This is a genomic window from Gardnerella sp. DNF01151, assembly GCF_049244235.1.
Lineage (GTDB): Bacteria > Actinomycetota > Actinomycetes > Actinomycetales > Bifidobacteriaceae > Bifidobacterium > Bifidobacterium swidsinskii.
In genome coordinates, this window is the sequence record NZ_CP058389.1 from 346,027 (window position 1) to 576,712 (window position 230,686).

Consider the following 230,686-nt stretch of genomic DNA (forward strand, 5'->3'; position numbering starts at 1 on the left):
TGAGCGTGCTGCCGGCATTGCCGAAGCTCGCAAGGCTCGCGAAGAAGCTCAGGCCGCCAAGGCATCTGAAGCAAAGGATGGTGAGTGATGTCAAATTTGAAGATCACTCTGGTGCATGGTTTAGTTCATACAACTGAGCGCCAGCGCGCGAATGTTCATACGCTCGGCCTTCATAAGATTGGTCACAGCGTAGTTCGCGAGGACACCCCCGTCAATCGTGGCTTGGTTATGGCCGTTCGCCACTTGGTGAGCGTCGAGGAGGTCGACTGATTATGGCTAACGAAGAACCAATGCTGCATATGCACACGTTGCGCCCAGCTCCAGGAGCTAAGAAGGATCGCATCCGTGTAGGTCGTGGTGAAGGCTCTAAGGGTAAGACCTCAGGTCGTGGTGATAAGGGCACAAAGAAGCGTTATCAGGTTCGTCCTGGCTTCGAAGGTGGTCAGCTCCCACTGTACATGCGCTTGCCTAAGTTGCGTGGCTTCAAGAGTCCTTTCAAGAAGGAATTCCAAGTCGTCAACGTTGCAGATCTTGCTGAACTTTTCCCAAAGGGTGGCGAGGTTACTGTAGCTGACCTTATTACTAAGGGCGCTGTACGTGATGGCTATCCTGTAAAAGTTCTTGGTGATGGTGAATTGACTGTTGCCTTGACTCTTAAGGGTATGAAGGCTTCTGCTTCTGCTAAGGCAAAGGTTGAGGCTGCCGGCGGCTCCATCAGCGAAGAGTAGTTAAAGGCTACTTAAAGCTTGATGCAGTTATAAATCTGTGATAGTCCCTCTAGCATTGTCTAGAGGGACTATTTTTATCACCAAAACTCACCAATAACCTATTTCAGTAGGTACCGTGGGTTAAACTATCGTCTCAGAGTTTGTTTTTTGCACTGTTGCGCCTAGGAGTGCGCGAAAAAAGGGAGGAAGACCCAGGTGAAAACGTTAATCCAGGCCTTCAGGACGAAGGAGTTGAGGAACAAGATCCTCTTCGTCTTCGCTATGATAATTATTTATCGTATTGGTTCATTTATTCCGATTCCGGGTGTGGACTATAAAGTTGTGCACGCTTGCACTGTTAAATTAGCTTCATCGAGCGAGAACTTTATTGGGTTAGTTAACTTGTTCTCAGGTGGCTCGCTGTTGCAGCTTTCTATTTTTGCTTTGGGTGTTATGCCTTACATCACTGCTTCCATTGTGATTCAGCTTTTGCGCGTGGTTATTCCTCGCTTCGAAGCTCTTCATAAGGAAGGTCAGTCTGGAGAAACAAAGCTTACGCAGTACACGCGTTACCTAACTATTGGATTGGCAATTTTGCAATCTACTACGATTTTGGTAACAGCACGTACGGGTGCTTTGTTTAATTATCAGTGCGGAAATAATATTATTCCAGACGGAAGCATGTGGAGCCTTATTGTCATGGTTTTGATCATGACTGGCGGCACTGGTCTTATTATGTGGATGGCAGAACTCATTACCGATAAGGGTATCGGTCAAGGCATGTCTGTCTTAATCTTTATGTCTATTTGCTCTGGCTTCTTGCCAAAGCTTTGGGAGATTGGTTGGGGAACCAACGGTTCTAATGGCGATTGGAATAAGTTCGCTATTGTTGGTGGCGTTTTGATTGTTATCCTCATATTTGTTGACTTTGTTGAGCTTGCTCAGCGTCGTATTCCTGTGCAGTATACGCGTCGCATGATTGGCCGAAAAATGTATGGCGGCTCTTCGACTTATTTGCCATTAAAGGTAAATATGAGTGGTGTTATTCCACCAATCTTTGCTTCGTCAATTCTTGCTGTTCCTACTCTTATTGCTCAGTTTGGAGATAAGAGCAAGGCTTGGGTGAATTGGATTGAAGCTAATTTGGCTAATTCCACTTCTGCTTGGTATATTGCGTTTTACACAGTAATGATTGTGTTCTTCTGCTTCTTCTACACAGAGATTACTTTTAATCCTGATGAGACTGCAGATAACATGAAAGAGTATGGTGGCTTCATACCAGGCATTCGCGCTGGTAGTGCTACAAGTCATTATCTTAGCTATGTTATGAATAGGTTGAATACTGTCGGTGCTATTTATTTGCTCTTTGTTGCATTGATTCCTACCGTTTTGATTATGGCTTTGCATTTGAATACAAAATTGCCATTTGGTGGTACAACAATTTTGATTATTGCTGGCGTTGGTTTGGATACGTTGCGTCAAGCAAAGGCTCAGACTGAACAATTCCAGTATGCTGGTTTCTTGTTCAAGCATGATGAGCAAAAGCAAGTATCTAAGTAACTACAGTTAGCGAGCTAAGGAGATGAATATGCGATTACTAATTATGGGTCCACAGGGCGTTGGAAAAGGCACTCAGGCCGCTTTGTTAAGTGAGCATTATGGCATTCCAGCGATTTCTACTGGTGATATTTTCCGCTATAACCTTAAGAATCATACTGAGCTTGGAAAACAGGTTCAGGGATATCTTGACAAGGGCGAGTTGGTTCCAGATGAGCTGACTAACAGCATTGTTAAGGATCGTCTTGCTCAGGACGATGCAAAGAGCGGCTGGATTCTCGACGGTTATCCTCGCAACGCTTCTCAGGTTCAAGCTTTGGATCGTATGTTGGAAGAGCTTGGCACTCCTCTCGATCACGTTGTGGCTCTCGAGGCTGAGCGCGATGTTTTGCTCGAACGCATGCAAAAGCGTGCAGTGGAGCAAGGTCGTTCTGACGATACTCCAGAAGTAATTGCTAAGCGTTTAGAAACGTATGAGAAGGAAACAGCTCCATTGCTTGATATCTATGATAGCCGCGGTCAGTTGGTTGAAGTAGATGGCGTTGGAGATATTAAGGAAATCAATAATCGCATTGTTGAATCACTTAATTAAGTAGTGCGTTTTTAAATTTAAAAAGTAAAATGCGTTCTGTTCGACACGCCGAGTGTTGAATGGGACGCATTTACTGTATTATAAAAGATTGGCGTGTCTTCGGATGCGCAAAGTAGTATGCCCAAGGAACGGAACGAGGCTCATGGCAAAAGACGGTGTGATTGAAGTCGAAGGCACGGTAGTAGAAGCACTACCAAATGCGATGTTTCGCGTTCAGCTTGAGAATGAGCACATTGTTTTAGCTACGATCTCTGGTAAGATGCGTAAAAATTATATTCGCATTCTTCCTCAGGATCGTGTAGTGCTAGAGATGAGCCCTTACGATCTGAATCGTGGGCGTATTACGTACCGTTATAAGTAAGGTACAAGCAAAGGAAAACCATGAAGGTCAGCCCTAGCGTGAAGAGGATCTGCGAAAACTGCCGCGTGATCCGCCGTCACGGCCGCGTCATGGTGATCTGCATTAACCCACGTCATAAGCAGCGTCAGGGCTGAGCAGATTTCCATCGCGGAATACAAAGAATAAGGCGCTAAGTCACAGCAGAAGCTGAACCCTGGGTGCGCAGGCCCAGGCCGCATTTAATTTCTATTAATGCGGAAGACTTGGTGCACGACCTGCGTAACAGTAAAGGAATTACAATGGCACGTCTTGCCGGAGTAGATATTCCCAATGAGAAGCGCATTGAGATTGCCCTCACCTACATTTTTGGTGTTGGTCGTACTCGCGCTAAGGAAACGCTTGCCGCGACCGGTGTTAATCCGGACACTCGCGTCAAGGATCTTACGGATGAACAGCTGATCACCTTGCGTGATTATCTTGAGGCCAATTACAAGATTGAAGGCGATTTGCGTCGTGAGATTGACGCTGACATCCGTCGTAAGATTCAGATCAACTGCTATCAAGGCCAGCGTCATCGCAAGGGTCTTCCTGTGCGTGGTCAGCGTACTAAGACTAATGCTCGTACTCGCAAGGGTCCGAAGCGTACTGTCGCCGGGAAGAAGAAGGCCACCCGATAGTAGTCGGTGGTCGGCTCTAGGCCACGGATATATTTCCATCGTCTAGACATACCAACTCATTCGTCATTAGGAAACGAGGGTCAATGGCAGCTGCAAAGCAAGCCTCGCGCAAGCCGCGTCGCCGGGACCGCAAGTCGGTGCCGGTTGGGCAGGCGCATATTAAATCAACATTCAATAACACGATTATCTCCATTACCGATCCATCCGGTGCAGTCCTTTCTTGGGCTTCCGGCGGTGATGTCGGCTTTAAGGGTTCCCGTAAGTCGACTCCTTACGCTGCAGGTATGGCTGCTGAGTCTGCTGCACGCAAGGCAATGGAGCATGGCCTCAAGAAGGTCGACGTGTTTGTTAAGGGTCCAGGTTCCGGTCGTGAAACCGCTATCCGTTCCCTCCAGTCCGCGGGTCTCGAAGTTGGTTCTATTACCGACGTTACCCCACAAGCGCATAACGGCGTACGCCCACCAAAGCGTCGCCGCGTCTGAGCACTCTTACGAATCCATCCATCCAACCCGCTTATGGGCGGCGAGTGCACCACCGACCAGAAGCTGAAAGGATACCAAAGTGCTTATCGCACAGCGTCCGACACTTACCGAGGAATCACTGAATCCCCAGCGTTCTCGCTTTACTATTGAACCGCTGGAACCAGGTTTTGGCTACACTCTCGGCAATTCGCTGCGTCGTACCTTGTTAAGCTCTATTCCAGGTGCTGCCGTTACTTCGGTTCGCATCTCTGGAGCTTTGCATGAGTTTACGACTCTGCCAGGTGTTGAAGAAGATGTCACTGAAATTCTGCTGAACATCAAGGGCATCGTGCTCACGAGTGAGTACGACGAGCCTGTAGTGATGTATTTGCGCAAGAATGGTAAAGGTGAGGCCACTGCTGGAGATATTACTCCTCCAGCCGGTGTTACTATTGCTAATCCTGACTTGCATATTGCTACACTCGCAGAAGATGGTGAACTTGAAATTGAGTTTACTGTTGAACGCGGTCGCGGCTACGTGCCAGCTCAGATGAACAAGCAGGAGAACAGCGAAATCGGCCGCATTCCTGTGGATTCGATCTACTCACCAGTTTTGAAGGTGAGCTATAAGGTCGAAGCTACCCGCGTGGAACAGCGCACGGACTTCGATAAGCTCATCCTGGATGTGGAAACCAAGCCAGCTATTACACCGCGTGATGCAGTTGCATCTGCAGGCTCGACTTTAGTTGAGCTTTTCGGTCTTTGCCGTGAGCTTAACGTTGATGCTGAAGGTGTTGAAGTTGGTCCAGCGCCAACTCATGATGAAGCTGATTCTCAGTTGGCTATACCGATTGAAGATATGAATTTTACTCAGCGTAGCTATAATTGCTTGAAACGTGAGGGTATTCATACAGTCGGCGAACTGGTAGTTCACACTGAGCAGGATTTGCTCGATATTCGTAATTTCGGCATGAAATCCATCGATGAAGTTAAAGAGAAGTTGCAGGCAATGGGTCTGTCTTTGAAGGCTTCACCGATTGGCTTCGACGCCAATAATCTCGAAGGTGGCACTTTCTTCTCGCCTGAAGACGAGTAAGTTCCGCCTGCAATCGTCGTAACGTTCGGATGTTCGGGTTGATGCCCACCTGAACGATGCGACAATAAGGAGTAATAATGCCTACACCGAAACAAGGCCCTCGTCTGGCTTCTAGCCCGGCTCATGAGCGCCTGATGCTGGCCAATATGGCGACCAGCCTCTTCCAGCACGGTCGTATCGTAACGACGTTGCCAAAGGCAAAGCGTCTTCGTCCGCTTGCTGAGCGTTTGATTTCGTTCGCTAAGCGTGGCGATTTGCATTCGCGTCGTCGTGTGTTGCGTGTAATTCGCAACAAGTCCGTGGTTCACGTGCTTTTCACTCAGATTGCTGAGCAGATGAAGCAGCGTGAAGGTGGTTACACACGTATCGTGAAGATTGCTCCACGTCGTGGTGATGCCGCTCCTCAGGCAATTATTGAGCTCGTAACTGAGCCAGTAAGCCCAAAGAAGGCTGTTGTGAAGGAAGCTGAAGCAGCTACCAAGGTTGCAGCTAAAGAAGAAGCTGCCGAGTAGTTTGCATTCCAGCTTTACGCATCAGTAAAGTGAATCTTAAAGCAAGCGTTTAATCGCTTCTTGAAGAATTGCTAAAACGAGTCGAGGATTTCCTCGGCTCGTTTTTTGTTTGTATTATTATTAAGTTATGCCGAATATTTTGGATCAAGTAAGAAGCGATTTTCGTACTTTTGCTCAAAGAAGTTTTAATTCTGTTGATGCTTTGATTTTGTGTGAGCTTTCATACATAAATATGCCAAAATCTATTCCGCTATATAACAGTGAGTCAAAAGTTATTTCGACTACGCCTATTTACGATCTGCTACGTTTTGAAGATTTTTCGTCGATGTTTTCTTCTGGAGTAGCTAAGGTTGATAAGTTTCGTCAAGAGTTACTTTTTGCAGTTGCAGCTAATCCGCGCTACAGAGGTATTAAAGTAGGCGAAATTCTTGAACGATTTGATAAATCGAATGCTCATGAATCTTGTGAACAGCAGTTTGCTGGAGTTACTTTTGATCTTAGCAATTGCGAGGGGATTGATAATCCTCATACTCTTGTTGTTGCGTATCGCGGCACTGACAGTACGCTTGTTGGGTGGAAAGAAGATTTCAACATGGCTTTCCGCTGCCCAGTGCCAGCGCAAGAATCTGCTGCTGAATATTTGACTTCTGTAGCGCAAAGATATAGCAAACGTTATCCTAATAAAAACTTCTTTAATAAAATTTTTGCGAACAAACTTTTTGCCCGCTTTTCAAAATCTTCCGTAGACTTGCAAAATAATAATCCAAATATTATTGTTGTCGGTCATTCAAAAGGTGGGAACATGGCTGCTTATGCGGCTATGCGCTTAGATGCTACAAGTCAAAAATTAGGTGATCTTGTATCAAAAATTTATTCTATGGACGGACCTGGTTTTGCGTCTGATGTAGTGGACACAAGCGTTTTTGCGAATGTTTCAAGTCGTATTGAAAAAGTAGTTCCGCAGTCTGCCTTTATTGGATTGATTATGGATACGGGAGTGCCGTATAAGGTTACATTTGCCGATTCGATTGGATTAATGCAACATCTTGGCATGTATTGGCAGGTTAAAAATGGTGATTTTGACTACTGTGATTGCGTAACTCCGCGCGCTCTGGCTGTTTCTAAGGCTACAAACGAGTGGATGATGAATCTGCCATTTGAGGAGCGAAAGCGCAGAATTGACAGCGTTTACAGCATTTTTAGCAGTTTAGGTTACTCAACTTTTGATGAAATATCTTCGCATTGGTCGGATGTTGTTCCTAAATTATTGAAGATTACAATGCACATTGATTCAAAAACTTATGAGCTTATTCGTAGTGTTATGAGTGCTTTTGCGCTTGCGGGCGGCAGCTCTTCGGATAAGAAAAGCTAGTGTAAAGTCTGTTTGGAAAGGTTTTGAATGCGACTTCGCTTAGATTTAGCTTACGATGGTGGCGGATTTTACGGTTGGGCTAAGCAGCCTACTTTGCGAACTGTGCAGGGTGAAATTGAGGGGGCTTTGCACACAGTATTGCGTGTGCCAGAAGGGGATGTTGCTGAGCCGCTGCGCCTTACTGTGGCTGGTCGTACGGATACGGGTGTGCATGCGTCGCATCAGGTTTGTCATCTTGATGTTTGTGAAGAAACTTTATTGCGATGCGTAGGTCATACCGGATTGGACGGTGTTTGCGCGCTCGAGTACAGGCTTAAGCATGTTTTGCCACAAGATATTTCGTTGCATAAGGTTAGCGTTGCGCCCATTGGTTTTGATGCACGCTTTTCTGCGTTAGAGCGCACGTATGTATATCGTATTTGCGACGCTTCTGATTATTGTGATTATGACCCTCGTATGCGCGGTTTTGTTTTGAAACTTGATGATGTTTTGGATGTTGATGCAATGAACCAGGCTGCGAGGCTTATGATTGGCCTTCACGATTTTGGATCTTTTGCGCGCCCTAATCCTGGAGGTACTACTATTCGCGATGTAAAAAGTGCCTGTTGGGAACGCGTGGGAACGCGTGCTAATGACGTGCGCGTTAAGCTTAAAACTGGATGCGTGCCGCCTGTTGAGCAGGGTTTGCTTGAATTTACTATTGTTGCTGATGCTTTTGCGCACAATATGGTGCGTTCTCTTGTGCAAGCTTGCGTGCAGATTGGGCGTGGTAAGCGTTCTTTTGATTGGTTTGAGGAAAAGATCAATGTTCCTCTTCGTGAAGGCTCGACGGGTCCAATTGATCCTCATGGATTGACATTGGAATATGTAGCTTATCCTCCTGATGAGGAGCTTGCTTCTCGCGCTGAAAAAATTCGCGCTCGCCGTGATTCGTCTGAGTTATAACGTTTCAACTCGCCATAAATTTATATTCGTGGCATGGTTTACAATTGAAAAGTTGCGTTTGTATGCGCTTTCAGTGCGACAAATCGTAAGTGGATGAATGTCCGAGCGGTCTAAGGAGCACGCCTCGAAAGCGTGTGAGGGTAAAATCCTCCGCGAGTTCGAATCTCGCTTCATCCGCGAATTAACCAAGCCTAAAGCATGTAAAATTGCTTTAGGCTTTTTAATTCGCCGAACTTCGTAAGCGATCGTAATCCGTGGGTTATAGGCCAAAAAGTGTGTAAAGCTAAGCTGATGAGTATTCTGTGGCATAAACTAGCCTCAGCACTGTTAAAAACTCAGTCAAGTATCTTAAGAAAGTAACGGTCATATGTTACTGGTGCAGTACGTAATCTGCGTTAACAACAGATAAGCGGGGTTATATGTTACTGGTGCAGTACGTAATCTGCGTTAGTAACAGCCTTTGACGATTTATTGTTAAATACTCAGCTAATACATGCTTCGAACGCCGCTTAATATAAGAAATAGCCCACATTCGATATACTGCGAGCCTTACTGCTATAAGGGTTATGAGCTTATTTTTACACACTTTTTGTCCAGGTGGCGAATGTGCAGAAAACAGATTCGATTACCGCAAAACCCTTGTATTGCAAGGTCTAAGACATGATTTCTTACACACTTTTTGGCCTATAACCCTAATCCGCGCGAACTTTCTCTCGCGTTTGGAGTGTTTGAGGTTGTGTGACGCTCCATTTGTGAGAGTGCTGCCTCTTGTTTGGAGCGTTTTGTTTTGGAAATTGCTCCAAACGTGCGCAACTTATCTCTCGTTTGTGGTTAAGTCCTATTTTGTGTGTAAAGGGGAATGCCCTATAGGCTAAAAGCCCCAAGGTTAAGTTTTACTTCAAAATAAGCTTCGTATCAGTAGGATACCCAAGTTCATAAGCTCTTAGCAGTCTAGATGTGATTAATTGCACAGTTGCATTTTTAAGAGTTTGTTGAGCGCGCATTACAGAATCGTTATCATCGCTTTTTGCAGTAACGTTATTCTCGGATGCATTATTATTTTTTGACGTAATAGTTATTATTTGATTAAAAGCAGCTAGCTCTTCTCTAGCGCAATCCATATAAGCTATAGCGGTAATCGACAGATCTTTTCCGCTTGCTGAATCATGTGTTTTTCCGCTTTCTAACGCCTCTTGAGGAATATCGTAAACTTTTTTGCGCAAGTCTGTTCCTTCTCCTGCAACTCGCATAAGAGTTTGAGCGTTTGTCGACGCCATATCGCTGTATTCCAATGCTATATTTTGCTCTTTTCTCGCTGCTAGTGTTTGTAAAATAAAAGCAAGTTTGTCTTCAGCTTCTGCAGCTTGAGCTAAGGGTTGATGTGTCCATTTGAAGTTTTTGTAATGATTTATTACTTCTATAAGATTCGCGTATGAATCGTGCTCCATTTGTTGCGCTGTTGTAGTTTTTGTATTTTCTGAGCTTTCGTTTCCGCTTTTATTGCTTACATTATTTGAATTTTCGTTACTATTTTTCTTCGAAAGCATTTCCCATTGAGCTTGCGTGCTGTATATAATGCTTTCGCTTAATCTTCCTGGGCATTGCTGAGCGACAGTTTTCCAATATTTTGCTGCGGTTTCAAAATCCTTAATGGATGTGTCGTTTTGGTTCTTTTTGATTTCGCGCTGCTTTTTTTGCGCAAGTCTGTATGCTTTAGCACATGCATTTTCTGGAGCTGCTGTGTGAACTGTATGCTCGACGTGAATGTTTTGTAATGTTCCACAGGCTGTTAGCAGTGGAGATATTAAAACGCATATAAGAAGCACGAGTGCTCTGGCAATACTGCGTTTTACTTGTTTGCGCATGTCATTTAACAAAACATAAAGTGTCTGCATAATCTACTAAAATAGCCACTGACTGTGACCAATATCGATTTATTAATTTGGTATTTGTTCTAAGTCTGCAACAATTAAAGCTAACTGTCGTTAGAAGAAAAAATAAGTGTGCTTTAATAGTTACAATTAATAATCATAAATTAATGCGTTATAACGAGAGGACGTGCGCGATGGAATTGGATTTGGCGGGAATGCATCAGCTTGCGGCACAGCAGGGGATTAATGCCGAGGAGCTGGACGAGGCGCTCGCCGAGGCCTTGCGTCTTGCGTATATGAAAACCGCTCATCCTGCAAAGCATGTGCGAGTTGAATTGGACGAACGTGCAGGTTCGTTCACTGTGTGGGCTAGGGATGAAATTCCTGGTAAACCTACTGAAGATAACCCGTATCCAGCTCCAACGCTGGGAGAGGAGTATGACGATACTCCTCATGATTTTGGTCGTTTAGCTGCTGCAACGGCTCGTCAAGTTATTAGTCAAATTTTCCGTAAAGCTGAAGATGATCGCGTGTTTGGTGCGTTTTCTGGTCAAAAAGGAAAGCTTATTAACGGCATTATTCAACAAGACGCAAAAGATAACACTAATATCCACGTTGCTGTTGGAGACGTTGAAGCTATTTTGCCGCGTCGCGAGCAGGTTCCAGGTGAACGTTACCGCCATGGTGAGCGTATTCGCGTATATGTCGTAAATGTTGCTCGTGGTTTGCGTGGTCCGGAAATTGTTGTTTCACGTTCACATCCTGAATTAGTCCGTCGTCTTTTTGAGCGAGAAGTGCCGGAACTTGTTTCTGGAGCAGTTTCTATTATGTCGATTGCACGTGAAGCCGGAGCTCGCACAAAGATTGCTGTTAGAGCTAATACTGAAGGTGTGAATCCAAAGGGTGCTTTAATTGGTCCTGGCGGTTCACGCGTGCGTGCTGTAATGGAAAACTTGGGTCAAGAGAAAATTGATATTGTCGATTGGTCGTCTGATCCAGCAAAGTTTGTTGCTGCTGCTCTTTCGCCTGCTACTGCTACACAAGTGCAAGTAGTGAGTGAAAAGAATCAAACTGCAGTTGCTTTTATTCATGATGCTCAGCTTTCTCTTGCTATTGGTAAAGAAGGTCAGAACGCTCGTTTGGCTGCAAAGTTGACTGGTTGGAAGATTGGTATTGAGTCTGCGGAAGAGCATGCTAAGAAGGTTGCTGCAGCTCAAGCACAAAATGCTCAGCCTGCTTCAGCTGATTTGAATAATAACGCATCTGCTGCTGAATAGATTGTTAATTGAGAAGTGCTAAATATTTTTAGATTGATATTTCCGCAATGTTTAGCACTTCTTGATTGTTTATTTTGCTAGTGGTGTGCAAATAAAGTAGTCTCTCGCGTGGCATTTAGCGACACTCGAGTCAATCCAACGTTTCGAGTATGCTAAAAGCTGGAATCTGGGCGAAAGGCAATCGCCATCGTCCGGCGGGAGACGAGGTATAAGATCATGGTCGCACGATGATATATCGCACGATAATAAATAATAAGCTCGCAATAATGTAAAGTGGTCGCGTGTACTAGCGCTGCCACAGACAGAGGAGAACACTGAGTGGTTAAAAAGCGCGTGTATGAACTGGCCAAAGAATTTGGTGTAGACAGTAAAACCGTGTTGGAGCGTTTGAAGAGCATGGGCGAATTTGTTAAGTCTGCTTCTTCAACAGTTGAGGCTCCAGTAGTTCGTCGTTTGCAAACAGCGTTAGCATCTGACGGAAATAAGTCCGAAAAGGCATCTAGTGCAAGTAAGCCTGCTGCGCCAAAAGCTAAGTCTCAAGCTAAGCCGCAGGCTAAACCTCAAGCTAAAGATTCGTCACACAGTGATTCTGTAGCTGGCTCTTCTGCTAACCAGCCTGTGCACAACACAGCTTCTCATTTTGTTCCAAAGCCGGGTGCAAATCATACTCGTTCAAACAATCCTTCGCGTTCTAATGCTGCTGCCGGCGAAAATAGAAAAAATGATCGTCGCAATGATAATCGTGATAATCGCGGCGAATCGCGACAGCAAGCTCAAGGTCAATCTCACTCAGATCGTTCACAGATGCCTCCTCGCCCTCGTCCGCACCAGAATGCACAAGGTGCAGGCGCATCTGCTCCACGTCCTGGTAATAATCCGTTTAGCCGTAAGCAAGGTATGCGTGCTCCTACACCTGGAGATATTCCACGTCCTCATCCGATGTCTCGTCCTGGTGCTGAAAATGGCCGCGGTGGTCGTCCAGGTCAAGCTGGCTCTGGACCTCAAGGTTCGCGTGGTGAACGTGCAGAACGCGGTGGCCGCTCGCGTGGTGGCCGCTCTGGTCAAGGTGGCGCACGCTCATCGCAGTGGTCGGGTCAGCGTCGTGGTCAAGGTGGCGCAGGTGCTGGCTCTGGTGCATCTTCTCGCCCATCTGCAGAATCTCGTTTTGCATCTCAAGGAGCTAGCTTCCAGGCTGCTGCAGCAGGCGCACCTAATGGTGGTCCATCGCGCGGCGGCGGTCGCGGTCGTGCAGGAGCTGCAGGCGCATTCGGTCGTCAAGGTGGTAAATCTTCTAAGGCTCGTAAGAATCGTTTAGCGAAACGTCGTGAATACGAAGAGCTTAAAGCACCAGTGATTGGCGGCGTGCGTATTCCTTCTGGTAACGGCGCTACGATTCGCTTGCGTCAAGGCGCAACTCTTTCTGATTTGGCGGAAAAGATTGATGTAAATCCAGCAGCTTTGGTAACTGTGCTCTTCCACTTGGGAGAAATGGCAACATCTACACAATCTTTGGATGAATCAACATTCCAAATTTTGGGTGAAGAAATCGGCTGGAATATCAGCATTGTTTCTGCTGAAGAAGAAGATAAAGAGCTTTTGCAGCAGTTTGACATCGATTTGGACGAAGAAGAGCTGCAAGAAGATGACGATTTGCAATCTCGTCCGCCTGTTGTTACTGTTATGGGTCACGTCGATCACGGTAAAACTCGCTTGCTTGATACCATCCGTAAGTCGAATGTTATCGATCGCGAAGCAGGTGGCATTACTCAGCGTATCGGTGCTTATCAAGTAACTGTAAATCTTGAAGGAAAACCTCGTAAGATTACGTTCCTCGATACTCCAGGTCACGAAGCGTTTACTGCTATGCGTGCTCGCGGTGCTGAGCTTACAGACGTTGCAATTCTTGTTGTTGCAGCAGACGACGGCGTAATGCCTCAGACTGTTGAAGCTATTAACCACGCTCAAGCTGCTCATGTGCCAATTGTTGTGGCTGTGAACAAGATTGATGTTGAAGGTGCTAATCCTGAAAAGGTTCGCGGTCAGCTTACAGAATACGGTTTAGTTGCTGAAGAATACGGCGGCGACACCATGTTTGTGGATATTTCTGCAAAGCAGGGCACTAACGTCAATAAGCTTCTTGAAGCTGTGTTGTTGACTGCTGACGCTGAGCTTGATCCTAAGGCAAATCCAAATATGGATGCTCGCGGTGCAACTATCGAAGCTCGACTCGATAAGGGTCGTGGTGCTGTTGCTACTGTTCTTGTGCAGCAAGGTACTCTTCACATTGGTGATTCTATTGTTGCTGGCACTTCTTATGGCCGTGTGCGCGCTATGCTTGACGAGAACGGCAAGCATTTGCAGGATGCGGCTCCTTCCACTCCTGTTCAGGTGCTTGGTTTAACTTCTGTTCCAACCGCAGGCGACCTGTTCTTGGTTACTTCGGACGACCGTTCTGCTCGTCAAATTGCTGAAAAGCGTGCAGCTACAGAGCGTGCAGCTCAGCTTGCTAAGCGCCGCAAGGTTGTGTCTCTTGAAAGCCTTAAGGAACAGTTCGCTAAGTCTGAAGTTGACATGCTGAACATCGTTATTAAGGGCGATTCTTCTGGTTCTGTTGAAGCTTTGGAAGATTCCTTGATGAAGATTGAGGTCTCTGAGGAAGTTGGCATCCAGGTTATTCACCGCGGTGTTGGTGCAATTACTCAGAATGATGTGAACTTGGCAACTGTCGATAAGGCTGTGATTATTGGCTTCAACGTGCGTCCAAACCGTCAAGTTGCTGATTTGGCAGACCGTGAAGGCGTGGAAGTTAAGTACTACTCAGTTATTTACAAGGCAATCGAAGATATCGAAGCTGCTTTGAAGGGTATGCTTAAGCCAGAATTCGAAGAAGTTGTTACTTCGCATTCCGAAATTCGCGAAATCTTCCGTTCTTCCAAGTTCGGCAATATTGCTGGTGTTATGGTTCAAGATGGCGAAGTCAAGCGCGGTACGAAGTGCCGTATTTTGCGCGACGGCGTTGCTACAGTCAACGACCTGGAGATTTCCAGCTTGCGTAGGTTTAAGGATGACGTGCAATCCGTTAGCGAAGGTTACGAAGCTGGTATTAATCTCGGCAGCTTCAATGACATTGAGCTTGGCGATATAATCGAAACCTTTGAAATGAAGCAGATTGAGCGCAAGTAATTATGGCAGGAACGAATCCTAGAGCTGCACGTATTGCAGCATTAATTCAGCGCGTAATCGCTTCTAATATGGAATCGCATTTGCATGATAAGCGTTTGGCGAGTGTGACTATTACGGAAGTGCGCGTTACGAACGATTTGCAAATTGCAAAGGTTTACTGGACGCAACTTGGTCACGAAGGTAAAGAGCAGGGTGAGCGTCAGCGTGCAGCACAAGCTTTGCAGCAGGCTCACGGTCGACTGCGCTCTTTGGTCGGTGCAAAAGCTGGATTGCGTTTGACTCCCCAATTGCAATTTATTTATGACGAAGTGCCATCTGAAGCGCACGAAATTGAGGATATTCTTGTTGCAGCTCGTCATCGTGATGAAGAATTAGCTAAGTTGCGTGAAAATGCTAAGTATGCTGGCGATGTCGATCCGTATAAGAAGCCGCGCGAAGTTGAAGAATCTGACGATGACTTTGACGATGATAATTTCGACGACGATGATTTCGAAGAGGGCGATGATTTCGAAGAGGGCGATGACTTTGAAAGCGACGACTTTGAAGGCACGTCTGAATCGTCTGACAACAATTAAATCTCAAAGCAAACTCAATGTGAATCGTATAGTAGCTAGATTTAACTTATGTGCATACCAGATTCAGGGTTACTGCTTGTAGATAAGCCTCAGGGCGTTACAAGTCACGATATTGTTGCATGCGCTCGTCATTTGTTGCATACAAAGCGAGTTGGGCACGCAGGAACGCTTGATCCTATGGCAACAGGATTGCTAATCATAGGTTTTGGCAATGCAACGCGACTTTTAAATTATATGTTGGGGCACAATAAAACCTATGAAGCAGTAATCCGCTTAGGAGAAGCAACTACTACTGATGACGCAGAAGGTGAGATTCTTCCGGATAATGCATTAAATATAGGTCCGGGGGTTCATGTCGATAATGACGACACGTCTTTTGAAAAGTCACTGTCTTTTGAGCGAATTAAGCAAGTTGTTAGCGAAAATTTAGTAGGCAAAATTATGCAAGCTCCTACTGCTTTTTCTGCTATTAAAATTAATGGTCAACGAGCTTATGATTTAGCGCGCGAAGGAAAATCAGTAGAGATTGCTCCTCGAGAGATATTTGTTAGTGATTTTTCAGTAAGTAATCCTCGAATTACTAGGGGAGTGAGTGGGAAACTCGTATGCGATATATCCGCAAAAGTTTCTTGCAGTAGTGGAACATATATTCGCGCTTTAGCTCGCGATTTAGGTCGCTTACTGGGAGTTGGTGGGCATCTTACTCAGCTTCGTCGCACGAGCGTTGGTGATTTTTCAGTTACTGATTCGCGTGTTCTTAAACTCCGCGCTCAAATGCGAGAATTTACTGATCGCAATGGAGTATTGCAGCATCGCTCAAAAGCAGTTCCTGGTGACGATTTTGACGCAAATAATATGCTTCCTAAAATTTGCTTAAATATGATGGATGCAGCTTCGCATTCGCTTCCAACTTTAAGCATTGATGAAAATCAAGCTAAAGACTTGCGTTTTGGACGCTGGATTGAGCTTAAATCTGCCATAAATTACGAAAATTATCCTGCAATAGCGTACGTTCCAAACGCAAATACTGCGGAATGTGACGTTGTTGCAGTAGTTGAATTGACAAAAAATATAAAAAGTAATCAAATCAAACCAATTGTGGTATTTCCGGCAAGCGAGAAGACTGGTAAACTAGATAAGTATTTAAAATAACGAATTGCGTAATTTGCGTAGTTTGCTTGAGTAATGCTTGAACGCGGATAGTAAGGATATCATGAAGGTCATCGACATTCGACCAGATGCCAACGGCATGATTAATTGGCCAACGTTAAGTGCGGAGCGTAAAGCGGTTGTTACCATTGGCGTATTCGACGGTATGCACAAAGGGCATCGCGAGGTTATTCGTCGTACTGTGGATCTTGCGCATCGTCATGGAGCGTTTTCAGTAGTGATCATGTTTGACCCGCGTCCAAGCGTAGTGCATGCTAATCCTGATTTATACGATGATTTTGGCGACGTTAATTCTAAACTTCCGGACGATCCGGATGCTCTTACAAGCGTGCGTCAACGTTTGCGTGTGATGTCACAGTTGGATGTTGATCATGTTGTGATTGTGCGCTACAGCCTTGCTTTTGCTGCAAAATCGTACCGTTTCTTCTTAGGTCAGCTCGTTGGAAAGCTTGGTATGCGAGCATTAGTTCTTGGCTCTGATGCTGCACTTGGTGCTCGTTGTGCTGGTGATATTAAAGCAATTCGCGAGTTGTCTCAGGCAACTGGAGTTTTTGAGCTTATTGAAGTAGAGGATTTGGGTCCAGACGACGTTCGCGTGCCTGATCCTATTGTTCGTGAGGTTCCACAGGAGCCTGGAGACCCTAAAGATCCTTCTGAGGGCATGAATAAAGCTGAATATCGTGCTTGGAGTAAGAGCATGCCAAATAAGAAAGTGCGTGCTTGGAGTTCTACAAATGTGCGCTGGATGTTGGCTACTGGTCGAGTCAAAGAAGCGCGTGAAATTTTGGATCAGCCGCATCGCGTTGAAGGAACAGTAGTTCATGGAGACGAGCGTGGGCGCGAGATTGGATTCCCAACAGTAAATCTTGGCGAAAAAATTGAAGGCTATGTGCCAGTTGATGGCGTGTATGCAGGCTGGGTTGTTGATTTAGATGCTGACAATAAGAACGATGTCAGACCATCGAAAAATGCTGTTCCAGATGTGAGTGTTTTGCGTCGTGATGAGCTTCATTTAGGCGTTCATTCTCCGTGGCGTTGGCCTGCTGCGATTTCTATTGGAACTAAGCCAACATTTAATAAAGATGGCGAAGAAGATGCAGAGCGCACTGTTGAAGCTTACGGATTGTTCGACGATTGGAAAGACTTGTACGGGCATCGCGTTTGCATTGAGTTTGCTAGTTTCTTGCGTCCGCAACAGGCTTTTGACTCAGTTGACGCGCTAAAAGATATGCTCAAAGCTAATGTTGAGCAAGTGCGCGAGATTACAGATGCTGAAGCTGAAGTCTGATTTTGATATTTGCGCTTAGTGGTTTTTAGTTGCGATTATTTTTGCTAGCTGCGTTTAGCTTATAGTCCAAATGCTTTTAAAATTGTGTCTGCGAAAGCATAAAATATACTTATGATAAACGCAGCAATCAATCTTGAGCAAAGTGAAACATATAATCGCGCGTTTGGAGCTATTGTTGGTCTTGCTATAGGCGATGCGCTTGGAATGCCAACTCAAAGCATGAGTGCTCAAAGCATACGCCGTTTTTATGGCGGTCCAATTACAAAATTAATGGACGCTGTAAGTCAGCAGCCAATCGCGCCAAATATGAAAGCAGGTTCTGTAACAGACGATACGGAGCAAGCTTTTTTACTTGCTGAACGCATAATCGCAGATAATGGCAATATTGACAACAACAAGTATGCGCAAAATCTTCTAGATTGGGAAGGTGCAATGCGCGAAAAAGGTTCCTTGGATTTGCTAGGACCGTCAACTAAGTCAGCTTTAAAAGCACTTGTAAATGGAGTAATTCCTGAAGAAACAGGCAAATTTGGCACAACTAATGGTGGTGCAATGCGCGCGACACCAATTGGCATTGCTTTCAAACCAGGTGAATCGCTTGCTAAGGCAGCCAGAAAATCATGCTTAATTACTCACAATACGACTCAAGGAATTGAATCTACAACACTCGTTGCTGCGGCAGTAAGTTTAGGTATTGAAGGTTGTGAAAATCCGCTTAAAGAAGCAATAAAATTCGTAAAATTGCTTCCAAAATATGGTAATTGGAGCGCAAAAGCAAGCGTTATAAGTAGGGTCGAATTTTTCACTAAAAAAGCTGAGGAGTTGAGTTGCTTATCTGTAAGTGACGATGATTTTGCTGAAATGTTGCAAAATGATTGTGGTACAAGTGTTGAAGCTAATGAATCCGTAGCTGCAGCTTTCGCAATTGCAACTCGCTTTGCAAATGAACCAACCAAAGCTGCGTGTTTTGCAGCATCGATTGGCGGAGATACCGATACGATTGCTGCAATGTGTTCTGCGATGTTGGGCTCACAGTATGGGTTGCAAGTGTTCGATGAAAAAATACGAGAACGCGTTTTAGAGAATTTGCGAGTCGATCACTGCTACGACGTAGAAAAGATAGTGTATGCTTTGTGCTTAATGAGAAAAAATTAGAAGATTGAGAAAAGTAGAGAATATGCTGCATAGTAGCTTTCAGAGGCGATTGCAATGTACGAATCAAACATAAGCTTGAATGAAAAAGCAAGTTTGGTCGTGCCGCAAGTAATCTCACTTGGTCAAATTATTGTAGATGTAACTATGAAAGTTAGCTCTGTTCCTAAACCAGGTGAAGACATATTTGCAAACTCGTATAGTATGAGCGCTGGTGCAAGTTACAACATGCTATTTGCTGCAAGTCAAATGGGAGCTAAAGCGCAATGGGCTGGCGTTTTGGGTGAAGGATATTTTGCAAATATTATTTCTAAAGCTTTAAACGAAGCACGTATTTCGCATATTGGCACAAAAAATTCCATGCTTGATTCAGGATTTTGCATAGCTCTTACGGATAAAAGCGCAGAACGAACTTTTATATCTACTAAAGGTGCGGAAACTAGTGGTGACGAGCATGCTTTTGACTTTGTAAATCCTAATCCGGAAGATGTTGTGTACATTAGTGGATACACGTTTGTGAGTCCTATAAAACGTGCGCTTTTGCGGTTTATGCTAAGAACAAGCGGTTTGTGCGGTTTAAGTAGTAGTGCTTTAGAGAGTTCTTTTGATAAACACAAGCGCCGGTTTACAGCGATTTTTGATGCGTCGCCAATGATTGCAAATATTTTAGATGAAGATTTAAAAGCCTTGATTGACTACGCGCCAATTTGGTTGTGTAATGCTAGAGAAGCTGAGATTTTAGCAAAAAGGCTTAACGCTTGGGGAAATGACGAAATCGAAGATGATTGCAGCGAAGATGCTGACGAAAGCAAAGATGCTGATAGCAAAAACTTTAATGACGAAACAAATAATCAACTTACAAAACGAAAGATTGAGCGTTTACAGCGTGCGCTAAGAGCTCCCCTCATCGTTCATGCAGGATCTCACGGAGCTTGGGTGTGTGATTTAGGTAAAGAAGCCGAGCATATTAAAGGATTTCAAGTAAAAGCAGTAGATACGAATGGAGCTGGCGATGCGCATACTGGCGTACTTGCGGCTTGCATAGGCTACAAAATGACGCTTAAGCAGGCTGTTTTATGCGCGAATGCTGCAGCTGCTATTGCTGTCACAAAATATGGGCCTGCAACGTGTCCTACAAAAAAGGTGATAGAAGATTTTATTAAAACAAATGTTTATTAATACCAACATTTATTGGATTTTCTTAAATTATTCACAAATCTATAAAACAAAATCAATATAAAAAGAAGCTAGGTGAAAAATGAGTAAAGCTCAAGTAGGAGAATCTAAAACTCAACAAGCCACAGACTCGTCGAGTCAACATTCCTTAAGCATTGAGGAACAAGGCATAGACACAATCAGTGAAAGCGAGCGCAAAGGAACGCCATCAAGCCTATTCTGGCCGTGGTTTGCAGCGAATATTTCCGTATTTGCAATGTCGTACGGAGCGTGGGCGCTTGGTTTTGCAATATCCTTCTGGCAGGCAACGTTAATGACAATAATCGGCGTAATTGTGTCATTCCTGCTGGTTGGAGTGATTTCAATAGCCGGCAAACGTGGAAACGCTCCAACAATGGTATTGACTCGCGCAACGTTCGGCGTACGTGGAGCAAACATTCCAGCAGCACTAAGTTGGATTGCAACGCTCGGATGGGAGATTTCTCTAGCAATAACTGCCGTTCTTGCAATGGCAACAGCCGCAGAAAAGATCGGCTGGGGTAGTGGTACGAGTGTTAAAATCGTGAGCACAATCATCGTAGTTGGATTAATTGTAATTGTTGGAATTTACGGCTACGACTTAATTATGAAGTGTCAGCAAGTTATAACAATTGTAACGGGAATAATCACTCTTGGATTCTTCGTACTAGGTTGGGGACACATAAACTTTGCTGCGATTGGTCAAATTCCAAACGGATCTCTTCCTGCAATGCTCGGTTGCTGCTTCTTCGTTATGACTGGCTTCGGCGTAGGCTGGGTTAATGTTGCGGCTGATTACTCTAGATACTTGCCTAGAAAATCTTCAAATAGCGGAATCGTTTTTTGGACTACTTTTGGAGCGTCAATTGCAAACGTGTTCCTAATTTTCTACGGTCTTCTACTCGCAGCTTCTAATATGGAATTAGCTCAAAACGTTGGAAACGACCCGATTGGAGCAATTGCTGCAATCTTGCCAGCGTGGTATTTGATTCCGTACACGATTGTAGCGGTTCTAGGACTTATGTCTGGAGCAATTATGGACAATTATTCAAACGGTCTTGCGTTGCTATCTTTTGGAATACGTATTCCTAGAACTGTTGCAGCAATTATTACTGCAGTTCTAACTACTCTTGGTGTTGTTTATGTCACGTTCTTCTCCGACACATTTATTGGACCATTCCAAGGCTTCTTAACGACTTTGGGAGTGCCGATGGCTGTTTGGGCTGGAATGTTTACTACGGATGTGCTTGTTCGCAAAAAAGATTATTGCACTGAGGACTTGTATAAGCCGGAAGGTCGCTACGGTGCTTGGAATGTTAAAGCTTTTGCGATTCTTTGCGTTGGAACGATTGTTGGATGGGGTTTGGTCGTAAACTTTGCAGCGAAATGGCTTACATGGCAAGGTTATTTGCTTTGGCTTGTTGGCGGAAAATCAAGTAGCTGGGCTGGTGCAAACCTGGGCGTAATAGTTGCGCTACTAATCGGCTTGATCGGCTCTTTAATTTTCCAGCGTAAAGATATTGCTGAGCAAGAAGCGGATTTGCCAACAAGCGAAGTAGGTTTGCAGACAAGCGAAATTGCAGAATAAAAATAAAAATAAAAAGGATATTCGTATGAAAGGATATTCAAATGATTAAAGAAGACGAATGATTAGTGGTAATCGACAGACAGCGCGTTTTTTGCGAAAGTGAGTGGTCGACTTGGGCGTGTGCAGATCACACTTACGATTCAACAACAGAAGCTTTTACAAAACTTGCAAAAGCTTATGGTAATCGAGTAATTTACACGCGCTATGTAGCACCGCTTAAGCCAGAAAACGCTTGGGTTGACTATTTTAAAGATTGGCCACAATTCCTCGTAAAACCTGACGACCCAATGTATGACTTCACTCCAGAAACAGCAGAACTTGCGGAAGGTCACACTGTAGTTACTTGCGAAACTTTCGGAAAGTGGGGTACGAAACTTAAGGCTGCATTAGGCGAATGTCGCAAAATAACAATTTGCGGAGTTGCAACAGATTGTTGCGTATTAACAACTGCTTTAGCTGCAGCGGATAATGGCGTTGCTGTGCGTATTGCAGAAGATGCTTGTGCAGGAAGCACGCCGGAAAATCATAAGCTAGCTCTTAAAACTATGGAGCTTTTTACACCGCTTATAACAGTGTGCAGCACAAGCGAAATCCTTTAAAGTAGTAGCACTTGGGCATTTGCTTAGCTTATAGCCCAAGTGCTTTCAACGCTTCTCGCACTGTGCTAACTTCAATAATTTCTAATCCTGGAATATTAACGTTTTTCCGCATATGGCAAACTATTGCGCGCTTATATCCTATTCGCGCAGCCTCGCGCAATCGCGGCTCTATTCTTGGCACTGGGCGAACTTGACCAGTTAAGCTCATTTCGCCAATTGCGCAAGTTTTAGGAGTTACTGCTTTCCCGGCAGCAGCGCTAGCTAAAGCTGCTACGATTGCTAAGTCGCAAGACGGCTCTTTTGCCAACGCTCCTGCAATAGTAGATACGTACAAATCTTTTGCAAGCAAATTAACGCGTCCGTGACGATACAAAACTGCTGTAAGCATTGCAAGACGGTTAGAATCAACACCAGAAACTGCACGGCGAGGAGTGGGCAGGGCTGATTGCGTTACAAGTGCTTGTATTTCAATCGGCAGGCTTCTGTGTCCTTCAAGTGTAAAAGTGACGCAAGTTCCGTCGTTTGTGCCATCTTGCGCATTTTTACCTTGATTATCGTTTTCTGTAGAAGACAAAAACAGTCCGGAAGGATCTGGCACTTCCTCAATTCCTTCACCGCTCATATCGAAGCAGCCAACTTCGTCTGTAGGTCCAAAGCGATTCTTTACGGCTCTTAGCATGCGTAGCGCTGTTTGTGTATCGCCTTCAAATTGACATACTGTGTCAACTAAATGCTCAAGCGTCCGCGGTCCTGCTATTGAACCATCTTTTGTAACGTGCCCAACTAAAAGTATCGGAATATTGTTAGCTTTAGCAACGTCGATAAGTGCGCTCGCAACTTCTCTAACTTGTGTAGAACCGCCTGTAATACCATCTACTTCTTGTGCGGAAATCGTTTGCGCAGAATCGACAATGGCAAGCGTAGGGTGATGCGTTTCAATAAGATCCAGCACAGTGTCAAGATCGCCTGTTGTTGCAAGTAATAAATAATCGTTTACAGCGTTAATTCTAGACGCGCGCAATTTAACTTGCGCTGCTGATTCCTCGCCGGAAATATACAATACAGGGGGAGTGTTGCTGTCTTTTGATTGCTTAGATACGTAAGCTGCTGTTTTTAGAAGTAGTGTTGATTTTCCGATACCTGGCTCTCCTGCTATAAGAGTTACGGAGCCTGGCACAAGTCCTCCGCCTAATACGCGATCGAATTCGCTAAAACCAGTGTGGATGCGCATTGCGTCGTCTGCTTGAATTTCGCTAATTGGTTGCGCGGATGTTGCTGAATCGAGAGTTGAATGTGCGATATTGCGATTAGAAGTAGTTATGCTATCTGGTGAATAGGTGCGCGATGCTGTTGTTGCGCGCGGTGTACGTGTTGTACGAGATAATCCGCTAACTCGCGCTTCTCTAAACTCGTTCACTGTGCCCCATTCGCCACATTCAGGGCAGCGACCGTACCATTTTGAGCCGCTCCAACCGCATTCAGAGCATAAATAGTGAAGAGTAGATTTACTAGCCATATCTCGACGCTATACGCTTTATTAGACAATCATATTTTGTATTTGTTTTTGATTGTAAAGCGCTTTTGCGTACTAAAAGCGTCATCGCGATGTGACATAATGCAAGTATGTCGAAATCGAATGCTTCAAGTATGAATGCTTCAAAGATGGGTGCGTTGAATATGAATTCCTCAAGTGTCAATAATTCATCACACAGCAAGTTATTAGTTGTGTTGACTTCAGCTGCAGTAATTGTGGTTTTGGCTCTAATTTCAGCATTTATGTGGCCAGGTTGGGCATTAAATCACGAAAACGTTGCGAGCAAAAATCATATGGTAATGCCTAAAACGCCTTCTATACCATCGAAACCTTTGCCAGCATCTTCTACGGCATTGCTTAAGGCTATGCCAGATAGCGTACTTGATTTCGCTCGTGTTGACGCTATACCTAGTGCAACTTGGACTGAATCGTCGCCTTTGGAGGAATATTCTGTTAAGTACTCAACTGGTCAGCCAGATGGGGAAGTGTCTGTAACTGTTGCTCAATGGTCGAATCGCGATTCTGCAAACAAACAGTATGAGGCGTTAGTTGATGGACTTAAGGGTTCTGATATCGCAAGTGGAAAAATTCAAGTTTCTGGCAAGACTTCCGGTAGCTATGTGTTGCGAAATGATGAAAATGATAAATCACAGGCTAGTGCATTGTGGCAGAACGATACCGCTGTTTTTGAAGTGAACGGCGCAAAGCAAGCAGTAGAGCGTTTTTATCACAGATTCCCAATGTAAATTGTTGTAAAAAAATGATGTTCTTTGTAATATCACTCCACAAAGTCGTTAAAACGGTGTAACATTAGGCAAGTTGCACACTTTACATAGGAATGGAGGCTTCAGATGGGTTCTGTCATCAAGAAGCGCCGCAAGCGGATGAGCAAGAAGAAGCACCGCAAACTGCTGCGTAAGACTCGTCACCAGCGCAAGTAATTTTCTTGCTATGCGTTGATGCGTGTCTGAACGTTTAGGCACGTGAGACTTTTTTGAAGCGTCGGTTTTCCGGCGCTTTTTATTTATTTATATATTTCGCGGATTGTCTTGCAAATATTCGTGTGGTAGAGATTTGAGATTTTTCGCACTGAGCGCGGCGAACGTCAGAGCCGCAGGCTGCTGATTCGCCAATCGAAGAAGAAAAATCGAAAAATCTCTGCGATAAGGCACGGTTATTAACGAATTAGCATGCAGAGTTTGGGGGATTTCTTTACGAGCACTAAAAGAGGACTGGGCGCATTGACTTGCCGGAGCGCTTAAAGCGTAGCGCGCGGAGGCACTTCAATGCGGAAACTCGCTTAAGTTGGAAGTCCAGTGGACTTCCAACGCGAGTTTCGCAAGCGAGCGTAATAAAACGCGAGCGTATCGTTAAAAAACGTTTAAGAATAAAGCGCCCGAAGGAACGCTCGCGCGGTCTAGGTGCGCTCGCTACTGAGCTTGCGTTGAAAGCACACCGTGCTTTCAACTTGAGCAAGCTCACGCTCCGAGTTGCTTTCGCGCGCACAATGCTGCGCTCAAGCAGGTCGTAGCGCATGCGAGGAGAGAAATCCCCCAAAACTCGCGCCACACCAAACAAAAACTCGCGCAACAGTAATAAAAAAGTAGAGCCCGCGTTTGCGGACTCTACTTTCGTTTTATTTAGTTGCGATTAGTTTCGCTACTTATTTGGGTTGGTAAGCGTGCGAGGGCCGTTAGGATCGCCGACGATCACGGTGTCAACCATGTTCAAGAACAAGCCGTGTTCCACAACGCCAACAGTTTCAATCAAATCCTTCGCCAACTCCTGTGGATGCTCAATGCGCTCCATATGCAAATCAACCACGAAGTTGTTCTCGTCGGTGCGAACTTCTTTGCCGTCTGCATCAAGACGCAAAACTGGCTTATATCCGCGCTTTTCGAACTTACGAATCACTTGCGCGGAGCCGAATGGAATCACCTCAACAGGAAGTGGGAACTTGCCAATCGTGTCGACTACCTTGCTTGCGTCAACAATCCACACAATGCTATCGGAATTAATAGCCACAATCTTTTCCCAAAGAAGAGCTGCGCCGCCGCCTTTAATTCCGTTGAAATTCTTGTCAACTTCGTCGGAGCCGTCGATTGTAACGTCAATGTGATCCACTTCGTTAATGTCGAGAATCTTAATGCCGTAGCCTTCTGCTTGCTCTTGTGTGCGACGAGAAGTGGTGACTCCTGTGAAGCTCAAGCCTTCTTCCTTAACTCTGCGACCAAGCTCGTCAACCAAGAAGCGCACTGTAGAGCCGGTGCCAAGACCAACCATCATTCCATTCTTTACAATCTTTGCGGCTTCAATGCCGGCTGCTTTTTTAAGCGCGTCTTGTTGTGCTTTATCCATTATTCCTGCTTTCTTATGTTTTGTTATTCCCGAGTTCGTCGATGAACTTCCATCGCATTTGCGGGAGAGGCGCTTATGCTTTTATGCGTGCCTCGTTTTCGTACATTTCCATATTAGTCTGCGTGCAGATTTTTTGAACGGAGCTGGGCGCTCGCACCCTCCAAACGCGGGCGTGACGACCTGCTTTCGCGCTCAAAGTGTAACGCGCGAAAGCAACTCGGAGCGTGAGCTTGCTCAAGTTGAAAGCACGGTGTGCTTTCAACGCAAGCTCAGTAGCGAGCGCGCCTAGACCGCGCGAGCGATCTACTACGTTTGGAGCTCAACGCCGAGCAAATTCCAAAGTAACCTATGAAAGGTAGAAGGCGGTTGGAGATAAATGCAAGGTGCCGTCTGGTTCTACGTAGCCGTTTACGTTGATTGTGCCGGAAATAAAGCGCGCCTCGCCGTTAAAACTTGGGCTTGTGTTTGGTGGTGGAGTAAATTGCAGCACGCCAGAAACACTTAATCCTTGAACTGGTTTAGATGCAGTTTGCGTAACATTTTGCTTTGTTTTTGGAACTTCTTGAACAATAGTTATAGCGTCTTGCTGGTGTGCATCTTGCTGGTGTGCATCTTGTTCATTTTCTATTGATAGTGCATCTTTTTCGCTATTTTCTAACGTTTCACGCTTTGTTTCACGCGCTTGTTCGCGCGCTGATTCATTTGCAGATTCAGTTAGATCACTAGTGTTTTTACTATTTTGTGCAGAAAAATCAGGATTAATATCTTCGCCAACTGTGCGTTCAAGATGGTATTTTGCATGAGAAATTTTGCCGTCTAAAAGCATTTTCGCATCACTTGGCACATTCGTACCTTTTGCATATTCAGAAGCAAGAAGCGACTTCCAGCCTTCTAAAGGCAAGTATCCGTCCTTCAAACCATTTCGGCAATCTTCCGCATATCCGCGCGCTAATGTATCAACTTTTTCGTTTCCTTCGTTTCCTGCGTGACCCTTAACCCACACGAATTTTACGGCGCCTTCGCGCTTAGTAATTTCCGCGTCGATTGCTCGAATCAGCTCGGCATTTTTAACAGGTTCATTTTTAGAGTTTTTCCAACCGTTCTTTTTCCATCCGTGAATCCACGTAGTTGCGCAGTTAATAGCGTATTGTGAATCACTTTCGATTGTGAGCGGCTCTCTTCCAGGATGTGCTCGTAAAGCTTCTAAAACCGCGCATAATTCGCCAATTTGATTTGTGCCATTAGTTGCGCCTCCAGCATCTGCATTGCCTGTGTGATGATGTTCGTTAGAGCTACCAGACTCGTCAATGTGATCTGCCCACGCCCAACCCATTGAACCATTCGGGTTTCCGAGCGCGGAACCGTCTGTTGAAACAACAATCATGACAAAACCTTTCAAAAATGCGCCGGCTGCAGATTGCAACCAGCGCAATTAGTAGATTTCTTTATTTACGCAAGATTATTACGTTACGCTAAAGCCTTGTCGACTACAGCAGTAGCTTCCTCAAGCACCTTGTCAAGTGCTTCTGGAGAAACGAAGGATTCTGCGTAAACCTTGTAAATATTCTCGGTACCAGATGGGCGAGCAGCGAACCAGTTGTTCTTAGTCGTCACCTTCAAGCCACCAATCTTTGCGCCGTTTCCAGGAGCTTCCGTAAGCTTTGCGGTAATATCCTCACCAGCAAGCTTAGTTGCTTCAACGTCGTTGCCGCTCAAAGCTGCAAACTTCTGCTTTTGCTCAAGTGTTGTTGGGGTATCGACGCGCTTATACCAGCTTTCGCCAAAGCGAGCAACCTGATCCTGGTGAAGCTGAGCTGGGTTCTTGCCAGTCTTTGCAGTAATTTCCGCAGCGAGCAAATCAGGAATCAAGCCATCCTTATCGGTGGTCCACACGCGACCATCTTTGCGCAAGAAGCTCATGCCGGAGCTTTCCTCGCCGCCGAAAGCAACTTCGCCGCTAAAGAGTGGGTCAACGAACCACTTGAATCCAACTGGAACTTCCACAAGCTTTGCGTTAATAGAAGCAGCTACGCGGTCAATCAAGGAAGAAGACACAAGCGTCTTGCCGATAGCAGTATTCTTTGGCCAATCCGGGCGAGCACCGCCGAACAAGTACTCCACGCACACCGCGATGTAATGGTTCGGGTTCATAACGCCCCAGTTCGGGCACACAATACCGTGACGGTCAGCATCTGGATCGGTGCCGCCAACCAAATCGTACTTATCCCAAGCGCCAGCGTTAAGCTGATCAACTAAGCCCTTCATTGCGTAAGGGGAGCTTGGATCCATACGAATCTTGCCATCGTGGTCAATAGTCATGAATCGCCAAGTTGGATCAACTTCTGGACGCACAACGCCGATGTTCAAGCCATACTTTTCGTTCATAAGTGGCCAGTAGTTTACACTTGCGCCGCCGAGTGGGTCAATTCCCAAACGTACGCCGCTAGAGCGAATCACATCAAAATCGATTACATTAGCCAAATCGCTAACGTAGTGTTCGCGGTAATCGAATCCTTCAACCAAATCAGACTTGATTGCTTCCTCGAAAGGTACGCGCTTTACAGACTTGTAGTTGTCGAGCAATTCATTTGCTCGAGCTGCAATTGCGTTAGTTACATCTGCAGGGGCAGGACCGCCTGTTACAGGATCGTACTTAAAACCACCGTCGGTTGGTGGGTTGTGTGAAGGAGTGACGACAATGCCGTCAGCCAAGCCGTCGCCGCTAAAACGCTGAGTGCCGTCGGCTGCGCGATTATGCGTCAAAATAGCTTGAGAAACAACAGGAGTTGGCACGAAATCGCCGCGAGAATCCACGCGAACGTGAACTCCGTTAGCAACCAAAACCTCAATAGCGGTTTTTTGAGCAGGCTCAGAAAGAGCGTGCGTATCGCGACCAATATAAAGAGGGCCAGTTACGCCAGCTTTCTTGCGATATTCAGCAATAGCTTGCGTAATAGCCACAATATGAGCTTCGTTAAACGAAGTTTTCAAAGCAGAACCACGGTGACCGGACGTGCCGAAAATCACGCGCTGTTCTGGAATGTTGGAATTTGGAACTTCATCATAGTAAGCGCCAACCAAAGCGTCGACGTCGACTAGATCTTCTGGGGTGGCGGGCATTCCCGCATTTTTTGCTACCATAATTTTTTATTTTGCCACGGTGCTTGTATTTTATTTATTTTTTGGCACTCTTACGCACAATGCTTGCTTGTCAACAGTGAAGCGCAAATGTTTCGTATAGCCCAAAATGTCGCCGTCTACTTGCACTGGAGCAGATTTTTCTAATTGCACTTCTGCGCTAAAACCTTGCGTTTGGTCAATTCTTGAGCCTGCAGAAAGCGAATCCTGCTGGAGCGCGCGCCCTGTTAGCGTTTGGTGTATTACTCCTCGGAACAAATTAGCCCAACCAATTAAACCGCCCGAAGTGTCAATAATCTCAAAATCAAGCACACCATCGTCATATGCTGCTTCTGGCATAAGCGAAAACATAGGAATCTGACCGCAATTTCCAGCCATAAGTGTGCGGAAAGTCAATCCTTTTAGCACGCTTTCGTCGCCATTCGAACGCTGTAAGGTAACGGTTGCGCGATATTTTGGCATAAACAAATGCTTTACGCCAGAGACAAAATAAGCAAGCCAACTAATATTCTTTTTTAAGTTTGGATCAGTGTCGTCAATCATTAACGCGTCAAAACCAATGCCTGCAATAATTAAGAATGCGTGTCCATGATCTTCTTCTGGATTGTCGAGAATCGTTACGCGCCCAACGTCAACCTGCCTAGAGCCGTGAGAAGTTGCAACACGCAACGCAGCATCCACGTCGTTTACTGGAATTCCCATATTTCTAGCAAAAAGATTGCCAGTTCCAATAGGAATAATTCCCATCGCGTGACCTTTACCGCTTACTGCGCTCGCAACAGTACGAACCGTGCCATCTCCGCCTACTGCTACTACTACGTTAGCTCCGTTTGAAAGTGCTTCTAAAGCGCATTCGCGTCCATCTTTATCTAACTGTGTATCAATAATTTCGTAGGTTAAATTGCGTTCTTTGCAATAATTTTTAATACTTTCGCGATACGATTTCGCTTGTGGTTTTGAAGGATTAAGTATGAATGCGTAATGCACTGAGTCGCCATGTCGTTGAGCAAGTTTTTCTGCCAAATGATGACGTTTTAAAGCGCGCGAAACAATCATGATGACGAATGGAGCGAGTACAAGCGCGAATACAATCATCATAAGAGCAATAGTCGCTTGAATAGGCATAGTTGGCATACCTCCTATTCTTGCACATTATTTTTTCTACAATACTAAATTTTGCGGCATATTGCGAATATTTACGTTTTTTACACATTTGTATAGTATGTATTGTTTTTATAAATATCGTTTATTGCTTGTATTAGATGTTTATTAGTTACTCATCAGGTGTCGGCTAGTTGCTAGTTAATTGTGCATTTTGCTGCTTTTGCTTGTTCTTTGCTCGTTTTTCACGTGTATTATTCGCATTAATTCTGTACTAAATATTTAGTTAGTTATATAGCTAGTTATGTAACCAGTTATGCTCTCCTGCTTCGCTAATACTAATTTCGTGCGTCGCTAGTGGTAAACTATGCAAGCGTGTCTGTCGCATATAATTATTAAGCAGAGGTTTTGAATATGGCTGAATTACAGCAAAATTTTGAGGGAGATGAATCCCTCAATATTACACCTAGTAATATGCCTGATGATGCTAGTGACGATACTGTTGCTTTTATGCAGGTTCCTCAAAGTCATGTAGAAGATCAAATAGCTGATAATTCTGTTAATTATGAGGGAACTCTTGCTGATAATTTAGGCGAAGTCGCCGATGAAGAAGATACTTCTGGAGACATTGTTGACGATATCGTTGAAGATATTGCGGGTAATAAGAAGAATGTGTTTGGTAATAATGCTGCATCTTATGGCATGTATGCAAATGCAACTCCTGCCGATTCAACTGCAACCGATTCATTTAGAGTAGTAGAGCCGAAAGCAAAGAAACATCGTACGAATCGTTCCGCACTGGCGTTGATGTATTCGCTTCTTATCTTTGTTATTTTGTTAGCAGCAGCATTTTTTGCACTTCATTTGTATTTCAACAATCGAGTTGCTCCAGGTGTTGATTTTGGTGATGCTTCTATTACGCGCAATCTCACTGGCTATCAGGAAGATTCTGTAATCAAGACTGTTCAGAATGCTGTGGATCATAGCGAATTAGAAATTAGTGACGATCAAGGAAATAGTATTGATGCAGATTTGAGTCAGCTTGGTGTCAAGATTGATAAGAACGCAACTGTAAAAGCTATTATGAATGCTAAGCGAGATAATTTATTTACTCGTATTATGCCTTGGGTTCATCAAACTGTGAGCTTGAAAGCTGTACGTGATGATTCTGCTTTGGATTCGTACTTATTGCATAAGTTTATTCGTGAGAAGGATCGTGCTGTACCTTATAGTGCAGTTTTCGACAAGGATTCTGAATCTTACAAGGTAGAGGATGGCATACCTGGTCGCACTATAGAAACTATGTCTGTTCGTGAAGCAGTAAAAAAGTTAATTGCTTACCCTGGTAAAACAGTAAAAGTTTCTGTTACATCTCGACGCACTGACGCTCCTATTAAGCTTGATGCAGCGCAGAAACTTGTAAATGATTTAAATAAACTTCTTGAGAAAAAAATCACGTTTAATAACGGTGACGGTAAAGATTTTACGGTTCCAAAAGAAGCGATTGCGTCTTGGATCAATATAAAAGCAGATACGACTCGCCGTAAGCTTTCTTACACAATTGATGCAGATAAAGCAGATTATTATTTGTCTCAAGTTCTTCCAAAAGAACTTAATCAGCAAAAAATTAATCAAGAAGATGCAATTGATAAAGAAGGTAGGTTTATTTTCACAACGCTTAAAGGTTCTAATGGTGTTGAAATTAACTATTCCAATAGTGTTGCGAAAAAGGCTGTAGAATCTTTGCGCAATGGCAATGATTTCAAGATGGCTGTTCCTGCGAAAATCACTAAGTTTACCGTTGAAAAGAAGCTTGTTGAAATGCGCATTGTTGTTGACAAAACAACCCAAACGGCTTCTGTTTATAAGAATGATGAACTTGTAAAAACATTCCCTGTTTGCACAGGTAAGCGCGGTGCTGATGATTCAGCTTCCGGCACATTCTTTATTTACTTGCGTTATGCTTCACAGGATATGCGCGGTAGGAACGGCGATGGCTCTCCTTACTTCTCTCCTGGAGTGCGTTGGGTTAGCTATTACCATGGTGGAGAAGGCTTCCACACTGCTTCTTGGAATTATAAGGGTATTGCAACTGGCGATGCTGCAAATCACGGCTCTCATGGTTGTATAAACATGTATGAGCAGGATGCTCGCTGGATTTTTGAAAATTGCCCACGTGGCACTATTGTGCAAATTGTTGGCACGACTCCAGATGGTCCGGTACGCGAATGAGCGAATCTGTGGGTAACTCACTTAACAAAGATGAACGCGCCGAAGAACTTTTGCTTTCTGCGCGTTCTAATCTTGAGTATGTGCAAAGCCCACAATCTACTCCGAAGTTAGCTGCGTCTAGACGAATTAGCAGCGCGCCAATTCCTGTGCATGTTACTGCAACATTGTTTGATACTCCGTCTAAAGCTGAGTGTATTGACAATAAGCCATTGCTTGTGCGTTTTGGTCGCAGGCTCGTTACGTCTATTGTCGGCATGTGGATGCGTCTTGCTGGTCGTGTTGCTCGTCGTCTTGGCTGGTTTCCAAGTGTTGAGCCGTATATTGGATACGGAACGCATAGATATGCTCGCTTGATTTGCAGAACTGTGTATGCTCCAAAGCTTGGTCATCATTCTGCTCTAAAACGCGGAATTTACGCGATGCTTGTTGTTCCTGCTGTGCGTGTGCGCGTGGCTTTGTCTATTGACGGTATTCCTGTAGAAACAGCTCAAATTGGCGATTCTGAAATATACGATAAGCCTGAAGGTTCGCGCGATGGTAGTGCAGAGTATTGTATTTCTGACCGTGCAGGGTATTTAGATTTAATTACTGAGCGCGCTTTAGAGCCTGGTCGTCACGTTGTTTCGTATTCTGTTAGTGACCGTGAGCCTGTAAAAGCGAGCTTGTTTGCTATTGACGCAAATGTTCCTGTTGGTGTTATTTCGGACGTTGACGACACTATTATGGTAACTCAAGCGCCTTCGCCAATTCGTGCTGCTTATAACTTGCTTATTATGAATCCTGCTCATCGTTCGCCAGTTACTGGAATGTCTGAGTTTTTCCAGTCTTTAGAGCGTTTACGTGACGATATTCCATTTTTCTATCTTTCTACTTCTCCGTGGAATGTTGAGGCTTCAATTCGTCACTTTATTGATCGCGAAAAGTTTCCTGAGGGTCCTCTTCTTCTTCGTGATTTGGATCCACGTCCTAAAACTTTTATTCCAAACGGACCGCAACATAAATTAGAATTTGCAACTCAGCTTATGGATGATTTTCCTGGCATGCGTTTTGTGCTTATTGGCGATGATGGTCAAAAGGATCCTTTAACGTATGCGAATATTATTCGTAAGCATCCAGGTCGTGTGCTTGCAGTAGGTATTAGGCAATTGCGTAAGCATGCTACTGTTGAGGATTTTCGTCGTAAATTATCTCGTGATTTTGCGGTTGCTTTAAGTGCGTCTAAGCGTGCATATGTTTTTTCGGATGCTCTTGATACTACGTGTGAAGATGCACAAGAAATTCCTACTATGGCGATCGAAAAATTACATAATGCTAACGAGTTTTCTGGTGATATTGATGATTTTGATGATGCTCAAATGCGCATAATTGAAGCAGAAGGTGCTGTTGGTACTTTGCAAGGCGTGCCATTTTTTGCAGCTCCTCAAGGCAAAGATTTAGCTAAAGTAATGCTTCCGTTTATAGAGGAAGCAATCGCGAAATAGTATAAAAATAATTGTAAAATAATTTTGTAATATTAAAGAATTGCAGAAAATATTTCGTTACTAATATATAAAAGCTGAAGAAAATACTTAATGAAAATTAAAAGAGGTGTAGCTATGAGTAATCAAGATTTCGCAAAGCCAAAAGCAGCAGAACGCATACCGTCGGCACGTGAATTCCATGGCGACACTTATATAGACGAATATGCTTGGATGAAAGATCGCAATAATCCTAAGCTTATGGAATACGTCAATAGTCAAAACGCTTATACTGAACAGCGTGTAAAGCACTTAGAAAACTTGCGTTCTACATTGTTTGACGAGTTGCGTTCAAGAGTTCAAGAAACAGACATGTCTGTTCCTGTGCGCATGAATAATTATTGGTATTACGTGCGTACTGAAAAAGGCAAACAATACGCTGTGCAATGCCGTATGAAAGTCAAAAATAGTGACGATTGGAATCCGCCAATTATCGACAATTCTGCAAAACCTGGCACAACTGATGGTGAAGAGATTTTATTTGATGCAAACTTTGAGTCTGAGCACTCTGGTGGCAAGTTCTTTAGAGTCGGTGGAATGGATTTGAGCACCGATGGTTTGAGAATGCTGTACGGTGTCGACACTCAAGGCGATGAACGCTTTAACTATTTTATTCGTGACTTTTCTACAAAAACATGTTCTTGGTTGCAGTTAGAAGAATCGTGGGAAAATCTTGCTTCTGCTTCACTTTCTCCAGATGGAAAATGGGTGTTTTATGTAAAGCTTGATGATGCTTGGCGTCCTTATCAAGTTTGGAGGCATAAGGTTGGCACTAGCGTTTCTAATGATGTAAAAGTTTTTGAAGAAACTGACGAGCGATTTTTTGTTGACGTGTATGAAAGTTTTGACGAACGATACATGATGATCAGTAGTAGTTCAAAGACTACGTCGCGCGTGCTTATGCTTCCTTTGAGCAATCCTGAAGGCGAATTCAGCATGGTTATTGAGCCGGTTGAGGGGGTGGAATACGATATTTCTTTCGCTTGCTTTGAGAATGCTGGCGAAAATGGTGAAGATATTCCAATTGCGATTGTGTGCCATAACGCTAAAAATCCTAATTTTGAAATTGACATTATTGATATGAGAGGAAATTCCGGCAAGTTTGATGAGCATATAACGTATAAGCTTTCGGATGGAGTATGTGTTGCGTCGGGTTCTCCTTATGGTTGCGAGCAGGGAGATGCTTGGCAACAAGGTGCTGGAAGTGAGCCTATTACAAAGCCTTATAATTCGCCTCAAAATCCTGAAATATTGCAAAATGCAGTTGGATTGAGCATAAGCGGATTGTCAATGTACAAAAATTATGTGGCACTAGCTTATCGTTCTCAAGGTTTGCCGCATTTGGCTGTAATGAGCAAGAAGCGCGCTGTTGAAGATTTTTTGCAAGCAAAACCGTGGCGTTTTTGCGAAGTGCGACCGCTTTCTTCCCAGCTTGCGAATCAATTTACGGATCAACTTTCTTCTCAACTTGCGGATCAAGCGCAAGCCGAACCACGTGCTGCGCTCGCAAATATTTCACAAGAAGAAATCAACAATAATCGCCTATTGAGTATTTCTATGACTGGAAATCCTTCGTACGAAGCTCCGCGTATGCGTTACGCTTTTGGTAGTTATGCGACTTTAGGTCAACTTCGCGAGTTGGATCCTTTAACAGGCGAAGATGTGTTGCTCAAGCAAGGTAAAATTTTAGGTGAATTTAATGAGCGCAATTATGCTGAAAAGCGCGTTTGGATTACTGCTCGAGATGGTGAGCGTGTGCCAGTGTCTCTTGTGTGGCGTCCGGATAAAATTTCTCAAACTGACTCAATGTTTATTACTGGTTATGGAGCGTATGAAGTTAGTTCAGACCCTACTTTTTCTGTCGGTCGCTTGAGTTTGCTGGATCGCGGCGTGTTATATGCGCAAGTGCATGTGCGAGGTGGCGGCGAAATGGGTCGTGCGTGGTATGAACAGGGTAGGCGCGTTAATAAAAAGCATACTTTTGAAGATTTTGTTGATGCCACGCGTGCTTTGCAAAATGCTGGTTTTGCTTCCGCTTGCCATACTGTTGCAAACGGTGGTTCAGCAGGAGGCTTGCTTATGGGTGCTATAGCAAATATGGCTCCGGAATGTTATGCAGGAATTGAAGCAGACGTGCCTTTTGTAGATGCCCTTACGTCTATGCTCGACTCTTCTTTGCCGCTTACTGTAACAGAGTGGGATGAGTGGGGCAATCCGCTCGATGATCCTGAAGCTTATGCTTATATGAAATCGTATACTCCTTACGAAAATGTGCCTTGCGTAAAAACGGAAGATGGTCGCAAAAAGTTAGCTGATTTTCCGAAAATCTTAATCACGTCCTCTATTCACGACACGCGCGTGCTTGTTACGGAACCTTTAAAATGGCTCGCTAAATTGCAAGCTTCTGGAGTTGACGCAATTGCTCGTATTGAAACTGACGGTGGTCACGGTGGCACTTCTGGCAGGTACAGGCAATGGCAGGAGTTAGCTTATGAAAACGCATGGTGCCTGCATGTTATGGGTATAAACAGTTAGTTGGAAGCGGCAGAAACTTTACTGCGTTGTAAAGTAAATGTCGTTTCCACGCCTTTCGTGATATCATGGGTCAAGTGATGTGCGTTTTTCGCTTGCGTTTTTCGTTTGCGTTTGTGCTCATTTACATACAGGTAGTTCAATGGAGATATCTACTTATTGCTTAATGAAGGGGTAGAGCAGCAATGGCAACACTCAACGTTGACAGCGATGAATTTTCACTGCAACATACCGCATTGTTTAAGCAAGTTCCAGCTGATCAAGTAAAAGAATTGATGCAGTATTTACAAGAATCAACATTTAAAAAAGGTTCTGCAATTTTTAATGAAGGCGATACTGACCATCGAATGTACTTGCTTGAGCGTGGAAGAGTAAAATTAGTTCGTCATTCAAACGACAATCGTGTGCAATTGTTAAGTATTCACACTCCTGGCGAAATTCTAGGCGAAATTCCCGTTTTTGACCCTAGCGGCGGTCCTCGTACAGCTTCAGCAATATCTATTACCAACAATACTAGAGTTTTATGGCTAGAAAATGACGTGTTATTCCATTGGTTAAACAATCACCCTAGTGTTGCAGTAGATATGCTTCAAGTGCTTGCAGCGCGCATGCGAGCAAATAATGAGCGAATTTCCGATTTAGTTTTTATGGATGTTCCTGCTCGTTTAGCAAAGACTTTGCTGAATTTAGCTTCAAGATTTGGTGAGCCTATGAGCGATGGCTTGCTTGTTCCGCATGATTTAACGCAAGAAGAGCTTGCGCAACTTGTTGGCTCGTCACGCGAAACAGTTAACAAAGCGCTTATGGATTTTGCAAACAGGGGTTGGATTATGCGCCAAGGCAGGTCAATTATTATCTACAAGCCTGGCATGCTTATTCGTCGAGCTGAACGTTAAAATGCGAATGTTTATGATGTCAGTTTTCAAGTAGAGGCAAACCTTTAAAATAGTACGCATGCCGAAAAAGAATTCACTGACTGTTCGCCGTGTGTTAGCACTGTTCCTTACCTACATCACTTTGTGTGTTGCAGGAGGTATTGCAGCAAGTATTATGTTTGTTCCTGGCGTAATGAGCGTGAATAGTGTAGTGAAAACAGTAGTGCCTTCACTTCGCGTTGACGGCATCGATTTTGATGTTACCGCGTTGCCGCAAAAATCGCGACTTTACGCTTCTGATGGCAAAACTATTATTGCAACTTTTTATGCTCAAAATCGCACTGTAGTGCCGCTTCGACGCATATCGCAATATATGCAGCGAGCAATGGTTGCTCGTGAAGACCGTCGATTCTTTGAGCATTCCGGCGTAGATATGCAAGGTGTTATTCGCGCATTCGTGCAAACATTCGTTAAAAAGGGAGATATGCAAGGTGGCTCTTCCTTAACTCAGCAATATGTAAAAAATGTGCTTATGATTAAAGCTCGCGAAAATAACGATTCTTTAGCTGAGTATCACGCTTCTGAAGGCACTATTGCTCGTAAATTACGCGAAATGCTTATTGCAATTCAAATGGAGAAAAAATACTCTAAACTTGAGATTTTGCAGGGATATTTAAATATTGCGCAGTTCGGTAGCAATAATATTTACGGCGTAGAAACTGCAGCTCATCGCTACTTCAATACGAGCGCTGCAAAACTTAATCTTGTGCAATCGGCAACTATTGCTGCAATTACAAAGAATCCTTCGCATTATGATCCTTCTATTGAAGCAAATCAGCCTGAAGCGCAAAAGCAGCGCAATATTGTACTTGATTTAATGCTTCGTCAAGGTTTTATTACTAAGAGCGAGCATGATTCCGCTGTTGCTATTCCTCTTAAAAGCACTCTTAACATACAGAGGGAAGTTTCTAAAATTGGATGTCAAGCTGCAGGCGACGCAGCATTCTTCTGCGATTATGTGACGAAGAAAATTTTGCACTCTCGCGAGTTTGGTAAAACTGCTGCCATGCGCGAAAAGTTGCTTACTGAGGGTGGTCTTGATATTTACACAACTATGGATTTGCGTGCTAGTAAGGCTGCTATGAAAGCTGCTAGGGATACGATTCCTGTGAACGATAAGAGCGGTTTTGAGGTTTCAATTGCGGCAATTAAGCCTGGAACTGGTGAAGTTTTGGCGTTTGGTAGCAATCGTATTTATGATGCTACGGATGCTGCAAAATCAGATCCTACGCATACGGCTTTGAACTACGCTGTCGATGAACGAGATGGTGGCGGTCTCGGTTGGCAAATTGGTTCTACTTGGAAGCCAATTAATATGGTTGCGTGGATGCTTGCTGGAAAGTCAATTAATCAGCCTCTTCGCACTTCTATGCTTTATAATAATGCTGATTTTAATTGCAGCAAATTCCGCGGAGTTGGTAGTTGGTCAGTTCAAAACTCTGGTGGTGGCACAACTAATCCGGAAACTCCTTTGCAAGGTCTTGTGCGCTCGCATAACACCACTCAGGCTTCTATGGCTCAGCAAATTAAGCTGTGTTCAATCGCGGATGCTGCTCGCATACTTGGCTACCACAATTCGCCTCTTGGTCAGGAAAGCGTGTATTCTGCTAACTCGCTTAATCCGCCTATGACGATTGGTTCTGTGCAAGCTTCGCCTTTAACTGTGGCGAATGTGTATGCAACTATTGGTGCTGATGGCGTGGCATGTGATCCTATTGCTATTAAGCGAGTTGTTGACAAAAACGGTAAGCGTTTGAAAGTTCCTAGTGCGCATTGCCATCAAGCAATTCCAAAGGGAATCGCTCAAACTGCTGCTTATGCGCTGAATCAGGGTGTTGTGCAACCTGGTGGCGAGGCTTCAACTACACAACTTGATGGCGGTCGCAAGACTTTCGCAAAAACTGGTACTAACGAGCAGTACTACATGACTACAGCTGGTTTTGTGCCGTATCAAGTTGCTTCGTTTGTGGCAGTTGGTAACGCTGAATCACAGAAAAGCTTTAATGGCATGACTATTAACGGTCGCACAATGGCAGCTTGGTACGGTATGTATATTGCAACCCCAGCGTGGAAACAGTTTATGAACGACTATTTGAAAGCTGCTAACATTCCTGTTGACAACGATTATGGCAAGCCTGATCCAAAGTATACTGCCGGTGGAACTCTGCCCGGCACGCCTAAAAATACTGTTAAAACTGATCAGCAGAAGCGAGATGAAGACGCCAGAAAGCAGGCAGCACAAGAACAGCAGGAAGAAGCTAAGACGCAAAAGAACACGCAAGATCAGTACGGCACTGCTCGCCGCGACGACTATGGTGATTCAGAAACTGATAATTACTAAATGGTATTTGTTAACTCGTAATTGCTAGTTAACTTACTAAATACTAAGTTGTTTTGTGCTGTTCCTTATACAAATAAACCCTTACTTATGCTACTTGATTGTGAGCAAAGTAAGGGTCATTTTTAGCGCAAATACGCACTGTGCTAGTTCAAATCCGCACCAACTGCGTCTGCAACATGCTCAAAGCCGTCGCGTTTCAAAAGATCCGCAAGTCCGCGTTTCAGCGTCGTAATTTGTTGCGGTCCTCTGTACATAAGTGACGTAATAAACATAACCAAGTCAGCGCCTGAGCGAATCTTCTCATATGCTTGCTTTGGCGTAAATACTCCGCCAATGCCTGCAATAGCAAAACGTTCACCAAAAGCTTTGCGCGTGCGTCGAATAAGATCGTTGCTTGCGCTGTAGGTAGGACCTCCAGAAAGTGCTCCTTGCCAATCTTCCGGAACATCAAGTCCTGCGCGATTCTTTTGCAAGTTTGCAATACTTACTCCGTCAACTTTATGTTCGGCAAGTACGTCAAGCAGAGATTTGAACTGTTCCCAACCGCCGTGTAAATTAAGCGGCATCTTAACTAACGTTGGCTGAGGTCGCTTAATAGTGTCAAGATCAGTGAATAATTTGTCAAGTGCTTCCGGCTGACTAAATGGTTCACCCACACGCGTGTTCGGGCATGAAATATTTACTTCAATTATTGAGCTTTTTCCGGCTGCACGTTCCATAGAAATATGGTAGTCTTCAATTCCTTCTTCCAAGTCGCCAACTAAGTCGTCGTTTGTGCGCGCAATAGAAATAGACATATTCATAGATGTTGCGTGCGTCCAAGCTTTCTCGGCTCGTGCAACAACGGCTTCGCTGCCATCGTTTGCTAGTCCTGCGTGTACAAGAATAGAGTCATATTCTGGAAGGCGATGATACCAAGGTTTTTGATTTCCTTCGCATGGTCGGCTTGTGGTAGAGCCAACTGTTTCAAATCCAAAGCCGGCGTTGTCTAGCACGGTTGCCATTTGGCAATTTTTATCTAGTCCTGCACTTAAGCCAAACGGGTTTGCAAAATTCACACCCATAACGTTAGTTTCTAGCACCGGGTCTGTGTAGTTAAGCATTTCGCGAAGAAGCCACATTAACCCAGGAGTGCGCTCGCTAAATTTGCAAAAATTAATCATGCGATCATGCGCTTCGTCTGGAGGAATGTTAAAAACGAAATGCGGTTTAATAATGTGTTTGTATGAGAATGTAAAAAGGTCTGTCGTTGTTTTATTGACGACATTGTGCAATGAGTGTTCAGAAACGTAATACATATTTATATAGTAGGGCATTATTGTTATATACGCCATTCCTTAGTGTATTTTGTGCGTTTTCTTCCTTAGTACGCGTTCGTTTTTGTGCGATTTTTCACAAAACCTGCTTTACTTGACAACAAAATGTGCGTTCTTTTCGTTTTAATGCCCTGAAACGCTCAATTACGTTTGTTTTTTGCGTTTACGTGTGCGATAATGTTCGTATGATTTCTTCACAGCGTCAACATTTGATTTTAAGTCGTCTCCGTACGCGCGGTGCTGTTCGCATTACTGCGCTTTCTAAAGAACTGAACGTTTCTGCTATGACGGTTCGCAGGGATATCGCAGAGCTTTCGGATCGTGGGCTTTTAAAGCGCGTTCACGGCGGTGCTGTAACGACTAATACTCTGCTTTCGGAGCCGCTGTTTTCTGTAAAGTCGCAAATGGACATTGGTTTGAAGGATGCGATTGCGCGTTTGGCTGTGGACTATGTTTCTCCTGGGGATGTGATTGCTATTGGCGGCGGTACCACTGCTTATGTGTTTGCGCAGCATTTGCTCGAGTCTCGCAGGGCTTCTGGCATTACGATTTTGACTAATTCGATTCCTGTTGCGGAGCTTGTGCAAGCTTTAGAGTCGAAGGATGTCGAGGTTATTGTTACCGGCGGCGTGATTACGCGTTCCAATTCGCTTGTTGGGCCTATTGCAGATAAAGTTGTTGCTTCTCTTCGTGTGAATACCGTTTTTCTTGGCACGCATTCTGTGTCTCTTCCTCGCGGATTCCTTATGCCAAATTCTTTGGAAGCTGCTACTGATATGGCGTTAATGGATATTGCGGATCGCACGATTATTTTGACGGATCATACTAAATGGAGTTGTACGTCGCTTTCGCTATTTGCTCGTTTTGATCAGGTTGATACTGTTATTACCGACGATGGTTTGGATGCTGATTCTCAGCTTCGCACGCGTGAGCTTGTAAAGGATTTGGTTTTGGCACCTGTTATTGACGAGCGAGATGTTCTTGATGCATCTAATGGTGACGATTTAGCGAATTCTGAAGATTCTGACGATTTGCTTGATTAGTATTTTGCAAGTATTTTTGCAAAGTTTGATTTTGCGCGCTGATGATTTTAATGCCCGAGTGAGTTATTTACTCGGGCATTTTGTTCTTGCTGTTTGGTTTGGTTTCAAGTGTGCCGATGTTTAAACAAATTTTGCTATGTTTAAATAAAGCGTGCCGATGGTTAAATATTGCGTTTTTTGTTGTTTTATAAGGCTGTTAGAGAAATCACAAAACTCAAACCTTAAAGAAAGCTGAAAAAATGTTAAAAAAATCCAGTATATGGCGTGTCGTGTAATTTTTATCAAAAAATACAGAAAAATGCCGTAAATATTTCTGCTTTTTAATGAATATAACGAATATTTATCAAGATTTTTTGTATTTTTGATGCTGAGAAACCTGAATTTTAGTGTTGAGTTTTCTGAGAGCTTGCGGTAAGTTTTAACTCAGTTACCGGTTGAATCCCTAGTTCACTGGTACGAGCGGGAAACCGCAAATGGCAAATTTTTCTTCGCATACCCTAGTGCGAAGGAGAAGAAGAAAGGAAAATATTATGTTGAATAAGAAGGCTATCGCCGCATTCGCTGCTGGCGCCACCCTCCTCTCTGGTTTCGCTTTTGCTGTCCCAGCAATGGCTGAGGCTCCTGCTGCTCCTGCAGCTCCTGCAGCTCCTGCAGCTCCTGCTGCTCCTGCAGCTCCTGCTGCTCCTGCAGCTCCTGCAGCTCCTGCTGAACCTACTTATAATAAGTCATTCTATAAGACTGAAGACGCTGGAGAGCTTGATGCTCGTTTGGCTAAGGAGAAGGCTGATAAGGAAGCTAAGGCTAAGGCTGAAGACGAGAATGATAAGTATGAGCATTCTCCATTTGGCAATAAGGACATGGATTACGCGAAGTGTGTGAAGCTTTACGGTAAGGATTCTCTCGAGTGCAAGGCTGTCGCTGACTACCTCAAGCGTCATGGTCAGAAGGTTGATGACAAGGCTAACGACAAGAAGTCTGATAAGAAGTCTGAAGCTAAGAAGGCTGCTCCATTGGCTAAGACCGGTGCTGCTGTAGCTTTGGCTGCTGTTGCTGCTTCTGTGCTTGCTGGCATGGGTGCTGCTCTTCGCAAGATCCGTCACTAAGCTGAAATCTGATTCAGTGATGAATCATTTGGGCTTTAGCTTATTGGTTGATCGTTGAGTCGGTTTTTCTGTGAATTACTTAGTCTAGTGTGCTGAAAGGTGCGCTAGACTAAGTTTTTTTATGACAATTTTGTGCTCTGCACGCTCGTGTTCACGTCTTCGTCCTCTTTTTACGCAACTGTAAAGTTTCTGTCGTTATTTGCTGGTTTCGCGGCTTTTTCTTTACGCTGCTGTAAAGTTTCTGCCGCCTGACACCATCGTTTAAGCGCGTAACTCTCGTCGTCATGAGCGTGCTGTAAAATAGCAAAGTTGTGTGCGGTTTTGGTGCTTATCATCAAACATATCGCGCATATTTTGCAAACACACTCCTGCTGTGGAAGGTCCACAGCCGATAGTCCGAAGGAGGTGGGTGATGTCTGCACATAAGTATGAACTGATGTTCATTGCAAATCCTGAGCTGGATGAGCACGGTCTTAAGAAGTTGACCGAGCAGTATCTTGAGCTTGTCACCAACGAGGGCGGTTCCGTTGACGGCACCGATTACTGGGGTCGCCGCAAGTTTGCCTACGAAATTGAAGGCAAAACCGAAGGTAACTACGTTGTGGTGAACTACACTGCCGAGCCATCTGTAAGTGACGAACTTGACCGTGTTTTGAACCTTAATGAATCTGTAATCCGCACGAAGATTCTTCGCAAGGACGCTAAGTAAAAACTAGCAAAACTAAGTAAGCTCTAGTGAATTAAATAAAAACTAGTTAAGCTAAATAAATACGTAAACAACCGCGCATAAGTTGCGCACAAAATTGCCAGTAATCACTGATATGTGATTACGAGTAAAGCGAGAAAGAAAAGGCACGATATGGCAGGTGAAACGATTATTACCGTCGTGGGAAATCTCACTTCGGATCCTGAATTAAGGGCACTTTCCAACGGTGCTTCTGTTGCGAGCTTTACCATTGCATCCACACCTAGAACGTTTAATCGTAATACGAATCAGTTCGAGGATGGGCCTGCGTTATTTATGCGTTGCTCAGCGTGGAGAGACTTGGCAGAACATTGTGCAAACAGCCTTTCTAAAGGCACGCGCGTGATTGCTCAGGGCAGGTTGTCGCAGCGTTCGTATCAAGCGCAAGACGGCTCGAATCGCACAGTTGTTGAACTTACGGTTGACGAAATTGGTCCATCTTTGCGTTATGCAACTGCGCAAGTTAACCGCCAAAGCTCTTCAACAGGTTTTGCTGGTGGCTCGCGCGTATCAAATGCTGCTGGCGTAGGTTATGCTGGCGGAGCAAATTATGCTGCTAGCCAGGCTGCTTCTCAGCATGCTGCAAGTTCTTCAGCGGCTGATCCGTGGAGTGCTGCTGCGCCAACAAACGATAGTTTTTCAACTTTCGGTGCTAATTCTGATTTTGGCGGCGATTCTGAAGAACCTGAGTTCTAGCGTTTTAGTTGAGCTATAGATAGCGTATTTATTTGTTTATTTATGCACTTATTTACGCGCTTACTTAATCCTTATAAATACATCATCAGTTACATGTTATGCAAAAAGCATAACGGATTTGAGAGAGGACATCTTATGTCACGCAAAAGGCCGCAACCACCGGTCAAGCCTTTCAAGAAGAAGCCAAATCCTTTGAAGGCTGCCAAGATTACTGAAATTGATTATAAAGACGTTGCTTTGCTGCGCAAGTTCGTTTCTGACCGCGGCAAGATTCGTTCCCGTCGTATCACCGGCGTAACCGTGCAGGAACAGCGCAAGATCGCGAAGGCAGTGAAGAATGCTCGCGAAATGGCTTTGCTTCCTTACGCCACTACCGGTCGCTGATTGAGAGGATAGGAATATGGCTGAAACCAAGGTTATTCTTACCAAGACTGTTGCCAACCTCGGTCACTCTGGTGACGTTGTTGAAGTTAAGGCTGGCTATGCTCGCAACTACCTGATTCCTCAGGGTCTTGCTTTTGCATGGAACAAGGGTGCTGCTTCCCAGATTGAAGCAATGCGTCGCGCTCGTCTTGCCAAGGCTGTTGCCACTCGTGAAGAGGCAGTTGCAGCTAAGGCTCAGATTGAAGGCACCGTTGTGGAGCTTTCTGCTAAGGTTTCCGAATCCGGCAAGCTTTTCGGTGGCATTTCTGCTGAGAAGATTGCTGCCGCTTTGGCTTCCAAGGCTCAAGTTGAGGCTCGCGCAATTAAGGTTGCTACTATTAAGACCACTGGTGAGTTCCCAGCAACAGTAACGTTGCATCCGGAAATCACCGCTTCCTTCACTGTTAAGGTTGTGGCTGAGTAAGTAGCTTTGTGAATTTTACAAAACATGTTGCAGCGAGCAGATTCTTGCTTTTAGTGGTTTTCTGCTTGTAATACATGTGGATTGAACTTAAGCATTAGCTCTGCGTTTGCGTTGTATTGAGTTTTCTCATTGCGATGCTGCGCAGAGTTTTTTTATGCTGCAATATTTTGAAAATGTGAATGTGTTGTAAGTGTCACGTGCGTAACGTAGTTTTTTAAGTTTTACTCGACTAAATTAGAACAGTTGGAAAATTACGAAATTATCAAGGAGATGCAAACTGTGCTGGAAAGCAAATATGAACTGGCCGACGAGTTTAGTATGAACGCAAAAGCGCAAGATGCCAGCATATCTGCTATTCGCAATGACGAAGAGTATGCTTGTAAAAATTCCGCAATTACACCTTCCGCAATTACGAATCTCGAAAACGCAATAAAATACAGCAATCACAAAGGATACGGCGAAACTTGCGCGAAGGTTATTCTTTTTGGCGAACATTCCGTGGTTTATGGTCATTCTGCAATAGCTTTGCCGCTTAAAAACTTGCGTATGCGCGCTGTAGTAACTAATTGCAATGAATCTTTAGTACCTGTATCGTGTAAATCTTTATCTTCTGCTTCGTGTGAATCTTTAGCATCTGCATCACGCGAATCTTTAGCATCTACGACGAATCTCGATTCACATATAACTCTTTCGTGCCTTGACTTTACTGGCAAACTTTCCGAAATTCCTACGCGCTTTAATAGCATACGAACAGCAATTCGCGCGTCGCTGGAGTTTGCAGGGTGGAGCGGTGAGAATTTGCACATTTTTACCGAGTCTGATTTTCCAGCAGAACGAGGTCTTGGCTCGTCTGCGGCTGCTGCTGGTGCTATAATTCGTGCGATTCTTGACTATTATGGCGTTTCAGCTAGCGATGATGAGATTTTTAAGTTGACGCAGACTGCTGAGTGCGTGGCTCACGGACGTTCTTCAGGCTTGGATGCCACTGCAACCGCTGCTTCCTGGCCTGTGCGTTTTAGTCGTGGCTGTTTTGATCGCATGGAAATTAACATGCGTGCGTGGCTTGTTTTGGCGGATTCTGGATGCAAAGGAATGACTCGCGAAACAGTTGAAGCTTTGCGTTCTCGTTTAGAATCGAATCCTGTTGAAGTTGGAGCGCAGCTCAATAAATTGGGGGAGATTGCGGCTGTTGCAGAAGATGATTTGGCGTTTGGTCGTATTGAAAATATGGGTAAGCAAATGACTTTCGCACACCGTATTTTGGCGGATTTGGGCGTAAGTACTGCGAAACTTGACACTTTGGTAGATGCTGCTTGCAAACATGGCGCGTTGGGTGCAAAACTTACTGGCGGAGGTGGTGGAGGATGTGTCATTGCGCTGGCTGATAGTGAGGATGCTGCTAAGCGAGTGAGTGAAGCTTTTAAAAATGCAGGAGCTTGCGATACTTGGATTGTGAATATAGGTGATTCTGCAATAAATTGAATCTTATTTTTACTTGAAATGTAGCATAAACTTTACAGTTATTTAAAGAAAAGAAGCTTGTGCGCACTGTTTTGCTAAAACATTGACTAGCACATTAACAAACGAGAATTACGTATCTGCCGCAAAAGGAACAGTATGCAAAATGTTGAAATTCAGCCAAAAATAACGTTTGACGCTAGTCTTTCACCCAACTCAGCTTTTGCTAAAGCAAACGCGAATATTGCGCTGATTAAGTATTGGGGTAAGCGCGATGAAAAGCTGATTTTGCCTTATACTTCCTCGCTTTCGCTCACCCTTTCGGATTTGTTTACAACTACAAGCGTAAGTTTTGCGAATAATCTTGAACAAGATACTTTTACTTTAGATAATGAAAAGATTTCGCCGTCTGCAAAACCTTTTCGTCGCGTAGTCGCTATGCTCGATTTGGTGCGTGAAATTGCAGGAATTTCAACGAAAGCAAGCGTTATTTCGCATAATATTGTGCCAACTGCTGCCGGTCTTGCATCGAGCGCGTCTGGTTTTGCAGCTCTTGCGTCTGCTGCCTCGTACGCTGCTGGATTAAACCTAACTCCACGAGAACTTTCTAGACTTGCAAGATGTGGTTCTGGTTCAGCTTGTCGTTCGATTTTTGGAGGACTTTCAATTTGGCATGCAGGTTGCGACGACGAAACATCTTACGCAGAGCCTATTGAAAACGCACAAGTTGCGCTTAAAAATTTAAACCTTGCTATGATTGTTGTTACTTTGGACGATAGCAAAAAGCCGATTTCTAGCCGAGAAGCGATGCGCAGAACGGTTGAAACTTCGCCAACGTATATGCAATGGGTTGAGCAGTCGAAAGACGATCTTGAAATTGCTAAAAACGCAATTAAGCGAGCAGATATTGAGCAATTGGGTGAGGTTGTTGAACGCAATGCTTTTGGAATGCACGAAACTATGCATAATGCTGTTCCGTCGGTGAATTATTTAACTAGCAGCACGCATATTGTGCTTGAAGCGGTTAAAAATATGCGAAAAGATGGTTGGCTGGTGTGGTCTACGATGGATGCTGGTCCAAATGTGAAGGTGCTTACTTCTGGAGATGATGCTTATCGTGCGATGTGTCAGTTGCGCTCGCGAGTTGAGGATGGTTTACGTAATTCTAGCGTTTTTTGTAATACAGAATATTGCGAGCCGAAATTTGCGATTGCGCTGCCAGGTGACGCTGTGACGGTGAGTACGAGTTTAAAATAGGCGGATAATATGACTCAAGTGCGCTCTAGTGCCCCAGGAAAGCTTTATATTGCTGGCGAGTATGCTGTTGTTGACGGCTGTGCTGCAATTGTTGCTGCTGTTAATCGTTATGTAACAGTTAGCATAAGTGATGAAACCTTAAACGAAGAGTTACGCGAAAATTTGCAGAAAAATGCGCCTAGCAACAGAAATTATTGTGGTGTAATTACCTCAGATGGTGAAAAATATGAACCGCTTCTTTGGGCGCGTACATCCGACGGAAGTATTGAAATACAAAACGACGGAAAATATGCTTATGTGCTCGCTGCAATGTGCGTAGTCGACGCTTATGCTAGTGAGAAATGTGCGCCAAATATTAACCGCAAAAGTTACAATGTGCATATTTCTAGCGAACTTGATGATGCAAAAACTGGTAGAAAATACGGTCTTGGATCTTCTGCTGCAGTAACTGTTGCGGTTATTCGCGCGTTGTGCAAATGGTATGATTTGAATCTTTCGACTCCAGAAATTTGCAAGCTAGCATTGATTGCGTCGTCGAGTGTTAAAAAATCCGGAAGTGGTGGAGATGTTGCTGCCAGTTCTTATGGCGGTTGGATTATGTATCGCGCGTATAACCGCGAGTGGCTTGAAGCTGAGCTTGCGTTAGTAAAATCCGGATGCTCTGATTTCGATGAGTTGTTGCACAAAAAGTGGCCACGACTGGAAGTTAAGCGTTTAAATGTAGATAAGTCGCTAAAACTTTTAGTCGGGTGGACTGGTTCTCCTGCGTCTAGCGCAAAGCTAGTAAGTAGCGTAGAAAGTAGCGTTAAAACTAGTGCTGAAGGTAGTACGGAAAGTAGCGTCAAAACTAGTGCTTTTGACAATAAAAATCAACTTTTTACTTACGAAGATTTTTGCAAACAAAGTGAGATTTGCGTGCAAAAACTTGCGCGCGCAATTGAAAAGTTTGAAATAAGCGAAATTTCTAGCGGTTTTGCTCAAAATCGTGCGTTGTTACAAAAATTAAGTGCTCTTACTGGAACTGTTATCGAAACACATGAACTTACAAAATTTATTGAAATTGCGACTTGTGCCGGTATTCCTGCAAAAACTAGCGGCGCAGGCGGGGGAGATTGTGCAATTGCGCTGTCGACAATTTATGACAATAATGTAATTGAAACTATGAAATCTACTTGGGAAGCCAATGGAATAAAGCCATTGAATATTGATGTTACGGAAATTTTTGGAACTGGTAAGCCTTCTGAAAATATTGTATTAGACGCGTTTGTTAAGAGTCGCGAACCTAATGCACAATCTGCTCAATCTTGCACAATACAAAACCGCAAAGACGCGCATATTGCGCTTGCGGACAAGCAGTATAAAACTCGTGCAGATTCAGATTTTGACAAAGTGCGTTTTGTGCCGAATGCTTTGCCGCAAGTTGCGCTTGAAGAAATTGACGCTAGCGTGAACGTGCTAGGAAGCGAAGTATGCGATTCTGTGCATTGGTGCTCGCCGATATATATTAACGCAATGACCGGCGGAAGTGATGCTGCTAAAAAAGTGAATGCAAGTCTTGCTAGAGTTGCTGCAAAAAATTCTGTTGCTATGGCGAGTGGATCTTTGAGTGCTGCTCTTCGAGACGAAACTTTACTCAGCACTTTCAGTGTCATAAGAAGCGAAAATCCACATGGATTTGTGATGGCAAATGTTAGCGCTGGAACTAGTGCGTCTGATGCATTGCGTGCTGTAAACATGATTCATGCGAATGCGTTACAAGTGCATTTAAATGCTGCACAAGAGTTGGTTATGCAAGAAGGCGATCGCGATTTTCGAAATTGGTTGTGCAATATTGAGTCTATTGTCAGTGCGTGTGAAGCTTTAAAGGTGCCTGTGATTGTGAAGGAAACTGGATGCGGAATTTCTGCTAAAGATGTTCAGCGTCTTAAAGATGTTGGAGTGCGCACTGTAGATGTTTCTGGTCGTGGCGGAACTAATTTTGTAACGATAGAAAATGCTCGCAGGAACTTAGGCGACTGTGATTATTTGGCTGATTGGGGTCTTACTACTGTTGAGTCGCTGGTTGACATACGCAAGTGTGATTCGTTAAAAAATATGGAAGTTTTCGCAAGTGGAGGAGTTCGCACGCCTTTGGATGTTGTGCGCGCGTTGGCTTTGGGTGCTTCTGCAGTTGGTGTCGCTGGCGAGTTTTTGCATACGCTTATGCATGAAGGTGAGGATGCGCTTTCTTTGCAAATTGATAACTGGAAGAAGCAAATTAGGGTGATTATGGCTCTTCTTGGATGCAAGACAGTCAAGGATTTACAAGAAAAGACTGAGTTCGTGCGCGCGGATTGTCTTGGTAAGTGATATACTTGTGTAGTTGTGCGTTCAAGCGTGCTTATTTGTTTATGCAATGTGCGTAAGTAATTTGCGTAAGTAGTTCGTGTGTTTGAATGACGCAAGACTTGCAAGTCAAAGAAAATAGGAGTCCAATTATGGCAGCTCGTTGCGCAGTATGTGGCAAGGGACCTCAGACTGGTTTCACTGTTTCACATTCGCATATCCGCAATAAGCGCACCTTCCGCCCGAACCTTCAGCCGGTTCGCACCACCATTGATGGCGAGAACGTTCGCCTTCGTGTGTGCGTGAAATGCATTAAGGCTGGCAAGGTTCAGCGCGTTGAGGCGTGATTCGCGCATTGTATTGCGTTTAAATTGTAAGGCCCTGAGTGTTGCTCGGGGCTTTTTTGTATTTGCGTATTTTCGTTGCGCTCGCGTTTCCTCGCGTTTGGAGGGTTTGGTCTGGTGTATCGCTCCAAATGTGCGCAACTTTCCTCGTGTTTGGAGGGTTTAACGCGCCATATCGCTCCAAACGTGCGCAACTTTCTTCGCGTTTGGAGCGCGCTTAAGCAAATGCTTTGCGGATGATTTATAATCGAAATATGCTAAATACGCCCACGAACTCAGCCAAAATGCATACTTCGCTTTCTACAATAATCAGCAATAAGCGACGCGTTTCTGCATTAAAATCTTTGGGCATAGTCACAGTCGAAGACGCATTGACTTACTACCCGTTTAGAGTCACAAGTCCATTGAGAATTGCGAACTTAAAAGATATAAAAATTGGCGAAGAAGTGGCTTTCTATGCGCAAGTTCAGTCAATTAACGTTGTGCCTATGAACGCTCGTCGCGGTTTTAGAATCGAAATTAACGTTTTGCAAGATATGCAAGCGGTAGCTCAACTTATTTATTTTTCTAAAAATCGTCAATACGCTCAGTGGCTTTCCGCAAAGATGCATGTTGGTGAAATGGTTGTTGTTGGCGGTACGTCTAGCGCTTTTAATGGTAAATTGCAATTTACGCATCCTCAAATTCTTACTGTATCTGCTGTAGAAGAAAGTGATAGCTTGCATCAATCTCGCGATACTGTAAGAAGTGTGGAAGATGGTTTGGCGCGTATGAGCGCGCCTATGCCCGTGTATCATGCAAATTCTAGGATTTCCAGCGAGCATATTCACGAAACTATACTTTCTATACTTTCTGCACTTTCTAAAGATTCTGAAGATTCCGCAGCTTCTAAAAATTCCGCAGCTTGCACTAGTGAATTCCTGCAAATCCCAGATATTACGCCTGAATCAGTGCTAAAAAAACGTAACCTCATGACTAGAGCGTCAGCAATATACTCAATTCATAATCCGCAATCAGTTGACGAATTTTATAAAGCTGTTGACTCGTTGCGCTATGAAGAAGCTTTTATTTCCCAAGTAGCTGTATTGCGATCTCGTGAAGATTCTAAAGATAATCAAGCAAAATCTTGTAATAATTCTCTTATAAGAAATGAATTTGTGGAAAGTTTGCCGTTTGAGCTTACTGCAGGTCAAAAAGATGTAATTGATGAGATTGTACGTGACATGCGTGAGCACCATCCGATGCGTCGCTTGCTTCAAGGTGAAGTTGGTTCCGGAAAAACAGTTGTTGCGCTCGCTGCAATGCTCGAGGCAGTTGGATCAGGCTATCAGGCTGTGCTTGTGGCTCCTACTCAAGTTCTGGCGTCTCAACATGCCGAAAATTTGCGCCAAATGATTGCGCGCGCGAATCTAAAGGTGCCTGTAATCGTCGTAACTGGAGGCATGAGACTTGCGGATCGCAGACGTGCGCTAGCGAGTGTGGCAAGTGGAGAGCCTTCGCTTATTGTTGCAACTCATGCAGCGTTCTCGTCGACTTTTAAGCCGACTAATTTAGCTTTGGTAATTATTGACGAGCAACATCGTTTTGGTGTTGAGCAGCGCGATGTTTTGTTGCGCAAAATGAGCGTAGATTCGCATAATAGTGCTGAAAAGTCTTTTACACCGCATCTTTTAGTAATGACTGCAACGCCTATTCCGCGCTCTGCTGCTATGACGTGGTTCGGTGATTTGGATGCTTCGTATTTAACTGAACTGCCTGGAGGTAGAAAACCTATTCGCACTTTTGTTGTGCAAGAATCGGATGCGAATACTATGGCGAGAATGTTTGCGCATATTCGTGCTCGCATTGATGCAGGTGAGCGTGCGTATGTTGTTTGCGCGCATATTGATGATGATTTTAATGAGGATTCTGGTAGGGATTCTGGTAGTGCTTCTGTTAGTAATTTTGGTAGGGATTTTGATAGCGATGAATCTGAAGGTTTTGAAGATGTTTCGCAATCTGTGCAATCTAATCAATCTGAAGAAAATAACGCAGATTCTTTGCGCAAACTTCATACAGTTAACGGCATTTTGAAGCGGCTTTCAGCTTTGCCGCAATTTAAAGGCGTTACTTTTGCTAAGCTTACTGGTCGCGACGATGATGCTACGAAACGCGAAACGATGGAACGTTTTGCGCGCGGAGATGTGCAAGTTCTTGTAGCTACAACGGTTATTGAGGTCGGTGTTGATGTGCCTCAAGCGAGTTGCATTGTGATTTTTGACGCGGATCGTTTTGGTCTTGCGCAATTGCATCAGTTGCGTGGACGTGTTGGGCGTGGTGGCACGAATTCTTGGGCATTTTTGGTTGCGCAAACTGAGGATGGAAGTCTTGCTCAAGAACGTTTGCAAGTTGTTGAAAATTCGCTAGATGGTGCCGTAATTGCTAAGAAAGATTTGGAATTGCGCAATGTTGGCGATGTTCTTGGCGATAAGCAGTCGGGTGGTCGCTCGAGTTTGAAGATTTTGCGAGTTGTTAAGGATGCAAAGATTATCGCTATGGCTCGTGAAGATGCGTTGGAGACTTTGCAAAAAGACACTCATCTTGTTTCGTTGCCGTATCTTGCAGGTGCAGTGCTTGATTTTACGAGAGGTGGAAGTGCGCAAATCGTAAGCAATTAAAATTCTAAAGTTCTGAATTTGCGCGCAAAATATCTTATAAAGATTACAATATTGTATGAATAAATTATCCTATAAAAAAAGTATAAAGAAAAAATTATTGCATATTTATGCACTTAATTTAGTAAAAAATACGGTAAGAAACTATTTTTAATTGATAATTAATATCAACTTTTGTTGGATATAATATAAAAAAACAACAAAATTACATAAATTTACGTGCATATTATGAGAATTGTGAATATCCTAGATAGTAGGCATCATTTGTAATCACAATAGAGATGAGGCGACAATGACCGAACGCGAACAACAAATCTTGACTTGGATTCAACAAAACCCGATGATTAGCCAACAGGAACTTGCAAATCTCGCAGGAATTACTCGTTCAGGTGTGGCTGCTCATATTTCCAATTTAATTCGCAAAGGATATTTACGAGGTAAGGGATATATTGTTACTCCTCCAAGTTATGTGACTGTTGTTGGCGGAATTAGCATGGATGTTCTTGGCATTGCTTGCGGAGATTTGATGGATTACACGTCTAATGCTTCCCGTGTGCGCTATATGCTAGGCGGTGTTGGAAGGAATATTGCAGTCGCGTTGGAACGTCTTAATATTCGCACAAGCATGGTTTCTGTCTACGGTGGCGATCACAACGGAGAGCTTTTCCGCATTGATGCTGCTGCAAACGGCTTAGATATTGGTTATGCGAAGCAACTTCCTGAGTCAATGACTGCTTCGTACATGTATGTTGGTGACGCTTCTGGTCAGCGTTTGCTTGCTTTAGACGATATGAGTATTTACGACCACATGACTCCTGATTTTTTGCGTGAGCGCATGTTCATTATTGAAAATGCTGATATTTTGGTGTTGGATACTAATATTCCGCAAAAGTCAATTGAGTGGCTATGTGACCGTTATCGCCGTCCTATTATTGTTCGTGCAATTACGGATGCAAAAGCTCCTCGAGTGCTTTCTAGATTGTCTCGTATTGACACCCTTATTTTAGATACTGCTGAATCGCAGGCTTTAACTGGCGTTAATGCTGTTGACGAGCGTTCTGCAATTCGCTGTGCGAATGTGCTTCTCAAGCGTGGAGTAAAACGTGTATTTGTAAATGCCGGTCGCGCAGGAGTTGCTTATGGTGTTGCAGATGAGGGAGTGTCGTTCTATCCTGTCCCAGTTAAGCGCGTCCAGAGAATGATGCTAACTCGCGGAAATAGCAATGTTGGTGTTGAAGCAGTCGGCAACGACAACGGTTCTAGCGATGCTGCTACTGCGGCGCTTATTTACGCGCGATATAACGAATTTGATTCTTCAAAAACTGGCAGATTTGCGGTTGCTGCTGCAGCTTTGAATACTGAATCTATGCAGCCTGTACATGAGTTGTTTAATCCAGAACTTATTTCTCAACGCATGACGAATATTCATGAGCGCATTTAATTAGTGCTTTTTGCGCTGATTTTATTTCTTTTATTTAATTTACGAATTAATCTTGTAAATTTTTCTTGCATACAATAGTAGGTCTGCTATACTTGTTATTAGTCATTTGTTTAGTTATATAAACAAATGTTAGGTAATTAGTGTTGTATGATGCAATGGAGCGTATGTGCAGCGAAATGCGTAGTGGCGTACGAGCATGGATCATAGAGCAATTTACGCATAAATTAACAGCAGTTAGTAGCAAACGTAATAGCAAAAATAACTGAAAACTATTTACGTAAGTTATTAACAAGAAGTTAGTTATCTACGAAGGAGTAATGATGACTTCAATCATCCTAGATTGCGATCCTGGCCATGATGACGCCATGGCTATTCTGTTGGCACTTGGTAACCCAAATATTGAGTTGCTCGGCGTAACTACAGTTGGCGGCAACCAAAGCCTTGAAAAAGTCACGTATAATGCGCGTGCAACTCTCGAAATGGCTCGTGCAACTCACATTCCAGTTCACGCAGGCTGCGACCGACCAATGGTCCGCCCTCTGGAAGTTGCGGCTTCCGTGCACGGCGAAAGCGGCTTAGACGGCGTAACGCTTCCAGAACCAACGCGACCATTGGACGAAGGCCACGCTGTAAATTGGATTATTGATACGATTATGAGCAACGAACCTGGCACGATTACGCTTGTACCAACTGGTCCGCTCACCAATATTGCTATGGCAGTGCGCCTTGAGCCACGAATCGTAAGACGTGTGAAGGAAGTTGTGCTCATGGGCGGCGGATATCACGTTGGTAATTGGAGCGCGGTTGCTGAGTTTAATATTAAGGTTGATCCAGAATCTGCGCATGTTGTGTTTAATGAGGATTGGCCTATTACTATGGTCGGTCTTGATTTGACACATCAGGCACTTTGCACTCCTGAAGTGCAAGCAAAGATTAATGCTATTGGCACGCCTCTTTCTGCGTTTGCTAGCGGTTTGATGGACTTCTTCCGTAAAGCGTATAAGGATAATCAAGACTTTATTGATCCGCCAGTTCATGATCCTTGCACGATTGCTTATTTGATTGACCACAGTGTGGTGGCTACTCGTCGCTGCCCTGTAGACGTTGAAATTAAGGGCGAATTAACAGTTGGTATGACCGTTGCAGATTTGCGCGGACCAGAACCATCCGCAGAAGAATGCCATACGCAAGTTGCAACCAAACTTGATTTCGATAAATTCTGGGATTTGATTATTGACGCGCTGAAGCGTATCGGCTGATTTGTACTAGAATTATTCACGATATTTTGCGCAACAATACTGCAAATTTACCGAAAGAAAATAAAGCGGCAAAGTTGCGCGAAAATAAAATTTATACGAAATTTGATATGAGGCTATTATGACTGAAGTTTCATCTCCAACGCCTTCCATGCTAGACAAGGGTGGGCGATCAATTGTTGCGTTAATGACGGCGCTACTCGTTGCTATTTTTGCTTTCCAGCTCAACGCTTCAATGCTTTCTCCAGCATTAGCAACAATGACAAAAGAGCTTCACGCAACCGATACGCAAATCGGCTTAACTCAAACAGTGTTCTTTACTGCTGCTGCTTTATTCTCACTGTTTTTGCCGCGCTTATCTGATTTAGTCGGTCGTAAGAAGGTGCTTATTGGCATTTTGATTTCAACGATTGCGGGCTGCGTAGTGTCTGCGCTTGCTCCAGATGTGAATATTTTGATGCTTGGACGTATTTTGCAGGGTGCTTCTGGTCCTGTAGTGCCGATGTGCTTGATTATGCTTCGCGTGCGCGTAACTGAAGAAAAGCGTTACGCAAAGCTAATGGCAATTTTGACATCTGTAAACGGTGGTATTGCTGGCGTTGATGCGTTGCTTGGCGGTTGGCTTGCTGGAAAGTTTGGTTTCCGTTCGGTGTTCTGGACTATGGCAGGTATTGCTGTAGCGGCAGTGATTATGGTGATTGTTGCTGCTGAAGAATCTTATGCGGAGGAAACTTCAAAGATGGATTGGTTGGGCGTTGTGACGCTTGGTATTGCGTTCCTTGCAGCATATCTTGCTATTAATGAAATTGATAAGCTTGCAAATGCTAACTTGACTATGGTTGCAGGCCTTGTGGTAGTGGCTGTAATCTTCTTCGCGATTTTCTGGAGAATTGAAGGAAAGATTGCTGCTCCTTTGGTTTCGACGCATTACATGAAGCAGCGTCGCACGTGGGGCTTGCTTTCTTGCACGCTGCTTACCATGACTGGCGTTTTTGCTTTGATGAATGGTGTAGTGCCGCAGCTTGCTCAGGATGCTAAGTTTGGTGCTGGCTTGGGTGCTGACGTGGTGAGCTTTGCAACGTTGACGCCTTACGCAATTATTGGCTTCTTGTTTGGGCCTGTGGCTGGTATGCTGGCTGCCAAGTTTGGTTACCGTTTGGTACTTCGTGCTGGCATTATTGTCAGTGTGATTGGCGTTGTGTTTGGTATGTATGTTGCTAATAATCCATCGGTGTGGTCTTTGGTTGCGCTTTCGCTGGCTTTGGGCGTAAGCTACGCAGGTGTTGCAAACATTATGCTTAACGGACTTGGTATTGTGCTTTCTCCAAAGGATAATCCAGGATACTTGCCAGGCATGAACGCTGGTGCTTTTAACTTGGGTGCTGGCTTAAGCTTTGCAATTCTTTACGCTGTGATGACGAATGTTGCAGGAACTAATGGTGCAACAGGCGGATACATGGCTTCGATGGTTGCGGGCATTGTGTTACTTGCGCTTGCGTTTGCTTGCTCCTTCTTAATCCCGAATCCTGAAGAAGTAAATAAGTAAGATTGACGCGTGAGTTTGCGTAATCTTAAGTGAATAAAATTAAGCGGTAAAGCTAGGATTTCCTATGCTTTGCCGCTTTTTGCTTTCTGCGCGCGACACTTCCTTTACACAGCTGTAAAGCGAGTATCGAAACCGAAAACAAATGCCAGTAAATTCTCCAACAAATGTGTTTAAAACTCATAGACAATACTAAATAATCACAAAATCGCATTGAGTAACAATGACTGTCGGGAGGGGGAGGATAAGCTAGAAGAATGCACATTATTGCTGGACGTTTTAAATCTTTGCCGCTTACTTCAGCGCAGTCGTGTACAAGACCTACTACAGATCGCACGAAAGAAGCGATATTTTCTAGGCTCGATTCGTGGGATGTTATGCACAATGCTCGCGTTCTTGATTTATTCGCCGGCACAGGTGCGTTAGGAGTTGAGGCGCTATCTCGTGGCGCGCGTGAGCTTGTTTCTGTTGAAGCAAATTCGCAAGCGGCTGCGCTGATACTTCGTACGTCGAAAGCGTTGCAGAGTTCAAAGGCTTGGGATTCTGCGCTTTCTATGAGGGTTCTTCGAAAGCGCGCGGAGCAGTTCGTTGCGGATTATAGTGGGGAAGCGTTTGACTTGGTTTTTATTGATCCGCCTTATGCTTACGAAACTGCGGATTGCGAAAGTTTATTGGCTTCGATGATTGCGAGCGGAGTTGCGAGCGTTTCTGCGGATACGTTGATTGTGTTGGAGCGTAGCGCGCGAAGTGTTTTGCCGACTATGCCTGAGGGCTGGGAGCTGTTTGATACGCGTAATTACGGAGAAACTTCTGTGTTGTTTATTCAGTCTAAGCGCGATTGATCTGATTCGGCTTCGTTACAATCTGTTTTTGTACTCAGGATGTGGCGCGAGTTTCGGGGGATTTCTTTCCTCGCATGCGCGACGACCTGCTTTCACACAGCATTGCGCGCGCGAAAGCAACTCGGAGCGTGAGCTTGCTCAAGTTGAAAGCACGGTGTGCTTTCAACGCAAGCTCAGTAGCGAGCGCACCTAGACCGCGCGAGCGTTCCTTCGGGCGCTTTATTCTTAAACGTTTTTTAACGATACGCTCGCGTTTTATTACGCTCGCTTGCGAAACTCGCGTTGGAAGTCCACTGGACTTCCAACTTAAGCGAGTTTCCGCATTGAAGTGCCTCCGCGCGCTACGCTTTAAGCGCTCCGGCAAGTCAATGCGCCCAGTCCTCTTTTAGTGCTCGTAGAGAAATCCCCCAAACTCTGCGTGTTTAATCGTTAATAACCGTGCCTTATCGCAGAGATTTTTCGATTTTTCTTCTTCGCTTGGCGAATCAGCAGCCTGCGGCTCTGACGTTCGCCGCGCTCAGTGCGAAAAATCTCAAATCTCTACCACACGAATATTAGTACATTGAAGTTAGCGTACTAAACAGGTGGTGGTGTTATGGTGGAGAGATTTTGTGTTGTGCGTGCGGCAGAAATAATGTTAGTGTTCTCTAATCAACAAGTAATTAACGCTAGCATAGCAATACTGTTGTCGGAGTATTTCCGGCTTTTGCTGCTAGCGCGAGTTTTTGCGCGGATGTTCGCCGGAAACTTCCCATCCGAGCGACATAAGCGTTTTTCGATCCGATTTATCTAGCTTGTGGCAGTCCAATTTTTTAATCAAGTCAGGTCGAATTTCGCTTGTACGAGATATAGCTTCATCTCGACGAAAACGATCAACTTTGGCGTGATTTCCGGAAGTGAGTATTTCCGGAACGCTTATACCGCGCCAAGTAGTTGGACGCGTGTATTGATGGTGTTCCAAAAGTGCGTCCGAGCCTGTGTACGACTCTTCAACAATCGACTCAGGATTTCCCATAAACCCCGGGATTAAGCGTGTAATTGCCTCAAGCATAACGCTTACTGCAACTTCTCCGCCATTTAGCACGTAATCGCCAATTGAATACTCGCGTACGTCAATTCCTTGCGCTCGGTAATATTCTGGAATCCTAGCGTCGTAGCCTTCGTATCTGCCGCATCCAAATACTAAATGATTTGCGTTGCTTAATTCTGTTGCGTCTTTTTGCGTAAATAGTGGGGCAGAAGGGTTCGGGAATATAAGAATTGGTTTAGTTGAGTCTATTTTATTAGTCGCGATTTTTGCTTCTTCGCAACTATCGCACGTATCGCACGTATTTTTTACTTCAGATTTTGGCAAGCTAAGCAGCTCGTCTAAGCATTCCGCCCAAACCTCAGGTTTCATAACCATGCCAGCACCACCGCCAACCGGCGTGTCATCAACAGATTGATGCACATCGTGAGTCCATTTGCGTAAATTGTATGCGCGAATTTGCAATAAACCATTATTTTGCGCTTTGCCTAACAAACTTAGGTCTAGCATGCGAAAATATTCTGGGAATACGGAAATAATATCGATGTCCATCATAAGGCACTCTACTACGAAAACTGATAAAACTATGAAAACTACGAAAGCCCCGGAATTAAACCGCCAGGAGGATTAATAGTCAAATACCCGTTTGCAACGTCAACTTCCGGCACAATAGCTTCAACAAATGGCACGAGCGCTGTTTTATGTTCTTCGTCAACCGGATGATCTAAACGGATTTTCAGTAACGATTGCGCGCCGTCGAGCACATCCACGACTTTTCCAATAATTTTAGGAGTAAGCCCAAGCTGATTTTCTTCGCACAAACGCGCTTGCAAACCGACCAAATCCTTAATATACCAAGCATTTTCGGCAGCAAGTTCTTGCGCATCTTCCGCATGCACATACAATTCAGTGCCATTAAGTGCTTCCGCATCGTTGCGATTTTGTGATTCTTCGAATAGTAAAATCCAACGATTTTTGAATGTTCTTGCGTTCTCAATAACGAACTCGCGCTCGCCGTCTGCAGTGCACAATACATTTCCTGGCTCAAAACGTTCGTAAGGCTCATCTGTAAAAATTTGTACAGTAACTTCGCCTTTTAAACCTTGGGCTTTACCGATACGACAAACCCTCAGCAGGTCATTACGACTTTGCTGAGGGTTGTCAAAAGATTGTTGGTCTAATGCCACGTTCATCTCACTTACGTACGTCCATAATGTCAACGCGCACATTGTGGTTGCTCAAAGCTTGCACAACAATGCGAATTGCATTAGCGGTACGACCATTGCGTCCAATAACGCGACCAATATCTTCAGGATTCACGCGTACTCGAAGCAATTCGCCGCGAGCATTTTCGTGAGAACGTACCGACACGTCATCTGGAAAATCCACGATGTTCTTAATGAGATGTTCAACAGCTTGAGCCAGCATGATTACTCAGCCTTTTCCTCGGCTTCGGCAGCTTCCGCAGCTTCAGCTGGGGCTTCTTCGGCTTCGTTTGCAGCGGCTTCAGCTGCAGCCTGAGCCTTAGCAGCGGCTTCAGACTTAGTGGCCTTCAGCTTCTGAGCTTCAGCTTCAACAGCTTCAACGCGAGCCTGTGCGTCTGGACCAGCTTCAGAAGTCTTCAACGTGCCTTCGGCACCGTCGAGACCCTTGAACTTCTGCCAGTCACCAGTGATCTTCAAGAGTTTCAACACTGGTTCGGTTGGCTGTGCGCCAACGCCAAGCCAGTACTGTGCGCGCTCAGAATCAATCTGAATCATAGATGGCTGCTTGTTTGGATCGTAAACGCCGATCTCTTCGATGGACTGACCGTTGCGCTTGTTGCGTGAATCAGAAATGACTACACGGTAGAAGGCATAGAACTTCTTGCCCAATCGCTTAAGACGAATCTTGGTTGCCAAAATGGCTCTCCTTATAACTAGAGTCGTGGAATTTCGTTCGGGTGTGGGGCACTCCTTGCGAGCTTCCACATGTTCCTCACGTGGTCGGGAAGAGGGCGCCGATTCACGCGAATAACTTATCCATTATGCCTGCGCGCTTGGACGTTTTTATCTAGTGATTGTAGGCCGATTGCTGCGATGTATGCTAAGTGATCAGTGCCGTCGACAACTACATTCTTTTGCCATAGTGCGTTAGATTTACAGTTTTTTGCGCAAAATAGCACATGGTCAAGTGTAAGATTTGGCCACTTAAGCCATGTAGGCCATGTGCGTAGACGCTTTCCAAGCGAAAGCGCAACGTCTGTAAATCCGTATTTCAAAAGCGAGCGAAAGCTTGGGTGGTCGACTGTGGAATTAAGATCGCCAGTAACAATAGTAAGAGTTGCTAAATCGCAAGTTTTCGAAGTAGATTCGTCAGCGCATTCGTTAGTGCAATCGGCGAAAGAATCAGTAGTAGAATCAATAGTCGCAAGTGCGCGAATTCCATTACTCCAAGCAGCACACCCACGCATCGGTGACTTTGGATGTGCAGAAGCAAATTTCACCAAAACTTTTTCATTTGCACCAAAATCTAAGCAAGTTGTAACGCTTGGTACGCTTGCAGCTTCAATTTTTACGGAATTATTGCAAGTAGAAATCGCGGAATATTGCGTAAAAATAGCGTTGAATCCGCCGTTATTATGCTCACTTTGCGCACCTACGCACGAAGTTGGAAAAATTTCGTATATTCCAAGTTTTTCAAGATTTTTTACTAAAGACTCGCTTAATTCTTGTAAAAGTAACGTATTTACGTGATATTTTTTCGTTATTTCTATTATTTCGGATGCACTCGCTTTTCCGTATCTGCAGTTAAGAGTCATCACGCGTATTTCTTGATGCCGTTCCTTGCAGCTTTTGCGCGACGATTTGCTTTCGTGCAACCTACGCAATCTTTCAAACCAGTACGGCGTATGCGACTTAAGCGAAATCAAAAATAGCGCAGCGTAAGCAACGCATAAATATCCGTAAGATTTCGCGTAAGATTGTGCTAAATTAAGCGATTTCGTTACTTTCTCTGCGCAGCATGTATACAGCAAAAAAGCGCCAAAATTACACAAAAACAGTGCTCCCACAACGTAAGTTGCAAGTGGAAGCAACGCAATAACATACGGAAGTGGGTTATATTTATCCGCACCTGCTGGCAGCCAACGCATCAGCTGCCACAAAAGAAGCGGCACAAATATAACCCACAAAAACGCCAATACTAAAATCATCGACCGAATAAGCCAGCTAATCCGCCGCCAAAGTTAGGTGGCAGTTGATTATCTTGATTTGCGTCTTCGGAATTCATAAGTTCCTTAAGTCCTTCAGGAAGATTCTGAAGATTTGGTTGCTGTGGCTTTGCAAAAGCAGAACCTGCAACATCGTCGCTAGTAGATTCGCCAGAAAGACGCTCACGCAACGCGCGCTCTTCAGCTTCCCTGCGCATTGGATTTCCGGACTTTCCGACCTTCTTCTTGCCTTTCTTGTCTTTGCGCTTCGACTTACTGCCGGCTCCACCGAATCCAGGAATGCCGCCCATGCCAGGCATTCCAGCTCCACCGCTCATTCGCTTCATCATTTTTGCAGCCTGTTCGAAACGTTGCAAAAGTGCATTAACTTGCGAAACGCTCACACCTGATCCGGCAGCAATTCTCGCGCGGCGAGATCCGTCAATAATCTTTGTATTTCTACGCTCTTGAGGAGTCATAGAGCGAATAATCGCCTCAGTGCGGTCAATTTCCTTATCGTCAAACTGCTCAAGCTCTTGACGGTGGGCAGCCATTCCAGGCATCATACCCAAAAGCTTCTTCATTGAGCCAAGCTTACGAACTTGCTGAAGCTGCTCCAAAAAATCATCCAAACCAAAGCTGCCTTCAGCTATTTTTGCAGCAGCCTTGCGTGATTCTTCTTCGTCGAACTGCTTCTGTGCGTGCTCAATAAGCGTCAAAATATCGCCCATATCGAGTATGCGTGAAGCCATTCGATCAGGATGGAAGATTTCAAAATCCTTCAAACCTTCACCTGTAGAGGCAAACAAAATCGGTTTTCCAGTAACGCTTGCAACCGAAAGTGCAGCACCGCCTCGAGCGTCGCCATCAAGCTTAGAAAGCACAACGCCGGTAAAGTTTACGCCATCGTTAAAAGCTTGAGCAGTGCGAACAGCATCTTGACCAATCATTGCGTCAATAACAAACAGCACTTCTTGCGGTTGCACGGCATCGCGAATATTGCGTGCCTGCTTCATGAGCTCTTCGTCAACACCCAAACGACCTGCGGTATCAATAATCACAGTGTCATACATTTTTTCGCGCGCATAATTAATAGAATCGCGCGCAACCTTAACCGGGTCGCCTTTAGTGAACCATGGCAAAGAAATCGCACTTCCGCCTGTTTGTACGCCCTTTTCTGGAGCAAATACAGGAACTCCTGCGCGCTCGCCAACAACTTGCAGCTGCGTGACTGCATTAGGTCGTTGCAAATCTGCTGCTACAAGCAAAGGAGTATGGCCTGCATCCTTCAGCCAGTAGCCTAGCTTTCCAGCAAGCGTAGTTTTACCCGCACCTTGCAAACCTGCAAGCATAATTACAGTTGGAGGATACTTCGCAAAATTAAGCTGCCTATCTACACCTGCGCCCAATACTTGCGTAAGCTCGTCGTTTACAATTTTCACAACTTGCTGAGCTGGGTTTAAAGCGTGCGAAACTTCCTCACCAAGAGCGCGCTCGCGAATTCGAGCAGTGAATGAGCGGACTACTTCCAACGCAACGTCTGCGTCGAGAAGTGCGCGGCGAATCTCGCGAATTGTGCCGTCAATATCGGATTCTGATAGCTTGCCTTTGCTGCGCAAATGCTTAAAAGCATTGGAAAGGCGGTCTGTTAACGAACTAAATGCTGCCATAGTTTTCCATTCTACCTGTTGTTGCTAACGTAACTTTAGTGCAATTGCTAACTTGATTTGCTAATTAATACTTTCGCGTTTTCTTTTGCTTTTGCGTTACTTTCGTTTATTGCAAATGCCAAGATGATTCTTGCGAAGTATCGACAATTACAATTCCTGCGTTATTTAACGCGTCGCGAATAGCATCTGCAGTAGCAAAATCCTTTGCTTTTCTAGCATCTGCTCTAGCTTTAAGTTGCAAAGTAATTAAAGAGTCCAAAGCTGAGTGTTCTTTGTTTTCCTTGCCGTTTGAGCCTTCTGCAGGCGATTGATTATCGTTCGAAGCCCACGTTTGTGCGTAAGGATCCAAGCCCAAAGTATCTAACATAGCTCGCACTTGCAAAACAGCGAGATATATGAGCTTTTGTACGCTTTCGCTTTGTGCTTGTGAAGAATCTTTGCTGCAGTCGTCAATAAGAGTATTTCCTTGACGAATTGTAGTAAATATTTCTGCGATTGCGCCAGAAACGTTAATGTCATCGTTCATAGCGCGAGTGAAATCTTCCGGAAGCTCGTCTGCGTTAACAGAGCGCACTTCTTCGCAAGTTGGCTTCTTGTCAAGCAATCTGTCAGCTCTCTCGAGGAAGTTCATAATGCGATCATAAGCCGATTTTGACTCCACCAAAGCTTGGTCAGACCACTCCAACATTGCGCGATATTGCACTGCTCCCAAAGCATATCGCACAACCCAAGCCGAATTATTTGCCAAAACTACTGGTACGGAAAGACCATTTCCCAACGATTTTGACATTTTTTCACCTTTGGCGGTAACCCATGCTGAATGCATCCACACATTGGCGCTTTCCCATCCAGCAGCACGCGTTTGTGCCATTTCGTTTTCGTGGTGAGGGAAACGCAAATCCAGGCCGCCTCCGTGAATATCGAAATCATTTCCAAGATAACGATGGCTCATAGCAGAGCATTCAATATGCCAACCAGGGCGTCCCTCGCCAAAAGGAGTTTTCCAGCGCGCATCCGGCTGATCGAAATCGCAAGGTGCTTTCCAAAGTGCGAAATCCCTAGGATCGTGTTTGTCTGGTGAAGCATCTGCAGGATCTGTTGGATTGTAAATATCGTTTTCGGCAGCGTCTACGCTTGGACCTTTCGCGTCTGCGATAGCTGCGGCTTCATCTGCGCAAGTTTCATTTTGGTTCTGATTTTGGTGCGTTAATTCGCCGTAATGCTCCCAACTTGGCACGTCAAAATAGACATTTCCAGTAGGATTTCCGTCATTGTCTTTAATAACATATGCGTGACCGCGTTCGATTAAGCGTTCAATCAGCTCAACCATGTCTGTAATATGACCTGTTGCGCGTGGCTCAACTGTTGGCGCAAGCACTCCTAAAGTATTGTAGGATTTTGTAAATTCGCGCTCGTAAATATATGCTCGTTCCCACCAATTTTGCCCTGATTCGTTGGCTTTTTTCATAATTTTGTCGTCAATATCTGTGACGTTTCTAACAAACGTGACTTTGTATCCTAAACGCAGCATCCAGCGACGGATTATATCGAATGCGATCGCTGCGCGAATATGACCAATATGCGGAGAACTTTGCACTGTTGCGCCGCACACGTACATGCCTACTTGACCATGCTTTTTAGGTACGAAAGTGTTCGTTGAATGTGAAGCCGTGTTGTATAAGTGCAGGTTTTCTGCGGCTTTAGTAACTTTTGCAGTCTCTTCGTTCAAACTCTTATTAAGCATAATTGCTATTATAAATGCTTCTTTATACTGCGATTTGGCATTGCTTTGTCTATTACTCCAAACGTGCGCAACTTTTCTCGCGTTGGCGCGACGGCCTGCTTGAGCGTAGCACAGCGCGCGCGAAAGCAACTCGGAGCGGAAACTCGCTTAGGTTGGAAGTCCAGTGGACTTCCAACGCGAGTTTCGTAAGCGAGCGCTTATAGTGCGAGCTTGTGGTTTGGCACTCCAAATGTGGGGAACTTATCTCGCGTTTGGAGCGTTATCCGTTGCGCAGTGCTCAGGTATATCGTCGCGCTCGCTGTTTCCCACACAGCCCAAGTATCAGCCAAGTAACAAGCTCAGTAGATAGAGCTAATATGATTCCAGTGTTACGTTGTGAATACTTATTAACTACTCGCGCGTACTACGCCACTCCCAAAGAATTGGTAATTAGTAACTAGTTTTTATTTTGTTCGTTACGAAAGGAATATCATGGCTGAGATTTCATCTGCTCTTATGACGGACATGTATGAATACACTATGCTCGACGCTGCTCTTAAAGACGGCACTGCAAATCGCAAGTGCGTTTTTGAAATTTTTACGCGCCACTTGCCTCAAGGTCGTCGTTACGGAGTTGTTGCTGGCATGGGCCGCATTTTGGAAGAGCTGCAAAAATTCCATCTTTCGGAAGATGATTTGTGTTTCTTAAGTGATCGTAAAATTGTTAGCGCAGAAACCATTGAATGGCTGGAAAATTTCCGATTCCACGGTAAAATTTCCGGTTATCGCGAGGGGGAGATGTTCTTCCCGAATTCGCCAATTTTGCAGGTAGAAGGCACTTTTGGTGAGTGCACTTTGCTTGAAACTGTGCTTCTTTCTGTGCTTAATTACGATTGCGCGGTTGCCTCTGCCGCAGCACGTATGGTTTCAGCCTCCGCAGGTCGTCCTTGCATGGATATGGGCGGCCGTCGCACAAACGAATATTCTGCAGTTGCTGCATCTCGCGCAGCGGTTATTGGCGGTTTTAAAGGTACTGCAAATCTGTTGGCTGCAAAACTTTACGGATTGAAGGCAATCGGAACCGCAGCTCACTGCTTCACTCTTGTTCACGACACCGAGCGTGACGCTTTCACTTCTCAAATTGCAGCTCTTGGCAAAGGCACTACGCTTCTTGTTGACACTTATAATATTGAGGAAGCTGTAAAGACAGCCGTGGAAGTTGCAGGTCCAGATCTTGGCGGAATTCGTATTGATTCTGGAGATTTGTGCGCTCTGGCTCGTCGCGTTAGGAATCAGCTCGACGAGTTGGGTGCTAAAAACACAAAGATTACAGTTACTAACGATTTGGACGAGTATGCTCTTGCTTCCTTACAAAATGCGCCTGTGGATTCTTACGGCATCGGCACAATGCTTGTAACCGGCTCCGGTGCTCCAACTTGTGCAATGGTTTATAAGCTTACTGAGCGTGAGGGTGCAGATGGTGTAATGCAGCCTGTTGCTAAGCGTTCTAAGAATAAAGCGACTGTGCCTGGACGTAAGTTGGCGTATCGTTCATACGATTACAGCAACGATTCTTGCGGTGTAGCTGATTGCGAACGCGTGATTTCCGGTTCGGAAGTTGCGCTCGCTCAGTTTAAGCCTAAGGATTCGTGGGAAAATCTGCTAGTTGATTACATGGTCGATGGTGAAGCTGACGAACAGTTTATGGGTCACGATGCGATTATACGTGCCCAGGATTATTGCGCTTCTGCTTTGCGTCGACTGCCTTTGGCTGCGCAAAGTTTGATGCGCGGAGACCCTGCAATACCAACAGAAATTCAAGTACTATAAAAGTACTATAAATTAATCTTTTTAAAACTAAACTTTACTAAATAACTAAATAAGATTCGCAAATAATTTTCGCGAATAATTAGCGAATAATTCATGCGTAAAGACTAGCGTTTCTGACAGCTTTTTTGAGCGTTTGTTGCGATAATGCTTTATGCTTGATTTTGCTAATAAAATTCAATTAAATTTTAGTGCGCTACGAAATTCGTTACACAATGCGTTACGAAAGGATGCGATATGTTTTCATCTTTAGAAGCAGATAATGCGTTAGATGCTGTTATGGAATCTGGTTCGCAATCCGCAAATCCAGATTCTGGTTCCGGCACAAGCACTTCTGTTCTAGAACGTCCAGAAGTTGACGAAGATGCTCGTCTAGATGATGGTGGTAATGCAGATCGTTTTGCGCACTATGTGTCAAAAGACAAAATTGATGAGTCGCGCTTAACTGGTCGACCAGTAGTAGCTTTATGCGGTAAAGTGTGGATTCCTCGACACGAAGCAAATGACTACCCAGTTTGCCCTGAATGTAAGCGCATATACGAGGAATTAGGAAAGTTTAATTTTTAAGTAATTATGTTGCGTATTTAAGTAGTTTATATTGCGTATTAGCGTTACTTCTATCTTTAACGATAAAAGTAACGCTATTTTTTAATATATTTTTGTTCTGAGCGCAATGGGTGATAATCTAAAAGCATGACTATAGCTGTGTGCCCCGGCTCGTATGATCCAGTCACTGCCGGCCATTTAGACGTAATACAACGTTGTACGCATCTATTTGATGAAGTACATGTGCTAGTTGCGGTAAATGCTGCAAAGACTCCGTTATTTTCTGAATCTGAGCGCGTAAAAATTATTCAAGAAGCAATAAATAATTTGCCGCAATCTCAAAATAGCTTCAATCGCGATTGCAAAATAGTAGTAACTTCAACAGCTGGTTTGATTACTGACTACTGTACAAAAGTTGGTGCTACAGTAATCGTAAAAGGCTTACGTCAAAACGGTGATTATGAGGCAGAACTTGGAATGGCACTAGTGAACCGCAAATTAGCAGGTATCGAAACGCTTTTCCTGCCTGCTGATCCTGTGCTTGAGCATGTTTCAAGCTCTGTGGTTAAAGATGTTGCTCGTCATGGGGGAAATGTTACTGGCATGGTTCCAGATAACGTAATACCCTTATTAAAAAAGCTTTTTAGTGAGCAATCATTAGGCGTAGATAATAATTCATCTATGCTGAACAATTGAACAGGAGAGTAGAAGATGACAAATAAAAATGAACTTACTGACGCAACTTCTGGATTATCTAGTGAAGGAGACGACACGATGGAGCGCGAAGTGCAAGTTGATCGCAATCAAAAGCTGCCATTGCATCCGGTTCTCGCAGATGAAGAAGATGCTCAAGATGGCGTTGTAAATAAAACGCAATCCGACGTACGAAGTGCGCATGAAGGCGACCTATTAGTTGATACAGATGCTGACAACACAGAAACGTCATCTGTTGCGGCAGTTGGAAGTGTTTCTGCTGCGGAAGATGTGCAGGATAATGGTGCTGATAGTACAAATAAGAACAAGAAAAATAGCAAAGCAGCTTCTTCGCCAGCATCATTTTCTCCTTTCCCTCTTCCAGATTTACGAGAGCGAGAAGATGGTGGCGTTATCGACTTTGAGGAAAATGAATCTGAAACTTCAAAAGTAGCTGCAGAAACAATAAGCGATGAAGCGCGTTCAAAGAGCCGCGCTGAATTTACTACAGTTTACGACATTATTGACGCAATGGAAGCAACTCTTTCGGAAGCCAAGAATGTTTTGTTTGCTGCAGGAATGGTAAAAATTGATCGCGATGAGTTCGTTGACCAGTTAGCGCGTTTGAAAGATATGCTTCCTGTGCAATTGGAGCGAGCTTCTGCGTTAATGCGAGAAGCAGAGCGACGTTTGCGTACAGCGCAAGCACAAGCAAGCTCTATTGTTTCTTCAGCGCAATCTCAATCTGCAGAAATAATTGAAGAAGCGCAAGAGCGTGCTCAATTTTTAGCAGGTCAAGAAAACGTAACGGCTTTAGCAAAACAGAAAGCTCGCGATATTCTCGCTACTGCGCAAGCAAAATCAGACAAGCTTACGCAAGGTGCGGATCAGTATTGCGCGACTGTTATGGAAGGCTTAAAGCAGCAGCTAGATAAATTAGAACAAGATGTGCAAGCGGGTCAGCGAGTGTTGGAAGATCGTCGTCGAGCTGCAGCGCACGTACAAAATGACATTAGCTCATCATTGTATGACGATGATGAAGAGGAAAGGAATTAGTAATGGCTTCGCATCCATCCCAATCACCATGGGCTGTTCCAGTAGCGCAAATGGCTGCGCGCGCTGGTAGTAGCATGTCGTTGCATCGCGTATTTCCGGCGCCGGAAGGTATTGGAGATTACGTTATTGGCGTAAAGCCAGGCAGTGATGTTATGGTTGATGGCGATTTTGATGCTGTGGTTGACGGCTTAATGTTTCAGGGCAGTATTACTGCCCCGGTGCATGCAGAATGTACTCGATGCTTGATGCCGCTTCGTCGCGATTGGAAAGTGGATGTGTGCGTATTCTTTCCATATGCTGACTCGCGTTCTAATCGTTCGGATAATCGCAATACTCGTGGCGATGCGGATGAAGCTGAATCGCAAATTTGGGATGAAAATGACGAGTCAGGCAATGTGTATCCTCTAGTTGCGGGTGGTGATTTTGCGGATATTGAGGCTCTTATTCGCGACACGATGGTAAGTGAGCTGCCGTTGCAACCGTTGTGCGAGCCGGATTGTCGCGGACTTTGCTCTCAGTGTGGCGAAAACTTAAACGAGCATCCAGATCATCATCATGACGTTACGGATATTCGTTTTGCTGCTTTAGAGGATTTGAAAGCTCAGCTTGAGCAGAATGAAAAGCGCGACGACCTGCCTGAGCGCTGCGATTTAGCGCGCGAAGGCAACTCGGAGCGGAAACTCGCTTAGGTTGGAAGTCCAGTGGACTTCCAACGCGAGTTTCGTAGCGAGCGCTTAGAGCGCGAGCTTTTGCGCAAAACAGATTTCGCTTAAATCTCACTCAAGTTCACGTAAATTAGTAATTTGTACGGCGCTTGCTGTAATATACAGAACGCTTAAGCTCAATCGATTGAATGAAATAGAGGAAAGAATTATGGCACTGCCTAAGTACAAGACCTCGCGTGCTAATACGCATTCGCGTCGCGCTAATTGGAAGGCGTCTGCCGTGCAGACTGTGACTTGCCCGAACTGCGGTTCTCAGGCATTCCCACACATGGCTTGCCCATCTTGCGGAACCTTCCGTGGTCGTGTTTATCGTGAAGCTATTCGCTCCGAGCACACCAAGTAGGTTTTATTAATAGAAACCCTGCCATCGACGGGTGGCAGGGTTTTTCTTTTTCTTGCGTATTGTGGCTGTGAGGGGTGGGGTTGCTTGCGCGACGACCTGCTTTCGCGCAGCATTGTGCTCGCGAAAGCAACTCGGAGCGTGAGCTTGCTCAGGTGGAAAGTCCAGTGGACTTTCCACGCAAGCTCAGCCGAGCGGCAATTAGCCGTGAGGACAGCGCTACGCTCTTATACCTTATTTGGACTTAGCGGTTGCATAGTTAAGTTTAGTTTTTTAGTTACTTTCTTTCAAAAATAGTTATTTATCAAAAAGATATTGCTATCGCTCCGCTTTTATATTGCTCGACCAAGCAACACCCACCCCTCACTACTCAGAAAATAGTTAGTGTTTTTTGTGGTGCGGTAGTTATTTTTGCTGTAGTGATGGCAGAGCAATACTGCTAGCGTTCTTTGATTGATAGTCGCTTATCGTATTCGAAGTATCGATGACAAAGTTCGCAAATCAGGTAAAGTTCGTAGTTACTTACGCGCGTCGAGTGCGTGCCAAGCGATTTCGGCGGCTGCGAGTTGCGCTTTTCGTTTGCTAGAGCCACTTCCGACTCCCAACACTTCGTCGCCATCCTTACGTACCAAAACCGCGCGAGCCTCAAATACTGGAGCGTATTCTGGTCCAGAAACAGCCATTCGATACTCTGGATCTTCCAAACCCATATCGTGAGCTTTGACTGTAAGCGAAGTCTTCCAATCAAGAGCTGGTCCTTCAGTTAGCACTTCCGCCAAAGTGTCGTCAATCAAACGATGCACAACTCTGCGAGCTTCATCAATTCCATGTTCAACAAAAGTTGCACCAATAAGCGCTTCAACAATATCGCACAAAATTGAATCTTTATTATTTCCGCCCTGCTCCATTTCTCCGCGACCGAGAAGAATATACGCGCCAACATGCAGCTTTTCGCGCGCAACAGCAGAAAGCGCCCATTCAGACACAGCTTTCGCTCGCATCTTCGCAAGCTGACCTTCAGTCATGTCTGGATGTGCAGAAAACAGCGTTTCTGTGGAAACTAACTCAAGCACAGCATCGCCCAAAAACTCAAGTCGCTCATAATTTCGTGTGCCAGGATGCTCGTGCGAGAACGAGCGGTGGGTGAGTGCTTCTACCAAAAGATCCGGCGAAATAGTTGTGCCTAAAGCGTTTAAAAGTTCCTGTGTTGGGTCTCCAGGGCGAGTTTCATTGCCATCTAATCTCAAAACTCCGTCTTCGTTGTGTTGCGCATGTGAGTTGTTTTGATTATTTTGATTGTGTTTGCTCTGCATATTCTGTTGATTTTGTTGATTCTGTTGATTGTTCTGAGTTTTCATAGCACGTATTATTATAGTCCACTACCAACACAAGCACTTTTAAGCTTCGCGTTCGCATTTGCGATCGCATTTTTCCATATTCCTTCTATATCCTTTCGTATAAGTGTTCAGCTATATTTGTGGATTATGCCTACGTATGATTTGGGATTAGAACGAGTTTCGCTAGAATTTGCTACAAAAACGATTTTTACAGACGTAACTCAAGGTGTTTTTGAAGGCGACAGAATCGGTATTGTTGGAAAAAATGGCGACGGTAAATCAACGTTACTTCGACTACTTGCCGGTAAAATGCAACCTGATTCTGGTCGCGTTACGAAGCGTGGTGGGCTTACTTTTGGCATGTTGGATCAGCGCGATCCATTGGACGATAACGCAACTGTGCGCGAGGCTGCTCTTGAAAATCGCGAAGATTACGAGTGGGCTGCAGATCAGCGTTCGCGCGAAATTGTAGAAGCGCTTCTAGGCGGCATAAATTTGGAAGCAAAAGTAGGCACGCTTTCTGGAGGTCAGCGCAGACGTGCAGATTTAGCAAGATTATTGTTGCGCGACTGGGATATTTTGGCTTTGGATGAGCCTACGAATCATTTGGACGTTGTGACGATTCATTGGCTTGCAGAGCATCTTCTTCACCGTTGGCAGGACGGTCAAGGTGCGCTTTTGATTGTGACGCACGACCGCTGGTTCTTGGACGAGGTTTGCACTTCGATGTGGGAAGTGCACGACGGCGTAATTGATCCTTTCGAGGGTGGTTACAGTGCTTATATGATGCAACGCGTGGAGCGCGAACGCCAAGCGGATGTGCGCGAAGAGCGTCGCAGGAATTTGGCGAGAAAAGAGTTAGCTTGGCTTTCCAGGGGTGCTCGTGCGCGTTCTACTAAGCAAAAGTTCCACGTAAAGCAAGCGCGTGAGCTTATTGCAGATGTGCCGCCGCTAAGAGACACTCTTGAATTGAAGAAAATGGCAACTTCGCGTCTTGGTAAGCAAGTTGTTGATTTAATTGACGTTACGCAAATTTTCGATAGCGCTCAGCAGTTAAAAAATATCGATCCGGATATTGCAGAAAACGCATCTTTAGGTGAAGATAATGCAGAAAAATCAAATAAAGTCGATATCGTAGAATCTGCTTTTGCGCAACCAACTCACGTGGGAAGCGTTACTATTGCCGTTGACGAAAATCAAGAAAATTCTCTTGAAAATTCTGCGGAAAATACTTCGGAAAATACTGCTACGAGCGTAGAAAACATTGCAGAAACTTCAGCTGCATCGCGCAAAACTATTACTGGACGCATGATTTTAGACGATGCAACTTGGCTTATAGGTCCAGGCGATCGTTTTGGAATTGTGGGTGCGAATGGAGCAGGAAAATCAACATTATTAAACATTATTGACGGATCTCTAAAGCCTACGCTTGGACACGTAAATATTGGCAAGACTGTAAAATTTGCCGTGCTTTCGCAGCGGCTAGAAGAGCTTGAAAAGCTTGGAAAATATAAAGTAAAAGAAGTTTTAAGTCGCTATAAGCCTAGCTATATTATTGATGGCAAAGAAGTGACCCCAGGTCAGCTTATGGAAAGGCTTGGTTTTAAGCCCGAGCAGCTTATGACACCAATTGCGGATCTTTCGGGCGGTCAAAAGCGACGTATGCAGCTGCTGCTGATTTTGCTAAACGAACCAAACGTGCTGATTATGGATGAGCCTGGAAACGATCTCGATACTGACATGCTTGCAGTTATGGAAGATTTGCTCGATACTTGGCCTGGCACTTTGATTGTTGTTTCGCACGATCGCTACTTGCTTGAGCGCGTAACAGATCAGCAATTTGCGCTTATTGACGGCAAAATTCGTCACCTTCCAGGCGGTGTAGATGAGTATTTGCAAATTGTAGAAAAGCTGCAACGCGATCACGAAAATAGTAGTGGTACTACTGGTACTGTTGGCGCTTCAAGTACTGCGAATGCTTCGAGTGCTGCAAATTCTACAACTAAAGAAAGTTCAGAAAGTACAGTAATTGAGCCCAAACTTACCGGCAAAGCCTATCACGATGCTGCAAGGCGAGTTTCAGCAATCGAGCGAAAACTTACAAAGCTTGAAGAAGAAAAGTCGCAAATTGAAGCGCAAATGGCTGCGCATAACCCAAGTGACTTTGTTGGACTTCAATCTCTTAACGAAGATCTCCAAAAAAACGAGCAAGAAGCAAGTGCTCTTGAGGATGAGTGGATGGAGCTTTCTGAGCAGCTTTAGTACAAAATTGCTGCGTGCTAAGAAGATGAAATAGAAGATAACAGCCACGTGCTAAATTTGTGAGGTATGACTCAAATCAAGGATATGTTGGAATCTGTAAAACCAATTCGCGTTGACGGTCGTGATGTTGACGAGCTCCGACCTGTGCACATAACACGTAAATTTACTGATGTTCCTGAAGGCTCTGTGCTTATTGAGTGTGGCAATACGCGCGTAATGTGTACCGCAACTTTTACGGTTGGTGTGCCTCGTTGGCGTAGAGATTCCGGTTTGGGTTGGGTAACTGCCGAATATTCTATGCTTCCTAGAGCAACAGCTGAGCGAACTGATCGCGAATCTGTGCGTGGAAAAATTGGTGGTCGCACTCACGAAATTAGTCGTCTTATTGGTCGCTGCTTGCGCGGTGTAGTCGATATGAAAGCGATGGGTGAGTGCCAGATTCAAATTGATTGCGACGTGTTGCAAGCGGATGGTGGAACTCGTACTGCTTCCGTAACTGGAGCTTATGTAGCTTTGGTAGATGCGCTTCATTGGGCAGAAAAGAATGGTCATATTCGCTCTGCTGCAAATGTTATTAAGGATTCTATTTCCGCTGTCTCTGTAGGCGTTATTAACGGCACTCCTATGCTGGATTTGCCTTATGTTGAGGACAGTCAAGCTATGACAGATATGAATGTAGCTATGACAGGTTCCGGTACTTTCATTGAAATTCAGGGCACTGCAGAACATCGTCCATTTAATCGCGACGAATTAAATACGTTACTTGATTTGGCAACTAAAGGTAATCGTGAATTGCAAGCTGCTCAAAAAGCCGCTTTAGCAAAATAGAAGAGATTGAAGGAGAACGGGCGTGAAGCTTATTGTGGCAACACATAATGAGGGAAAACTCGTTGAAATCAAGCAAATTTTAGAGGAGCAATTGTCGAAACTTGCAGACAGTTTCGAGTTAGTAACTGCAGGTTCTCTTGGCTTGCCTGATCCTGTGGAAACTGGCGTGACTTTTGAACAGAATGCTTTGCTCAAAGCGCGTGATGTTGCTGCAAGAACAGGTTATCCCGCTATTGCAGACGATTCGGGTCTTATCGTTGATGTGCTTGGTGCTGCCCCTGGTATTCTTTCTGCTAGGTGGAGTGGTGTGCATGGAGATGATAAAGCTAATAATGAGCTTCTTTTGCGCCAACTTTCTGATATCCCAGATCAATGTCGTACTGCTCGTTTTCGTTGTGCTGCAGCTCTTGCTATTCCGGATGGGTGCAGTGAGGTTCCTGAAGGCAGTGTTATGTCGCATTCTCATGGCTTTGAGACTGTTCGAGTCGGAGAAATGGTTGGTCACTTGTTGTGCGAGGCGCGCGGAATTAATGGTTTCGGCTATGATCCGCTGTTTGTGCCAGATCTTCAGCCTATTCGCGATGGTGTGCAAATGAAAGGTTTGACTAGTGCAGAGCTGACTCAAGAAGAAAAGAATGCTATTTCGCACAGAGGTAATGCTTTGCGCGCGCTTTTGCCGGAGTTGCAGGCATTATTTATTACTGAATAAGCGAAAAATTTCGTGCGCGAGATGGGACTTGAACCCACACGTCGTAAGACACAGGAACCTAAATCCTGCGCGTCTACCATTCCGCCACTCGCGCATAGACTCATATAAACAATCGAGCGAATAAAAACAAATCAAAAGTATTAATACACTCGAGTGAGTCAGAGAGCCACTTGACAGAATCGAACTGTCGACCTTCTCATTACGAGGGAGACGCTCTACCGACTGAGCTAAAGTGGCATGTTGCCCGAGACGCATTCGCGACTCGCGCACAAATCAAACACTATATATCATATTTTTGAATTTGTCCAATTTGGCGCGTCGTGCAACAGATAATGCTCCAAATGTGAGATAATTTCCTCGCGTTTGGAGTGATAAACCACAGATAACCCTCCAAATGCAGGGTAGGTTGCGCGCGTTTGGAGCACTGCGCATCCTCAAACTACAAATTTTTATGTGTAAATTATCAGTGTGATTGTGTTCATTTTTGTGTTAAGCTTCGCGTGTTTCTGTCTGCTTTTGTGAGTATCTTGTGAATTGGACTATAGTGACGGTTGCTGTCACGTCAGTTGAAGAAATGAAAGGACCTTACAATGGCCATCAATCCGCCAGTTGACGCCGTAAAAACCCCAGAGTGGGCTGCATTGCAGAAGCATTACGACGAGTTGCAATCAGAAGGCGTTTGCCTGAAGAAGTGGTTTGCAGAGGATGCAAATCGCGTGGATAAGTTGAGCTTCGAAGCTGGAGATCTCCACTTCGATCTTTCTAAGAATTTAATTAAGCCTGAAACTCTGAAGCTTTTCGCAGATCTTGCAAAGGCAGTTAAGCTTGACGAGCGCACTAAGGCAATGTACACCGGCGTGCACATTAACAATACTGAAGATCGTGCAGTTTTGCATACTGCTTTGCGTCGTCCTGCAGAGGATGCTGGCAAGTTCATTGTTGACGGTCAAGATACCGTTGCAGACGTGCGTGAAGTGTTGGGTCGCATTTACGATTTTGCTAACGAAGTTCGTTCTGGCGCTTGGAAGGGCGTTACCGGCAAGAACATCAAGACTGTTGTAAACATTGGTATTGGCGGTTCCGATTTGGGTCCAGTCATGGTTTACGAAGCCTTGAAGCCATACGCTGACGCCGGCATCAGCGCTCGCTACGTTTCTAACATTGATCCAAACGATATGGCAGAAAAGACCAAGGATTTGGATCCAGAAACCACTTTGTTCATCATTGTTTCCAAGACCTTCACCACTTTGGAGACTTTGACCAATGCTCGTACCGCTCGCACTTGGTTGCTGAACAAGCTTCAGGAGTGCGGTGCTATTGACGGAAGCGACGCAAAGAAGGCTGAAGCTGTTGCTAAGCACTTCGTGGCTGTTTCCACCAACCTTGAGAAGGTTGAAGAGTTCGGCATCAACCCAACCAACGCTTTTGGCTTCTGGAGCTGGGTTGGCGGCCGCTACTCTGTGGATTCCGCTGTCGGCACTTCTTTGGCTGTTGTCCTCGGTCCAGAGCGTTTCGAAGAGTTCTTGAAGGGCTTCCACGCAATCGATACCTACTTCGCTGAGACTCCATTCGAGAAGAACGTTGTTGTGCTTCTTGGTATGCTCAATGTTTGGTACCGCAATTTCTACAAGGTTGCTTCTCACGCTGTGCTTCCATACGATCAGTACTTGCACCGCTTCCCAGCTTATTTGCAGCAGCTCACCATGGAATCTAACGGTAAGTCTGTGCGCTGGGACGGCACTCCTGTAACAAGCGAAACCGGCGAAATCTTCTGGGGCGAGCCAGGCACCAACGGTCAGCACGCTTTCTACCAGTTGATTCACCAGGGCACTCAGCTTATTCCAGCTGATTTCATTGCTTTCGTGAACACGCCAAATCCTACTAAGGATGGCGATCAGGATGTGCACGAGCTCTTCTTGGGCAACTATCTTGCACAGACTAAGGCTCTTGCTTTCGGCAAGACTGCTGATGAAGTTCGCGCTGAAGGCACTCCAGAGGAGATTGTGCCAGCTCGCGTGTTCAAGGGCAACCGTCCAACCACGTCCATTTTCGGCGATGCTTTGACTCCATTTAGCTTGGGTGAGTTGATTGCTCTCTACGAGCACATCACCTTCGTTGAAGGTACCGTGTGGGGCTTGGATTCCTACGATCAGTGGGGTGTGGAGCTTGGAAAGCAGCTTGCAAAGCAGATTACTCCTGCAATTTCTAAGGATGATGAAGCTTTGGCAGCTCAGGATGCTTCTACGCAGAGCTTGATTCGCTTCTATCGCGCTCATCGCAAGTAAGATAGTAGTCATATAGGCAATCGTTTTTAGTGATTGTTGGTTTATAAGTCTCTTGGCGTTAATTCGTCAAGAGACTTTTTGTTTAGCATCTGTCGCTGAGTTTTATAGGTCTCAAGTGCATTGCAATGTGTTTTGCTGCATATTGACACAACTGCAACAATAATTTATAATGAGCACGGTCGGTAGGTAAGGCTACCACGGGGATAAGGGTTGCTGCCGCAACACAGTGGAGACACTGCACGCTGGTTAACAGTCGTTGTCGAATTTAAGGCTTCGACTAATGCAACGCCACCGCCCTGCGAAGCTGAAGCTTGAACGACGTGGCACGCTTAACATGCATTTGTGTGTTTTGGTGCGTCTCTGTTCTCTTGTAAACCTCCGATTCAATGATGAAGATTTGCGCCGGCAGCGCACTAACTTAAGGAGGTGATTTGCCGTGAAACATGACAGTAAAAGCCATAATTCTAGTACTCGTACTGATGAAGGCTCCGACACTATTGGCAGTAGTAGTTCGGATGTTCCTCCTGAATATATGAAGCCGGCAATCATCGAATTTAGGTTGCAAAACTTGCGAAATATATAACTTACGAATACAACTTGCGAAATATAATTTACGAAGTTAAAACGTGAGTTCTAGTTATTTGCGCCTGTAACGTAATCAATGGTGATACGGCTACGCAAGAATTTACACAAGAAAAGTTACGCAGATCTTTACGCAAGAATTTACGAAAATCTAAATAGAAATCCGCATAGAAATCTCAATAGATATCTGCGTAATAAATGAATAGAAATAAAAAATACACGAAGGTGAACCCACTTATTGCCTATTCGAGGACTTTATTATGACCGTATTTACAACTTCGCGCAAAGAAAGCGCAGGTGTGCAAGTCGACGAGAACACTCGTTTCTGGTCGGATATTATTGTGTGCGTTGGCATTATTGCCGTTTTTGGCGTAACTGCCTTCCTTATTCAGCGCATAAATCAGCCGATTGGTCCAAGTGGCATACCATCTAAGGTATCCACGGACTTAATCAATCTGCCTTACTACACTTTGCGCTCAGTATTTCGCATGCTGATCGCATTAGTTGCATCTCTTATATTTACTATTGTTTATGGCTCTCTTGCAGCTCGCAGTCGTAGGCTTGGCAAGGTGCTTATTCCTCTTCTAGATATTTTGCAATCAGTTCCAATTCTTGGCTTCCTTTCGGCAACTGTCACTATTTGGTTGGTAATTTTTCCTGGATCAATGCTTGGTGTTGAAGCCGCTTCGATTTTTGCTATTTTTACGAGTCAAGCATGGAATATGACTTTTTCGTTCCACCGTTCGCTGCTCAGCGAGCCAAAGGAACTGGATGAGGCAGTTCGTAGTTTGCAACTCACGCATTGGCAACGTTTCTGGGTGCTAGACATGCCTAACGCAATGATTCCGCTGCTTTGGAATTGTATGATGTCTGTTGGAGGCGGATGGTTCTTCCTTACAGCTTCGGAAATGATTTCCGTAAATAATCACACTTATGCTCTTCCTGGCATCGGTAGTTTTGTGGCACAAGCTGCTGCTGAAAATAAGCTTGGTCTTATTTGGTGGGCTATTTTGTCGATGGTGATTGTTGTTTTGGCACTTGACTTCTTCTTGTGGAAACCGCTTACAGCTTGGGCTGAGCGTTTCCGCATTACGCAAAGCGCATCTGATAATGAGCGTCACAGTGCTATTTTGACTCTTATTCGTCACTCTCATGCAGATGAAGTTATTAGTAAACTGTTTTTGCCAATTCGCGAGTGGCTTGAAAAAATAACGCGCCCATTCGGTCGCACAGGCTCCAAGTGGCCTCATAAGGCTGCTCAGCATAAGCTTGGTGATTGGGTATTTAACGTTATTATGATAATTATTGTGGCTGCTGGCGCCGCCCATATGCTTTACTTTGTGTATACAACTGCGGGTTTGCATGAGTTTATTACTGCAGGCATGCTTGGTGGCATCACTTTTATGCGCGTTGCTGCGTTGATTTTAATAAGCTCGCTTATTTGGGTTCCTGTTGGTGTTGTAATCGGCATGAATCCTAAGATTTCGCGTATTATGCAGCCTATAGTGCAAATTCTTGCTAGCTTCCCAGCAAACTTCATCTTCCCGTTTGCTATGGCTTGGTTTATGGCCTGGCATATTGATCTTGGTTGGGGAAGTATTATTTTGATGGCTCTTGGTACGCAATGGTACATTTTGTTCAATGTTATTGCAGGTGCTAGTGCTATTCCTGATGATTTGCGTGAAATGACGCGCAGCTTCCGCTTGGATCGTACTTTGCGATGGAAGACGCTTATTTTGCCGTCTATTTTCGGTTCATGGTGCACTGGCGGTATTACAGCTGCAGGCGGTGCTTGGAATGCTTCGATTGTGTCTGAGATTGTGGAATATGGAAAGAACCACATGGAAACTCAGGGTTTGGGCGCATATATTACTAATGCAACCACTTTAGGAGATTCTGCGCGCACTTTAGTTGGCGTAACTGTTATGAGCTTGATTGTTGTTTTAAGCAACCGATTATTCTGGTCGCCAATGCAACGTATTTCCGAAAAACGTTACGTATTGAATTAGATCGACTAACAAATCGACTAACAAATCGACTAATAAATTTACTAATAAATCGCTTAAAATAACAAAATTTTATGAAAAAGATTGGCAAAATTATGAATACTTTAAAGAGCAATGCAAAAAAAGTGCAATCCTCAATTACAAGCGATATTATCGACGCAAAGCACATCAGTCAAAGCTTCACTTCTGACAGTGGCACTACTCAGCACGTTTTGCACGATATTTCTTTCACTCTTCGCGAAGGTGAAATCGTGGCAATATTGGGACGCTCTGGTGCTGGAAAATCAACTTTCCTACGCACAATGGCTGGTCTTGTGCAGCCAACAGAAGGCACAGTAACGTATCGCGGACGCGAGCTGACAGGTCCAAACCCAGGGGTTGCAATCGTATTTCAAACCTTCGCTCTTATGCCGTGGCTTACAGTACAAGACAATGTGGAACTTGGCTTGCGTGCTAGAGGTGTTAGTAAAGAAAAGCGTACTGAGCTTGCTTTAGCTGCAATTGATGCAATCGGTTTGGATGGCTTTGAAACAGCGTATCCTAAGGAACTTTCCGGCGGTATGCGTCAGCGAGTTGGTATTGCGCGCGCGTTGGTGCTGAGACCAGATGCATTGTTTATGGACGAGCCGTTCTCTGCTCTCGATGTGCTTACTGCTGAAAACTTGCGTCAGGAAGTTCTTAAGTTGTGGTCTAGCGAGGAGCGAGATATTAAGTCTGTGCTTATTGTGACGCACAATATTGAAGAAGCTGTGCAAATGGCTGATCGCGTTGTGGTTCTTGGATCTCATCCAGGTCACTTAATTGCTGATGTGAACGTTGATTTACCTCGTCCTCGAGATAAGCACAGTGCTGAATTTGAAGCGATGGTTGATAATCTGTATGCTATTTTGACTGGTTCTGCTCCAGAAAGCACTGCAGAGCAAGAAGCTTCCGAAGATGCTGATTCTCAAGATCAAGCAAATAATGCAACTAATGAAGATGCTGAAGATAACGAAGCTGCAGCAATTGCAGATATGCTTATTCAGCGCCACCATGACGATGAAGATGAAGATAAGCAAAGTGAGGATGAAGCTGAAGCAGGTGAGACAAAGGCAGAGCCTGTGGCTGTTCGGTTGCTTCCAAACGCTACACCAGGTGGTATGGCTGGTTTGCTTGACGTGATTTCTGAAAACCCAGATGGCATTGATTTGGCTGATTTGGCAGCTGATTTGTCGTTTGAGATTGATGATTTGTTCCCACTTGTCGATGCTGGCACGATGCTTAATTTGCTTACTGCAGAAAACGGTCATATTACTATCACTTCTGAGGGTGAAGAGTGGCATAATGCCGATATTTTGCACAGTAAGCAAGTTTTTGCTCGTCTTGCGATTGAACATGCGCCTCTTGTGCACGCAATTGATCAAGCTTTGAGTAGGAATCGTAACGGAAAGCTTCGTGGCGAGTTGATTTTGGATTTGTTGCGCAGCAAGCACACGGATGCTTTGGCACGTCAGCAGTTTGATATTGCAATTAGCTGGGGTCGTTACGGCGAGTTGTTTGATTATGACGCTGATGATGACGAGTTGACTCGTACAGTTGAAACTGCTCCTCTCGATGGAGTTGTGCGCTGAAATAGTGCGGAATAGTGCGGAATTATGCTCAATAATGTCCATTATTGAGCATAAATTTGATACTTGTATGCTTTCGATAAAGGGATGCCGCATAGTTCTTTTATCTTTTAGGTCTAGTCGCTTCTTATTTAAGATTGCACGGATCGGAAGCCCCCTAAAAAGCGAACTTTTTGGGGAAAGATTTGCGTAGCACATTTGTTGCTAACGCTTACTATGCGTCGATATGCGGCGGCGATGGAGGAATATTATGGTAAATGCTGTAGAAGCATTTGATGCTAAGCATCTTAAGGCTGCTGAAGAAATTCCAGCTTTCCGTCCTGGCGATACCGTTGACGTCAACGTTAAGATTCAGGAAGGCAACAACACTCGTATTCAGACTTTCACCGGCGTTGTGATTGCTCGTAAGGGTGCTGGCGTGCGTGAAACTTTCGTTGTTCGTAAGGTGAGCTTCGGCACTGGTGTTGAGCGTCGTTTCCCACTTCATTCTCCAGCTATCGATTCGATTAAGCTGGTTCGTAGCGGTCGCGTTCGTCGCGCTAAGCTGTACTACTTGCGCGCTTTGCGTGGTAAGGCTGCTCGTATTGCTGAGCGTCGCGATAACTCTGCTAAGTAAAATTAGAACTTATGTGAAGGGTATTTGTTATGACTGATGACACGCAAATTAGCGATACTCATATCGTTTCAGTAGCGGGTCATGGTATAGATCCTTCACCGGTTCCGCCAGAGCCGGAAGGAGATTTACCTTCCGGCTCTCGCATGTTTAAGCGCAAAAATAGAAAAGGTAAGCATTTTGCACATTCTAAGCGTGCTAAAAATGACCGCCTAACTTTGCGCGATGCTATAACATGGTTCGGTATTCCAGTATTAGTAGTGATACTTATTCGTGTGTTCCTATTTGGAGCTTACACAATTCCTTCTGGCTCTATGCTAGATACTATTCATATTGGCGATTATGTTATTACGACTAAGCTAACTCCGCGCTTATTCCCATTAAAGCGTGGAGATATTGTTGTTTTTGAGGATCCTGCACATTGGTTGAGTGGTGAAAATTCTTCCGGTGTTGTTGGCAAGGATTTAATTAAGCGTCTTATTGGTTTGCCTGGGGATACTGTTGAGTGTAAAGGCGCTGGGCAGCCTATTGTTGTAAACGGTGTTCCAATACGAGAATCTTCCTATATTCGTCCTGGTGTTGACCCGAGTGCTTTTCCGTTTAAAGTAAAAGTTAAAGCTGGTCACGTGTTTGTTTTGGGCGATAATCGTTCTAATTCTGCGGATTCACGATATCATCGCAATGATGGCGATGATGGCTTAGTTCCGATTTCCAAAATCGAGGGCGTTGCTGTGTTTAGATCGTGGCCGCTTGATCGAATTGGTCTTTTAGACGAACACCATGATGATTTTAAAGATGTGCCTGATCGTCCTGCAAAATAAAAGTATTAACGCAATGTTGTTAACGCAATGTTATTAACACAATCGTATTAGAGCAATTGTATTAGCAAAACTTATACAAACTAATTTTAATTATGTCAAATAAATCATCCAATATACCGCTTGTTCCATCATTTAAATATGAGCAAGATTTGCTTTGCGAAGGCTATGATTGGGTTATTGGTCTTGATGAAGTAGGAAGAGGCTCTCTTGCAGGTCCTGTGATGGTAGGAGCTGCAGTTATTGGAATTAAGCAAGTAAAAGAAAACTATATGCCTGAAGGCTTAGCTGATTCTAAATTGCTGAGTGAAAAGCGTCGAGGAGAGCTTTATGAACCGTTGCAAAAATGGTGTACTTCTTGGGCTGTTGGATCTTGTACTAATAAAGAAATAGATGAGTGGGGTATTAGTTATACGCTTGGCGTTGCGGCTTTGAAAGCAATCGCAAAAGTCGAGGAAGATATTCAAATAAGTAAAAAAGAAAACACTCGTATTGCAGCAATATTGGATGGACCTTGCGATTATATTGACAAAGTCGCAAATACTTTTGACGCTCCTTACATTCCTGAGCCTGTAAAAGTCCATACTTTAGTAAAAGCAGACAGACAGTGTGCGAGCGTAGCTGCAGCTGCAGTTTTGGCAAAAGTTACTAGGGATAATCTTATGGTATCTCTTGCTAAAAATCCGAAATATGCAGCCTACGATTGGGCAAGTAATAAGGGTTACGGCTCTTTAGCTCATCGCAATGCCATTAAAAAAGTAGGACCTAGCGATTTGCATAGATTGTCTTGGCATTTATAAGCGAGGGGTATATATGGCAGAAAATGAAGCAAAACGCGTGTCAATGATCGATGTTGCGCATGCTGCTGGCGTAAGTCATCAAACTGTTTCTCGCGTTATTAATAATTCTCCTGATGTTTCTGCTAACACGCGAATTAAAGTTCTGCGAGTTATTGAGCAACTTGGGTATTATCCAAGTAATTCAGCGCGCGCATTAGCGACTAAGAGGTCGCGTACTTTAGGGCTTATCGTTGGTGCAGAAAATAGAACATCTCGAAACATCATTGCTCCTATAGAAGCGCAAGCAAAATCTCGTGGTCTTTTTCTTTCTATTAGCATGGTCAACGAAACGTTATGTGAACAAAGTGATATTCAAGATTTATGCGAGAGTTTTGAAGAGCAAAATGTCGACGGATTAATAATTGACGCTCCAACAGACGCAATATTTACGTCACTGTGTCGTACGCGTATTCTTAAGCCGTGCGTATGTGTTACTGCTACTCATGGTGCAATAAGCGCGCATGAAGGCATGAATATGTTGCGTTCTCATAGCAACGTTGAGTATTCAATGATTGGGATTAATCAATCTCGCGCAATGAACGATATTGTGTCACTTATTGCGCATTATGGACATCGAAATGCCATTTATATAGCAGGTCCTTCACAATGGAGAGGTGCTGCAACGCGACTCATTGCATGGCGTTCACTTTCAACTGCTCAAGGTATTCATTCGCATATTGTGCAATGTACTTCGTGGAAGTCTTCTGAAAGTTACGCGCGAATGAATCATATGATTGAGAAATTTGGTATAGATGGCATTGCATTGCCGACTGTTATTGTTGCTTCAAGCGATGAGCAGGCAGTAGGAGTTGTGCGTTCCTTGTATGAGCACGGTTTGAAAATTCCGAGTGATATTAGTGTTGTTGGTTTCGGCGATATTCCGGCAATAAGTGATTTTTTCCCACCTCTTACAACTGTGAGTCTCGATATGCAGCAATTAGGGTCGTTGGCAGTGCGTGAAGCTTTGAGATTAATGAATCATGGGCCTGAACCAGCATTCCCAGATATGTCTCATGGAGTTGGACAAATACCTGCTAGCTTAAAATTGCGTTCTTCTATTGGTGCAGTATTGAGATAATTTTGCGATCGTGAAAAATTGTATGAAAAAATTATTGAGAATAGAATTAAGAATGGTATTTTTAATTATTTTTTTGATTATTTAAATATTGCGTGAAACAGTTGTGAAACAACTTTATTTTCTTAATGCTAATATCTGGCAAAATGGCTTAAAATCAGCATAATTACGCGGCTGTCGGCGTGTTGATGGTGTGTGTGAAGCGTAATCTTAACATCTGTTGGGAGTGTGTGGTTTTTGAATAAATATGGAATAAAGAAAAGGATCAGGAGATGATAAATCGCTGCTTTGCGTTCGTGCCAGGAATTAAGCATCTAGTTGTTTTAAGGTCGGCGTGTCTTGCGATTTCTTATCTTGTAAACATAGCTTTTGTCTACGTTTGCGTTGGGATGTTGTCTCCAGTATTAAGACCTGTTCGTTCTACTGGAACTTCTTTAATGAGTTCTGTTGAATTTACGTCTTACATTATTGTTTTAGCTGCTATTATTTTGCTGAAATATGCAGTTTTTTACTGGTCGTGTACTGTTTGTGCAGAAATTGAGTCGCGAATAGCTATGCGTTTGCGCCCTAAAATGTTGCGCGCAATGTTATCTCTACGCTCTGTAGATATTGAAGATTCTCATGACATTACTTCTTTGCGCGTAAATGAAGATATTTTTGCAATACAAAGTTTTGTTGCTTCTTTAGTTCCACAAATTATTGCATCTATTCCTGTTCCTGTAGTCGTTTCTGCAGCACTATTTACAGTTAACCCTGCTATAGCTGGGATTTGCGCATTAGCTGCGTTGTTTAATGTTGCTTCTCTTATATTCTCGTTGGCACTAAGCCCAGTATCGTGGCGTTGTGTAAGTGCATTATTTGCCTATGTTATTGCTGGACTCGCAATTGTTGCAACTGTTTGGTTATCTTCCGTTAAAGGTGTAGGTCTTGCTGCAGCTCTGTTGACAATGCCTTTGTTAATGTTAAGCGTCCAGCCACTGAGAATTGTTGGTAAGAATATGCATGTAGTTAAACATGCTGTTAATGGTTTGAATCATGTTGAAGCATTGTTGCAAATGGTTACTGATTCTCCTGCTCCAATAGCATTTAGTGACGACGGTTCAACATTATCTTTGCCTGATGGCTCAACCAATATTGCTTTGCGTATGCGATGCAATATTTCGGAAAATAATGCGAATACTAATGAAGCTCAACGTTTATCGATAATTGCAAAATCTGGTGAATTGCAAGTTATTCCAAGTAAATATCATCATGTTATGCGTGAGAAAATACTTTCTGGAACAGGTTTTAATAAATCTGCTGACATATTGCTTTCTTATAGCGACCGTTATGATATTCATGAAGACGACGTTTCTCCATTTGTAGTTTCTGAAGTATTTGACGCAAACGATAGTGCATCTTACTTGTCGTTGAACGATGCAAGTTCTGCAGCTTTAGCAGATATTGTTACTATAGTTAGCGAGCGAAGTCATCTATTTTCCACAACATTGCGAGAAAACTTACTTTTGGCTGCTCCAACAGCTACGACTACTGCGATGTGGGATGCATTGCGAGCTGTGCGAATAGATGGTGTTGTTTATGCCGATTACGACGGTCTAGATATGCCAATAGATAGACTTTTTAATAATCCTGAAGCATCCTATAATTCTGAAGATTTAAAGCGTCGCGTTATTCTTGCTAGAGCAATTTTAAGACACACTAAAGTGTACGTTTTTGATTATTCCCAATGTGATATTAGCAATCATGAGGCTGAAGAAATTGTTAAAATATTGCGTCGCATAGCGCGTTATGCAAATGTAATAGTATTAATGCCAAATGATGATGGCATTAGCTCAACGGACGAAATAGCAACTGTAGAATCGTATCGTCATGTTGCTAATGATAGTTCTAAAAATATTACGCAACTAAATCAATTAAACGAATCTCAAAACTCGCAAAACTCGCATAATGTTGAGCAAGCTCAGCAAGATCCTAATAAAAACAAGCATATTTCTTCTATTGCAAGTATTGCTTATACTTATGAAGTGAGAACAATCTCAAAGTTCAAACGTGCTATTTTTGCTTTTATATCAATGTTTAGTACTGCTCTCAATCTTGTTTCTGCAGTATGTATTCCTGTTGCTATTGTTTCAGCAATGTTTGCTGTTGCAGGACGTCCAATATTTGGTTTTGTAATGCAACAGTGCGTGCTTGTTGCTGTTGCTTGTATGGCAGTTCGTGCATTAACTCTTGTTACAACATTTGCAGGTGTAGATATGCATCACGAACATTGGCATAAAGCTCATATCAGCATGAATGTCGGAATGATATTTGCAGTTGTACCTCTTATGGTTGTTTTGTACTATTTCGATGCGAATTTGTCTTATGTAGCTATTGTTTCGTGCGTGTTTATTATGTTTATTGTTCCTCGATACTTACTTATACGCTCCAAGCATATTGCAAATAAAGTGCGCATTGAACAACATGAAGTTGAGAATGAAGTAAGTGATATTGAGCTTGGTATCGATGAAGTACTTGCATTTAGGCAAGGTGAGCATTGCGTTAATCGAATGGTTACTTCAATGCATAAAGTTTCTCAACAAAGAATGCGTCTGGCTCGTAAAAGTGGAGGCATGTCGGCACTTGTTCTTGCTATATCGTTAATTAGCATTTCTGTAGCCGCACTAGTGGTTTCTCACACCATTCATCCGGTGCCAGCTAATATTCCAGCATGGAGTACGGTTTATGCTGTTATGGCAATGGTTTTGCTTGTAATTATGATTCAGCAAGTTGTAGATGTTGTTTTACAAAGAATACCGTCTGTTATGAGAGTTAAGAGCAGTAACTAACTTTAATTTAAAAAATATTGAATATGCATAAGTTGAGTTGGGGGACTGAGCATGCGTAATCGTTGTAACAAGAGGCAGTTTCTTGCGCTGTTCTGGATGCTGCTGTTTGCTGTTTTATGTGGGATTGTTATTGGCTTGTTGCTTCCTAAAATAAACAGTAGCGTTGGGAAGATTACAGGAGAATATGAAGCAAGCGGAGAAGCTGCGCAAGCATTGGAAAAATTGCGTATATCTAAGCCTTATCATTACGGGTACGAGCGTCAAGTATTTGGATATCGTACTACTGACGATGACGGTAACGGATGTGACGTTAGGGAAGACGTTTTAGCGCGTGATTTACAAAATGTGAAATACAAGTACGCAGGATCCTGCCAAGTGCGTTTCGGCTTGTTGCATGATCCGTATACTGGCAAAGATATTCACTTCGTGCGTGGGCGAAAAACCAGTGCATTAGTTCAAATAGATCATGTTGTTGCATTACAAAATGCGTGGGAATCTGGAGCGTGGAAATGGAATCGTGCAAAACGATTAAAATTTGGCAACGATATGATGAACCTACTCGCGGTTGAGGGAGCTGCTAATCAAGAAAAAGGTTCCGCGTCCGCAGCTTACTGGCTTCCTTCAAACAAAACCTTCAGGTGCGAATATGTTGCTAGGCAAATAGCTGTTAAGTATAAATATGGTTTAACTGTAACTCGCGAAGAAAAGCAGAGTATGGAAAGCGTATTGCATAACTGTTCTGCACAAAAATTACCAAAGTAAGGATTTCTCAGTTTGGTATTCGTAAAGCGACTTAGTAAGCGTTTAATAAGCGTTTAGTAATGATTATGAGTGTGATCGTGCATTACGTCGTGATGCTCTGCTGAATGAGGAATATGCAACACGCGCATGCGATCAATAGCTCTACGCGCAAGATTGTGAGCAGAACCCGTGCCTTCGCCCTTGACTCCAAAAATAACGATAAGAGCCATAATTCCTGTAATAATAGCACTAATGCGCAAAGTCCATTGAACTCCGAAAATACTAGCAGCAACATCGGCAGCGTGACCTGTGCCAGAATGGTGAAGAGTTGTCAATACTGTCATTGTAACTACTAAAACAGGTGCTCCAATAGCTCCCCAAAGCTGACGCATAGTATTAGTTACAGCCGAACCATCGCCAAGTTCTTCCTTACGCAAACAATTAAGCGACCACGTAGTTATTGGCATAAGCAAGAATCCCATGCCAATTTGGCGAGTAAACTGCCAAATGGAAATCCACCAAATCCATGTATCCATGTCAATAAGACTCATCATTACAGTGCCAAAAAACAGAATAATAGAGCCTGCCATAGCAACTGGGCGCACTCCAAAGCGATCTAGCATACGACCACCAAAATACTGCGAAATAGCCATGCCGAACGCTCCAGGAAGCAGAATTAAGCCGCTCATAGTTGCTGAAAAACCACGATCAGACTGAATATAAAGCGGAATAAGCACCATAATTGAGCTGAAAGCAAAAAATGTAAGGCAAGCGCAAATAGTACCTACCATAAAGTAGCGGTTTTTAAGCACATTAAGACCAAGAAGAGGAGTGTGACCGCGTTTTTGCGCTCGCAACTGCCTTATAACAAACCAAGCAATTCCAAAAGTGCCAATAATCATAGGAGCCCAAGATAATGGGTGTGAAATTCCGCATCCTTCAATATTAGTGAATCCAAACATGAGCCCGCCGAAGCCAATAACCGAAAGGCCAACCGAGAAGAAATCAGCATGCGCGTTAAGATCGTGTTCTCCAAAATTATGCAAGAAAAATACTGCCAAAACGACGGATATTGCTCCGATAATAGTAAGAGAGCAGAAAATAGAACGCCATCCATTAATATCAGTTTGCAAACCGCCAATAGTAGGACCGATTGCTGGAGCAATACTCATAGCCATGCCAACGCTTCCCATTGCCATACCTCTGCGAGTAACAGGGTAGACGGAGAATACGGTAATTTGTAAAACAGGCCACATTACGCCAGTGCCAATAGCTTCAAGAGTTCGACCAACCAGTGCCATCATAAAGTCGTTACTAAGCCATGCAAGTACGGATCCAAAAGTAAAAAGCGACATGGAAGTAATAACAATTTGGCGAGTAGAAAAGCGTCTTGTTAAAAATGCTGTAAGTGGAACCATAATTGCCATAATCAGCTGGAAAATAGAAGTAAGCCACTGACCAGTTGTGACGCTTATACCAAATTCTTGAACTATTGTTGGCAATGCTGCAGTAAGTTGTAATTGTGCGAAATTGCCGATAAATGTAATAAACGTAAGAATAGCGAGAGAAATTAAAGCAGGACGTGTAAGACGATTGTTATTGTATGCTTCTTCGCCTGTTAGTGCATGACTGAGATCTTGGCTTTTATTAGACAGCCATGTTGAGTGCGTCAAAATAAAACATCCTTTTTTGTTCTTAAACATAGTTTTTCTTAAGCGTATTTTTAAGCATAGGTGGCAAAAGTCAATCGACTTAAGTCTATTCTCTTATCTATTACAACAAAAATTGCAAAACTTAATTTACGCAAAACAAAAGTTATTTAAAAATTTATTTTGCGCAAAACAATGATATTTAGACTGATTCTAATCAGTAGCTGTGGTAGGAAAGCCAATGATTGTAAGCGCCTTGAATGGAGCCATAACGACCATTGCAATAATTCCAGAACCAGCGGAGCTGCGTTTGATAGTTAGTTGCCCAATCAGCGCCAGCAGAAGCCATTTTTCCGCCTGGCAAAGCTTGAGGTAAACCGTAGGCCCCAGAAGGATTCATTGCGTTTACGCGCCAACCGGACTCATGAGAAATAATAAATACTGTTGCAGTAAAATCAGCTTCACTATAACCGTTAGAGATAAGCCAGTCGTGAGCCCATTGTTGCATCTCGCCAGCAGGAACAGTCGTACCGATAGAAGCAGCTAAGCCAATTCCGGCAGAAGAGCCGCCAGTTCCAACAAGAATAACCTTATCTTTTGGAGCTTTTTTAACATAAGAAGCAAAAATATTAGAGGAAACTATTTTTCCCTTAGCTCGAGTAACTATTTTTGCTGTTTCCATTACGCCGTTAGCGCCTTCACTTTGCACCTTCTCAGTACCTTTTGGAAGTGCAGCAGTTTCCTTTTTAACGACGTTAAACGCGATTGGGTCGTCGGAATTCTCTAATTTTGCGCCTGCGCGATTAATCGTAATAACAGTTGATTCGCTGACTTTAGTTGTAAGAGATGGAGTAACAACATCGTGTGGCTCAAGAGTGATATCTCCAGCATCAAGAACGGATTTTACATCAGTGAAATCAGTGCCCAAAATAGTACGATGATGACCATTTATAACAACGTTAATATATGAAGTCGCACCATTATGCAACATACTACGGCTAGCACTACGAGAAACTTGCGAAGAATCGGTTGCCGAATAAGAAGTAACCTGAACAGCGTGACCTTTAGACGAAGCGTAAAAATCTCGCGAGGCAAAACCAAGTATCACCAAAGCAACGAAGCCCAAAATAACCGCACTAACTCTAGCCCACTGTCGTAAACTGAGTGAACCAAGCGTAACAGTATGCTTACGGTGACTGGTCATAACCCTCCTTATTTCTGCAATTACTCTATTGATACTTGCAAACGCTCGCAACGTAGACTAATAAAACATGAGAAACATGCGTTAAAGTGTATGTGCAAAACGTATATGCAAAACCTCACGTATTATATCTCATGGCATAGTCTATAAATCAGGATTCAGAATCATTAGATTCGTAAGATTTAGCTTGTTCAACCAAATCTTCCAAATCAGAAGCTAGTAATGCTCCCGCTTGTCTATAAATAACTTCGCCGCGCTTAATAACCATTACTGTTGGAACAGCTTGGATTTGAGCAGCTGCAGCAATCTCGTTGCTTTTGTCAATATCAACTTTTACGAAAGGAATTTCGGGATATTTTTCACTGACCTTCTCAAAAATAGGACCAAAAGATCTGCATGGACCGCACCATGTTGCCCAAAAATCAACAACAACTATTTCATTTGTCGAAGCAATCTTCTCAAAATTTTCTGTAGTAGCATGTATTGCTGCCATATTACCCCCTCAATATTTTGCGTATTTGCTTTATTGTACGTGCCGCCTTGCATAAAGTTGCCGATAGTGCGCTTATCTGTCGTCTTGCGGCACTAGGCTAGGAGTCATGCTTGATATCCAATTTATTCGTGAACATGCCGACGTAGTTAAGGAATCGCAGCGCAAGCGCGGTGAATCCGTTGAGCTCGTCGATGAAGTATTGCGCAGCGATGATTTGCGCCGAACCGCTCTTAAGGCTTTTGAAGAAGCTCGCGCCGAGCAAAAAGCTATTGGTAAGAAGGTTGCAACAGCTAGCGCGGAGGAAAAGGCTGCGCTTATTGCCGAAACTAAAGAATTAGCTTCGAAAGTTGCGGAATACAAAGCTGAATCCGAAAAAGCTACTGCCGACTACACTACGGCAATGTGGAAGCTTTCTAACATCGTTGAAGATGAAGCTCCAGAAGGCGGAGAAGACGACTATGTTGTAGTTAAGAAGGTTGGTACGCCTCGCGATTTTGCAGCTGAAGGTTTTGAGCCAAAGGATCATTTGACTCTTGGAACTGGTGTTGCTGGAATTGATATGCGTCGTGGCGTGAAGGTTGCAGGCTCTCGCTTCTACTTCTTGCGCGGTGCTGTGGCTCGCTTGCAAATCGCAATGCTTACTATGGCTGTTGATCAAGCCGAAGAGCACGGTTTTACGCTTGCGATTACGCCAACGCTTGTTCGCCCAGAAGTAATGCGCGGAACTGGCTTCTTGAATTCTCATGCGGACGAGATTTACCGTTTGCGCGAACCAGATGATCAGTATTTGGTCGGTACTTCCGAGGTTGCTTTGGCTGGCATGCATGAGGATGAGATTCTTGACTTAAGCAATGGTGCTTTGCGTTATTGCGGTTGGTCGAGCTGCTACCGTCGTGAAGCTGGTGCTGCTGGAAAGGATACTTCTGGTATTATTCGTGTGCATCAGTTCGATAAGGTTGAGATGTTCGTTTATTGCAAGCAGGAAGATTCTCGCGCTGAGCATCAAAAGTTGCTCGGTATGGAGCAGGAAATGCTTGCTAAGGTGGAAGTGCCTTACCGCATTATTGATACTGCTGCAGGTGACCTTGGTTCTTCTGCCGCTCGTAAGTTTGATTGTGAAGCTTGGGTTCCAACGCAAGGACGTTACCGTGAGCTTACTTCTACTTCTAACTGCACTGAGTATCAGGCTCGCCGATTGAATGTGCGCGAACGTATGGAAGATGGCGGAACTCGCCCAGTTAGTACGCTTAACGGCACTTTGGCTACTACTCGCTGGCTTGTGGCTATTTTGGAAAATCATCAGCATGAAGATGGTTCGATTGATATTCCAAAGGCAATGCAGGCTTATATGGGTGGCAAGGAAGTGATTGAGCCGACGAAGTGGGAAGCGTGAGTTTACTCGTGCACAAACACGGCGTTTGTTTCAAAAAACCGTTTAATTAGCTACAAAGCCCGGGAAATTGCCTGGGCTTTATTTTTTAGTTGATAAGCTTTTTGAATCTGGGTGTTGTGTGTTGTGTTCTATACGTGATGATATGCTTACCACTTGTGCGTTGAAAGCGGCAATTTGATTGCTTTCGTGCGCAAATGGATGGGTGTCCGAGCGGTCTAAGGAGACGGTCTTGAAAACCGTTGTAGGGAAACCTACCGCGAGTTCGAATCTCGCCTCATCCGCGAATTAACTAAGCCTAAAGCATGTGAAATTGCTTTAGGCTTTTTTAATTCGCTGAGCTTGTTCAGGTTGGAAGCACAGTGTGCTTCCAGCGCAAGCGAGGTCTTTCTGCGTCAATAAAGACGCAGAAAGTGTGGGCTAGTGTGTTTAACGCAGTGTGTCAGGTTTGTGTTGCTGCATTTCGCGCTTGAAGCTTTTTTATTCTGCCGAGCTTTCTCAGGACTGAAAGTGCACTGCACTTTCAGTCCTGAGAAAGCTCGGTCTGTCTTCGTCTCGATTGACGGGAAAGGGCGTGAAGGCAGCAGAAAGTTTGCAGTCGTGTAAAGGAAGGGTCGGTTGCGCACGAAATAACGGCAGAAAGTTTACTGCGGTGTAAAGGAAGGGTCGCGAAATGACTGGATGGAGGCAGAAACTTTACGTGCGTGTAAAGGGAAAGTCGGCTACGCGCGAGAATCCGATTGAAACGTGCGCTCGCTCGATTTTAGCGCGCGGAGTAGTGACGCTCTTGCGATGTGATGTCGTCCAGGAAGAAGCTTGCACCTTCGCGGCAAGACGTGCTGCTTTCGAAATCTTCCGGAGCGTAAGGCGCAACGCTTTCAAACATCTCCTCGTAATCAGCAACGCTTAAATGCACGCGCGAATCAAGCATATCCGCATGCTCGCGCGCAAACAGCGCATCTCTAAATCCTGGCGCAATCGTGCCGCTGAAAAATTCACCAACAGCGCCGGAACCATAAGAAAATAGTCCAATCTTATCGCCGCTTTTAAGTGCAGTAAGATCACTATTTTCGCAAGTAAATTCGTCTAACTCAAGTAAAGACAGCAATCCCAAATACAGGGAACCCGTATAGATGTTGCCTACACGACGGCTGTACTTCGTGCTGGTTTCGTAGCGCGAAAGTAAGCGATTGTGCGACGACTCGCTTAGGTTGCTATTATCGCAAGAATCAGAGCAAGAATTTGCGCAAGAATCCATCGCAGCCTTAAGTGCTTTCAAACCCATTTTCGTATATGGCAAATGGAAGCACAATCCGGCGAAATCGTTGAAATTGCAATCGTTTTGCGCGCAATACTTTTGCCAAACTTCGCAGAAAAATTGTATGTATTGCTCGGTTGAAAACTTGCCGCGAGCAAGAGCGGTGTCTTGGTAAACAGGTCGCCAAAAGTCCTGAATATCCGCGGATTTTACAACGCTGTCGTCGTTAATTTTAAGCACGTGCGGATTCGCGCTCACAAGCATTGCCACAGCCCCAGCGCCTTGCGTAACTTCGCCAGGGGTAGCAAGCCCGTAGCGCGCAATATCGGCTGCAATAACAAGCACTTGCGGATTTTTTTCTGCGTGCGCGCGAACGTAATCGCATGCCATCATCAAAGCTGCCGTTCCGCCGTAGCAAGCCTCTTTTACTTCAATAGAGCGCACCCACGGCGTGAGTTTTAGCAGATTTTGAACGTATAGCGCGCTGGATTTACTTGCGTCGACGCCGCTTTCTGTGCCGACGATGAGCATTTTGAGGCGATTGCTATCGATGTATGGTAGTAGTGGGAGTGCGGCTTGCGCAGCGAGAGTGACGATGTCTTGGTGATTTGGTGGCACGGATTGTTCGCTTTGACCGATTCCGATTGTGAATTTGTTAGGGTCGATTCCGCGGTGTTCCGCCAATTCTTCGAGGTTTAGGTAATAGTGCGGCGTTGCGAAGGAGATGCGGTCAATGCCGACGGTAAGGGGAGTGGTTGCGGAGGTTGTGGTTGTGTTGGCTGTTGCGGTTGCTGATATTTTGATATTTTGTGTGCTCATTTGTCCTAAACCCCTAAATTTTCTTAATTTTTACTTGATTCTCGTAACTTTTGAAGTAATTGCGTAACTTTTTCTGTAGTTCTTTCTGCAGGGCTAAGTTGCAAAATATTATGCGTGATTTCTGCGATTTCCGCACCTTTGGCACCTGCTGCAATTGCCAGGTTTGAAGACTGCAATGCCATGTGACCTGCTTGAATTCCAGGGCCTGCTAGTGCGCGAAGAGCCGCAAGATTTTGCACCAAACCGAGCGCGGCAAGCGTATTTCTAAAGTCGTTTGCGTTTTTGTATTTGCCGATTTTGATCGCGAGTTTTGCCATTGGAAGCGATGAGATTGAGCCGCCGACAATGCCGATCTGTAGCGGAATTTCAATACTGCCGTGGAGTATGGTTTTTCCGTTTAAAGTTTCGGTGTTCCACTTTGACAGTGGTAGGTAGCGACCGGAGCGCGCCGCCCACGCGTGTGCTGCCGATTCTAGCGCTCGCGTATCATTCCCGGACGCGAGCGCGGCTCCTGCGATTCCGTTTAGGATTCCTTTGTTGTGCGTGGCGGCGCGTGCAGGGTCGCTGGCGGCAAGTGCGCTCAATGCCGCGATTCGGCGCGCAAGGCGCTTTCCCTCGCGCTCTCGTTCAGAGTCTTCCAGCCGCCTGGATGCTAGTGCTTCAACCGGTATATGCACTTCTGCTGTGCTGGCAACGCGGCTGGTGTTCGTGAGTATTGCAACTAGCGCCTGCACGCCGAGCCAGCTTTCCAGCTGGGCTTTGACGGCTTCGCCCATAGTGTTCACTGTGTTTGCGCCCATTGCGTCGCATGTGTCTACGTCAATCTCGAGCTTTGCGAAGCCGTGCAAAGCTGAAGCGCGGCATTTTCGCGCGCCGCCACCCCTTTTACTCATTGATGGGTGTGACTCGTTTGCAATGCGCAACAGTTCTGCAACCTTTTCTTTATCTTCAACGATTCTGCTCAAACGCGCCGCCACGCTCCCGTCAGCGTCCTCAAAAGCTATTTGCGCTGTAGTCACGTATTGTGGGGAGCGCGCAATAATTCCGTATCCAACGTCAGTCGCTGCAGCAATTCGCGCCCCATTGCACGCAGCTGCAATCACGGATGGCTCCTCAGTTGCAACCAGCACGTCACGCACTTCGCCGTTCACAATCAGCCCACGCACAACGCCAACCGGCAGCGTATACTTTCCAATTTGATGCTCAATCATATGATTTGCAACGTCTGCAGAAATTGTAGTATCAGAACTTTCCGCAAACTGTTTAAGCAAAAATGCTGCCTCAGCCTCGTTAATTGCGCCCTCATTTTGCAAGGTTTTTATGCGATTTTCCACGCTTAATTCACGAAAAGCGGTCATCGAAATCACCTCATGATTTGTAGACTACGAATGCTTCTGATCGCTTCGCATTCTGACTTAGTTGTTTTGCAGTCTGACTTTATTGTTTTACATTTTGGCTTGATTATTTCGCATTTTAATTTGCATAGAAACGCCGATTCCGCCGCCGACGCACAGCGCAGCAACTCCATTTAACTTATTGCTATCTCGCAAAGCGTATATAAGCGTCGTCAAAATCCTCGCTCCGCTAGCGCCAAGCGGATGTCCGAGTGCAATTGCTCCACCGCGTACGTTGAGTTTTGACTCGTCAATATGAAGTTGCTCCGAAACAGCAATGCTTTGCGCTGCAAACGCTTCGTTTATTTCGAATAAGTCAATGTTGTCAACGTTGCTGCCGGTCGCATTTAGCATGCGTTCCATTACATGTTTTGGAGCGTATCCCATTAAATCTGGGTCGATTCCGCCTTCTGCGAATCCCACAATTTGCGCAAGATATTCAATTCCGTGCGCTTGCGCGTAATCTTTGCTCATAAGCACTAGAGCTGCAGCTCCGTCGTTAATTCCGCTTGCGTTTCCTGCAGTTACAGTCGATTCGTGCTTGCAAACTTCGTTTTCGCCAACTTCGCGCTTGTCAACTTCGCAAGTCGCGTCCGCAGTTTCTTCCGACGCTTTAAAAAGCGTGCGCAATTTCGACAACTGCTCTAAAGACGTATCTTCGCGAGGATGCTCGTCGCGAGTTATAACAGTTCCGTTTGCAAGCGTTACTGGCACAATTTCAGAAGCAAAATCGCCTCTTTTAATAGCGGCAACAGCTTTTTGGTGAGATTTAAGTGCAAAAATATCTTGTGCTTCGCGAGTGATACCAAATTTTGCTGCAACATTTTCTGCAGTAACGCCCATTGCGTCGCCAGTAAAAGCGTCGTTTAAGCCGTCTCGTTGCAAACCGTCAATAAGCGCAAAATTCCCGTATTTGTGTCCGCTAAATCGCGAATTAGTTGCGTAAAACGGTACGTTGCTCATGCTTTCAGTGCCGCCTGCAACAACAACTTGCGCATCTCCCATAACGATTGCGGATTGTGCTAAGCGCACTGCTTTTAAGCCGGATCCGCATACTTCGTTAATTGTCATTGCGCAGCTAGAAGTATCTAATCCTGCTTTTAACGCAATTTGGCGAGCAACGTTTTGTCCGCTGCTTGCTTGTAATACGTTTCCAAAAATAGCTTGATCCACGTCGTGTGAGCTAATTCTAGCGCGTTCTATTGCTGCTTTTGCTGCGATTGTTCCTAAATCAACTGAGGAAAGCGAAGATAAGCTGCCGCCGAATTTGCCAATAGGCGTACGTACAGCGCTTGCAATCACCACTTCAGTCATATGTTTAGCCACCTAATCAATTGTTTGTTGCAATACGTGTTGAAGTATACCAACCGGACTACTTTATCGTATTTTTCGACAAAATTACCATTTGCGAAAAATTTTTCTCGTTTCCTTCACAATTAAGCGTGCTTCAATGAGTTTGCGCTTCCGAATCCGGCATAAACTTCACAGCCGCGTAAATTAAGAGTCGTATTTCTCCCAAACCTTCTGAAGCTTTGCAGTAATGCTCTGCAAACGTTGATTTACTACTGTCCAAAGAACGCTAACATCCGTGCTACTGCACACGTCACACCGGGCACAAATACCACACACCCCACCGCAGCTTAATTTCGTGACTTTAGTTGCACGAATACCAGTGTGGTAGAGATTTGAGATTTTTCGCACTGAGCGAAGGACGCTCGCGCAGCGCTTTGACCGAGCTTGAAATCATTGGGATTTCAAGCTCGGTCAAAGCGTGATTTGGCTCAATTGTGAAGCACGGTGTGCTTCACATGCCAAATCAGCCTCACGGCTACCAATAGCCGTGAGGAATAAGCTCGCTACGAAACTCGCGTTGGAAGTCCACTGGACTTCCAACTTTAGCGAGTTTCCGCTCCGAGTTACTTTCGCGCGCTACGCTCTAAGCGCGAAAGCAGGTCGGAGCGCTACTTACGGAACGAAATCGAGCCGTCAACAGGATCCATCGCGTCAACAATCGCCAGCGAATCCAAGTCATATCCGGCTTCACGAAGCGCATCTCCACCACCTTGGAAGCCCTTTTCGATAGCGATTCCAATGCCGGCAACGCTAGCTCCAGCATGATTGCAAATGTCGATTAATCCTTGCAAAGCTTTGCCGTTCGCCAAAAAATCATCCAAAATAAGCACGCGATCTTCCGCACTTAAATACTTACGTGACACAATCACCGGAAACTCGCGCTGCTTTGTAAAAGAAAATACCGTAGATACGTATTGGTCGCCATCGAGATTAATCGACTGAGCTTTCTTTGCAAAAACCACAGGAACTCCACCAAAATGGCGTGCTGCAACACATGCAATTCCAATACCAGAAGCTTCAATCGTAAGAATCTTAGTAATATTTGCGTCGCGGAAATGCTCAGCCCAAGCGGCTCCCATATGATCAAATAAATTCACATCGCACTGGTGGTTCAAAAAAGCGTCTACTTTTAATACATTGCCTGGTTTTACGATACCATCTTGGAGAATGCGTTCTTCCAGTTCTTGCACGATGCGCCCCTTCTTACGAACAATTACATTGCAGTACGCTCAAGCATACCCAAGTTCGTGACACAATACGAGTAAAAACGACTGCAGCATGTGGTAAACCTGATTAAATACGTGCGCAATTAAAACGTGGGGGCGTTTTATTGCTGAAGCTAAAACGTAGGTAATTGGCAGCATTAATGGAGTACAAGTATGAGCGTAAGTATGGGCGCAAGTATGAATGCAAATATGAGTGCAAAGGATAGTGATTACGGATATGTAAGTGATTTGTTGGGGAATCCAGTTGATTCGTTCGATTCTGACGATCGTTTTTACGAGAATGTTGCGGATGTGAATGATTATGCCAACTACAGTTACGACGAGTATGCTGACGCTTACGCTAAAGAGCCTGATTTTACGCAGCAAGAATATGCGTCTGATCAAGAATCAGTGCCTCCTCAAGAAGAAGTGCCTTCCCAACAAGAAGCTCTTGCCCAACAAGAACTGCTTCCTCAAGAATCTCAAGAATATTCCCAAAATTTCGCACATTCTAGAGTTGCAGTTGACGCGCAAAAACTACTCGACGGCTTAAATCCGCAACAATCTCAAGCAGTCCAGTACGACGGACCGGCACTGCTTATTGGAGCAGGAGCTGGAAGCGGCAAAACGCGAGTTCTTACGCGAAGAATAGCTTGGATATTAAGCCAAAAAGGTGCCTGGCCAAGCCAAATTCTTGCCATCACTTTTACAAACAAAGCAGCTGCCGAAATGCGTGAACGTTTAAGCAAACTTATTGGTAGCGAAGCAAATACTATGTGGGTTTCGACGTTCCACTCTGCATGTGTGAAAATACTTCGCAGATCAGGACAGTATATTGGCTTAAAATCAGGCTTTTCTATTTACGATACTTCCGATTGCGAGCGATTAGTAAAAATTATTGCAACAGAGCTTAACGTTGATATTAAGCGTTTTACGCCACGCAGCATTTTGGGCAAGATTTCGGATTGCAAAAATAGTTTAATCACTTGGCGTGAGCAACTAGACATGTATGCTAACGATTACAAGCCTGGTGTTGCAGGTCAACAAATTGCGCACGCTGGCAATTCTGAAGCTGTTTACGCAACTATTTATGCGGAATATCAGCATCGTTTATCTCAAGCAAATGCGGTTGATTTTGACGATTTAATTATGCGAACTGTGCAACTCATGCGCGAAGTACCAGAAGCTGCGCAATATTACCGCCATAAGTTCCGCTATATTCTTGTAGATGAGTATCAGGATACGAATCACGCTCAATACGAGCTTATTCGCGAGCTTGCTGGAGTGGATGTAAAGCAAAATAGTGCAAATCCATCTCAGCAAAATAACACTCCTGCATCAATCACAGTTGTAGGCGACTCCGACCAGTCGATTTACGCTTTCCGCGGAGCAGATATTCGCAATATTCAAGACTTTGAAAAAGATTTCCCAAACGCTACAACTATTATGCTTGAGCAAAATTATCGCTCTACGCAAACTATTTTGGATGCTGCAAATGCAGTTATTTCGCATAATCAAGGACGAAAGCCTAAAAAATTGTGGACGGCATTAGGTAAGGGCACTCCAATTACTGGTTATGCAGCAGACAGTGCTCAACAGGAAGCAGCTTGGGTTGCGCAAGAAATAGCGCGATTAGCAGGTGAAGAGGGCGTTGCTTATTCGGATATGGCGATTATGTATCGCGCTAATGCACAGTCTCGTTCGCTGGAAGATGCGCTCGTTAAAGCAGGTCTTCCGTATCAACTTGTTGGCGGCACGAAGTTTTACGAGCGTCGCGAAGTAAAAGATGCGCTCGCATACTTGCAATCTATGGCAAACCCAGATGACGATGTGAATATGCGCCGAATTTTGAATGTGCCTAAGCGTGGGCTTGGAGCGCGTGCGGAGGCTTTGCTAACGCTTTACGCTCAAACACAAGGAGTTAGCTTCTGGCAAGCTTTGGAGCATTTGGAGTCAATCGAAGGCATGCCAACTCGCACTGCAACCAAGCTTAAAGAGTTCCGCGAGCTTATGCACAATTTAATTACTTGCATGCAAAACGATGACTCGAAACCTTCTAAAGTTATTGACAGCATACTGAACGACAGTGGTTTGCTGGAGGATTTGCAACGTTCTGAAGATCCTCAAGATGCCGCTCGCGTGGATAATTTGTCGCAATTGCAGTCGGTTGCAGCTGAGTATGAGCAGAATACGCCGGATGCTAGTGTTGCTGGATTCCTTGAAACGACGGCGCTTGTGGCTGATTCGGATCAATTGCCGGATGAAAATGAGGACACTGGTAAAGTTACGTTGATGACGCTTCACACGGCTAAGGGCTTGGAGTATCCGGTTGTGTTCCTAACTGGCATGGAGCAGGGAACTTTTCCGCATTCTCGCGCTTTGGAAGACGATGGCGAGCTTTGCGAGGAGCGTCGTCTTGCTTATGTTGGTATTACTCGAGCTAAGCAGCGTTTGTATGTTACTCGTGCTGCTGTTCGTGCGCAATGGGGGCAGGCTCAAGATATGCTTCCAAGCCAGTTTTTGGATGAGATTCCAGATAATTTGATTGATTGGAAGCGCAGAGAGTCTGATGTTGAGCGTTGGGGCGCTTCGTCTAGGCGTGGCGATGATTTCGATAGCGATTTTGATAGTGATTTTGGCGGCTGGGATGACGATTATAGCGATGCGTTTAGTGAAAAAACAACTTATGGTGGAAGCATTTACGGTTCTGAAAAATCGCATGGCTCTAAGTCTTACGGAAGAAATAAATCGTATGGCTCGAGTTCTTACAGCTCCTCTTACGAAAAGTCTTATAGCAAGTCTTACGGCTCGTCTTACGGTTCTTCTTACGGATCTTCTTATTCTAAATCGAATTGGTCTAAGTCAAGTGCAGTAAAAACGCGCAAAGTTACCGCAAAAACTGCGGCTTCAACAAGCGCAACAAAAGTTGGTTCAACTTCCGCAGTTATGAATAAAGACAATCATCTAAATATTCAAGACTTCCAAGTTGGCGACAAAATTACTCACGATACTTACGGCTTAGGAACCGTGCTAGCAACGCAAGATAAGGGCAGAAACTCAATTATTACAGTCGATTTCGGCTCCGATGGAGTAAAGCGACTAATGCTTAGAGTTGCACCAATCGAGAAATTATAAAATCTTCTATTTATGCACTTTAATGTAAGATAAATTTTTAACAAGGACGTGGCATTCGCGGGTGTGGGTGCCGGGAAGCGTGTTGCATTAACGAAAATGTGACACTAAAAAATAAAAACATACATTTAATGAGGTATAAATTATGAAAAACAAATTATTCGCATCAATTCCTGCAATTATTTTCGGCTTGCTTATTGCCATTGCACCATTGACGTTTGCAAAGCCATGCTCAACCGGAGGCATGCACAAAATGCATATGATGATGCAACCTATGGCATGCTACTACACAGGTCGTGCAGCTGTTGGAATTGGCTTAGTTATTGCAGTACTTGGAATTATTGCGCTATTTGTTAAAGAAAATGTTCGCATTGGTTTAAATATTGCTGTAGTTGTGAATGCTTTGCTTATGCTTGCTGTTACAACATTCCTTATTGGCGTGTGCAAGAGCCCAATGATGCATTGTGCATCCGTTATGCGCCCAACGTTGATTGTTCTGTCTGTGCTCGCATTGGTGTTCGCGGCTGCTTCCGTGTATTTGGATAATAAAGAAGATTAATAGTTCAAATAGTTCGAAAAGCTTAATAAAGCAAAATTATGCGCACTATTACGCTAAAGCGATTGCCGCTGGAAAATCTTAGACGCAAGCCATTGCGCACTGCTGCACTTATTGTTGTATCTGCGTGCTTGTCTGCAATATTTTTCGGCGGCTCGCTGATTTCTATGAATCTTGAACGCGGTTTGAACAGTATGCGAGAACGCATGGGAGCTGATATTATGGTTATCCCTCAAGGTACGCACACTAAAGCAGAAGCGTTGCTTACAAACAGTGGTTCAAGCACTTTTTATTTCACTAACGATATTGAGAATTTAGTAAGACGCTCTCCGGGTGTGCAAAAGGCGAGTGTACAAACGTATATTTCTTCGCTTTCTGCAGGATGTTGCGCTGAAAAATTGCAAATTATTGGTTTTGATCCCGATTCTGATTTTGTTATAGGTCCTTGGATTTATTCTCAACATAAGCAGAAGTTACAAAAAGGCGAGATGATTGCTGGCGCAAATGTAATCGTGTCTTATATGAATACTGTTCGTCTTTTTGGACACCAATGGCCTGTAGCTGCGCAGCTTGCAAAAACCGGCACAAGCATTGATAATTCAGTGTTTGTGCGACGCGAAAGTGTGCCGCAAGTAGTTGAGTATTCAACGAAAGTAGGGCATACCGCTATTCCAAAGGAATATGCTAAAAAAGCAGTTTCTGCAGTTCTCGTAAAAGTACAAAAAGGTTACAGCGCGCAAGAAGTTGCAAAAAATATTCGCAAAACAACTGGTCTTTCAAGCATTGGCATAGTTTTTCCGGGCGGAATTACAGCAACTACGCAAGCTAATCTTGGTGTTTTTACTCGCACGTTGACTTTTATAATTGCTGCGTGCTGGCTAGTTGGATTGCTAGTTTTAGTTGCAGTGTTTTCAACATCTGTAAACGAACGCAAAAAAGAGTTTGCTTCTCTTCGCATACTTGGCACAACAAGAAATATGCTTTTAGGCGTTGTCGTTAGGGAATCTGCGATACTTGGCTTAGTTGGTGGAGTATTGGGGGTTGCGTCTGCAAGTCTTATATTGTTCCCTTACAGTTCTCTTATTTCTGAACAGTTGCAGCTTCCGTATTTGGAAGTGACTGCGCTACCAGTAGCAGTGCTTATGTTAGCGTCTGTGCTACTTGCGCTTGTTGCAGTTGTTGTAGCTTCAGCGCTTACCACATTGCGTATTGCTATGCGCGAAACGTATTTGACACTTAGGTCAGGTGAGTAAGTATGGAAGATAAGAGTCAAAAACTGCCAAGTAATGAGTTTGATATTTTACCTGTTGTTGAGCTTACTCGTGTAACTCGCGAATTTATGCGCAGAAAACACAAATTTTTTGCAGTAAATAACGTGAGTTTTGCGCTAAATAGCGGCGATTTTGTGGCAATCGTTGGAAAGTCAGGTAACGGAAAATCTACTTTACTAAATTTGATTGCTGGGTTATTGAAGCCAACGCATGGAAGTGTAAAAGTTTGCGGCGAAGAGATTTCTGAACGCACTTTTAGTGATGCAAAAATGTCTCGTTTGCGCGCATGTGATATAGGTTTTGTGACGCAATCGCAGACGCTTTTACAAAATCTTACTGTGCATGACAACATACTTTTACCTGTGCAAATTGCAGCTAGTGCTTGTGAAGTAAGTAAGTCTGGAATAAGTAAGGCTGAAGTAAGTAAGTCTGAAGTAAGCGAAGATTTAAACGAGACTCGCGCGTTAGAACTTTGCAAGCAATTGCATATTGAAGATTTACTGTGGTGCTACCCAAATGAGCTTTCGGGTGGTGAAATGCGTCGCGTAATGATTGTGCGCGCGCTAATAAACAATCCAAAGCTTCTTATTCTTGACGAGCCTACTGGCGATTTGGATGTAGAGCATACTCGCATAGTTGTGAAAATGTTGCGCGAGGCTGCAAAAAATGGTGTGGCAGTGCTCATGGTAACTCACGATGTTGAGGCTGCTCGCTGTGCGGATCGCACATACACAATGGATTGCGGATTGACTTGCCGGAGCGCTTGAAGCGTAGCGCGCGAAGGCACTTCAATCCGGAAACTCGCTAAAGTTGGAAGTCCAGTGGACTTCCAACGCGAGTTTCGCAAGCGAGCGCGTTACTCGCGCGAGCGTTTTGGCTGGTTTGTGGAACATTTGCCGGGGAACTTACAACGTGAGTTTCGCGCTCAGTACGAAAAATATCAACAATTATTCTTACGGGTGTGTAGAATCAGAAACGATGCCTATTTTGTGTAAGCATCATCTGGAGCCTTAGCCCATCAGTGGGTCGGCGCGCGGTAGTTATGGCGTTATTTCAACGTTTTAATACTTGCGCGTTCGTGTGTTAGCACGAAGAAGCACTGGAGAGGCCGGCTCAGCGTGAATAATTTTTAAGCGATTTTGCGATCGATTAAAAACTTGGTTCACGTTCCGTTCAGATAACGACAGAATTAAAGGATTAGCTATGACTAATATTCAGCGTTCTCGCCGTCAGGTGCGTCTTTCTCGCGCCCTCGGCATCGCTTTAACCCCAAAGGCTCAGCGTATCTTCGAGAAGCGTCCATATGCTCCAGGTGAGCACGGTCGCACTCGTCGTCGCACCGAGTCCGATTACGCAGTACGTCTTCGCGAGAAGCAGCGTCTTCGCGCTCAGTATGGCATCTCCGAGAAGCAGCTTCGTGCTGCTTACGAGAAGGGTACGCACACTGCAGGCCAGACCGGTGACGCAATGCTCACCGATTTGGAAACTCGTCTTGATGCTTTGGTTTTGCGTGCAGGCTTTGCTCGCACCACTGCCCAGGCTCGTCAGTTTGTTGTACATCGTCATATTTTGGTTGATGGCAATCTTGTCGATCGCCCATCTTACCGTGTGAAGCCAGGTCAGACCATTCAGGTTCGTGCCAAGAGCCAGACCATGGTTCCATTCCAGATGGCTGCAGAAGGCGTTCATCGCGACGTTTTGCCAGCAGTTCCTGGTTACCTCGATGTGAATCTTGCCTCTTTGAAGGCTACTTTGACTCGTAAGCCGGAAGTCGATCAGATTCCAGTTGAAGTCAACATTCAGTACGTCGTCGAATACTACGCTCGTTAATTCGCCGATTTAATTCTTAAGGACATACCGCTTGACCCCTGTTGCGCATTCGCGTGGCAGGGGTCAATGCGTTTTTGTCGATTTCATCGGTTGGTTTGGTGTTTTCGACAGTTTCGTTGCGAATTTTGTTTATTTCACCAAATGATTTGGTGTTTTCGACAGTTATGTACCGCTTAGTGCAATAATGGAGCTATGTTGCTGCATCTTTATTTAGTGCGTCACGGACAGACGCTATTTAATCGCTATAATCGACTGCAAGGCTGGTCAAATTCTCCACTTACTGAAAAAGGTTTGAAAGATGCGGACACGGCCGCAAAAAAGCTAGAAAATATTGCTTTTGCTGCAGCTTACTGCTCGGATACTACGCGTGCGCAAATCACAGCACAACGTATTCTCGACGCAAATGAAGCTGCCGGTAACGCGCGCCCAAAGCTTGTAAGCGATATGCATTTTCGTGAGCAATGCTACGGCTATTTTGAAGGTCAAGATATGCAAATGGCTTGGTGGGCTGCAGGAGCACCTCACGGAGCGCACACTTATAACGAAATCGTTGAAAAATTTGGGCTTGCAGCCACTCGTGACATGCTTAAAGAAGCGGATCCTTTCCACGATGCCGAGTCAGATATCGAATATTGGACTCGCGTAGAAGAAGGTTTTGCGTTAATCGCTTCAAATTCTTTGCTTAACGATGGAGATAATGTTTTGCAAATTTCGCATGGCAACACTTTGCTAAGTCTTATGCACCGTTTTGCGCCTGCAGGCTACGATTTAAGCGAGCGCCCGGCAAACGGAAGCGTAACTAGGCTCGATTTTGACACTACTAAACCTATTGATAACGCTATTACTATTCAAGGCTACAATGAGTAGCTTTTTGCTACAGCTTTCTTAACGTATGCGTCGTTACCGTTCGTTAGTCTTAAGTCATTGCGAATGGTTTTAACTGTAGTCTGATTTGCTGTTGTATTAGCTTTCAGCGCGGTGAAGTCTTAAGCAAAAATGGTACAGAAAGAGGTTACGATGAGCGTTGGAGACATAGCTGCTCTTATTGCCGCGATTGCGTTTACTGTGCTTTCGGGTTTTTTGATTTATCCGCTAATTAGATTGGGCAAGTTGTTCGATCAGATTGCGAAAACTGTCAAAGAGTCGGGTGAGCATGCGATGCCTGCAATTGACGAGTCTGTGACGACGATTAAGCAAGTTAATAAGACTCTTGACGATGTAAACGCTGTTTCAGGAGCTACGCGCACAACTGTTACGAATATTGGTGCTCTTACTGATTTGTATGGTGCTTTCCTTGGAAAACCGCTCGTAAAAATTGCAGCTGCCGGTTACGCTCTAAAAGATACTGTTTCTTCTTTCTTCAATAAGCCGACTGTGCCAACAGACAAGAATAGTGCCAATAGTAACGCTTCAAAAGAATCCTCTGATAAGAATGCAACTAAGAATGCAAGCAGGGGAGAGTAATGTTCAAGCGTTTATTTTGGATGTTTATTGGCATTGTAATTGGTGTTCTTACAGTTACGAAGGCTCGTGCATATGTTAAAGCAAAAATGCCGTCTTCTGCTAGTCGTTTTATTTTTGATGAGGAACCGAAAAATATCACATTGCGCACAGTAATGGGATTGTTTAAAGATTTCAATACTAGCCGTAAAGAGCATGAAGCTGAGCTTAATTCTCGTTATGCTAATCGTAGAAATAGGGAATTTTAAATAAAAAACAAGTTTTTCATAATTTCGTTACTTTGCTAAGTTTAGTTAAGTTAAGTATTGAAGTACTATATTGAATGTTTGCATGATTGCGTCGTGCGTCATGCGGCACGATTTCGTGTGGGCGTTGCATGTGGCTTTTGTTTGTGACGGTTATTTGTGACGGTTTGCGTGGGTCTTGCTAAAAATTACACAAGGAGTTCGTACGTATGCGCACAGCAGAAATTGCAAAGCGTTATCTTGACTATTTTGCTAAGAATGGTCATATGGTTGTTCCTTCGGCTTCTCTTATTTCGCCGAACCCAACTACGTTATTTACTATCGCAGGCATGGTGCCGTTTATTCCTTACTTGCTCGGAGAGCAGACGCCTCCTTCGCGTCGTATGGCTTCGAATCAGAAGTGCGTTCGCACTCTAGATATTGACGAAGTTGGTAAGACTACTCGTCACGGCACTTTCTTCCAGATGGTTGGTAACTTCTCGTTTGGCGATTATTTTAAAGAGGAAGCTATTCACTACGCTTGGGAGCTTTTGACAACTCCTCAAGATAAGGGCGGCTACGGTTTTGACCCTGAAAAGCTTTGGGTTACTACTTATACTGACGACGATGAAGCCCGCGCAATTTGGAAGAACGAAGGCTTCGACCCAGAGCATATGCAAGTTTTCGGTATGGAAGATAACTTCTGGACTACCGGCGGTCCTGGTCCTGGCGGTCCATGCTCCGAAATCTACGTGGATCGCGGTCCTAAGTATGGTCGCGATGGAGGTCCGGCTGCTGACGAATCTCGTTTTATTGAGATTTGGGATTTGGTTTTTGAAAACTACCAGGTAGATAACGTCAAATCTAAGACTGATTTGCATATTGCTGGCGAACTCGATCAAAAGAATATTGATACTGGCGCTGGTTTGGAGCGTTTGGCTTACCTTATGCAAGGTAAGGAAAATATTTACGAAACTGACGAAGTTTACCCAGTTATTGAAGCTGCAGAAAAGCTTAGTGGCGTAAAGTACGGCGATAATAATGATGCTGACGTGCGTTTCCGCGTTGTAGCAGATCACGTGCGTTCCGCTTTGATGATTATGAGCGATGGCGTGCGCCCAAGTAATGTTGGCCGCGGCTATGTGCTTCGTCGTCTTCTTCGCAGAACTGTTCGCGCAATGCGTATGCTTGGTGTGCAAGATCCAGTTTTGCCAACGCTTTTCCCAGTTTCTAAAGCTGCTATGGAACCAAGCTATCCAGAGCTTAATGATACTTTCCATGAGGTTAGCGAAGCTGCTTACGGTGAGGAAGACGCGTTCCGTCGCACTCTTGAAAAGGGCACGACTATTCTCGATTTGGCTGTTGAAAAAGCTAAGAAAGAGCACAAGGATGACCCTATGGTTGGCGGCTCCGACGCGTTTACTTTGCACGATACTTACGGCTTCCCAATCGAGTTGACTTTGGAGATGGCAGCTGAGCAGGGTGTTAAAGTGGACGAAGCTAAGTTCCGCGAGCTTATGAGCGAGCAGAAAGGTCGCGCTCGCGCTGACGCTTTGAAGAAGCGTCACAATGTGGACGTTAGCGTTTACGACGATATTAAGAAGTCGCTCGAAAAGCCAATCGACTTCCTCGGTTACACTGACTTCTCCAGCCGTTCTAACGTTTTGGCAATTGTTGAAGCAGGTAAAGGCTCTGTTAAAAGCGTTACTGCTCCTGCAAACGTTGAGATTATTCTCGACCGCACGCCATTCTACGCTGAGCGCGGCGGCCAGATTGCTGACCAGGGCGAGATTATTTCCGATGACGGCGCGATTTTGGAAGTTGACGATGTTCAGCGACCAATCAAGGATTTGATTGTTCACAGCTGCCGACTTACCGAAGGAACTCTTAGCGTTGGTGCTCCTGTAAACACCAATATTGACCAGGTTCGTAGAGCTGCTTTGGCTCGAAGCCACACTGCTACGCATACCCTTCACAAGGCTTTGCGAGAAGAGCTTGGTCCACAGGCAACTCAGCGCGGTTCCGTGGTTGATCCAGACCGCTTGCGCTTCGACTTCCAGTGGCCAAAGGCTGTTGATAAGGATGCGCTTTCTCGCGTTGAAGCTCGCGTAAACGAGCGTATTCGCGACGATTTGCAGGTTGTTCCTAAGGAAATGCCAATCGACGACGCTTTTAAGCTTGGAGCAATGCACTTGTTCGGCGAAAAGTACGGCGATGTTGTGCGCGTTGTTGAAATCGGCGACGGTTGGAGCCGCGAGCTTTGCGGTGGCACTCACGCTAAGAGCACCGGAAAGATTGGTATGGTTACAATCCTTTCCGAGTCTTCTATTGGCTCTGGTGTGCGCAGAATCGACGCTCTTTGCGGCGAGGCAGCGTACGAGTATGGCGCCCGCGAGCACACTTTGGTTGCGCAATTAGCAGACATGGTTAATGCTCGCCCAGACGAGTTGGTTGAACGTTTGGAATCTTTGCTTAACAAGATGAAGGATTCTGATCGTAAGCTTGCTTCTGTTTACGAAGCTCAATTAAATGAAGCTGTACCAACATTAGTTGATGAAGTAAAGAATAGTAACGAAAAAGTTAAGTTGGCTCTTAAGAATGTTGGCAACTTTGGCTCATTCGATGCTTTGCGCAAGACAGTCCTAGATATTCGTGCTCGTTTAGGTGAAGATGCTCCAGTGGTTGTTGCACTTGCTGGTGTTAATGAAGACGATCGACCAATGATTGCAGTAGCTACAAACGAAGCTGCTCGCGGTCTTGGTGCTAAGGCTGGCGACTTGGTTCGTACTGCTTCCAAGGTGCTTGGTGGCGGCGGTGGCGGCAAGCCAGACTTCGCTCAGGGCGGTGGTACAGATGCTTCTAAGCTTGATGAAGCTCTCGAAGCTGCGAAATCAGAAGTAGCTAAGCTCGCCTAGTGCGTGTTTTACAGCTTAAAAATTTACGAATCTATACCAAAAGCAACACGAAATATGGTGTGGTTAGGTATTGATTTAGGTGACGCAAGGGTCGGACTTGCACTTTCCGACCCTGGTCTCACCTTTGCACATCCTATTGGTAATGTGCAAGTGTTTGGAGATTCCTTCCATGCTATAGATGAAGTGCTTGAAGTTATTGAAGATAACAATGTAGAAAAAGTTGTTATAGGCTTGCCTTTGCAACTTGATGGCACTGAAGGAAAATCTGCTAAAAAAGCTCTGCGCTGGGGAAGAATCTAATAAAACGCATGCAAATATTGCATGACGAAAAAGATTGGGCGTTGGATTATATGCCAGAAGTAGTTTGGAAAGATGAGCGTTTGACAACAGTAAGTGCTCATCGTCAGCTTTTGCAAGCGGATCTTTCTACTAAAAAGCATCGTCCAATGGTAGATCAGCAGTCGGCAGTGTTGATTTTGCAGTCTGCGCTTGACGCAAATAATGCAGAGTAGTTTTGAAAATCGAATAAAAGCAGAAATAGCGAAGAGGAGAATAGCGTGTCTGACAATTTTGATGAATTTTTTGACAAACATGCAAAGTGGACTGAGCATGATGGCGAGCCGTCGTCAGAATCATCTAATTCTTCTAAATACAAGTCTTCGACTGTTAGCTCCAGAAAACGTGCTAAAGCTCGTCTTGAAGCAAAAAAACGCAGGCGTAGAGCAAAAGTCGTTTTATCTATTCTGCTCGTATTCGTATTAGCTGTTGTTGGATATTTTGGATACAGTGCGGTTCGCGCGTGGAAATTATCTCAAAATAGCGAGTCTGTTGCAGATTGGCCAGGCCCAGGCTTTGGAACGGTTGAGTTTACTATTGACACCGGCGAGGGTGCTATTAGCGTTGCCAACAAATTAGTTAAGGCAAATGTTGTTAAATCTCAATCAGCTTTTACTTCAGCTGTTTCTGCAAATAATAAAATTTTGTATCCTGGCGTTTACTCACTGAAAAAACATATGGCTGCTATTGATGTAGTTGATATTCTTTCAGATCAAACAAAAGCAGGCGGATTCCTTGAAGTTCGTGCAGGGGATCACGCAGCAGACGTTTTGCAAAAAGCTTCAACATTATCTGGAATAAGTTTAGATAAATTCAAGGCTGCGTTAGCTGATGGTGCTGCAGGAATTCTGCCTGCTGAAGCAAACGGTAGTGTTGAAGGCTGGCTAGAGCCTGGAGCTTATAACGTAAAAGCTATGAAAAGTGCGGATGCTATTCTTTCCGCAATGGTAAAAAAGCGTATTGAAAAACTTGATTCTCTTGGAATTCCTAAAGGTAAAGATAGAGAAAAAGCCTTAATTATGGCATCTATTGCCGAAGCTGAAGTGAATAATCGCGAATATTATGGCAAAGTTATTCGCGTAATACTGAACCGTTTGGCAAAAGATATGTCGTTAGGAATGGATTCTACTGTTGGTTACGGCGCGGGAGTAAAACCTATTAAACTCACGCAAGCAATGCTTGACGATGCAAATAATCCATATAATACACGTATTCATAAGGGTTTGACTCCTACGCCTATTGGCATTGCTGGAGACAACGCTCTTCTTGCCACTATTAAGCCTCAAGACGGTCCGTGGCTTTACTTCGTCACCACGAATTTGAAAACTGGCGAAACGAAGTTTGCGGATAACAAAGACGACTTTTTGAAGTTCCGCGACGAGTACAAGCGCAACAATCCTGAAGGCAACTAAACTAAAGCTTGTTTTTGTTTTCCTTGATGTGGCGCGAGTTTTGGGGGATTTCTCTCCTCGCACGTCCCGTCCTTCGTGCGCTCTGGCTGCTAAAAGAGTTTAGTGTGTTCGCCTTTCTTTAAAGAATGTAGCTTCTCAGTCCTCTTTTAGTGCTCGTAGAGAAATCCCCCAAAACTCTGCGTGTTTAATCGTTAATAACCTCGTTTTATCGCAGAGATTTTTCGATTTTTCTTCTTCGCTTGGCGAATCAGCAGCCTGCGGCTCTGACGTTCGCCGCGCTCAGTGCGAAAAATCTCAAATCTCTACCACACTAATATCCACACGACTGAATGATGCAAAATTAAACTATTAAAATATAGCTTTTAACCACATATATGTTTTGAGGTTGTAACAGTTTCGCAAGTTTTCGTAATCTGCTTTAATGAAGCAATTAATTATTACGATACTATCGGTGCTGCCAACGCTCACATGTTTAATTTCAGTTTGCGCAACAGACATAAAAAGTCGCGTAGTGCCAAGACTTTGGGTTGTTATTGCAGGAATTTTTCAATCTTTTGCGAATCTCATATATTCGGTTATTTTGTTTAGAAATATTAGCGTGCTTATTTTCGGCTGGATTTCTTGCGTAATTATTTTTGTAATTTACTGGAGTATGCGAAAAATTTCCGCAAAAAATGCTATTGGCTTCGGAGATGTTACGAGCGCGTCGATGATTGCGCAAGCCTTGGTATTATTCGGCTTTTACTGCTTAATTTACTGGTTCGCTTTAGTTGGAGCAGTTGGCTTACTTTGGCTTTTGCTATGGAAAATTTACTGCAAAATCTGCTCGCCAATCAACGCATCAATACCATTCGTACCAGTAGAAGCAATATCTGCAATACTCGCAGCATTGCTGTCAATAACAACCTGCTCAATACTTGGTAGTTAGTAGAGTAGAGTATTTAGACGCGTAAATTGCTTGAGAAAGGAGAAATGGCATGCTTAGATGGCAAACGGCAGGGGAGTCGCACGGTGAAGCGTTAGTAGCCATGATTGAAGGTTTGCCGGCTGGCGTGCACATTACTAGCAATGATGTAGTTTCGGCACTTGCTCGCCGTCGCCTTGGTTATGGTCGTGGCGCGCGTATGAAGTTTGAGCAAGACAAAGTGCGTCTTTTAACTGGAGTTCGCCACGGCGTAACGCTTGGTTCTCCGATTGCTGTAGAAATCGCGAATACAGAGTGGCCAAAGTGGACCGAAGTAATGAGTGCAGATCCTTTGGATCACGAGGTTGAGCAAGTTGGCAGAAATGCTCCTTTGAGCCGCCCTCGTCCAGGGCATGCGGATTTAACTGGTATGCGCAAGTATGGTTTTAATGATGCTCGCGAAGTTTTAGAGCGTTCGAGTGCTAGGGAAACAGCTTCGCGCGTTGCTTTGGGTGCTATTGCTGATGCGTTTTTACAGCAAGCTTTAGGCGTGCGCACAGTTGCGCATGTTATCGGCATTGGCGGCGAATACACTAACAAAAGTTTAGCTCTACCAACACCAGATGATGTTGCTGCTTTGGATGCTTCTCCAGTTCGCACTCTCGACAAAGATGCGCAAGCGCGAATGATGGCTCGCATCGACGAAGCAAAAGCAAATGCAGATACGCTCGGTGGAGTAGTGGAAGTGCTTGCTTACGGCATGCCTGCAGGAGTTGGCACATACGTTGAGTCGGATCGTCGCTTGGATGCGGCTCTCGCGAGCGCGATTATGGGAATTCAGGCTATTAAAGGCGTGGAAATTGGCGACGGTTTTGCAGAAGCAGATCGCCCCGGATCGGCCGCGCACGACGAAATGGTAACAGACGAAAACGGGAAAATTAAGCGTCTTACTAATCGAGCTGGAGGAATTGAAGGCGGAATGTCGAACGGCGAAATTATTCGCGTGCGCGCTGCGATGAAGCCAATTCCGTCTATTCCACGCGCTTTGCGCACAGTGGATGTGCTTACTGGCGAAGCTGCTCAAGCTATTAATCAGCGCTCCGATTTCACTGCTGTGCCAGCTGCTTCTGTAGTTGCAGAAGCGATGGTAAGGCTTACTTTAGCTAAGTATGCTTTGGAAAAATTCGGCGGAGATTCTTTGCAAGAAACGCGCCGAAATGTGGAGTCTTACGTAGCTTCCTGGCCGGAGAATATGAAATGAGCAACACTAAACTTCCGCTAGCTGTTATTATTGGCATGCCTGCTGCTGGAAAAACGCGTGTTGGCCGCGAAGTTGCGCATCTTATGAATCTGCCTTTTTATGATACAGATGACATGATCGAGTGCGATATTGATATGTCAATACCGCAATATTTCGAGGAATATGGCCAGGATGCTTTTCGTAAAATAGAAGCTCGCATAGTGCGAGAGGCAATTTTGGGAGATACACCTATAGAAGATTCTACAAAGGGAATAGTTTCGCTTGGTGGCGGTGCGCCTATGCGTGAAGAAACTCAAAAAGTTTTGCGTGAGTATATGCGCTGTGGCGGTCGCGTTGTGTATTTGCAAGTCAATGCTAAAGAGGCTATTGAGCGCGCAAGCTGGAATAATAATCGTCCTATGTTTTCTGGAGAAGATGCGCAAAAGCGTTGGATGGAATTATTTGAGCAGAGAGACCCTGTTTTTAGAGCGGTATCGAATATCCACATGCAAACAAAAGGTTCGACTCCGTATATGGCTGCAGAAAAATTAAGGAGCATGATTATGCAACGTATTGTGCACGTAACAGGTGAAGGAATTGAACCATACGATGTGCGAATTGGTGACGGTGCAATGCAACTTCTGCCGCAAATGCTTGGAACTAAGCCAGTTAAAGTGGCGTTAGTTCACACGCAACCTGTTCAGCGTCATAGCGACAAAGCTCGAACTATTTTGCGCCAATCTGGTTACGAAGTTTTCGACATGTTAATTCCGGATGCAGAAGCTGGAAAAACTATTAAAGTTGCAAGTGGATTGTGGGCTAACCTGGCAGAAGCTGGTTTTACTCGTTCGGATGCAATTGTTGGTTTAGGCGGAGGAGCAGCAACGGATGTCGCTGGCTTTGTTGCTGCAACTTGGATGCGTGGAATTCGCTATGTAAACTGCCCTACTTCGCTTCTTGCGATGGTTGACGCGTCTACGGGCGGTAAAACTGGTATTAATACGGATGCTGGAAAGAATCTAGTCGGCAGCTTTTACACTCCAGCTGGCGTTTTAGCAGATACTTCTACGCTTGCAACTCTTCCAAACGATATTCTTATTGAAGGCTTGGGCGAGGTTGCAAAATCTGGTTTTATTCGCGATGGCGAAATTTTGAAGATTCTTAGCGATGCCAATAACGCAAGGCTTTTGCGTGAATTTAATGGGGATGATTTAGAAAATAATAACGAACTTCATGAACTGCTCGTGGAGCTTATTGAACGCACAGTTAAAGTAAAGGCGTATCACGTATCGAGCGATTTAAAAGAGCAGGGTTTGCGCGAGTTTTTGAACTACGGGCATACGCTTGGCCACTCGATTGAGCAGATTGAGCATTTCCGCTGGCGTCATGGAAACGCTGTAGCTGTTGGTATGGTTTTTGCGGCGGAGCTTGCGCAAATTTTAGGATATTTGGATGCGGGAGACGTTGCGTATCATCGTTCGCTTTTGGATTCGCTTGGATTGCCAACTTCGTGGCAGTGTGCAAAAGATGCGGATGCTGCTTTTGAGTGCGTGCTTAACCTTATGCATCGCGACAAAAAAGCGCGCGGTAACATGCTACGTTTCGTAATTTTGGATGGTATTTCTAATCCTATGCATTTAGACAATCCGCCTATTGAAGCTGTTCGTGAAGCTTTTGAGTGCGTTTATAAGCAAAAATAATTAATCTTGCGAGGTAAAAATGGAAAATCAGCATACAAAAAAAGTGCTTGTTGTAAACGGACCGAATTTAGGTCGTTTAGGCGTGCGTCAGCCGGACGTGTACGGTAGCGAGAACTTTGAAACTTTGCGCGAGAAATGCGAAAAATGGGGTGCGGAACTTGGGTTTGAAGTAGAAGTGCGCCAAAGTGACGACGAAGCGCAAATGGTTCACTGGATGCACGAAGCTGCCGATACTCATACGCCTGTTGTTATGAATCCTGCCGCTTTTACACACTACAGTTACGCGCTCGCGGACGCTGCTCACATGGTTTTGGATGCTGGAGTTCCGCTCATGGAAGTGCATATTTCTAATCCTGCTGCGCGCGATGCTTTTCGTAAAATTAGTGTAATTAGTCCTGTTGCAACCGGCACTATTACAGGCATGGGATTATACGGCTATAAGCTCGCTTTGGAAGCCGTTGCGCATCTTGTTTGATTTTGTTCGATTTTTTGCGAATCAACACCCAGCGTCGAGGCTCGAAGATACCATGGAGTTCCATGGTTAGAAGACAACATGGTAACTCTCAGGAGCATATTACAAAGCATATTTTTGTCACAGGTGGTGTAGTTTCGTCCCTCGGAAAAGGCCTTACAGCATCATCTTTAGGTCGACTTTTACGCAGTCGCGGATTGCATGTATTACAACAAAAACTTGACCCTTATATCAATGTTGACCCGGGTACAATGAACCCATTCCAGCATGGCGAAGTCTATGTTACGGAAGATGGTGCAGAAACAGATCTCGATATTGGTCATTACGAGCGATTCCTCGATGTTTTCTTAAGCCAGAAAGCGAATGTAACTACAGGTCAGATTTATCAATCTGTGCTTCGTAAGGAACGCGCTGGCGAATATTTGGGTCAGTGCGTGCAAGTTATTCCGCATATTACTGGCGAGATTAAGTCGCGTATGCGCGCGCAAGCTTCCGACGATGTAGACGTGATTATTACGGAAATCGGCGGCACAGTTGGCGATATTGAATCCCAGCCATTCTTGGAGGCTGCTCGCGAAGTTCGTCGCGATTTAGGTCCTGAAAACTGCATGTTTGTGCACGTTTCTTTGGTACCTTATATTGCTGCAGCGCACGAGTTGAAAACTAAGCCAACTCAGCATTCTGTGATGATGCTGCGTCAGCTTGGTATTTCTCCAGACGCGCTTGTTTTGCGCTCCGATCGTCCGCTTAATCAGGCTATTAAAGACAAGATTTCGCTTATGTGCGATGTCGATGCTGAAGGCGTTGTGAACTGCGTTGACGCTCCAAGCATTTACGATGTGCCGAAGATTTTGTTCAACGAGGGCTTGGACGCTTACGTTGTTCGCGAGCTTGAGCTTCCATTCCACGATGTTGATTGGAACGAGTGGGAAGATTTGCTTGAGCGCGTGCATCATCCAAAGCATGAGCTAAACATTGCAATCGTTGGAAAGTACATTGATTTGCCAGATGCGTATCTTTCGGTTACCGAGGCCATTAAGGCTGGCGGTTTTGCGAACTGGGCTAAGGTGAATGTGCGCTGGGTTGCTGCCGACAAGTGCGAAACTCAAGAAGGTGCAGCTGCGGCTCTTGACCAAATGGACGGCATGGTTATTCCAGGCGGCTTCGGTATTCGCGGTATTGAAGGTAAGATTGGTGCTTTGCGTTACGCTCGCGAGCATGGTTTGCCAACGCTTGGTCTTTGCCTTGGTTTGCAATCTATGGTTATTGAGTACGCTCGTCACGTGCTTGGGCTTGAGGATGCTAATTCCACTGAGTTCGAAAAGGATTGTGGCGATCCAGTAATCGCAACTATGGAAGAGCAGAAGGATATTGTGGCTGGTAAGGGAGATATGGGTCACACAATGCGACTTGGCTCTTACCCTGCAACGCTTGAAGAAGGCTCTATTGTTGCTGAGCTTTACGGCACTACGCATGTTACTGAGCGTCATCGTCACCGTTACGAAGTGAACGTGGCATATAAGGATCGTTTGCGCGAAGCTGGCTTGCGTATTAGTGGCCAAAGCCCAGATGGTAATTTGACTGAGTTTGTGGAGCTTCCAAAGGAAGCTCACCCATTCTACGTAGCAACTCAAGCTCATCCAGAGTTTAAGTCTCGCCCAACTAAACCTCATCCACTGTTTGCTGGATTGGTTGCGGCAGCACTGGAACATCAGGAAGCTGTTGCTAGTAGTAAAGCTGATAAGTAAGGCTTAAGTAAGAATTAAGTAAGAATTAAGTAAATAGAAATAAGCGGTAAGACTGGGTTTTCCTAAGTTTTGCCGCTTTTTCATTCGCAACCGATTTTTTCTTTACAACGCTGCAAAGTTTTTGCCGCTTTTTGGCGCGTAGCCGACCGAAACTTTACTTCTGTGTAAAGTTTCTGCCGTTTTTGTTTTATTAGATTGTGATAAACATTACGTTTTGCGCGTAACACGGCTATACCAAGAAATCGCATTACGAGGTAACCTTAGATAGGTGATAATTGAGTGGGGAGAGTGCAAAAGTAGCGCTTGGGGAGCAGCTTTTGCCAATTGATACGTACCGCGCGCAGGTGTGCGTTAAGTATGGAGGTGTTACAGGCTTTATGAGCGATACTGGCAATATGAATGATACTGGCGTTACTGGCGATACAAGCGTTGCAGCAAGCGATGGTAATCTAGCAAAAAATAAAGCTGCAGACGTTGAAATGAGCCAGTATGTGGCAGATCGCGCTCGCGTAAACGAAGAGAAAATCCGCCAAGACGAGCAGATTGTTGCTGAATTTGGTGATTACAATTACGGCTGGCACGATTCGGACGCTGCAGGCGAGGCTGCAAAAAAAGGTATTGACGAGTCGGTTGTTCGCGCAATTTCTGCCGATAAAAACGAGCCGGAGTGGATGCTAGATCTTCGCTTGCAAGGCTACCGCGCGTTTTTGCAAAAGCCAATGCCGGATTGGGGCGTGGATTTAAGCGGTTTTGACGCTGACGATTTTAAATACTACGTGCGCCCGGTTCACGATCAAGCAAAAACTTGGGACGATTTGCCGGAAGATATTCGCAAAACTTACGATCGCTTAGGCATTCCGGAAGCGGAGAAAAAGCGCTTAGTTTCAGGCGTTGCAGCACAGTACGAGTCGGAAGTTATTTACAATTCGATTCGCGAAGACTTGGCAGCTCAAGGCGTGATTTTTGTTGACACGGATACGGCAGTGCAAAAGTATCCGGAGCTTGTAAAAAAGTATTTCGCAACCGTGATCCCTGTTGACGACAACAAGTTTGCAGCTCTTAACACCGCGGCTTGGAGTGGCGGCTCGTTCGTGTATGTTCCAAAAGGCGTGCACGTGGATATTCCGCTTCAAGCTTACTTTAGAATTAATACGCCGAACATGGGTCAGTTTGAGCGAACGCTTATTATTGCGGACGAAGGCTCTTATGTGCATTACGTTGAAGGTTGCACGGCTCCAATTTATTCCACGGATTCGCTTCACGCTGCAAACGTTGAAATTGTTGTGGAAAAGCATGCGCGTGTGCGTTACACAACAGTGCAAAACTGGTCAAATAACGTGTATAACTTGGTAACTCAGCGAGCTTACGTGCGCGAGGGCGGCACAATGGAGTGGGTTGACGGAAACATCGGCTCCAAAGCTACTATGAAGTATCCTGCTTGTATTCTTGCCGAGCCTTACGCAAAAGCGGAGACTATGTCTTTGAGTTTTGCTGGCCGCGGACAATATCAAGATACTGGTGCGAAGATGATTCATTTAGCTCCTCACACGAGTTCTACGATTGTTGCTAAGTCGATTTCGCGCGGCGGCGGACGTTCAGCTTACCGCGGTCTTGTGAAGATTATTAAGGGTGCGAAGGGCTCTAGTTCGTCTGTTGTGTGCGATGCTTTGCTTGTTGACGATTTTTCCAGGTCCGATACTTATCCGCATGTTGACGTGCGCGAAGATGACGTTTCGATGGCTCACGAGGCCACTGTTTCCAAGGTTTCGGAGGATCAGCTTTTCTATTTGATGAGTCGAGGGCTTGAAGAAAAAGAGGCTATGGGCATGATTGTTCGCGGCTTCGTGGAGCCGATTAGCCGCGAGCTGCCAATGGAGTACGCGCTTGAGTTGAATCGCTTAGTTGAGTTGCAAATGGAAGGATCCGTGGGCTGATGAGCGAAGATTTAAAAGAGAATTTAGGCAATAAAATGACGGAAAAAGAAATTACTATTCCTATAGCAGACCCTAATGATCCGTATGCGGTTCCTGCAGCAATGCCTTCTAGCGCAGATAAATCCGTGCGCTCGTTTAATGTGGAAGATTTTGCGATTCCAACTAGAAAGCAGGAAGATTGGCGATATACTCCAGTTGAGCGAATTTCCGAGTTTTTCGAGCGTTTTGAACCATCTAATAGTATTCAAGTAACTCTTGAAGGTGTTGGTGGAGCTGCATTGGATGATTCTTACGTTGGTAGCGACGGTTCCGTAAGTTTGCAAGTAAAGCCGAAAAACGAGGCTCCTCATACCGATATGAAGCCGTCTGATCGCGTAGCTGCAGTCGCGTGGAATACAGCGAAATCTGCATACGTGCTTCACGTATCTGGCGAAATCAAAAAGCCAATCGTACTGAAAATTCAGGGTGATAATGTTAATACGCTTGACGCATTGCACTTAGTAATCGAAGCGGATTCTCGCTCGAATGCTGACATTATTATCGAACATACCGGCTGCGCAAAACTTGCTGAAGGTGTGGAAATCATCCTCGGAAAGCACGCGCACGTTTCTACTACCTTTATTCAAGAGTGGGATTCGGGCAGTAAACACGTTGGAAATCAGCGTATTCACGTTGGTGAGGGAGCTTCGCTTCGCCACACGATGGTCACTCTTGGCGGAGATGTTGTGCGTATTCGCATGGATCAGGATTTTGGTGGCGAACAGGGTGATTTGAACATGCTCGGCATGTATTTTGTGGATCCAGGCGAGCATGTTGAGCACCGCACGATGGTTGTGCACAACTATCCAGAATGCAAGTCGCGAGTAGTGTACAAGGGTGCCTTGGAAGGAAAGGGTGCGCATTCAACTTGGGTTGGAAACGCGCTTATTAAGCCGGAAGCTCCTGGCACAGATTCGTACGAGTTGAACCGTAATTTGGTGCTCACTCCTGGAGCAATCGCCGATTCTGAGCCGAATTTGGAAATTGAAAACGGAAATATTATTGGTGCCGGTCACGCAAGTTCAGTCGGCAGATTTGACGACGAAGAGCTTTTCTACTTGCAGTCGCGCGGAGTTAGTGAGGTTGAGGCTCGAAAGCTTGTTGTGCGCGGATTCTTTAACGAGCTGATTGAGGAAATTGGCGTTCCGGAAATTGTTGATCACTTAATGAAGGCGATTGAGCGCCGTCTTGCAAGAACGGAAGAATAGGAGAACATTATGTCAACTTTGGAAATTAAGGATTTGTACGCTTCTGTAGAAACAAAAGAAGGTCGCAAGCAAATCTTAAAAGGCGTAAATCTTACAGTTAATTCTGGCGAAACTCACGCAATCATGGGTCCTAACGGATCTGGAAAGTCTACTCTTGCCTACACTTTGGCAGGACACCCAAAGTATGAAGTCGATTCGGGTCAAGTTCTTCTCGACGGCGAAGATATTTTGAAAATGACTCCTGATGAGCGCGCAAAAGCTGGATTATTCCTCGCAATGCAATATCCAGTAGAGGTACCGGGCGTATCTATGACGAACTTCCTTCGCACTGCAAAAACAGAAGTCGAAGGAAAAGCTCCATCTTTAAGAAGCTGGGTGAAAGAACTTAGCGAGGCTATGAAAAAGCTTCGAATGGATCCAAAATTTGCGTCTCGTTCCGTAAACGAAGGCTTCTCTGGCGGCGAAAAGAAGCGCGCGGAAGTTTTGCAACTAGAGCTTTTGAAGCCAAAGTTTGCAATTTTGGACGAAACTGATTCTGGCTTGGATGTTGACGCTCTTCGAATCGTGTCGGAAGGCGTGAATCGCGCCAAAGAGAACACCGGTTTGGGCATTATGATGGTTACACATTACACGCGAATCCTCAAGTATATTAAGCCGGATATTGTGCACGTTTTTGCGCAAGGTCACTTTGTAAAGACGGCAGGACCGGAGCTTGCGGACGAGCTGGAAGAAGAAGGCTACGACAAGTATTTGCCGGAAGGTGCAACAGAGTCGGCGCTGGCTTAAGCGCGGTTCATAAAATAATAGTTTTAACTAACGGCTTAGAATATGACTACAGTGACTGAAGAAAATATTATGCGAGAATTTAGCGATTTGCGCTCGCAGTTTCCGATTTTAAGTCGCACAGTTCATGGCACTTCGCTTCACGATACTGTGCACGGAAAACCCTTGATTTACTTGGATTCTGCAGCTACTTCGCAAAAGCCGCAAGTTGTAATCGATGCCGAAAAAGAGTTTTACGAAACAATTAACGCTGGTGTGCACAGGGGAGCGCATGAGTTGGCGGCGCTTTCCACGGTTGCGTTCGAAGAAGCGCGTGCGAAAGTTGCGCGTCTCGTTGGAGCTTGCGCGGACGCTGGCAGCGAGGAAATTATTGTTACTCCGGGCGCGACCGGCGCGCTTAATCTTCTCGCAACTGCTATTGGTAACGCTAGTGCGAAGGCGAGAATTTGCAAAAAAGACAGCGATGATTATGCCGATTCTGCTGATTTTAAGCGTGATTTCCGCCAAAATTTTGCGCTTCGTGAAGGCGACGTAATAGTCGTATCTCGCGCGGATCACCATTCTGTCTTGCTTCCATTCCAGGAGCTGGCTCTTCGCACGGGAGCAGAGCTTCGCTGGATTGACGTAACAGAAGACGGTCGCGTGCGCACGGATGCAGATTATTTGCGAACAATTATTGACGAGCGCACGAAAATCGTTGCAGTTACGCATATTAGCAACGTTACTGGCGCTGTTACGGACGTTTCGTCGATTTGCAAGCGCGCTCACGAAGTTGGTGCGATTTTTGTGCTTGACGCATGCCAGTCAGTGCCTCATATTTCGGTTGATTTTCACGCGTTAGACGTTGATTTTGCAGCATTTAGTGCGCATAAAATGTATGGACCTACGGGAGTTGGATTCTTGTATGGTCGCCGCGAGCTTTTGAACGCTCTTCCGCCGGCGAATTTCGGCGGTTCAATGGTGGAGCTTGCGTGGCTTAACAAGCCTGCGCAATACATGGATGCGCCTTACCGTTTTGAGGCTGGAACTCAGCCGGTTGCGCAAATGGTTGCGGCCGGAGTTGCAGCGGATTGGTTGCGCGCGGTGGGTATGAATAAAGTTGCAGAGCATGAGCAGGAAATTGCTGCAGAATTGCTAAAATTACGGGATGTTCCAGGCGTTCGCGTTTTGGGTCCAACTGATTTGAGCCAGCGAATTGGCACAGTTGCTTTTGAAGTTGAAGGCGTGCATCCGCATGATGTTGGCCAGTTTTTGGACGCGCAGGGCATTGCGATTCGCGTCGGACACCATTGTGCTCAGCCGATTCACCGTCATTTTGGCGTGTATGCTTCGAATCGCGCTTCCGTTGGTGTTTACAACACGATTGACGAAGCTCGCGCGCTTGTTGAAGCAGTCTCACACGTTCGCGCCTACTTTGGCGCATAATATTGTTAGCGAGCGAGTTGGATAGTTAGCGAGTTAGCAAAGCGAATTGGCGAGTTAGCGAATTAGCGAGTAGGTAAGGAGTGCGTATGTTTGATATGGGTTTTGGTACAGGTGCAGGTTTTGGTGCAGATGCTGGTTTTGGTACAGGTGATGCGGCTGGTGACGGCTTAGAAAGCATGTACCAAGAAGTAATTTTGGATGCTGCGCGAAATCCGCATGGCAAAACTCATTTCGAAACTACGGACGCGCTTGCACAAGCGGAATTGCAGGAAGAAACTCAAGAATCTACTGAATCTGCAAAAAATACAAAATCTGCCGAAATCACCCTAAATAATACTCACGAAAGTTGCGCTGTTGCATCTGATGAAAACTCTGCTTTAGGTCAATCGCACCAATTCAATCCAACTTGCGGCGACGAAGTTACCATGCGCGTGGAGCTTTCGCGCAGCGCAAATAATGACGAAACACCAATAGTATCAAGTATTAAGTGGGACGGTCACGGCTGCTCAATTTCGCAAGCAAGCCTTTCAATGATGGTTGATCTAGTCGAAGGAAAATCAGTTGACGAAGCCTTCCAATTAGACGCGCTTTTCCACAAGCTTATGGAATCTCGCGGAGAAGGTTTGCAAAGCGAAGAGGACGAAGATGCGCTGGAAGATGCAATGGTTTTGCAAGGCGTATCGCGCTACCCAATGCGAATTAAGTGCGCGCTTTTGGCGTGGGAAGGCCTAAAAGACAGCATCGCAAAAGCTTCACAAAACTTGAATCCGCAAATTCTTGGCAGCTTGTAAAATCGAAATTTGGTACAAGCAAAGCAAGGAATATTATGGAAGAAAATCAATCGGCATCTGAGGTGATGTATGAAACGCATCCTGCGAATTTAAGCGCGAATGACATTGGCCGAGTTACAGAAGATGATATTTTAGACGCTTTACACGATGTTGTGGATCCTGAGCTTGGCATTGACGTGGTTGATTTAGGCTTGGTTTATGGCATTGAAATTGATGAGCTTGGGCGCGCAATTATTACTATGACGCTTACCACGCCTGCATGTCCGTTAACTGAATTGATTGAGGATGAGTGTGCGAATGCGCTCGCAGGCTTGGTGGAAGAGTTTCGTATTGATTGGACGTGGAAGCCGCGTTGGAGCGTTGAAAACATTAATGAGGACGGTCGCGCGCAGCTTGAGGCGCTTGGCTACAATCTCAACAGTTTGCAAGCGAATTTTGCTGCAGGAATGTACGGTTCTGGCGTAGTTGGCGCTGCGTCGATGAGTGCTGGTATTCCGCCAACTGTGTGAGTATTTGGTTGGCGTGCTGTTTTGTTTTGTTGTTTTGTTTTGAGAGCAACGTATTGCACAAGTGGGAATTATGGGCGCTGAAATAAAGGCAGTTAGTGCAAGCGGTATCTGTGATGTGCACGAAATAAGTGATGTGCGCAAAATAAGTGATGTGCACGATGATATGCGCGAAATAAGTGATGTGCGCGAAAATAGTATTCGCAAGTATGCTTTGCGCAAAATAACTGACGTTGTTTTCGACTTGCAATTGCTGGTGGATTGGGATGCGCGCCGCACTCTGGCTGCGGATTATCCGGATTTTATTGGGGAAGTGCTTTTTAGTTTCGAGCCTGAGTGGGGATTTGAGTTTCACGAGTCATTGCGCGAGGCTGGGTGGAGCAGCAAGCAAGCGCTGGATTCGTTTGATGAGCATCACGGACCGGCAGTTACGTGGCTATATCGCTTGTATTTTGAGCGTTTCGAGCGCGGTTTTGCAGGCGAGCTCGCGGATGCTTCGGCTGTGGCGCGTGAGTTGATTGCGAGCGGCGTGCGCGTGTGGGCACTTGGTAACGCTTCTTGCGATTGGTTAAATTGCGCGCGCAAAACTTGCCCAATACTCGGCGAGCTTAACGGCGTTTGTGCATCTTACGAATCGCATTTGCGCAAACCCGACGTAATGCTTTACCGCACGTTTTTGCAACAAACCGGTCTTTCCGCTGCTTCCGCGCTTTTTCTCGAAAGTGACTCTCGCGCAGCTTCTGCAGCGTCGCTGCTTTATTCTTAAGCTGCATTTCTAATCTGCGCACGCTCGGCCGCTTCGAGCGAATCGTATCCATACATTCGCACAGTATTCGCAATAATCATTTGCGTAAGATTTATATTTTCCGCGCGCAAGTTATGTACAAAACGCTGGTATTTTGCGAAAGTTGCGTCAGAATACGTGCTTAATTCGCCTCGCAAATACGTTTCAAAAGATGTATTTTCTGCCGTATCCTCGCTAGTTTTAAGCACGCGCATCGCAAAACCCAAATGCGGGTAGTGCTCGCGAAAATCCGCAGCCCACTCAACTTGCGTTAAAATAATCTGCTCCTGCGCGCTTTTTCTAGGCTCCAAAATTGGCTTAATATAAGGCTTAATCGTGCGCTCAAAAATTTCCGGCGCAGTCGACTCCATCATTCGCGCATACTTTTCCGTAATCAAATTGCCGCCGTTGCTGTTTGCGCGCTCAAGATCCTGCTTATAAGACTCCTGCAAATCCAGCGGCCACGCCAAAAACTGACTCATGCGCATAATGCGAAAAGTTGGCCAGTTTCCTTGGCAATTCGCGCGTCCGCCTTCGTTTTCTGTAAGCTGGAACTGATCCCACTCGAGTTGGGTGATTTCTTCCGCAAGTTTTTGCGCTTTTGTATTTTCTGCTTTCGTATTTTGCGCTTTCAGCTTTTCTGATTTCGGATTTTCTTCTTTCGTATTTGCTAATAAATCGCACATCATAAGCTCCTTAAGCACGCAGCGCGCGAATTAATATGCGCTTCAACGTACGGCCGCTGCCATTCTAAAAAAGTTTCGCCGCAATCGCTTAAGCCCTCGTATTGCAACTCTCGCACAATATCTTCGCAAATATTGTCAATTATTTGCGTAACTTGCTTTTGCGCAATTCCCGCTCCTTTGCCGCCTTCGCCAAAACCGTCGCCGCCGGAGCCGTCGCCGCCAAAGCAAGCAGCGGAAGAAAGTCGCATTACTGACTCAAGTTTTCCGCACACTTCCGGAAGCCTAGAAGCCATGCGATTGCTGAGCTTGCGCAATGCCGCAAACTGCCACTTGTAGTAAGGCAAGTAGCCTGCGGTTACGGGATTGTTGAGCAGAAAAACGAGGGAAGCAGTTGCGCGCACGAATTCGTTGATAGAAAGCCATGCTGCGGATGCGTCTTTGCGCGCAATCATGCGTGGGAAATTGTATTGGCCGGCTTGCGAAATCATGCCAAGTCTGCGCGAGATTAGTGAGATTCGCACGTCGTTCGGCATGAGTTTGAAGCTTTGGCGCGCTTTTGAGAACTCGCCAAGAGGATCTGCGAAAATTTTTCCGTTCGTCGCTGCTGCAAGCGTTGAGTCGCTTAATGAGAGCCATAAGTGCGGCTCGTTTGCGGCCGGGGCAGTGGGGAAGCCGGTTATATTTTCAAAAAATTCGCTTATGCGAAATATTCCGACGCGCTTGCTGCTTTCGCATGATTTTGCTCGCGGTGTTTCGTTGCGAGATTCAAAACCGGCGTATTTTTGCGGAAGTGCGTTGTAAGCGTTTTGCAAATCCGCGCCAATTTCCGCGTAATCGTCGTCAGTAAGCCACAAGCAGAATCCGGGACCAAAATCGTGGTCTCGCGAAATCTCGTCGTCAAAACCGTAACATTCCGATCCGTGACCAACTAATCCGGCTGCAATTCGATTTTTGTATTTCGCGAATTTTGGCTGATCGAGTAGGGTTTTTCCGTAAGTTTGCCAATATGATTGCGCTAATTGCATGCCGGTTTTTATGTTATGGTTTGCTTCGTTCTGGGTTGCTGCGTGTTGGTTTTCTGTTTGTTGGCTTGATGATTCTTGAATTTCTATAGATTCTTCCGTAACTTTTTCTGCCAACTCGCGCGTCTGCCGCAAATTTTCCGTCGTAATCGCGTAAGATTCGCTATCTTTTCCGTAGCATCTCGCAATCAAATCAAGTGCCTTACTGTAACTTTCCTCAGCCTGAGCGTACTCTCCGCGCGCGCACTGTACTTGCGCAAAGCCTGCCAATGCAGAAGCGTAGTGCGGCTGATTTTCGTTATTCCCCGCAATATACATGCGAACGCTGGTCGAAGCGTGTTCAAAAGCGGATTCAAGAGTTGCGGATTTGCTGTTTGTGCTGGTGTTGGGATGCGAGCACTCCTTCGAGCACTCCTTCGTATGCTCCTTCGTACACTCCTGCAGCATCGAAAGCGCAAGATTCGTGTGCGTGGCGGCAATATCGATGTCGCACTCAGGATCCGTGCTCGTATTTTGCAAAATTTCAAGCGCCTGATTAAGCTCCTCAATTGCATCATGCGTGCGACCGGTTTCGCTGTAAAGCATCGAAAGATTGTTGTGAAGCGCGGCAAGCTTGCGGTTTTTAGTGCCGATCGTTTCGGTGGATTCGTTAAGAGCTTGAGTGTAAATTTTTTCGGCGCGATCGTAGCTGCCTGCCGCGCGAAGGCTTGTGGCGGCGTTAATTAGCGTAGTTGTGCCAGCTTCCGTGCCAGCTAGCTGCATTTTGTTTGCAAGATTTAGAGCGCGATTGATGATTGGCTGATTTTTTGTGTGCTCTCCGCGCGAACGGTAAAAGCCCATGAGTTCGTTGAGAATAGACAGTTGCAGGGGATTGGCTTCGGTAAGTTTTCGCAAAAGATACGTTTCAATCGCGTCTGCGCTCGCGTGATTCGCGAACATTTCGTCAAGCTCGTTATAAAATTGCGCAGCGTCCTCCATCAAAGCCCCCTTGCTATTGCGCTTGTTCACAATCAATCGACTTCAATTTTACAGCCATGTAAAGAAACTGCCGCTTTCACGCCAAATTGCGGCAGAAACTTTACGCACGTGTAAAGGAAATATCGCCTACGCGCCTTAATTCGGCAGAAATTTTACAGCCGCGTATAGGAAATGTCGGAATTGCGTGTGCGTGGGTGGAGGGTGATTCTAGAAATCAAAAGTCGGGCTGGCGGGATTTGAACCCGCGGCCTCTTCGTCCCGAACGAAGCGCGCTACCAAACTGCGCTACAGCCCGATGCTGAAACTAGCGAAAGCATATGCGCATAAAAGTTCCAACAACGTCCGTAATGTTACAGGTTGGCTAATACAAATTATTGTAAAGCGTGTGCAAGTCGCGCAAAGCAAGTCACGCAAAGTAAGTCCCGCGTAAGCATATTGCTACAGGCTGCGGAATTTCTTTGTAAACATATCGCAAATTATCACTGCAAGTCGCGTATAAAACCTGTATTACCTACTGGCTACAATTAGCGTTTATGACTGACACCAATATTGCAATGTCTGCCGCGCAAAGTGCCGCAGAATCTGCCGCTAAAAATGCAGCAGAAAACGAAGCAACAGATACCGTCAATGAAATTGACACTGTTGAACATGCCGAAATGTTACTCGCTCAAGACGAGGCAATCGCCAAGCGCGTAAACGAAGGCGCAACCTTGGATGAAGCAATCGACCCAAGCAATAAAGAATTTGGGCCACAAGCTCATCCTGAGCAGGTACAGATGCGCGTTGCTAAGCGCGCAATGATGCTTAAGGAGGGTGTGCAGCCTTATCCTGTGCATCTTAACGTTACTGACACAATCGAAAAGGTGCGTGCTGATTTCGATGGCAAGCTTGAAGCTGGCGAAGAAACCGATACCGAGGTTGGTATTGCAGGTCGCGTGCTTTTCTTGCGTAACGCTGGCGGCTTGTGCTTTGTTAAGCTTTCTGCCGGTGACGGTACTACGATTCAGGCGATGGTTTCCAAGAAGGAAATTGGTGAGGAGTCCATTAAAAGTTTTAAGCAGATGGTGGATTTGGGTGACCACTTGTACGTTCGTGGTCGCGTGATTTCTTCTAAGACTGGCGAGCTTTCTGTATTTGCAACCGAGTGGGCGATTGCGGCTAAGGCTTTGCAGCCGCTTCCGGCTTTGCATAAGGAATTAAGCGACGACACTCGTACGCGCAAGCCTTATATTGGCATGATTGCGGACGAGAAGATTCGCGATATGGTTCGCAGGCGTTCGCGCGCTGTGGCTTCGCTTCGCCGCACTTTCGACAGTCATGACTTCTTGGAAGTCGAAACTCCAATGTTGCAAACGGTTCATGGCGGTGCTGCTGCTCGTCCATTTACAACTCACATGAACGCTTTCGACATTGATCTTTATTTGCGCATTGCGCCTGAACTTTTCTTGAAGCGTTGCTTGGTTGGTGGCATTGAGCGCGTGTTCGAAATCAACCGCGATTTCCGCAACGAAGGCGTGGATGCAACTCACGCTCCAGAGTTTACAATGCTTGAGGCTTACCAAGCTTACGGCACCTACGATACGATTGCTGCTCTTACCAAGGAGTTGATTCAGAAGGCTGCACTAGACGCATTCGGATCTACTAAGGTGACTTTGCTCAACGGCGAAGAATACGATTTTGGTGGCGAATGGAAGCAGATTACCATGTACGGCTCGCTTTCTGAGGCTTTGGGCGAGGAGATTACGCCGGAAACTTCCGTTGAGCATTTGGGTGCGATTGCAGACAAGCTTGGTGTTGAGCGCGACGAAGTGGAGAATCACGGCAAATTGGTTGAGCACTTGTGGGAGCACTTCTACGAGGATAAGCTTTACGCGCCAACGTTTGTGCGCGACTTCCCAGTTGAGACGAGCCCGCTTGTTAAGGGTCATCGTACGAAGCCTGGAATGGTCGAAAAGTGGGATTTGTACGTGCGCGGCTTTGAGCTTGCAACCGGCTATTCCGAGCTTAACGATCCTGTTGTGCAGCGCGAGCGCTTTGTTGCTCAAGCCAAGGATGCTTTGGCTGGCGATGTTGAGGCAATGGATATTGACGAGGACTTCATTGAGGCTCTCGGTGTCGGTATGCCTCCTGCTGGCGGCATGGGAATGGGTATTGATCGCTTGCTGATCGCTCTTACTGGCGCAACTATTCGCGAGACAATTACGTTCCCACTCGTGAAGCCTCTTCGCTAGTTGGTAAGTTTTAAGGGATATAAAGCCGTTGGATGTTGGTTAACATTCAGCGGCTTTTTTGTATGCGATGAGGTTGTTGCGTAGTGCTCCATTTGCGATGGGACGCTCGCGCTATAAGCGCTCGCTTACGAAACTCGCGTTGGAAGTCCACTGGACTTCCAACTTGAGCGAGTTTCCGCTCCGAGTTGCTTTCGCGCGCTGTGCTGCGCTCAAGCATGTCGTCGCGCCCGCGTTTGGAGTGTTTGGTGTGGTGTATCGCTCCAAATGTGCGCAACTTTTCTCACATTTGGAGCATTTGGGTCTGTCGTCGTAAGGCGTTAATAAACTAGGTGACTATGACATACAAATTAATATTGCTCCGACATGGTCAGAGCGCATGGAATAAGACCAATCAGTTCACTGGTTGGGTTGATGTACCGCTGACTGAGCAGGGTGTTGAGGAAGCTAAGCATGGTGGCGAGCTTCTTAAAGAGAAGAACGTTCTTCCAGACATCGTGTTCACTTCTTTGCTTCGCCGCGCTATCAATACCGCGAATTACGCGCTTGATGCAGCCGACCGCTTGTGGATTCCAGTTCGTCGCAGCTGGCGTTTGAACGAGCGTCATTATGGTGCTTTGCAAGGTAAGAACAAGTCTGAGATTCGTCAGGAATATGGCGATGAGAAGTTCATGATTTGGCGTCGTTCTTACGCAACTCCACCTCCTGAGATTGATCCAAACGATGAGTATTCTCAGACGAATGATCCTCGTTACGCAGGCGATCCAGTTCCAGAAACTGAAGCTTTGGCAAACGTTGTGACTCGCGTAACTCCTTACTGGGAGTCGGATATTATTCCAGAGCTTAAGTCCGGCAAGACTGTAATGATTGCTGCTCACGGCAACAGCTTGCGCGCAATCGTTAAGATGCTCGACAACTTGAGCGAGGAAGAGATTTCCAAGGTGAACATTCCAACCGCTATTCCTCTGCTTTACGAGTTGGATGAGAACTTCAAGCCAATCAAGCCTCGCGGTGAGTATTTGGATCCAGAAGCTGCTGCTGCCGGCGCTGCTGCCGTGGCTGCTCAAGGTCAGAAGTGAGACTCTGATTAAGTTAGCTTTGAACTGCTTAAGTTAGCTTTTACAATAAAAGTAGGTTTGCAATTGATTTGCAGACCTACTTTTTTATTCACGTTTTATTTTCGTGCGCACTTTTGAGTAACTTGAAATTGCGTAGCGCGTTTCGCTGTAACCGCTTTACGCTACAACCGTGTCTTTATCTGGCTCCGGCTTCTTGGACGGATCGAATCCGGAAACAATAAACACAATTTGCCTTGCGACGGCAACGCAATGGTCTCCAATTCGCTCAATAAAGCGGCTAAGCAGAACGACATCAATTAACTGCCTGCGTGTACCCTTCCAATTTTCGCCTTCTACCAGCTCAAAAATCTTCTCGTGCAATTTGTCGAGCGCATCGTCGCCAGCAATAATAGTTTCCGCCATTTGCACATCGCGATTTGCAACCATGGTCGTTAAGCGGCCTGACAGTTCGTGCAAGAAATCAACCATTGCAACAATAGTTTCGCGTCCTTCTTGCGCAATAGCAGATTCAGGCCAGGTTCGTCTAGTAATTTGAGCGATATGACTTGTTAAATCTCCCATGCGTTCAAACGTTGCAGCTAATCGCATTGTAGCTACAACTTCGCGCAAGTCCGTTGCCACAGGGTTTTGGCGAGCAAGCAAAGTCAAGCATTGGTCAATAGTGCTTGCTTCTAAAGCGTCTAAGTCTGCGTCTTTATCGATAACAGTTTGAGCAGCTTCCAAATCCGCGTTTAAAAGCGCGCTTCCAGCATCGTTCATAGCTTTTGCTACAAGTTCTGCCATGCGTTCGAGGTTTGAAGCAATCGCCTTCATTTCTTCGTTGAAAATTACTCGCATGGTGCGTCCTTTCTCAGTGCTGTGAGTTTATTTGAACGCCTAGTTTGCACGTCGCTATAAGTCAGGCATCCTATGTAATTATAGACGATGCTGGTAACGAAGCGACCGAAACTTTACAGCCGTGTAAAGTTTCTGCCGCTTTTTAGTTGCATAGTTACAAAAGCGCGCAAAATATGAGATTATAGGAGTATGCCTCAAGGTTCTTCTGCGGTTGTGATCGTTGTATTTGTTGCTTTCGGCGTGCTTGCGTTGTGCGTTGTGCTTTCGTTGTGTGTGTTGATGTCGGATTGGTTTTCTACAGTTTTGCGTCTTTTTAAGCGAGCGTTTAATTATATTCGTGGCGCAAGGTATGGCGCAAAGTATGACGAAAGCGACGACATAACCGACGACATCAGCGACAACGCAAGTGACGACATCAGTGACGACGCGTCCCAAGTTTTGGCAATGCTCGACATGCCAACTGTTGTCATTGATGCCAACAATGACGTAATTCGCGCAAGTTCTGAAGCTTATTTGCTGGGTGTTGTTAGCGATGATTCTCTATGTCAGTCTCGCGTTCTTCAAGCTGTTAATTCCGTACGCGCTTCTGGCGGATTCGAGCGCTTCTCTTTGGTCACTTCGACCCCTGAGCGTTATGTGTCAATAACTGCAAATCCTCAAGAGTCAACCACTGTTTCGCGCCCTAATTGGCTTACTGTTACGGCTGGAAGCATTGGAGGCGGTATTGTAGTTGTAATTATTGAGGATACGAGTGCAGCTCACCGTTTTGCGCAAACTCGCGACGACTTTATTTCCAACGTTTCTGAGCAGTTAATGCGATCTACTCGCAACTTAACTCAGCTTACGAAAGTTTTGCAAAATGAACAGGTATCTGCGCAAAAAATTAAAGATATTGCGCAAATTGCCGGTAAATCTTCCAAGAAACTTGAGCACATGCTTGAAGATTTGTTATGGCTGGTTCGCGCTCAAAATCCTATTGATTTAGATTCTGCGCAAGTATTTTCTTTGAATGATGTTTTGTCGTATGTGCAAAATCAAGTTGCTGCGTTTGCTAAGGATTGTTGCGTACGCGTCGTGTCAAAAGTCGATTCGCACTTATGCGTGCGCGGTGAAATTTCGCAAATTCAAGCTGCAGTGCGGAAATTAGTTGAGAATGCAATTACGTATTCTCCAAAAAATTCTACAGTTTCGCTATCTGCGTCACTTTCAACAGATGGTCAATACGCTGTGATTCGTGTTGTAGATCGCGGAGTTGGCATTGATTTGCAAGATCAGTCGCGAATTTTTGAACGATTCTATCGTGCGAATAATCAAAATAGTCAAAGCCAGGATGGTGTAGGTTTAGGGCTTGCAATTGCTAAGCATGTGGCACTTACGCACCACGGAAATATTACGCTTTGGAGTATGCCGGGGCAGGGTACTACCGTAAGTTTTGCGCTACCAATTGCAAATAAATAAGCAGCAAGTTAGCAAGTTAGCAAATCAGCAATAAACTATTTTCCTAAGCGCCTGTAGTCCCAGCGGTCAAAATGTTCCCAGATTAATAGCAGAACGCCAATAATTGTTCCCGATACGCAAAACAGCACAGGAAACCAAGTTGTAATATGCAATAACGCAACGATAAGCGCAATCATTGTTGCGACTAGCCACGCGATCGTTCCTATAGCAAAAACCTTTCGCAAATCAACGCGCAGCGGTTTTGGTGCTGCTTTTCGTGCATCAGGATTAACTATAGGTGCAAATTTCATACTTCCAACCATACAACTTACCGAAGTCTAAGTGTGACAAGTGCAGCTTAAGCGCGAAAATTGGCGGATTTAGGTTGTGTGCGTTTCTTACATCCTAACCACGTTGTAACCTTTCACATAGAAGATTGGAAGAAAATCAGTTGGGGGTGTAGCGTTTGTGCGCTGCGTTCCACGTTTAACATAAGAAAGTGATTAGTATGAGACATGCTGCACATGGTGCCACAAAAGCAAAGAGGCGTGGTGATTCGCCGCTTTCGCTGTTTGTAGCTCAGCATGGCGCGCATGGTGCGCATAGTGTGCGCGGTATGCGTTCTGTTCAGGCTAATCGTGTTAGTGAGCGTTTGGCTGCGGTTGCTACTAGCAATGGTGCTGTTGTAGAGCTTCCAGAAGCTGTTTCTGAGCGTTTGCAGGAGCTTGTTCCTCAAAGCAGGCGCGCGCTTAGGTTGTCTAAGCTTGCTAATGAGCGTCGTCACAATGTAATACTTTCGGCTTCTCTTGTTGCAATGGTTGGTACTGTTGCAGCTACTATGGCTTTAACTAAGGTTAATAGTTTTGATGCTCGCGCTTCCGAATTTGAGCCGTCTATGACTGCAGTTGGCGACGCATCTTCAACAGTTTCGCGTTCTAGCCAGCGCGAGTCTCTTGATCCTATGGCGACTATTAATAATGCTGTTGACTCTATTGAGAATGCTGCTAAAAAATCGCATAATGCGGGCTCTGCTGATGCTGCAAATAGCGCGAATGAAGATAGTTCTGCTCGCTCGGATTCGAAGCATGGAAACTTAGCCAATAAGGTTGCTAATTCAGTACAACCTGGCACTTTTTCTACTATATCTTCGAAGTCTGATTCGTGGAATTTAGGTTCTGATTCAGGCTTTAATATTGCGGAAATGTCGCGTTCTGCTGCGAATAATCCTAAGGTTGCTTTGTTGATAGATAAAGACTTTGACGTTTTGCCGAAGGGCTTTAACCCAAATCACGCAACTGGGGATACCGGTAACGCGTATGAGTTCAGCCAGTGCACGTGGTGGGTGTATATTCGCCGCCATCAGTTAGGTTTGCCTGTTGGCTCGCATTTTGGCAACGGAAATATGTGGGCTGATTCTGCGCGCAGTCTTGGCTATTGGGTAGATAATTCCGCTCGTCATGTTGGCGATATCATGGTGTTCCGCTCGGGTCAGGCTGGTTCTGATCCATTCTATGGGCACGTTGCAGTTGTTGAAAAAATTAATTCAGACGGTTCTATTGAAACTTCTGAATGTGGCGCTTCTTACCAAGGACGAACTTTCTCGCGCAAGTTTGACGCTAAGGAAGTTTCTCAATATCAGTTTATTCATTACTAAAGCTGCATTACTGAAGTTTCGTTACTAGAGCTGGTTTGCTAAAATTAGTTTGCTTATTACTGGCGTTGCTATTTTTCTCGTATGTAATACCCAGATGATACACTACGGAAAGTATGCTAAAACAAAGTAGAATTTTCTCAGTTTTTATATCAGCTGCCGCTGCAGCTTCAATGCTTACTGTTATGGCGCCATTCGCCATGGCAGAATCTTCGCATGAGCTTTCCGACTCAGCTGTCACTTCTACGCGCGCATTTCCAAAGGTGACGAATGTGCGTCGCGATATTTTAACTGAATCTACTTCTACTGATGTCGACGCAGATTCTCATTGGGGTGGCATAGAAAGCTTGAATGTACCTCAAACTAAGACTCCTAGCGAACAAGCTGCTGAAGTGGCACACCGTGCTTTTGCTGGAAATGTTGCTGCAAGCCGTTCTGGTTTCCGCAGTGGTGTTGAGCAGGTTCCTCTTGCTTCTGTAGTTCCTCCTGACGGTAAGTCTGTTGCTTCTCTTTTGAATTTTGCTACTCAATTCTTAGGCAAAGTTCCGTATCGTAGTGGTGGCAATACTCCTGCTGGATGGGATTGCTCCGGTTTTGTGCAGTATGTTTTTGCTAGTGTTGGTGTTTCTTTGCCTCGTACTTCTGGAGCGCAGGCAACTGTTGGAACCCCAATCCCAAGTTTGGCTCAAGCGCAGCCTGGAGATATTATCGCGAATGCGCAGCATGCTTCTATTTATGTTGGTAACGGCATGGTAATTAATTCGCAGCTTGCTGGCACTAAGTACGATCCTATCCGCTGCGTGTTCCCAGGCGGATACTCTATTCGTCGCGTTCTGTAGTTTCTATAGCTTCTGTAGAGTTTCTGTAGTCATATATCGCAAAACTGGCCAACACTCAATCTAAAATTACGCTACAATAGTATTTACAAGTTGTGCGCGAGTGACGCTGCTGTCGCAAGTGCAAGTATGAGGAGGTTGGCAATGATCCCAGAAAAAGCTGTATTGGTTGGAGTTGACGGCTCGCACGCGAGCTATAAAGCGGTTTGGTGGGCTGCAAATTACGCAAAGCATGCTGGGTTGCAATTGCAAATTGTTTGCGCTTATTCGTTGCCGAGTTATGCTGCTGTTTCTTTTGATGCCACTTACACTGCGATTGGTGACGATAATGCAGCTCATCACGATGCACAAGAAATTCTATCTAAAGCAAAAGCTGTTGCTCTTGAGCAGGGTGTTGACGCGACTACGCTAATTGTTACGGGCGATCCTTCTTCGGTTTTCGTGGAGCTTTCTCGTAACTATCAGCTTATTGTGATTGGCAATCGCGGCAAAGGTGGCTTGGCAGAGCGTTTGCTCGGCACAACTAGTTCTTCGCTTCCAGCTTATGCGTATTGCCCAATTGTGGTTGTGCCTTACACTGACGATGACGGTCAGCGTATTCATTTGAATAATACGATTACGCGTGTGGCTGTTGGCTCTGACGAGTCGAAGTGGGGGCTTAAAGCTCTTGAAATTGCGGCTGATTTGGCGGATAGCTGGCATGCTGAGCTTGATGTTATTTCTGCAGTGCCAAGAGTGCAAGGTGCTGAGGGCGATACCGCTGTTATGGGCTCGTACATGGAGGATCTTGAGGAGCGCGTGAAGCCAATTTTGCAGCGTTTGCCGGATTTGCAAATTCATCGAACTGTTGTGCCTGGTTCTGCTGTTGAAGCTTTGACTCAAGCTAGTTTGAATCATGATCTTGTGGTTGTTGGTTCTCGCGGTCGCGGTGGCTTTACCGGTTTGCTGCTTGGCTCGATTAGCCAGGGATTGTTGCAGCATTCTTCGAGGCCTGTGTACGTTGTGCCGCGCAAGTATGTGGAATTTAGTGCAGCTCAGGTTGCGGCAGCGCAAAAGCAGCATTCTGAAGCGTCTATTGACGATATTTCCGGAGTGCATGAGGTTGATGTGCCGAAGGCTGGTAAAGAAGCTGCTAAGGAGATTGAACAAACAATCGATCCGCTGCGATAATGCAACGACTGCTTGGGATAACGCTCGCGTTGCTGCGACGACCTGCTTGAGCGCAGCACAGCGCGCGCGAAAGCAACTCGGAGCGCCGAGCTTGCTTAGGGTTGAAAGCACGGTGTGCTTTCAACGCAAGCGAGGTCTGCCTTCGTCTCGATTGACGAAGGCAGGGCAGGTTAGTGTGGTTATGCTTTAGAAACTAGGTTGTGTTTTGTGTGCGCTGACGACCTGCTTGAGCATTGAATTACTAGCGTTGACTTGCTTTCTGCGCGCGTGTCTCATTTTGCCCATTTTGAGACACTGGTGCAGATGAGTTACTGCGTTATTGTCTCTGTTTGGTTGTTTTCGGACATTAGTGCAGATTGCGTACTGCATTAGGGTCTCATTTTGCTTGTTTTGAGACATTCGTGCAGATTGCGCTCGCGCTGATTACGCTCGCGCGCGAAACTCGCGTTGGAAGTCCACTGGACTTCCAACTTAAGCGAGTTTCCGCTCCAAATTGCCTTCGCGCGCTAAAATCGCAGCGCGAAAGCAGGTCGTCGCGCTGCGCGCGTGTCTGAAGACCGGCGTAGTGAAACATTTGCCGGAGTTTTTACTGGCGTTTGTTGTTGGTTTTGCCGAAGCTGACCACATTTGCCGGGGATTTTATCCCACATTTGGAGCGCGCAGGTCATCTAGTCTTGCGGCTTTTGCGGCTCTTGCGACTCCGCTTCAGTATTCTCGCGCTTTTTCAGCATAAAACGCGCGCGCCTGGCATCTCGCTTAGCTTTCTTTTCAGCGAGCTTTTCTTTATTCATCTCGATTGCGCGCTTGTAAATCTTAAGCAGCTCACGCGCTTGGCTCTTAAAATCGTTATTTTTCGAATACTCGAGCACGTTCGCCTTAAGCTGAGCCTGCTCAGCCTCGCTCATATTCAAAACTTTACTAAAAACAGTTTTAAAATCTTCCTTAGTATCCCACTGATACCCGTTTTGACCGCTGATAATCTGCTTCTCATTCGGTACATCATGCTTTACAAGCGCAAACAGACCGGAAGCCATTGCTTCTAACATCGAAAGTGAGTGCATTTCGGAAAGTGATGCGGTTGTGTAGTAGTCCATTGCGTGCAAATACTTTGGAATTTCCGTGTGAGCAATAGGCCCAAGCAAGCAAATTCTGTCGTCAAAACCATTATCTGCCACGCGCTTGCGCAACGATTCCAAATCAGGACCGCCGCCAATAACAAATAAGCGCGCTTTTTCGCGAGGAAAATCGCAATACATAAAGTTGTCAATTAATTCTGAAATATTTTTTTCAGCGCCGATTCTACCAACGAAAACAAACAGCTTAGTAGAGTCAGAAACGCCATATTTTTCGCGGAAAGCTTTGCGGAATGCAAGTCGCTCAGGCGTTGGTAGGAACTTTTTATATTCCACAGCATTATTCAGCACAATTACTTTTTTATCAACCTTCTGACGGTCAATATATGCCTGTGCTTTAGGAGACATGCTCGTAATAATTGTGGCATTTTTCGAGAATCGCATAAAATATTTCGCCGAAATATTGCGAGAGAACTCAGTAAAATGCTTTAAGCCAATGTAAAACAGGAATTTATCGTATTCTGTATGAAGCGTGTAAATAACGGGAATATGCTCTTTTTTTGCTACTTCCAAGCCGATTTCGCCAATGCCAAATTCGTTTTGAATATGAATGACATCCGGCTTAAATTTAAGAGGAAGTTGCTTTCGCATGTGACCAATCGGAAGCGCAACGCGGTATTTGTAAAGCTTTTTAAGCAATATGCCCGGAACGTAAACAACTCCATCTTCAAGCTTGGTTTTGCGCTGTTTTTCGGAGCCGACCGTGACTACTAGCACTTCATGCCCAAGCTCTTCATACATCTTTTTGAGCATATAAGACTGTGTTGCGACGCCATTTATGTACGGTGGATACGTTTCGGTAAAAATAGCGATTTTCAAAGTTTCCTCCGGTTGCATACATGCATGCGTAGCGTCATTATTGCGCAAATATCTTGTGTACTCAATTGTGCCACACGTGGTGAATTTTAGTGTGATTTTTCGCGACTTTTGGTGCGACTTTTGGCTTATTCTAGCTGCGAACCGTAACGTTTACGCTAACTTGCGCGCCTTTTTCGAGCGTATGTTTAACAGTACAACCCCTGGAAATGTGGCGTTCCATGCGCTCTTTTAGTGCGGACGCATCTTCCTGGCTGAGTGCAGGTTTTGCGCAAGTTGCGTCAAGAGTGACGTCTTCTTGAAAACGCAAGTATGTGCCTTCTTCCGCGTCGTACGTGCCGTTTACTACAACTCGCGCTCCAGCACCCTCTCCAATAGCGTGTTCTGCAGCGTACTGGCTGCTAAGAGCTGTGCAACCAGCTAAAGCGATTTGCATTAATTCAACCGGGTTGAACATGCCTTCGCCGTGACCAAACTTCAAGCTCACACCGTCGTCGCTGTGTGCTTCCCAAGTGCCGTCTTCGTTGCGCTCTACCCATAATCTTCTAGACATTTTTGCTCCTTTGCTGTAGTCGTATTTGTTCATGTTATCGTAAGGATTGTAACTTTGCGTTCAATTGCAGAAGTTAGCGTTTTGCGCGGTAGGCATATGGTTTTACGAGCGCGATTCTTTAAATTTATTAGCACTTTGTTAACATGGCAGCATGGCTTTAACAGAAGAAGAACTTGCCGCAATTCGCGCGCGCGTACCACAAAAACCGCTTTCCAGCATCCCAACTCCTTACGAGGATTTAGTGCGAAAAATCCTTACGGAAGGCACTTTAAAATCAGATCGCACCGGCACTGGCACAATCTCACTTTTTGGCCAGCAAATTCGTTTCGATATTAGCAAATACTTCCCGCTTATCACCACGAAAACCGTGTTTTTCAAAGGACTTGCGTACGAGCTGCTTTGGTTCCTTAAAGGCTCGAGTAATGTGCGTTGGTTGCAAGAAAACGGCGTTCATATTTGGGACGAGTGGGCGGACGAAAACGGCGATTTGGGCCCTGTTTACGGCGTGCAGTGGAGGAGTTGGCCGGCTTCGACAGCGGAAAATCCAAACCGCACAATCGACCAAATCGCAAACGTTCTGGATCTTATGAAGAATCACCCAGATTCTCGCCGCATGATTGTTAGCGCTTGGAATCCTGCGGAAGTTGAGCATATGGCGTTGCCACCATGCCACTCGCTTTTCCAGTTCTACGTTGCCGACGGCAAGCTTTCGTGCCAGCTTTACCAGCGTTCTTGCGATATGTTCCTCGGCGTGCCGTTTAACATTGCGTCCTACTCGCTTTTGACGATGATGATGGCTCAGCAGGCAGGTTTGGAGCCGGGTGAGTTCGTGTGGACGGGCGGCGACTGCCATATTTACGACAATCACGTTGAGCAGGTGCTTGAGCAGCTTTCGCGCGAGCCATACCCGTATCCGCAGCTTGAAATTCGTAAGGCGGATTCGATTTTTGACTACGATTACAGCGATTTTAAGGTGGTTGAGTACAAGCATCATCCGACGATTAAAGCGCCGGTTGCGGTGTGATTGATTGCGGTTTGATTGGTTGCGAATTATTTTGCTTGATTTAGTTTAATTTTTAGCTTGATTTAGCGTGTGAGGTGCGTATATGGCAAACAGCGTGTCGCATAATTTCCCTGTGCGACTGATTTGGGGCGAGGCTTTTGGTTTGGACGGCAAGCCAGGCGCGATGGGTGTAAACGGAGGTATGCCGTGGCGACTTTCGCCGGATTTGCGCTATTTTAAGGCGATGACTATCGGTTGCCCTGTGATTATGGGTCGTGGCACGTGGGATGCGACGCCGCCGAAATTCCGTCCGTTGCCTGGGCGTGAAAATATTGTTGTTACGCATAATTCGGATTTTGTGGCGGATGGAGCGCGTAGTTTTACTAGCATTGACGCGGCTTTGGATTATGCGCGCGAATGGCTGGAAAATAGGGAAGCGCTGGAAAATCAGGAAAGCGCATCTCAAGACTTGCCGCAAGACTTGCCGCAAGACGGCTCCGCAATCTGGGTTATTGGCGGTGCTGCGATTTTGCGCGAGATGCTCGCGAATTATCACGCGGACGCAGCTTACGTAACGCAAATCGATGCGAAAGTTGCAGCGGACACGTTTGCTCCGAACATTCATGCATTAGTTGATGCAGGAAAATGGCATGTTGCGCGCGAAGGCGAGTTTGAGGAAGCGCCGCTGAAAGTTGGTAGCGAAAGCAATCCTGCACGATACCGGTTTATGGTATATGAGCCTGCTCAGTAAACGAGAAATCGCAAAGTAAACGAGACAGCAAAATAAACGAGGAAATATGACTGAAGAATCAAGCAAAATCAAGGTCGACGCGCGTCGCCCATACACTGTTATGACGGTTTGCACAGGTAATATTTGTCGCTCGCCAATGGCGGAAATTGTGTTGCGCAACGAGTTTCAATTGAGGGGATTGGGTGACGTTGTTGCCGTGCGTTCCAGTGGTGTAAGCGACGAAGAGTACGGAAATCCGATTGACCGTCGCGCGCAAAGGGAATTAACTAAGCGCGGATATGGGCTTCCTGCTTCGCATTTTGCGCATCGAATTGAAGCGGATGAGATTGCGGAAACGAACCTGTTTTTGCCTATGACGGCTTCGCATATGCGCTCGCTTTTGCGTTTGTTGCCTGTGCAAAAGCGCGAACTTGTGCATATGTATCGCGCGTTTGATCCGTCGCTTCCTAAGCCGCAGCCTGGTCGCGAGATGTTGCTCGACTTGGCTGATCCGTGGTACGGAGGTCCTCGCGAATTTGAGGTTGCGATGGATCAGGTTGAGCAGTGCGCGCCTTATATCGTCGATTGGGTTGCCGCGCGCATTGAGAGGGCTGACTAAACTAAACGCTCCAAATGTGAGGTAACGCTCGCGCTATAAGCGAGCACTTATAGTGCGAGCGTTTGCGAAAAAGTTTGCGGACATAGTTTGGGTATAATTTATAGGTATAGTTTTACAAGCATCAATTACCGCTCTGTTACTTTTAGTTGGGAGGATTTATGGCAGGTTTGGCTGTCGAAGACGTGCGCGCTCGCGTGCAAAACGCCTGGAATGACGTAGTTTCCGTGCTGAATAAGAAGATTTCGCTGGCTGCGGTGTCGGCTAAGGGCATTGCTGGTGAGCATATGCGCAAGTCCGCGCAATACGTGGCTGGGGTATTGCGTGAGGTTGGTATTGACGCGCGCGTTGAGCAGTCCACGAATCCGGACGGCACTCCAGGAGCTTTCGAAGTTGTGGGCTCTCGCATCGTAAACCCAAGCGCGCCAACGGTTTTGCTCTACGCACATCACGATGTGCAGCCAGTGCCGAACCCATCCGAGTGGGAAACCAACCCATTTGAAGGCACAGAGCGCGACGGTCGTCTCTACGGACGCGGCTCAGCTGACGACGGCGGCGGAATCGCAATTCACTACGGAGCTTTGCGTGCACTAAGCGACGATTTGCGCGTAAATATTAAGGTTTTCATCGAAGGCGAAGAGGAGATGGGCTCGCCAAGCTTCATCCCGTTCATTGAATCGCATAAAGACGAGTTCGAATCCGACGTAATCATTGTGGCTGACTCCGGAAACTGGTCTGCCGAAATCCCAAGTCTTACAACGAGTTTGCGCGGAAATACAGACGTAGACGTAAAGGTTAAAGTACTTGGTCATCAAGTGCATTCCGGCCAGTTCGGCGGTCCGATTTTGGACGCTTACACGCTCGCTTCCATGCTTATTGCCTCGCTTTACAACGAAGCTGGCGACTTAGCAGTTCCTGGAATTGAAGCACAGGAGCCGGTTGGCGGTTTGCAGCGCGATTTGGACGAAGCACAAGTGCGCGCCGACGCTTCCGTGGTCGATTCTTACAAGCTTGCAGGCACCGGTTCTCTCGCCGCGCGCATGTGGACTAAGCCAAGCCTTACGGTAATCGGCATGGACTCGCACCCAGTTGAGGGCAGTTTTAATGTGATTGCGCACGAAACTAAGCTGCGTCTTTCGCTTCGTACCGCGCCTTCGCAGCGTCCGGAAGAAGCGCAAAAAGCGTTGTGTGACTTTTTGGTATCTCACGCGCCTTTTGGTGCAGAAGTTACTGCAGAGCCGATTGATAACGGCATGGGTTGGGCAATGGATCCGGATGCTGTTGCAACGAAGGATGCGCTTGCTTCCATGCGCGACGCTTTCGGCGTGGAGCCGGTAAACAAGGGCGAGGGTGGTTCGATTCCGTTTATTCCGGAACTTCAGCGCATCTTCCCGAAGGCGCAGGTGCTGGTGACGGGTCCGGAAGACCCTAAGTCTAATGCGCACAGCCCGAACGAGTCGATTTCGCTTTCTGGATTGCGCGGCAATATTGTGACGGAAGCTCTGCTTTTGGATCGATTGGGCGAGTAATTCTGGCTAATTTTGCGCGAAGGCGGCATAAACTTTGCAACACTGTAAAGTTTCTGCCGTTTTTTGATATGTACCCCTTTTTCTTTACATGCGCGTAAAGTTTCTGCCGTTTTTGTGGCGATTCCCGACCGAAACTTTACGTTACTGTAAAGTTTCTGCCGTTTCCGCCGCGTCTGCATGCGTCTAGTCTGTTGAGTAATCTGCAAACATGACATGGAATCCATTTGCAAAGAAAACTGCCAATAATGAGGGCGCGTCTACTCCTTCGTTGCAAAAGAAAGTAGCGGATGCAGAATCGTCTGTAGCGACGAAATCTCGCGAAAAAAACACCCCAACTCCTAAGCGCAACGCGGCTCAAGCGCAAAATCTTCGTCCGCTTGTTCCAGCTGATCGCAAGGCCAGCGCAAAGCAGGCTCGCGCTAGAATCAGGCAGCGCGAAAATATCCAATATAACGCAATGCGCACTGGCGATTTGGCGCATATGCCAAAAATTGAGCAGCTTCCGTGGCGTGTGTATATTCGCGATTACGTGGATGCTCGAATTAATATTGGCGAGTTTTTCATACCAGTTGCAGTGTTGATTATGATTTGCTTGTTTGCGCTATCTAAATTTGTGATTGTTTATTTTGTTTTTGCAGTGTTCTTGTACGCGTATTTGTTTGCATCTGTAATTGACATGTTTGTTATGTGGCGTAAGTTGCGTAAGGAGCTGATTCGTCGTTTTGGTGATGTGGCTGTGTCGCGCAAATCGCGTTCCGGCATGTACGCATTCAGCCGCGCTATGCAGCTTCGTCGCTGGCGTTTGCCTAAGCCGAGTAGCGCAAAGCGTGGTAACTGGCCGAAGTAAGTGCAAAAGTAAGTGCAAATTTATTAATATTTGCACAAGCTACTATTATTATTTGGGATACTCAAAATAACGCGAATATCATGGGGTAAACGCATGGCACAAGATAAAGCACAAAGCAAATCGCAAGGCGCGTCTCAAGGCGCGAAGCAAGGTATGAAGAAGCCTAAGAAAAAGCAGGGCATGTTCTCGCAGATCATACGTATTTATAAGTACACGCATTCTGACGACAAGCAGCTGCCTTTGTGGTTGTCTTGCGCATTTGCTGCGCCGATTTTGGTTGCTGTAATTCTTGGAATTGTATCTCGTTGGTCCATTTTGATGTGGATTATGATGCTTATTACAGCGGTGATGCTTGGTTTGCTGCTGTTTACTGTTGTGCTTACGAAGCGTGCAGATAAAGTTGGTTACGCAAAGTTGGAAGGTCGCCCGGGTGCGGCTGCCGGCATTATTTCTGCGATTAATAAGGGCGGTTTTACTTTTCCGCAGCAGCCTGTGTGGGTGGACGCGCGCACGAAGGATGCGCTTTGGCGAGGCACTGGTTTTAACGGAATTTTCCTCGTTGGTGAGGGTAATTACGAGCGTTTAATGCATGCTATGGATCGACAGGAGCACGCTATTAAAAGCGTTACTGCCGGATCTAATATACCTGTATACCGTATTGCTGTTGGTAATGGCGAAAATCAGGTGAAGCTTAAAGAATTGCGCGGAAAGGTGTTGCGCTCGAAGACGCTACAGCCTGTGAAGCACAAGTTTGCGTTGTTCGATAAAATTCATCCGAACCGCCGATTCTTCCTTACTAAGACAGAGCTTGCGATTTTGAATGAGCGTTTGCGCACGTTGCAAAGCAAGAGTGGATTTGGCATTCCGAAGGGCATCGATCCAACGCGTCCTCAGCGCATCAGCCGTCGTGCAATGCGCGGTAAGTAAATTAAGTAAATTTTAGTGTTTTAGCCTTATTGTTGCGTGCGTAAGTGGCGTTTGTTCGTCGCTTGCGCACATTTTTATTGATGCGACGACCTGCTTGAGCGCAGCACAGCGCGCGCGTTTGGAGGGTTGGCGTCGACACAGTGCCGTACAATCGTCAATCGACACGGGTGCTCTGTGTTCTCGCTTATGCAAGCGTGAACATTCAGAGCTGAGAGAAAACCGCTTGAACGTGAATCCGGGTAATACCGGCGCACGGAGGTCTGTTTTTCCCGTGCCTGGAGAGGTGTTGCAAGGTTTCTTTGTAACGCAAAGTATTGCATGTAACGCATCGCAATGTAACGCGTTTGACGCACAGCATCGTAATGTACACATGTAACGCAAAATATTGCATTGCGCACAATGTAACGCATTGCAACACGTAACAAGAAAGGCACATTTTTATGTCAGAAGAAAATTATCAGTCCAACATGCAGTGGCGTGTTGCAGACATCGCAGTTGCTTCCGTAATTGGCGTTGTTTCTGCTTTTATTTATTGGGTTGTTGCCATTTTTAGTGAGGTTCCATGGACTGCGCTAAACAGCATTCTTCCAGGTTTTGCAGGTCTTATTAACGGTCTTTGGCTCTTCGCTGCTCCTTTGGCCGCAGTAATCGTGCGTAAGCCGGGTGCTGCTATTTACGCTGAAGTCGTAGCTGGCGTGCTCGAAGCTTTGATGGGCAATCAGTGGGGTGGTGCTGAAACCTTCGCTATTGCAGTAGTTCAGGGTTTGTTTGCTGAAATTGCGTTCATTATTTTCGCTTACAAGAAGTGGAATTTGAACACAATGATTCTTTCCGGCGCATTGACTGGTATTGGTTGCTGGGGTTACACCTTCCTCGGTAAGTTGCAGGCTGTTAGCGTATTCGGCAAGTATGGTCTTCCATACTTCGCCAGCACAGTGGTTTCCGGAATTGTGTTTGCTGGTGTTTTAATGTGGTTCTTGTATGTGGGAATCGCTAAGACCGGCGCGTTGGATCAGTTTGCGTCCGGTCGCGAAATACGCGAAAAATAGCGAATAGCGTATTAAGAAATAACTAAAATCTATCATTGCCATAAAGGATTTACTATGCCTGATGCTACTCAATCGCAAGAATCTGAAACTTTCCTTCCAACAGATTTAAGTGATCGCAAGAGTATCAGCAACGCTAGTGACGCAAGTAGAGCTAGTGATAACGCTTCTAACGCAAGTAACGCTGAACTTTGTTTTGAAAACTGGGGTTATCGTCATGCTTCCCGTCGCGCTTTTGCTGTGCGCGGGTTGGACCTCACGATTAAGGCGGGGCAGCGCGTGTTGCTGCTTGGTGCATCAGGCATCGGTAAATCCACGATTTTAAGCGGCGCGGCAGGTCTTATTGGCAATGATTTTGTGGCGAAAAATAGCGCAAAATCCCAGCAAACCACTCTCGTCGAAGATGCCGATGGTGGTGTGAGCGAGGGTTGCGTTTTGGTTGACGGCGTGCCGGTTCGACGTGCGCGCGGTCGTGTTGGTTTGGTTTTGCAAGATCCGGATGCACAGGCGATTTTCCAGCGTTTGGGGGATAACGTTGCGTTTGGTCCGGAAAATATGAACGTTCCGCGCAGCGAGATTTGGGATCGCGTGCGCAAAAGTCTTAAAGAAGTTGGGTTGGATGGCTTGCAATTGCATCGCTCAACTTCGCATTTAAGTGGCGGTCAGATGCAGCGTTTGGCGCTTGCTGGCGCGCTCGCTATGCAGCCGAGTGTGCTGCTTTTGGACGAGCCGACTGCGAATTTGGATCCGGATGGCACGCAGCAGATTGTTGGTGCTGTGCGCGCGGTTTTGGATTCGACGCATGCCACGATGGTGCTTGTGGAGCATCACGCGGAACCGTGGATTGACATGATTGACCGCGTGGTTGTGCTTGGGCTTGAGAATGATGAAGCTGCGAACGGAAAAGCTGCGAACAACGAAACCGTTCACGACGACGATATTGCGCGCGTGGCTTCTTCGCGCACGGTGATTGTGGCGGACGGCACGCCAGACGAGGTGTTTAATCGCACCGATTTGGACTTTGAGGATCTGGGTATTTGGCTTCCGGAACGCTACAAGAAAAACGTAAAATCTTCTGCAAATGAATCTTCCGTAAGTAATTCTTCCGCAAATGCAGAATCTTCTGAAAAATATTACGAAAACTGCAGTCCAGCAGAAGGCTACGGAGAAGTGCTACTTTCCACGAAGGACCTCGCAATCAGCCATAATAGCGAGCCGATTGCGCGTCACATCAATCTTGAGTTTAAAGCCGGGCAGATTACGGCTTTGGTCGGCGCGAACGGTGCTGGAAAATCAACGCTTTCGCTCACTTTGGCTGGTCTTTTGCCGGCAGTAAGCGGCGAGGTTGTGGCGAGTGATGCTCTTGCTCAAGGCACGAATGGTACGGATCCAATGAAGTGGAAGTCGCCTGATTTGGCGAAGCGCATTTCGTACGTTTTTCAGAATCCGGAGCATCAGTTTGCGTGTGGTTCGGTGTTGGATGAGGTTATGTTGGGGCCGCTTCGCACGGGTGTTTCGGCAGATGAGGCGCGAGTGAAGGCTCAGGAGTTGCTGAAGCGATTCCGTTTGGCTCGTTACGCGAAGGCGAATCCGTACACGCTTTCGGGAGGTGAAAAGCGTCGTCTGACTGTGGCGGCGTCGCTTGCTGCGGCTCCGCGTGTGTTGATTTTGGATGAGCCGACTTTTGGGCAGGATCGCAAAACTTGGTTGCAAATTATTCGCTTGATTGCAAGCCTTCGCAGCGAGGGTGTGAGCATTATTGTGGTGACGCACGACCGTGAGCTGGTTGAGGTGTTGGGTGCGCGCTTGGTTGAGCTTGTGCCGGATGTGAAAGCTGAAGCTGCTGAAATGAGTGCTGCTGAAGTGAGTGCTTCCGAAGTGAAATCTTCCGAAGCGCTTTCCGCAACTACCGGCGCAACAGACATTTCGCGTATCAAAGTGAGCGCTGTAAACAATCGCGACGAGGAAGCGAAACTTTCAAGCAAATCGCCGCTTCTTGCGTCAATTAATCCAGTATTTCGCATTTTTGGAGCGTTCGCGGCTTCGATTCCGCTACTTTTTACGCTTGATTGCGTTTCTGCTTCGGTTGCGTTGCTGCTGGAATTTGTGATTTTTGCGTGCATTAAGCTTCCGCCATGGCGTGTGATTCGCCTTTCGTGGCCTGTGTGGGTGGGTGCGCCGACTTCCGCGCTCACTGTGTTACTATACGGCAAAAGTGGCGGAAATACTTGGTTCCAGTGGTGGCTGATGCATGCTACGGATCGTTCGGCTATGCTGGCTGTTGCAACTTCGCTTAGGATTTTGGCGATTGGCGTGCCGTCGATTGTGATGGTGATTGGGCTTGATGCTACGGATTTGGCGGATGCTTTCAGTCAGGTGCTACATTTGCCGGATCGATTCGTGTACGGCGGTTTGGCTGGAATTAGGCTGTTTGGCGTGCTACAGGATGATTGGGCGGCGCTGACTGCGTCGAGGCGTTCGCGCGGTTTGGGTGATGAGCATCGCGTGAGGGCGTTCTTCCCGCAGTCGTTTGCGCTGCTTGTGCTTTCGATTCGACGTTCGACGACGCTCGCTACTGCTATGGAAGCACGCGGTTTTGGGGAGTTGGTGCGCGTTCGCACGCTAGGGTGAGTCGTGTGCGTGCACGCGACTGGTGGATTTTTGCTGTGTGCGCGATTGTGCCGTCGGTTGCTGTTGCGGCTGCGCTTTACTTTGGCACCTTTGCCTTCCTCGGTGGCGCGTGATGGCTGTGCGCGCGATTGCGTGCGCAGGCGGCATAAACTGCGCGCGGCTGTAAACTTTCTGCCGTTTTTTCGCCTCGCATCCCCAGTCACAATCTAGTTTCTAAAGCACAACCATACTAACCTGCCCTGCCTTCGTCTTTATTAACGAAGGCAGACCTCGCTTGCGTTGAAAGCACACTGTGCTTTCAACCCTAAGCAAGCTCGGCGCTCCGAATTGCCTTCGCGCGCGCAATGCTGCGCTCAGGCAGGTCGTCGCGCATCCTCACTAGCGTGTATACTTTCTCGAGTTGCGGGCCTGTAGCTCAGTGGATAGAGCGTCTGCCTCCGGAGCAGAAGGTCGTGGGTTCGAATCCCATTAGGCCCACTTTTGATTTTCTACTTTTGGTCGTGCCTGTCTATTCGTTGCTTTTCGTGTAGTGTTTTGTAGAATATTTGCATATGCGCTGGTGCATTTAAAGAGTCATCGAATGCTATTGGGGTAGTATTCGCAAAAATAAAAGATATTTATCCATAGTTTGGAAAAGGGGAATACATAGTATGGACAATCAATGCGATTCGGATATAAAGAAAACATGTGCAATTAGTAAATTGCCTGTAAAGCTTTCGTCAATAGATCAGATAAAACATCTTAAGAAGCAAGGTATAACTTTTAACAAACAATCTAAAGATTCTGCAATTTCCTACCTTTCAATCTTCTCATATTATTTTGAGACTTGTTCATATAAAAAATTGTTTAGCAAGAGAGTTGGTGGATCTAGGGATGGCCAGTATATTGACTTGGATTTTGATCAATTATGCAAAATAGAGCAGCTTAATAGGATGTTTCAAATACTTTTGCTTCTAATAACTTTAGCTATAGAGCATGAGGCAAAAGTTAAGTTAATGAAAATGTTTACTGAAAATCCTGAAGAAGATGGATACTCCATTGTTGAAGATTACATGTCTAGTCTTTATAACGATGACCGCAAAATACTAATTGCTGAATTAGAACGACTTAAAGATGGGAAATATAGCAGAGAATCGGCGGCAAAGTATACAGGTGGAATGCCAATTTGGGTATTTGTTGAAGGTATTACATTTGGAACATTGTTAAGATTTTATCGTTTTTGCGCAAAAAGATGGGGTAGTAGAGAGATGCAGAAGGAGCATCACTTATTGTGCAGGGTAAAATCCGTGCGTAATGCTTGTGCTCATTCTAATTCAATATTGGATGGAATTACTGAAAAGAGTTTTGACAACGTGCTTTTGCTTGAAGAAGTAAGTAAAGCTATTGAAGCTGTAGGGTTCAATAAGCGTGCGAGGCGATCGAATATGTGTAATGCGAAGATGAAAGAAATAGTGATAACTGCATATATGTATAAGAGATTTTTGTCTAGGAATTATCAATGTGATGAATGCGTGAATGATCAAAAAAGCATTATTAGATACATTGCAGGAGGATTTATAAAAAAGGCATCTGAGTACACAAAAGAGTATGATAAAGCGAGTAAATTTAACTCATTGCTTGCTTTTATTTGTACTGTTATTGACAGTTGGATATGTGAAAGATAGAATTGAAAATGCTTGAAAACCTTAGGGTTTTGGGGGGCGGAAGTGCGAGAGTGCATCTGCCCCGATTTTTTTTTGCGCGCAAACGACTTTTTCTGTACACGGCTGCACAGTTTCTGTCGGATTTTCTTGCTGACGCGACGACCTGCTTTCGCGTTGCACAGTATATATAGCATGGCATATAGTGACGAATCTCACACAGTATATAGCGACGAAGCACACAGAATACAGCAGCGCAGCACACAACACACACAGCATATACCAGCACAGCATATAGCGGTGCGATGCATGCGTTATAACAACATGTAGTGCTTTGGGTTGGGGAAGTGGTCGGTTTTTAGACACGCCGAAGATGCGATTTTTGCGTTTTGGCGTCGGAAATTATGCGTTATAAATGCGTTTTACAGTAGATTTTTTAGCGATATTCGCGAATTATAGAAATTTTTTATATGCACAATTATAATACGTGTTTTGCTTGAAATTCTTCATGGGGGGGGGGTATAAATATTAGAGGCTTTTGGCAACCATGCTTGCATATAGGGCATAAGGGTATGTTATACTGACTACCTGTGGTTGGCTCTGTCTATGGTATTTGCAGTAGTGAGTGCACAAGATTTTAGTGCACCGAGCATTGGCATCGCATGCAGGTTGAGTGCGTGAAGTCTTAAAGATTAGAGAGTTGGAATTTGAGATATACTGCGGCTTGTGCAGCAGTGGAGGACTAGGAAGGCGAGAAAATGTTACCAGCAAAGTTCCGTGGATTCGCATCACGCGTGGGTCGTCTTGCGTCGCGCGCTTTGGTCTGGCGTAAGACCAGCGCTAACGACGCCGTTCGTACTTCCAGCACCGCAGTTATTTCTTCCACCAATGCCAATACTTTCGGCACTGCCAGCACTTCTTTCGACAAAGCAGTCATTTCCGACAATGCAGCCAATTCCGACAATGCAGCCAATTCCGGCAACGTCACCATCGCTCGCGCAGCACGCCCATCTCGCACTCTTCGTCGCGCGCTCTTCGCAATGTTCGTAGCCGCCGCCACCATAGTAACCATGCTCATAGTGCCGCCGATGAAAGAAGCAAAAGCGGCTAATGTTAGTTGGGATTACATTGGTAATGGATATATTTCTCCTAACTCTGTTGCGAGTTGGGATATATATAGGGATTTCGATGTTCAGCCTCCAGATATAAATACAATAACCGTTAATGGAAAGAAAAAAACAACCATCACTTGGAATGTTCTTTTTAACGCAAATGGATGCAGAATTAAAAAAATAGAAAACCCAAATGTAGATTGTGATGAAAATACTGCTCTACATGCGTATGATGGTAGACCTGATTTTTATCTTATTCTTCCAAAAAACATCAAGGATAATAGCATAAGAATTACAAGGTATCGTACAAAATTTGTTGGCTACAGTGGTAGAAACAAAAAGTTTGTTTGGGAAGAACGAGGCAAAGATCAAATACCAAGCGATTTTAATAGTTATACTAATGCTACGCGCTTACCAGGTGATAGTGATTATGAGAATTTCTGGAAAGCATCTATTGAAAAATGTGGTTTAGGTACAGATGCAACATGTGAAGTAGATACATGGCGTCGAGCTGGTAATTTTGGTAGGTTATTTAAATCTTGGGAACAAGATAACGCTGTAGATTCTATTCGCTGGATTGTTACTGCAGAAGTTGAAGAAGGCAGTGACCCTTATAAGTTACCTTTTATGGCAGGTTGGATTTCCTACTATGGAGATAAGCATAAGTTTACAGTTTTTGGTCCGTATGATCATGATGGCGACGGCATACCAGACTTGGAAGAGTTTAAGTATGGTTTAAATCCTAAAAATGATGATGACATCCAATTCCCAAAGAGGTCTAAAGAGGACGCTGTTTACGGTGAAGTTACTTCCGTGAAACCGTATATAAATACTGGTGAGTGGGTTGGTGATTCTTATAACGGCGATTTTAAATATTATAAGGACATGCCAAATCATGGGGGCAGAACTACGTCTGAGATGATTCCAACTGATGCTGGAATAGAATTTACGTTTAAAAAGAATGAAATTGGAAATAGTGAGATACTTCCGCCCGGTGTTACTAAGACGTATAATCCTAATAATATGCAGCCTGGTCAAGCCTATATTAATCCAAGAACAGGCGAGGTTAAGTATAGTCCTAAGGCTTCTGATAGAAACAAAACTATACATTTTGATGTTCAAATAAACTATCCTGATCCTAAACCTAACAATTGTAAAATGAACAATTCAATTGTGAAGGTCAAAGGCGTTGATATACACGTTGTTTCGCAGGCGTCCCGGTATAACCCTTACTATGACGATACTACAGTAAAAGCTGGTGAAGAAAAGAATTCTCCAAATCCAAAAGACAGGGGAGGGAAGAAATTCCCATCTGGCACTAAGTTTAAGGCAGAAATTTATAATAAGTATCAAAATCCACCAACTTGGGCAAAGATTAATAACGAGTCCACTGGTGTTGTCACTTTCCACCCAAATAAGTGGGTTCCTGCTTCTAAAACTGGTCAGCCTGAGAAGAGACCTGTAGTTGTGCATTATCCTGATGGTTCAACTTCGAAGGATAAAGATTCTGGTAATCATGGTGATCCAGTTAATGCTCCAGTGTATGTAACAAGAGATAACCCTGGCACTGGTGACTTGCAGCTCCATATTCATAAGAACCAAAATGGTCAAGAGATTGACTACAACGATGGATTCGTATTCCGCAAGAATCGTGAAGTTAAGCCACAACCATGGATAGATTCTTGGTCAGTGCAGGAACCTGGCGATATTACTATTCGCTCTGTGTGTGCTGATACTACAAATCCTCTGAATCTTAAGTTTTATCTTAACGGTATTAATGGAATAACAATAAATGGTGAAAAACCGTGGCCTCATGCTACTGATGAGGAACAAGAAAAGTGCCGAAATGGTCAGGGCTGTGCAGCAAACAAATTATTTGATAGCACAGGCAGAACCATGGAGCGTACGCGTGGTAGCATCACAGGAAAGCCACTAAAGGTTGGCAATTACCAGTGCACTGTGTATGCTTTGAAGCCTAAAGCTTTGAAGAAATTTGAGGATGCTGCTAAAAAGAACAAAGATATTGAAAAGCAAACCGGTTCTCCTACCAATATCATTAATCCGGATACCTTCAAGGGTTTAAGAGAAGATATTGATTATACATCTAGGACTGTGCCAATTAAGGTTCACTCCGACGCGCATTATTATAACCCTCAATACGATAAGGTATATGTGCAGGCTGGTGGTAAGTCTAAAGAATCGGCTGCTCCAGTAAGCCATTCTGGTGCTAACGGCGTGAAAGGTAATGACAAGAGTCAACAGGAGCTTGTGCAGAATGGTACTAGGTTGCCAAAAGGCACTTGGTTTGAGCTAAGAACCTATCCTAAAGATAATGAACATGTTCTTACATGGTATAAATTTGTCAATAAGCAAAGTAACAAGAAATCAGGCAAGGATGAGCCTGAAGATAGTACTACTGACGCTAGATATGGCAAAGTTACTTTTTCTCCAGAAAAAACTGTAATGCTTGGTGAATATTTTGCTCCTGTAATTGTGCATTATCCAGATGGTTCCACTTCTGAAGATCCGGATTCTGGTAATCTTGGCAAGCCTGTATATGCGCCTGTAGAGGTAACTAGTCAACCGATCCAAAAAAATGATTTAAAGCTCAATGTTTATTCGCAATATGGCGGAAGACGAATTGAAAACAATGATAAAAATGGTATGCGTTTCCGTAAAGATGAAGTGTTAGGCGACGCTACTGGTAACACTAAGCCAATGTTCTTTGACTCATGGTCAAGTGCTAAGCAAGGAAAAATTTATCAGCGCATGCTTTGCTATAAAAAGAATCCACAAACTGGTAAACCTGAAAGCTATGAGATTGATGGTATTAATGGTCTGACACTTGCCGGTCGAAAAGGTAATACTACAAGCGGTGAATTTATTGATAAACAACCATCACAATGGACAAGAGCTACTGAAAAGAATAAGTATGAATGTACGGTTCATGGTAAAAACTGCAACCGTAACCTTTACTTATACGGTGATGAGCATGATACCGTAGAGCGCACTTGGGGTTGGTTACATGGCAAGGTTAAGGAAAATGGCGACTTTGTGTGCACTGTGTACGCTATTAAAGACCTTGAAAATAAAGATGGTAAGCATGGTGATTTACAAAATAAGTTTGATAAAGCTGTAAATGACTTTGTAAAGAAACCTGCTGATCGCAAGTTTGAAGAGGTTATTAAATCAGTCTTAACAGATAAGCCGGGTAGTGAAGATAGTCCTCAAGAAGCCACTCAAAGGCATATCGATTGGGATTCGGTAACCTTCCCAATTCATGTGCATAGTGATGCTCACTACTACAACCCAGAGTATAAGACTATTAGCATGGAGGCTGGTACCAAACAAGCCACTGAGGTGCCTAAGAGCAAGAAGAATGCCAACGATGCTAATACGTTGCAAGACGATGTGCGCGAAGGTGATCTACCGGACGGAACTTGGTTTAAGTTTAAGAAATCTTTAAGCTACACATTCTTTGAGGATGATCAAGATAATAAAGCTGACTCTGGTGATTCAGCTAAGAATGGCACGGGTCAGTTTGGCAAGGTGACGTTCCGACCGCACAAGTGGTTCCCTGTTGGTTCTGACAAAGTGCAGGTTATTGTGCACTATCCGGACGGTTCCACTTCTGAAGATAAGGACTCTGGTAATCTTGGTAAACCTATTTATGCGAAGGTAGACATTACGCGATCGCATGATGAGGATGCTGGTAATTTACGGCTGAATGTTGGCGATCGTGAAGGTAGCGGCGACTGGAATGATACTACCATCAAACTCACTAAGGGCGAGGAACTTAGTACTTCTAAACAGACGACCCGTTGGCTTGATTCATGGTCCAAGTATAAGCCTGGAAAAATCAATTTGCGCACAATTTGCAATAAGATCAATTCAGACGGCACTAAGTCTCACTACCAGTCGGGCGGTATTGCCGGCATTACGATGCAAGACGTTAAAATTTGGAATCATACTGAAGATGCGTCAGCGCAGAAAGCTTGCGAGAAGGATGCAAGTCAGTGCCACCCTGATAGGCAGCTGTACGACGATTACATTGCAAATGGTAACTCAAAAGATACCACTGAGCGTACTCGTGGGTGGATTAAAGGCAAGGCTAACGAATCCGGCGACTACGAGTGCGTAGTTTACGCGATTAAAGCAAAACAGTTTAGTAAAGACAATAACGATTTGCTTACTAGATTCGATGCAGCTGTTGGCGCACTTAACAAAGATGCAAGTAAGAATAACACTGATCCTTTGAAAGACTTCAAGTGGAAGCTTGATGGTAATAACGGCAACAAAAACGCGGTTAAAGGTGTCGACTACGAGTATCGTTCAATACCAATCCACATTCACAACGACAACCACTTCTACAACCCGAAGTATGTTGATGTGAGCGTTACGGCTGGTCAAAAGGTTGAGAATGCTGTGCCGCAAAGCGTTAAGAGTGCTAACGGTGCGGATAAATACCAGGATGTTGTGAAGGCTGGTGCGCTTCCGGACGGAACTTGGTTTGAGTTTAAGGATGCCACAAACGGCTTTGAGGTAAATGCTGACGGCACTGCTGGAAACAAGGTGTCTTTAGACTGGTCGTATTGGGCTTCTAATAACGCTGCCGATAAAACCGGTGAGCAAAGCAATAAGCCTGACAATCCTTCCAAGCAAAAGAATGGCAAGCACAGTTCCAAGGATGACGGCACTCGCTACGGCAAAGTGACCTTCCACCCAGATCAATCTGTTGCTCCTAAAGCGTACTTGAAAGAGATTGTCATCCATTACCCGGATGGCTCCACTTCGGACGACTCGGATTCTGGTAACAACGGCAAGCCTGTGTATGCGAAAGTTACAGTTGGAGGCCTCAGTGGAGCTGACAAGGATCTTAAGATGACATTGCTAAGATCCCAAGACGCTGATCCTGTTCATGACACGCTTGGTAGTGGTAATTCTCTTACTGTTATGAGCGGCACGAGCCTTACTAAGAATCCGTATGTGCTCGCGTGGAGCTTGAAGGATCGTAGCAATATTTCATTGCGTATGATGTGTGCTAAGCAAGGCGAGCAAAAGTGGAGTCGCGGGCTTGACGATACGCTCAATATGCACCTGAACCAGAATTATGGCGAAAGTGTAAAGCCGTGGGCTTTTGCAAATGCTGATCAGCGAAAGTCTTGCAGTCAAGACAGTAAGAATTGCATGGCTAACTTGCTGTATGGCTTTACGAAGGATAAAGATCCGAACAGCATAGAAAGTGCTGTGTCTCGCAGTGAAGACGATATTGCTGGCGTACCTCAAAAGGCTGGAAATTACACGTGCGCTGTGTTTGCGTTGAAGCCGAATGCGCTGACGGTGTTTAATAACACTGTTAATGGAAGTCTTATTGAAGGTAACAAGTATTCGTCTACAAATATGCAAACAACTCAGCTTGCCGGCGTAACCGTTGGAAAAGACTGGAACAGAATTGCTGTTAATGTGACCGTGATCGATCCGCCTAAATTCGCTCTGCCAAAGACCGGCGGAATGAACTGGAACGTGCTGCTTGGTGCGTTTGCTGTGATTGGCACGGGCGTGATGGCGGCTGGGTTCTTCCTTGAGCAAACCAAGTGGGGGCGCGCGATGCTCGAGGCGTTGCTGCGTAAGACACTGCTTAAAGATTTTATTTGCAAAACTGCCAAAAAGCTTCGCGCTTTAAGGCGACGTAGCGAAAGGTGGCGATGCTGATGAAAATTTTCTGCAGCTTAAAAACTGCAGTATCAACGTTCCATGTGCTGGCAATGGCATTACGCGTTACGTAGTGATGGTACTTATTTCGGAGCATGGTTCGGATTTAATCTTGCTGCGCGCGGCGCAAATCGTAGCCGCCGACAGAGTTCATGCGGCTTTGCGATGACTCCGCCGACCGTGCGCAACACAAAATAAAACAATAAACGTATTTTCCTCAAAACCTGCCCACAAGGGCACTGATATAAAGGAGAAGAAAGTGAATAAATTCACTAAACAATGCGTGGCAGCATTCGCCTCGCTCGCAATGGCTGGCACGCTGTGCGTCGCCGGCGCCGTGGTGGCAAACAACGTGGCATTTGCTACGGGTAGTGAGAAAGCAGCTGCTCAGCTAGCACCTTGGTCTGAAGCTGGTAAGAAGCTGAAGGGTAAGATTACCATCAATAAGAAGGATGCATCTAAAAACAATGGACCTTTGCAGGGTGCCACATTTACCGTTCAGAAGGTTACTCTTATTAAGAGCGATAATGACCAGACTGGTCTTAGTGTAGATTTAACTTCTGAAGATGGCTGGACTAAGCTCGCTGCTAAAGTAAAGCAGCTTAATACAACACCTCTTGATGAAACCAAGCTTACATTAGATACCGTAAAGGAAAAGACTACCGATCAAACTGGTAAGGCTGAATTTGATAACCTTGATTTGGGCTTGTATTTAGTGAAGGAAAAGTCTGCTCCTGCTGGCTATGCAACTGATGTGAAGCCATTCTTCATGACTGTTCCAGAGATTACGCGTGAAGCCAGTGCTAAGAACAACACCTACACATATGAAGTGTCAGTTGCGCCTAAGAACACCAATGTTAAGGATAATGTAACCAAGACCGCTGATAATGGAAAGATTGTTGGTGCTGGTGATACATTGCCTTACACTATTACTGCAAAAGTAAACAAGAAGAAGTCCGATGCTGCTGATTCTAAGACTGGAATTACGAAGGATGAGCTCCAAGGTTTTGCTATTTACGATGACGCTGTAACTGCGGCATATGATTCTGTAAAAACTGACGTAGTTAAAGAAGTTAAGATTGAAGGTCAGCAGAATGCTATGACTGCTGATGATTACGTTGTGACTTCTTCCGCATTGACTAAGCCTGAAGATACAACTCGTACTCGCATCATGGTTAAGTTTAAGGATGCAGGTCTTAGAAAGATTGCAACTGTTGTGAATGGTGCAAATGGCGCTGATGTTAAAATTACTGTTAAGTTAGAGTTTAAGTTGAAAACGGATCTTTCTAATTTTGTTGGTTCCGATAAGAAGTTAGATAACAAGTCTGGCTTCGTTCCAGGTCACGGTGCCGGCGTTCCAGATACTCCAACTCCTGGCGGTGACGCAACAACTGAGTTCCGTAAGTTCCACATCAAGAAAGTTGATGCAACTGATAAAACAAAGCTTCTCAACAAGGCTGAATTCAAGGCATTTGCTGATCAAACTGAAGCTAAGAAGTGTGCTGCTGACCCAACTGCTGCTCAAGCTTGCGATAAAGCAATGGCGGGCTTTACTGACACAGCACAAACTAATACTGAGGCTACCATCACCACAACTGGTGTTGATAAGACTGCTAGTGGTGTAACTAAAGATTATGTTGCTAAGGTTACAGATGCTAACGCTAATAGCAAGATTTATCTTGTTGAGGTTAAAGCACCAGAAGGTTATGCTCGCTCTGAGCAGCCTCATGAAATTTCTTTAACTTCTGCTGAGTCTAATGCAACTGCTCAGGAAATTGAAATTGTGAACGTCCCAACCAAGGATAATGGTTCTTGGTTCAACCTTCCAAAGACCGGTGCTGCAGGCGTGATCATCTTCGCGTTGGCTGGCATGTGCTTGGTTGCTGTTGGCATGTTCATCTTCTTGCGCAACCGCAAGAAGGATGAAGAGCAGCAGGCTGCCTGATTGTAATTGGTGACTGCTGAGAAAAAAATCAGCAGTCACTGCTACATGAATGTAAATATCTGTTTGCATGGCATAAATATTGGAGCTGGGTGCGACTTGTTGCTCCCGGCTCTATATTTGTACGCTTTAATTGAACTAACTAGCGAGCGCAAAATCAATAAATCGTAAATCAAATCTAAATCCAACGAAAAACTCACGAAACGAGGAAGCATGAAATTAAACGATGCTGTTGCTAAAGTATATGCTTTCCTCAACAAAATCTCCCTGAATATCCCCATCGTAAGTAAGCTTCTCAAAAACCAAACAAACGCAACTCAAACTAACGAAACCAACTTAATCGAAACCAACTTAACCGAATCAAACGCAACCGAAAATAACGCAACTCAAACCCACGCAACCGAAGCAAAATCCACCGCAAGCAATCACAAATCTAAACAAAAATCTAAGCTCCGCCGCATCGTCGAGCCAATCGCATTCGTGTTGGCAGGCATTTTGTGCTTCAGTTACCCTGTTGTTTCAACGCTTTGGAATAATCGCGTGTCGAAGGAGATTTCTAACGCGTACGACAAGTATAACCACGATCAGGCTGGTGACGTGCGTCGCGCTCACATTCGCGCCGCGAAGCTTTACAATAAAACTCGCAAAAATATGCTTACCACGGATCCGTATGGTTCGGATGGGCAAAAAGACATAACTAACACGCCTGAATACAAGCGTTATCTTAAGGCACTTGAGGAGCCTATGGGCATTATCGGCATCGTAAAAATTCCGAAGATTGGCGTAAAACTTCCTATTTATCACGGCAGTTCGCAGGAAGTTTTAGCGCACGGCGCTGGTCATTTGTACGGCACGGATTTGCCGGTTGGCGGCAAAAACCGCCACACAGTTATTACCGCGCACACGGGTCTTGCGGATGCAACCATGTTCGACGATTTGGTGAATTTGAAGAAGGGTGACTATTTCTACCTCGACGTGCAAGGCGAAACTTTGCGATACAAAGTGTTCCGCATCAGCGTGGTTGAGCCACACGATATTAGTTTGTTACAGCGCGAAAAGGGGCGCGACTTGGCGACTCTGCTAACGTGTACCCCGTATGGCGTGAATTCGCATAGGCTTTTGGTGACGGGGTATCGTGTGCTGCCGGACCCTGTGAAGGTGCCGGGTGACCACGTGCAATGGCCGCTTTGGATGACGCTATTCGTGATTGCAATGGCGTTCTCATTGATTATTTTGTCCATGATGATTGCCGCGGCAACGTCTAAGCGATGGCGACAGCTCGACATTCGCGGCAAGCATTTGCTGGTACTTTCGCGCAAGATGCTGCGTAAGTTGCGTCGCGAGTAACGCAACGACCTGCCTGAGCGCAGTATTGCGCGCGTTTGGAGCGTCGCACAACGCTAATCCCTCCAAATGTGAGATAACGCTCGCACTATAAGTGCTCGCTTACGAAACTCGCGTTGGAAGTCCACTGTACTTCCAACTTGAGCGAGTTTCCGCTCCGAGTCGCTTTCGCGCGCGCTGTGCTGCGCTCAAGCATGTCGTCGCGCCTGCGTTTGGAGTGCTAAAGTAGCGCAAACCCTCCAAACGTGAGATAACTCTCGCGCGAGCGTAAAATTTAGGTCAGTTGCGCATATCGTCGGTTGGCTGAAAAATTTACGGTTTATATTGCGCAACGCACTAACATTAGTTGGTAAACCAGCAATATTTTTTTAAAAAACATTGTCAAAATGCAAGGTTGTTGAAAAATTCTGTAAATTATATGTTAACTACAGATTTTTTACATGTTACTTGTGGAAAAGTGTTTGCGAGAAAATGGCGTAATTTAGCCATTTTTTCTATCCTAAATACAAATTTTTCAAATTTTATTTGCTAAATTAACAAGTTAAAAAAATTTTTTCTCTTTAAACAAGTGCTAGAGTATATGAAAAATATTTTGTTGCACTTGCAAAAATACACCATTATTTGCTGTTTGCATGGGGGGGGGGGGTATATCTCTTATGCGATATTTAGCGGAAATGATTCAAACTAGCGTAACAAAAATATTTACACCCGCATGAAAAATTTTGGCAGCCAGTATGAAAGATTTTGGCAGCTGGCATGAGTTTGTGATAGCTAGAACCGAAATTTTTCCGGGATAATAACCACCATTTTGAAGGAGAGTATGTTTATGAAGTTCAAACGAACGTCATATCTGACTCGTTTAGCAGCATTAAGTGTGGCCGCGGCGACGCTTATGGTGCCGCTTGGTACAGTTCCTGCGGCATTTGCAAAAAATGATAATGAAACTAAAAAAGATGAGAATGCACTTGTCTCTAAGATGCTTGATTCATCTTTAAAAGATAATAGTGAGATTAAGTCTATAGAAGATTTACGCCATGTTAATCCAACTCTTGCTAAAGCTTTTGAGAATTACAGTAAAAAAGATCAATTTAATAAAAATTCAAATGCTCAAGTGACTGTTGTTGTTACGTTGAAAAATAATCATCCGAAACTCACGAATTATGACGAAAAAGCCAACATTCATGAGCAGAATGTTTTAATTAACCGCGTAAAGTCAAAGTACAATATGACGGTTCGTCGCCAAGTTGGTTATTTAATGAGTGCTTTTGAAGCTACTCTCCCTGAAAAACACGTTCAAGATTTGAAACGTGAGCCAGGTGTAGTTTCTGTCGCAAAAGAACGTTTATATCATCCAATGGAAAATACTGCACGTAATTTGCAAGGTGTGCAAGCTGCGTTTAAAAAATATCATCTTGATGGCACTGGTATGTTGGTTTCCATCATCGATACGGGCATAGATCCAACTCACCAAGATATGAAGCTTGATGCTTCAGCTAAGACGCATCTTCGATTACAGCCAACAGGTAAAGGCAACACTACTGACAAAGTGCCTGCAGGTTTCAATTACGCTGATGAAAATACTAATTTCACAGATTCGGGTGCGGAACAGCACGGTATGCACGTTGCCGGTATTGTGGCTGCTAACGGCGATGAGACTGGTGCTCCTGCATCTGAACATAATCGTGTTGATGGCATAGCTCCAAACGCTCAGCTGCTTGCTATGAAAGTATTCTCAAACGTGCCGGGTTCGCATGGTGCTCGTGATGTTGATATTGTTGCTGCAATCGAGGATTCTGTAAAGCTTGGTGCTGATGTTATTAACATGTCTCTCGGATCAGATAACGGTTTTGGTGGAACTTCTAATGCTACATCTCTCGCTTTAAAGAAGGCTCACGAAGCTGGTGTGCTTCCAGTTATTTCTGCAGGAAACTCCGGCTTGAACTTCTCTGAAAGTGGTGGCATAGACGATGTTCTAGGTAAGTGGGATGATGCAACTCTTGGTTCACCATCTTCTTATCCTTCTGCTTTCAGCGTTGCTTCTGTAGAAAATTCAAATATTACTCAGCAGTCTGCAAATTGGGTTGGAAAAGATGGCAAGTCACATACTTTGCCGTACAGCTATTCTATTGGTTCTTTAACGGATGCACTATCTCAGCATGAACTTGTGGATGCTAAAAAAGCTACTAAAGCTGATGTTAAAGATCTTGATCTTACAGGTAAATATGCTCTCGTAGAACGTGGCGATATCAGTTTTACTGAAAAGTTTAATAATGCGATTTCTAAAGGTGCTAAAGGTGTGATTGTTTACAATCACGACAAAGATTCATCCTTATTCATAGGAATGGGTGGATTGGACAAAATCAAAGGTTGCTTTGGTGCGTCTATTCCTCGTTCTTATGCATTAGAAATTAAAAAAGCATTAGATAATGGTGAGAAAGTAAAGATTGCTTTCACTGAACAATTCGTTACTATCGCCAATCCGGATGATGGGAAGCCTTCTAGCTTTACTTCTTGGGGTCCAACTCCAGAATTTGATTTTAAACCTCAAATTGCTGGCATCGGTGGTAATGTTTGGTCTACGCAGAATGGAAATAAGTACACCAGCATGTCTGGTACTTCCATGGCTGCTCCAAACGTTTCCGGTCTTTCAGCTTTGGTGATGGAAAGCTATAAGAAGCGTTTCCCTGATCTTAAAAAGTCTGAAATGGCTACTCGTGTAAGCCAAGCATTAATGAATACAGCAAGTATTATTGGACATAAAGATTCTGCAGATAGTAAGCAGATTCCGTATGCTCCTCGTCAGGTTGGCGCAGGTTTAGCGCAGGTCGATAAAGCTGTTGCTACTAACGTGATTGCAACAGTTGACGGCAATTCGTACGTGGCTCTTAGAAATGTGAATGCTGATCGTAACTTTACGGTTACTTTACATAATTATGGTAAGAATCCAGTAAAATTTGCTGTTCCAGATCAGGATGTGATAAATGAGTCTAATGAGGCCAATAAAGATACAGTAACCTCTATTAGTGATACTGAAACGTTGCAATCAAAAACGCGTGAAGTTATGGTAAAGCCTGGCAAAACCGCTGATGTTAAGTTTACGTTAAGCCCAAATCGTTCTAAAGGCAATCATTATATTGAAGGTTGGGCGCGATTTGAATCGCTTGCTGATACTCAGCCAGATGTTTCTGTGCCATATCTTGGCTTTGTTGGCGATTGGAACGATGAACCTATAATGGTAAAACCGGGAGAAAGCTATAGTGCAAGCCATAGTGATCTTACGACATCATTGCTTTCTGTAGCTGGTTTTATGGGTAAACTTCCGGTTAATAATGAAACGAAGCCTTATGTACTTGGCGAATTTTCACCTGCAAATAGAGATGGCTGGATGGATTATGTTGTTCCATCTATGGCTATATTCCGCGGTGCATCTGAAGTAAAATATTCTGTGTTGGATTCACATAATAAAACTAAGATTGTTCTTGGAACAGAACACAACGTGAATCGTTCTACTATTTCTAATGTTGGAGCAACCGATGGCTTAGCCGGAAATTTTGACGGGTCTGTGTGGAATCCAAAAACAAGTAGATTTGAAATTCTTCCTGACGGATGGTACACGTATCGTATTCAAGCTCGCTTAGGAGATAAGTTTGATTGGCAAACTTATGACATGAAGGTAGCAATCGATAATCATGGACCTAAAGTCACAGTATCTGATCGTGATGCTAACGGCAATGTGAAGATTGTTATTAGTGATGAGTTAAGCCCTGATCCTGGCGTACCAACTATTCATCTTCCTGGTGTAAAGGATGCCTTGAACTATGGTGATGAAGACACTCAATGCCCGTTGAATGAAGCAACTCGTACGCGAGTGTGCAAGACTATTCACATTGGTAATGAAGCTCAATACATAGATGTGCTTGTTCGAGACAATGCTATGAATTCAACTGAGGTTAAAAAGGTATTCGACACATATGCTGTGAAGAAACCGGATGGTTCAGAAGAATCTAAGAAGAACAAGAAGTTTATTATTCCAAATGAACAAAAACTTACTTCTCAACAAATTAAAGCTAATGCTCTAGAAGAAAGTAAGACCGACCCAGATATTAATGGTAAGTTCTATCTTGAGGGATATCTCACTAAAGATGTTGCTTCTATAAAAGCTTATGTGACTCCTGAAGGCGGTAAAAAGCAGGAAGTCAAATTAGCTAAAAAGCGCAAGGGTGAGAATACTTTCTATGCGTTTGTGCCACTGAAAAATGGTGAAAATACTGTGATGCTTAAAGCTTTTGATAGTAAGGGTGACCGTATTGGCAATAAGAAACTTGTTTTAAAGTTTAATGCACAAACACCTAAGATTACTGTTGATGGTCTTGACAACAAGGGTAATTTGCCTGTAGCTGCAGATGGTAAAGTAACTGTTGCTGGTAAAGTAACTGATACTCCTGGAGATACTGTAAAGCTAACGCTTAATTATCAAAAGGCTGCTGACAACACTACTGCAGCTAATGCAGTTGCTGGTTCTGTGAACAATCATGCTTCTGGTTCTGCCTCTGAATCTACTACTAAAGCTGTTTCTGGTGCTAATACAACTTCAGCAGCGAATATTAATGCAAATGTGAAGCAAGCAGATATAGCTGCAGCTAGTAAAGAAACTGAAGAAGTAGTAACTGTTGGTAAAGACGGTAGCTTCAAAACAGTTATTACTCCTGCCGCTAAAGCTGTTATGGTAACTCTTGTAGCTACTGATTCTGCTGAAAACACTACAACTATAGGTTTGGCTCTCGCTGGTCGTTCAACTCCTACGCCTAAACCTGCAGCTGCAACAAAAGATTTCATGCTTACTAATGCTGGCTCTATGGGTTCTTATGCGTGGTTAATTCATAAGAAGAATAATGGTCCAGACGTTATTGGCACTGATTACTTTGTTGCTCAAGGTGATGTGAGTTCCAAAGTGACTAGCGTGGTGTTTACTCCAGCTTCGCGTTTTGATGCTACAACTAAGAATCTTGTAACTCCAAACCCATTGCGTGCTGAAATTAAGAACGGAAAGTTTAGTGTAAAGCTTCCAATGCATCCGGGTATAAATGATTTCCGCTTGCAGGTGAACACTAAATCAACTGACGAAGATGCTGATGAAGACGATGAAACGAATGTAATCGATACTCCTGCAGCATTCTACTTCGACATTACGCCTCCAGCAGCACATTTCGATACTCCAAAACTGTATGGTCACACGTTGTTCACTAATCGTGACACAGTGACTTTCAGTGGAAATGTATCAGATGATGCTTTCGGTCAAAGTTTGCGAATTAATAATGATTCTGTAGGTGATTTCTACACTTTGGACACGAATGGTAAAGAAACAACTCGTCGCCAATTCTCAACTGACATTCAAGTAGACAATGGTGATAAGTTGCTGCTGCACTTAAGTGATCAGGTTGAATCTCATTTACTTGGTGTGATTCCAGTTGTTCTTGATGAAGTTGATCCTACTGTTAAAGCAGGTTTGGTTGAAGGCGAAGAAATCACTGATGGTCACGAAATTACTGTTAAAGCAGAAGATGATAATTTGAAGTCTTTGCGCGTTATGGTTGATGGTCATCCAGTAGCGTATACGGAAAATTATCTTCCAACTACAGCAGTAGAGGACACATTAGTGGATGTTTCTAAGGTTAACGATAATCCAACTCCAGATAAGCCAAGTTCTACAACATTAACGTTGAAGATTCCTACTAAGAAGTTGGTTGATGGTACTCACACTATCACTATTGAGGCGACCGATTTTGCTGGTAATACAGCAAGTGACGCAAGTAATAATGCAAATGGAGCTACTGCATATACATTCACGGTGAAGAATGGTGTGAAGCCTGGTGAGAATCCAACGAAGCCAAGTAATTCAGGAACCAAGGATGAGTCAACTCAAACTGATTCTGCACCAATTCCTCCTGCTTCTACAAAAAAGATCCAAAAGTCTCTTGCTGGATTAGAAACCAAGAATGTCACAGCTGGAAAGGAAGTAAAGATTTATGTTTCTGGACAGCCTGAAGCTGTGAAGAAAGCCAAATCCGGTGATCGCATGTATGCGTTCATTTACTCTGATCCTAAGGATCTTAAGGGTGAAGATGGTCATGAATATGTGACAGTGCATACTGATGAAAACGGTAAGTACTATTTCAAGGCTTTGATTCCTAGCGGATATTCAGGTAAGCACACAATCTTACTTATGGATGCAAATGGTAACCAGATTGCTTCTGGAGAGGTATCTGTATCTTCCTCTGCTTCTTCTGATAGTGGCAGCCAAACTGGTTCTGATAATAAGAATAATCAGAACCAGAATGGTAGCGGTAATGCTGGTAATACTGGTAACTCTGGTAATACTGGTAATAGCGAAGGTGGAAGCACGGGTCACGGTAACGGTAGTAGCAACAACGGTGGCAGCACTAGCGGTAATGCAAGCGGTAATACTAGCGGTAATACTAGCGGTAATGCCAGCGGTGATACCAACAATAATAGCCGCGGTGGTAATCATGGCGGTAGCCACAGCTCTAACCACGGCGGTAATCATGGTGGAAAATCCTTTACTACTGGAGGTAATTCCAGTAATAATTCGGAGTCGTCCTCAAAGGATGATGCGGATTCTACTAATGCGGGCGCATCCGCTGCATCCGGCGATGCCGCTGCCAATGGCAACGCAAGTTCTTCCAATGGCAACGCAGGTGCTGCATCTGGCAACGCTGCTGCAAAGCAGAAGGCTGCTGAAAAGGAGCAGGCTGACGCTAAGTCTGCCGCCAAGAAGATGACTTCTGATTTGGCGATGACTGGTAGCAGTGTGATTGGCATGGTTGTGACGTTTATGGTATTGCTTGCAAGCGGTGCTGTAACGTTTAAAACTCGCCGCCATCATACGCACACAAGCAAGTAAATAAACAAAATAAGTAAATAACATAAATAAACAAAGAGCACTTTTCATCTTCTAGTAAGATGGGAGTGCTCTTTTTGTATGTAATATATTTTGGAGAATAATCCATAGTTTGTTTTACATATTAATTTGCTTCATCATTCATTCACGTGGATACTCGTTCGCTCTCCAAATGCGAGACAAGTTCCCCGTATTTGGAGCAAAACACAACCTAAAACCCTCCAAATGTGAGAAACTTTCCTCGCTTTTGGAGTACCACACAAACCTACGTTTAGTAAACCCACCATCCAAAAACAACTGAGCTCTTGTTCTAAACAAACAAGAGCTCAATGAAATCACGTGTAGGAGCAACCTACACAGGTAAATTAGAGTCTACCACATCCCCTTAGAATTTGCGTTTGTCAGGTTATATTTCGTGGCGAATGTCAAACTAAATGTGCAATAATGTACAATATTTTCATGTCTGCTAATACATTTTTTACTTTGCAAGAAGCGCAACAATTTTGTGGCGTGGCTAGATTTAATCGTTATATGCGCGATGCAAATAACGATTTAGGTACAGCTATGCTTATATGCAAATCGAATCATGAATTAGCAGGAATATTGCATGAGCAGATTGGATACGTAGAAATATGCGTGCGTAATTCAATTGATTTAGAACTTCGTAAACTTGCGTTGAAAGAAAAGCAAAATGAGGAATGGACCAATCCTCTGTATACGCCAGATTTGGTTAAAGATTTGATTGAAAATCAAATCAAGCAAGCGAGAGAAATTGCAGTTCACTCGCATGATGGTAGAAGCGTAAATCATGATGACATTTTATCTAAACTCATGTGGGGAACATGGGTAAAGCTTGTTGGATCTTCGGAAACAAAAAATAGCAATCGCATTCAACAAAAACTTTGGAAAGATGCTGTAGGCAATGCGTTTCCATTTGTGAACTGTTCAAAAATGAATAAAGAGTACGATGAGGATAGAAGAATAATAGCAAAAAATCTTATTTATATTAAAGAGATTAGGAATAAAGCAGCTCATTTTGATAATTTATATAACATAGCTAGGGGAAAGAGGAATCTTACGAACGCACTGTTTACGCTACTTCATGCGGTTAATAAGTTGTTTACAACTGGATGGATTGATCCCTCAAAAATACGTAAAGCTGCTAATAAATATTTGGAACTGATGATTGGTGTTGATGAAGTAAACGGTATGAAAGCAAATGCGTAAGTTGCGCGAACTGCCTGCCTGAGCGCGCGCAATGCTGCGCTCAAGCAAGTCGTCGCGCCCGTGTTTGGAGGGCTTTGGTGGGTTTTTGCTCAAATCGAGGTAACGCTCTCACCGTGTAAAGTTTCGGTCAGTTGCGCATATCGTCGGTTGGCTGAAAAATTTACGGTTTATATTGCGCAACGCACTAACATTAGTTGGTAAACCAGCAATATTTTTTTAAAAAACATTGTCAAAATGCAAGGTTGTTGAAAAATTCTGTAAATTATATGTTAACTACAGATTTTTTACATGTTACTTGTGGAAAAGTGTTTGCGAGAAAATGGCGTAATTTAGCCATTTTTTCTATCCTAAATACAAATTTTTCAAATTTTATTTGCTAAATTAACAAGTTAAAAAAATTTTTTCTCTTTAAACAAGTGCTAGAGTATATGAAAAATATTTTGTTGCACTTGCAAAAATACACCATTATTTGCTGTTTGCATGGGGGGGGGTATATCTCTTATGCGATATTTAGCGGAAATGATTCAAACTAGCGTAACAAAAATATTTACACCCGCATGAAAAATTTTGGCAGCCAGTATGAAAGATTTTGGCAGCCAGTATGAAAGATTTTGGCAGCTGGCATGAGTTTGTGATAGCTAGAACCGAAATTTTTCCGGGATAACAACCACCATTTTGAAGGAGAGTATGTTTATGAAGTTCAAACGAACGTCATATCTGACTCGTTTAGCAGCATTAAGTGTGGCTTCGGCGACGCTTATGGTGCCGCTTGGTACAGCAAATGCTAAAGACAATAGTGCTGAGAACAATAATCTCGCACAAGTTGTAAATCAAAAGAATAAGAATAATAAAACAACCAAGTATCTTGATCCTAAGATTGTCAGCAGAATAGTTAATAATCCATTTAATAGGACTGGTTCTTCCAATAAGCCTGTAACTGTTATTGTTACTTTGAAGAAACAGCCAAAACTTCCTTCGAAACAATCTGAAAACAGTAATAAAGCTGACCAGAATCGTCTTATTGGAAAATGGTCTTCAAAATATGGCATGACAGTACGTCGCCAATTTGGTTACCTGATGAATGGTTTTGAAGCAACATTACCAGCTAACAAAATTGCGGCTTTACGCCACGAACACGAGGTAGCTTCCGTTGCAAAAGAACGTTTGTATTACCCTCTTGAAAATTATGCTCGCGGTTTGCAGGGTGTGAATGAAGAATTTAAGAAGCGTGGACTTGATGGAACTGGAATGCTTGTGGCTATTATCGATACGGGCATAGATCCAAGTCACCATGATATGAAGCTTGATTTCAAAGCTGAAAAAGCTCGTAAGATTAAGAACACATTCCCATCTAATGGTGTAAAGTTCACTAATAAAGTTCCTGCGGGCTGGAATTATGCTGATGAAAACTACACTATTACAGATAGTGGTGCAGAGCAGCATGGCATGCACGTAGCTGGTATTGTGGCAGCTAATGGTGATGATGAGAATAAGCCAGCTGATAAAAACGGTCATATTAACGGCATTGCTCCAAATGCTCAGCTACTTGCAATGAAAGTATTTTCGAATAAGCCGGGAGCGCACGGAGCTCGTGATGCTGATATTGTTGCCGCAATCGAAGATTCTGTAAAGCTTCATGCCGATGTTATTAACATGTCTCTCGGCTCAGATAACGGTTTTGGTGGAGCTTCTAACGCTACATCTCTCGCTTTAAAGAAGGCTCGCGAAGCTGGTGTGCTTCCAGTTATTTCTGCAGGAAACTCCGGTTTAAGCTTTTCCACATCTGGAGGAACTAATGATGCATTAGGAAAGTGGGATGATGCAACTCTTGGTTCACCGTCTTCTTATCCTTCTGCTTTCAGCGTTGCTTCTGTAGAAAATTCTTATATTATTCAAACCGCTGGTTCATATACGGATAAAGCTAATAAGACAACTGAGATTCCTTACTCTATAGCCTCAGGAAAAGCTGATGGTAAAGAACATGAGATTGTGAATATCGGTCTTGGCAAAAAAGATGAAGTTAAAGATTTGAATCTTCACGGAAAGTACGCTTTAGTTGAACGTGGCGTAATAGCATTTAGTGAAAAATTCCAGAATGCTATTGATAAGGGTGCTGATGGTGTAATCGTTTATAACAAAGCTGGCGATTCAGCACAGTTCCTTGGCATGGCTGGAGTTGATAAGTTCACATGCTTTGGAGCATCAATTCGTCGTGAAGATGCTTTAAAGATTGTTGATGCACTCAAAGCTAATGCAAATGGTACAGTTAAGGTTTCCTTCTCTGATAAGACAATGGGCATTGCAAATCCTGATAAGTTGCATCCTTCTAGCTTTACTTCTTGGGGTCCAACGCCAGAACTTGATTTTAAGCCTCATATTGCTGGCATCGGTGGTAACGTGTGGTCTACTCAGAACAACAACAAGTACACTAATATGTCTGGTACTTCTATGGCTGCTCCAAACGTTTCCGGTCTTTCAGCGTTGGTAATGGAAAGCTATAAGAAACGTTTCCCTAATCTTTCTTCAAAAGATCGTGCTACTCGTGTTGAACAAGCCTTGATGAATACGGCTGAGATTCTCAATAATTCCAGCAATGTACCATTTGCTCCTCGTCAAATCGGCGCTGGCTTAGCTCAGGTTGATAAAGCTGTTGCTAATAACGTTCTTGCAACAGTCGATGGTAATTCATACGTGGCTTTACGTCAGGTTAATGGAGATCGTAAGTTCACTGTTAAATTGCATAATTATGGAGATAAGGCTGTAACTTATGAAGTTCCTAAACAAAATGTTGTTAATGAATCTAATAATGCTAATGCAGAAACGACTACCTCTATTAGCTCAGAAACATTAGCTTCTTCGACTAATACGGTTACAGTAGATCCTAAGTCAGAAAAGGAAGTAGAGTTTACATTAACTCCAGACGTGACTCGCGACCATTATGTTGAAGGTTGGGCGCGTTTTACTTCAAAGACCTCTGGGGAACCAGATTTGGCTGTTCCATATCTTGGCTTTGTTGGCAATTGGGATAAGGAACCAATTCTTGTAAAGCCTGGTGAAGAGTATCTTAAAAATGCAATTAATATGACTACTTCGCTTATTGCTGAAAGTTATTTTGGTGATGTGCAAGTTAATGATGAAGCTCCTGATCATTTAGAATTTTCTCCAAATGGTGATGAGTTATTTGATAAGATACGACCATCACTAGCATTATTCCGTAATGCAAGTCTAATACAGTATTCTGTTTTGGATAATTCTGGTAAGACTGTTGCAGAAGTAGGAGAGGAACATGACGTTTCTCGTTCTAATTTCTCAGAATTATTACGCGATCCAAGAGCATTAAATAGTTCTGTTGAATTTGATGGAACTATTTATGATAAGACATCTACTGATATCGCGCATTGGAATAAGAAGCTTCCTGATGGCAAATATATTTATCGAGTAAAAGCTTGCTTGACTAAGGATATGTGCCAGACGACTGATATGCATTTTAACCTTGATACTAAAGCTCCAACCGTTACAATTAGCGAACCTGATAAAGATGGTGAAATTACCATTACAGCTCATGATGAGTTAAGTGAAACATTGAGTGAACCAGGTGTAAGAGTTAATGGTAACAGTGATTATATCAAGGTTGATGAGAAGGACTGCAGTGAAACTCATGACGCAAATGGCTATACTCGCACTTGCAAAGTTAATGTAGGTAAGGATGCTTATTACGTCAATGTCAGTTTGCATGATGGAGGTTTCAATGAAACCAATACTTCCAAAGTGTTTAAGGGATTTGCTAATAAAAAGATTCTCATAAATAATGAGGTTAATCTTAAGAATATTGGCATTAAGGATGTCACTGCTAAAAAAGATAACGGTGTTGATAAATACAGCATCGAAATCTCTGGACGTATTGCTGATGGTTGCAAGGATGTGAAAGCTTATGTTCAATCAGGAACTGAAGCAGAAGAAGAATTAGCTGTTAAGACAGATGATTCTGAATTTAGCTTTACTGCTCCTATTAAATCAGGTGCTAATACAATAAAAGTTAAGGCAAAAGGTTCTGATAATAAAGAAGTGGTTGAAACTCTTGTAACTAATTTCGACGAAAATGCACCAACAATTAAACTAACTAATGCAGATAGTAACGGGAATGTAACAATTGACCAAAATGGTGCAGTAGAAGTTAAAGGTGAAGTTAAGGACGATACTACTCCAAAGCAGAAGCTCACGCTTACTGTTAAGTATAGTAAGGATGAGGTTGTTGGCGGTGAAGTCCAGACTGAACAAGTGGAAGAGCCTGTAAATGTTGCTACTGATGGCTCATTTACTGTAAAAGTTACTCCATCTGCTAGTACATATTCAGTTACCTTGGTTGCTAGTGATGGAGTTAACACAGCTACTCAGAATGTAGGTTTTGCTAATCGCGTTATACCAACAAAGCCAAAGCTTTATAATATTTCACTGAGTAATGCTAACGGCTTAGAATCATACAACTGGATTGTTCCTGGAAATAGTGGTACTTCGCTCAATTCATTTACTGCAAAAGGCAAAGTAAGTAACAAAGCTACAGAAATGCTATTTACAAAAGCTAATCGAGTTAAAGATGATGGTTCGGGGTATGAGGATTTTGATCCTATAGCTGCAACAATCACTAAGTCCACTAATGCAAATGCTGATTCTACATTCACGGTAACTCTGCCAATGCATCCTGGAATAAATGACTTTAGGATGATTGTCAAAGAGGGAAGTGATGTGGTATTAGACACTCCAGTTGCTTTCTACTTCGACAGACAGGCTCCAGAAGTAATGTTTAGTACTCCAAAGTTGTATGGCGGCAGAATATTTACTAATAATGACACTGTGAAATTCAAGGGTGTTATTAGTGATGATTTTGCTGGCTATACTCTTAAGATTAATAATCTTATTGCTTCAGACAACTTCAGTACTGATTCTAAAGGCAAAGAAACTAATGCTCAGAGCTTCGATAGAGATGTTGAAGTTAAAAATGGAGAGTTTGTATTAATCCAAGCCATCGATCAGATGTCTAGCGCACTGTATGGTCGTGCTCCTGTTGTTGTTGATAAGGATGCTCCTTCTGTGACACTTGGAATAAAGGACAATGATCATGTTGAAGCAAATCGTAAGATTTCTGTAACAGCTAAAGATGATCATTTGAAGTTATTGCGAGTGAAGATTGATGGTAAAGAAGTAAATCATGCAAGTAATGGTCTTAAAGAAACGGATATTAAGCTGAGTAAGAATAATCCTTACGATGCTACTTTTGCCGATCTGAAAGATCTGAAGGATCCGCTGAAGGTAGATGTTGATTTCAATTCACTTTCTGCCGGAAAGCACTTAATCACAGTTGAAGCTGTTGATTATGCTGGTAACGTTGCAACGAAGAATACTTCCGCAGAATTCGTCGTTGAAAAGAAGTCGAATGATGGTCATGGGAACGATCATGGTTCCTCCTCTGTAACTGTCAATCCTCCTTCCGTCTCAACTCCAGCACCTAAAGCTCCTGAATCTATCGCAAAGCTAGATCAGTCACTTAAGGGAATCCTTGTTGCTGGTGAACATATGAATGATGTTGTTCGTGCTGGTAAGAGCAATCCTGTGAAGTTGTATTTCGCTGGCATGGATGCTCCTGCTAAGGGTGATGCTGGCTCTAAGTCTCACAAGACTAAGGTCTCTTCTGCCATGAGCAAGTTCATCAAGGAACTTAAGAAAAACAAGGTTGCTTACGCTTATGCTTACATGTATTCTTCGCCTGTGTTATTGAAGGGCGCAGATGGATCTAAGTATGTGAAAGTAACTTTGGATAAGAATGGTCAACCTCAGTTTAATGTTGTGATTCCAGCTGGCTACTTCGGTAAGCATACGATTGTTTTGCTTAACGATAAAGGTGAGCAGCTTGCTTGGGCTAACGTGTGGGTTATTGCTGAGAATGCTACAGCGTCCGATGAAACAGATGCAGAGATTAACCTGAAGTATTCGGAGCTTCATTCTGGTACTGGATTCGGCAACGGATTAGGTGCTGGTTCTGGATTTGGCACATTTACTGGCACTACTTACGTTGGTACAGACGGAAATGCCTCCAGCGAAAGTGGCAACGCAGGTGCTGCGAATGCTAACGCTGCTGCAAAGCAGAAGGCTGCTGAAAAGGAGCAGGCTGCCGCTAAGTCTGCCGCCAAGAAGATGACTTCTGACTTGGCGATGACTGGCAGCAGTGTGATTGGCATGATTGTGACGTTTATGGTGCTGCTTGCAAGCGGTGCTGTAACGTTTAAAACTCGCCGCCATCATGCGCATGTAAGCAAGTAAATAAACAAAATAAGTAAATAAATAAACAAAAATAAATAAACAAAGAGCACTTTCATCTTCTAGTAAGGTGGGAGTGCTCTTTGCTCCTTTTTTATTATTATTGGAGGAATCATGAAGCTAGCTGATTTTGCAGAGTCTGCTCGCGCGCTATTTAAGCGGCTGACTCGTATGCGCGCTAATAAGTCCTCCAAAAGTGCGGAATCTTCCGCAAGCTCTGGAATTGCTGCATCTTCCGAAAATACTGAATCTGCGCAGTCTACGCAGTCTTCGTAATCTTCATCATCACAAGAGCAATCTTCCCCAAAACCAATGTCCACACTTCGCAAGCTGGCTGAGCTGATTGCGCTTGTTACTATTGGCGTTTTGTGTTTCAGCTATCCTGTGGTTTCTACTTTGGTCAACAATCACGCTGCCAAAGAACTCTCAATCTAGTACGATAAATTAAATAAGGAAAAGACTAAAGAAAATCGCGCGGAAATTTTGGGAAAAGCGCGTGAATACAACGCTCGCCACAAGGCGATTATTAGCGCGGACCCGTATAACGGCAATAACGACTACATGGACACTCCCGAATATAAAGAGTACGAAAAAGTGCTTAGTGATGTCGATGCTGAAGGCGTTGTGAAAATACCGAAAATTGACGTGAGGCTGCCGATTTACCATGGAACTACTCAAGATACTCTCGCGATGGGAGCGGGGCATTTGTACGGCACGGATTTGCCGGTGGGCGGCAAAAGCAGGCACACGGTTGTGACGGCGCATACGGGTATGCCGGATGCCACAATGTTCGACGATTTAAACACGCTGAAAAAAGGTGATTACTTCTACTTTGACGTGCAAGGCAAGACTCTTCGATACAGAGTGTTTCGCATAAATGTGGTGGAGCCGAACGATATTCGTTTGTTGCGGCGCGAAAAGGGGCGCGACTTGGCGACGCTGATTACGTGTACCCCGTATGGAGTTAACACGCACAGGCTGCTCGTGACGGGGTATCGTGTGTTGCCGGATCCTGCTAACGTGCCGGGCGACCATATGCAGTGGTCGTTGTGGATGACGTTGTTTGTGATATCGATGGTGATGTCTGCGGTGTTGATGGCGATGATGCTGATTGCGTCGTTGCGAAAGAAGAATGGTGTGAGTAGTGTGCAAGGCAGGCATTTGCTGGCGGTTTCGCGCAAAATCTTGCGTAAGTTGCGCAAACGACCTGCCTGAGCGCAGCAATGCGACACGCCGGCTTGCGTGCAAGCTCATTCTGAGTATAGTAGTTACTCGGTTCGCGAAACGAGCCAAGATAACCAACGCCCCTTTAGCTCAGTTGGTTAGAGCAGCTGACTCTTAATCAGCGTGTCCAGGGTTCGAATCCCTGAGGGGGCACAAGCGAAACCCAAGCTTCACTGCTTGGGTTTTTTCGTATCTAATCTCTCCGTCACGCATATGCAGCAGCGCGCGTTTGTCCTTCTTTGCGGTCAAGCTGGAAACATGACCTCGTCAAATATGATGCCGCAATTATTCCAGGATGATGCCCAGCTTGAACAGCCGCAACCGTCGCAACAACCGCTGCTAAATTTAGCACAGTCGCAGTCGCAACAAGTTCAGTCGTCGCCGCAACTACTTACGCCGCAGCAAGCTCAGCCGCGACAGCTCCCTCTAAAAGCCGCCGACACGACTGCCGAAAATCCATGGCCTGTTGCCGTTTTAAGTCAAAAGTTCCACAGCGCCGTAGAACGATGGCCAGCAGCGTGGATTGAGGGTCAAATCGTCGAAATTAACATGCGCCGCGCTTCTTCCGGTTACATCACCCTTCGCGACAGTAATGAAGAAGTGTCGATTTCCGTAATGGGCTTCAGCAATTTCGTGCAGCAGGCGCGCGAACTTCGCCAGGGTGACCGCGTAGTCGTTCACGGCAAGGCGGATATTTGGGTAAAAGCCACGCGCTTGAGCTTCGTTGCAGACGAAATCCGCCGCGTCGGTGCCGGTGACTTAAAAGCGCAAATTGACGAGTTGCGAAAAAAGCTTAAGGGCGAGGGCTTATTTGACGCTGAAAATAAGGTTCCGCTGCCGGAATTTCCTAAGTGTGTCGGTCTCGTGTGCGCTCCTCAAGCGCGCGCGGAGGGCGATGTTATTACGAACGTGAATTTGCGCTGGCCTGTTACGCGCTTCAAAGTTATTCACGCGCACGTGCAGGGCGTGCAGTGCCCGGCGGATATTATTGCCGCAATTAAGCAGCTCGACGCGGATCCAGAAGTTGACGTTATTATCGTTGCTCGCGGCGGTGGAAGCTTTGAAGATTTGATTGGTTTTTCAGATGAGGGTGTGGTTCGCGCTACTGCTGCGTGCATAACTCCGATTGTGTCTGCAATTGGCCACGAGGACGATTGGACGCTGATTGATTTGGCTGCAGACATGCGCGCTTCGACTCCTACGGATGCTGCAAAGCGCGTGGTTCCAGACGTACGCGAGCAGTGGCAGCTTATTGATAACGCGTTGCAAACTATGCGCATGCGAATTTCTGCGCGCGTAGACAATGAGATTCGTCTCGTTGAAGGTTATGCGAATCGCCCGAGCCTTACGCGCCCGAGCACTATGCTTGAGCCGCACGAGCGTTTGGTTGAGCAGGCTGTTGAGCGAATGCGTCACGGTTTGGTGCGACTTCTTGACGACGCGAGTTTGACTGTTGAGAAGGCTCACGCGAGCTTGACTGCGCTAAGTCCGCAATCGACTTTGAATCGCGGGTACGCTGTTGTGCAGCTCAGTGGTGGGCGAGTGCTTGACGATGCGGCTTTAGCGAAAGTTGGCGACGATATGACAGTTACGCTTAAAAGTGGCGTGGTTCTTGGCAAGGTGACTGGAACAAAGTCAGCTGTTACTAAGTCTGCTTTCATAAAGCCAAGTAAAAAGTCAAGTAAGTAATTTTTTAGATATTTTAGATATTTATTTAGATACAACGAAAGGTTAGATATGAGTGAGAAAGTAACGAAAAAAGCGGAAGAATCAGCAGAAAACACAGAATTTGCAAGCACACTTACGAAAGAAGAGCGCGCTGCGATTGAGACGATGCCGTACGAAGAGGCTCGCGAAAAGCTGGTTCAGGCGGTTCAAGCGTTGGAAGCTGGCGGTTTGACACTAGATCAGTCCATGCGTCAGTGGGAGATTGGCGAGGCGCTGGCAAAGCGCGCGCAGGGTTTGCTTGCCACGGTTCGCGCTAAGTTGGACGCGGCACAAGCGGAACAATCGGCGACGGCAGCTACGGCTGGCACGCAATCGAATCTTGAGGATTAGCACTCGCTGATTATGCGCTCAGGCGGCATAAACTACTCGCGACTGAGTCGTTTTGGTCGGATTCTTGCGAAAAAGCGGCATAAACTACTCACCCTTGCACTGTTTCTGCCGTTTCTGCTGCGCGCCGCAGTGACACGCCATAGTGTATAATTGCCATTTGTTGCCTCGGTAGCTCAGTGGATAGAGCACCACTCTCCTAAAGTGGGTGTCGTCAGTTCGATTCTGATCCGGGGCACTTTTATGTGTGGACGTTGTGCAGTTTATATTTGTGCAATGGTGTTGTGTGCTGTATAATTCGCCTATTTTTTGTTGACAAATATTAGTTTCTTTCGTATAATTGAGTAGTGGTGAAGCCAGGCAGTGTCTGGTTCGCGAAGAGCCAATCAAGCGATTGATTGGCTCTTTGTGCATCTAATAGCGGGGGATTGGTGGGGATGATGGTGATTTATAAACCTTTTACTACTATCAGACAACAAATAGAATTACTTAAGTCTAGAGGAGTAGTGTTTCCTGATGAGATTAAAGCTATGGAAATACTTGAAAGAGAAGGTTACTATAGCGTTGTAAATGGATATAAAAATCCATTTCTTGAGTCAAAAAATTCGAATAAATATGTTCAAGGAGCAAAGTTTGAACAAATTTATTATCTTTTTAAATTTGATCGTGAACTTCGCAGTATTATCTTTGCGGCTACAACTAGAGCAGAAGCATTGTTAAGGTCATCATGTTCATATTGCTTTAGCCAAATGCACGGTAATGAAGTTAATGCTTACCTTAATGAAACTAACTATGAAGATCCAAAGGAATCAGGTGGTTTAATTAAAGCATTTAATCGAATTATAGAAAATAATAAGTCAAATAATCAAAAATTAAATATAGGAAAAGAGTACATACGACATTGTATCAATAATCACGATGGGCAAGTTCCATTATGGGTTTTATCTAATGATTTGACTTTCGGACAGATGTTCTGGTTTTACAAAGCGCAAACTAAATGCGTGAGAGGTTTGGTTGCTAAAAAATATACTGAACTTTATAATTCTTCACACTGTTCTCAAAAAGATATTACGTCAATAAAAATTGATTCTATTTATAGAAGAATTAAAGAGTTCAGAAATATTTGTGCGCATGATGAACGTTTGTATTGTGCTAGACCGCATAGTGATAATGCAACAGTCTTTCAGCTTATTAAAGATTTCGACATATTATTAGAAACTAGCTATTATCTAGAGTTTTTAGAGAAGATTGAAAAATTACTTGTTGCGCTTTGCGATAAAGTTCCAAATTGCTCTAAAAATGTTATTGAATGCATTGGAATGTCTAGTATTGATGAATTTTATGATTGGAAAAATAAAATTAAAGAAAATATTATCTTGAATAGTAACTTGTCTGTTCCAAACGAGGCAACGCTTAAGGCTATGAATCACGCTAATCAAATTATGAATGGCAAAATTTCTGACGATGGCATTGCTTTTAGCAATGCTAATGAAGCTAAGGCATTTTTGGATAATATGTCATGAAAATGTCATGAAAATTATTCGCGAGTCGCGAAATTATTCCTAATGTTAGGGGATAGTGTTAGATTATTTCTAACTTAAGCGATGATCCGTTATCGGCGGGGAGTTTTCGGAAGAACGGCGAGGATTCGTAAGGTTTTCGCTTATTAGAACCGACGGGGTTGGCCCGCACAGCCAAACACGAGAGGCTATGGGAATAGTTCGATTGCGTTGCATATTTGTGTTACGCACTTGCGTTATGCATTGCGATACACGTTACGTAATCATCTTATAGCAAGCGAGGTGGTACCGCGGCAGTAACTGTCGTCCTCGCAGGGAAATATTCACCCTGTTGAGCGAGGAGAGCACAGTGAGCGAATCCACTAATCCAGCAGCAAACGCGTCCGAAAATACGTCCGCAAATCACGTATACCCAAAGGTAAGTGTTTCAGCATCAACGCAAGAAAACTCCGGCGCGCAAGTTGCACCAAATCCTTCCTTCCCAAAGCTTGAAGAATCAGTTCTCCAATACTGGGATGCAAACAACACTTTCCGCAAGTCAATCGAATACCGTCCGTCCGGCAAGGGTAGTCAAAACGAGTTCGTGTTCTTCGACGGACCTCCATTCGCAAACGGTCTTCCTCACTACGGCCACCTGCTCACAGGCTACGCAAAAGACGTCGTTCCGCGCTATCAGACTATGCGCGGTCGCAAAGTAAACCGCGTTTTTGGTTGGGATACTCACGGTCTTCCTGCAGAGTTGGAAGCGCAGAAGGAACTCGGCATCGAGTCGGTTGAGCAAATCGAAAAAATGGGCATCGCAAAGTTTAACGATGCTTGCCGTGCCAGCGTTTTGAAGTACACAAACGAGTGGCAAAACTACGTGCATCGTCAGGCTCGCTGGGTTGATTTCGAGCGCGGTTACAAAACGCTGAACATTCCATACATGGAATCCGTAATGTGGGCTTTTAAGCAGCTTTATGATAAGGGCTTGGCTTACAAGGGTTACCGCGTGCTTCCGTACTGCCCGAAGGACCAAACTCCACTTTCAGCCCACGAGCTTCGCATGGACGCGGATGTGTACCAGAATCGTCAGGATACTACCGTTTCCGTTGCCGTTAAGCTTCGCGACGAAGCCGACGCTTACGCAGTATTCTGGACCACTACTCCTTGGACTGTGCCAACCAATTTCGCAATCGTAGTTGGCGCAGACATCGACTACGTGGAAGTTCGCCCAACTGAAGGCAAGTTCGCAGGTAAAAAGTTCTACATCGGTAAGCCTTTGCTCGGCTCCTACACTAAGGAACTTGGCGAAAATTACGAAGTTGTGCGCGAACTTAAGGGTGCTGAGATGGCTGGTTGGCGCTACTACCCAGTGTTCCCATACTTTGCAAGCGATTCTGCGCTCGCAGAGGGTGGCACTCCTGGTCCTAACGCTTTTACGATTTTCACTGCAGATTATGTTGACACCGCTGAAGGTACTGGTCTCGTTCACCAGGCTCCTTACGGCGAGGACGATATGAACACGCTTAACGCGCACGAAATTCGCAGCGTTGACGTGCTCGACGCAGGTTGCAAGTTTACAAGCGACTGCCCAGATTACGAAGGCTTGTACGTTTTCGACGCGAACTTGCCAATTTTGCGTAACTTGCGTGCAGGAGACGGTCCGCTTGCTCAAATGCCGGAAGATCAGCGCGCGTTGTTATTCCAAGAAAAAAGCTACGTGCACAGCTATCCTCATTGCTGGCGTTGCGCAACTCCGCTTATTTATAAGCCTGTTTCTAGCTGGTTTGTGTCTGTTACGAAGATTAAGAAGCGCTTGCTTGAGCTTAATCAGGAGATTAATTGGATTCCTGGAAACGTTAAGGACGGCCAGTTTGGTAAGTGGCTTTCTAACGCGCGTGACTGGTCGATTAGCCGTAACCGCTTCTGGGGTTCGCCAATTCCAGTGTGGGTGAGTGACGATCCAAAGTATCCTCGTGTAGACGTGTACGGTTCGTTGGAAGAGCTTAAGGCTGATTTTGGCGACTATCCGCGCGATGACGACGGCAATGTGAATATGCACCGCCCGTATATCGATCGCCTTACTCGTCCAAATCCAGACGATCCTACTGGAAAGTCGCAAATGCATCGTATTACGGATGTTCTCGACTGTTGGTTTGAGTCTGGTTCCATGCCTTTCGCGCAGTTCCATTATCCGTTTGAAAATAAGGAATTCTTCGAAGAGCACTTCCCATGCGACTACATCGTTGAATATATTGGTCAGACTCGTGGCTGGTTCTACACGCTTCACATTATGGCTACGGCTCTATTCGACCGCCCAGCTTATAAGAACGTGATTTGCCACGGCATCGTGCTTGGTTCCGACGGCCAGAAGATGAGTAAGCATTTGCGCAATTACCCGGATGTGAACGGCGTTTTCAACGAGTACGGCTCGGACGCAATGCGCTGGTTCCTCATGTCTTCGCCAATTTTGCGCGGTGGCAATTTGATTGTGACTGCAGACGGCATTAGGGATACGGTTCGTCAGGTTATGCTTCCAGTTTGGAGCTCGTACTACTTCTTCACTTTGTATGCGAATGCTGCAAACGGTGGTAAGGGTTATGACGCTCGTCGCCTTCGCGCGGATGAGGTTGCAGGACTTTGCAACATGGATCGTTATTTGCTTGCTCGCACGCGTTTGCTTGTTGAGCGCGTAGAAAAGTGCTTGAACGAGTTTGCGATTAGCGATGCTTGCGCAGCAGTTGGCGATTTTATTGACGTGCTTACGAATTGGTATATTCGCGGCAGTCGTGACCGCTTCTGGAATGAAGACGAGACTGCTTTCAACACGCTTTACACTGTGTTGGAAGTGTTCATGCGCACGATTGCTCCTCTTGCTCCTATGGAAGCTGAGGCTGTGTGGCGCGGTCTTACCGGCGGCGAATCCGTGCATTTGGCTGATTGGCCTTATTTGGTGGAGCCTGAAACTCTTTCAGACGGTGAGAAGAACCCTAAGGCTGGAACAGTCACTGAGCTTGGTGCTGTTCTTGCTCATGACGATGCTTTGGTTGCTGCTATGGATAAGGTTCGCGAGGTTGTGTCTTCTGCGCTTTCGTTGCGTAAGGCGGAACAGTTGCGCGTACGCCAGCCATTGGCAAACTTGACGGTTGTTGCAGAAAATACTGCTGCTGTTGAGCCTTACGAGCAGGTTCTTGAGCGCGAGCTTAACGTGAAGAATGTTACATTCTGCACTTTGGAAGACGCAAGCAACCACGGTTTGAAGATTGTTCACGAGCTTAAGGTGAATGCGCGCGCGGCTGGTCCTCGTTTGGGTAAGCAGGTGCAGTTTGCTATTAAGTCTTCTAAGAGTGGCGATTGGCGAGTTGACGAGTCTGGCGCTCCTGTTGTTCAGACTCCAAACGGCGAAGTTGCGCTTGTTGAGGGCGAGTATGAGCTTGTAAATCGCGTTGAGTCTTCGGATGCTCAAGCGGCTGCGAATACTGCTTCTGCTGCAATGCCAACTGGCGGTTTCGTTATGCTCGACACTGCTTTGACTAGCGATTTGCTTGCTGAAGGTTACGCTCGCGACGCTATTCGCGCTGTTCAGGATGCCCGTAAGGAGAACGGTTTGGATATTAGTGACCGAATCGCTTTGACTTTGAGCGTGCCAGCTTCGGACGTTGTTAAAGTTGAGCAGTTCCGCGATTTGATTGCGGAGGAGACTTTGGCTACGAGCTTCGAGGTTGTTGAGGCTGATTCTAGCGCAACTGAGCTTAGCGTAACTCTTAAGCGTGCGTAAAACACAACTAACAGCTAATTAACTAAACAAAACGTGCCGGTGTATTTCAATACGTCGGCACGTTTTGTTTTACTTCTAGTTTTATTTGACTACCGTGTTGTAGCTACTCTAAAGAATTTCATTATTCTCAATATCCATCCAGGCATAATAAAAGTGACGTGCTTTTGTTCGTTCGAGTGGTTCTCTATAATTGGATGCTCCAAATCAAAGTACTCAAGTACGTCTTCGCCGTTATCGAATTTTCTATCAATTTCTTTTCCGCTTATCTCTTTACTTTTTGTGGTGTTTTTCATAATATTGTTCCTCCTTCTTTCGTGATCTTCTTACAGAAATAATACGAATTCGATTATTTCTTTTTGTTATTACTGCAGTCCAATGTTTGCTGTCTATCTTTCCAAAAACTAAGTAGCGAGAGTCATCATTGCCTGAATTTTTGGATTTGATTTCAGTTATTTCATTATTCCAAAGTATTTGAGCTTTTTTGAAACTGATACCATGTTTAGCTAAATTTTTTAAGCTCTTTGCAGGATCGTACTCAAAATTCATACTCACCTTCTATCGTCTATTTTAACGTAAAATAGCATCAATTGAAACTATTTTTAATGATTGTTGTTTTGTATTAAGTATCGTAAATGCTTTAAGTCGGCTTTCCTAGATTTTTTTACGCATTGTGGTTAAAGGCTATTTATAGAAGCAAGCGCTACCGCATTGAGCTTGCTTGAAGCGCACAATGCAGCTTCAAGCAAGAGCAATGTGACACCCCATTTTCTATGGGTTCCTATAGTGTCGATAAGACAACAATACAAATTTTTACTCGATTTGTGTTTTGCGTTAATTTATATTGCATGATATTCAAAAAGAAAGTGCAGGTGACGAAATGAGTAAAGATGAGAAGGGTCGGTGTATTTCGTTCACGCTATAAGCGTGATTCATCTAGCGTCACCGTTCCTACTGGAAATAATTCTGGCATTATTATCGGAAGTATAATTATTGCAATTTTTGTGATTTTGGCAATTTTTGCCGATGCTTTTACTGCAATCACTGGCAATAATCCTTATGATGAGCATCCAGAATATTTAGATTTTAATTCTGTTCCAACAGGTTTTGGTGGCATTAATTTCCAGCATTGGTTTGGTGTTACGCCACTTCGTGGTCTTGATATTTTTGCAATTGTGGCTCATGGCGCGCGCGTATCTCTTGGAATTGGCGTCGCTTCTACCATAATATCGCTATTTCTTGGCATCGTAATCGGCATGATTGCAGGGTATTTCAGTGGTTTTGCAGATGCTTTGCTTTCGCGCACAATGGACGTGTTCTTCGGTTTCCCGTTCCTGATTTTTGCGATTGCTTTGTCTGCTGTTGTGCCGCAAGATTTTCCGCGTCCGCTTCTACTAATACTTGTTTTAGGATTTTTTGGTTGGCCAAGTATTGCGCGTTTAGTTCGCGCTCAAACTCTTACGCTTAAATCTCGCAATTTTGCAGTTGCATCTCGCGTAATGGGAGCCGGTACGTGGCATGTTCTTCGTGAACAAATAATGCCAAATATGATGCCGTTGTTGCTTGTGAATGTAACGTTCCTTATTCCTGGACGAATTGGAGCTGAAGCTGCGTTGTCTTTCCTTGGCGTTGGTATGAATCCGCCTTCGCCTTCGTGGGGTCGCGCTATTGCGGAAGCTGTGCAGTGGGTTTTAGTTGACCCATGGTATTTACTTTTCCCTGGAACTGCACTGTTCTTGCTAACTTTCGGTTTTAATCTTGTTGGTGACGGTTTGGCTAGTGCTCTTCAGCCTCGCGCTAAAAAGGCGGCGACGGCATGAGATATAAGGAAAATATTAGTAATAGCGATACAAAAAATAGTAATAGCAGTACGAAAAATATCAGCAATAAGCAGAATGTAAATAATACGCAGAAGAAAAATATGCAACAAAATATTAGTAATAACAGCAATAATGAATCCGCAAAAAACTCGCGAATTATTAGCAAAACCGTAGATTTTCTTACGTTTTTAATAAAGCGTTCAGCAAGCGCGGTACTTGTTTTAACACTGATTGCAGTTGTATTATTCCTTATTTTCTTTATGCTCCCAGCGAATCCTGCGCAACTTGCTTGCGGAAAGCCTTGCACTCCTGAACGTTTGGCGCGAGTTTCCGCATTTATGGGCACGGACGCGCCGTGGTATGAGCAGCTTGGAAACTATATTCGTGGGATATTTTTTGGACGAGAATTTGGAACTAATTCTGCATCCTCAGGAATTTCAGCCGCTGGTGCCGCAATTATCTGCTCGTCTCCATGCTTAGGCTGGTCCTTCACGCTTAACGAACCAGTCACAGATCTTATTATGAGCCGTTTTGCTGTGACAGCTTCTTTGGCGATTGGCGCTGCATTACTTTGGGTAATTATTGGTGTAGTAACCGGAGTGATTTCTGCTTCTAAAGAAGGATCGCTTTTTGATCGTGCATTTAGAGCGCTTTCTTCAGTGGGGATTTCGTCTCCTGCTTACCTGATTGGTATGCTTGCAATACTTGCTTTTGCAGTGTATCTGCCAATTTTCCCTACAGGCGGTTATGTGAATTTTTCGGATGATCCTTTAGGTTGGCTGCAGCATTTGCTACTTCCGTGGATTGTTTTGGCACTTCTTAACGCTGCTTATTATACGCGACTTACTCGTGCTCATATGCTTGACGAGTTGCAACAGGATTATATGCGCACTGCCTTGGCTAAGGGTATGCCGCGAACGAAAGTTATAACTCGTCACGCTCTGCCTAACGTAATGCTTCCTGTGCTAACAATGTTTGGCTTGGATCTAGGCGGTTTGCTTGGCGGTGCTGTGATTACTGAGAGAGTTTTCTCTATGCAAGGTTTGGGTTCGCTACTTCTTGATTCTGTTAAAAATCTTGATTTGCAAGTGCTGGTTGGTGTGACGCTTTTTGCGGCTGCGCTTGTGATTGTTGCGAATCTTATTGTTGACATCTGTTATCGTTTCATCGATCCTCGTGCCGCAGTCTGTTAGTGCCTTTCGAGTGAAATTGTTAGTGGGCGAGGACTAAGCGCTTGCGTTTGCTTGATGCTGCTCGTGTCAGCTCGCTCACTTTTTCTCAAGTTCAAAAATGTTAAATAGCTTATGCGCGAGTTTTAAAGAATTAAATTTTAAATAGAAAAGATTAAAGAAATAAGGGGATTATTATGTTCATTTTCAAAAATAATACGGCTTCAAAGAAAATTCTTGCTTCAACAGCAGCTTTTTCACTACTTACAATTTCACTACTTTCGCTTTCAGCTTGCACAAATTACAACTCTGGGAAAACCAGTATTACGAACACTTCCGTGCTAAATTCTAATCCTAAAAAAGGCGGAACTTTTACAATATTTACGTCAAATACGAATATGAATTTCGATCCAGCGCGCAGTCAGGGTTTGCCAATTACGTCAAATAATTTCATCTTCCGCGCACTTACTACGTGGAAAGTAAGTCCGGATTCAAGCGAGCAAACGCGCGTAGTTCCAGATTTGGCAACGGATACTGGCACAACAAGTGACGGCGGAAAAACTTGGAAATACACTCTTAAAAAGGGTGTTAAGTATGAAGATGGAACCGAAATCACTTCGCACGATATTAAATTTGGTATTGAGCGCTCGTTTGCAGATTCGTTAAGCGGTGGTTTTGGATATCACAAAACTCTTCTTGTTGGAGCTGAAAACTATAGAGGACCATTCGACGGAAAGTCGCTTGATTCGATTGAAACTCCAGATAATCAAACGATTATTTTCCATTTGAAAGCACCTTTTGCAGATTGGCCGTGGGTGACATCTTTGGCTGCATTTGTGCCAGTTCCAACTAGTTCAGGCGATGCTCAGACATATAGTAAAAGGCCGAAATCTTCAGGACCATACAGGATTGTGCAGAACGAAGTTGGAAAGCAAGTTGTAATGCAACGCAATAAGTATTGGGATTCCAAGCTTGACAGTACTCGCACAGCTTCTGCAGATGAAATTGTGTGGAAACTTGGTTCAGACACTACTGTTTCAGCTCAGTCTATGATTCAAGGAAATACGGATACAAAAGCCGCATTTTTGGCTGATTTTGTGCCGCCTGCTCAGCTTGCACAAGCTCAAGCGCATCCTCAATCTCGCAAGTTGCTAACTACTAGTAGTGATGGTGCTCTTGAATATTTGGCTATGAATACGCGCAGAATAACGGATATCAATGTTCGAAAAGCGATTCAGTATGCTGTTGATAAGCAGTCGTATCGAACTGCGAAGGGCGGCGAAATTGCTGGAGGTTTTGCTACTACGCTTATTACGCCTGGTATTTCTGGTCGAAAGCAGTTTAATTTGTATTCTGAAGATCCTCGAGGGAACGTTGAGAAAGCTAAACAACTGTTGAAAAAATCAGGTAAAACCGATATTAAGTTGATTCTGATTGCTCGTCCGGATCAAACGCAAGTGGCATCTTCTGTGCAATCAAGTTTAAAGCGAGCTGGTATTAAAGTGACGATTAAAACTGTTGACGCAGTAAACTTTACGGATGCAATTACGTCAAATTCCGGAGATTACGATTTGGCTTTGGCTTCGTGGCAGCCTGATTTTCCTTCTGCTTTTGCGAATTTGGGACCGCTTTTTGATTCTTCGCAAATTGGCGGCGGTAACTGGAATATTTCTCGTTATTCGAATCCTAAAGTAGATGCTTTAATTCGCGAAGCTGTGCAAACTGTTGACGAGAATTCGGCTCATAAACTGTGGCAAAAGGCGGATCACGCTATTATGGAAGATTCTCCTGTTGTTCCGCTTATTTACTCGCATAATACGTTTATTCATGGAAGCGGTGTTGAGAATTTCTACATCGGAAGTTTTCCTGCTTACCCTAATTATGCAGCTGTGTCTTTGAATAGGTGATTGAAGATGACGAATTTGGATGCGCAAGCTTTGGATAATAAAGATTTGGATGCGCGTAAAAGAATTGTTATAAGTGTTGAAGATTTGTCGGTTTCGATTGACGGTAGGCAAATTACACGCAATGTTTCTATGCGATTGCGTGCTGGAATGGTTTCTGCGTTAGTAGGCGAGTCCGGTTCTGGAAAGTCACTTACTGCGCTGGCTCTTATGGGATTGCTCGATAATAATGCGCGTGTTGAAGGGAATGCGGCACTTCTTAACGCTTCGGATGCTAACGAATCTTTTATAAATTTGCTTAGCGAAGATGCCTCTTATGAGCATATTCGCGGTGGTATGATTGGCATGATTTTTCAGGAGCCGTCCAGTGCGTTTAATCCTGTGAAAACAATTGGCAAGCAAATAGAAGAAGCGCTAATATATCATCCTGAAAAAGCAGGAAAGCTTAGCCAAAGAGAGCGTAAGAAGCGTGTGATTTCGCAGCTTCTCGAGGTTGAGTTGAGTGATGCTGAGCGCGTGTATCGTTCTTATCCGCATGAGCTTTCTGGCGGCCAACTCCAGCGTGCGATGATTGCTATGGCTTTAATAAATCGTCCACAAGTTTTGATTGCAGACGAGCCTACAACAGCACTCGACATCACCACGCAACGAGATATTTTACGTCTTATACGTAATTTGTCGGAGAAATTACAGCTTGCTGTATTAATTATTACGCACGATATGAGTGTTGTGCGCGCGCTCGCAGATGAAATGTATGTAATGCAAGGCGGGAATATTGTGGAATCTGGCGAAGTTCAGCATATTTTTGCGAATCCTAAGCACGAATATACGCGCACTTTGCTAGATTCTGTTCCTAAATTTGATATGCAATATGCTTCAAGTGGTGATTCTTATGAAAGTATAGAAGAAGTAGCAAAAGCAATTGCTAAGAATATTGCTAAGAATATTTCTGAATCTCCAGGATCTGAATCTCCAGTAGTTGAAGTTCAAGGCGTAAGTGTGAAGTATTCGCATGCTCGTTTTAGCAAAAATTCAAATAAGCTTGCTCTCGCTAATGCAAACTTGCGCATTAACTCTGGCTCTACACTAGCTTTAGTCGGGGAGTCTGGAGCTGGGAAAACCACTATTGCAAAGCTTATTTCTGGGCAAATCAAACCAAATTCAGGATTAGTGCTACTTAATGGAGAAAACTTAAACAGATTAAACAATAAAGCTCGCCGCCAAGCATTATCGCGAATTGGATACGTTTTTCAAGATTCAGGTTCCGCACTAAATCCGCGTAAAACCATTGGCTGGAGTATTGCAGAACCATTACTTTTACACACGAATCTTGATGCCAATGAGCGTTTAGAGCGCGTTGAAGAAATGCTTAATCAAGTACAACTGCCAGTTGAATTCGCAAGCCGTTTTCCTCACGAGCTTTCCGGAGGTCAAAGACAGCGCGTAGGTATTGCGCGAGCGTTGATTTTGCAGCCTTCTCTGCTTATTGTGGATGAGCCAACTTCTGCGCTTGACGTAACAGTGCAACGTTGTGTACTTAACTTATTGCATGATTTGCAACAAAAATACCGTTACGCATGCTTGTTTATTACTCATGATGTTGGCGTTGTGCAAGAAGTTGCTAGCGAAGTTGCCATAATTAGAAATGGCAGCGTTCAATATATTTCGTAGTATGTTTTCCTAGTATGTTGACACTCGCCATTACGATAGTAAGCGTTTTTAGGAGGTAGTTTATGGCATCGTCGGCAGCAATTGGCGTTTTTGATTCTGGGCTTGGAGGCATTTCCGTGGCTCGTCAGTTGCATGCTGCTCTGCCGCATGAGCGAATTATTTATTTCGGCGACTCTGCAAACGCGCCATACGGCATTAAAACGCCTGAAGAAGTTAAAAAGTTAAGCTTTGCAATCGTCGAGCATTTTGTTCGTTTAAATGTAAAAGCTGTTGTAATTGCTTGTAATACTGCCACTTCCGCAGCTGTGAACGATTTGCGCGCGCATTACAATATACCTATCATAGGTATGGAGCCGGCGCTTAAATTAGCTTGTGATTTAGGTAAAGGTGAGCCTCAGCGCGTAATCGTAGCTGCAACTCCGCTTACTCTTCGCGAGCGCAAGTTTGCGGATTTGCTGCAACGTTTTTCGCAAAATAACACGATTTTTTCGCAGCCTTGTCCTGATTTAGTGCGTATTGTTGAGCGTGGGGAGCTTAATAATCGTGATGTAGTTTTTGCTGCTCTTCACAAGTATTTCGACGAGTATGATTTAGACAGTATCGATTCGGTTGTGCTGGGCTGCACTCATTTTGTGTTTTATAGGGATTATTTCCGCGAGTTTTTGCCTGCGCGCACGAATATTGTTGACGGCAACGAAGGAACTATTAATCATTTGCGCAAAATATTGGAACTTAATAATGAGCTTGCAAGCGATTCTCAAGAAGGCAGCATAACTCTTACTAATTCGGATACAAGCTTGCGCATGCAGCAACTTGCGAAGAGCTTGTGCTGAAAGACTTGCGTTAAGATTTTGCGTTAAAAATCGCTCTTATTCAGCCAAAAAATACTTTAGAATATTGGCACAAAATCAAAGTAAGCAATGCCGCAACCCAAAGCACATCTATTAGCAAGTCGTATCGCAAACGGTAATAGCTTTCAACCAAGCTAAAACGCTTAACAAGCAACTTTTGCGAACTTACGCTTGCGTGAGTCAAAGATATAAATTGCATTGTTGTGGAGAACATAAGCACAATGCACCACGGGCACAACGCGTGAATTACGAACATAGATTGCGAAAACAGCCAGTAAGCATAGACAAGAGCGCATAACCCACCAAGCCAAGTGCAGATTGCGAACCATCGCGGCACGCGTACGCGAATCATTCCAATAACTGCGAGCGTTACGAATACGCTTTCTGCAGCAATTCCAAAGAATGCGTTTGGGAAGCTTAATTCGCCAAATTTCACAATTTCTGCCTGCCAAGTTTGTGCAACTCTAGAGCAGGACACAACGCTGTTAAAATCGCAGCTGAGCAGTTTTTTAGGTGCGCGCGCTAAAGCAAGGGTTTCAGCAGAAAGTATAAGCGAAGTTACGAGTGCTACTGCAGAGAAAAATAGCATAATGCCATACGTCCATGCTGCAGAGTGCCTCCATCCGCTAAGTGTTGTTTCATAGTTTTCTTTAGCGGCGTCAGTTTGCTTCATTGCTGCTCCTAAAAGTTACTAATTGCGAATGATGTGAATAATAATAAATAATAGCAAATAATTATGTGTGCATATTCATTTCTCGTTACATGGCACAGTTTACGATGATTATATGACCGCAATAAGCAACAACCAACGTGAAGCATCAAATCATGCTAGCGATAGCAACTCCAGCATGATGAGTTTTGCGCGCGAACGCTGGGATTTGCACTGTCATACTGTTTATTCAGACGGTACTGCAACTCCAGAAGATTTAATTACGCAAGCTAAAATCGTTGGTTTGCAAGGTGTTGCTATTACTGATCACGACACAACTGCAGGATGGCATGATTTTCAAGAGGCTGCTAAAGCTTCGAATATGCCAGTATTATTTGGTTCGGAGATTACTGCGCAAGACTCAGGCGTGTTTGTGCACATGCTCGCATACCAGTACAATCCGAAAAATAGCATGATTGTGAGCATGTTTGAGCTTACTAGGAAGCGTCGTTTTGATCGCACAAAGCGTATGGTTGAATGTATGTCGCGCGATTTTCCAATTACTTGGAATGACGTTTTGGCTCAAGCGAAGCTCGGTGACTTAACTACGATCGGGCGGCCGCATATCGCTGATGCTTTAGTAAAAGCTGGCGTGTATAAAACGCGTTCTGAAGCTTTTGCTGGGCCTATTTCTCCGTGCAGCCCGTACTATATACCAACTCCTTCTCCAAATGTTCGTGAAGTTATTGAGGCTGTTAAAGATGCTGGAGGGGTTGTTGTTATTGCGCATCCTGCCGACCCTACGCGTAACCGCGTGCTTCTTTCGGATAATCAAATTATATCGTTTGCTAAAGCTGGTCTTGACGGTTTAGAAGTGTATCATCGCGGAAATTCTAAAGCACAGCGTGAAAGACTGCTTTCTTTAGCGAGTAAGTGCGATTTGCTTGTGACGGGCGGCTCGGATTGGCATGGCTACGGTAAGCCAAATCGTTTGGGCGAAGAAACAACAAGCCGCGAAGTAGTATCGGAAATACTCTTGCGCGGCTATAAGCTCTAAAACTCTTTATTTATGTTGCTGTAAAGTTTTTGCCGTTTTTTCGCGCGTAGCCGGCTTTTTCTTTACGCAGCTGCACAGTTTCTGCCGTTTTATCGACTTAATCCGACCAAAACTTTACACACGTGTAAAGTTTCTGCCGCTTTTAGCGGAATTTCGTTATTTTAGTTGAGCGCGCCGAAGCCCACTGAATGCTTTGGCGTATCGCCGATGAGCGCGTAAGACAGCGACGAAGCTGAGACCATAATAGTGCGCCCATTTACGTCCGTAAACTCAAGCATATCTTTGGAATCGTTAATCACTTTGCGCACTTCTTCTGCGCTTTGGTTGGTTTCAAAATCGATGGAATCAGAAACGTTTTTTACTCCTAAAACAACTCGCATACATACTCCTTTTGCTTTTTACGCTATTTATCGTTTTAATTAGTATTTAGTATTTTATTTATCTTAGTCTAAGTCTGCTTGTGCGTCGCGCATTGCTCGTTCTTCACGCTCTAGCAGAGGGATGATTACGGTTTCTGGTTTATCGTCATTTTTTTGCGTATTTCTTTCTGTATCTTCAGAAAGTTTTGAGTCCGAAGAAGTCTCGTTTGCGCTATCAACCTTACTGTCACGCTCAACTATAACTTCATCCTTAACCTCAGAATCATTGTTGTTCTTGGCGTCCTTAGTTTCCTCATTGCTACCAGCGTTACTAACGTTTTCATGCTCAGCACTAGCATTGCTATCGGCAGATTTACTCATTGCAGTTTGCACAATAGTTTCTGCGGTTTCGTGTACTGTTTGAGTTTTTACATGAGTAATTACTTGAGTTGCTGTGTCGTCAGCGAGTTGTGCTGCTTTTTCAGCCTCCTCAGCGTTAGCTGCGTGTGTGCCAGCATATTGAACTTTGCGCTCATGAGTATCGTCGCTTATAGTTTTGTTGCTATCGTAAGTCTCGTCTTGAGTGTTATTTAATTCAGTATTTCTTTCTGAAGTAATGTCTCGCTCATGAGTTTCGTCGCTATTTCCAGTGTTTAGTTGGTTTTCAGTAGAATTATTCTTAGAAATTTGGCGACTTTGCGTATTGTCATTTTCAAGAAGCGTTCCAACTGTAATAGTCGAGGCGGGATTTCCTGCAGCACGACCAGTTTTAGCAGTTTGTGCATTGCTAATACGACTAAGCTCGTGCGCTAAACGCTCAACTTGAGCCTTAAAACGCATAATACTGGTGTTATCTGCACGTTGCAAAGCTTGAACAAAATCGCCAACTTGTTCCATTTGCAGCCACAAGTTTGCGCGAAGCATAATCAAACTATCTAAACGAGAACCCATAATTCTACCGTATGCAGAAAGCACTGCGTTTCGGCGCTGCTCGTTAAGTTTTGCAAAAATCCAAGCCAAATCGCGCGCAGGATCGTTAATTTGCATTCTTTGCCAATTTGTCACAGCAGTAATTGTTGAGCCAGCAAACAAAATGTCGCCATCCATAAAACCGCCGTGTACTGGGCAAGTTTCAAATGACCACAATCCTTCAGTTTCCAACACTCTTGACCAACTGTCAGTAATTTCGGTTGGAATATGACCGGCTTGACGAAGTCTTTTAATCCAACCGGTTAACTGTGCGCGAATTTGACCAGTAGTAAAAGCAGGGTATTTTCCGCGCGTTACGAAAGTAGGGCGCAGGCGATGAATAGCGCCGATTGCAGTTCCAACATTTGCGCAATCGTCGGTAGTAAGAAGACGCAAGTCGCGAGCGCTACCTTCAAGATGTTCGCAAATAAGCACAGTGTCTTCATCGTTGTTGTTGGCAATAATGCTTGATATTCGTATAGATTGCTGTTGTGTAGATTGTTGTTGTACGTATTGTTGAGTGCCAGCAACTGTAGAATTTCCATCGGTTACATTATTTGCAACGTTTCCAGCGTTGTTATTAGCATCTTCGCGTTTTCCTGGCATAAACGTGAGCATAGTGTCGTAAGCGAATCCCAAAGCTGCCAAATCTTTACTGTGCTCAAGAGTCCATGCTGCACGAGCCCGGTCATGCAAACGCTTGCGACCTTTACTATCCGCACTGATAAAAACGTCGTAAAGCTTACCGGAAATATCTTGCACAACGGCGTGAGAAATTCCAGCCGCGGTATCAGTGGCATTAACTTGCTCACTTTGGCGCGTTCCTGCAAACTGTACTTCGGGCATGGCTGCAGATGCCAGTGCTGCCAACTTGAATCTACTGAGTTGTGTCACACTCCCACAGTAATACAAAGCACCGAAATTTTGCCAATTTTTTGTAAGTTATACACATATTTTTATTCTTGTTGCGTAAGTGTTGTTATTGCTGCAACAATAGAATTATGAATTCTTCACCAGAACCTTCGCAAGTGACTTCTAAAACTTCTCAAGTGACTTCTCCAGAAGCACTTTTAGACGGGTTGGATAATTCGCAACGCGAAGCTGCTACCGCACTAGAAGGGCCAGTGCGCATTATAGCTTGTGCAGGAGCTGGTAAAACGCGCACTATTACGCGCAGAATTGCGTATGCTTGCGCTACTGGTAAGTGGGATCCTGAAAGAGTTTTGGCAGTTACTTTTTCTGTAAAAGCAGCTGCGGAAATGAGATCGCGTATTGAGGCTCTTGGTGTAAGTAATGTTGGATGCGTCTCAACATTTCATTCTGCGGCTTTGCAACACATTCGCAGCGTGTGGAACGACGTCTGTTCAGCACAATTTCCATCAATTATGAATGATTCTCAGCAAATCATAGCTTCTGCGCTTAAGCGTTATCCGGATTTTGCGGATATGACTTTGTTGCAAACTCGCGATATTTTGGCAGAAATTAATTGGGCGAAAGTTTCGCTTATTGCGCCTGACGATTACTTGCGTGTGTGCGCTTCTACGCACCGTTTGCCTCCTGCAGGTTTAGAGCCGCAGCAATTTGTCGATATATATGAAGCTTACGAAACCGAAAAAAATGCGCATAATTGCATCGATTTTAACGATATTCTTCTACTTTGCTGCCATATTTTACGAAATTTTCCGGAAGCTGCAAACCGTATTAAGCAATCAATCGGATGGATCACAGTTGACGAATATCAGGATGTGTCTCCTTTACAGCACGAATTGTTGCGATTATGGATGGGGCAGAACCGCGATATTTGCGTAGTGGGCGATCCTGCGCAAACAATCTACTCGTTTGCAGGTGCGAATAGTTACTATTTGCTTTCATTTCCGCAAGAATTTGCTCCTCTTGGAGCAGATATTAGTTTGAATACCGACTACCGCTCCACAGAACGCATAGTAGGTCTTGCTAATAGAGTGCTTGCGGCTTCTGCGCATAAAAAGGATTACGTAAAAGTTAAGGCGGCAACAAAAGGCGGCGTTCGTGTTAGCCAGCAAGTTTTTGCAACCGATGTTGAAGAAGCTTTGGGTGTAGTTGAGCAAATTGCAAAACTTGTAAAAAGCGGCGTTGCGCATCTTGGGGAGTGCGCAATACTAACGAGAACCAATGCTCAACAGCAAGTAGTTTGTAAAGCGTTAAAAGCAGCAAAACTTCCGTATCGCGTGAGAAAAGACGTGGGGTGGCAGCGAAATGTTTTAGAGGATGCGCAAAGCTACGGTTCTCAAGGTATTTCTGACATTTTTGCATCTTCTAATATTTCAACTGTTACTGTTTCAACTATTCATGCTGTTAAAGGTTTAGAGTTTGCGCATGTTTACGTAATTGGCTGCTCTGAAGGGCTTATTCCTTTTGGCTCTACGACTGATGACAGTGCTTTGGAAGAAGAGCGCAGACTTATGTACGTTGCAATAACTCGCGCAGAAAAGACTTTGCATCTTTCTTACGCTTCTAGAAAAGACAGTGGAACTGGCATGAATCGCGTGCCTAGCCGCTTTCTGGCTTAATCTCGCGGCATAAATTTTACGCTCGTGTAAAGTTTTGGTCGCTTTTGGTTGAGACCGACCTTTTCTTTACACAGTTGCACAGTTTATGCCGTTTTGAGCGTTGATGTCGATTATTCAGCTGGATTGTTATTGAATCAGGAGTTTTACAAGAGTTTTATTCGCCGTCAGCATCAGTTTCGTCGGAATTGCCGGATTCGTTGCCAGCTTCGTTACCGGATTCGTCGTCAGTTTCGTTACCGGTCTCGCTGTTTTGCTTCTTTTGGCGTGCATCCTCTTCCAAAAGCTTGCTAAGTTCAGCATCCCAATCATTTGTGCCTAAATCGTCTTCTGTTAATTTTTCAAAAGATTTTTCGATAGGCGCATTTTCGATAGCGTTATCAGTATTTTTGTTACTTTCGTAACTGTCTGCACTTTCGTGACTTTCGCTAGTTTTTTCAGTTGCTTCATTAGTTTGATTAGACTGAGTTTCTATTGCATTTTTTGCAGCAGTTTTCGTTGCATCCTCCGCATCGATTTCTTTCGTAACTTCGTCACCTGCGTTACCAGCTTTACCTTCATTACTAGCGTCTTTCGTAACTTCGCTAGCTTCCGGCAAAGTTGGCAACAAATCTGGATGACTCCACAAGCTATCTCGCTCTTCAATACCGCGCTCGCGAGTCAACTTTTCCCACAATTGCGATGCCTCGCGCATACGGCGAGGGCGCAAATGCAAACCAAGTAACGATTCAAACGTCACTTCTGCAGGTCCTCCTGCAGCTCGCTCGCGACGCATCATCTCTCGCAACTGCTCAATGTGCACAATATGAGCCATTCCAGACTGCCATGTAACGCAATCAACCCAACCTTCAACAAGTGCAAGCAAAGTTTCCAAACTGTGCAAAGCTTGACGCTGCTCCTCAGAATCATTGCTGCCAATATTTTGCAAATTAACAGCTCCTGAAATTGCTTCCGGATTCATTGTTTCCACGTCGCGAAGCTGTTCTTCCATAGCCTCTAAATCAATACTTATTCCGTTTGCGTACTTAATAATCAGTGCTTCAAATCGTGGCATAAGCCATGGCACGGATGCAAATAATCTTGCGTGTGCAGCTTCTCGCAAAGCCAAATAATTCATGACTTCTGTAATATCCAACTCCCACACTTTTGCATACTCAATGCAGTTGTATGGAATTAATCCGCCTGCAGGATTTTGCAACAGCGCAAGACCTTGATCAAAACTGCCGTGTACTTCGTGTGAAAGTGCTCCAGCTGCTTGACCCAGTTGCATAGCAAACGAAGTGTTTCCAAGCAGTTTCATGAGTTGCGCTGGATTATTCATTCCTTCAGGCAACGGAATCGGCACAACTCCTGCAAATAATCCTTTTACTTCAGCATCATCCACATCTCGGAATCGCTCTTCAATAACAGAAGTGAGTGCTTCATTTACTGATTTTGCAACAGGATTAGCGAATTTAACCCAAGCTTCAAGCGTTTTTTCTACCCAATCAGCTCTAGACAATACTTCTGGCGTTCCAGGAGCAGGATTGAAATTGCACGTTATATCTAGCCACAAGTTCGCTTGGCTTAAAGCTCTTCGTGTGGCATCTGCTACGTCTGCATTTACATTTCCTTGATCGCCATTAGCGTGCTGTAAAGCAATAGATTGCGCTAACTTGCGATTAATTGGCCCTTCTTCAAGTGTTGCTTCCATTTCGTATGGATTATTAAGACCGCCTGCACTAAAAGCTTGCATCATTCCGCGAACTTCGTCTGGTTTAGGAAGCTTATCAGGATTCTGATTTAAGAGTTGTTCGCGTAGCTCAAACGGAAGCTGATCAAGTTGTTTCCATGCTTCTTCTCCCTGTATTGGCCCAAAGCATTCAATGAGCCATTGGTGAATTGCATCGTCATTCATGAGCGTATCCTTCTCGTGCCACGTGTTGCATAATTTACAGTTTTTATTTTTATACGTTTCGTATCTGCACGTATTTGTACGTATTTTATAAGTATTTATACGTATTTTACACGTCTTTATATGCGAGTTTAGCGCATCTTCTTAATAAAAATATTTTTTAATACAAATATTCTACTCGATAATATGGTTTTATGTGCTATAACTTGCGTGCAAATATATTTTAAAGCAAAACTATATAGGGCTTGTGTCATGATACAAGCATGTTTCGCTTTTCTACAGGTGCTAGTGTATTCCGTGCGTGTTTTAGATCCTTGCGCTCGCTGTCTCATGCTTTAGTTTTGTACATTACTTCGCATTCTTTGCGATATTTTGCAGGATTCTTTACAGTAATTGTTGCGATTTTTGCGTTGTCGCTTCCAAGTGCATACGTCGTAGAAGAGCCTGGTCCAACGCAGGATGTTTTAGGATCCCTATCAAATACTCCTGTGATTGATATGTCTGGTTCTCGAGTAAAAGAAAATCATGATACTGGTAAATTATTGTTGATTACTGTCAATGTTTCTGGTGTTCCTGGATATGAGGTTTCAACATTTTATTCATTGATTTCGTGGATGGATCCTCATAAAAGTTTGTTGCCTCGTGAAGCTATTGTGCCAGTAGGGCAGAGTGCTGACGAGTATGAGAAGGAATCCACAAACGAGATGAATGATTCGCAAAGCCTTGCTCAAAATGTTGCGTTACAGTACGCGTCTAAGCATCTTGGAATTAAAAAAGAAGATGTAAAAGTTCGTTTACATATTGAAGATATTGGTGGACCGTCTGCCGGAATGATGTACACTCTAGGAATTCTTGACAAGCTTACTCCTGAACAAGAAACTGGTGGTAAGACGATAGCCGGAACTGGAACTATTGAAAAATCGCAAAAAATTGGTGCAATTGGTGGTATTCGGTTAAAGATGATTGCAGCTAAAAGAGATGGGGCTACTTGGTTCTTAGCGCCTTACGATAATTGCAATGAAGTTGTTGGGCATGTGCCACAAGGTTTGCGCGTTGTAAGTGTAAAAACATTGGATGATTCTTACAAAGCGTTAAAAGCTATTGGTTCTGGTCGTGGTGCAAATAAATTGCCAAGCTGCAATGTGAAATAAAACAATAAACCAAATAAAGCAGAAACCAAATAAAGAGCAGAAAGTGGGCGATGAGGGACTCGAACCCCCGACATCCACCGTGTAAAGGTGGCGCTCTAGCCAGCTGAGCTAATCGCCCGTTTGCAACAAATTAAAAACATACATGATGGTGTGTACGAATGCAACGTGTGGCGCGCGTCGTAACAATCGCGTACAGTATACTGAATAAGAACATGTGCTCAGGAGGTCGATATTCGATGGCTCAGAAACCTGATACCGCTCGTAATGCTTCAGCAATGGAGCGTGTGGGTAAGCGTAAGTTAGGATATAACGTCGCACAGGTGAATGCTTTTCTAGAGCGTGCTCACACTTTGTACGAAAGCGATGAAGCTCGACTTACGCAGAAAGATATTCAAGAGGTTTCTTTTGACTTGGAGCGTAATGGTTACATTATTGGTCAAGTTGATGCTGCGTTATCGCGTTTGGAACGTGCGGTAGTAGATAAGTGCACTGAGCAAGAATTGGCGCAATGCGGACGAGTTGCATGGAAAGCTCGTGTAGAAGCGCTTTATCGTAAACTTTTGCAACATGCTCAAAGAGATTATCGCGATCGTTTTGATCGTGGTTCTTCGCATCACCCGTCTTATGCGCGTAAACAAGTGGATATTATGGTCGATCAAGCATTAGATAAGATTGCTCTTATGCTTGGTCATGAGCTTGAGTGGGAAACGGACAAAGAAACATTACAAGATATTGATTCTGCTTATGTTTCTAATGTGATTTTTACGCAAAAAAACGGTAAGCACGGTTATGATGAGCGTCAAGTTGATTATTATTTAAACGCTTGTGTGCGTTTGCTTAGCAGCTTGGAATCTTTTGAGCGTGTAGAACAGTATGTTGATGCGGATAATAGTAGTTCCTCATACTCTCGAGCAGCATCTGAATCTTATTCTGCTCCTGCTTCTGTTCCTGCTTCTGTTCCTCCTTCTGTTATTCCTGTAACTAAAGCTGAAGAGCCTGCTAAATCTTCAGAATCTACGGAATCTTATAACCATTCTGAAGAGCCTGTTCCATCATTTGCTCCTTCAATAAAGCCTGCATCTGATTTCAGTGCTGCTTCTGCAGCTTCTTCCGCTTCTGCCACTGCACCTTCTGCTTCTTCAATATTCAAACCTGTTGAGGATGCTGTGGATGATGAAGACACTGCGGATAGATTGTCTAAGATTGCACCTCGCTCAATACCTAGCGTGCCAAATCATGATAAACAAAGCATTTTTGCTCCTGTAGATTATGCTAATCAAGATTCTAATGATTCGTTTGAAGCGTTAAATAAGTCTGAGCGCGCAATATTTACACCTCATGCTGCTGCAAGTAAGCCTTCTAATGTTCTTAACGATACTGATAGCAATGACGAGCTTTTGCAAAGCGCTACAGTAATGCGAAACTCTTCTGAATCTTCTGTGCTACCTCCTTCTTTCACTCCTGCAGCTCGTAATCGCAATAATTCATCTGCGCCTAAGCCTGTTGCGGCTCCTGCTCCTGATGAATCAATTCCATCATTTGCTCCTCAAGATTCTGCACAGCATTCCTCGCAGCATTCTTCGCTTAATATTCCGGAGTTGCATGTTTCTAATTTGCAGCCGAGTAAGCCATTGAGTTTAGATATTCCAGATTTGTCATTCCCAATTATTGGTCATATTGATGAATCTACTAATTTCGGTAGCTCTTCTCAAGGCGACGATGATTCGGAAAATAACGATCGTAATTAATCTAACTATTAAAAAGATATAGTTTGATTTATGCCATTGTATCGCGATGAAGCTGTTGTGCTTCGTACTTTTCCTTTAGGTGAAGCGGATAGGATTGTTGTGCTTCTTACTAAGCGGCATGGCAAAGTTCGTGCTGTTGCAAAGGGAGTTCGTAGGCTTAAATCACGTTTTGGTGGTCGTCTTGAGCCGCTTATGCGTGTTGATTTGCTTCTTGCACAAGGTAAATCTTTGGATGTAGTCTCGCAGGCTGTTTCTATTGCTGCTTATGCTGGTGAAATTTGTGCAGATTATACGTCCTATGAGTATGCAAACGTCATGCTTGAAGTTGTGGATTTGCTTGTTTCTAACGAATATACAGATGAATACAGGCGTGAATATCAAGATACGCTAGGGCAGTATCGTCTACTTACTGCGGCTTTACTTTCATTGTCCAAGCATAAGCATTCTCCTGATGCTATTGGCGTGTCGTATATATTGCGAGCATTGTCATTAGCTGGGTGGTCTCCGCGACTACAAGCTTGTGTTGTATGTGGGAAAAATGAAGATTTATGCTATTTTTCGCCTTGCGCAGGTGGAATGATGTGTGCAAGTGATCACACTCCGGATTCAATAGTTTGTGCTAATTCGACGCGTTTGCAATTGTGTGCTCTTGCGCAAGGAAACTGGTCTGTTCTTGACGGAGTGTCGGTTGATTCTTCTACTATGCGATGCGTTCAGCAATGGGCTGAATATTATCTTGAGCGACCTATTCGTTCGATGGGGTTGTTACATTCGTAAGTATGGCTTTTGAAAACGTGGATTATAAGTCGCTCGATATTCCAGCGGCTCCTTTTAGTGACCCTTCTCACATACCAGATTTTCCTAAGGGCAAAGTGCCTCGTCATGTCGGTGTGATTATGGACGGAAACGGACGCTGGGCAAAAGAGCGCGGAATGATTCGAACCGAAGGTCACAAAGCTGCAGAACCGGTAGTTTTTGACGTTATTGCAGGAGCTATAGAAGCAGGAGTTCGTTACTTAAGCTTGTACACTTTTTCTACCGAAAATTGGAAGCGATCTCCACAAGAAGTGCGCTTTTTAATGGGATTTTCTAGGGATATTATTCACCGCAGAGTTGCGCAAATGAACGAATGGGGAGTGCGCGTTCGTTGGGCAGGAAGGCGCCCTAGATTGTGGAAGTCTGTTATTGACGAGTTGGAAAAAGCGCAAGAAATCACCAAAAATAATAAAACTATTGACGTTGTTTTTTGCATAAATTACGGCGGTCGTGCAGAAATTGCGGATGCTTGCGCGCAAATCGCGAAAGAAATTCAAAATGGCAAAATTAAAGGCGATCGTGTAAGTGAAAAAATGATTGCTGAGCACTTGTATAATCCGGATATTCCAGATTGCGATTTGGTGATTCGCACTTCCGGCGAGCAGCGCACTAGCAACTTTTTGCCTTGGCAAGCATCCTACGCGGAACTTGATTTTGTGCCGGAACTATTCCCGGATTACGGCCGCGAAGTGCTGTGGAGGTCGATTGACCGCTATGCGCATCGCGACCGCAGATTTGGTGGCGTAAAAAACGCCTAGTATCTCACTAAGATTTGTTACTTTTCGCTAGTGAGCCAAGCGCAAGCTGCCACAACTGCAGCTTCTAATCCGCGATTAAGAGTGGGCTGCAAATCTGGGGCGAATGCCGGATTGTGATTTCCAGGAGCATTCTGCATATCCGCAAAACCACCTAAGCCCCAGTAAGCGTAAGGAGTTTTAAAAGCGTTCGCGACTATAGAAAAATCTTCCGAAGCAGAAGCGCGCGAAATATCTACAGAATCTTCTCCAAAGTATTCATCAAAAGCTTTACGCACGCGCAAAGATGCATTCTGATCATTATTTGTAAGCGGATAGCAATCATAATACGTAAACTCTGGTTCTTTAGGACATCTTGCAAGCTCGCACTCTCCACGCACAATTCGTTCAATAGCATTGTGCACAAATTTTTGAGTATCTTCGCTATAAGTTCTTGTGTTAATTAAAAGCTCGGCATCATCAGGAATAATATTCGACTTACTTCCTGCATTAAGCGCGCCAACTGTAACAATTGCGTAATCTTTAGCTGCAAGTTCGCGAGAAACAATCGTCTGCAATTTAAGCACAATTGACGAAGCAACAACCACCGGGTCAACGCTCAACTCAGGCATAGAACCATGCGAACCTTTACCAAAAATGTGCACGCGAATCGAAGCTGCAGTAGTTAAGAACGCGCCCGAACGAATACCGACTGTTCCTGCAGGAATAGTGCCCAACACATGCTGACCAAGGTAAACGTCAGGCTTTGCAATCATGCTCATAATGCCATTTTTCACCAAGTCTTTTGCGCCTTGAGCTGTTTCTTCTCCAGGCTGAAAAACGCCAATATACGTTCCTTTCCAAGCATCTTTATGCTCATTAAAAGCCTTCAAGGCACCAAGTAGGCTGGAAATATGAAAATCGTGACCGCAAGCGTGTGAAACTCCAACCGTTTTGCCATTTTCGTCTTGCGCACTAACTGTTGAAGTGTAATCTTTTCCTGAATTTTCTTTAATTGGAAGCGCATCGATATCCGCTCTCATAGCAACAACAGGACCTTCGCCGTTTTTAATCTCTGCCACAACGCCTATTTTTCCAACTCGCTTTGTTTCAATCCCAGCTTCGCTAAGAATATCAATAATTGTTTGAGCTGTATGATCTTCTTTCATTGACAGTTCAGGATGTTGATGAAAGTATTTGTATTGTTTTTCTCGTTCTCTTTGGGTTTCATCTAAATCGGATAATATTTTCTGAACTGCCGTAAGTTGCAGCATAAATTCCTGCTTTCTTTTGTTTTATTATAACTTTTTTGAGTTTTGAGATTATTTGATTTTAGTTTTATTCTTCTTTATTTCGTTTGTCGAGAATCTTATCTACAAGCGCACTTTTTGCGTCAATTTGATTGCTAAAACCAGGGCGAATATCTAATTTTAGTATTACTCCAGTACGGTATCCTTTACTAACTAAAGTCATCGTAGCATCTTTCACAACGCGCATAACGTCATCAAATTCGCCCTCAATATTCGTGAACATTGCGTTAGTTTCGTTCTTTAATCCAGAATCGCGAATTACTTGTACAGCATCCGCCACGTACTCGCTCAACTCGTCTCCGACTCCGCTTGGAGCAATGCACAACGCCGCGACCGTGTTAGTTCTGTGCTCGTTCGCGTGGTCGTTTGTATTCTCGTTATTATTTTCACTCATAGTAACAATCCCTTTAAAATCGTAATCTTATGCAAATCTAGCAAAACAAGACAACGCCAAATAATGCGTCAACAAACTTATAAATTTGCATTACTTTAACAATTTTACAAGCGTCACAGGGTTTTTCTATAATAGCAACGTTTTCACCCGAATTTTCTAGTTTTACGAAAAGGTGTATTGTGGCTGTTTCAAAGCTTGATGAAGTCGTCTCCTTGGCTAAGCGTCGAGGATTTGTGTTCCCAGCCGGCGAAATTTACGGTGGCACGCGTTCTGCGTGGGATTACGGCCCGCTCGGTGTTGCGTTAAAAGATAATATCAAGCGCGAATGGTGGCGCTACATGGTGACCACGCGTGGAGATGTTGTTGGAGTGGATACTTCCGTTATTCTGCCTTCACAGGTGTGGGTTGCTTCCGGTCACGTTTCCGTGTTTAACGATCCTTTGATTGAGTGCTTGAATTGCCATAAGCGTCATCGTGCAGATAAGTTGGAAGAGTCTTATGCTGAAAAGCATGGCGACAAGATGCCAGAAAATGGATTAAAAGACATTGCTTGCCCAGATTGTGGTACTCGCGGAAACTGGACTGAGCCACGTGACTTCAACATGATGCTTCGCACTCATTTAGGACCGGTTGAAGACGAAAATAGCTTGCATTATTTGCGTCCAGAAACAGCTCAGGGCATTTTCGTTGATTTTAAGAACGTCATGACTTCTGCTCGTCAAAAGCCGCCTTTTGGCATTGCGAATATTGGTAAGTCTTTCCGCAACGAAATTACGCCTGGAAACTTCATCTTCCGCACTCGCGAGTTTGAGCAGATGGAAATGGAATTTTTCGTAGAGCCTGGAACCGACGAAGCTTGGCACCAGTATTGGATTGACACTCGTGTGCGTTGGTATGTGGATTTGGGTGTTAAGCCAGAAAACTTGCGCATGTATGAGCATCCTAAGGAGAAGCTCAGCCACTATTCCAAGCGCACTGTCGATATTGAATACAAATTTGGCTTCCAAGGTTCGGATTGGGGAGAGCTTGAGGGTATTGCAAACCGTACTGACTACGATTTGTCTGCTCATGCTAAGCATTCCGGCGAGGATTTGAGCTACTTCAACCAGGCTACTGGCGAAAAGTATGTGCCTTACGTTATTGAGCCTGCTGCTGGTCTTACGCGCTCGCTTATGGCATTTTTGGTTGATGCTTATGACGTGGACGAAGCTCCAAACACTAAGGGCGGAGTTGACAAGCGCACTGTTCTTCGACTTGATCCTCGTTTGGCTCCTGTTAAAGCTGCAGTTTTGCCTTTGAGTAAGAAGCCAGAATTACAAGCTGTTGCTCAAGATTTGGCTGCAGATTTGCGTCAGCATGATTGGGTTATCGATTACGACGAAGCTGGTGCTATTGGTCGCCGCTACCGTCGTGAGGACGAAATTGGTACTCCTTTGTGCGTAACAGTTGACTTCGATACTTTAGAAGATCATGCTGTTACAATTCGCGAGCGCGACACTATGCAACAAGAGCGTGTTTCCTTGGACAAGGTTGCAGATTACGTCGCTAGCCGAATTAACGAAAAACGTGTTAAGTATCCGCAAGGCCCTGTTGAAATCGTTGGTACTCGTGCAGCCGACGGTACTACGGATATTGCTAAAGAAGCTGGCGAAGACGAGTCTAAGCCTGTACAAATCGCTACTGCTGGCGGATTATACTAATACGCGTTTGAGTAGTGCTTAAGCATTAATAAGCAAAATTATTATTATAGTGAACGGAGTTAAAGCAATATGAATTTTTCTATAAAACCAGTGGATTTAGGGAAAGTTCATATTGCAACTCCTGTTGTTTTATCTCCAATGGCGGGGATCACTAACTGGCCATTTCGCGTAATCTGCCGCGAATTTGGTCCGGACGGGCTTTACGTAGCAGAAATGATTACAGCTCGAGCTTTAGTTGCACGAAATCCAAAAGCATTGCGTTTATGCCGTTTTGCGCCTAGCGAAAAAGTGCGCTCGCTGCAACTTTATGGTGTAAATCCTTCTATTGTAGAGCAAGCAGCTCGAATTGTTGTCGACGAAAACATGGCTGATCACGTTGACTTAAACTTCGGCTGCCCAGTTCCAAAAGTGACGCGACGCGGCGGTGGTTCTGCTCTTCCTTGGAAAACTGATTTGTTGCAAGAAATTTTGCATCGCGTTGTTTCTGTTTGCGAACCAGCAGGAATCCCTGTTACGGCTAAATTCCGCGTTGGAATTGACGAGAATCATGAAACTTTTATTCAAGCTGGTCATATTGCGCAAGAAGAAGGATGCGCTGCTGTAACTTTGCATGCTCGTACAACTGCAGAATATTATGGTGGTCATTCAGACTGGACGCGTATTGGCGAGCTTGTAGAAGCACTCGATATTCCAGTTTTTGGCAATGGTGATATTTGGGGTGCGGAAGATGCGCTCGCAATGTTTAAGGAAACTGGCTGCGCTGGCGTTGCTATCGGTCGAGGATGTCAAGGTCGCCCATGGTTGTTTGCTGATATTCGCAATGCTTGCGAAGGTAGCGATAATCGTGTGAATCCTACTTTGACAGAAGTTGGTTCCGTTATTTTGCGTCACTTGAAGCTTTTAGTTGAGTTTTATGATGGTGACGAGCGTATGGCTGTTCACGACTTGCGTAAGCATGTCGCTTGGTATTTAAAGGGCTTTCCTGTTGGTGGTGGCACTCGTAAAGCGTTTATGGAGTGCGAGTCGATTGAGGATGTTCAACGTAATCTCGATATGCTTGACGGTTCTCTTCGTTTGCCAGAAAAAGTGTTAGACACGCCGCGTGGGCGAGTTAGATTTGCTAAAAAAGTTCATTTGCCGTATGGGTGGTTAGATTCTCGTACAACTAGTCACGAAGAGCGAGAGGCGTTATTTGGTGATGATCCAATGGATGCAAGTTACTAGTGTTTTCTAGGGCTTTCGTCATTTTTTTGCACTGATTATTTCGATAATGTTCTATTAAAATCACCTTGTGCTCATATTTGCATATAGCACGGTGTATTATCAAAACAGTGACATTTTTTCAGTTTATTGTGAAAACGTCGTCAGTATCGAGCGTTTTGCGCTAAAATATTGTGTAAACGTGCGTGAGTGACAGGAGATAACGGTGAGCGAGATTGCCCAGACTGACAATTTCAACGACAAAACCATCATCAAGGTAGTCGGCGTCGGTGGTGCCGGCGGTAACGCCGTCAATCGGATGATCAGCGAGGGTCTACAGAATGTAGAGTTTGTGGCCATTAATACTGACGCTAAAGATTTACTGCGTTCTGATGCTGATGTAAAGATTTCATTATCTGATGCTTCGAGCCGAGGCTTGGGCGCTGGTGCTGACCCTGAAAAGGGTGCTAAGGCTGCGCAGGATCATCAATCAGACATTGAAGAGGCACTTAAGGGTGCTGACATGGTGTTTGTTACCTGCGGTGAAGGCGGTGGTACGGGTACTGGTGCAAGCCCGATTGTAGCTCGTGCAGCTCATCAGCAAGGTGCTTTGACTATTGCTGTTGTTACACGTCCATTCGGTTTTGAAGGACCGCAACGTGCTGCATCTGCAAAACTTGGTATCGAAAATCTTCGCAAAGAAGTTGACGCGTTGATTGTTATTCCAAATGATCGTCTTTTGGAGATTTCTGATCGTACTATTGGAATTATTGAAGCATTTAAGACTGCAGATACTGCATTGCTCGCAGGTGTGCAAGGCATTACTGATTTAATTACCATGAATTCTTACATTCATGTTGATTTCTCTGATGTTACAGCTGTTCTTCGCGGAGCAGGTACCGCATTGTTCGGTATTGGTGCTGCAAAGGGCGAGGATCGTGCAACTCAGGCAGCTGAAATCGCTATTAGCTCCCCATTGCTGGAAGAAAGCATTGAGGGTGCTCACGGTGCTTTGATTAATATCGCAGGTCCAAGTGATTTGAAGCTTCAGGAAGCTTCTGCTGCAACTGAACTTGTTCGTAAAGCTATTCATCCAGAAGCTCAAATTATTTGGGGTCTTTCTTTGGATGATTCTTACGGCGATGAGGTTCGAGTTACGGTTATTGCTGCTGGATTTGATGCCCATCCTAAGGCGGAGGAGTCCTCGGCTAAAGCTGGTCAGTTTGTTGATATGCAAGCAGATGTTAAGCCTGTAGCTCCTGCACAGTCTACCTCATCTTTCAAAGAGGAAGCTCAAGCTGCTCCACAAGTAGAACAACCTGCTTCTATGCCTTCTATGTTTGAGCCTGCGATGAATCATCAGCAATATTCTCCTGCGGCAGCTCCTGTACAGCAGCCTGCTGAACCTGACGAATTAGATATTCCTGATTTTCTGCGTTAAGCGTAACGAGAGGAGGGTTGCTTCATGGCTGGCTTTATGAAGAACGTGATGTCATACGTTGGTATGGCAGATGTGCCTGAGGATGATGATTATGCTGAATCTGATGTTCAAGAAACGTCATTCGATAATGATCGCTCGGTAACTCCTGCTGTGTCGCAACATGGTAATGATTTGCGTGGTGGTTCTGCTCGTGCGAATGCTAGTCGTATGAGTCGTATTACTACAATTCATCCTAAGTCTTACGATGATGCGCAAATGGTGGGTCGTGCTTTGCGTGACGGTGTTCCAGTGGTTTTAAACCTTACTGGTGTAACTGAATCGGTTGCGTATCGTATTGTTGATTTTTCTGCTGGAGTTGTATTTGGTGTTCGCGGTTCTATTGAGCGTGTGACTCCTAGGGTATTTTTGCTAAGCCCGGCACAAGTGAATATCAAAGTGGAGGATGCTCCGAACGACAATACTGCGCGTGACTTGTTCTCCTAAAATTGTATTTGCTAAAGAATTAATTGAGCAGCGTTTGTTTAACAACTTTCGCTGCTTTTTTATACTTTTTGGTAGCATAAAAGCGATGTGTACGAGCATGACTAAAATCATGCGAATTTAAACTAAAGGCATGTAACCCAAATAACGAAAGTAATCTCATGAGCACTGAAAATGAAAACGAAAACACTATGCAAGCCAAGCAACGCACTGTATTGTCGTTTGTGCGTCGTTCTGGGCGCTTAGATGCGCGTTTACAGCACGCTCAGGAGCGTTATGCAAGTCAGTACCTGCTAGACGTTACTGAAGCACCTGGCTCATTTAGATTGCGCGAAAATTTGAACATTACGCATGATTGGATTAGCGATAAGTGGGGGAATGACAATCCGCTTATTGTTGAAATTGGTTCCGGACAAGGCGAAAACATTGTTGCCGCAGCTGAACGTTTGCCGGAAACTAACTTTTTAGCGCTTGAAGTTTATGATCCAGGCGTTGCTCACACAATGCTTCTTGCTGGAAAGCAAGGTTTGACTAATCTTCGTATTGCACAAATTAACGCTCCTGATTTCTTCGCTGCGTGCGACTGCGGAGTTTTAGAAGAAGTTTGGACTTTCTTCCCGGATCCATGGCCTAAAATGCGCCACCATAAGCGTCGTATTGTGCAGCCAGAGCTTGTCTCTACAATACACCAGGCATTGCGTAGAGGGGGTGCGTGGCGCATTGCTACAGATATTGAGGATTACGCTTTGCATGTGCATGAGATTATGGATTCTCGCGAAGATTTTGCAAATATTGGCGAATTAAGCGCAAGTCTTCCAATTGAGCATGTAGGGAAAGGTACAGCTGATACTGCAGCAGCTCTTCCGCACGCAGATTTTAGCGAGTCTGAGCGCTTTGCTGGTCGAGTTCTTACGAATTTTGAGCGCAAAGGCTTGGAGGCTGGTCGCACGATTCACGACTTCACCTACATAGCACAATAATGCTCTGCCGCCGCTGTTCTCGTAGCTTTGCAGTTGTACTTAGTCTCAACACGCCGTGAGTTGCGTACTGCTTTTTTGAGTGTTAATATCATATGGTTTGGTTCGAAGCCCCCTTCGTCTAACGGTTAGGACACCAGACTTTCAATCTGACAACAAGAGTTCGACTCTCTTAGGGGGTACAAATTACAACGCCGCTGGGTTTTCAGCGGCGTTTTTCGTTTTTTGTATTTCTGATATTCGTATTTCTATTTTGCTGCTTACCCTATTTTTCGTATTTTGCGCAGCAATTAGTTTTTCATATATTTTTTCTATAAATCGATATAAGATCTGACAATGTATTAAATATCACAAAAGGTATGTTGTGCTTTTTAGAGGTGATACACTTTCTCATTGGTACTTCTGCCCGGGCTGCGTAGGTCAGGAAGTATTCAATTCAGTAATTTACAATGCGCAGCAGCTTAAAAAAGGATTTCCTATGAGCGATATTTTCAATACAAATAATAATGGGTTAGAATCATCTAATTGTGTAACGGATCAAGTGGATAGTAATGCTGCTTCTAGTATTAATAGGGTTGTGAGCATGCGTTGGCGTGTTGCAGATATCGCATTAGGTGCTGCTCTTGCTGCTGTTTTTGGCGTTATCTTGTATGGCTATGGCTTGGTGTTTATTCCTTTGATTCGTACTTTGAATGCAGCTGTTCTTCCTGGTTTTGCAAGCATCACGCATGGTGTTTGGTATTTGTCTGGAACTCTTGCAGTTTTGCTTATTCGTAAGCCAGGTTCTGCAGTGTATGTAAATGTTGTTGCAGCATTTGTACAGGTGCTACTTGGAACTCCGTTTAATATGCGAGATACGCTTATTTCCGCACTTTTACAGGGTGTGTTTGCGGAGATTCCGTTCTTAATTTTCCGTTTGCGAAAGTTTAATTTGACTTTGAGTGCTCTTTCTGGTTTGCTTGTGGCTTTTGAGTATGGTGTGTTCTTAAGCTTCACTAAGTATCAGGCCAAAGCTTCTACTTATATTACGATTCATATGATTACAGAGCTTATTAGTGGATTGTTGCTTTCTGGAGTGCTTGTGTGGTTTGTGTATTTGGCTTTGCGTAAAACTGGTGCTCTTGATAACTTCGCATCTGGACGCTCTGACCGAGCTTGAAATCATCGGGATTTCAAGCTCAGTAACCCTAAGCAAGGTCAAAAATTCGACTCACTGAGTTGGCGACGTTTATGGGTATGTGCTAATCTAGTCGTTGCTAACTTTGTTAGCGTGGGGCTTTAGCTCAGTCGGTTAGAGCAGCGGACTCATAATCCGTCGGTCCAGGGTTCAAGCCCCTGAGGCCCCACAAGATATTAATAATGCCACTTCATTATGATTTATGAAGTGGCATTTTTGCATCTTATAATTTAAATTTTATTTTTTGTTTTATTTGTTATTTTCTGCCATTGACAAGTAATCTGGTATTTGTTTTGGATACTTAGGCCATGCTCCTTCTTGAGTGCACACAAATGCTGCAGTATTAACAGCTGCGCGATGCGCCTCTTGCAAGCTTTCTCCCTTAAGAATATGCGCTGCAAATGTTCCTGAGAACGAGTCTCCAGCACCAACTGTGTCAAGAACTTCAACGTGTGGAGTTGGGATAGTTGAGCTTTCTCCAGTGCTAGTAGTAATCGTGCTAAAAGTAGAGCCGCCTGTAAGAATCACATAATCTAGTCCGTAACGAGCTTGGAACCACTTGCAAGCTTCCTCGTCTGAAGTGTCGCGAATATTGAACATATCGCGTAATAAGAATAGTTCCGAATCGTTAAGCTTAAATACTGTTGCTTCTTGAAGTAATGTGTCAATAAGATCCTTAGAGTAGTGATCGCTTCTAATGTTAATATCGAAGAACTTCATTGCTCCAGGCTTAGTATGCTTTAACAATTGCAAAATTGTGTCGTGAGTTTCTTGAGAACGTAAGCTTAGAGTGCCAAAGCATACTGCATCTGCTCGTTCTACTAAATCAATGAGTTCTCGAGTGTAAAGAATATGATCCCATGCTATATTTCGCAGAATAGTGTACTCTGGTATTCCATTTTTTAGTGTTACTTCTACAGTGCTTGTTGGCCAAGCGTTGCGTTGAATAATTGAAGCGATGCCAGCTTTGTTCACTTTGTCAATCAGCTCATCGCCGAGTTGGTCTTGACCAACAGCGCTAATCATGCAACTTTGCGCTCCGTGACACTGTGCATGATATGCAAAATTTGCTGGTGCTCCGCCAACACGTTTTCCGTGTGGAAGCAAATCCCATAAAAGTTCGCCGAGTGAAAGAACAATTGGCTTAGTCATAATATTCCTTTCGCACGCGTCAGTGCAGCAAGTTTGTAGAGCTATACTTTTTACTAAATATCTTCTCGCTTCTTCAAAAGCATTTTGATGCAAATTTTGCTTGTAAAAATGCTATACGAACAATTATGGTGCGCCCTTTCGATAAGTAATATGCGCAATGCGTGTTACGTTTCTATAGAGCGCACCATAAGTGCTATATTGTGTACGTTTAACTTAGCTTATGCTGGCGTACTATATTATTATTATTCTTTTTTATTATATTTTTCTATTATTTTGATTTATTGCTTAATGCTGAAAAATATCACTTTTGTGAGCTTGTTCAGCCATCCATGCTTCTACATCATCGATTTGCTTTGGAATGTCAATAGAAAGCCACTCTGGACCGTTTTCAGTCATTAGTACATCATCTTCAATACGAATTCCAATTCCGCGCATTTCTTCCGGTAGCATCAAATCGTTAGCTGCAAAGTATAATCCTGGCTCAATAGTGAATATCATTCCTGGAGTAATTTTTGCGCTCTGATAAGACTCGTAGCGTGCTTGTGCGCAATCGTGCACATCCAAACCAAGATGATGAGCAACGCCGCAAGCGTGCCAACGACGATGCTGTTGACCTTCTGGCGAAAGTGATTCTTCAACGCTAACTTTCAAAATTCCCCATTCGTGCAAGTGTTCGGCTAGAACGCGCATGCAAGCATGGTGAATATCGGAGTAGGTTGCACCTGGTTTAGCAGCCTCAAAACCGGCTTGCTGAGCGTCAAGAACGCACTGGTAAAGCTTCTTTTGTAAGTCAGTGAATTTGCCGTTCGTTGGGAAAGTTCGTGTAATGTCAGCAGTGTAGAGGCTGTTAACTTCAACGCCGGCATCAATAAGTAGCAATTCTCCGCTGGAAACAACGCCAGTGTTGCGCATCCAGTGCAAAATTGGCGCGTGCTTGCCTGAAGCAACAATAGTGTCGTAGCCTACTTCGTTGCCTTCTTCGCGAGCAACAGAATTAAAAGCACCCTCAATCATGCGCTCGGAATGCTCATGACCCAAAGCATTAGGCAAACGCGTAAGCATGCGGTCAAAACCAAGTTTTGTGGCGGCAATAGCTTTGCGCATTTCGCGAATTTCGTAGTCGTCCTTAAGCATTCGTGCTTCTGCAGCGAATTCGTGCAATTTATCGTCTGCGCAAGTGTTTGCATCTTCATCAGTAAATCCACTTGCTTCTCGCATTGTTTCAACTTTTGCAGTAAGCTCAGGATCGGTTTCTCGAACAATTCGCACGCGAATGCCTTCGCCATTAGCGTCGTCGCTTACGTTCTTTGCAATAGCGTCGTCAAGTTCTGCAATATCGCGCGTTTCAATGCCGGTCATTGCTTTAAGTTCTTTTAAGCCTGCGCGAGGACCAACCCAATATTCTCCGTAGTGAGGATCCTTGTAAAATGCTGAAGTGCTGTTATCTGCGCGTGGAGCTACAAAAAGTTCTGGCGTATGATTTTTACCGGCTTTTGCTTCTTCGCTATCTTTTTCAACCGGTTCCATAACAAGCACAGCACCAGCCTCATAGTCTTGACCTAAGCCAGTGTAGTAAGCAAATGTAGTGTCTGGACGGAAAGCATAATCGCAGTCGTTATTACGCACCTTTGGTTGTCCTGCAGGGATAACTAAACGTTCGCCTGGGAAACGCTTTGAAAGAGCCTCTAAACGAGCTGGAATGTACTTGCTAGATTCAAGAGCCTTAACTTCTGGCTCCTGGTTATCCCAGTTATTCGTCATAAAATCTTTAAAAGAATCACTGTTTGGACGAAGTGAACGGTTATTTACGCGATCTTCTGCCTTTTGCGTGCCGTCAGCTTTTAGCTCTTCGCCGTGCTCAGTTGGCGTATATTCTGCCATTATGAGACTCCTTAATTTTTGCTTGTTAATTTTTGCTTGCGCAAATTATACAAATAGTAAATAAACAGTCAATAAACTAACATAGTCTTATTTAGTGTTTTATGCGAGTTTTTTAGTGCAAAATAGCAAGATTTTATACGCAATTTACAAAGTGCGTTTAAAACGCTTTTGCTATGTGAATATTGTCACAACATATTTATATGCGTGTGTTGTTGGTATCAACTAATCTAGATAGTTGGAAAATGAGTAAGCGAGCGTAAAAATTAGGGGGAGTAGTTATGTCTATTGAAAATCCAAATCGCAATAATGAGCGAATTGTTGATATCGAACGCAATATTATGAGTCGAGCTCCAGAACACAATAAAACTAATCTCGACTTGGATCGCATGCGTCTTATTCTCGATATTTTAGGTCATCCAGAGCAGTCTATGCGTGTTATTCACATAACTGGTACGAACGGCAAAGGTTCTACTGCTCGAATGGCTGAGTCGATTTGTCGAGCATACGGTTTGCGAACCGGATTATATACTTCTCCACATTTGGAGCGCGTAAATGAGCGCATTATGATTGATGGACAGGAAATTAGTGACGATCAGTTCGTCGATGTGTGGGATCAAATGAAAGACATTATCGACATGGTTGATGCTCGCATGGAAGCTGACGGTAAGCCAAAAATGAGCTTTTTTGAAGTGCTTACAGCCATGGCAATTTGGGCTTTTGCGGACGCTCCTGTTGATGTTGCTGTTATGGAAGTTGGCATGGGGGGCGAATGGGATGCCACTAATGTTATGAATGCTGATGCTGCAATTATTGGGCCGGTTGATATGGATCACATGCAATGGCTTGGAAACACTGTTGAAGAGATTGCGCGTACGAAGGCTGGTATTATTAAGCCAAATTGCACTGTTATTTTGGGTCCTCAGCCGCATGAAGCTAAGGTTTTGCCAATTATTAAGGAAGTTGCGGAGCGCAACCATGCTACATTATTGCGCGATTCTTCTTATGGTGACGGCGAGCTTGAAGTTGTGTCTCGTACTCCTGCAGTTGGCGGACAGGTTGTTACTTTGCGTACGCCTCTTGGCACTTATGAGGATGTTCCGGTTGACAAGTTTGGCAAGCATCAGGCTCATAATGCTTTGGCAGCTCTTGCTGCTGCGGAGGTTGTGCTGCCTGTAAGTGGTGCTTTGGATGGCGATTTAGTTGCAGAGGCTTTAAGTCAGGTTAAGGTTCCTGGGCGTATTGAGCAGGTTCGTACTTCGCCGACAATCATTATTGACGGTGGACATAACGTGAATGCTGCCGAGTCTCTTCGTGAAACTATTGAAGAAAACTATCATTTTGAGCAGCTTATTGGCGTTGTGGCAATGATGGCAGATAAGCAAGTTGAAGAATACTTGGGTGTTCTTGAACCTATTTTGACGAAGATTATTGTTACGCGTAATTCTTGGCGTGACCGTGTAATGGATCCAGAAGAGCTCGAAAAGATTGCTGTAGGCGTATTTGGTGAGGATCGCGTAATTCGTGTTGACGAGTTGCCGGATGCTATTCAAACTGCTGTTGATTTAGTTGATGAAGACGATGAGCTTGGTGTGGGCTATGGTCACGGAGTGCTTATTTGCGGTAGTTTCGTCACTGCAGGAGACGCGCGCACAATGCTTGTTGAGCACGTGAATCCGGATCTAAAAAAGCCAAAGAATCAGCGCGTAGCAATCCACCCAAATATTGACGAGTCTTAAAAATTAAGCTATTTGTGCTACTTAATTCGCAAAGATTTAGCTTTTTCTACAGTATTTTTTACAAGTACTGCTTGAGCGTCAACTAACGGTATTTGCGGAAGAGGAAAAGCTTCATTAAGTACGCTTAATTCTGTGCAACCCAAAATAAGTGCGTCGCAACGGCATGCTCCTGCAGGGTCTAGCATATCGCTTAAAACAGATTCGTAACGGTGAAAATCAAGGTCTCCTGTACCTTTTACGTCATCGTAAATAAGCGAAGTAATACGTTTCTGCAAGTCGTCGTCTGGAGCTACAAACGTGTATCCTGCTTCTTCTATAGCGCGCTGATACACTCCAGCTTTACGCGATCCTGCAGTACCTAAGAATCCAATACGGTTACATTTAGACTTTGGGTAACGTTTAGAAACTTCAGCTACAGCACCACGCGGCATATGTATAATTGGCACGTCGGTGAGTGCTTGGAACTTATCGTAAAAGTAATGCGCAGTATTGCACGTGAGCACAATAAATGAAGCACCTATCGCAGTTGCTTTAGCTATGTCGTCTGCAAGAGTAGGGAATGGGCTTTCGGATGATTCGCCAACAATATATGCTGTTCTATCTGGCACAGAAGCATCATTGAATACCACATAATCTAAAAACTCTTGATCGTTATGTGCATGCGTTTCTTTATTAAGTAAACGAATATAGCTTTCTGTTGCAAGTGTGCCCATGCCGCCAAGTACAGCAAAAAACGGACGTTTCATTGTCTCATATTCCCTTCAAAGTTACGCAATAATTTTCACGCTTTATTGCGGAAAAATTCTGCGTAACGCCTTGTGTAAATTGAAAACATATGACGAATCATCAACCAGCGTAGCAGATTCATATCTTTTTTATATTCTAGCGTAGTGCCCCAATCGCCGCGACGAATCATATTAAGACCGCGCTTCTTTTCATCGCCTTCTGCTACATAATTGCAAAATATCGATCGCGGAATCTCCATCCACAACTTTTCTCCACGACCGAACACAGTATTTCCGTCAAAAGGCTTATGGTCAATTAAATCTTCAACAAAATATTTAGCAATATTAAATCCGTTTAAAGTGACGAAATAGCTTGAACGTCCTTGACGTAAATTGATTTCAAAAAGCTTATACTTTCCGTCTCTCTCATCGTATTTCATATCAAAATTAGCTACGCCAACGTAATGTATATCTTCCAAAAATGCTTTAATATTTTGGAAAACTTCTTCATTGTAGTCTGGAATAATAGCTGCATAATTGCCAATCGCTTCTGGAGTTGGATCCTCCAGCAGAGGGTGTCCTAGAAACATCATGCGCACATGATGATTGCTATCAACGTAGGCATTTAGCACACGCATGCGGCTGTCGTCTCCAGGAATAAAGTCTTGCAAAATCATTTCGTCATCGTAGCCAGCTTTGTACGAGCGTTGAATAAGAGTATCAAGTTCTTGCGGAGTATTGATAATAAAAGCTTTTTTACGTCCCTCAAAATCAATATCAAGCCATTTAGTGCTATTCGCTGGTTTCATAGCAATAGGGAACCTGAATGGCAAATCTTCATAAGCGTGCGCTGCTACTTCTTGAGCATTTACAACTTTAGTTTTTGGATGAGGAAGATTGTATTTTTCACAAGTTTTATAGAATGAGCTTTTAAGGCTAAGCTGGCGATTGAGCGAATTTGGCAATGTGTGGAAAGCAAAATATTCGTGCAATTCATCACCGCATTGGCTTAAAAGGTTCGCGTATACGTCGCCGCAAGGAATAAGCAGAAGTTTGGTATTAGGATGTTCCTCATGCCATGATTTAGCAAAATCAAGCATTGTATTGCGGAATGTAGGAAGTTCTCCAAAGCCTGGAACAATTCTCACATCGACAATTTTGCTAAATTTCGTAGGTGAAAGTTGGAAGTGCGCAAAAGCAATTGAAGTAATGCCATATTCTTCATGGAATGCTCGAGCCATGCCATATGCGTTTATATCGCTACCGAGTAACACAGGTTGGAATCGTTGATTCTTCATTTGTATCTTCTTCATTTGTTTTAATTTGTTATTTAACTTGTTTGTTATTTAGTTTGTTAGTTAGCTTGTTAGTTAGCTTGTTATTTAGTTTATGTAGTAATTGCGTTTATTTTATTCGTATATTTTCATACTTTCGTATAAGCATATTACAGGCCAAAAAGACGCTTTATTACGAATGAATCACCCTCATACGGCACATGCTTTCGTTTGTTTTTAATCCAACGTTCATCGCCCTTGCCAATAGCAAGAAGAATGTTTAATCTTCCATTTTTTTGTTCGCTGTTTGCAGCATCGTTGTAAGCATATTCTATTGCTTCAGCTCTGTCGATAATAATGCGTGAAGAAACATTCGTGTTCGTAACATAACTTTGCATATCCTCGCAAATATGCATTACGTCTTCAGTATCAGTATCTTCAGTAGTGAAAATAAACTGTTCTATGCGGTTTTGCGCTGCTTCAACAATCTCTTTACGGCGATCGACAGCTTTATCTCCTGTGGAACCAGTTATTAGCGTAATTCGAGGATTAAATTTGCCGTAGCGTTCTTCTACAAAGTCAAGAACTGATTTTGTAGAAATGTAGTTATGCGCATAGTCGACAACTGCAATCATGTTTGAGTGCGTGTCTTTGAAAACTTCCATGCGTCCAGAAATTTTCACGTTCTCAATAGCGTGTAGTGCGTGTAAATCAGTATCCTGATTAATTCCCAATTCTCCTGCAATAGCGATTGCAGCTAAAGCATTTTCGTAGTTAAAATCTCCTGCAATAGACAATGCGAATTCGTCAATAGGGCAGTAGTGCACGTCTTCTTCGTAGTCGTTATCTTCATAGTCGTCGTCTTCGCTTGAGTCTCGCATAGCGATGCAATGTGATTCACTATTTTCTACTGGCATTGCAATGTAGTCAGGAGTAAGTAATTCCGTGTAATCGTCATCGTTAGCAGGCGCGCAATAATTTATGCAATCGTCGTCAAGATCATCGAAATTGTTATTTTCGCAAGCAGCGCCTTCTATTTCATCTTTTTTAATGCGAGCAAAAGTTGTTACGAGCACATTGTTGCGTTCTGCATCTTGTAAAAGAAGATCTGCGTGATCTGTATCAGAATTTAGCACTAAACGCTTAGTATTTGCAATAATTTGTCGTTTGCAATACAAGTAATCTTCAAAAGTTGGGTGCTCAATAGGGCTAATGTGGTCTGGGCTAATGTTTAAGAATGCTGCAACATCGAATTTAAGACCGTATACGCGATTCACCTTATAAGCTTGCGAAGAAACTTCCATAACAAGATACTTCATGCCGTTATCTACAGCTTCGCGCATCATTTTGAAAGCATCAAAACTTTCAGGAGTAGTTAAATTAGATTCAACGTAATTTTTTCCGTCTACGCAATTATCTACTGAAGAAAACAGTGCTGCTTTACCGTGCGAATGGGAGTTTAGAATAGCGTGAGTAAAGTAGGCTGTAGTTGTTTTGCCTTTAGTTCCAGTAATTCCAACAATAGTGAGTTTTTCTTGTGGATTTCCAAAGAATGCTGCTGCAAGCACGCTCATTGCTTTTTTAGCATCCGTAACAATTAAACCAACAGCTTTTGTGTATTGTGCGTAGCTTTGTTCAGCAACATATGCAGCAAGTCCTTTGTTGTCTGCATCTAAAAGATATTCCGACTTAAAATTGCCTTTAATAAACAGAAGTGTTCCAAGTGTAATATCGCGAGTATCGTAAGTTGCGTTAGTGAAGCACTCGTCTGCATCAATATTTGGGAAATAATACGGATTTAAAGACCATATTTCATTGCGAGAATGAGTAGAGTCTACAGTTTTTTCTTTAGTATTAGCAGTATTAGCACTATTAGTATCTTCTGCTTTAAAATATTGAATCATTTCGCGCAACAAACCATAGTGTTGCAAAATTTCACTTGCGCTTGCTAATGACAACGTGTTATGCATGATCATAATTTACTTCTTTTCACAAAATGTTTTATAGCCATGTTCCAGTAATAGGCTCACGCCCGTGAGATTGCAGCCATTGATTGAAGCTATCTCGCCAATTAATATAAGCTTCGCGCTGCCAATCCATCATAGTATTCAGCCTCATGCAACTTACTGACTCATATAGTTTGCTCATTGGAGCAATCAAATCAAGAGCTGCAACTGTGTCTGCTGTAGCATCGTGGAAATCTCCGATTGGTTCAACTCCATAAAATTGAGATGTAATAGTGAGAGTACGCTTGCCAGATCTTCTAGAAACAGCTCTATCGATAACAAGAGGGTCAACAGTAAGAATGTCATTAGCGTTTAGTGCATGTATTGAACAAGTTGCGCGTTCTTCTAACGCAGTAAGATGCCAACGCTTCAAGTCGTGACGTAACATTGCAATATCAAATGGAGCGTTATAAGCAAGTAGTGGAATATTCTTAGCTTGAGCCATGCTTACTGCGTGCGCAAGGAATTCAAGTTCTTCTTCAGGCTCTCCGCCGTGTTCTTGAAGGTATTCGTCTGTGAAACCATTTACTTCGCTTGCCTTAGGATTCATAGGCTGATGAGGGTTAATTAACCAAGTTGATACCACATCTCCAGCGTGAGCTAGTTCAGGATTGCGTAATACTAGAGTTGCAGAAACAATGGCATCTTTACCAATATTTGCACCTGTAGTTTCAGTGTCGAAACCAAGTAACCATGATTCAGCAAGTAATGTATTCTCATCTTGCTTAGGTGCTAAATCTAAAGCATTTAACAATTCTTGAATATGAGTTGGCATAGTCACAATACTACCGCAATGTCACGCAATGTCACACTATGCCGCGCTGCGTTATTGTGCTGCGATGTGTTACCATCTCGCGCTGCGCTACACTATGCAATACGATAAATCAGTAGCGATATGTGCAAAGTAAAAGTATTATTGACTATATGAGTGAGCAAATCGAGAAGACAAATGTTATGTGCTCTAAAAGCGTAAGAGTTAAAAAACAAAATGCAAAAAATTGTAATGCTCGCTTATTTAGTGATCGTTTAGTAGATACTAAGCAAAGTTCTGCAATGGAAAGTCGACGCAAAAGATTTGAACAACTTGTATCTACTTGCGTTGATCCTTTGTACACTCAAGCTATGCGTCTTACGCAAAATGCGCAGGATGCGCAAGATTTAGTGCAAGATACTTTTGAGCGCGCTCTTAAATCTTTTGAAACTTTTCAGCTTGGCACGAATTTTGCTGCCTGGATTAACAGGATTGAACGAAATTTGTATTTTAATCAGTACGCGAAAGCAAAACGAAGCCCTAAACGTGCTAACGATGAAACTGGTGACTACAATGATTGGGATATCTATGAGGCTTCTAATCATTGCGCAAAAGGAATGCTTTCTGCTGAACAAGAATATTTAGAAGGGTTTGCTCCACAAGAGATTATTGCGGCGCTTAGTAAGTTGCCGCCTGAGCGTAGAAAAGTTTTTATTGAAGTCGCTATTCGAGGTAAATCTTATAAACAAATTGCCCAAGAAGAAGGCGTAAAAATAGGAACTGTTATGAGCAGACTTAACCGCGCTCGCATGCAACTCAAACGTGAGCTTTCTGATTATTCTAGTGAATAAAAGTATGTTAAAACGAAAAAGCCCACGATTGACGTGGGCTTTACAGTATGTATAAGCGAATTTATAGTTTAAGCATTTGGTCTTTTACCATGATTCGCTGCTTTTTTACGACGCGCCTTGCGCTTGCGGCCACGCATACCCATAATGCACTCCTTAACGATTAATGAACAACCTTAGGGATTATCGCACGTTGCCAAGACGTTATATTTGCCAACGTACTAATCCCGTGCGAGTAATCACTTGTTGGTAGCAATATTTGCAGTAATAAAGCTTATGTTGCTTATGCTGCTATATCAGCTACAGTTGCGTTTAATAATGTTACGATATCTTGAGGATTAAGAACTACGTCCAATCCTCGTTTTCCTCCAGAAACAAGAATCTCATCAAATTGCATTACGCTACTATCTAGTACTGTTTCATGGTGCGTTTTTTGTCCGAATGGTGAAATTCCGCCAACTACGTAGCCGCTTTCTCGTTGCGCAACTTCTGGGCTTGTCATACTTGCTTTCTTTGCGTGTACGGCTCCTGCAATTGCTTTCATATTGAGACGTCCGTTTACTGGAACAATTCCAACCACTCGCTTTTCACCAGTGTCAACCATAAGAGTTTTGCAAACTTGAGCTGCGCTTACGCCTAGCTTCTCAGCAGCCTCAATTCCGTAGCCGTCGTCCATGTGATCAGCGTCATGCTCGTATTGCGCTATGCGGAAGGTGATGCCTGCGTTTTCGAGTTGCGCAATAGCAGGAGTTGCTTTTCCGGTTTCTGCATGTTTTTTACTCATTTTGTTACCGTGCCTTATACTCAGCCATCAAATTCTGTTACATGATATGCTATACCGACTGTTGACTTAACATATAAACCCCTTGTGTAGCTTAGAAAGCAGCACAAGGGGTTTTTGATATATTAAATATTCGTACAACCAGCTATTGCTGATTGATGCTTAGCGAAATTACTCGGAGATTTCAGCGAAGTAAAGAAGGGTGCGAATCATGTTGGAGGTGAAGCCGTACTCGTTGTCGTAGAAGGTGACGGTACGAGCCAAAGTTACACCGTCAACAGTGTTCACATCGGTCTGAGTTGGATCGAAAACGCCACCGTGGGTGTCGCCGATGATGTCAGAAGACACGATACTGTCTGCATTGTAACCGAAGTACTCGCAGTTTTCGAAAGCCTTCTTGAAAGCGTCGTTAATTTCTTCAGTGGTTGCTGGCTTCTCAAGAACAGTAGTTAACTCGGTAACAGAGCCGTCTGGAACTTGAATGCGCTGTGCGTGACCCTGGAGCTTGCCGTTAACTTCTGGCACAACCTTGCCGATTGCCTTAGCAGCGCCGGTGGAGTGCTCAATGGTGTTGCAAGCTGCGGAACGGTTGTTGCGTGGCTTGGAGCCGCGTGGGCCGTCGAGAATCATCTGAGTGCCGGTGTAGGCGTGAATTGTGGTCATGAAGCCGGACTTGATTCCCCAGTTATCTTGAAGCAACTTCACCATTGCGGCCATGGAGTTGGTGGTGCAAGAACCAGCGGAAACAATGTTGTCAGAAGCCTTCAAGATTTCGTGGTTAACACCGAACACAACTGTTGGAGTGGTTTCGTCCTTAGCAGGAGCAGAAATAAGAACCTTCTTAGCGCCTGCATTCAAGTGAGCCTGGGACTTTTCTGCAGAAGTGTAGAAACCGGTGCATTCGAGAACGAATTCAACGCCATCGTTCTTAACCCATGGAATGTTATTTGCGTCTTTTTCGGCGTAAACCTTATAAGTCTTGCCATCTACAACGATTGCGTCTTCGGTGGAGGTTACCTCAACTGGGGTGCCGTCATCGTGGCGGAATGTGCCGTGGGTGCTGTCATACTTGAGCAAGTAGGCGAGCATCGAAGGGGTGGTCAGATCGTTGATGGCTGCGACTTCGATGTCACCTGCTTGACCGCCGCGAGCTTGAAGCTCAAAAATACGACGGAATGCGAGACGACCGATGCGACCGAAACCATTAATACCAATCTTGACTGTCATGTGGTTCTCCCTTGAGTGAGACCTCGTGCGCAACGTTTTAAGCCGCGCTATTTTCGCGATGAAAACTCACGCATTTAGGTCATCGTTATTTGAATTAACGGTGTTCATTTTAGTGTGCGGTATGTACGAAGAGTTGTAATATAGCTCACTTTTATTGCAATAATGCATTGTGAGAACAGTGAGCGTTAACATGCTGTGTTTTATGAGTGTTTTTGTGAATTTTTTGATAGTTTCTAGTTGCGTTTTTGCATAACATTTTACGAATCAATATTGTTCAATTGAACAACGCATGTAATTTTAAAAAGAAAAAGGCTGACGAGTTTTCAAGTAAAAGATCCTCGTCAGCCATTTGTGCAAACTAAAGTTTGCGCTATTCGTTATACGTCATTGCTTCAGCAGCTGCAGTAGTCGAATATGTTGGAGTAGTCTCGCTTTCAAGAGGAACTGCTAATGCTTCCGATATAGAAGCATCAACTTCGCCTAAATCTCCAATTGGTCTTTTAAACCAGCTCACCTGTGGCAATGGAGCGTTAATAGGGAAGGTTACAATAAGTGTTCCTTCATGAACGTCAATATGAGCCGGCGTATCATTTAATAATTCGTTACTTAAACCTTGTACTGCATCTCCATGCATGGTTGCGTGTTTAAGCTGATACTTTAATCCAACTTCATTTACATCATTAGAAACTGGAGTATGAGAAAAAACGGAAACTATGCGCAAATCATTTCCAGATGATGCTGGAAAATCAAGAGATCCATCATGTATTGCTGTAACAATTTGACCGTCGCCGTACAAGAATCCAATTCCACCGCGACGCGCTAAACGAACCATAAGTTGAATATTAGAAATAGTATGGTCAACTCGACCACCTAATCCTCCGAAAATATGAAATTCTCGAGAGCCTTTAGCCCAACCGACTTTCAACGCAGAAAGTAAGTCCGGATCATCTTTTTCTGCAGGCAATCTAGTAATAACTGCATCAGTAGGGAGCTTTAATCTAACAGAGTCAAAATCGCCGATGAGCGCATCCACATGCAAACCTAATTTACATGCATGATCCCAGCCTCCATCAGCTGCAATTGTTAAAGCGCGATCTGGCACATGCTCACGCGTATGATCGTAATAATCTCCTGCTGCTAATACTACGCAGCGTTGCAAAGGTTCCATAGCAACATAATAACGCTGCATTTGTACTGATGACATACATTTATAACAAGAGTTTATAAGCGTAGTGTCAACCAACATTTGACTATGTTTTATGCCATTTTTTGGATTTGGTTTTAGCGTATTTTATTGTTTTTATTCCGGCAAATACAGGAATTTTTAGACTAATACTCGCTTAACATAAAGTGCTTGGTGTAATATTGCATGGCAAGTTAGATTTTCCAAGTTATTATGGATTTTCGTTAATTATTTGCTAGTAGACTAACGTAATGCTGTGTTGTATATTCTACGAGGAGAAATAAATGTGCGGAATTGCAGGGTTCATTAATGACACCCCAATTAACGTCAAAAGCCAAATTGTAAAAGATATGACAGATGTGATTGTGCATCGTGGTCCTGACGAGTATGGAACTATGATTGACGAACACGCAGCACTTGGTTTTCGTCGACTTAGCATTATAGATCTTCACGGTGGATCCCAACCTATGTACAACGAGGATGGGAATCTTGCAGTTACTTTTAATGGCGAGATTTATAACTACAAGCCACTTCGCGAAGAACTTATTAAAGCTGGTCACACTTTCCACACTGATTGCGATACAGAAGTATTAGTGCACGGATACGAAGAGTGGGGTAAAGGCTTACTTAATCGTTTACGCGGAATGTTTGCATTTGTTATTTGGAACAAGAGTACTCAAGAATTGTTTGGCGCTCGCGACCATTTCGGTATTAAGCCTTTTTATTATGCGCAAATGAACGGTACTTTTATGTACGGATCCGAAATTAAATCTTTACTGCGCCATCCAGATTTTAAGAAGGAACTTAACGAAAATGCGCTTAAGCCGTTTATGACATTCCAATATCCTGCAATTAACGAAACTTTCTTCAAAGGCGTTTTTAAGCTGCGTGAAGGTAATTGCTTTACGTATAAGAATGGCGAAATGAAGATTGAGCAATATTACGATCCTAATTTCAAAGAAACAAAGCAACGCTTGAATGAATTAGTTGATTCTATCGATAAAACAGTTTGTGATTCTGTTCAAGCTCACCAAATTGCGGATGTTGAAGTTGGTTCGTTCCTTTCTTCTGGAGTTGATTCAAGTTATGTTGCCGCTGTTGCGCGCCCTGAACACACATATTCTATTGGTTTTGCTGGTGGAAGATACAATGAATCCAAACAAGCAAGCGAATTGGCAAAAATTATTGGCTTAAACAATAAATCTGAAATTATTGACGCCGCTGACGCATTCCGTTATTTCCCACAAATTCAGTGGTATTTGGACGAACCTGATTCTAACTTCTCTTGCGTCCCATTATTCTTCCTTGCAAAATTAGCTTCGCAAGATTTACGCGTTGTGCTAAGCGGTGAGGGAGCAGATGAATTATTTGCAGGATACATTGATTATGGTGTTCATACGCGTTCTAAACTTATTAAAGTTGTGACTCGCATGCTTGCAAAGTTGCCAAAAAAGTTACGTTACGCGATTGGTCGAGCTGCAAAGGGTAAGCATTTCCATGGAGCGTGGCACTTGTACGCTAATTTAGCTCCAGCTGAGGAGCATTTTATCGGCCAATCAAAGGTCTTCAATGAGGAAGATGCTGTAAAACTTTTGAAGCCTGAGTATCGCAAGGGTCCTAGCGTTCGCAGCATTGTTGATGCTATTTACAATAGAATTGCTGGTAAGGGACTTTCTGAAGTGAAGAAAAAGCAATATCTTGATATGCATCAATGGATGCCAGGAGATATTTTGCTTAAGGCAGATAAAATGACTATGGCACATTCTTTGGAGCTTCGCGTGCCTTTGCTTGATCGTGTTCTTATGGATGTTGCAGAAAAAGTTCCTACTAAATATTTAATTACTGATGAAAATACGAAGTTTGCTTTCCGAAAAGCTGCGTCCCGTCATTTGCCAAAAGCTTGGTATGACAGAGAAAAGCTTGGTTTCCCTGTGCCAGTTAAGGATTGGTTGCGTGAGGAACGTTTTTATAAGATTGTGCGTAAGACGTTTGAAAGTGACGATGCTGCTAAATTCTTCGATAGAGATGCTTTACTTCGTATGATTGACGATAATTATGCAAAGAAAAATGACGATCGTCGTAAGATTTGGACAGTTTACACATTCCTGACTTGGTATGATGTGTACTTTAATCATGATGGATTGAAGCCTGAGCCAATGCAGTTAGCGTAGAAATCGCATAGTTCTAGCTTTGATTTGTGGCAGTCAAAACGCGTTTCGTGTGTTGGCTGCTTTTTTGTCAAGGCTTCTAGTAAAATGAATATTCGGCTTGAGTAATCAAGAAAGTGGGATGTCCCCACCTGGAAGCCTACTGTGGTTTCGGGTTCATGACTTCGGTCACGCAAGTTAGCTCTTGTGCTGCTTGCTGCGCTGTTATATAGCGTTTTATTGATATGAAGTGGTGAATCTTAAGCTCTTGGACTTCTTGGTGTATTACATCTTACAAGTATTTAGAAGGATTGGAGTCATCATTAGCGACGAACCACGCATTAACGAGGAAATTCGAGTCCCTCAGGTGCGCCTTATTGGTCCAAAGGGCGAGCAAGTGGGAGTTATCGCAACCTCTGTCGCGTTAAACCTTGCAAGGGAAGCTAACCTCGATCTTGTCGAAGTTGCACCTACTGCTAAGCCTCCAGTAGCCAAGCTTATTGACTACGGTAAGTACAAGTACAACGAAAAGATTAAGGCTCGTGAAGCACGTCGTAATCAGACCGTCGCAGAGGTTAAGGAAATTCGTTTCCGTCTCAAGATCGACGATCATGATTTCGATGTGAAGAAAGGTCATGTGCTTCGTTTCTTGAACGGCGGAGACAAGGTAAAAGTAACTATTATGTTGCGTGGCCGTGAGCAATCTCGTCCGGTTGGTGGCGTTGAATTGTTGCGCCGACTTGCAGATGAGGTCTCTGAAAGTGGCACAGTAGAGTTTGCGCCAAAGCAAGAAGGTCGAAATATTATTATGACTCTTGCTCCAAAAGGCAAGAAAATTCATACACAGTCTGAGCAACGTCGTCGTGGCGCTGAATCTCGCGCTGAGCGTCAAGCTCGTCAGGCTGCTCGTCTTGCAGCTAAGCAAGAGGTTCAGTCACAAGCTGCAGCTGCAGTAAATGCTATGC

Annotated in this window: 177 protein-coding genes, 11 tRNA genes, 3 pseudogenes and 1 riboswitch (2 of these 192 running past the window's edge); of the genes and pseudogenes, 141 read left to right on the plus strand and 50 right to left on the minus strand. The window is 44.4% G+C overall.

The features are described from left to right. The 14 genes from rpsE to HXT37_RS01615 all read left to right on the plus strand — a co-directional run. A protein-coding gene (rpsE, locus tag HXT37_RS01550) for a 30S ribosomal protein S5 (RefSeq protein WP_004574087.1) crosses the window boundary here: on the plus strand, positions 1 to 88 show its 3' portion. It extends 641 nt beyond the left edge of the window; only the last 88 of its 729 coding nucleotides appear in the window; its start codon lies beyond the left edge, outside the window; the stop codon is at positions 86 to 88. Beyond that, positions 88 to 270, plus strand: a complete 183-nt coding sequence (rpmD, locus tag HXT37_RS01555; RefSeq protein WP_004105491.1) for a 50S ribosomal protein L30 — start codon at positions 88 to 90, stop codon at positions 268 to 270. The genes rpsE and rpmD overlap by 1 nt, the downstream gene beginning before the upstream one ends. A gap of 2 nt (positions 271 to 272) precedes the next feature. Further along, entirely contained in the window at positions 273 to 728 is a 456-nt protein-coding gene (gene rplO, locus HXT37_RS01560; protein ID WP_004105490.1) for a 50S ribosomal protein L15, read from the plus strand. A 195-nt stretch (positions 729 to 923) separates the two neighbouring features. Further along, positions 924 to 2,267: a preprotein translocase subunit SecY gene (gene secY, locus HXT37_RS01565; protein ID WP_004574086.1), complete on the plus strand. Its 1,344-nt coding sequence runs from the start codon at positions 924 to 926 to the stop codon at positions 2,265 to 2,267. A 28-nt stretch (positions 2,268 to 2,295) separates the two neighbouring features. Further along, the gene (locus tag HXT37_RS01570; protein ID WP_012913828.1) at positions 2,296 to 2,856 is read left to right on the plus strand and encodes an adenylate kinase; all 561 of its coding nucleotides are present in this window, start codon (positions 2,296 to 2,298) and stop codon (positions 2,854 to 2,856) included. Between the two features lie 142 nt (positions 2,857 to 2,998). Then, a complete protein-coding gene (infA, locus tag HXT37_RS01575; RefSeq protein ID WP_004105485.1) occupies positions 2,999 to 3,217 on the plus strand; it encodes a translation initiation factor IF-1 in 219 nt (72 codons plus the stop codon). 20 nt (positions 3,218 to 3,237) lie between these two features. Further along, positions 3,238 to 3,351: a 50S ribosomal protein L36 gene (rpmJ, locus tag HXT37_RS01580; protein ID WP_003842636.1), complete on the plus strand. Its 114-nt coding sequence runs from the start codon at positions 3,238 to 3,240 to the stop codon at positions 3,349 to 3,351. A 144-nt stretch (positions 3,352 to 3,495) separates the two neighbouring features. Then, a complete protein-coding gene (rpsM, locus tag HXT37_RS01585) occupies positions 3,496 to 3,873 on the plus strand; it encodes a 30S ribosomal protein S13 (protein ID WP_004105472.1) in 378 nt (125 codons plus the stop codon). 83 nt (positions 3,874 to 3,956) lie between these two features. Beyond that, positions 3,957 to 4,355 (plus strand): 30S ribosomal protein S11, encoded by a 399-nt coding sequence (rpsK, locus tag HXT37_RS01590; protein WP_004105468.1) that lies wholly within the window; start codon positions 3,957 to 3,959, stop codon positions 4,353 to 4,355. A gap of 79 nt (positions 4,356 to 4,434) precedes the next feature. Then, positions 4,435 to 5,430, plus strand: coding sequence for a DNA-directed RNA polymerase subunit alpha (locus tag HXT37_RS01595; protein WP_004574084.1), 996 nt, complete (start codon positions 4,435 to 4,437; stop codon positions 5,428 to 5,430). Between the two features lie 77 nt (positions 5,431 to 5,507). Continuing rightward, positions 5,508 to 5,942, plus strand: a complete 435-nt coding sequence (rplQ, locus tag HXT37_RS01600) for a 50S ribosomal protein L17 (protein WP_421779619.1) — start codon at positions 5,508 to 5,510, stop codon at positions 5,940 to 5,942. Positions 5,943 to 6,069: 127 nt separating this feature from the next. After that, the gene (locus HXT37_RS01605) at positions 6,070 to 7,314 is read left to right on the plus strand and encodes an Mbeg1-like protein (protein WP_421779621.1); all 1,245 of its coding nucleotides are present in this window, start codon (positions 6,070 to 6,072) and stop codon (positions 7,312 to 7,314) included. 27 nt (positions 7,315 to 7,341) lie between these two features. Beyond that, positions 7,342 to 8,259, plus strand: a complete 918-nt coding sequence (locus HXT37_RS01610) for a tRNA pseudouridine synthase A (RefSeq protein ID WP_064622099.1) — start codon at positions 7,342 to 7,344, stop codon at positions 8,257 to 8,259. 91 nt (positions 8,260 to 8,350) lie between these two features. Beyond that, positions 8,351 to 8,436: transfer RNA gene (locus HXT37_RS01615), tRNA-Ser, on the plus strand. Positions 8,437 to 9,152: 716 nt separating this feature from the next. Here HXT37_RS01615 and HXT37_RS01620 read toward each other — a convergent pair. Beyond that, complete coding sequence (locus HXT37_RS01620) at positions 9,153 to 10,154, minus strand: hypothetical protein (RefSeq protein ID WP_064622096.1); 1,002 nt, start codon at positions 10,152 to 10,154, stop codon at positions 9,153 to 9,155. A gap of 170 nt (positions 10,155 to 10,324) precedes the next feature. On the opposite strand from HXT37_RS01620, the gene nusA reads away from it, so the two are divergent. From nusA to HXT37_RS01665, 9 genes are all read left to right on the plus strand, one after another. Beyond that, entirely contained in the window at positions 10,325 to 11,407 is a 1,083-nt protein-coding gene (gene nusA / locus HXT37_RS01625) for a transcription termination factor NusA (protein WP_004109632.1), read from the plus strand. A 318-nt stretch (positions 11,408 to 11,725) separates the two neighbouring features. After that, positions 11,726 to 14,590: a translation initiation factor IF-2 gene (gene infB, locus HXT37_RS01630; protein ID WP_102706235.1), complete on the plus strand. Its 2,865-nt coding sequence runs from the start codon at positions 11,726 to 11,728 to the stop codon at positions 14,588 to 14,590. Positions 14,591 to 14,592: 2 nt separating this feature from the next. Next, complete coding sequence (rbfA, locus tag HXT37_RS01635; RefSeq protein WP_421779624.1) at positions 14,593 to 15,165, plus strand: 30S ribosome-binding factor RbfA; 573 nt, start codon at positions 14,593 to 14,595, stop codon at positions 15,163 to 15,165. Positions 15,166 to 15,213: 48 nt separating this feature from the next. Next, a complete protein-coding gene (truB, locus tag HXT37_RS01640; protein ID WP_102703349.1) occupies positions 15,214 to 16,317 on the plus strand; it encodes a tRNA pseudouridine(55) synthase TruB in 1,104 nt (367 codons plus the stop codon). Between the two features lie 61 nt (positions 16,318 to 16,378). After that, on the plus strand, positions 16,379 to 17,623 hold the full coding sequence (gene ribF / locus HXT37_RS01645; protein WP_162861115.1) for a bifunctional riboflavin kinase/FMN adenylyltransferase: 1,245 nt from the start codon (positions 16,379 to 16,381) through the stop codon (positions 17,621 to 17,623). Between the two features lie 111 nt (positions 17,624 to 17,734). Further along, positions 17,735 to 18,778, plus strand: a complete 1,044-nt coding sequence (locus HXT37_RS01650) for an ADP-ribosylglycohydrolase family protein (RefSeq protein WP_103013797.1) — start codon at positions 17,735 to 17,737, stop codon at positions 18,776 to 18,778. Positions 18,779 to 18,832: 54 nt separating this feature from the next. Next, the gene (locus HXT37_RS01655) at positions 18,833 to 19,954 is read left to right on the plus strand and encodes a PfkB family carbohydrate kinase (protein ID WP_103013798.1); all 1,122 of its coding nucleotides are present in this window, start codon (positions 18,833 to 18,835) and stop codon (positions 19,952 to 19,954) included. A gap of 79 nt (positions 19,955 to 20,033) precedes the next feature. Further along, positions 20,034 to 21,557 carry a purine-cytosine permease family protein gene (locus HXT37_RS01660; RefSeq protein WP_421779627.1) on the plus strand — a complete coding sequence of 508 codons (1,524 nt, stop codon included), beginning with the start codon at positions 20,034 to 20,036 and terminating at the stop codon, positions 21,555 to 21,557. Between the two features lie 65 nt (positions 21,558 to 21,622). After that, entirely contained in the window at positions 21,623 to 22,156 is a 534-nt protein-coding gene (locus tag HXT37_RS01665) for a cysteine hydrolase (protein ID WP_240318941.1), read from the plus strand. A gap of 28 nt (positions 22,157 to 22,184) precedes the next feature. On the opposite strand, the gene radA is transcribed toward HXT37_RS01665, so the two are convergent. Continuing rightward, on the minus strand, positions 22,185 to 23,672 hold the full coding sequence (gene radA / locus HXT37_RS01670) for a DNA repair protein RadA (RefSeq protein ID WP_174182672.1): 1,488 nt from the start codon (positions 23,670 to 23,672) through the stop codon (positions 22,185 to 22,187). 107 nt (positions 23,673 to 23,779) lie between these two features. Between radA and HXT37_RS01675 the strand changes: the two genes are divergently transcribed. Together HXT37_RS01675 and HXT37_RS01680 are read left to right on the plus strand one after the other, a co-directional pair. Next, complete coding sequence (locus tag HXT37_RS01675; RefSeq protein WP_004109607.1) at positions 23,780 to 24,436, plus strand: hypothetical protein; 657 nt, start codon at positions 23,780 to 23,782, stop codon at positions 24,434 to 24,436. 105 nt (positions 24,437 to 24,541) lie between these two features. Further along, the gene (locus tag HXT37_RS01680; RefSeq protein WP_004268639.1) at positions 24,542 to 24,631 is read left to right on the plus strand and encodes a 30S ribosomal protein bS22; all 90 of its coding nucleotides are present in this window, start codon (positions 24,542 to 24,544) and stop codon (positions 24,629 to 24,631) included. A gap of 718 nt (positions 24,632 to 25,349) precedes the next feature. Here the strand turns inward: HXT37_RS01680 and rpiA are convergent. The 4 genes from rpiA to HXT37_RS01700 form a co-directional block, all read right to left on the minus strand. Continuing rightward, the gene (rpiA, locus tag HXT37_RS01685) at positions 25,350 to 26,048 is read right to left on the minus strand and encodes a ribose-5-phosphate isomerase RpiA (RefSeq protein WP_116440352.1); all 699 of its coding nucleotides are present in this window, start codon (positions 26,046 to 26,048) and stop codon (positions 25,350 to 25,352) included. 346 nt (positions 26,049 to 26,394) lie between these two features. After that, positions 26,395 to 27,480, minus strand: coding sequence for a ribonuclease H family protein (locus HXT37_RS01690; protein ID WP_012913842.1), 1,086 nt, complete (start codon positions 27,478 to 27,480; stop codon positions 26,395 to 26,397). 35 nt (positions 27,481 to 27,515) lie between these two features. Further along, entirely contained in the window at positions 27,516 to 29,189 is a 1,674-nt protein-coding gene (gene pgm, locus HXT37_RS01695) for a phosphoglucomutase (alpha-D-glucose-1,6-bisphosphate-dependent) (RefSeq protein ID WP_004125604.1), read from the minus strand. 30 nt (positions 29,190 to 29,219) lie between these two features. After that, positions 29,220 to 30,320, minus strand: coding sequence for a diacylglycerol/lipid kinase family protein (locus tag HXT37_RS01700; protein WP_103013802.1), 1,101 nt, complete (start codon positions 30,318 to 30,320; stop codon positions 29,220 to 29,222). 381 nt (positions 30,321 to 30,701) lie between these two features. Here HXT37_RS01700 and HXT37_RS01705 point away from each other — a divergent pair, with 381 nt between their 5' ends. The 5 genes from HXT37_RS01705 to HXT37_RS01725 all read left to right on the plus strand — a co-directional run bounded on the left by HXT37_RS01705 (position 30,702) and on the right by HXT37_RS01725 (position 39,844). Continuing rightward, positions 30,702 to 32,519 carry a L,D-transpeptidase gene (locus HXT37_RS01705; protein WP_116773817.1) on the plus strand — a complete coding sequence of 606 codons (1,818 nt, stop codon included), beginning with the start codon at positions 30,702 to 30,704 and terminating at the stop codon, positions 32,517 to 32,519. Further along, a complete protein-coding gene (locus tag HXT37_RS01710) occupies positions 32,516 to 34,000 on the plus strand; it encodes an App1 family protein (RefSeq protein WP_102703358.1) in 1,485 nt (494 codons plus the stop codon). The genes HXT37_RS01705 and HXT37_RS01710 overlap by 4 nt, the downstream gene beginning before the upstream one ends. A 90-nt stretch (positions 34,001 to 34,090) precedes the next feature. Next, entirely contained in the window at positions 34,091 to 36,571 is a 2,481-nt protein-coding gene (locus tag HXT37_RS01715; protein WP_102703359.1) for a S9 family peptidase, read from the plus strand. A gap of 182 nt (positions 36,572 to 36,753) precedes the next feature. Next, on the plus strand, positions 36,754 to 37,464 hold the full coding sequence (locus HXT37_RS01720; RefSeq protein WP_004110206.1) for a Crp/Fnr family transcriptional regulator: 711 nt from the start codon (positions 36,754 to 36,756) through the stop codon (positions 37,462 to 37,464). 58 nt (positions 37,465 to 37,522) lie between these two features. Then, positions 37,523 to 39,844 carry a transglycosylase domain-containing protein gene (locus tag HXT37_RS01725; protein ID WP_421779631.1) on the plus strand — a complete coding sequence of 774 codons (2,322 nt, stop codon included), beginning with the start codon at positions 37,523 to 37,525 and terminating at the stop codon, positions 39,842 to 39,844. A gap of 143 nt (positions 39,845 to 39,987) precedes the next feature. On the opposite strand, the gene HXT37_RS01730 is transcribed toward HXT37_RS01725, so the two are convergent. Then, complete coding sequence (locus tag HXT37_RS01730; RefSeq protein ID WP_103013805.1) at positions 39,988 to 41,142, minus strand: quinone-dependent dihydroorotate dehydrogenase; 1,155 nt, start codon at positions 41,140 to 41,142, stop codon at positions 39,988 to 39,990. 203 nt (positions 41,143 to 41,345) lie between these two features. Here HXT37_RS01730 and HXT37_RS01735 point away from each other — a divergent pair, with 203 nt between their 5' ends. From HXT37_RS01735 to rsmD, 15 genes are all read left to right on the plus strand, one after another. Beyond that, on the plus strand, positions 41,346 to 42,203 hold the full coding sequence (locus HXT37_RS01735; RefSeq protein ID WP_064621441.1) for a DeoR/GlpR family DNA-binding transcription regulator: 858 nt from the start codon (positions 41,346 to 41,348) through the stop codon (positions 42,201 to 42,203). A gap of 530 nt (positions 42,204 to 42,733) precedes the next feature. Next, positions 42,734 to 43,306 (plus strand): peptidase, encoded by a 573-nt coding sequence (locus tag HXT37_RS01740; RefSeq protein ID WP_421779633.1) that lies wholly within the window; start codon positions 42,734 to 42,736, stop codon positions 43,304 to 43,306. Positions 43,307 to 43,718: 412 nt separating this feature from the next. Then, positions 43,719 to 44,015 carry a 30S ribosomal protein S6 gene (gene rpsF / locus HXT37_RS01745; RefSeq protein WP_004574062.1) on the plus strand — a complete coding sequence of 99 codons (297 nt, stop codon included), beginning with the start codon at positions 43,719 to 43,721 and terminating at the stop codon, positions 44,013 to 44,015. Between the two features lie 150 nt (positions 44,016 to 44,165). Next, the gene (locus tag HXT37_RS01750) at positions 44,166 to 44,747 is read left to right on the plus strand and encodes a single-stranded DNA-binding protein (protein WP_103013807.1); all 582 of its coding nucleotides are present in this window, start codon (positions 44,166 to 44,168) and stop codon (positions 44,745 to 44,747) included. A gap of 135 nt (positions 44,748 to 44,882) precedes the next feature. Further along, positions 44,883 to 45,131 (plus strand): 30S ribosomal protein S18, encoded by a 249-nt coding sequence (rpsR, locus tag HXT37_RS01755; RefSeq protein ID WP_004105399.1) that lies wholly within the window; start codon positions 44,883 to 44,885, stop codon positions 45,129 to 45,131. Between the two features lie 16 nt (positions 45,132 to 45,147). Continuing rightward, positions 45,148 to 45,594 carry a 50S ribosomal protein L9 gene (gene rplI, locus HXT37_RS01760; protein WP_004110231.1) on the plus strand — a complete coding sequence of 149 codons (447 nt, stop codon included), beginning with the start codon at positions 45,148 to 45,150 and terminating at the stop codon, positions 45,592 to 45,594. Positions 45,595 to 45,873: 279 nt separating this feature from the next. Beyond that, positions 45,874 to 47,076: a mevalonate kinase gene (gene mvk, locus HXT37_RS01765; protein ID WP_064621448.1), complete on the plus strand. Its 1,203-nt coding sequence runs from the start codon at positions 45,874 to 45,876 to the stop codon at positions 47,074 to 47,076. Between the two features lie 135 nt (positions 47,077 to 47,211). Next, positions 47,212 to 48,309: a diphosphomevalonate decarboxylase gene (gene mvaD / locus HXT37_RS01770; protein ID WP_103013808.1), complete on the plus strand. Its 1,098-nt coding sequence runs from the start codon at positions 47,212 to 47,214 to the stop codon at positions 48,307 to 48,309. A 9-nt stretch (positions 48,310 to 48,318) separates the two neighbouring features. Then, positions 48,319 to 50,658, plus strand: a complete 2,340-nt coding sequence (fni, locus tag HXT37_RS01775; protein ID WP_102703365.1) for a type 2 isopentenyl-diphosphate Delta-isomerase — start codon at positions 48,319 to 48,321, stop codon at positions 50,656 to 50,658. A gap of 128 nt (positions 50,659 to 50,786) precedes the next feature. Next, positions 50,787 to 50,981 carry a 50S ribosomal protein L28 gene (gene rpmB, locus HXT37_RS01780; RefSeq protein WP_012913853.1) on the plus strand — a complete coding sequence of 65 codons (195 nt, stop codon included), beginning with the start codon at positions 50,787 to 50,789 and terminating at the stop codon, positions 50,979 to 50,981. Positions 50,982 to 51,214: 233 nt separating this feature from the next. Then, the gene (locus HXT37_RS01785; RefSeq protein WP_421779637.1) at positions 51,215 to 53,635 is read left to right on the plus strand and encodes an ATP-dependent DNA helicase RecG; all 2,421 of its coding nucleotides are present in this window, start codon (positions 51,215 to 51,217) and stop codon (positions 53,633 to 53,635) included. Between the two features lie 289 nt (positions 53,636 to 53,924). Further along, on the plus strand, positions 53,925 to 55,073 hold the full coding sequence (locus HXT37_RS01790; RefSeq protein WP_421779639.1) for a PfkB family carbohydrate kinase: 1,149 nt from the start codon (positions 53,925 to 53,927) through the stop codon (positions 55,071 to 55,073). Between the two features lie 320 nt (positions 55,074 to 55,393). Continuing rightward, the gene (locus HXT37_RS01795) at positions 55,394 to 56,332 is read left to right on the plus strand and encodes a nucleoside hydrolase (protein WP_033888576.1); all 939 of its coding nucleotides are present in this window, start codon (positions 55,394 to 55,396) and stop codon (positions 56,330 to 56,332) included. Positions 56,333 to 56,450: 118 nt separating this feature from the next. Continuing rightward, a complete protein-coding gene (locus tag HXT37_RS01800; RefSeq protein ID WP_004110247.1) occupies positions 56,451 to 57,875 on the plus strand; it encodes an MFS transporter in 1,425 nt (474 codons plus the stop codon). 254 nt (positions 57,876 to 58,129) lie between these two features. Then, positions 58,130 to 58,714, plus strand: a complete 585-nt coding sequence (gene rsmD / locus HXT37_RS01805) for a 16S rRNA (guanine(966)-N(2))-methyltransferase RsmD (protein WP_004110249.1) — start codon at positions 58,130 to 58,132, stop codon at positions 58,712 to 58,714. A gap of 712 nt (positions 58,715 to 59,426) precedes the next feature. Here the strand turns inward: rsmD and trmD are convergent. From trmD to cysS, 7 genes are all read right to left on the minus strand, one after another. After that, positions 59,427 to 60,293 carry a tRNA (guanosine(37)-N1)-methyltransferase TrmD gene (gene trmD, locus HXT37_RS01810; protein WP_199172883.1) on the minus strand — a complete coding sequence of 289 codons (867 nt, stop codon included), beginning with the start codon at positions 60,291 to 60,293 and terminating at the stop codon, positions 59,427 to 59,429. A 41-nt stretch (positions 60,294 to 60,334) separates the two neighbouring features. Continuing rightward, positions 60,335 to 60,934: a ribosome maturation factor RimM gene (gene rimM / locus HXT37_RS01815; RefSeq protein ID WP_033888578.1), complete on the minus strand. Its 600-nt coding sequence runs from the start codon at positions 60,932 to 60,934 to the stop codon at positions 60,335 to 60,337. 1 nt (position 60,935) lies between these two features. Further along, positions 60,936 to 61,169: an RNA-binding protein gene (locus HXT37_RS01820; protein ID WP_004105376.1), complete on the minus strand. Its 234-nt coding sequence runs from the start codon at positions 61,167 to 61,169 to the stop codon at positions 60,936 to 60,938. A 2-nt stretch (positions 61,170 to 61,171) separates the two neighbouring features. Beyond that, complete coding sequence (gene rpsP, locus HXT37_RS01825; protein ID WP_421779641.1) at positions 61,172 to 61,642, minus strand: 30S ribosomal protein S16; 471 nt, start codon at positions 61,640 to 61,642, stop codon at positions 61,172 to 61,174. A 116-nt stretch (positions 61,643 to 61,758) separates the two neighbouring features. Continuing rightward, positions 61,759 to 62,934: an endonuclease/exonuclease/phosphatase family protein gene (locus HXT37_RS01830; protein ID WP_421779643.1), complete on the minus strand. Its 1,176-nt coding sequence runs from the start codon at positions 62,932 to 62,934 to the stop codon at positions 61,759 to 61,761. After that, positions 62,931 to 64,601: a signal recognition particle protein gene (gene ffh / locus HXT37_RS01835; RefSeq protein ID WP_004110266.1), complete on the minus strand. Its 1,671-nt coding sequence runs from the start codon at positions 64,599 to 64,601 to the stop codon at positions 62,931 to 62,933. Before ffh ends, HXT37_RS01830 begins: the two co-directional genes overlap by 4 nt. A gap of 106 nt (positions 64,602 to 64,707) precedes the next feature. Then, positions 64,708 to 66,345, minus strand: coding sequence for a cysteine--tRNA ligase (gene cysS, locus HXT37_RS01840; RefSeq protein WP_033888634.1), 1,638 nt, complete (start codon positions 66,343 to 66,345; stop codon positions 64,708 to 64,710). Positions 66,346 to 66,816: 471 nt separating this feature from the next. Here cysS and HXT37_RS01845 point away from each other — a divergent pair, with 471 nt between their 5' ends. The 6 genes from HXT37_RS01845 (at position 66,817) to rpmF (ending at position 71,514) form a co-directional block, all read left to right on the plus strand. Continuing rightward, on the plus strand, positions 66,817 to 68,154 hold the full coding sequence (locus HXT37_RS01845; RefSeq protein WP_012913865.1) for a nicotinate phosphoribosyltransferase: 1,338 nt from the start codon (positions 66,817 to 66,819) through the stop codon (positions 68,152 to 68,154). A gap of 234 nt (positions 68,155 to 68,388) precedes the next feature. Beyond that, positions 68,389 to 68,718 (plus strand): DUF3039 domain-containing protein, encoded by a 330-nt coding sequence (locus tag HXT37_RS01850; protein ID WP_012913866.1) that lies wholly within the window; start codon positions 68,389 to 68,391, stop codon positions 68,716 to 68,718. A 126-nt stretch (positions 68,719 to 68,844) separates the two neighbouring features. Further along, positions 68,845 to 69,393 (plus strand): pantetheine-phosphate adenylyltransferase, encoded by a 549-nt coding sequence (gene coaD, locus HXT37_RS01855; protein ID WP_012913867.1) that lies wholly within the window; start codon positions 68,845 to 68,847, stop codon positions 69,391 to 69,393. Between the two features lie 15 nt (positions 69,394 to 69,408). Then, positions 69,409 to 70,446 (plus strand): hypothetical protein, encoded by a 1,038-nt coding sequence (locus tag HXT37_RS01860; RefSeq protein ID WP_102703370.1) that lies wholly within the window; start codon positions 69,409 to 69,411, stop codon positions 70,444 to 70,446. Positions 70,447 to 70,448: 2 nt separating this feature from the next. Then, entirely contained in the window at positions 70,449 to 71,135 is a 687-nt protein-coding gene (locus HXT37_RS01865) for a YceD family protein (protein ID WP_004110281.1), read from the plus strand. Positions 71,136 to 71,319: 184 nt separating this feature from the next. After that, complete coding sequence (gene rpmF / locus HXT37_RS01870; RefSeq protein WP_004574042.1) at positions 71,320 to 71,514, plus strand: 50S ribosomal protein L32; 195 nt, start codon at positions 71,320 to 71,322, stop codon at positions 71,512 to 71,514. Positions 71,515 to 72,029: 515 nt separating this feature from the next. Here rpmF and rnc read toward each other — a convergent pair. Then, positions 72,030 to 72,869, minus strand: a complete 840-nt coding sequence (gene rnc, locus HXT37_RS01875) for a ribonuclease III (protein ID WP_421779646.1) — start codon at positions 72,867 to 72,869, stop codon at positions 72,030 to 72,032. 126 nt (positions 72,870 to 72,995) lie between these two features. Here rnc and HXT37_RS01880 point away from each other — a divergent pair, with 126 nt between their 5' ends. The 3 genes from HXT37_RS01880 to HXT37_RS01890 all read left to right on the plus strand — a co-directional run bounded on the left by HXT37_RS01880 (position 72,996) and on the right by HXT37_RS01890 (position 76,647). Continuing rightward, positions 72,996 to 75,110 (plus strand): ABC-F family ATP-binding cassette domain-containing protein, encoded by a 2,115-nt coding sequence (locus HXT37_RS01880; protein ID WP_421779648.1) that lies wholly within the window; start codon positions 72,996 to 72,998, stop codon positions 75,108 to 75,110. A 66-nt stretch (positions 75,111 to 75,176) separates the two neighbouring features. Further along, on the plus strand, positions 75,177 to 75,938 hold the full coding sequence (gene rph / locus HXT37_RS01885; protein WP_012913873.1) for a ribonuclease PH: 762 nt from the start codon (positions 75,177 to 75,179) through the stop codon (positions 75,936 to 75,938). A gap of 22 nt (positions 75,939 to 75,960) precedes the next feature. Beyond that, entirely contained in the window at positions 75,961 to 76,647 is a 687-nt protein-coding gene (locus tag HXT37_RS01890) for a non-canonical purine NTP pyrophosphatase (RefSeq protein WP_119522414.1), read from the plus strand. A 13-nt stretch (positions 76,648 to 76,660) separates the two neighbouring features. On the opposite strand, the gene HXT37_RS01895 is transcribed toward HXT37_RS01890, so the two are convergent. Together HXT37_RS01895 and HXT37_RS01900 are read right to left on the minus strand one after the other, a co-directional pair. Continuing rightward, positions 76,661 to 76,741 (minus strand) — tRNA-Leu (locus tag HXT37_RS01895). A 70-nt stretch (positions 76,742 to 76,811) separates the two neighbouring features. After that, positions 76,812 to 76,884: transfer RNA gene (locus HXT37_RS01900), tRNA-Thr, on the minus strand. A 353-nt stretch (positions 76,885 to 77,237) separates the two neighbouring features. On the opposite strand from HXT37_RS01900, the gene pgi reads away from it, so the two are divergent. From pgi to HXT37_RS01950, 10 genes are all read left to right on the plus strand, one after another. Beyond that, complete coding sequence (gene pgi, locus HXT37_RS01905; protein WP_004105339.1) at positions 77,238 to 78,932, plus strand: glucose-6-phosphate isomerase; 1,695 nt, start codon at positions 77,238 to 77,240, stop codon at positions 78,930 to 78,932. A 171-nt stretch (positions 78,933 to 79,103) separates the two neighbouring features. After that, positions 79,104 to 79,264: riboswitch (M-box (ykoK) riboswitch) on the plus strand. 104 nt (positions 79,265 to 79,368) lie between these two features. Continuing rightward, positions 79,369 to 79,515: a hypothetical protein gene (locus HXT37_RS01910; protein ID WP_004110294.1), complete on the plus strand. Its 147-nt coding sequence runs from the start codon at positions 79,369 to 79,371 to the stop codon at positions 79,513 to 79,515. A 259-nt stretch (positions 79,516 to 79,774) separates the two neighbouring features. Further along, complete coding sequence (locus HXT37_RS01915) at positions 79,775 to 81,523, plus strand: ABC transporter permease (protein ID WP_102703374.1); 1,749 nt, start codon at positions 79,775 to 79,777, stop codon at positions 81,521 to 81,523. A 92-nt stretch (positions 81,524 to 81,615) separates the two neighbouring features. Further along, positions 81,616 to 83,130: a nitrate/sulfonate/bicarbonate ABC transporter ATP-binding protein gene (locus HXT37_RS01920; RefSeq protein ID WP_116440363.1), complete on the plus strand. Its 1,515-nt coding sequence runs from the start codon at positions 81,616 to 81,618 to the stop codon at positions 83,128 to 83,130. Positions 83,131 to 83,377: 247 nt separating this feature from the next. Continuing rightward, a complete protein-coding gene (gene rplS, locus HXT37_RS01925) occupies positions 83,378 to 83,743 on the plus strand; it encodes a 50S ribosomal protein L19 (RefSeq protein WP_004105329.1) in 366 nt (121 codons plus the stop codon). Between the two features lie 29 nt (positions 83,744 to 83,772). Then, the gene (gene lepB / locus HXT37_RS01930) at positions 83,773 to 84,561 is read left to right on the plus strand and encodes a signal peptidase I (RefSeq protein ID WP_004110299.1); all 789 of its coding nucleotides are present in this window, start codon (positions 83,773 to 83,775) and stop codon (positions 84,559 to 84,561) included. Between the two features lie 92 nt (positions 84,562 to 84,653). After that, entirely contained in the window at positions 84,654 to 85,358 is a 705-nt protein-coding gene (locus HXT37_RS01935) for a ribonuclease HII (protein ID WP_064621818.1), read from the plus strand. 13 nt (positions 85,359 to 85,371) lie between these two features. After that, positions 85,372 to 86,475, plus strand: a complete 1,104-nt coding sequence (locus tag HXT37_RS01940) for a LacI family DNA-binding transcriptional regulator (protein ID WP_012913876.1) — start codon at positions 85,372 to 85,374, stop codon at positions 86,473 to 86,475. A gap of 269 nt (positions 86,476 to 86,744) precedes the next feature. Further along, entirely contained in the window at positions 86,745 to 89,300 is a 2,556-nt protein-coding gene (locus HXT37_RS01945) for an ABC transporter (protein WP_103013913.1), read from the plus strand. A gap of 51 nt (positions 89,301 to 89,351) precedes the next feature. Next, positions 89,352 to 90,062 (plus strand): HNH endonuclease family protein, encoded by a 711-nt coding sequence (locus HXT37_RS01950; protein WP_064621542.1) that lies wholly within the window; start codon positions 89,352 to 89,354, stop codon positions 90,060 to 90,062. Between the two features lie 53 nt (positions 90,063 to 90,115). Here HXT37_RS01950 and HXT37_RS01955 read toward each other — a convergent pair whose 3' ends face one another. From HXT37_RS01955 to trxA, 3 genes are all read right to left on the minus strand, one after another. After that, on the minus strand, positions 90,116 to 91,744 hold the full coding sequence (locus HXT37_RS01955; RefSeq protein WP_004110308.1) for an MDR family MFS transporter: 1,629 nt from the start codon (positions 91,742 to 91,744) through the stop codon (positions 90,116 to 90,118). A gap of 163 nt (positions 91,745 to 91,907) precedes the next feature. Beyond that, a complete protein-coding gene (locus HXT37_RS01960) occupies positions 91,908 to 92,894 on the minus strand; it encodes a G5 domain-containing protein (RefSeq protein ID WP_102703377.1) in 987 nt (328 codons plus the stop codon). 148 nt (positions 92,895 to 93,042) lie between these two features. Continuing rightward, on the minus strand, positions 93,043 to 93,384 hold the full coding sequence (trxA, locus tag HXT37_RS01965; protein ID WP_004110313.1) for a thioredoxin: 342 nt from the start codon (positions 93,382 to 93,384) through the stop codon (positions 93,043 to 93,045). A 106-nt stretch (positions 93,385 to 93,490) separates the two neighbouring features. Between trxA and serS the strand changes: the two genes are divergently transcribed. Continuing rightward, positions 93,491 to 94,777 (plus strand): serine--tRNA ligase, encoded by a 1,287-nt coding sequence (gene serS, locus HXT37_RS01970; protein ID WP_004110314.1) that lies wholly within the window; start codon positions 93,491 to 93,493, stop codon positions 94,775 to 94,777. Positions 94,778 to 94,973: 196 nt separating this feature from the next. Continuing rightward, a tRNA-Ser gene (locus HXT37_RS01975) sits at positions 94,974 to 95,058 on the plus strand. A gap of 479 nt (positions 95,059 to 95,537) precedes the next feature. Here the strand turns inward: HXT37_RS01975 and HXT37_RS01980 are convergent. The 4 genes from HXT37_RS01980 to HXT37_RS01995 form a co-directional block, all read right to left on the minus strand. Next, complete coding sequence (locus HXT37_RS01980) at positions 95,538 to 96,851, minus strand: hydroxymethylglutaryl-CoA synthase (RefSeq protein ID WP_116773810.1); 1,314 nt, start codon at positions 96,849 to 96,851, stop codon at positions 95,538 to 95,540. Positions 96,852 to 96,874: 23 nt separating this feature from the next. Then, the gene (locus HXT37_RS01985; protein ID WP_116773809.1) at positions 96,875 to 98,209 is read right to left on the minus strand and encodes a hydroxymethylglutaryl-CoA reductase, degradative; all 1,335 of its coding nucleotides are present in this window, start codon (positions 98,207 to 98,209) and stop codon (positions 96,875 to 96,877) included. Positions 98,210 to 98,296: 87 nt separating this feature from the next. Further along, the gene (locus tag HXT37_RS01990) at positions 98,297 to 99,559 is read right to left on the minus strand and encodes an acetyl-CoA C-acyltransferase (protein WP_421779653.1); all 1,263 of its coding nucleotides are present in this window, start codon (positions 99,557 to 99,559) and stop codon (positions 98,297 to 98,299) included. A gap of 647 nt (positions 99,560 to 100,206) precedes the next feature. Next, complete coding sequence (locus HXT37_RS01995) at positions 100,207 to 100,788, minus strand: xanthine phosphoribosyltransferase (protein ID WP_004110321.1); 582 nt, start codon at positions 100,786 to 100,788, stop codon at positions 100,207 to 100,209. Positions 100,789 to 100,977: 189 nt separating this feature from the next. Between HXT37_RS01995 and HXT37_RS02000 the strand changes: the two genes are divergently transcribed. The 23 genes and pseudogenes from HXT37_RS02000 to HXT37_RS02110 all read left to right on the plus strand — a co-directional run bounded on the left by HXT37_RS02000 (position 100,978) and on the right by HXT37_RS02110 (position 127,456). Next, on the plus strand, positions 100,978 to 103,938 hold the full coding sequence (locus HXT37_RS02000; RefSeq protein ID WP_410309402.1) for an ATP-dependent helicase: 2,961 nt from the start codon (positions 100,978 to 100,980) through the stop codon (positions 103,936 to 103,938). Between the two features lie 142 nt (positions 103,939 to 104,080). Beyond that, entirely contained in the window at positions 104,081 to 104,494 is a 414-nt protein-coding gene (locus HXT37_RS02005; protein WP_421779655.1) for a DUF4418 family protein, read from the plus strand. A 38-nt stretch (positions 104,495 to 104,532) separates the two neighbouring features. Next, on the plus strand, positions 104,533 to 105,744 hold the full coding sequence (locus HXT37_RS02010; protein ID WP_064621549.1) for an FtsX-like permease family protein: 1,212 nt from the start codon (positions 104,533 to 104,535) through the stop codon (positions 105,742 to 105,744). 2 nt (positions 105,745 to 105,746) lie between these two features. Next, on the plus strand, positions 105,747 to 106,529 hold the full coding sequence (locus HXT37_RS02015; protein WP_004110329.1) for an ABC transporter ATP-binding protein: 783 nt from the start codon (positions 105,747 to 105,749) through the stop codon (positions 106,527 to 106,529). Positions 106,530 to 106,965: 436 nt separating this feature from the next. After that, positions 106,966 to 107,592, plus strand: a complete 627-nt coding sequence (gene rpsD / locus HXT37_RS02020; protein ID WP_004105277.1) for a 30S ribosomal protein S4 — start codon at positions 106,966 to 106,968, stop codon at positions 107,590 to 107,592. A gap of 192 nt (positions 107,593 to 107,784) precedes the next feature. Continuing rightward, on the plus strand, positions 107,785 to 108,459 hold the full coding sequence (locus HXT37_RS02025) for a histidine phosphatase family protein (protein ID WP_012913890.1): 675 nt from the start codon (positions 107,785 to 107,787) through the stop codon (positions 108,457 to 108,459). Positions 108,460 to 108,609: 150 nt separating this feature from the next. After that, complete coding sequence (locus HXT37_RS02030) at positions 108,610 to 109,056, plus strand: DUF948 domain-containing protein (RefSeq protein ID WP_004110334.1); 447 nt, start codon at positions 108,610 to 108,612, stop codon at positions 109,054 to 109,056. Further along, positions 109,056 to 109,301, plus strand: coding sequence for a hypothetical protein (locus HXT37_RS02035; protein ID WP_116431894.1), 246 nt, complete (start codon positions 109,056 to 109,058; stop codon positions 109,299 to 109,301). The genes HXT37_RS02030 and HXT37_RS02035 overlap by 1 nt, the downstream gene beginning before the upstream one ends. 206 nt (positions 109,302 to 109,507) lie before the next feature. Then, on the plus strand, positions 109,508 to 112,192 hold the full coding sequence (gene alaS / locus HXT37_RS02040) for an alanine--tRNA ligase (RefSeq protein WP_116440371.1): 2,685 nt from the start codon (positions 109,508 to 109,510) through the stop codon (positions 112,190 to 112,192). Between the two features lie 54 nt (positions 112,193 to 112,246). Next, positions 112,247 to 112,704: pseudogene (ruvX, locus tag HXT37_RS02045) on the plus strand (Holliday junction resolvase RuvX). A 45-nt stretch (positions 112,705 to 112,749) separates the two neighbouring features. Next, the gene (gene mltG, locus HXT37_RS02050) at positions 112,750 to 113,940 is read left to right on the plus strand and encodes an endolytic transglycosylase MltG (RefSeq protein ID WP_116431892.1); all 1,191 of its coding nucleotides are present in this window, start codon (positions 112,750 to 112,752) and stop codon (positions 113,938 to 113,940) included. Positions 113,941 to 114,451: 511 nt separating this feature from the next. Continuing rightward, on the plus strand, positions 114,452 to 114,868 hold the full coding sequence (locus tag HXT37_RS02055) for a peptidase A24 (RefSeq protein ID WP_080551028.1): 417 nt from the start codon (positions 114,452 to 114,454) through the stop codon (positions 114,866 to 114,868). Between the two features lie 49 nt (positions 114,869 to 114,917). Beyond that, positions 114,918 to 116,105, plus strand: a complete 1,188-nt coding sequence (aroC, locus tag HXT37_RS02060) for a chorismate synthase (RefSeq protein ID WP_012913896.1) — start codon at positions 114,918 to 114,920, stop codon at positions 116,103 to 116,105. After that, positions 116,102 to 117,784, plus strand: coding sequence for a bifunctional shikimate kinase/3-dehydroquinate synthase (locus HXT37_RS02065; protein ID WP_410310981.1), 1,683 nt, complete (start codon positions 116,102 to 116,104; stop codon positions 117,782 to 117,784). Before aroC ends, HXT37_RS02065 begins: the two co-directional genes overlap by 4 nt. A gap of 19 nt (positions 117,785 to 117,803) precedes the next feature. Next, positions 117,804 to 118,259, plus strand: a complete 456-nt coding sequence (gene aroQ / locus HXT37_RS02070) for a type II 3-dehydroquinate dehydratase (RefSeq protein ID WP_076002657.1) — start codon at positions 117,804 to 117,806, stop codon at positions 118,257 to 118,259. A gap of 62 nt (positions 118,260 to 118,321) precedes the next feature. Next, the gene (locus tag HXT37_RS02075; RefSeq protein ID WP_410310982.1) at positions 118,322 to 120,004 is read left to right on the plus strand and encodes a CTP synthase; all 1,683 of its coding nucleotides are present in this window, start codon (positions 118,322 to 118,324) and stop codon (positions 120,002 to 120,004) included. A 395-nt stretch (positions 120,005 to 120,399) separates the two neighbouring features. After that, positions 120,400 to 121,938, plus strand: coding sequence for a Fe-S cluster assembly protein SufB (gene sufB, locus HXT37_RS02080; protein ID WP_049762345.1), 1,539 nt, complete (start codon positions 120,400 to 120,402; stop codon positions 121,936 to 121,938). Beyond that, positions 121,938 to 123,185 carry a Fe-S cluster assembly protein SufD gene (sufD, locus tag HXT37_RS02085; protein WP_064621560.1) on the plus strand — a complete coding sequence of 416 codons (1,248 nt, stop codon included), beginning with the start codon at positions 121,938 to 121,940 and terminating at the stop codon, positions 123,183 to 123,185. The genes sufB and sufD overlap by 1 nt, the downstream gene beginning before the upstream one ends. Positions 123,186 to 123,194: 9 nt before the next feature. After that, complete coding sequence (gene sufC / locus HXT37_RS02090; RefSeq protein ID WP_004110671.1) at positions 123,195 to 123,971, plus strand: Fe-S cluster assembly ATPase SufC; 777 nt, start codon at positions 123,195 to 123,197, stop codon at positions 123,969 to 123,971. Between the two features lie 69 nt (positions 123,972 to 124,040). Beyond that, complete coding sequence (locus HXT37_RS02095) at positions 124,041 to 125,393, plus strand: SufS family cysteine desulfurase (protein WP_421779775.1); 1,353 nt, start codon at positions 124,041 to 124,043, stop codon at positions 125,391 to 125,393. Between the two features lie 86 nt (positions 125,394 to 125,479). Beyond that, a complete protein-coding gene (gene sufU, locus HXT37_RS02100) occupies positions 125,480 to 126,184 on the plus strand; it encodes a Fe-S cluster assembly sulfur transfer protein SufU (protein WP_415705547.1) in 705 nt (234 codons plus the stop codon). 35 nt (positions 126,185 to 126,219) lie between these two features. Further along, the gene (locus HXT37_RS02105; protein WP_076002660.1) at positions 126,220 to 126,693 is read left to right on the plus strand and encodes a metal-sulfur cluster assembly factor; all 474 of its coding nucleotides are present in this window, start codon (positions 126,220 to 126,222) and stop codon (positions 126,691 to 126,693) included. Positions 126,694 to 126,763: 70 nt separating this feature from the next. Then, on the plus strand, positions 126,764 to 127,456 hold the full coding sequence (locus HXT37_RS02110) for an alpha/beta hydrolase (RefSeq protein WP_180963732.1): 693 nt from the start codon (positions 126,764 to 126,766) through the stop codon (positions 127,454 to 127,456). On the opposite strand, the gene HXT37_RS02115 is transcribed toward HXT37_RS02110, so the two are convergent. From HXT37_RS02115 to HXT37_RS02125, 3 genes are all read right to left on the minus strand, one after another. Then, the gene (locus HXT37_RS02115; protein WP_318255928.1) at positions 127,453 to 128,163 is read right to left on the minus strand and encodes a DUF4125 family protein; all 711 of its coding nucleotides are present in this window, start codon (positions 128,161 to 128,163) and stop codon (positions 127,453 to 127,455) included. The genes HXT37_RS02110 and HXT37_RS02115 overlap by 4 nt on opposite strands. After that, complete coding sequence (locus HXT37_RS02120) at positions 128,160 to 130,160, minus strand: DUF4037 domain-containing protein (protein ID WP_102703389.1); 2,001 nt, start codon at positions 130,158 to 130,160, stop codon at positions 128,160 to 128,162. The genes HXT37_RS02115 and HXT37_RS02120 overlap by 4 nt, the downstream gene beginning before the upstream one ends. A gap of 221 nt (positions 130,161 to 130,381) precedes the next feature. Further along, a tRNA-Pro gene (locus HXT37_RS02125) sits at positions 130,382 to 130,455 on the minus strand. 238 nt (positions 130,456 to 130,693) lie between these two features. Between HXT37_RS02125 and lysS the strand changes: the two genes are divergently transcribed. Together lysS and HXT37_RS02135 are read left to right on the plus strand one after the other, a co-directional pair. Then, positions 130,694 to 132,391 carry a lysine--tRNA ligase gene (gene lysS / locus HXT37_RS02130; RefSeq protein ID WP_421779664.1) on the plus strand — a complete coding sequence of 566 codons (1,698 nt, stop codon included), beginning with the start codon at positions 130,694 to 130,696 and terminating at the stop codon, positions 132,389 to 132,391. A gap of 335 nt (positions 132,392 to 132,726) precedes the next feature. Beyond that, complete coding sequence (locus HXT37_RS02135) at positions 132,727 to 133,467, plus strand: phosphoglyceromutase (RefSeq protein WP_410310986.1); 741 nt, start codon at positions 132,727 to 132,729, stop codon at positions 133,465 to 133,467. 156 nt (positions 133,468 to 133,623) lie between these two features. On the opposite strand, the gene phoU is transcribed toward HXT37_RS02135, so the two are convergent. Continuing rightward, positions 133,624 to 134,304: a phosphate signaling complex protein PhoU gene (gene phoU, locus HXT37_RS02140; protein WP_103013925.1), complete on the minus strand. Its 681-nt coding sequence runs from the start codon at positions 134,302 to 134,304 to the stop codon at positions 133,624 to 133,626. A 189-nt stretch (positions 134,305 to 134,493) separates the two neighbouring features. Between phoU and HXT37_RS02145 the strand changes: the two genes are divergently transcribed. Beyond that, complete coding sequence (locus HXT37_RS02145; RefSeq protein ID WP_421779667.1) at positions 134,494 to 135,762, plus strand: sensor histidine kinase; 1,269 nt, start codon at positions 134,494 to 134,496, stop codon at positions 135,760 to 135,762. A 35-nt stretch (positions 135,763 to 135,797) separates the two neighbouring features. Here the strand turns inward: HXT37_RS02145 and HXT37_RS02150 are convergent, their stop codons facing one another. Continuing rightward, complete coding sequence (locus tag HXT37_RS02150; RefSeq protein WP_004110629.1) at positions 135,798 to 136,064, minus strand: DUF2530 domain-containing protein; 267 nt, start codon at positions 136,062 to 136,064, stop codon at positions 135,798 to 135,800. Positions 136,065 to 136,249: 185 nt separating this feature from the next. Between HXT37_RS02150 and HXT37_RS02155 the strand changes: the two genes are divergently transcribed. From HXT37_RS02155 to HXT37_RS02165, 3 genes are all read left to right on the plus strand, one after another. After that, a complete protein-coding gene (locus HXT37_RS02155) occupies positions 136,250 to 137,395 on the plus strand; it encodes a CHAP domain-containing protein (RefSeq protein WP_116773805.1) in 1,146 nt (381 codons plus the stop codon). 113 nt (positions 137,396 to 137,508) lie between these two features. Continuing rightward, a complete protein-coding gene (locus HXT37_RS02160; RefSeq protein WP_064621906.1) occupies positions 137,509 to 138,231 on the plus strand; it encodes a C40 family peptidase in 723 nt (240 codons plus the stop codon). Between the two features lie 141 nt (positions 138,232 to 138,372). After that, positions 138,373 to 139,398: a universal stress protein gene (locus HXT37_RS02165; protein WP_004105206.1), complete on the plus strand. Its 1,026-nt coding sequence runs from the start codon at positions 138,373 to 138,375 to the stop codon at positions 139,396 to 139,398. Positions 139,399 to 140,066: 668 nt separating this feature from the next. On the opposite strand, the gene HXT37_RS02170 is transcribed toward HXT37_RS02165, so the two are convergent. Next, positions 140,067 to 141,368: a glycosyltransferase gene (locus HXT37_RS02170; protein ID WP_033888593.1), complete on the minus strand. Its 1,302-nt coding sequence runs from the start codon at positions 141,366 to 141,368 to the stop codon at positions 140,067 to 140,069. A gap of 112 nt (positions 141,369 to 141,480) precedes the next feature. After that, positions 141,481 to 141,900, minus strand: coding sequence for an OsmC family protein (locus HXT37_RS02175; protein ID WP_004119211.1), 420 nt, complete (start codon positions 141,898 to 141,900; stop codon positions 141,481 to 141,483). 151 nt (positions 141,901 to 142,051) lie between these two features. Here HXT37_RS02175 and HXT37_RS02180 point away from each other — a divergent pair, with 151 nt between their 5' ends. From HXT37_RS02180 to ileS, 23 genes and pseudogenes are all read left to right on the plus strand, one after another. Next, positions 142,052 to 142,924, plus strand: coding sequence for a thymidylate synthase (locus tag HXT37_RS02180; RefSeq protein ID WP_119504571.1), 873 nt, complete (start codon positions 142,052 to 142,054; stop codon positions 142,922 to 142,924). A gap of 82 nt (positions 142,925 to 143,006) precedes the next feature. Continuing rightward, positions 143,007 to 143,654 (plus strand): dihydrofolate reductase, encoded by a 648-nt coding sequence (locus tag HXT37_RS02185; protein ID WP_421779671.1) that lies wholly within the window; start codon positions 143,007 to 143,009, stop codon positions 143,652 to 143,654. Positions 143,655 to 143,700: 46 nt separating this feature from the next. Continuing rightward, positions 143,701 to 144,252: a low molecular weight protein-tyrosine-phosphatase gene (locus tag HXT37_RS02190; protein ID WP_421779673.1), complete on the plus strand. Its 552-nt coding sequence runs from the start codon at positions 143,701 to 143,703 to the stop codon at positions 144,250 to 144,252. Between the two features lie 158 nt (positions 144,253 to 144,410). Then, the gene (locus HXT37_RS02195) at positions 144,411 to 145,778 is read left to right on the plus strand and encodes a dipeptidase (RefSeq protein ID WP_421779675.1); all 1,368 of its coding nucleotides are present in this window, start codon (positions 144,411 to 144,413) and stop codon (positions 145,776 to 145,778) included. Between the two features lie 208 nt (positions 145,779 to 145,986). Then, positions 145,987 to 146,625: a DUF3043 domain-containing protein gene (locus HXT37_RS02200; protein WP_421779677.1), complete on the plus strand. Its 639-nt coding sequence runs from the start codon at positions 145,987 to 145,989 to the stop codon at positions 146,623 to 146,625. A 153-nt stretch (positions 146,626 to 146,778) separates the two neighbouring features. Then, positions 146,779 to 147,552: a DUF4191 domain-containing protein gene (locus tag HXT37_RS02205; protein ID WP_041160554.1), complete on the plus strand. Its 774-nt coding sequence runs from the start codon at positions 146,779 to 146,781 to the stop codon at positions 147,550 to 147,552. Positions 147,553 to 147,992: 440 nt separating this feature from the next. Further along, the gene (locus HXT37_RS02210; protein ID WP_004105192.1) at positions 147,993 to 148,601 is read left to right on the plus strand and encodes an ECF transporter S component; all 609 of its coding nucleotides are present in this window, start codon (positions 147,993 to 147,995) and stop codon (positions 148,599 to 148,601) included. Positions 148,602 to 148,655: 54 nt separating this feature from the next. Next, a pseudogene (locus HXT37_RS02215) lies at positions 148,656 to 151,342 on the plus strand (ATP-binding cassette domain-containing protein). 291 nt (positions 151,343 to 151,633) lie between these two features. Continuing rightward, a tRNA-Arg gene (locus tag HXT37_RS02220) sits at positions 151,634 to 151,706 on the plus strand. A gap of 173 nt (positions 151,707 to 151,879) precedes the next feature. Further along, positions 151,880 to 152,893: an Abi family protein gene (locus HXT37_RS02225; protein ID WP_012913921.1), complete on the plus strand. Its 1,014-nt coding sequence runs from the start codon at positions 151,880 to 151,882 to the stop codon at positions 152,891 to 152,893. Positions 152,894 to 153,627: 734 nt separating this feature from the next. Further along, complete coding sequence (locus tag HXT37_RS02230; RefSeq protein ID WP_421779679.1) at positions 153,628 to 159,693, plus strand: Rib/alpha-like domain-containing protein; 6,066 nt, start codon at positions 153,628 to 153,630, stop codon at positions 159,691 to 159,693. 259 nt (positions 159,694 to 159,952) lie between these two features. After that, complete coding sequence (locus HXT37_RS02235; protein ID WP_415692923.1) at positions 159,953 to 161,638, plus strand: SpaH/EbpB family LPXTG-anchored major pilin; 1,686 nt, start codon at positions 159,953 to 159,955, stop codon at positions 161,636 to 161,638. Between the two features lie 210 nt (positions 161,639 to 161,848). After that, entirely contained in the window at positions 161,849 to 162,982 is a 1,134-nt protein-coding gene (locus tag HXT37_RS02240) for a class C sortase (RefSeq protein WP_102155371.1), read from the plus strand. 823 nt (positions 162,983 to 163,805) lie between these two features. Beyond that, a complete protein-coding gene (locus HXT37_RS02245; protein ID WP_421779682.1) occupies positions 163,806 to 169,901 on the plus strand; it encodes a S8 family serine peptidase in 6,096 nt (2,031 codons plus the stop codon). 441 nt (positions 169,902 to 170,342) lie between these two features. Further along, positions 170,343 to 171,125: an Abi family protein gene (locus HXT37_RS02250; RefSeq protein ID WP_285089557.1), complete on the plus strand. Its 783-nt coding sequence runs from the start codon at positions 170,343 to 170,345 to the stop codon at positions 171,123 to 171,125. Positions 171,126 to 171,818: 693 nt separating this feature from the next. Beyond that, the gene (locus HXT37_RS02255) at positions 171,819 to 177,440 is read left to right on the plus strand and encodes a S8 family serine peptidase (RefSeq protein ID WP_421779684.1); all 5,622 of its coding nucleotides are present in this window, start codon (positions 171,819 to 171,821) and stop codon (positions 177,438 to 177,440) included. A 111-nt stretch (positions 177,441 to 177,551) separates the two neighbouring features. Next, positions 177,552 to 178,652: pseudogene (locus HXT37_RS02260) on the plus strand (class C sortase). A gap of 88 nt (positions 178,653 to 178,740) precedes the next feature. Next, a tRNA-Lys gene (locus HXT37_RS02265) sits at positions 178,741 to 178,814 on the plus strand. 120 nt (positions 178,815 to 178,934) lie between these two features. Then, positions 178,935 to 180,350 (plus strand): exodeoxyribonuclease VII large subunit, encoded by a 1,416-nt coding sequence (gene xseA, locus HXT37_RS02270; RefSeq protein WP_116440628.1) that lies wholly within the window; start codon positions 178,935 to 178,937, stop codon positions 180,348 to 180,350. A gap of 48 nt (positions 180,351 to 180,398) precedes the next feature. After that, positions 180,399 to 180,719 carry an exodeoxyribonuclease VII small subunit gene (locus HXT37_RS02275; RefSeq protein WP_004110585.1) on the plus strand — a complete coding sequence of 107 codons (321 nt, stop codon included), beginning with the start codon at positions 180,399 to 180,401 and terminating at the stop codon, positions 180,717 to 180,719. A gap of 162 nt (positions 180,720 to 180,881) precedes the next feature. Further along, positions 180,882 to 180,954: transfer RNA gene (locus HXT37_RS02280), tRNA-Arg, on the plus strand. Positions 180,955 to 181,153: 199 nt separating this feature from the next. Then, positions 181,154 to 182,239: an Abi family protein gene (locus HXT37_RS02285; protein ID WP_240318296.1), complete on the plus strand. Its 1,086-nt coding sequence runs from the start codon at positions 181,154 to 181,156 to the stop codon at positions 182,237 to 182,239. Between the two features lie 346 nt (positions 182,240 to 182,585). After that, positions 182,586 to 185,996 (plus strand): mupirocin-resistant isoleucine--tRNA ligase, encoded by a 3,411-nt coding sequence (ileS, locus tag HXT37_RS02290; RefSeq protein WP_064622013.1) that lies wholly within the window; start codon positions 182,586 to 182,588, stop codon positions 185,994 to 185,996. Positions 185,997 to 186,085: 89 nt separating this feature from the next. On the opposite strand, the gene HXT37_RS02295 is transcribed toward ileS, so the two are convergent. Together HXT37_RS02295 and HXT37_RS02300 are read right to left on the minus strand one after the other, a co-directional pair. After that, the gene (locus tag HXT37_RS02295) at positions 186,086 to 186,289 is read right to left on the minus strand and encodes a hypothetical protein (RefSeq protein WP_033888599.1); all 204 of its coding nucleotides are present in this window, start codon (positions 186,287 to 186,289) and stop codon (positions 186,086 to 186,088) included. Continuing rightward, positions 186,267 to 186,542 (minus strand): BrnT family toxin, encoded by a 276-nt coding sequence (locus HXT37_RS02300; RefSeq protein ID WP_004110572.1) that lies wholly within the window; start codon positions 186,540 to 186,542, stop codon positions 186,267 to 186,269. The genes HXT37_RS02295 and HXT37_RS02300 overlap by 23 nt, the downstream gene beginning before the upstream one ends. A gap of 341 nt (positions 186,543 to 186,883) precedes the next feature. On the opposite strand from HXT37_RS02300, the gene HXT37_RS02305 reads away from it, so the two are divergent. The 5 genes from HXT37_RS02305 (at position 186,884) to murI (ending at position 193,390) form a co-directional block, all read left to right on the plus strand. After that, positions 186,884 to 187,813, plus strand: coding sequence for an ABC transporter permease (locus HXT37_RS02305; RefSeq protein WP_064622007.1), 930 nt, complete (start codon positions 186,884 to 186,886; stop codon positions 187,811 to 187,813). Beyond that, positions 187,810 to 189,006 (plus strand): ABC transporter permease, encoded by a 1,197-nt coding sequence (locus HXT37_RS02310; RefSeq protein WP_012913938.1) that lies wholly within the window; start codon positions 187,810 to 187,812, stop codon positions 189,004 to 189,006. Before HXT37_RS02305 ends, HXT37_RS02310 begins: the two co-directional genes overlap by 4 nt. A gap of 173 nt (positions 189,007 to 189,179) precedes the next feature. Beyond that, positions 189,180 to 190,889 carry an ABC transporter substrate-binding protein gene (locus HXT37_RS02315; protein WP_116773794.1) on the plus strand — a complete coding sequence of 570 codons (1,710 nt, stop codon included), beginning with the start codon at positions 189,180 to 189,182 and terminating at the stop codon, positions 190,887 to 190,889. Between the two features lie 6 nt (positions 190,890 to 190,895). Further along, a complete protein-coding gene (gene nikE, locus HXT37_RS02320) occupies positions 190,896 to 192,557 on the plus strand; it encodes a nickel ABC transporter ATP-binding protein NikE (RefSeq protein WP_102703406.1) in 1,662 nt (553 codons plus the stop codon). 62 nt (positions 192,558 to 192,619) lie between these two features. Continuing rightward, positions 192,620 to 193,390 carry a glutamate racemase gene (murI, locus tag HXT37_RS02325; protein WP_012913941.1) on the plus strand — a complete coding sequence of 257 codons (771 nt, stop codon included), beginning with the start codon at positions 192,620 to 192,622 and terminating at the stop codon, positions 193,388 to 193,390. A gap of 40 nt (positions 193,391 to 193,430) precedes the next feature. Here the strand turns inward: murI and HXT37_RS02330 are convergent, their stop codons facing one another. Further along, complete coding sequence (locus tag HXT37_RS02330; RefSeq protein WP_004110557.1) at positions 193,431 to 194,081, minus strand: vitamin K epoxide reductase family protein; 651 nt, start codon at positions 194,079 to 194,081, stop codon at positions 193,431 to 193,433. 175 nt (positions 194,082 to 194,256) lie between these two features. On the opposite strand from HXT37_RS02330, the gene HXT37_RS02335 reads away from it, so the two are divergent. Continuing rightward, positions 194,257 to 195,114, plus strand: coding sequence for a PHP domain-containing protein (locus tag HXT37_RS02335; protein ID WP_102703408.1), 858 nt, complete (start codon positions 194,257 to 194,259; stop codon positions 195,112 to 195,114). Between the two features lie 161 nt (positions 195,115 to 195,275). Here the strand turns inward: HXT37_RS02335 and HXT37_RS02340 are convergent, their stop codons facing one another. After that, entirely contained in the window at positions 195,276 to 195,494 is a 219-nt protein-coding gene (locus HXT37_RS02340) for a DUF3107 domain-containing protein (RefSeq protein WP_004105154.1), read from the minus strand. Positions 195,495 to 195,557: 63 nt separating this feature from the next. Then, complete coding sequence (locus HXT37_RS02345) at positions 195,558 to 197,288, minus strand: phosphotransferase (RefSeq protein WP_033888646.1); 1,731 nt, start codon at positions 197,286 to 197,288, stop codon at positions 195,558 to 195,560. Positions 197,289 to 197,443: 155 nt separating this feature from the next. On the opposite strand from HXT37_RS02345, the gene HXT37_RS02350 reads away from it, so the two are divergent. Beyond that, positions 197,444 to 198,991, plus strand: coding sequence for an ATP-dependent helicase (locus HXT37_RS02350; protein WP_004110548.1), 1,548 nt, complete (start codon positions 197,444 to 197,446; stop codon positions 198,989 to 198,991). Between the two features lie 154 nt (positions 198,992 to 199,145). Here the strand turns inward: HXT37_RS02350 and HXT37_RS02355 are convergent, their stop codons facing one another. Next, positions 199,146 to 200,885, minus strand: a complete 1,740-nt coding sequence (locus HXT37_RS02355; RefSeq protein ID WP_102703410.1) for a zinc-dependent metalloprotease — start codon at positions 200,883 to 200,885, stop codon at positions 199,146 to 199,148. Between the two features lie 260 nt (positions 200,886 to 201,145). On the opposite strand from HXT37_RS02355, the gene HXT37_RS02360 reads away from it, so the two are divergent. Then, a complete protein-coding gene (locus HXT37_RS02360) occupies positions 201,146 to 202,033 on the plus strand; it encodes a YlbL family protein (protein WP_102703411.1) in 888 nt (295 codons plus the stop codon). 44 nt (positions 202,034 to 202,077) lie between these two features. On the opposite strand, the gene HXT37_RS02365 is transcribed toward HXT37_RS02360, so the two are convergent. Beyond that, positions 202,078 to 202,151, minus strand: a tRNA-Val gene (locus HXT37_RS02365). Between the two features lie 118 nt (positions 202,152 to 202,269). Between HXT37_RS02365 and HXT37_RS02370 the strand changes: the two genes are divergently transcribed. From HXT37_RS02370 to HXT37_RS02380, 3 genes are read left to right on the plus strand one after another with little or no spacing between them, the layout of a single operon-like run. Then, positions 202,270 to 203,781 (plus strand): DivIVA domain-containing protein, encoded by a 1,512-nt coding sequence (locus HXT37_RS02370; RefSeq protein WP_012913947.1) that lies wholly within the window; start codon positions 202,270 to 202,272, stop codon positions 203,779 to 203,781. Positions 203,782 to 203,811: 30 nt separating this feature from the next. Next, complete coding sequence (gene recO / locus HXT37_RS02375; RefSeq protein WP_004110538.1) at positions 203,812 to 204,558, plus strand: DNA repair protein RecO; 747 nt, start codon at positions 203,812 to 203,814, stop codon at positions 204,556 to 204,558. A gap of 2 nt (positions 204,559 to 204,560) precedes the next feature. Next, the gene (locus tag HXT37_RS02380; RefSeq protein WP_004110536.1) at positions 204,561 to 205,355 is read left to right on the plus strand and encodes an isoprenyl transferase; all 795 of its coding nucleotides are present in this window, start codon (positions 204,561 to 204,563) and stop codon (positions 205,353 to 205,355) included. A 17-nt stretch (positions 205,356 to 205,372) separates the two neighbouring features. Here the strand turns inward: HXT37_RS02380 and HXT37_RS02385 are convergent, their stop codons facing one another. Beyond that, positions 205,373 to 206,605, minus strand: coding sequence for a M20 family metallopeptidase (locus tag HXT37_RS02385; RefSeq protein WP_033888600.1), 1,233 nt, complete (start codon positions 206,603 to 206,605; stop codon positions 205,373 to 205,375). Between the two features lie 64 nt (positions 206,606 to 206,669). Next, the gene (locus HXT37_RS02390) at positions 206,670 to 207,035 is read right to left on the minus strand and encodes an MTH1187 family thiamine-binding protein (protein ID WP_033888601.1); all 366 of its coding nucleotides are present in this window, start codon (positions 207,033 to 207,035) and stop codon (positions 206,670 to 206,672) included. Positions 207,036 to 207,214: 179 nt separating this feature from the next. On the opposite strand from HXT37_RS02390, the gene HXT37_RS02395 reads away from it, so the two are divergent. The 8 genes from HXT37_RS02395 (at position 207,215) to HXT37_RS02430 (ending at position 214,179) form a co-directional block, all read left to right on the plus strand. Further along, positions 207,215 to 208,735 (plus strand): glycine--tRNA ligase, encoded by a 1,521-nt coding sequence (locus tag HXT37_RS02395; protein WP_102703413.1) that lies wholly within the window; start codon positions 207,215 to 207,217, stop codon positions 208,733 to 208,735. A 69-nt stretch (positions 208,736 to 208,804) separates the two neighbouring features. After that, positions 208,805 to 209,959 (plus strand): tRNA dihydrouridine synthase DusB, encoded by a 1,155-nt coding sequence (gene dusB, locus HXT37_RS02400; RefSeq protein WP_064621738.1) that lies wholly within the window; start codon positions 208,805 to 208,807, stop codon positions 209,957 to 209,959. Between the two features lie 202 nt (positions 209,960 to 210,161). Then, positions 210,162 to 211,376, plus strand: a complete 1,215-nt coding sequence (gene ftsZ, locus HXT37_RS02405; protein ID WP_012913952.1) for a cell division protein FtsZ — start codon at positions 210,162 to 210,164, stop codon at positions 211,374 to 211,376. 24 nt (positions 211,377 to 211,400) lie between these two features. Beyond that, positions 211,401 to 211,859 carry a cell division protein SepF gene (locus tag HXT37_RS02410; protein WP_004105139.1) on the plus strand — a complete coding sequence of 153 codons (459 nt, stop codon included), beginning with the start codon at positions 211,401 to 211,403 and terminating at the stop codon, positions 211,857 to 211,859. Between the two features lie 158 nt (positions 211,860 to 212,017). After that, a complete protein-coding gene (gene trmB / locus HXT37_RS02415) occupies positions 212,018 to 212,836 on the plus strand; it encodes a tRNA (guanosine(46)-N7)-methyltransferase TrmB (protein WP_012913953.1) in 819 nt (272 codons plus the stop codon). A gap of 107 nt (positions 212,837 to 212,943) precedes the next feature. Next, positions 212,944 to 213,015: transfer RNA gene (locus tag HXT37_RS02420), tRNA-Glu, on the plus strand. A gap of 296 nt (positions 213,016 to 213,311) precedes the next feature. Next, positions 213,312 to 213,992 (plus strand): ECF transporter S component, encoded by a 681-nt coding sequence (locus HXT37_RS02425; protein ID WP_041160559.1) that lies wholly within the window; start codon positions 213,312 to 213,314, stop codon positions 213,990 to 213,992. Between the two features lie 113 nt (positions 213,993 to 214,105). Further along, positions 214,106 to 214,179 (plus strand) — tRNA-Ile (locus tag HXT37_RS02430). A gap of 80 nt (positions 214,180 to 214,259) precedes the next feature. Here HXT37_RS02430 and HXT37_RS02435 read toward each other — a convergent pair. Next, a complete protein-coding gene (locus HXT37_RS02435) occupies positions 214,260 to 215,162 on the minus strand; it encodes a carbohydrate kinase family protein (RefSeq protein ID WP_004110445.1) in 903 nt (300 codons plus the stop codon). A gap of 285 nt (positions 215,163 to 215,447) precedes the next feature. Beyond that, the gene (locus HXT37_RS02440; protein ID WP_102703414.1) at positions 215,448 to 217,043 is read right to left on the minus strand and encodes an aminopeptidase P family protein; all 1,596 of its coding nucleotides are present in this window, start codon (positions 217,041 to 217,043) and stop codon (positions 215,448 to 215,450) included. Positions 217,044 to 217,321: 278 nt separating this feature from the next. Between HXT37_RS02440 and HXT37_RS02445 the strand changes: the two genes are divergently transcribed. Continuing rightward, on the plus strand, positions 217,322 to 218,779 hold the full coding sequence (locus HXT37_RS02445) for a bifunctional folylpolyglutamate synthase/dihydrofolate synthase (protein ID WP_004110438.1): 1,458 nt from the start codon (positions 217,322 to 217,324) through the stop codon (positions 218,777 to 218,779). Between the two features lie 17 nt (positions 218,780 to 218,796). Here HXT37_RS02445 and HXT37_RS02450 read toward each other — a convergent pair whose 3' ends face one another. From HXT37_RS02450 to HXT37_RS02465, 4 genes are all read right to left on the minus strand, one after another. Continuing rightward, a complete protein-coding gene (locus tag HXT37_RS02450) occupies positions 218,797 to 219,525 on the minus strand; it encodes an aspartate/glutamate racemase family protein (protein ID WP_004110435.1) in 729 nt (242 codons plus the stop codon). 35 nt (positions 219,526 to 219,560) lie between these two features. Next, positions 219,561 to 220,802, minus strand: a complete 1,242-nt coding sequence (locus tag HXT37_RS02455; RefSeq protein WP_080551026.1) for a carboxylate--amine ligase — start codon at positions 220,800 to 220,802, stop codon at positions 219,561 to 219,563. Positions 220,803 to 220,948: 146 nt separating this feature from the next. Next, positions 220,949 to 222,754 carry a UDP-N-acetylmuramoyl-L-alanyl-D-glutamate--2,6-diaminopimelate ligase gene (locus HXT37_RS02460; protein ID WP_102703415.1) on the minus strand — a complete coding sequence of 602 codons (1,806 nt, stop codon included), beginning with the start codon at positions 222,752 to 222,754 and terminating at the stop codon, positions 220,949 to 220,951. 25 nt (positions 222,755 to 222,779) lie between these two features. Continuing rightward, positions 222,780 to 223,559 (minus strand): exonuclease domain-containing protein, encoded by a 780-nt coding sequence (locus HXT37_RS02465; RefSeq protein ID WP_102703465.1) that lies wholly within the window; start codon positions 223,557 to 223,559, stop codon positions 222,780 to 222,782. A 149-nt stretch (positions 223,560 to 223,708) separates the two neighbouring features. Here HXT37_RS02465 and HXT37_RS02470 point away from each other — a divergent pair, with 149 nt between their 5' ends. Beyond that, complete coding sequence (locus HXT37_RS02470; RefSeq protein ID WP_102703466.1) at positions 223,709 to 224,386, plus strand: sigma-70 family RNA polymerase sigma factor; 678 nt, start codon at positions 223,709 to 223,711, stop codon at positions 224,384 to 224,386. A gap of 68 nt (positions 224,387 to 224,454) precedes the next feature. Here HXT37_RS02470 and HXT37_RS02475 read toward each other — a convergent pair whose 3' ends face one another. From HXT37_RS02475 to HXT37_RS02490, 4 genes are all read right to left on the minus strand, one after another. Next, positions 224,455 to 224,529: a 50S ribosomal protein bL37 gene (locus HXT37_RS02475; protein WP_369803150.1), complete on the minus strand. Its 75-nt coding sequence runs from the start codon at positions 224,527 to 224,529 to the stop codon at positions 224,455 to 224,457. A gap of 137 nt (positions 224,530 to 224,666) precedes the next feature. After that, positions 224,667 to 225,167 (minus strand): Cys-tRNA(Pro) deacylase, encoded by a 501-nt coding sequence (gene ybaK, locus HXT37_RS02480; RefSeq protein ID WP_004105119.1) that lies wholly within the window; start codon positions 225,165 to 225,167, stop codon positions 224,667 to 224,669. A 168-nt stretch (positions 225,168 to 225,335) separates the two neighbouring features. Beyond that, on the minus strand, positions 225,336 to 226,391 hold the full coding sequence (gene gap / locus HXT37_RS02485) for a type I glyceraldehyde-3-phosphate dehydrogenase (RefSeq protein WP_004573912.1): 1,056 nt from the start codon (positions 226,389 to 226,391) through the stop codon (positions 225,336 to 225,338). Between the two features lie 370 nt (positions 226,392 to 226,761). After that, on the minus strand, positions 226,762 to 227,559 hold the full coding sequence (locus tag HXT37_RS02490) for a thiamine diphosphokinase (protein WP_033888660.1): 798 nt from the start codon (positions 227,557 to 227,559) through the stop codon (positions 226,762 to 226,764). 299 nt (positions 227,560 to 227,858) lie between these two features. On the opposite strand from HXT37_RS02490, the gene asnB reads away from it, so the two are divergent. Then, positions 227,859 to 229,745 carry an asparagine synthase (glutamine-hydrolyzing) gene (gene asnB, locus HXT37_RS02495; protein ID WP_004110409.1) on the plus strand — a complete coding sequence of 629 codons (1,887 nt, stop codon included), beginning with the start codon at positions 227,859 to 227,861 and terminating at the stop codon, positions 229,743 to 229,745. A 229-nt stretch (positions 229,746 to 229,974) separates the two neighbouring features. Continuing rightward, positions 229,975 to 230,686, plus strand: the 5' portion of a protein-coding gene (gene infC, locus HXT37_RS02500) for a translation initiation factor IF-3 (RefSeq protein ID WP_012913964.1). It continues 50 nt past the right edge of the window; 712 of the gene's 762 nt are visible here — the first part of the coding sequence; it begins with the start codon at positions 229,975 to 229,977; the stop codon falls past the right edge of the window.

Coding starts and splice junctions, on each gene's coding strand:
- rplS (WP_004105329.1), top strand. CDS start 83,378: ATGGTAAATGCTGTAGAAGCATTTGATGCTAAGCATCTTAAGGCTGCT.
- ribF (WP_162861115.1), top strand. CDS start 16,379: ATGAAGGTCATCGACATTCGACCAGATGCCAACGGCATGATTAATTGG.
- HXT37_RS02095 (WP_421779775.1), top strand. CDS start 124,041: ATGCGAGAATTTAGCGATTTGCGCTCGCAGTTTCCGATTTTAAGTCGC.
- HXT37_RS01950 (WP_064621542.1), top strand. CDS start 89,352: ATGCGTAATCGTTGTAACAAGAGGCAGTTTCTTGCGCTGTTCTGGATG.
- coaD (WP_012913867.1), top strand. CDS start 68,845: ATGACTATAGCTGTGTGCCCCGGCTCGTATGATCCAGTCACTGCCGGC.
- HXT37_RS02025 (WP_012913890.1), top strand. CDS start 107,785: ATGTTGCTGCATCTTTATTTAGTGCGTCACGGACAGACGCTATTTAAT.
- phoU (WP_103013925.1), bottom strand. CDS start 134,304: ATGCGAGTAATTTTCAACGAAGAAATGAAGGCGATTGCTTCAAACCTC.
- HXT37_RS01725 (WP_421779631.1), top strand. CDS start 37,523: ATGCCGAAAAAGAATTCACTGACTGTTCGCCGTGTGTTAGCACTGTTC.
- rpsD (WP_004105277.1), top strand. CDS start 106,966: ATGACTAATATTCAGCGTTCTCGCCGTCAGGTGCGTCTTTCTCGCGCC.
- HXT37_RS01955 (WP_004110308.1), bottom strand. CDS start 91,744: ATGTTTAAGAACAAAAAAGGATGTTTTATTTTGACGCACTCAACATGG.
- rplI (WP_004110231.1), top strand. CDS start 45,148: ATGGCTGAAACCAAGGTTATTCTTACCAAGACTGTTGCCAACCTCGGT.
- HXT37_RS02105 (WP_076002660.1), top strand. CDS start 126,220: ATGGAAGAAAATCAATCGGCATCTGAGGTGATGTATGAAACGCATCCT.
- HXT37_RS02240 (WP_102155371.1), top strand. CDS start 161,849: ATGAAATTAAACGATGCTGTTGCTAAAGTATATGCTTTCCTCAACAAA.
- rplQ (WP_421779619.1), top strand. CDS start 5,508: ATGCCTACACCGAAACAAGGCCCTCGTCTGGCTTCTAGCCCGGCTCAT.
- HXT37_RS01655 (WP_103013798.1), top strand. CDS start 18,833: ATGTACGAATCAAACATAAGCTTGAATGAAAAAGCAAGTTTGGTCGTG.
- pgm (WP_004125604.1), bottom strand. CDS start 29,189: ATGGTAGCAAAAAATGCGGGAATGCCCGCCACCCCAGAAGATCTAGTC.
- xseA (WP_116440628.1), top strand. CDS start 178,935: ATGATGCCGCAATTATTCCAGGATGATGCCCAGCTTGAACAGCCGCAA.
- HXT37_RS01610 (WP_064622099.1), top strand. CDS start 7,342: ATGCGACTTCGCTTAGATTTAGCTTACGATGGTGGCGGATTTTACGGT.
- HXT37_RS01650 (WP_103013797.1), top strand. CDS start 17,735: ATGATAAACGCAGCAATCAATCTTGAGCAAAGTGAAACATATAATCGC.
- rpsR (WP_004105399.1), top strand. CDS start 44,883: ATGTCACGCAAAAGGCCGCAACCACCGGTCAAGCCTTTCAAGAAGAAG.
- ybaK (WP_004105119.1), bottom strand. CDS start 225,167: ATGAGTAAAAAACATGCAGAAACCGGAAAAGCAACTCCTGCTATTGCG.
- HXT37_RS01730 (WP_103013805.1), bottom strand. CDS start 41,142: ATGTATTACGTTTCTGAACACTCATTGCACAATGTCGTCAATAAAACA.
- HXT37_RS01845 (WP_012913865.1), top strand. CDS start 66,817: ATGGCTGAGATTTCATCTGCTCTTATGACGGACATGTATGAATACACT.
- HXT37_RS02115 (WP_318255928.1), bottom strand. CDS start 128,163: ATGATGTGCGATTTATTAGCAAATACGAAAGAAGAAAATCCGAAATCA.
- HXT37_RS02385 (WP_033888600.1), bottom strand. CDS start 206,605: ATGCTGCAACTTACGGCAGTTCAGAAAATATTATCCGATTTAGATGAA.
- truB (WP_102703349.1), top strand. CDS start 15,214: ATGTGCATACCAGATTCAGGGTTACTGCTTGTAGATAAGCCTCAGGGC.
- HXT37_RS02350 (WP_004110548.1), top strand. CDS start 197,444: ATGAATTCTTCACCAGAACCTTCGCAAGTGACTTCTAAAACTTCTCAA.
- HXT37_RS02145 (WP_421779667.1), top strand. CDS start 134,494: ATGCCTCAAGGTTCTTCTGCGGTTGTGATCGTTGTATTTGTTGCTTTC.
- trxA (WP_004110313.1), bottom strand. CDS start 93,384: ATGGCAGCAATACATGCTACTACAGAAAATTTTGAGAAGATTGCTTCG.
- gap (WP_004573912.1), bottom strand. CDS start 226,391: ATGACAGTCAAGATTGGTATTAATGGTTTCGGTCGCATCGGTCGTCTC.
- HXT37_RS01820 (WP_004105376.1), bottom strand. CDS start 61,169: ATGCTGGCTCAAGCTGTTGAACATCTCATTAAGAACATCGTGGATTTT.
- rpsF (WP_004574062.1), top strand. CDS start 43,719: ATGTCTGCACATAAGTATGAACTGATGTTCATTGCAAATCCTGAGCTG.
- HXT37_RS01680 (WP_004268639.1), top strand. CDS start 24,542: ATGGGTTCTGTCATCAAGAAGCGCCGCAAGCGGATGAGCAAGAAGAAG.
- HXT37_RS02335 (WP_102703408.1), top strand. CDS start 194,257: ATGATGAGTTTTGCGCGCGAACGCTGGGATTTGCACTGTCATACTGTT.
- HXT37_RS01705 (WP_116773817.1), top strand. CDS start 30,702: ATGGCTGAATTACAGCAAAATTTTGAGGGAGATGAATCCCTCAATATT.
- HXT37_RS02295 (WP_033888599.1), bottom strand. CDS start 186,289: ATGAAAAACACCACAAAAAGTAAAGAGATAAGCGGAAAAGAAATTGAT.
- HXT37_RS02120 (WP_102703389.1), bottom strand. CDS start 130,160: ATGGAGGACGCTGCGCAATTTTATAACGAGCTTGACGAAATGTTCGCG.
- HXT37_RS01830 (WP_421779643.1), bottom strand. CDS start 62,934: ATGATTTTAGTATTGGCGTTTTTGTGGGTTATATTTGTGCCGCTTCTT.
- sufC (WP_004110671.1), top strand. CDS start 123,195: ATGTCAACTTTGGAAATTAAGGATTTGTACGCTTCTGTAGAAACAAAA.
- HXT37_RS02030 (WP_004110334.1), top strand. CDS start 108,610: ATGAGCGTTGGAGACATAGCTGCTCTTATTGCCGCGATTGCGTTTACT.
- HXT37_RS02305 (WP_064622007.1), top strand. CDS start 186,884: ATGAGAAGGGTCGGTGTATTTCGTTCACGCTATAAGCGTGATTCATCT.
- cysS (WP_033888634.1), bottom strand. CDS start 66,345: ATGCTTAATAAGAGTTTGAACGAAGAGACTGCAAAAGTTACTAAAGCC.
- rph (WP_012913873.1), top strand. CDS start 75,177: ATGACTCAAATCAAGGATATGTTGGAATCTGTAAAACCAATTCGCGTT.
- HXT37_RS02465 (WP_102703465.1), bottom strand. CDS start 223,559: ATGCCAACTCATATTCAAGAATTGTTAAATGCTTTAGATTTAGCACCT.
- rpmF (WP_004574042.1), top strand. CDS start 71,320: ATGGCACTGCCTAAGTACAAGACCTCGCGTGCTAATACGCATTCGCGT.
- HXT37_RS02210 (WP_004105192.1), top strand. CDS start 147,993: ATGTCAGAAGAAAATTATCAGTCCAACATGCAGTGGCGTGTTGCAGAC.
- HXT37_RS01880 (WP_421779648.1), top strand. CDS start 72,996: ATGCCTACGTATGATTTGGGATTAGAACGAGTTTCGCTAGAATTTGCT.
- infA (WP_004105485.1), top strand. CDS start 2,999: ATGGCAAAAGACGGTGTGATTGAAGTCGAAGGCACGGTAGTAGAAGCA.
- HXT37_RS02165 (WP_004105206.1), top strand. CDS start 138,373: ATGATCCCAGAAAAAGCTGTATTGGTTGGAGTTGACGGCTCGCACGCG.
- HXT37_RS02150 (WP_004110629.1), bottom strand. CDS start 136,064: ATGGTTGGAAGTATGAAATTTGCACCTATAGTTAATCCTGATGCACGA.
- HXT37_RS01620 (WP_064622096.1), bottom strand. CDS start 10,154: ATGCAGACACTTTATGTTTTGTTAAATGACATGCGCAAACAAGTAAAA.
- HXT37_RS01960 (WP_102703377.1), bottom strand. CDS start 92,894: ATGACCAGTCACCGTAAGCATACTGTTACGCTTGGTTCACTCAGTTTA.
- rbfA (WP_421779624.1), top strand. CDS start 14,593: ATGGCAGGAACGAATCCTAGAGCTGCACGTATTGCAGCATTAATTCAG.
- trmB (WP_012913953.1), top strand. CDS start 212,018: ATGAGCACTGAAAATGAAAACGAAAACACTATGCAAGCCAAGCAACGC.
- HXT37_RS02285 (WP_240318296.1), top strand. CDS start 181,154: ATGATGGTGATTTATAAACCTTTTACTACTATCAGACAACAAATAGAA.
- HXT37_RS02380 (WP_004110536.1), top strand. CDS start 204,561: ATGGCTTTTGAAAACGTGGATTATAAGTCGCTCGATATTCCAGCGGCT.
- HXT37_RS02075 (WP_410310982.1), top strand. CDS start 118,322: ATGGTTAGAAGACAACATGGTAACTCTCAGGAGCATATTACAAAGCAT.
- radA (WP_174182672.1), bottom strand. CDS start 23,672: ATGGCTAGTAAATCTACTCTTCACTATTTATGCTCTGAATGCGGTTGG.
- HXT37_RS02425 (WP_041160559.1), top strand. CDS start 213,312: ATGAGCGATATTTTCAATACAAATAATAATGGGTTAGAATCATCTAAT.
- HXT37_RS02490 (WP_033888660.1), bottom strand. CDS start 227,559: ATGGAACCTTTGCAACGCTGCGTAGTATTAGCAGCAGGAGATTATTAC.
- HXT37_RS02000 (WP_410309402.1), top strand. CDS start 100,978: ATGAGCGTAAGTATGGGCGCAAGTATGAATGCAAATATGAGTGCAAAG.
- lysS (WP_421779664.1), top strand. CDS start 130,694: ATGACTGACACCAATATTGCAATGTCTGCCGCGCAAAGTGCCGCAGAA.
- HXT37_RS02450 (WP_004110435.1), bottom strand. CDS start 219,525: ATGAAACGTCCGTTTTTTGCTGTACTTGGCGGCATGGGCACACTTGCA.
- HXT37_RS02230 (WP_421779679.1), top strand. CDS start 153,628: ATGTTACCAGCAAAGTTCCGTGGATTCGCATCACGCGTGGGTCGTCTT.
- mvaD (WP_103013808.1), top strand. CDS start 47,212: ATGCAAAATGTTGAAATTCAGCCAAAAATAACGTTTGACGCTAGTCTT.
- HXT37_RS01735 (WP_064621441.1), top strand. CDS start 41,346: ATGATTTCTTCACAGCGTCAACATTTGATTTTAAGTCGTCTCCGTACG.
- HXT37_RS01750 (WP_103013807.1), top strand. CDS start 44,166: ATGGCAGGTGAAACGATTATTACCGTCGTGGGAAATCTCACTTCGGAT.
- lepB (WP_004110299.1), top strand. CDS start 83,773: ATGACTGATGACACGCAAATTAGCGATACTCATATCGTTTCAGTAGCG.
- sufB (WP_049762345.1), top strand. CDS start 120,400: ATGAATGATACTGGCGTTACTGGCGATACAAGCGTTGCAGCAAGCGAT.
- asnB (WP_004110409.1), top strand. CDS start 227,859: ATGTGCGGAATTGCAGGGTTCATTAATGACACCCCAATTAACGTCAAA.
- HXT37_RS02435 (WP_004110445.1), bottom strand. CDS start 215,162: ATGACTAAGCCAATTGTTCTTTCACTCGGCGAACTTTTATGGGATTTG.
- recO (WP_004110538.1), top strand. CDS start 203,812: ATGCCATTGTATCGCGATGAAGCTGTTGTGCTTCGTACTTTTCCTTTA.
- HXT37_RS02310 (WP_012913938.1), top strand. CDS start 187,810: ATGAGATATAAGGAAAATATTAGTAATAGCGATACAAAAAATAGTAAT.
- sufD (WP_064621560.1), top strand. CDS start 121,938: ATGAGCGAAGATTTAAAAGAGAATTTAGGCAATAAAATGACGGAAAAA.
- HXT37_RS02275 (WP_004110585.1), top strand. CDS start 180,399: ATGAGTGAGAAAGTAACGAAAAAAGCGGAAGAATCAGCAGAAAACACA.
- HXT37_RS02445 (WP_004110438.1), top strand. CDS start 217,322: ATGTCTATTGAAAATCCAAATCGCAATAATGAGCGAATTGTTGATATC.
- rpmD (WP_004105491.1), top strand. CDS start 88: ATGTCAAATTTGAAGATCACTCTGGTGCATGGTTTAGTTCATACAACT.
- murI (WP_012913941.1), top strand. CDS start 192,620: ATGGCATCGTCGGCAGCAATTGGCGTTTTTGATTCTGGGCTTGGAGGC.
- HXT37_RS01985 (WP_116773809.1), bottom strand. CDS start 98,209: ATGACCGCTTTTCGTGAATTAAGCGTGGAAAATCGCATAAAAACCTTG.
- HXT37_RS01990 (WP_421779653.1), bottom strand. CDS start 99,559: ATGACTGAAGTGGTGATTGCAAGCGCTGTACGTACGCCTATTGGCAAA.
- HXT37_RS02015 (WP_004110329.1), top strand. CDS start 105,747: ATGGAAGATAAGAGTCAAAAACTGCCAAGTAATGAGTTTGATATTTTA.
- rpmJ (WP_003842636.1), top strand. CDS start 3,238: ATGAAGGTCAGCCCTAGCGTGAAGAGGATCTGCGAAAACTGCCGCGTG.
- HXT37_RS01710 (WP_102703358.1), top strand. CDS start 32,516: ATGAGCGAATCTGTGGGTAACTCACTTAACAAAGATGAACGCGCCGAA.
- HXT37_RS02410 (WP_004105139.1), top strand. CDS start 211,401: ATGGCTGGCTTTATGAAGAACGTGATGTCATACGTTGGTATGGCAGAT.
- HXT37_RS01570 (WP_012913828.1), top strand. CDS start 2,296: ATGCGATTACTAATTATGGGTCCACAGGGCGTTGGAAAAGGCACTCAG.
- rpsM (WP_004105472.1), top strand. CDS start 3,496: ATGGCACGTCTTGCCGGAGTAGATATTCCCAATGAGAAGCGCATTGAG.
- HXT37_RS02110 (WP_180963732.1), top strand. CDS start 126,764: ATGGGCGCTGAAATAAAGGCAGTTAGTGCAAGCGGTATCTGTGATGTG.
- HXT37_RS01715 (WP_102703359.1), top strand. CDS start 34,091: ATGAAAATTAAAAGAGGTGTAGCTATGAGTAATCAAGATTTCGCAAAG.
- HXT37_RS02160 (WP_064621906.1), top strand. CDS start 137,509: ATGCTAAAACAAAGTAGAATTTTCTCAGTTTTTATATCAGCTGCCGCT.
- HXT37_RS02255 (WP_421779684.1), top strand. CDS start 171,819: ATGAAGTTCAAACGAACGTCATATCTGACTCGTTTAGCAGCATTAAGT.
- rplO (WP_004105490.1), top strand. CDS start 273: ATGGCTAACGAAGAACCAATGCTGCATATGCACACGTTGCGCCCAGCT.
- HXT37_RS01605 (WP_421779621.1), top strand. CDS start 6,070: ATGCCGAATATTTTGGATCAAGTAAGAAGCGATTTTCGTACTTTTGCT.
- HXT37_RS01940 (WP_012913876.1), top strand. CDS start 85,372: ATGGCAGAAAATGAAGCAAAACGCGTGTCAATGATCGATGTTGCGCAT.
- HXT37_RS02355 (WP_102703410.1), bottom strand. CDS start 200,885: ATGAATGACGATGCAATTCACCAATGGCTCATTGAATGCTTTGGGCCA.
- HXT37_RS01785 (WP_421779637.1), top strand. CDS start 51,215: ATGATTTATAATCGAAATATGCTAAATACGCCCACGAACTCAGCCAAA.
- rpiA (WP_116440352.1), bottom strand. CDS start 26,048: ATGGATAAAGCACAACAAGACGCGCTTAAAAAAGCAGCCGGCATTGAA.
- HXT37_RS02185 (WP_421779671.1), top strand. CDS start 143,007: ATGGCAAACAGCGTGTCGCATAATTTCCCTGTGCGACTGATTTGGGGC.
- HXT37_RS02175 (WP_004119211.1), bottom strand. CDS start 141,900: ATGTCTAGAAGATTATGGGTAGAGCGCAACGAAGACGGCACTTGGGAA.
- HXT37_RS02455 (WP_080551026.1), bottom strand. CDS start 220,802: ATGAAGAATCAACGATTCCAACCTGTGTTACTCGGTAGCGATATAAAC.
- HXT37_RS01740 (WP_421779633.1), top strand. CDS start 42,734: ATGTTGAATAAGAAGGCTATCGCCGCATTCGCTGCTGGCGCCACCCTC.
- HXT37_RS02195 (WP_421779675.1), top strand. CDS start 144,411: ATGGCAGGTTTGGCTGTCGAAGACGTGCGCGCTCGCGTGCAAAACGCC.
- HXT37_RS01865 (WP_004110281.1), top strand. CDS start 70,449: ATGGCTTCGCATCCATCCCAATCACCATGGGCTGTTCCAGTAGCGCAA.
- fni (WP_102703365.1), top strand. CDS start 48,319: ATGACTCAAGTGCGCTCTAGTGCCCCAGGAAAGCTTTATATTGCTGGC.
- HXT37_RS02315 (WP_116773794.1), top strand. CDS start 189,180: ATGTTCATTTTCAAAAATAATACGGCTTCAAAGAAAATTCTTGCTTCA.
- HXT37_RS02440 (WP_102703414.1), bottom strand. CDS start 217,043: ATGGCAGAATATACGCCAACTGAGCACGGCGAAGAGCTAAAAGCTGAC.
- dusB (WP_064621738.1), top strand. CDS start 208,805: ATGAATTTTTCTATAAAACCAGTGGATTTAGGGAAAGTTCATATTGCA.
- HXT37_RS01915 (WP_102703374.1), top strand. CDS start 79,775: ATGACCGTATTTACAACTTCGCGCAAAGAAAGCGCAGGTGTGCAAGTC.
- trmD (WP_199172883.1), bottom strand. CDS start 60,293: ATGGACATCGATATTATTTCCGTATTCCCAGAATATTTTCGCATGCTA.
- HXT37_RS02155 (WP_116773805.1), top strand. CDS start 136,250: ATGAGACATGCTGCACATGGTGCCACAAAAGCAAAGAGGCGTGGTGAT.
- serS (WP_004110314.1), top strand. CDS start 93,491: ATGCTTGATATCCAATTTATTCGTGAACATGCCGACGTAGTTAAGGAA.
- sufU (WP_415705547.1), top strand. CDS start 125,480: ATGTTTGATATGGGTTTTGGTACAGGTGCAGGTTTTGGTGCAGATGCT.
- HXT37_RS02225 (WP_012913921.1), top strand. CDS start 151,880: ATGGACAATCAATGCGATTCGGATATAAAGAAAACATGTGCAATTAGT.
- nikE (WP_102703406.1), top strand. CDS start 190,896: ATGACGAATTTGGATGCGCAAGCTTTGGATAATAAAGATTTGGATGCG.
- HXT37_RS02460 (WP_102703415.1), bottom strand. CDS start 222,754: ATGATCATGCATAACACGTTGTCATTAGCAAGCGCAAGTGAAATTTTG.
- HXT37_RS02330 (WP_004110557.1), bottom strand. CDS start 194,081: ATGAAGCAAACTGACGCCGCTAAAGAAAACTATGAAACAACACTTAGC.
- HXT37_RS02250 (WP_285089557.1), top strand. CDS start 170,343: ATGTACAATATTTTCATGTCTGCTAATACATTTTTTACTTTGCAAGAA.
- rpmB (WP_012913853.1), top strand. CDS start 50,787: ATGGCAGCTCGTTGCGCAGTATGTGGCAAGGGACCTCAGACTGGTTTC.
- ffh (WP_004110266.1), bottom strand. CDS start 64,601: ATGGCAGCATTTAGTTCGTTAACAGACCGCCTTTCCAATGCTTTTAAG.
- HXT37_RS01945 (WP_103013913.1), top strand. CDS start 86,745: ATGATAAATCGCTGCTTTGCGTTCGTGCCAGGAATTAAGCATCTAGTT.
- rnc (WP_421779646.1), bottom strand. CDS start 72,869: ATGAAAACTCAGAACAATCAACAGAATCAACAAAATCAACAGAATATG.
- HXT37_RS02135 (WP_410310986.1), top strand. CDS start 132,727: ATGACATACAAATTAATATTGCTCCGACATGGTCAGAGCGCATGGAAT.
- HXT37_RS02035 (WP_116431894.1), top strand. CDS start 109,056: ATGTTCAAGCGTTTATTTTGGATGTTTATTGGCATTGTAATTGGTGTT.
- alaS (WP_116440371.1), top strand. CDS start 109,508: ATGCGCACAGCAGAAATTGCAAAGCGTTATCTTGACTATTTTGCTAAG.
- HXT37_RS02390 (WP_033888601.1), bottom strand. CDS start 207,035: ATGAGTGAAAATAATAACGAGAATACAAACGACCACGCGAACGAGCAC.
- HXT37_RS01720 (WP_004110206.1), top strand. CDS start 36,754: ATGGCAACACTCAACGTTGACAGCGATGAATTTTCACTGCAACATACC.
- nusA (WP_004109632.1), top strand. CDS start 10,325: ATGGAATTGGATTTGGCGGGAATGCATCAGCTTGCGGCACAGCAGGGG.
- rsmD (WP_004110249.1), top strand. CDS start 58,130: ATGCACATTATTGCTGGACGTTTTAAATCTTTGCCGCTTACTTCAGCG.
- HXT37_RS01800 (WP_004110247.1), top strand. CDS start 56,451: ATGACTGAAGTTTCATCTCCAACGCCTTCCATGCTAGACAAGGGTGGG.
- aroC (WP_012913896.1), top strand. CDS start 114,918: ATGCTTAGATGGCAAACGGCAGGGGAGTCGCACGGTGAAGCGTTAGTA.
- HXT37_RS01935 (WP_064621818.1), top strand. CDS start 84,654: ATGTCAAATAAATCATCCAATATACCGCTTGTTCCATCATTTAAATAT.
- HXT37_RS02300 (WP_004110572.1), bottom strand. CDS start 186,542: ATGAATTTTGAGTACGATCCTGCAAAGAGCTTAAAAAATTTAGCTAAA.
- HXT37_RS02470 (WP_102703466.1), top strand. CDS start 223,709: ATGAGTGAGCAAATCGAGAAGACAAATGTTATGTGCTCTAAAAGCGTA.
- HXT37_RS02200 (WP_421779677.1), top strand. CDS start 145,987: ATGACATGGAATCCATTTGCAAAGAAAACTGCCAATAATGAGGGCGCG.
- HXT37_RS01790 (WP_421779639.1), top strand. CDS start 53,925: ATGACCGAACGCGAACAACAAATCTTGACTTGGATTCAACAAAACCCG.
- HXT37_RS02190 (WP_421779673.1), top strand. CDS start 143,701: ATGACTGAAGAATCAAGCAAAATCAAGGTCGACGCGCGTCGCCCATAC.
- HXT37_RS01660 (WP_421779627.1), top strand. CDS start 20,034: ATGAGTAAAGCTCAAGTAGGAGAATCTAAAACTCAACAAGCCACAGAC.
- rpsK (WP_004105468.1), top strand. CDS start 3,957: ATGGCAGCTGCAAAGCAAGCCTCGCGCAAGCCGCGTCGCCGGGACCGC.
- HXT37_RS02205 (WP_041160554.1), top strand. CDS start 146,779: ATGAAGAAGCCTAAGAAAAAGCAGGGCATGTTCTCGCAGATCATACGT.
- HXT37_RS01675 (WP_004109607.1), top strand. CDS start 23,780: ATGTCGAAATCGAATGCTTCAAGTATGAATGCTTCAAAGATGGGTGCG.
- HXT37_RS02340 (WP_004105154.1), bottom strand. CDS start 195,494: ATGCGAGTTGTTTTAGGAGTAAAAAACGTTTCTGATTCCATCGATTTT.
- HXT37_RS02360 (WP_102703411.1), top strand. CDS start 201,146: ATGTTTCGCTTTTCTACAGGTGCTAGTGTATTCCGTGCGTGTTTTAGA.
- HXT37_RS01700 (WP_103013802.1), bottom strand. CDS start 30,320: ATGCCAACTATGCCTATTCAAGCGACTATTGCTCTTATGATGATTGTA.
- HXT37_RS02170 (WP_033888593.1), bottom strand. CDS start 141,368: ATGCAACCGGAGGAAACTTTGAAAATCGCTATTTTTACCGAAACGTAT.
- HXT37_RS01850 (WP_012913866.1), top strand. CDS start 68,389: ATGTTTTCATCTTTAGAAGCAGATAATGCGTTAGATGCTGTTATGGAA.
- HXT37_RS02370 (WP_012913947.1), top strand. CDS start 202,270: ATGGCTCAGAAACCTGATACCGCTCGTAATGCTTCAGCAATGGAGCGT.
- aroQ (WP_076002657.1), top strand. CDS start 117,804: ATGGAAAATCAGCATACAAAAAAAGTGCTTGTTGTAAACGGACCGAAT.
- HXT37_RS01860 (WP_102703370.1), top strand. CDS start 69,409: ATGACAAATAAAAATGAACTTACTGACGCAACTTCTGGATTATCTAGT.
- rimM (WP_033888578.1), bottom strand. CDS start 60,934: ATGAACGTGGCATTAGACCAACAATCTTTTGACAACCCTCAGCAAAGT.
- HXT37_RS02005 (WP_421779655.1), top strand. CDS start 104,081: ATGAAAAACAAATTATTCGCATCAATTCCTGCAATTATTTTCGGCTTG.
- HXT37_RS01980 (WP_116773810.1), bottom strand. CDS start 96,851: ATGAGCACACAAAATATCAAAATATCAGCAACCGCAACAGCCAACACA.
- HXT37_RS02245 (WP_421779682.1), top strand. CDS start 163,806: ATGAAGTTCAAACGAACGTCATATCTGACTCGTTTAGCAGCATTAAGT.
- pgi (WP_004105339.1), top strand. CDS start 77,238: ATGGCCATCAATCCGCCAGTTGACGCCGTAAAAACCCCAGAGTGGGCT.
- HXT37_RS01795 (WP_033888576.1), top strand. CDS start 55,394: ATGACTTCAATCATCCTAGATTGCGATCCTGGCCATGATGACGCCATG.
- HXT37_RS01920 (WP_116440363.1), top strand. CDS start 81,616: ATGAATACTTTAAAGAGCAATGCAAAAAAAGTGCAATCCTCAATTACA.
- HXT37_RS02065 (WP_410310981.1), top strand. CDS start 116,102: ATGAGCAACACTAAACTTCCGCTAGCTGTTATTATTGGCATGCCTGCT.
- HXT37_RS02010 (WP_064621549.1), top strand. CDS start 104,533: ATGCGCACTATTACGCTAAAGCGATTGCCGCTGGAAAATCTTAGACGC.
- HXT37_RS02345 (WP_033888646.1), bottom strand. CDS start 197,288: ATGCCCGAAGTACAGTTTGCAGGAACGCGCCAAAGTGAGCAAGTTAAT.
- HXT37_RS02180 (WP_119504571.1), top strand. CDS start 142,052: ATGGCTTTAACAGAAGAAGAACTTGCCGCAATTCGCGCGCGCGTACCA.